207 protein-coding genes, 5 tRNA genes, 5 pseudogenes and 1 other annotated feature (2 of these 218 only partly in view) are annotated in these 225,271 nt (G+C 62.6%); of the genes and pseudogenes, 108 read left to right on the top strand and 109 right to left on the bottom strand.

The window, feature by feature from the left end; genetic code table 11:
- The 3 genes from C2U47_RS04925 to C2U47_RS04915 all read right to left on the bottom strand — a co-directional run.
- Positions 1–595, bottom strand: partial view of a hydrolase gene (locus tag C2U47_RS04925; RefSeq protein ID WP_045523726.1) — the 5' portion only. Its footprint begins 389 nt before the window's first position; 595 of the gene's 984 nt are visible here — the first part of the coding sequence; the start codon lies at positions 593–595; its stop codon lies off the left edge, out of view.
- Between the two features lie 60 nt (positions 596–655).
- On the bottom strand, positions 656–1,555 hold the full coding sequence (locus C2U47_RS04920; RefSeq protein WP_045523724.1) for a chemotaxis protein: 900 nt from the start codon (positions 1,553–1,555) through the stop codon (positions 656–658).
- A gap of 138 nt (positions 1,556–1,693) precedes the next feature.
- Entirely contained in the window at positions 1,694–2,380 is a 687-nt protein-coding gene (locus tag C2U47_RS04915) for a hypothetical protein (RefSeq protein WP_049636174.1), read from the bottom strand.
- Positions 2,381–2,419: 39 nt separating this feature from the next.
- Here C2U47_RS04915 and C2U47_RS04910 point away from each other — a divergent pair, with 39 nt between their 5' ends.
- Both C2U47_RS04910 and C2U47_RS04905 read left to right on the top strand, forming a co-directional pair.
- Positions 2,420–2,626 carry a YheV family putative zinc ribbon protein gene (locus tag C2U47_RS04910; RefSeq protein ID WP_010673247.1) on the top strand — a complete coding sequence of 69 codons (207 nt, stop codon included), beginning with the start codon at positions 2,420–2,422 and terminating at the stop codon, positions 2,624–2,626.
- 146 nt (positions 2,627–2,772) lie between these two features.
- Complete coding sequence (locus tag C2U47_RS04905; RefSeq protein WP_010673248.1) at positions 2,773–3,411, top strand: FKBP-type peptidyl-prolyl cis-trans isomerase; 639 nt, start codon at positions 2,773–2,775, stop codon at positions 3,409–3,411.
- A 64-nt stretch (positions 3,412–3,475) separates the two neighbouring features.
- Here C2U47_RS04905 and C2U47_RS04900 read toward each other — a convergent pair whose 3' ends face one another.
- Together C2U47_RS04900 and C2U47_RS04895 are read right to left on the bottom strand one after the other, a co-directional pair.
- Entirely contained in the window at positions 3,476–3,691 is a 216-nt protein-coding gene (locus tag C2U47_RS04900) for a SlyX family protein (protein ID WP_010673249.1), read from the bottom strand.
- A gap of 14 nt (positions 3,692–3,705) precedes the next feature.
- Positions 3,706–4,674 carry a WD40 repeat domain-containing protein gene (locus C2U47_RS04895; protein WP_010673250.1) on the bottom strand — a complete coding sequence of 323 codons (969 nt, stop codon included), beginning with the start codon at positions 4,672–4,674 and terminating at the stop codon, positions 3,706–3,708.
- A gap of 119 nt (positions 4,675–4,793) precedes the next feature.
- Here C2U47_RS04895 and fkpA point away from each other — a divergent pair, with 119 nt between their 5' ends.
- Positions 4,794–5,603, top strand: a complete 810-nt coding sequence (gene fkpA / locus C2U47_RS04890; protein ID WP_029313875.1) for an FKBP-type peptidyl-prolyl cis-trans isomerase — start codon at positions 4,794–4,796, stop codon at positions 5,601–5,603.
- Positions 5,604–5,751: 148 nt separating this feature from the next.
- Positions 5,752–7,155, top strand: coding sequence for a sigma-54-dependent transcriptional regulator (locus tag C2U47_RS04885; protein ID WP_029313876.1), 1,404 nt, complete (start codon positions 5,752–5,754; stop codon positions 7,153–7,155).
- Positions 7,156–7,224: 69 nt separating this feature from the next.
- Here C2U47_RS04885 and C2U47_RS04880 read toward each other — a convergent pair whose 3' ends face one another.
- The 3 genes from C2U47_RS04880 to C2U47_RS04870 form a co-directional block, all read right to left on the bottom strand.
- Positions 7,225–8,091 carry a tetratricopeptide repeat protein gene (locus C2U47_RS04880; protein ID WP_010673253.1) on the bottom strand — a complete coding sequence of 289 codons (867 nt, stop codon included), beginning with the start codon at positions 8,089–8,091 and terminating at the stop codon, positions 7,225–7,227.
- A gap of 97 nt (positions 8,092–8,188) precedes the next feature.
- On the bottom strand, positions 8,189–8,524 hold the full coding sequence (locus C2U47_RS04875; protein ID WP_010673254.1) for a hypothetical protein: 336 nt from the start codon (positions 8,522–8,524) through the stop codon (positions 8,189–8,191).
- 115 nt (positions 8,525–8,639) lie between these two features.
- On the bottom strand, positions 8,640–8,978 hold the full coding sequence (locus C2U47_RS04870) for a DUF2956 domain-containing protein (RefSeq protein WP_010673255.1): 339 nt from the start codon (positions 8,976–8,978) through the stop codon (positions 8,640–8,642).
- A 248-nt stretch (positions 8,979–9,226) separates the two neighbouring features.
- Here C2U47_RS04870 and ushA point away from each other — a divergent pair, with 248 nt between their 5' ends.
- On the top strand, positions 9,227–10,897 hold the full coding sequence (gene ushA / locus C2U47_RS04865; protein WP_010673256.1) for a bifunctional UDP-sugar hydrolase/5'-nucleotidase UshA: 1,671 nt from the start codon (positions 9,227–9,229) through the stop codon (positions 10,895–10,897).
- A 193-nt stretch (positions 10,898–11,090) separates the two neighbouring features.
- On the opposite strand, the gene C2U47_RS04860 is transcribed toward ushA, so the two are convergent.
- Positions 11,091–11,945, bottom strand: a complete 855-nt coding sequence (locus C2U47_RS04860; RefSeq protein WP_010673257.1) for a Tim44 domain-containing protein — start codon at positions 11,943–11,945, stop codon at positions 11,091–11,093.
- A gap of 420 nt (positions 11,946–12,365) precedes the next feature.
- Here C2U47_RS04860 and dnaB point away from each other — a divergent pair, with 420 nt between their 5' ends.
- A complete protein-coding gene (dnaB, locus tag C2U47_RS04855) occupies positions 12,366–13,760 on the top strand; it encodes a replicative DNA helicase (protein ID WP_010673258.1) in 1,395 nt (464 codons plus the stop codon).
- A gap of 134 nt (positions 13,761–13,894) precedes the next feature.
- Positions 13,895–14,968, top strand: a complete 1,074-nt coding sequence (gene alr, locus C2U47_RS04850) for an alanine racemase (protein WP_010673259.1) — start codon at positions 13,895–13,897, stop codon at positions 14,966–14,968.
- Positions 14,969–15,125: 157 nt separating this feature from the next.
- On the opposite strand, the gene putA is transcribed toward alr, so the two are convergent.
- A complete protein-coding gene (putA, locus tag C2U47_RS04845) occupies positions 15,126–19,073 on the bottom strand; it encodes a trifunctional transcriptional regulator/proline dehydrogenase/L-glutamate gamma-semialdehyde dehydrogenase (RefSeq protein WP_010673261.1) in 3,948 nt (1,315 codons plus the stop codon).
- 398 nt (positions 19,074–19,471) lie between these two features.
- On the opposite strand from putA, the gene C2U47_RS04840 reads away from it, so the two are divergent.
- A complete protein-coding gene (locus C2U47_RS04840; protein WP_010673262.1) occupies positions 19,472–19,909 on the top strand; it encodes a VOC family protein in 438 nt (145 codons plus the stop codon).
- Between the two features lie 131 nt (positions 19,910–20,040).
- On the opposite strand, the gene fumC is transcribed toward C2U47_RS04840, so the two are convergent.
- Positions 20,041–21,432: a class II fumarate hydratase gene (gene fumC / locus C2U47_RS04835; protein ID WP_010673263.1), complete on the bottom strand. Its 1,392-nt coding sequence runs from the start codon at positions 21,430–21,432 to the stop codon at positions 20,041–20,043.
- Positions 21,433–21,554: 122 nt separating this feature from the next.
- On the opposite strand from fumC, the gene C2U47_RS04830 reads away from it, so the two are divergent.
- Genes C2U47_RS04830 through C2U47_RS04820 form a run of 3 tightly spaced genes read left to right on the top strand, consistent with a single transcriptional unit; the run spans position 21,555 to position 24,628 of the window.
- Positions 21,555–21,983 (top strand): MarR family winged helix-turn-helix transcriptional regulator, encoded by a 429-nt coding sequence (locus C2U47_RS04830; RefSeq protein ID WP_010673264.1) that lies wholly within the window; start codon positions 21,555–21,557, stop codon positions 21,981–21,983.
- Between the two features lie 37 nt (positions 21,984–22,020).
- On the top strand, positions 22,021–23,088 hold the full coding sequence (locus tag C2U47_RS04825) for an HlyD family secretion protein (RefSeq protein WP_010673265.1): 1,068 nt from the start codon (positions 22,021–22,023) through the stop codon (positions 23,086–23,088).
- A gap of 1 nt (position 23,089) precedes the next feature.
- Positions 23,090–24,628 (top strand): DHA2 family efflux MFS transporter permease subunit, encoded by a 1,539-nt coding sequence (locus C2U47_RS04820; RefSeq protein ID WP_010673266.1) that lies wholly within the window; start codon positions 23,090–23,092, stop codon positions 24,626–24,628.
- A gap of 66 nt (positions 24,629–24,694) precedes the next feature.
- Here C2U47_RS04820 and pepE read toward each other — a convergent pair whose 3' ends face one another.
- The 3 genes from pepE to C2U47_RS04805 all read right to left on the bottom strand — a co-directional run bounded on the left by pepE (position 24,695) and on the right by C2U47_RS04805 (position 28,064).
- Positions 24,695–25,423, bottom strand: coding sequence for a dipeptidase PepE (gene pepE / locus C2U47_RS04815; protein WP_043152647.1), 729 nt, complete (start codon positions 25,421–25,423; stop codon positions 24,695–24,697).
- Positions 25,424–25,543: 120 nt separating this feature from the next.
- Positions 25,544–26,155, bottom strand: coding sequence for a response regulator transcription factor (locus C2U47_RS04810; protein WP_010673268.1), 612 nt, complete (start codon positions 26,153–26,155; stop codon positions 25,544–25,546).
- A 1-nt stretch (position 26,156) separates the two neighbouring features.
- Positions 26,157–28,064 carry a sensor histidine kinase gene (locus C2U47_RS04805; protein WP_103261477.1) on the bottom strand — a complete coding sequence of 636 codons (1,908 nt, stop codon included), beginning with the start codon at positions 28,062–28,064 and terminating at the stop codon, positions 26,157–26,159.
- A 319-nt stretch (positions 28,065–28,383) separates the two neighbouring features.
- Between C2U47_RS04805 and C2U47_RS04800 the strand changes: the two genes are divergently transcribed.
- From C2U47_RS04800 to C2U47_RS04790, 3 genes are all read left to right on the top strand, one after another.
- Positions 28,384–29,589, top strand: coding sequence for a tyrosine-type recombinase/integrase (locus C2U47_RS04800; protein ID WP_103261476.1), 1,206 nt, complete (start codon positions 28,384–28,386; stop codon positions 29,587–29,589).
- On the top strand, positions 29,586–30,650 hold the full coding sequence (locus C2U47_RS04795) for a PDDEXK nuclease domain-containing protein (protein WP_103261475.1): 1,065 nt from the start codon (positions 29,586–29,588) through the stop codon (positions 30,648–30,650). Before C2U47_RS04800 ends, C2U47_RS04795 begins: the two co-directional genes overlap by 4 nt.
- A gap of 334 nt (positions 30,651–30,984) precedes the next feature.
- A complete protein-coding gene (locus tag C2U47_RS04790; protein WP_103261474.1) occupies positions 30,985–31,494 on the top strand; it encodes a JAB domain-containing protein in 510 nt (169 codons plus the stop codon).
- Between the two features lie 68 nt (positions 31,495–31,562).
- Here C2U47_RS04790 and C2U47_RS04785 read toward each other — a convergent pair whose 3' ends face one another.
- Positions 31,563–34,133, bottom strand: a complete 2,571-nt coding sequence (locus tag C2U47_RS04785; RefSeq protein WP_233735863.1) for an ATP-binding protein — start codon at positions 34,131–34,133, stop codon at positions 31,563–31,565.
- 282 nt (positions 34,134–34,415) lie between these two features.
- Here C2U47_RS04785 and C2U47_RS04775 point away from each other — a divergent pair, with 282 nt between their 5' ends.
- The 3 genes from C2U47_RS04775 to C2U47_RS04755 all read left to right on the top strand — a co-directional run bounded on the left by C2U47_RS04775 (position 34,416) and on the right by C2U47_RS04755 (position 38,524).
- Positions 34,416–35,246: a DUF932 domain-containing protein gene (locus C2U47_RS04775; protein ID WP_103261473.1), complete on the top strand. Its 831-nt coding sequence runs from the start codon at positions 34,416–34,418 to the stop codon at positions 35,244–35,246.
- 80 nt (positions 35,247–35,326) lie between these two features.
- A complete protein-coding gene (locus tag C2U47_RS04770; protein ID WP_103261472.1) occupies positions 35,327–37,399 on the top strand; it encodes a ParB/RepB/Spo0J family partition protein in 2,073 nt (690 codons plus the stop codon).
- 810 nt (positions 37,400–38,209) lie between these two features.
- Positions 38,210–38,524: a DUF736 domain-containing protein gene (locus tag C2U47_RS04755; RefSeq protein WP_004883051.1), complete on the top strand. Its 315-nt coding sequence runs from the start codon at positions 38,210–38,212 to the stop codon at positions 38,522–38,524.
- 302 nt (positions 38,525–38,826) lie between these two features.
- Here the strand turns inward: C2U47_RS04755 and C2U47_RS04745 are convergent, their stop codons facing one another.
- Positions 38,827–39,159 (bottom strand): helix-turn-helix domain-containing protein, encoded by a 333-nt coding sequence (locus tag C2U47_RS04745; RefSeq protein WP_004883052.1) that lies wholly within the window; start codon positions 39,157–39,159, stop codon positions 38,827–38,829.
- 79 nt (positions 39,160–39,238) lie between these two features.
- Here C2U47_RS04745 and C2U47_RS23720 point away from each other — a divergent pair, with 79 nt between their 5' ends.
- The 9 genes from C2U47_RS23720 to C2U47_RS04690 all read left to right on the top strand — a co-directional run bounded on the left by C2U47_RS23720 (position 39,239) and on the right by C2U47_RS04690 (position 46,909).
- Positions 39,239–39,790: a DUF2958 domain-containing protein gene (locus C2U47_RS23720; RefSeq protein ID WP_004883053.1), complete on the top strand. Its 552-nt coding sequence runs from the start codon at positions 39,239–39,241 to the stop codon at positions 39,788–39,790.
- A 343-nt stretch (positions 39,791–40,133) separates the two neighbouring features.
- On the top strand, positions 40,134–40,901 hold the full coding sequence (locus tag C2U47_RS04735; RefSeq protein WP_004883055.1) for a DUF2285 domain-containing protein: 768 nt from the start codon (positions 40,134–40,136) through the stop codon (positions 40,899–40,901).
- Positions 40,902–41,013: 112 nt separating this feature from the next.
- A complete protein-coding gene (locus tag C2U47_RS04730; RefSeq protein WP_004883058.1) occupies positions 41,014–41,298 on the top strand; it encodes a helix-turn-helix transcriptional regulator in 285 nt (94 codons plus the stop codon).
- A 50-nt stretch (positions 41,299–41,348) separates the two neighbouring features.
- Positions 41,349–42,167, top strand: coding sequence for a replication initiator protein A (locus tag C2U47_RS04725; protein ID WP_425267602.1), 819 nt, complete (start codon positions 41,349–41,351; stop codon positions 42,165–42,167).
- Between the two features lie 265 nt (positions 42,168–42,432).
- Positions 42,433–43,071 carry a ParA family partition ATPase gene (gene parA, locus C2U47_RS04715; RefSeq protein ID WP_004883061.1) on the top strand — a complete coding sequence of 213 codons (639 nt, stop codon included), beginning with the start codon at positions 42,433–42,435 and terminating at the stop codon, positions 43,069–43,071.
- The gene (locus tag C2U47_RS04710) at positions 43,068–43,343 is read left to right on the top strand and encodes a hypothetical protein (protein ID WP_004883063.1); all 276 of its coding nucleotides are present in this window, start codon (positions 43,068–43,070) and stop codon (positions 43,341–43,343) included. The genes parA and C2U47_RS04710 overlap by 4 nt, the downstream gene beginning before the upstream one ends.
- Complete coding sequence (locus tag C2U47_RS04705) at positions 43,340–43,885, top strand: DUF2840 domain-containing protein (protein ID WP_004883064.1); 546 nt, start codon at positions 43,340–43,342, stop codon at positions 43,883–43,885. Before C2U47_RS04710 ends, C2U47_RS04705 begins: the two co-directional genes overlap by 4 nt.
- Complete coding sequence (locus C2U47_RS04700) at positions 43,882–44,481, top strand: S26 family signal peptidase (protein ID WP_004883067.1); 600 nt, start codon at positions 43,882–43,884, stop codon at positions 44,479–44,481. The genes C2U47_RS04705 and C2U47_RS04700 overlap by 4 nt, the downstream gene beginning before the upstream one ends.
- Positions 44,482–44,917: 436 nt before the next feature.
- Positions 44,918–46,909, top strand: coding sequence for a relaxase/mobilization nuclease domain-containing protein (locus C2U47_RS04690; RefSeq protein WP_103261471.1), 1,992 nt, complete (start codon positions 44,918–44,920; stop codon positions 46,907–46,909).
- Between the two features lie 66 nt (positions 46,910–46,975).
- Here C2U47_RS04690 and C2U47_RS04685 read toward each other — a convergent pair whose 3' ends face one another.
- The 9 genes from C2U47_RS04685 to C2U47_RS04645 all read right to left on the bottom strand — a co-directional run bounded on the left by C2U47_RS04685 (position 46,976) and on the right by C2U47_RS04645 (position 56,662).
- Positions 46,976–47,575 (bottom strand): ABC-type transport auxiliary lipoprotein family protein, encoded by a 600-nt coding sequence (locus C2U47_RS04685; RefSeq protein WP_003124411.1) that lies wholly within the window; start codon positions 47,573–47,575, stop codon positions 46,976–46,978.
- Between the two features lie 92 nt (positions 47,576–47,667).
- Positions 47,668–48,597, bottom strand: coding sequence for an MlaD family protein (locus tag C2U47_RS04680; protein ID WP_000433686.1), 930 nt, complete (start codon positions 48,595–48,597; stop codon positions 47,668–47,670).
- 91 nt (positions 48,598–48,688) lie between these two features.
- Positions 48,689–49,510: an ABC transporter ATP-binding protein gene (locus C2U47_RS04675; RefSeq protein WP_023093371.1), complete on the bottom strand. Its 822-nt coding sequence runs from the start codon at positions 49,508–49,510 to the stop codon at positions 48,689–48,691.
- Positions 49,507–50,664: an MlaE family ABC transporter permease gene (locus C2U47_RS04670; protein ID WP_000063629.1), complete on the bottom strand. Its 1,158-nt coding sequence runs from the start codon at positions 50,662–50,664 to the stop codon at positions 49,507–49,509. The genes C2U47_RS04675 and C2U47_RS04670 overlap by 4 nt, the downstream gene beginning before the upstream one ends.
- Positions 50,661–51,281: a DUF3313 family protein gene (locus C2U47_RS04665; RefSeq protein ID WP_000837791.1), complete on the bottom strand. Its 621-nt coding sequence runs from the start codon at positions 51,279–51,281 to the stop codon at positions 50,661–50,663. Before C2U47_RS04665 ends, C2U47_RS04670 begins: the two co-directional genes overlap by 4 nt.
- A 15-nt stretch (positions 51,282–51,296) precedes the next feature.
- Positions 51,297–51,644, bottom strand: coding sequence for a DMT family transporter (locus tag C2U47_RS04660; protein WP_038421338.1), 348 nt, complete (start codon positions 51,642–51,644; stop codon positions 51,297–51,299).
- 80 nt (positions 51,645–51,724) lie between these two features.
- Positions 51,725–54,838: an efflux RND transporter permease subunit gene (locus C2U47_RS04655; protein ID WP_103261470.1), complete on the bottom strand. Its 3,114-nt coding sequence runs from the start codon at positions 54,836–54,838 to the stop codon at positions 51,725–51,727.
- 22 nt (positions 54,839–54,860) lie between these two features.
- The gene (locus C2U47_RS04650; protein WP_023123862.1) at positions 54,861–56,027 is read right to left on the bottom strand and encodes an efflux RND transporter periplasmic adaptor subunit; all 1,167 of its coding nucleotides are present in this window, start codon (positions 56,025–56,027) and stop codon (positions 54,861–54,863) included.
- A complete protein-coding gene (locus C2U47_RS04645) occupies positions 56,027–56,662 on the bottom strand; it encodes a TetR/AcrR family transcriptional regulator (protein ID WP_103261469.1) in 636 nt (211 codons plus the stop codon). The genes C2U47_RS04650 and C2U47_RS04645 overlap by 1 nt, the downstream gene beginning before the upstream one ends.
- Before the next feature lie 109 nt (positions 56,663–56,771).
- Between C2U47_RS04645 and C2U47_RS04640 the strand changes: the two genes are divergently transcribed.
- Positions 56,772–58,196 carry an efflux transporter outer membrane subunit gene (locus C2U47_RS04640; protein WP_028699135.1) on the top strand — a complete coding sequence of 475 codons (1,425 nt, stop codon included), beginning with the start codon at positions 56,772–56,774 and terminating at the stop codon, positions 58,194–58,196.
- Between the two features lie 74 nt (positions 58,197–58,270).
- Positions 58,271–58,597 (top strand): LysR family transcriptional regulator, encoded by a 327-nt coding sequence (locus C2U47_RS23505; RefSeq protein ID WP_435827896.1) that lies wholly within the window; start codon positions 58,271–58,273, stop codon positions 58,595–58,597.
- Positions 58,598–58,818: 221 nt separating this feature from the next.
- Here C2U47_RS23505 and C2U47_RS04630 read toward each other — a convergent pair whose 3' ends face one another.
- The 13 genes from C2U47_RS04630 to C2U47_RS04570 are packed head-to-tail and all read right to left on the bottom strand — an operon-like array spanning position 58,819 to position 71,148.
- Complete coding sequence (locus tag C2U47_RS04630) at positions 58,819–59,064, bottom strand: DUF2274 domain-containing protein (protein WP_000108283.1); 246 nt, start codon at positions 59,062–59,064, stop codon at positions 58,819–58,821.
- On the bottom strand, positions 59,061–60,341 hold the full coding sequence (locus C2U47_RS04625; protein ID WP_003092274.1) for a TrbI/VirB10 family protein: 1,281 nt from the start codon (positions 60,339–60,341) through the stop codon (positions 59,061–59,063). The genes C2U47_RS04630 and C2U47_RS04625 overlap by 4 nt, the downstream gene beginning before the upstream one ends.
- A gap of 2 nt (positions 60,342–60,343) precedes the next feature.
- A complete protein-coding gene (gene trbG / locus C2U47_RS04620; RefSeq protein ID WP_000776560.1) occupies positions 60,344–61,336 on the bottom strand; it encodes a P-type conjugative transfer protein TrbG in 993 nt (330 codons plus the stop codon).
- A complete protein-coding gene (trbF, locus tag C2U47_RS04615) occupies positions 61,333–62,037 on the bottom strand; it encodes a conjugal transfer protein TrbF (protein ID WP_001211312.1) in 705 nt (234 codons plus the stop codon). The genes trbG (C2U47_RS04620) and trbF (C2U47_RS04615) overlap by 4 nt, the downstream gene beginning before the upstream one ends.
- Positions 62,038–62,055: 18 nt before the next feature.
- Positions 62,056–63,423 (bottom strand): P-type conjugative transfer protein TrbL, encoded by a 1,368-nt coding sequence (gene trbL / locus C2U47_RS04610; protein WP_001000746.1) that lies wholly within the window; start codon positions 63,421–63,423, stop codon positions 62,056–62,058.
- Positions 63,420–63,746 (bottom strand): hypothetical protein, encoded by a 327-nt coding sequence (locus C2U47_RS04605; RefSeq protein ID WP_014603538.1) that lies wholly within the window; start codon positions 63,744–63,746, stop codon positions 63,420–63,422. Before C2U47_RS04605 ends, trbL (C2U47_RS04610) begins: the two co-directional genes overlap by 4 nt.
- 12 nt (positions 63,747–63,758) lie before the next feature.
- The gene (gene trbJ, locus C2U47_RS04600) at positions 63,759–64,502 is read right to left on the bottom strand and encodes a P-type conjugative transfer protein TrbJ (RefSeq protein ID WP_003092277.1); all 744 of its coding nucleotides are present in this window, start codon (positions 64,500–64,502) and stop codon (positions 63,759–63,761) included.
- Positions 64,499–66,949, bottom strand: coding sequence for a conjugal transfer protein TrbE (gene trbE, locus C2U47_RS04595; protein ID WP_000933135.1), 2,451 nt, complete (start codon positions 66,947–66,949; stop codon positions 64,499–64,501). Before trbE (C2U47_RS04595) ends, trbJ (C2U47_RS04600) begins: the two co-directional genes overlap by 4 nt.
- A 12-nt stretch (positions 66,950–66,961) precedes the next feature.
- Positions 66,962–67,231 (bottom strand): VirB3 family type IV secretion system protein, encoded by a 270-nt coding sequence (locus C2U47_RS04590; protein WP_003092280.1) that lies wholly within the window; start codon positions 67,229–67,231, stop codon positions 66,962–66,964.
- The gene (locus C2U47_RS04585; RefSeq protein WP_000150010.1) at positions 67,228–67,614 is read right to left on the bottom strand and encodes a TrbC/VirB2 family protein; all 387 of its coding nucleotides are present in this window, start codon (positions 67,612–67,614) and stop codon (positions 67,228–67,230) included. Before C2U47_RS04585 ends, C2U47_RS04590 begins: the two co-directional genes overlap by 4 nt.
- Positions 67,611–68,681 carry a P-type conjugative transfer ATPase TrbB gene (trbB, locus tag C2U47_RS04580; protein WP_023093367.1) on the bottom strand — a complete coding sequence of 357 codons (1,071 nt, stop codon included), beginning with the start codon at positions 68,679–68,681 and terminating at the stop codon, positions 67,611–67,613. Before trbB (C2U47_RS04580) ends, C2U47_RS04585 begins: the two co-directional genes overlap by 4 nt.
- Positions 68,678–69,154 (bottom strand): ribbon-helix-helix protein, CopG family, encoded by a 477-nt coding sequence (locus tag C2U47_RS04575; protein WP_000085131.1) that lies wholly within the window; start codon positions 69,152–69,154, stop codon positions 68,678–68,680. Before C2U47_RS04575 ends, trbB (C2U47_RS04580) begins: the two co-directional genes overlap by 4 nt.
- Positions 69,151–71,148 (bottom strand): conjugal transfer protein TraG, encoded by a 1,998-nt coding sequence (locus tag C2U47_RS04570; RefSeq protein ID WP_001163195.1) that lies wholly within the window; start codon positions 71,146–71,148, stop codon positions 69,151–69,153. The genes C2U47_RS04575 and C2U47_RS04570 overlap by 4 nt, the downstream gene beginning before the upstream one ends.
- A 305-nt stretch (positions 71,149–71,453) precedes the next feature.
- Here C2U47_RS04570 and C2U47_RS04565 point away from each other — a divergent pair, with 305 nt between their 5' ends.
- From C2U47_RS04565 to C2U47_RS04555, 3 genes and pseudogenes are all read left to right on the top strand, one after another.
- Positions 71,454–72,359 (top strand): LysR family transcriptional regulator, encoded by a 906-nt coding sequence (locus C2U47_RS04565; protein WP_023093368.1) that lies wholly within the window; start codon positions 71,454–71,456, stop codon positions 72,357–72,359.
- A gap of 281 nt (positions 72,360–72,640) precedes the next feature.
- Entirely contained in the window at positions 72,641–73,171 is a 531-nt protein-coding gene (locus C2U47_RS04560; RefSeq protein WP_000043569.1) for a hypothetical protein, read from the top strand.
- A 101-nt stretch (positions 73,172–73,272) separates the two neighbouring features.
- Positions 73,273–73,452 (top strand): annotated as a pseudogene (locus tag C2U47_RS04555) (integrase core domain-containing protein); the annotation flags it as partial.
- 228 nt (positions 73,453–73,680) lie between these two features.
- Here the strand turns inward: C2U47_RS04555 and C2U47_RS04550 are convergent.
- The gene (locus C2U47_RS04550; protein WP_000539741.1) at positions 73,681–73,998 is read right to left on the bottom strand and encodes a DMT family transporter; all 318 of its coding nucleotides are present in this window, start codon (positions 73,996–73,998) and stop codon (positions 73,681–73,683) included.
- Positions 73,999–74,151: 153 nt separating this feature from the next.
- Between C2U47_RS04550 and C2U47_RS04545 the strand changes: the two are divergent.
- Positions 74,152–75,350: pseudogene (locus C2U47_RS04545) on the top strand (IS3 family transposase); the annotation flags it as partial.
- Positions 75,351–75,376: 26 nt separating this feature from the next.
- Here the strand turns inward: C2U47_RS04545 and C2U47_RS04540 are convergent.
- Positions 75,377–75,859, bottom strand: coding sequence for a DUF932 domain-containing protein (locus C2U47_RS04540; RefSeq protein ID WP_442778399.1), 483 nt, complete (start codon positions 75,857–75,859; stop codon positions 75,377–75,379).
- A 392-nt stretch (positions 75,860–76,251) separates the two neighbouring features.
- Here C2U47_RS04540 and C2U47_RS04535 point away from each other — a divergent pair, with 392 nt between their 5' ends.
- Positions 76,252–78,708: an ATP-binding protein gene (locus tag C2U47_RS04535; protein ID WP_001223964.1), complete on the top strand. Its 2,457-nt coding sequence runs from the start codon at positions 76,252–76,254 to the stop codon at positions 78,706–78,708.
- Positions 78,709–78,774: 66 nt separating this feature from the next.
- Here C2U47_RS04535 and radC read toward each other — a convergent pair whose 3' ends face one another.
- The 3 genes from radC to C2U47_RS04520 all read right to left on the bottom strand — a co-directional run bounded on the left by radC (position 78,775) and on the right by C2U47_RS04520 (position 81,896).
- Positions 78,775–79,284: a RadC family protein gene (gene radC / locus C2U47_RS04530; protein ID WP_003092330.1), complete on the bottom strand. Its 510-nt coding sequence runs from the start codon at positions 79,282–79,284 to the stop codon at positions 78,775–78,777.
- 351 nt (positions 79,285–79,635) lie between these two features.
- Complete coding sequence (locus tag C2U47_RS04525) at positions 79,636–80,700, bottom strand: PDDEXK nuclease domain-containing protein (RefSeq protein ID WP_003092331.1); 1,065 nt, start codon at positions 80,698–80,700, stop codon at positions 79,636–79,638.
- On the bottom strand, positions 80,697–81,896 hold the full coding sequence (locus C2U47_RS04520; protein ID WP_001062689.1) for a tyrosine-type recombinase/integrase: 1,200 nt from the start codon (positions 81,894–81,896) through the stop codon (positions 80,697–80,699). The genes C2U47_RS04525 and C2U47_RS04520 overlap by 4 nt, the downstream gene beginning before the upstream one ends.
- A gap of 88 nt (positions 81,897–81,984) precedes the next feature.
- On the opposite strand from C2U47_RS04520, the gene C2U47_RS04515 reads away from it, so the two are divergent.
- The 18 genes from C2U47_RS04515 (at position 81,985) to C2U47_RS04430 (ending at position 101,056) form a co-directional block, all read left to right on the top strand.
- Complete coding sequence (locus C2U47_RS04515) at positions 81,985–82,764, top strand: LysR family substrate-binding domain-containing protein (RefSeq protein WP_225989971.1); 780 nt, start codon at positions 81,985–81,987, stop codon at positions 82,762–82,764.
- Complete coding sequence (locus C2U47_RS04510) at positions 82,761–83,036, top strand: EexN family lipoprotein (protein WP_004883082.1); 276 nt, start codon at positions 82,761–82,763, stop codon at positions 83,034–83,036. The genes C2U47_RS04515 and C2U47_RS04510 overlap by 4 nt, the downstream gene beginning before the upstream one ends.
- A gap of 274 nt (positions 83,037–83,310) precedes the next feature.
- The gene (locus tag C2U47_RS04505) at positions 83,311–85,326 is read left to right on the top strand and encodes a conjugal transfer protein TraG (RefSeq protein WP_004883083.1); all 2,016 of its coding nucleotides are present in this window, start codon (positions 83,311–83,313) and stop codon (positions 85,324–85,326) included.
- Complete coding sequence (locus C2U47_RS04500; RefSeq protein WP_004883086.1) at positions 85,323–85,787, top strand: ribbon-helix-helix protein, CopG family; 465 nt, start codon at positions 85,323–85,325, stop codon at positions 85,785–85,787. Before C2U47_RS04505 ends, C2U47_RS04500 begins: the two co-directional genes overlap by 4 nt.
- Positions 85,784–86,851 carry a P-type conjugative transfer ATPase TrbB gene (gene trbB / locus C2U47_RS04495; protein WP_004883088.1) on the top strand — a complete coding sequence of 356 codons (1,068 nt, stop codon included), beginning with the start codon at positions 85,784–85,786 and terminating at the stop codon, positions 86,849–86,851. Before C2U47_RS04500 ends, trbB (C2U47_RS04495) begins: the two co-directional genes overlap by 4 nt.
- The gene (locus C2U47_RS04490; protein WP_004883090.1) at positions 86,848–87,231 is read left to right on the top strand and encodes a TrbC/VirB2 family protein; all 384 of its coding nucleotides are present in this window, start codon (positions 86,848–86,850) and stop codon (positions 87,229–87,231) included. The genes trbB (C2U47_RS04495) and C2U47_RS04490 overlap by 4 nt, the downstream gene beginning before the upstream one ends.
- Positions 87,228–87,500, top strand: a complete 273-nt coding sequence (locus tag C2U47_RS04485; protein ID WP_004883097.1) for a VirB3 family type IV secretion system protein — start codon at positions 87,228–87,230, stop codon at positions 87,498–87,500. The genes C2U47_RS04490 and C2U47_RS04485 overlap by 4 nt, the downstream gene beginning before the upstream one ends.
- Before the next feature lie 11 nt (positions 87,501–87,511).
- On the top strand, positions 87,512–89,962 hold the full coding sequence (trbE, locus tag C2U47_RS04480) for a conjugal transfer protein TrbE (protein ID WP_004883099.1): 2,451 nt from the start codon (positions 87,512–87,514) through the stop codon (positions 89,960–89,962).
- Complete coding sequence (trbJ, locus tag C2U47_RS04475) at positions 89,959–90,696, top strand: P-type conjugative transfer protein TrbJ (protein ID WP_004883101.1); 738 nt, start codon at positions 89,959–89,961, stop codon at positions 90,694–90,696. The genes trbE (C2U47_RS04480) and trbJ (C2U47_RS04475) overlap by 4 nt, the downstream gene beginning before the upstream one ends.
- 12 nt (positions 90,697–90,708) lie before the next feature.
- Complete coding sequence (locus C2U47_RS04470; RefSeq protein WP_004883103.1) at positions 90,709–91,035, top strand: hypothetical protein; 327 nt, start codon at positions 90,709–90,711, stop codon at positions 91,033–91,035.
- Complete coding sequence (trbL, locus tag C2U47_RS04465) at positions 91,032–92,396, top strand: P-type conjugative transfer protein TrbL (RefSeq protein ID WP_103261468.1); 1,365 nt, start codon at positions 91,032–91,034, stop codon at positions 92,394–92,396. Before C2U47_RS04470 ends, trbL (C2U47_RS04465) begins: the two co-directional genes overlap by 4 nt.
- Positions 92,397–92,425: 29 nt before the next feature.
- A complete protein-coding gene (gene trbF, locus C2U47_RS04460; protein ID WP_103261467.1) occupies positions 92,426–93,130 on the top strand; it encodes a conjugal transfer protein TrbF in 705 nt (234 codons plus the stop codon).
- On the top strand, positions 93,127–94,131 hold the full coding sequence (gene trbG / locus C2U47_RS04455) for a P-type conjugative transfer protein TrbG (protein ID WP_103261466.1): 1,005 nt from the start codon (positions 93,127–93,129) through the stop codon (positions 94,129–94,131). Before trbF (C2U47_RS04460) ends, trbG (C2U47_RS04455) begins: the two co-directional genes overlap by 4 nt.
- A gap of 2 nt (positions 94,132–94,133) precedes the next feature.
- On the top strand, positions 94,134–95,414 hold the full coding sequence (locus C2U47_RS04450) for a TrbI/VirB10 family protein (RefSeq protein ID WP_103261465.1): 1,281 nt from the start codon (positions 94,134–94,136) through the stop codon (positions 95,412–95,414).
- The gene (locus C2U47_RS04445; protein ID WP_103261464.1) at positions 95,411–95,653 is read left to right on the top strand and encodes a DUF2274 domain-containing protein; all 243 of its coding nucleotides are present in this window, start codon (positions 95,411–95,413) and stop codon (positions 95,651–95,653) included. The genes C2U47_RS04450 and C2U47_RS04445 overlap by 4 nt, the downstream gene beginning before the upstream one ends.
- Before the next feature lie 411 nt (positions 95,654–96,064).
- Positions 96,065–96,853: a sulfate reduction electron transfer complex DsrMKJOP subunit DsrO gene (gene dsrO / locus C2U47_RS04440; RefSeq protein ID WP_010673270.1), complete on the top strand. Its 789-nt coding sequence runs from the start codon at positions 96,065–96,067 to the stop codon at positions 96,851–96,853.
- Positions 96,843–97,949 carry an NrfD/PsrC family molybdoenzyme membrane anchor subunit gene (gene nrfD, locus C2U47_RS04435; RefSeq protein ID WP_010673271.1) on the top strand — a complete coding sequence of 369 codons (1,107 nt, stop codon included), beginning with the start codon at positions 96,843–96,845 and terminating at the stop codon, positions 97,947–97,949. Before dsrO ends, nrfD begins: the two co-directional genes overlap by 11 nt.
- Positions 97,949–101,056 carry a tetrathionate reductase subunit A gene (locus tag C2U47_RS04430; RefSeq protein ID WP_010673272.1) on the top strand — a complete coding sequence of 1,036 codons (3,108 nt, stop codon included), beginning with the start codon at positions 97,949–97,951 and terminating at the stop codon, positions 101,054–101,056. The genes nrfD and C2U47_RS04430 overlap by 1 nt, the downstream gene beginning before the upstream one ends.
- Before the next feature lie 56 nt (positions 101,057–101,112).
- Here C2U47_RS04430 and C2U47_RS04425 read toward each other — a convergent pair.
- The 7 genes and pseudogenes from C2U47_RS04425 to C2U47_RS04395 all read right to left on the bottom strand — a co-directional run bounded on the left by C2U47_RS04425 (position 101,113) and on the right by C2U47_RS04395 (position 105,378).
- Positions 101,113–102,415, bottom strand: a pseudogene (locus C2U47_RS04425) (endonuclease/exonuclease/phosphatase family protein).
- A gap of 82 nt (positions 102,416–102,497) precedes the next feature.
- Positions 102,498–103,229, bottom strand: a complete 732-nt coding sequence (locus C2U47_RS04420) for an EAL domain-containing protein (RefSeq protein WP_029313880.1) — start codon at positions 103,227–103,229, stop codon at positions 102,498–102,500.
- Positions 103,230–103,329: 100 nt separating this feature from the next.
- Entirely contained in the window at positions 103,330–103,602 is a 273-nt protein-coding gene (locus C2U47_RS04415) for a hypothetical protein (RefSeq protein WP_010673275.1), read from the bottom strand.
- A gap of 136 nt (positions 103,603–103,738) precedes the next feature.
- A tRNA-Tyr gene (locus tag C2U47_RS04410) sits at positions 103,739–103,823 on the bottom strand.
- A gap of 31 nt (positions 103,824–103,854) precedes the next feature.
- Positions 103,855–103,939 (bottom strand) — tRNA-Tyr (locus C2U47_RS04405).
- A 42-nt stretch (positions 103,940–103,981) separates the two neighbouring features.
- Positions 103,982–104,066 (bottom strand) — tRNA-Tyr (locus C2U47_RS04400).
- Between the two features lie 223 nt (positions 104,067–104,289).
- Positions 104,290–105,378 carry a ketoacyl-ACP synthase III gene (locus C2U47_RS04395; protein WP_010673276.1) on the bottom strand — a complete coding sequence of 363 codons (1,089 nt, stop codon included), beginning with the start codon at positions 105,376–105,378 and terminating at the stop codon, positions 104,290–104,292.
- A gap of 200 nt (positions 105,379–105,578) precedes the next feature.
- Here C2U47_RS04395 and C2U47_RS04390 point away from each other — a divergent pair, with 200 nt between their 5' ends.
- The 6 genes from C2U47_RS04390 to C2U47_RS04365 all read left to right on the top strand — a co-directional run bounded on the left by C2U47_RS04390 (position 105,579) and on the right by C2U47_RS04365 (position 110,837).
- Positions 105,579–106,532: a LysR family transcriptional regulator gene (locus C2U47_RS04390; protein WP_010673277.1), complete on the top strand. Its 954-nt coding sequence runs from the start codon at positions 105,579–105,581 to the stop codon at positions 106,530–106,532.
- Positions 106,533–106,660: 128 nt separating this feature from the next.
- Positions 106,661–107,272, top strand: a complete 612-nt coding sequence (locus C2U47_RS04385) for a LysE family translocator (protein WP_010673278.1) — start codon at positions 106,661–106,663, stop codon at positions 107,270–107,272.
- A gap of 177 nt (positions 107,273–107,449) precedes the next feature.
- Positions 107,450–109,312 carry a peptidase U32 family protein gene (locus C2U47_RS04380; RefSeq protein WP_029313887.1) on the top strand — a complete coding sequence of 621 codons (1,863 nt, stop codon included), beginning with the start codon at positions 107,450–107,452 and terminating at the stop codon, positions 109,310–109,312.
- A 117-nt stretch (positions 109,313–109,429) separates the two neighbouring features.
- Positions 109,430–109,759 carry a DHCW motif cupin fold protein gene (locus C2U47_RS04375; protein ID WP_010673280.1) on the top strand — a complete coding sequence of 110 codons (330 nt, stop codon included), beginning with the start codon at positions 109,430–109,432 and terminating at the stop codon, positions 109,757–109,759.
- Positions 109,760–109,802: 43 nt separating this feature from the next.
- Positions 109,803–110,060 (top strand): DUF1272 domain-containing protein, encoded by a 258-nt coding sequence (locus tag C2U47_RS04370; protein WP_010673281.1) that lies wholly within the window; start codon positions 109,803–109,805, stop codon positions 110,058–110,060.
- 111 nt (positions 110,061–110,171) lie between these two features.
- The gene (locus C2U47_RS04365; RefSeq protein ID WP_010673282.1) at positions 110,172–110,837 is read left to right on the top strand and encodes a class I SAM-dependent methyltransferase; all 666 of its coding nucleotides are present in this window, start codon (positions 110,172–110,174) and stop codon (positions 110,835–110,837) included.
- A gap of 22 nt (positions 110,838–110,859) precedes the next feature.
- On the opposite strand, the gene C2U47_RS04360 is transcribed toward C2U47_RS04365, so the two are convergent.
- The 6 genes from C2U47_RS04360 to C2U47_RS04335 form a co-directional block, all read right to left on the bottom strand.
- Positions 110,860–111,336 (bottom strand): methylated-DNA--[protein]-cysteine S-methyltransferase, encoded by a 477-nt coding sequence (locus tag C2U47_RS04360; RefSeq protein ID WP_010673283.1) that lies wholly within the window; start codon positions 111,334–111,336, stop codon positions 110,860–110,862.
- On the bottom strand, positions 111,333–112,841 hold the full coding sequence (locus tag C2U47_RS04355; protein WP_010673284.1) for a DNA-3-methyladenine glycosylase 2: 1,509 nt from the start codon (positions 112,839–112,841) through the stop codon (positions 111,333–111,335). The genes C2U47_RS04360 and C2U47_RS04355 overlap by 4 nt, the downstream gene beginning before the upstream one ends.
- 261 nt (positions 112,842–113,102) lie before the next feature.
- Entirely contained in the window at positions 113,103–114,581 is a 1,479-nt protein-coding gene (locus C2U47_RS04350) for a carboxypeptidase M32 (protein WP_010673285.1), read from the bottom strand.
- Positions 114,582–114,687: 106 nt separating this feature from the next.
- Entirely contained in the window at positions 114,688–115,269 is a 582-nt protein-coding gene (gene smrA / locus C2U47_RS04345; RefSeq protein WP_010673286.1) for a DNA endonuclease SmrA, read from the bottom strand.
- 115 nt (positions 115,270–115,384) lie between these two features.
- The gene (locus C2U47_RS04340) at positions 115,385–115,534 is read right to left on the bottom strand and encodes a DUF3149 domain-containing protein (RefSeq protein ID WP_010673287.1); all 150 of its coding nucleotides are present in this window, start codon (positions 115,532–115,534) and stop codon (positions 115,385–115,387) included.
- Between the two features lie 155 nt (positions 115,535–115,689).
- Positions 115,690–116,577, bottom strand: coding sequence for a TraB/GumN family protein (locus tag C2U47_RS04335; RefSeq protein ID WP_010673288.1), 888 nt, complete (start codon positions 116,575–116,577; stop codon positions 115,690–115,692).
- A gap of 70 nt (positions 116,578–116,647) precedes the next feature.
- On the opposite strand from C2U47_RS04335, the gene C2U47_RS04330 reads away from it, so the two are divergent.
- A complete protein-coding gene (locus tag C2U47_RS04330; RefSeq protein ID WP_010673289.1) occupies positions 116,648–116,980 on the top strand; it encodes a DUF1904 family protein in 333 nt (110 codons plus the stop codon).
- A gap of 81 nt (positions 116,981–117,061) precedes the next feature.
- On the opposite strand, the gene C2U47_RS04325 is transcribed toward C2U47_RS04330, so the two are convergent.
- The 10 genes from C2U47_RS04325 to ltnD form a co-directional block, all read right to left on the bottom strand.
- Positions 117,062–117,892, bottom strand: coding sequence for an SDR family oxidoreductase (locus C2U47_RS04325; protein WP_010673290.1), 831 nt, complete (start codon positions 117,890–117,892; stop codon positions 117,062–117,064).
- Positions 117,893–118,006: 114 nt separating this feature from the next.
- Positions 118,007–119,407: an OprD family outer membrane porin gene (locus C2U47_RS04320; RefSeq protein WP_010673291.1), complete on the bottom strand. Its 1,401-nt coding sequence runs from the start codon at positions 119,405–119,407 to the stop codon at positions 118,007–118,009.
- A gap of 681 nt (positions 119,408–120,088) precedes the next feature.
- The gene (locus C2U47_RS04315) at positions 120,089–122,026 is read right to left on the bottom strand and encodes a methyl-accepting chemotaxis protein (protein WP_010673292.1); all 1,938 of its coding nucleotides are present in this window, start codon (positions 122,024–122,026) and stop codon (positions 120,089–120,091) included.
- A 59-nt stretch (positions 122,027–122,085) separates the two neighbouring features.
- Positions 122,086–122,976, bottom strand: a complete 891-nt coding sequence (locus C2U47_RS04310; RefSeq protein WP_010673293.1) for a DMT family transporter — start codon at positions 122,974–122,976, stop codon at positions 122,086–122,088.
- Between the two features lie 90 nt (positions 122,977–123,066).
- Positions 123,067–124,572, bottom strand: a complete 1,506-nt coding sequence (locus C2U47_RS04305; protein ID WP_010673294.1) for a GntP family permease — start codon at positions 124,570–124,572, stop codon at positions 123,067–123,069.
- Entirely contained in the window at positions 124,569–125,543 is a 975-nt protein-coding gene (gene denD, locus C2U47_RS04300) for a D-erythronate dehydrogenase (protein ID WP_223929660.1), read from the bottom strand. Before denD ends, C2U47_RS04305 begins: the two co-directional genes overlap by 4 nt.
- An 11-nt stretch (positions 125,544–125,554) precedes the next feature.
- Positions 125,555–126,328 (bottom strand): 2-oxo-tetronate isomerase, encoded by a 774-nt coding sequence (otnI, locus tag C2U47_RS04295; protein WP_010673296.1) that lies wholly within the window; start codon positions 126,326–126,328, stop codon positions 125,555–125,557.
- Complete coding sequence (gene otnC, locus C2U47_RS04290) at positions 126,325–126,957, bottom strand: 3-oxo-tetronate 4-phosphate decarboxylase (RefSeq protein ID WP_010673297.1); 633 nt, start codon at positions 126,955–126,957, stop codon at positions 126,325–126,327. Before otnC ends, otnI begins: the two co-directional genes overlap by 4 nt.
- Positions 126,950–128,200: a 3-oxo-tetronate kinase gene (gene otnK / locus C2U47_RS04285; protein ID WP_010673298.1), complete on the bottom strand. Its 1,251-nt coding sequence runs from the start codon at positions 128,198–128,200 to the stop codon at positions 126,950–126,952. Before otnK ends, otnC begins: the two co-directional genes overlap by 8 nt.
- Positions 128,197–129,105 (bottom strand): L-threonate dehydrogenase, encoded by a 909-nt coding sequence (gene ltnD / locus C2U47_RS04280; protein WP_010673299.1) that lies wholly within the window; start codon positions 129,103–129,105, stop codon positions 128,197–128,199. The genes otnK and ltnD overlap by 4 nt, the downstream gene beginning before the upstream one ends.
- 256 nt (positions 129,106–129,361) lie before the next feature.
- On the opposite strand from ltnD, the gene C2U47_RS04275 reads away from it, so the two are divergent.
- Complete coding sequence (locus C2U47_RS04275; protein ID WP_010673300.1) at positions 129,362–130,156, top strand: DeoR/GlpR family DNA-binding transcription regulator; 795 nt, start codon at positions 129,362–129,364, stop codon at positions 130,154–130,156.
- Between the two features lie 45 nt (positions 130,157–130,201).
- On the opposite strand, the gene C2U47_RS23500 is transcribed toward C2U47_RS04275, so the two are convergent.
- From C2U47_RS23500 to C2U47_RS04250, 5 genes are all read right to left on the bottom strand, one after another.
- A complete protein-coding gene (locus C2U47_RS23500) occupies positions 130,202–130,357 on the bottom strand; it encodes an entericidin A/B family lipoprotein (RefSeq protein ID WP_010673301.1) in 156 nt (51 codons plus the stop codon).
- A gap of 16 nt (positions 130,358–130,373) precedes the next feature.
- Entirely contained in the window at positions 130,374–131,432 is a 1,059-nt protein-coding gene (locus C2U47_RS04265; protein WP_010673302.1) for a PQQ-dependent sugar dehydrogenase, read from the bottom strand.
- Between the two features lie 159 nt (positions 131,433–131,591).
- Positions 131,592–132,416 carry a polyphosphate kinase 2 gene (gene ppk2 / locus C2U47_RS04260; RefSeq protein ID WP_010673303.1) on the bottom strand — a complete coding sequence of 275 codons (825 nt, stop codon included), beginning with the start codon at positions 132,414–132,416 and terminating at the stop codon, positions 131,592–131,594.
- 261 nt (positions 132,417–132,677) lie between these two features.
- Positions 132,678–132,754 (bottom strand) — tRNA-Arg (locus tag C2U47_RS04255).
- Between the two features lie 50 nt (positions 132,755–132,804).
- Positions 132,805–133,956 (bottom strand): flagellar assembly protein FlgT, encoded by a 1,152-nt coding sequence (locus C2U47_RS04250; RefSeq protein ID WP_010673309.1) that lies wholly within the window; start codon positions 133,954–133,956, stop codon positions 132,805–132,807.
- A gap of 264 nt (positions 133,957–134,220) precedes the next feature.
- Between C2U47_RS04250 and C2U47_RS04245 the strand changes: the two genes are divergently transcribed.
- A complete protein-coding gene (locus C2U47_RS04245; RefSeq protein ID WP_010673310.1) occupies positions 134,221–134,841 on the top strand; it encodes a FlgO family outer membrane protein in 621 nt (206 codons plus the stop codon).
- An 88-nt stretch (positions 134,842–134,929) separates the two neighbouring features.
- Positions 134,930–135,355: an LPP20 family lipoprotein gene (locus C2U47_RS04240; RefSeq protein ID WP_010673311.1), complete on the top strand. Its 426-nt coding sequence runs from the start codon at positions 134,930–134,932 to the stop codon at positions 135,353–135,355.
- Between the two features lie 581 nt (positions 135,356–135,936).
- Here C2U47_RS04240 and pheA read toward each other — a convergent pair.
- Positions 135,937–137,109: a prephenate dehydratase gene (gene pheA, locus C2U47_RS04235; RefSeq protein ID WP_010673312.1), complete on the bottom strand. Its 1,173-nt coding sequence runs from the start codon at positions 137,107–137,109 to the stop codon at positions 135,937–135,939.
- Positions 137,110–137,147: 38 nt separating this feature from the next.
- Positions 137,148–137,281 (bottom strand) — a sequence feature (Phe leader region).
- A 191-nt stretch (positions 137,282–137,472) separates the two neighbouring features.
- Here pheA and C2U47_RS04230 point away from each other — a divergent pair.
- The 20 genes and pseudogenes from C2U47_RS04230 (at position 137,473) to galE (ending at position 155,086) form a co-directional block, all read left to right on the top strand.
- The gene (locus tag C2U47_RS04230) at positions 137,473–138,072 is read left to right on the top strand and encodes an HAD family hydrolase (protein WP_010673313.1); all 600 of its coding nucleotides are present in this window, start codon (positions 137,473–137,475) and stop codon (positions 138,070–138,072) included.
- Between the two features lie 147 nt (positions 138,073–138,219).
- Positions 138,220–139,050, top strand: coding sequence for a hypothetical protein (locus C2U47_RS04225; protein WP_010673314.1), 831 nt, complete (start codon positions 138,220–138,222; stop codon positions 139,048–139,050).
- 87 nt (positions 139,051–139,137) lie between these two features.
- Positions 139,138–139,692, top strand: coding sequence for a DUF3157 family protein (locus C2U47_RS04220; protein ID WP_010673315.1), 555 nt, complete (start codon positions 139,138–139,140; stop codon positions 139,690–139,692).
- Positions 139,693–139,870: 178 nt separating this feature from the next.
- Positions 139,871–140,500, top strand: a complete 630-nt coding sequence (locus C2U47_RS04215; RefSeq protein WP_010673316.1) for an outer membrane beta-barrel protein — start codon at positions 139,871–139,873, stop codon at positions 140,498–140,500.
- Between the two features lie 173 nt (positions 140,501–140,673).
- Positions 140,674–141,618 (top strand): YbgA family protein, encoded by a 945-nt coding sequence (locus C2U47_RS04210; protein WP_010673317.1) that lies wholly within the window; start codon positions 140,674–140,676, stop codon positions 141,616–141,618.
- 139 nt (positions 141,619–141,757) lie between these two features.
- The gene (locus C2U47_RS04205) at positions 141,758–142,645 is read left to right on the top strand and encodes a MerR family transcriptional regulator (RefSeq protein WP_010673318.1); all 888 of its coding nucleotides are present in this window, start codon (positions 141,758–141,760) and stop codon (positions 142,643–142,645) included.
- Positions 142,642–144,066, top strand: coding sequence for a deoxyribodipyrimidine photo-lyase (gene phrB, locus C2U47_RS04200; protein WP_010673319.1), 1,425 nt, complete (start codon positions 142,642–142,644; stop codon positions 144,064–144,066). The genes C2U47_RS04205 and phrB overlap by 4 nt, the downstream gene beginning before the upstream one ends.
- Position 144,067: 1 nt before the next feature.
- A complete protein-coding gene (locus tag C2U47_RS04195; protein WP_010673320.1) occupies positions 144,068–144,496 on the top strand; it encodes a nuclear transport factor 2 family protein in 429 nt (142 codons plus the stop codon).
- Positions 144,493–145,227 carry an SDR family NAD(P)-dependent oxidoreductase gene (locus tag C2U47_RS04190; RefSeq protein ID WP_010673321.1) on the top strand — a complete coding sequence of 245 codons (735 nt, stop codon included), beginning with the start codon at positions 144,493–144,495 and terminating at the stop codon, positions 145,225–145,227. The genes C2U47_RS04195 and C2U47_RS04190 overlap by 4 nt, the downstream gene beginning before the upstream one ends.
- A complete protein-coding gene (locus tag C2U47_RS04185) occupies positions 145,224–146,483 on the top strand; it encodes an NAD(P)/FAD-dependent oxidoreductase (protein WP_010673322.1) in 1,260 nt (419 codons plus the stop codon). The genes C2U47_RS04190 and C2U47_RS04185 overlap by 4 nt, the downstream gene beginning before the upstream one ends.
- Positions 146,480–147,259 carry a DUF1365 domain-containing protein gene (locus C2U47_RS04180; protein ID WP_029313896.1) on the top strand — a complete coding sequence of 260 codons (780 nt, stop codon included), beginning with the start codon at positions 146,480–146,482 and terminating at the stop codon, positions 147,257–147,259. The genes C2U47_RS04185 and C2U47_RS04180 overlap by 4 nt, the downstream gene beginning before the upstream one ends.
- A gap of 106 nt (positions 147,260–147,365) precedes the next feature.
- A pseudogene (locus tag C2U47_RS04175) lies at positions 147,366–148,621 on the top strand (class I SAM-dependent methyltransferase).
- A 2-nt stretch (positions 148,622–148,623) separates the two neighbouring features.
- Positions 148,624–149,103, top strand: a complete 480-nt coding sequence (locus tag C2U47_RS04170) for a DUF2878 domain-containing protein (protein ID WP_010673325.1) — start codon at positions 148,624–148,626, stop codon at positions 149,101–149,103.
- A complete protein-coding gene (locus C2U47_RS04165) occupies positions 149,100–149,318 on the top strand; it encodes a TIGR02450 family Trp-rich protein (RefSeq protein WP_010673326.1) in 219 nt (72 codons plus the stop codon). Before C2U47_RS04170 ends, C2U47_RS04165 begins: the two co-directional genes overlap by 4 nt.
- Positions 149,275–149,817 carry a chalcone isomerase family protein gene (locus tag C2U47_RS04160; RefSeq protein WP_029313899.1) on the top strand — a complete coding sequence of 181 codons (543 nt, stop codon included), beginning with the start codon at positions 149,275–149,277 and terminating at the stop codon, positions 149,815–149,817. Before C2U47_RS04165 ends, C2U47_RS04160 begins: the two co-directional genes overlap by 44 nt.
- An 11-nt stretch (positions 149,818–149,828) precedes the next feature.
- Positions 149,829–150,371, top strand: coding sequence for a DUF3833 domain-containing protein (locus C2U47_RS04155; protein WP_010673328.1), 543 nt, complete (start codon positions 149,829–149,831; stop codon positions 150,369–150,371).
- A 130-nt stretch (positions 150,372–150,501) separates the two neighbouring features.
- Positions 150,502–150,969 carry a Dps family protein gene (locus C2U47_RS04150; protein WP_010673329.1) on the top strand — a complete coding sequence of 156 codons (468 nt, stop codon included), beginning with the start codon at positions 150,502–150,504 and terminating at the stop codon, positions 150,967–150,969.
- A gap of 236 nt (positions 150,970–151,205) precedes the next feature.
- On the top strand, positions 151,206–152,855 hold the full coding sequence (hcp, locus tag C2U47_RS04145) for a hydroxylamine reductase (RefSeq protein WP_010673330.1): 1,650 nt from the start codon (positions 151,206–151,208) through the stop codon (positions 152,853–152,855).
- Between the two features lie 100 nt (positions 152,856–152,955).
- Positions 152,956–153,975, top strand: coding sequence for a hybrid-cluster NAD(P)-dependent oxidoreductase (locus tag C2U47_RS04140; protein WP_010673331.1), 1,020 nt, complete (start codon positions 152,956–152,958; stop codon positions 153,973–153,975).
- 85 nt (positions 153,976–154,060) lie between these two features.
- The gene (gene galE, locus C2U47_RS04135; protein ID WP_010673332.1) at positions 154,061–155,086 is read left to right on the top strand and encodes a UDP-glucose 4-epimerase GalE; all 1,026 of its coding nucleotides are present in this window, start codon (positions 154,061–154,063) and stop codon (positions 155,084–155,086) included.
- 118 nt (positions 155,087–155,204) lie between these two features.
- Here galE and C2U47_RS04130 read toward each other — a convergent pair whose 3' ends face one another.
- On the bottom strand, positions 155,205–155,954 hold the full coding sequence (locus C2U47_RS04130; RefSeq protein ID WP_010673333.1) for a DsbA family protein: 750 nt from the start codon (positions 155,952–155,954) through the stop codon (positions 155,205–155,207).
- A 198-nt stretch (positions 155,955–156,152) separates the two neighbouring features.
- Here C2U47_RS04130 and C2U47_RS04125 point away from each other — a divergent pair.
- A tRNA-Ser gene (locus tag C2U47_RS04125) sits at positions 156,153–156,240 on the top strand.
- Positions 156,241–156,334: 94 nt separating this feature from the next.
- On the opposite strand, the gene C2U47_RS04120 is transcribed toward C2U47_RS04125, so the two are convergent.
- The 6 genes from C2U47_RS04120 to C2U47_RS04095 form a co-directional block, all read right to left on the bottom strand.
- Entirely contained in the window at positions 156,335–157,030 is a 696-nt protein-coding gene (locus C2U47_RS04120; RefSeq protein WP_080560416.1) for a family 16 glycosylhydrolase, read from the bottom strand.
- Between the two features lie 240 nt (positions 157,031–157,270).
- Positions 157,271–157,582 carry a PTS lactose/cellobiose transporter subunit IIA gene (locus C2U47_RS04115; protein WP_010673336.1) on the bottom strand — a complete coding sequence of 104 codons (312 nt, stop codon included), beginning with the start codon at positions 157,580–157,582 and terminating at the stop codon, positions 157,271–157,273.
- A gap of 10 nt (positions 157,583–157,592) precedes the next feature.
- Positions 157,593–158,972: a glycoside hydrolase family 1 protein gene (locus C2U47_RS04110; RefSeq protein WP_010673337.1), complete on the bottom strand. Its 1,380-nt coding sequence runs from the start codon at positions 158,970–158,972 to the stop codon at positions 157,593–157,595.
- Positions 158,973–159,029: 57 nt separating this feature from the next.
- The gene (locus C2U47_RS04105; RefSeq protein ID WP_010673338.1) at positions 159,030–160,382 is read right to left on the bottom strand and encodes a PTS cellobiose transporter subunit IIC; all 1,353 of its coding nucleotides are present in this window, start codon (positions 160,380–160,382) and stop codon (positions 159,030–159,032) included.
- A gap of 27 nt (positions 160,383–160,409) precedes the next feature.
- On the bottom strand, positions 160,410–160,715 hold the full coding sequence (locus C2U47_RS04100; protein WP_010673339.1) for a PTS sugar transporter subunit IIB: 306 nt from the start codon (positions 160,713–160,715) through the stop codon (positions 160,410–160,412).
- Between the two features lie 828 nt (positions 160,716–161,543).
- Positions 161,544–163,772, bottom strand: coding sequence for a glycoside hydrolase family 9 protein (locus C2U47_RS04095; RefSeq protein ID WP_197970411.1), 2,229 nt, complete (start codon positions 163,770–163,772; stop codon positions 161,544–161,546).
- Positions 163,773–164,613: 841 nt separating this feature from the next.
- Between C2U47_RS04095 and C2U47_RS04090 the strand changes: the two genes are divergently transcribed.
- From C2U47_RS04090 to C2U47_RS04080, 3 genes are all read left to right on the top strand, one after another.
- Positions 164,614–167,292, top strand: a complete 2,679-nt coding sequence (locus tag C2U47_RS04090; RefSeq protein ID WP_010673341.1) for a glycoside hydrolase family 3 protein — start codon at positions 164,614–164,616, stop codon at positions 167,290–167,292.
- Positions 167,293–167,385: 93 nt separating this feature from the next.
- Positions 167,386–169,359 (top strand): methyl-accepting chemotaxis protein, encoded by a 1,974-nt coding sequence (locus C2U47_RS04085; protein ID WP_010673342.1) that lies wholly within the window; start codon positions 167,386–167,388, stop codon positions 169,357–169,359.
- A 10-nt stretch (positions 169,360–169,369) separates the two neighbouring features.
- Positions 169,370–170,701, top strand: a complete 1,332-nt coding sequence (locus tag C2U47_RS04080; RefSeq protein WP_010673343.1) for an ABC transporter substrate-binding protein — start codon at positions 169,370–169,372, stop codon at positions 170,699–170,701.
- 326 nt (positions 170,702–171,027) lie between these two features.
- On the opposite strand, the gene C2U47_RS04075 is transcribed toward C2U47_RS04080, so the two are convergent.
- The 8 genes and pseudogenes from C2U47_RS04075 to C2U47_RS04040 form a co-directional block, all read right to left on the bottom strand.
- Entirely contained in the window at positions 171,028–172,050 is a 1,023-nt protein-coding gene (locus C2U47_RS04075; protein ID WP_041201452.1) for a LacI family DNA-binding transcriptional regulator, read from the bottom strand.
- Positions 172,051–172,189: 139 nt separating this feature from the next.
- The gene (locus C2U47_RS04070) at positions 172,190–173,059 is read right to left on the bottom strand and encodes a MalM family protein (protein ID WP_010673345.1); all 870 of its coding nucleotides are present in this window, start codon (positions 173,057–173,059) and stop codon (positions 172,190–172,192) included.
- Positions 173,060–173,132: 73 nt separating this feature from the next.
- Complete coding sequence (locus C2U47_RS04065) at positions 173,133–174,047, bottom strand: carbohydrate porin (RefSeq protein ID WP_103261462.1); 915 nt, start codon at positions 174,045–174,047, stop codon at positions 173,133–173,135.
- 45 nt (positions 174,048–174,092) lie between these two features.
- Positions 174,093–175,291 (bottom strand): annotated as a pseudogene (locus C2U47_RS04060) (IS3 family transposase); the annotation flags it as partial.
- Between the two features lie 88 nt (positions 175,292–175,379).
- Complete coding sequence (locus C2U47_RS04055) at positions 175,380–175,760, bottom strand: carbohydrate porin (protein ID WP_233735862.1); 381 nt, start codon at positions 175,758–175,760, stop codon at positions 175,380–175,382.
- 61 nt (positions 175,761–175,821) lie between these two features.
- Positions 175,822–177,195: a putative glycoside hydrolase gene (locus tag C2U47_RS04050; protein WP_158657388.1), complete on the bottom strand. Its 1,374-nt coding sequence runs from the start codon at positions 177,193–177,195 to the stop codon at positions 175,822–175,824.
- Positions 177,196–178,005: 810 nt separating this feature from the next.
- Positions 178,006–181,131: a multidrug efflux RND transporter permease subunit gene (locus C2U47_RS04045; protein ID WP_010673350.1), complete on the bottom strand. Its 3,126-nt coding sequence runs from the start codon at positions 181,129–181,131 to the stop codon at positions 178,006–178,008.
- A gap of 14 nt (positions 181,132–181,145) precedes the next feature.
- On the bottom strand, positions 181,146–182,303 hold the full coding sequence (locus C2U47_RS04040) for an efflux RND transporter periplasmic adaptor subunit (RefSeq protein WP_010673351.1): 1,158 nt from the start codon (positions 182,301–182,303) through the stop codon (positions 181,146–181,148).
- Between the two features lie 155 nt (positions 182,304–182,458).
- On the opposite strand from C2U47_RS04040, the gene C2U47_RS04035 reads away from it, so the two are divergent.
- Both C2U47_RS04035 and C2U47_RS04030 read left to right on the top strand, forming a co-directional pair.
- Positions 182,459–183,187, top strand: a complete 729-nt coding sequence (locus tag C2U47_RS04035) for a response regulator (RefSeq protein ID WP_010673352.1) — start codon at positions 182,459–182,461, stop codon at positions 183,185–183,187.
- Positions 183,184–184,263: an ATP-binding protein gene (locus C2U47_RS04030; protein ID WP_010673353.1), complete on the top strand. Its 1,080-nt coding sequence runs from the start codon at positions 183,184–183,186 to the stop codon at positions 184,261–184,263. Before C2U47_RS04035 ends, C2U47_RS04030 begins: the two co-directional genes overlap by 4 nt.
- Before the next feature lie 148 nt (positions 184,264–184,411).
- Here C2U47_RS04030 and C2U47_RS04025 read toward each other — a convergent pair whose 3' ends face one another.
- The 3 genes from C2U47_RS04025 to C2U47_RS04015 all read right to left on the bottom strand — a co-directional run bounded on the left by C2U47_RS04025 (position 184,412) and on the right by C2U47_RS04015 (position 187,775).
- A complete protein-coding gene (locus tag C2U47_RS04025) occupies positions 184,412–185,902 on the bottom strand; it encodes a SulP family inorganic anion transporter (RefSeq protein ID WP_010673354.1) in 1,491 nt (496 codons plus the stop codon).
- A gap of 319 nt (positions 185,903–186,221) precedes the next feature.
- Complete coding sequence (locus tag C2U47_RS04020; RefSeq protein ID WP_049636258.1) at positions 186,222–186,797, bottom strand: DJ-1 family glyoxalase III; 576 nt, start codon at positions 186,795–186,797, stop codon at positions 186,222–186,224.
- A 30-nt stretch (positions 186,798–186,827) separates the two neighbouring features.
- Complete coding sequence (locus C2U47_RS04015; protein WP_103261459.1) at positions 186,828–187,775, bottom strand: ketopantoate reductase family protein; 948 nt, start codon at positions 187,773–187,775, stop codon at positions 186,828–186,830.
- A 358-nt stretch (positions 187,776–188,133) separates the two neighbouring features.
- Between C2U47_RS04015 and C2U47_RS04010 the strand changes: the two genes are divergently transcribed.
- On the top strand, positions 188,134–188,616 hold the full coding sequence (locus C2U47_RS04010) for a YajQ family cyclic di-GMP-binding protein (protein ID WP_010673357.1): 483 nt from the start codon (positions 188,134–188,136) through the stop codon (positions 188,614–188,616).
- A gap of 102 nt (positions 188,617–188,718) precedes the next feature.
- On the opposite strand, the gene C2U47_RS04005 is transcribed toward C2U47_RS04010, so the two are convergent.
- From C2U47_RS04005 to C2U47_RS03980, 6 genes are all read right to left on the bottom strand, one after another.
- Positions 188,719–189,525 (bottom strand): nucleoside-specific channel-forming Tsx family protein, encoded by an 807-nt coding sequence (locus tag C2U47_RS04005; RefSeq protein WP_103261458.1) that lies wholly within the window; start codon positions 189,523–189,525, stop codon positions 188,719–188,721.
- A 156-nt stretch (positions 189,526–189,681) separates the two neighbouring features.
- Positions 189,682–191,085: an AmpG family muropeptide MFS transporter gene (locus C2U47_RS04000; protein WP_103261457.1), complete on the bottom strand. Its 1,404-nt coding sequence runs from the start codon at positions 191,083–191,085 to the stop codon at positions 189,682–189,684.
- A gap of 85 nt (positions 191,086–191,170) precedes the next feature.
- Positions 191,171–191,500 (bottom strand): hypothetical protein, encoded by a 330-nt coding sequence (locus C2U47_RS03995; RefSeq protein ID WP_010673360.1) that lies wholly within the window; start codon positions 191,498–191,500, stop codon positions 191,171–191,173.
- A gap of 114 nt (positions 191,501–191,614) precedes the next feature.
- Positions 191,615–192,166, bottom strand: coding sequence for a peptidylprolyl isomerase (locus C2U47_RS03990; protein WP_010673361.1), 552 nt, complete (start codon positions 192,164–192,166; stop codon positions 191,615–191,617).
- Between the two features lie 14 nt (positions 192,167–192,180).
- The gene (locus C2U47_RS03985; RefSeq protein WP_010673362.1) at positions 192,181–192,753 is read right to left on the bottom strand and encodes a YajG family lipoprotein; all 573 of its coding nucleotides are present in this window, start codon (positions 192,751–192,753) and stop codon (positions 192,181–192,183) included.
- Positions 192,754–192,777: 24 nt separating this feature from the next.
- The gene (locus C2U47_RS03980; RefSeq protein WP_010673363.1) at positions 192,778–193,911 is read right to left on the bottom strand and encodes a methyltransferase; all 1,134 of its coding nucleotides are present in this window, start codon (positions 193,909–193,911) and stop codon (positions 192,778–192,780) included.
- A 207-nt stretch (positions 193,912–194,118) separates the two neighbouring features.
- Between C2U47_RS03980 and C2U47_RS03975 the strand changes: the two genes are divergently transcribed.
- The 9 genes from C2U47_RS03975 (at position 194,119) to nqrM (ending at position 201,944) form a co-directional block, all read left to right on the top strand.
- On the top strand, positions 194,119–194,427 hold the full coding sequence (locus C2U47_RS03975; RefSeq protein WP_010673364.1) for a BolA family protein: 309 nt from the start codon (positions 194,119–194,121) through the stop codon (positions 194,425–194,427).
- Between the two features lie 419 nt (positions 194,428–194,846).
- The gene (locus tag C2U47_RS03970; protein ID WP_029313920.1) at positions 194,847–196,190 is read left to right on the top strand and encodes a Na(+)-translocating NADH-quinone reductase subunit A; all 1,344 of its coding nucleotides are present in this window, start codon (positions 194,847–194,849) and stop codon (positions 196,188–196,190) included.
- A gap of 3 nt (positions 196,191–196,193) precedes the next feature.
- Positions 196,194–197,423 (top strand): NADH:ubiquinone reductase (Na(+)-transporting) subunit B, encoded by a 1,230-nt coding sequence (locus tag C2U47_RS03965; protein WP_010673367.1) that lies wholly within the window; start codon positions 196,194–196,196, stop codon positions 197,421–197,423.
- The gene (locus C2U47_RS03960; protein ID WP_029313922.1) at positions 197,413–198,201 is read left to right on the top strand and encodes a Na(+)-translocating NADH-quinone reductase subunit C; all 789 of its coding nucleotides are present in this window, start codon (positions 197,413–197,415) and stop codon (positions 198,199–198,201) included. The genes C2U47_RS03965 and C2U47_RS03960 overlap by 11 nt, the downstream gene beginning before the upstream one ends.
- Positions 198,194–198,826 carry an NADH:ubiquinone reductase (Na(+)-transporting) subunit D gene (locus tag C2U47_RS03955; protein WP_005303545.1) on the top strand — a complete coding sequence of 211 codons (633 nt, stop codon included), beginning with the start codon at positions 198,194–198,196 and terminating at the stop codon, positions 198,824–198,826. Before C2U47_RS03960 ends, C2U47_RS03955 begins: the two co-directional genes overlap by 8 nt.
- 3 nt (positions 198,827–198,829) lie before the next feature.
- Positions 198,830–199,426, top strand: coding sequence for an NADH:ubiquinone reductase (Na(+)-transporting) subunit E (nqrE, locus tag C2U47_RS03950; RefSeq protein WP_005303538.1), 597 nt, complete (start codon positions 198,830–198,832; stop codon positions 199,424–199,426).
- A 17-nt stretch (positions 199,427–199,443) separates the two neighbouring features.
- A complete protein-coding gene (gene nqrF / locus C2U47_RS03945; RefSeq protein WP_010673369.1) occupies positions 199,444–200,667 on the top strand; it encodes an NADH:ubiquinone reductase (Na(+)-transporting) subunit F in 1,224 nt (407 codons plus the stop codon).
- 3 nt (positions 200,668–200,670) lie between these two features.
- Entirely contained in the window at positions 200,671–201,708 is a 1,038-nt protein-coding gene (locus C2U47_RS03940; RefSeq protein ID WP_029313924.1) for an FAD:protein FMN transferase, read from the top strand.
- An 11-nt stretch (positions 201,709–201,719) separates the two neighbouring features.
- Positions 201,720–201,944, top strand: a complete 225-nt coding sequence (nqrM, locus tag C2U47_RS03935; protein ID WP_010673371.1) for a (Na+)-NQR maturation NqrM — start codon at positions 201,720–201,722, stop codon at positions 201,942–201,944.
- 81 nt (positions 201,945–202,025) lie between these two features.
- Here the strand turns inward: nqrM and C2U47_RS03930 are convergent, their stop codons facing one another.
- Positions 202,026–202,238, bottom strand: coding sequence for a hypothetical protein (locus C2U47_RS03930; RefSeq protein ID WP_039040708.1), 213 nt, complete (start codon positions 202,236–202,238; stop codon positions 202,026–202,028).
- 218 nt (positions 202,239–202,456) lie between these two features.
- On the opposite strand from C2U47_RS03930, the gene dinB reads away from it, so the two are divergent.
- The 6 genes from dinB to rlmM all read left to right on the top strand — a co-directional run bounded on the left by dinB (position 202,457) and on the right by rlmM (position 209,084).
- Entirely contained in the window at positions 202,457–203,509 is a 1,053-nt protein-coding gene (dinB, locus tag C2U47_RS03925; RefSeq protein WP_043152491.1) for a DNA polymerase IV, read from the top strand.
- Positions 203,510–203,576: 67 nt separating this feature from the next.
- Entirely contained in the window at positions 203,577–205,712 is a 2,136-nt protein-coding gene (locus C2U47_RS03920) for a methyl-accepting chemotaxis protein (RefSeq protein WP_043152488.1), read from the top strand.
- A gap of 286 nt (positions 205,713–205,998) precedes the next feature.
- Positions 205,999–206,919 carry a transcriptional regulator GcvA gene (locus C2U47_RS03915; protein WP_029313926.1) on the top strand — a complete coding sequence of 307 codons (921 nt, stop codon included), beginning with the start codon at positions 205,999–206,001 and terminating at the stop codon, positions 206,917–206,919.
- A 12-nt stretch (positions 206,920–206,931) separates the two neighbouring features.
- Entirely contained in the window at positions 206,932–207,567 is a 636-nt protein-coding gene (locus C2U47_RS03910; RefSeq protein WP_043152486.1) for an alpha/beta fold hydrolase, read from the top strand.
- Positions 207,568–207,610: 43 nt separating this feature from the next.
- Positions 207,611–207,997 (top strand): DUF423 domain-containing protein, encoded by a 387-nt coding sequence (locus C2U47_RS03905; RefSeq protein ID WP_010673377.1) that lies wholly within the window; start codon positions 207,611–207,613, stop codon positions 207,995–207,997.
- A complete protein-coding gene (rlmM, locus tag C2U47_RS03900; protein ID WP_010673378.1) occupies positions 207,990–209,084 on the top strand; it encodes a 23S rRNA (cytidine(2498)-2'-O)-methyltransferase RlmM in 1,095 nt (364 codons plus the stop codon). The genes C2U47_RS03905 and rlmM overlap by 8 nt, the downstream gene beginning before the upstream one ends.
- Before the next feature lie 66 nt (positions 209,085–209,150).
- Here the strand turns inward: rlmM and C2U47_RS03895 are convergent, their stop codons facing one another.
- The 7 genes from C2U47_RS03895 to queF form a co-directional block, all read right to left on the bottom strand.
- Positions 209,151–209,594, bottom strand: coding sequence for a hypothetical protein (locus C2U47_RS03895; RefSeq protein WP_010673379.1), 444 nt, complete (start codon positions 209,592–209,594; stop codon positions 209,151–209,153).
- Positions 209,595–209,714: 120 nt separating this feature from the next.
- The gene (locus C2U47_RS03890) at positions 209,715–210,722 is read right to left on the bottom strand and encodes an isocitrate dehydrogenase (protein ID WP_010673380.1); all 1,008 of its coding nucleotides are present in this window, start codon (positions 210,720–210,722) and stop codon (positions 209,715–209,717) included.
- A 142-nt stretch (positions 210,723–210,864) separates the two neighbouring features.
- On the bottom strand, positions 210,865–211,662 hold the full coding sequence (xni, locus tag C2U47_RS03885) for a flap endonuclease Xni (protein WP_042864270.1): 798 nt from the start codon (positions 211,660–211,662) through the stop codon (positions 210,865–210,867).
- Between the two features lie 127 nt (positions 211,663–211,789).
- The gene (gene ppnN / locus C2U47_RS03880) at positions 211,790–213,145 is read right to left on the bottom strand and encodes a nucleotide 5'-monophosphate nucleosidase PpnN (protein ID WP_010673382.1); all 1,356 of its coding nucleotides are present in this window, start codon (positions 213,143–213,145) and stop codon (positions 211,790–211,792) included.
- A gap of 158 nt (positions 213,146–213,303) precedes the next feature.
- Positions 213,304–214,905 carry a GGDEF domain-containing protein gene (locus C2U47_RS03875; protein ID WP_043152479.1) on the bottom strand — a complete coding sequence of 534 codons (1,602 nt, stop codon included), beginning with the start codon at positions 214,903–214,905 and terminating at the stop codon, positions 213,304–213,306.
- Positions 214,906–214,990: 85 nt separating this feature from the next.
- Positions 214,991–217,261: a hypothetical protein gene (locus C2U47_RS03870; RefSeq protein WP_043152477.1), complete on the bottom strand. Its 2,271-nt coding sequence runs from the start codon at positions 217,259–217,261 to the stop codon at positions 214,991–214,993.
- Positions 217,262–217,377: 116 nt separating this feature from the next.
- Positions 217,378–218,226: an NADPH-dependent 7-cyano-7-deazaguanine reductase QueF gene (gene queF / locus C2U47_RS03865; protein ID WP_043152474.1), complete on the bottom strand. Its 849-nt coding sequence runs from the start codon at positions 218,224–218,226 to the stop codon at positions 217,378–217,380.
- A gap of 105 nt (positions 218,227–218,331) precedes the next feature.
- Here queF and syd point away from each other — a divergent pair, with 105 nt between their 5' ends.
- Positions 218,332–218,880: a SecY-interacting protein gene (syd, locus tag C2U47_RS03860; RefSeq protein ID WP_010673386.1), complete on the top strand. Its 549-nt coding sequence runs from the start codon at positions 218,332–218,334 to the stop codon at positions 218,878–218,880.
- A gap of 73 nt (positions 218,881–218,953) precedes the next feature.
- On the opposite strand, the gene C2U47_RS03855 is transcribed toward syd, so the two are convergent.
- The 5 genes from C2U47_RS03855 to C2U47_RS03835 all read right to left on the bottom strand — a co-directional run bounded on the left by C2U47_RS03855 (position 218,954) and on the right by C2U47_RS03835 (position 221,901).
- On the bottom strand, positions 218,954–219,739 hold the full coding sequence (locus C2U47_RS03855) for a Zn-ribbon-containing protein (RefSeq protein ID WP_103261456.1): 786 nt from the start codon (positions 219,737–219,739) through the stop codon (positions 218,954–218,956).
- Positions 219,740–219,748: 9 nt separating this feature from the next.
- Positions 219,749–220,054 (bottom strand): DNA-binding protein, encoded by a 306-nt coding sequence (locus tag C2U47_RS03850; RefSeq protein WP_045523590.1) that lies wholly within the window; start codon positions 220,052–220,054, stop codon positions 219,749–219,751.
- Positions 220,055–220,211: 157 nt separating this feature from the next.
- Positions 220,212–220,448, bottom strand: a complete 237-nt coding sequence (locus C2U47_RS03845; RefSeq protein ID WP_039039420.1) for a DUF2789 domain-containing protein — start codon at positions 220,446–220,448, stop codon at positions 220,212–220,214.
- 59 nt (positions 220,449–220,507) lie between these two features.
- On the bottom strand, positions 220,508–220,804 hold the full coding sequence (locus C2U47_RS03840) for a DUF3301 domain-containing protein (RefSeq protein ID WP_039039421.1): 297 nt from the start codon (positions 220,802–220,804) through the stop codon (positions 220,508–220,510).
- 68 nt (positions 220,805–220,872) lie between these two features.
- On the bottom strand, positions 220,873–221,901 hold the full coding sequence (locus C2U47_RS03835; protein WP_103261455.1) for a DUF3549 family protein: 1,029 nt from the start codon (positions 221,899–221,901) through the stop codon (positions 220,873–220,875).
- 197 nt (positions 221,902–222,098) lie between these two features.
- On the opposite strand from C2U47_RS03835, the gene C2U47_RS03830 reads away from it, so the two are divergent.
- The 4 genes from C2U47_RS03830 to C2U47_RS03815 form a co-directional block, all read left to right on the top strand.
- Positions 222,099–222,434, top strand: a complete 336-nt coding sequence (locus C2U47_RS03830) for a YqcC family protein (protein ID WP_010673392.1) — start codon at positions 222,099–222,101, stop codon at positions 222,432–222,434.
- On the top strand, positions 222,434–223,204 hold the full coding sequence (gene truC, locus C2U47_RS03825) for a tRNA pseudouridine(65) synthase TruC (RefSeq protein ID WP_373870492.1): 771 nt from the start codon (positions 222,434–222,436) through the stop codon (positions 223,202–223,204). Before C2U47_RS03830 ends, truC begins: the two co-directional genes overlap by 1 nt.
- 76 nt (positions 223,205–223,280) lie before the next feature.
- Positions 223,281–223,721, top strand: coding sequence for a flavodoxin (locus tag C2U47_RS03820; protein WP_049636272.1), 441 nt, complete (start codon positions 223,281–223,283; stop codon positions 223,719–223,721).
- A gap of 528 nt (positions 223,722–224,249) precedes the next feature.
- Positions 224,250–225,271 carry the 5' portion of a maltoporin gene (locus tag C2U47_RS03815; protein ID WP_309295041.1) on the top strand. 298 nt of this gene lie beyond the right edge of the window, so only the first 1,022 of its 1,320 coding nucleotides appear in the window; the start codon lies at positions 224,250–224,252; its stop codon lies beyond the right edge, outside the window.

The following is a 225,271-nucleotide window of genomic DNA, read 5'->3' as shown; positions in this document are numbered from 1 at the left end:
TTTGCAGGTTGGTTCGCATGGTGCGCAGCAGGTAGTTCTGATAGACCCGTGAGAAGCCCTGATTGACCCGATCGGCACAGCTTGCCAGTTGCAGCGGGGCCGACACTACCACCGCCGCCTTCAATGGTGCCGGGCAGGCCCGCGCCAGCAGATTGACCAGCATGTTGCCCCCCAGGGAATAGCCGATGGCGACCAGGGGACGGCCAGGAAAACGCCGCCCCAGCTCGGCAATCACCGCTTGGGCGTCCTCGATGGCGCCTGAGTGATAGGCCTGCAGCAGCCGATTCGGCTCGCCACTGCACCCCCGAAAGTGCATCAGCACCGCCTCGTTCCCTTGCCGCTGCAGGTGGGCAAAGAGCCCTTTGGCATAGTGGGAGTGAATGCTCCCCTCCAGTCCGTGGAACACCACCACCAGGGGTTGTTCATCCTGGCCGGGTTCGCCGCTCCAGGCCAGATCGACGAAATCGCCGTCCGGGAGTTCGAAGCGCTCCTGGATGAAGCGGGCAGGCGAGCGGCGCAGCCACTTGGGCAAAATGGTTTGCAGATGGGGGTTGCGGGCCCACCAGGGGGCGTGGAAGTGGCTTTCTGTCAACATGCAGCGACTCGGAAGAGCTGGGAGGAAAAGGGTGCGGCGAGCCCTTGGCTCGCCGCGACATCAGGCCAGCAGACGATCGTGGTGCTCGGCGCCGCGCAGCATGGCCTGGATCAGTTCGTTGGCTTCAAACTTGGTGAGCGCCTCGTGGGCGCCGACCTGATGGGCCCGCTCCACGCTGATCTCGCTGGAGAGGGAGGTGTGCAGGATGATGTAGGCTCCCGCCAGCTTGGCATCGCTCTGCACCTCGAAGGCCAGCTCGTAACCATCCAGCCCCGGCATCTCGATATCGCTCACCAGGATGTCGATCCGCGTGCCCTGGGAGACCCGGGTCTGCATCAGGGTGAGGGCGTCGCGTCCGTTGGTGCAGACCTCGTAGGGGATGTTGATGTAATCGAGCGCCGCCATGAGCTGGCGACGGGCGACGGAGGAGTCGTCCACCAGCAGGATCCGCATCGGCTTGAGCCGCTCGCGCTGCACGTCGGTCAGCACGGGGTAGAGATGGCTGGGATCGTCCGGATAGACCCGCGACAGGATGAGCTCCACATCCAGCAACTGGATCAACTGATCTCCCACCCGGGTCACGCCGGTGACGAAGACGTTCTGTCCCAAGGAGGGAGGGGGCGGCTCGATGTCACGCCAGTTGCACTCGGTGATCTTGTCGATGCCCCGCACCAGAAAGCCCACCAGGGTGCGGCGGCAATCGGTGATGATGATGAAGCAGTGGGGCATCTCCTCCCGGCTGATGGGGCGGTAGCCCACGGCCATTGCCATGTCGATCACCGGGATGGTGGTGCCGCGCATGCTGGCGGCCCCGAGCACGGTGGGATGGGATTGTGGCAGGGCGGTGAGCTGGGTGTAGGGCACGATCTCCTTCACCTTGAGGGTACCGATGGCGAAGGATTGTCTGGCAGAGAGGTGGAACAGCAACATGCCCTGGGATTGGTTGGCCTTGCTCGTCATGGCGGATGTCCTGTTGATCTAGTCGGTGACGGTCAATCGGGTGTTCAGCATAAAGGATGGTGACATGAATGACTCCTTTGTTGTTAGCGGCGGTGAGCCGCAAAACTGGATTTCTTTTGCCATCCTTTTATGCCTCTCTTATCGGGTCGCGGTCGGCTGAGGGGAGAGGGGCGCCCCGAGCCATTGCAGATGAGCCTCGGCCAGCGCGCTTTCATCCCGATAACCCAGCCTGCTCACCACCTGTGACGGTGTGCTGCCGCTTCGCAGCAGGCGAATCCCCTGCAACAGTTGCCACTGATCCTGCAGTACCCGGGCGTCCGGGCCCTCGAGACCGCGAGTGCCCAGCAGGGTCTGCCAGGCAGCCACGCTATCCGGCTGCGCTCTGGCCAGGGCTTGCCAGGCATCTTGCAGTGCCTGATCCCCCAGTGACGAGATGGTGCAGCCGTGCAACTCATCTCCCACCACTTGCAGCCGCTGCCCATAGGGGCCTTGCCAGTCGCGTGGGCGTGACCAGGCCGCCAGGCTGTCCAGCAGTGCGTCCATCAACGGGCTTGCCTGCAACCAGCCAGCCTGGGCGGGCTGGGGCACCCGCACGGAGCAGGCCAGCAGATCATGCTGGCAGCCAGCCAGAGGGGTGAAGGCGGCGAGGGCATCGGCACAGAGCCAGAAGTGGCTGCCAGGTGTCAGCAGCAGCTCATGGGCACCCAATTTCAGCAGCGCCACCCCCTGGGTGACGCGCAGCAATTGGCCCATGGGGGAGCGCTTGCGGGGGCCGACCTGAAGGGTGGAAGTGGAAAAATGCTGATATTCGATGGCGTGATGCATGTAAAAACCCTGATATGATGCTGCCTGGAGGTAACAAAAATGGAAACCAGACGTAAAAAACGCTTCATTGCCGGGGCAGTTTGCCCGGCGTGCGGCAAGATGGACACCATGATGCTGTATATGGAGCATGGAGTCGAGAAGGTGACCTGTGTCGAGTGCGGGGATACCCAGGTGCAGACCCAGGAGCAGGTGGACAAGGCGACGCGCGAGGCGGAGCAGGTGATAGGGGTGTTTCGTCCCGAGTGAGTGGCATGCCTCAAGGTGATGGTACGCCGGTCAGGCTGGTCGCTGTTGATGACTTTTTCATCACACTGAAGCCGGGCCGACCATATGCTTGTCTGCCTTTTTGAGGTATTCTGAGCCCGTTTTTTTCTATCCGCAGGATCCCTGACATGAAAGTAGCTCCCCTGAGCGTGGTTACGCTGGAATACACGGTCACCGACGAACACGGTGAAGTCATCGACACCACTGTAGGTAAAGAGCCGCTGGTGTATCTGCACGGTACCCGTTACCTGGTCTCCGGCCTCGAAGCCGAGCTGGAAGGTCGCAGCGTGGGCGAGGCGTTCGACGTCACCCTGACGCCGAACCAGGCCTATGGCGAGTACGACGAGAATCTGGTGCAGGAAGTGCCCGGCGAGCTGTTCGACGGTATGGAAGTGTCTGAAGGGGATACTTTTGTGGCCGAGACCGACGACGGCCACCGCCCGGTGACCGTCATCGAGGTGTCCGAGGAGTTCATCAAGGTGGACGGCAATCATCCCCTGGCTGGCGTGACCCTGGGCTTCAAGGTCGAGATCAAGGACGTGCGTGCCGCGACCGCCGAAGAGCTGGCCCATGGCCATGTGCACGGCGCTGGTGGCTGCGGTCACGATCATGGTCATGACCATGATCACGGCCATGATCACGATCATGACCACGGTGGCTGCTGTGGCGGCCATGGTCACAACCATGCACACGATCACGGCGACGATCACGGTCACGGTGGTTGCTGCGGTGGTGGCGGTTGTGGTGGCAAGGGCCATCAGCACTGATCACGGCCTGGCCGATGATAAAAAAACCCGCGCATGGCGCGGGTTTTTTTATGGCTGGCACGCATCAGTAGTGCGGTGGCGGCGTCTCTTCGGCCATGCTGGCGATCTGGCTCGGCTGTACGCTCTGCAATTTATCCACCAGTAGATGGATCTGGTGTTTGAGCCGGTCCAGCTCGCGACCCTGGGTGGTGACCTCGTCGTTGAGCTGCTCCACCGTGTATTCGGCAAAAGCGAGGCGGCTTTCCAGGGTTTCGAGGCGTTCGTTTAGTTGCTGACTCATGGGCCTTTTGGTCCTTACTTGATAGTCCAGATTTCAGCCAGGCCACTGGAGCTGGCACTGACGAGGTGGTCATTGTCGCGCAAAGCCACGCCATAGACCACAGCGCTCGGCGGTTTCACCTTGGGATGGGGCGAGACGCGCCAGCTCTGCAACGGCTGGCCGTCACTCACCTGCCACAGAGTGAGCTGGCGGGAGGGGGCGCCGGTGATGAGCCAGTTGCCGCCGTTGGCGAAGCGGGCGCTGGTGTAGACCTCGAAGCGGTGATCATATTGCAACCTGCTGTGCTCCTTGCCGCTTTTGAGATCCCAGATGCTGGCCTGGCGACTGTCTGCGGTGAAGGCGAAACGTCCGGACGGATCCAGTCTCGCCATCACGACTCGCCCGGCGTGGTTGAAGCGCCACACAACCTGGCCCGTGCGGGTGTCCCACAGATAGGCGCTGTAATCGTTGCCGCCGGTGAGGGCATAGCGACCATTGGGGGAGAGATCCACCGTGTTGACCTGTTCGGTGTGGCCGAGGAATTGCAGCCGGCGTCCGGTCTGGGTGTCGACCACTTCCGCCTTGCCGTCTTCACGGCCGATGAGCACCTGGCGGCCATCCGCCGAGATCGCCGCATCGCGCAGGCGGGATTCTGGCAGAGAGTAGTAGCCCTGGGAGCGGCCATCCTGCAAGCGCCAGATGGCGAAGGTGTGTTGGGTGGCGGTGATGGCATGGCTGTCATCGGGGGAGAAGCGGGTCAGGGTGACGAACTCTTCCTGGTCGTCGCTCTGGCGCCAGCGCCAGCGCTCCTTGCCCTGTTCCAGATCCCACACCACAGTGCCCTGACTCAGGCTGGAGACGAGCGCGAGCTTGCCGGAACTGGCGAGATCCGCGCTCAGCAGACCCTGGTTGGCGAGGCGGATCTGCTGGCTGGGAAGTGAGCGTTGTTCGCACCCCGTCAGCATCAGGCAAATACCGATGAGATAAATGGCACTTTTGATCATTTTTCCTGTCTCATGCTTTCGTTACCTGCGATCACGGCGTTAGTATAAGGCGCTTATCACGATAAACCTCTCATTTCACGAAGGAACCGAGAGCGGTATTTAGAGTTTTGGAGAAACTGATGAACAATTTTCTGAAGGTGTCCCTGTTGGCTGCGGCGGTTGCCGTCGGTCTGACTGCTTGCCAAAAAGATGAGAAACCTGCTGCGACCAACACCGCAGAGGTCAAGGCAGAAGCCAGCAAGCCGGCAGAGGCCCCCAAGGCTGAGGCCAAGAGCTTTGAAGAGCAATCCGGCTATGCGATCGGCCTCTCCATGGGTCGTTATATCGCCAATACCCTGGAGCGCCAGCAGGAGCTCGGCATCAAGCTGGACAACACCGTGATCCTGAAGGGTGTCACCGACGGTCTGGGCAAAGAAGCCAAGATGACCGACGAGGAGATCCAGAAGGTTCTGCAGGAATACGACGCCAAGATCAACGAGCTGACCAAGGCGAAGGCCGACAAGGATGCCGTGGAAAACCTGAAGAAGGGTGAAGAGTTCTTGGCTGCCAACGCCAAGAAAGAGGGCGTGAAGAGCACTGAGTCCGGCCTGCAATATCAGGTCGAGAAGATGGGTGACGGCGCCAAGCCGAAGGCCACCGACATCGTCAAGGTACACTACACCGGTACCCTGACCGATGGCACCAAGTTTGACAGCTCCGTCGATCGCGGCGAGCCGGCTACCTTCCCGCTCAACCAGGTGATCCCGGGCTGGACCGAAGGGGTGCAACTGATGCCGGTCGGCTCCAAGTTCAAGTTCTTCCTGCCGTCCAAGCTGGCCTATGGCGAGCACGGTGCAGGTTCCATCCCGGCCAACGCCGTGCTGGTATTTGACGTAGAGCTGCTGGCCATCGAAAAACCGGCTGCCGATGGCGACAACGCCAAGAAATAAGCTCAAAGCACCATAAAAACGGCTCCCCAGGGAGCCGTTTTTGCTTGTGTATTGTCGCAATCCCCCGGATAAAGCGATGAGGCCGTCTTGAGTGTGTGGCGGCTAGCCCCCAGAATAGACAACAAAATCAAGCGCAAGGATGGATCTCGTGGCTGAAAGCAAACCCCGTGTCCTGTTGGTGGAAGATACCCGCAGTCTGGCGGTCGTCTATGAGCAGTATCTGGCCCAGGATGGCTACGAGGTGCAGCTGGCAGACTGTGGCCAGCAGGCTTTGGCACAATTGCTGGCAAGCCCGCCCCCCGTGGTGCTGCTCGACCTGGAGTTGCCCGACATGTCCGGCATGGACATCTTGCAGCAGATCACGGAGCGGCAACTGCCCTGCTCCGTGGTGGTGATCACCGCTCACGGCTCGGTGGATGTGGCGGTGGAGGCGATGCGGTTCGGGGCCTTCGATTTTCTCACCAAGCCGTTCGATGGCAAGCGCCTGTGCGCCACGGCGCGCAATGCCCTGAAGCACCAGCAGCTCAGCTCGCTGGTGGCCCAGTATCGGGAAAACTTCGAGCGCAGCTCCTTTGCCGGTTTCATCGGCGCCTCCATGGCGATGCAGGCGGTCTATCGCATCATCGAGAGCGCGGCGCCGAGCAAGGCCACCGTCTTCATCACCGGCGAGAGCGGCACCGGCAAGGAGGTGTGCGCCGAGGCCATTCACCAGTGCAGCCCGCGTCGGGATCAGCCTTTCATCGCCCTCAACTGCGCCGCCATTCCCCATGACCTGATGGAGAGCGAGATCTTCGGCCACGTGAAGGGGTCGTTTACCGGTGCCCAGGGGGATCGCAAGGGGGCGGCCAGTCTGGCGAACGGCGGCACCCTCTTCCTCGACGAGATCTGCGAGATGGATCTCGACCTGCAGAGCAAGCTGCTGCGTTTCATCCAGACCGGCACCCTGCAGCGGGTCGGCAGCGGCAAGCTGGAGACGGTGGATGTGCGCTTTGTCTGCGCCACCAACCGGGATCCCCTGGTGGAGGTCAAGGCCGGACGGTTTCGTGAAGACCTTTACTACCGCCTGCACGTGATCCCGCTGGCGCTGCCCCCCCTGAGGGAGCGGGGAGAGGACATCCTGCTGCTGGCCCGGGAGTTGCTGCTGCGTTATGCCGGTGAGGAGAACAAGCGATTCAGGGACTTTGATGCGGACGCAGTGCAGGTGCTGCTCGACTACCCCTGGCCCGGCAACGTGCGCGAGCTGCAAAACGTGGTGCGCAACATAGTGGTGCTCAACGATGGCGAGCTGGTGAGCCCGGATATCCTGCCACCTCCCCTCAACGGGGGGCGTACCCTGGCCCCGGAGCCTGCGGTCGGGATCGCGGATCCCCAGTCAGAACCCGTGGTCGTTCGCAGGCAGGTTCGTCCGCTCTGGCAGGTGGAAAAGGAGGCCATCGAACAGGCCATCGCCAGTTGTGATGGCAACATCCCCAAGGCGGCGGCCCTGCTGGAAATAAGCCCTTCCACGATTTATCGCAAGAAGCAGAGCTGGGAAGAGGCGAGTCCGGCCTGAGCCGTCACCTCTGCTCCCGGGCAGACATGCTGATGTGCGGGGCGGCCAATTGGTCGCCCCGCACGCTTATCAGAGTTTGGCGAGCTGCTTGAGCCTGGCCAGCCGTTCTGCCTCGTTGGCGGTGAACCAGCCATCCTGTGACAGCAGAAACCAGGCGCGGGCAAAGTACTCGGTCGCCGCGGGATCATTGAGCACGAGTGCATTCTCCCCCAGCTCCTCGAACACATAGCCATCCTCGGGGGTGCCGACGGCGGCCATGTCGTCGCGCAACTGTGCCAGTTCGGCCATGGCCTGTTCATGGCGCTCCTGGGCCCGGCTCAGGCGCGCCAGACTCCAGCGGGCGATAAAGGCTTTGCCCTGGTTGTTGTGCTGCTCGTGCCAAGCCAGGCACTTTTGCTGACAGGCGATGGCCTCGTCGAGGCGACCCAGCTCGAACAGGGTCCAGCCCTGATTGTTATAGAGGCTGGCGAGCCAGCCTCGCGTCCGCTTGTCGTGACTGCGCTCGGCCAGGGTCATCGCCAGCTGGTGCCAGTGGCTCTGCTCCTCCAAGGGGGCGGCGATGGCCACCATGTGGGCCGCATCGATGGCCAGATAGTGCTCTTCGTACTGCTCTCCCAGTTGCCAGGCCTGTTCAAACAGGGCTCTGGCGCTGGCCTTGTCACCGGCGGAGTTGAAGGTGCGGCCACGCTCCAGCAAGGCGCGCAGGCGGGCCCGTGGAGTCGCCTCGGTGAGGCGGGGTTCTATCTCGTCGAGCAGCTGGTGCGCCTGTGCAAACTGGCGTTGCAGCGAATGGGTGCGGGCTATCTGGGTGAGGAGCTCCAGCTCCCATTGCAGGTTGGCGGCACGCGCCTCGGGCAGCAGTGCTTGAAAACGCTGGGCGCTGGCAACGGGATCCTGATAATCCCACAGTGCCATGAAATCGGGCGGATTGTTCATCTGGCCTCCATGCCGGTTATCCGCCCACCAAGATGCCTGAAGGCCATTCTTTGTACAAGAAGGGGACTGGCGCCATCGTGACGCCAGCGCTTGCCGATCAGTAGACCATGGCAAGGCTCATCAGCATCAGACCCAGGGCAGCAAAGGCTCCCTCCTTGATAGCCAGGCGCGGTACCAGTGCCTTGGGCAGGGCAGGGAACAGGCTCAGGGCAAAGCCGAACCCCGGCATCAGCCAGTGGAAAGCAGGGCTTCTCAGGGCGGGATCCGCAGCGCCATTGATGACGATGAGCAGGATAAAGAGGGTGAAGGCGGGCAGGATAAACCAGCGGGCATGGCCGGCGGCAACCGCCCGCAGTGGCGAGATGCGATAGAGCACCAGGGTCACGAGGAAGAGGGCGAGGGGAGCCAGCAGATAGAGCGGGGCCGGGTTCATGATGAGTGTCTCCTGACAAGGGGGGCAGAGTGTAGGCAGTCCGGGTGGGGAATGACCAGTCCCCCGCGCCCGGGCTGTGAAGCGGATCGCAGGGCAAAGGTTTGCCTGGGCAGGATCAGCGGAACCAGAACCAGAGCACGGCAAATACCAGCCAGCTCAGCACCAGCAGGATCCAGGGCAGCGGGTGCTGGCGGGTGAGCTCGATGACCTCGGCTTCGCTCTCCTCTTCCGGCGTCTCTTGGGAAGAGTGCCTGGCTTTGGCTTGCAGTTTCTTCTGGCGGCTGGCCTCGCGGGCCTTCGCCTTCATCTGTTTCTTGTATTCGTCTATGCCCTTCTGGATCCCCTGGGCGATGAGCTGGGTTTGCTCCTTGGTCTGCCCCGGCTTCTGGTTGGCACGGGCGATCTTCATCGCCTCCTGCTGGGTTTCGGGGGAAATTTTGTCGTACTTGGCCATTCCAGGCACTCCTTGGCATTGATTGGCGGGCAGTATGCCATAACCGTTACCGGCGGGCTGCCATCATGGGGGAAATTGCTCTGCGAGTGGGGTGCCTCTGTTCCAAATAGGGGAAACAGGTTGCGTGGATGATCACATTTGGCGGAATTTGTGAGTCGCCGATGAAAAACCGTCACATGTTGTTTGTTATATTACCGCCCGATCCTGGATAGGGTCGTCCAATAACAAAATAACAAGGTGATATGGAAATGAATTATAAATTTGTCAAAGGAAGTATCGCACTGGCAGTGCTTGCCGCATTGAGCGGCTGCAATACCTCAAGCAACGACAGCGTCGCCCCCTGCACCGAAAATGTCTGCAAGCTGACCATTTTGCATACCAATGATACCCACGGTCGTTTCTGGCACAACGACAAGGGCGAATATGGCATGGCGGCCCAGAAGACCCTGGTCGAGCGGCTGCGTGCCGAGGCGAAAGCGGCGGGCAGCGAAGTGCTGGTGCTCTCCGGCGGTGACGTCAACACCGGGGTGCCGGAGTCGGATCTGCAGGATGCAGAGCCGGACTTCATGGCCATGAACAGCATCCGTTACGATGCCATGGCGGTGGGCAACCACGAGTTCGACAACCCCCTGACCATCCTCGAGAAACAGCGTCAGTGGGCCCAGTTCCCGATGATCTCCGCCAACATCTATGACAAGACGAGCGGCAAGCGCTACTTCGATCCCTACAAGGTGTTCAAGCTGGAGAGCGGCCTCAAGGTCGCCGTGCTGGGTCTGACCACAGAGGACACCGCCCAGCTGGTGGATCCCAACAACGTCCAGACCCTCGAGTTCCGCGATCCGACCACTGAAGCCGCCAATCTCGGCAAGCAAATCCGCGACAACAAAGAGGCGAACCTGGTTCTTGCCATCACCCACATGGGCCATTACGAGAATGGTCAGCACGGCAGCAACGCACCGGGTGACGTGGAGATGGCCCGTGCGCTGCCGGCAGGTACTCTGGACGCCATCATCGGTGGTCACTCCCAGAACCCGGTCTGCATGGAGCCGGGCACCCCGGACAAGTACGCCGACTTCAAGCCGGGCGACGACTGTCAGCCGGATCAGCAGAACGGCACCTGGATCATGCAGGCTCACGAGTGGGGCAAGTATGTGGGTCGTGCCCAGTTTGACTATCAGAATGGCAAGCTGACCCTGACCCAGTACGATCTGATCCCGGTCAACCTGAAGAATGCGGACGGTGATTTCATTCAGGAAGAGATCGTCAAGGATCCCGAGCTCTACAACACCCTGCTCACCTATCAGGAGAAGGGACAGCAGGAGCTGGGTGTGGTCATCGGTGCCACCGATGGCGTACTGGACGGTGAGCGCGCCAACGTCCGCAACAAGCAGACCAACCTGGGTCGTCTCATCACCACCGCGACCGCCGAGAAGCTGAGCACCGACTTTGGCATCGTCAACTCCGGTGGGGTGCGTGCCTCCATCGCGGCAGGGGACATCAGCTACCGTGACGTGTTGACCGTGCATCCGTTCGGCAACACCGTCAACAAGGCGACCATGAGCGGCAACGAGCTGCTGACCTACCTGGGTCAGGTCGCGACCAAGACCGCCAATACCGGTGGCTATGCCCAGTTCGGCGGCATCAAGATGACGGTGGATTGCCAGGCCAAGAGCGTGGACATCGCCACCATCGGCGGGAAGGCCTTCGATCCGGCAGCAACCTACAGCTTCTCCATCCCGAGCTTCAGCGCGGCCGGTGGTGACGGTTATCCGAAGATCGACACCATCAATGCCGGTCTGGTGGATGCCGGTGTGCTGAAGGATTATATCGCGGTGAAGAAGACCATTCAGGTCGCCGATTATCAGCCGGCCGGCGAGGTCAGCTATATCAACTCCACCTCGGTAGAGGGTTGCAAATAATCCCTGCACCCCGAGCCAATAAAAAAGAGAGGCAGTCATGGCTGCCTCTCTTTTTATTTTCAATGTCATCAGCAGTGTCTCTCGGGAAATATATCCGGCCACGGGAAGCTGCCCCGAAATAGGGCATGACACGATCTGATGGCAATAAAAAGGCGACCCTGAGGTCGCCTTGATGAAATGGGTCGGTTGAGCCTTAGAGCTGCTCGATGCCGACGATATGCCAGGGGGCATTGTCCTTGGCGAGATCACGCTCGAGGTGCCACACCTCCTTGATGTCCTCCTCGACCTGCTCCTGACGGTCCATGTAGCGGCCGCTGAAGCGCACGCTCACCTGGGCCCAGTCGCTGCCGTAGTCGGCACGGACCAGCTGGGTGTCCACGTACATCACCTCGGTGTGCTGCTCACCGGAGAGCTCGGCGCGTTCTGCCTTGAGGTGCTCGAACAGCTCGGGGCTCACGTACTCGCGGATCTTCTCCAGGTCGTTCTTGTTCCAGGCCTCTTGCAGGGTGCGGTAGTGATCGCGGGCGCCGGCCAGGAAGCCGTTCATGTCAAAGCCCGGGGGCAGACGGAAGGGCACGTCGCTGTCGGCAAAACCGGTGGCCTGCGGGGCGCTGTGGCTCTGCTCGAACTGCTGGGGGGCCGCGCTCTGGGGCGGTTGATAGCCCGCATAGGCCGTCTGTGGCTGGGCCGCTGCCGCCTTGTTCCTGCGCAGGGCTCGGAACAGGAAGACACCGCCCAGTGCCAGCAGGGCGATCAGCAGGAAGTCCATCCCTTGCAGACCTTCGAAGGCACCGCTGCCCAGCAGGTAGGCAAACAGACCGCCGGCCAGCAGACCACCCAGCAGGCCGCCCATCATGCCGCCTTTCTTGGGTGCCTGGGCGCCCACGGTCGGGTTCTTGGTGTCGACCGGCTTGGCCGCAGGTTGGGCCGGGGCCGTCTTGTAGCTCTTGCCAAAGGATTTGCCGCCACCAAGTTTCTTGGCCTCGGCGATGGGTGCCCCAAGGCCAATGGCCAGGATCAGGGCAAACAGGGTCAGCATCTTTTTCATTTTGACTCTTTCACTCTCATGTAGGTGGGGGCATGCTCTGCTTGTGCAAGCTCAGCGAGGCGCATGGCAGGCTGCCAGTCCCTTTTTGTGTTGCAGCTTGCGGGTATGATTATCACGGATGGCATGAATTATTCATGAACAGATTGAGTCGTCCGACAGGGGGGCACCCATGAGACACAGACGGCCGAGTCGCTCGGTGCGCAGGTTGCGCAACAAACAAAGAGCAAGAACGAACGCTCAGACCCTGGTCTGGCCCTTTCTCGTACTGTGAGGCAGGTCTGCGGCGCAGAAGTGGATGGCGCTGACGAGGCCAGGGTCCCGTCTTGTCGCCGGATGCGATGACGGGACGTATTAGCACTCGCGATGGCGGGGTTTCTTTTGTAAAATTCCCGTCCCCTTCCCGCTGCGGTTTTTATGTGTATGGCAGAGCAAGTGACGGCGAAAAAAGACGCCAAGACACAACAGCTGAAAGTACCTCCCCACTCTTTTGAGGCCGAACAGTCCGTACTGGGCGGCCTGATGCTGGACAACGAGGCCTGGGATCGGGTCGCCGAACGGGTGATCGACAAGGATTTCTACAGCCGCCCGCACCGCCTGATCTTCCAGGCCATGACCCGCCTCTCCAATGCGGGCAACCCCATCGACCTCATCACTCTGCAGGAGGAGCTCGAGCGCTCCGAGCAACTGGAAGAGGCCGGTGGCTTCGCCTATCTGGTGGAGATCGCCAAGAACACCCCGAGTGCCGCCAACATCAGTGCCTACGCCGAGATCGTGCGTGAGCGGGCGGTGGTGCGGGAGATGATCTCGGTCGCCAACGAGATAGTCGAAGCGGGCTACGAGCCCCAGGGGCGCACCTCCAACGATCTGCTGGACTTGGCCGAGAGCAAGGTGTTCCAGATCGCCGAGCAGCGCACCAGCGCCAACGAGGGCCCCCAGCCCCTGAAGCTCATCCTCGAGCAGACCGTCGACAAGATTGAAGAGCTGTTCAAGACCCCCCACAACGGGGTGACCGGCGTGTCGTCCGGCTACAACGATCTGGACAAGATGACAGCCGGCCTGCAGCGCTCGGATCTGGTCATCGTCGCCGCCCGTCCCTCCATGGGCAAGACCACCTTTGCCATGAACCTGTGCGAGCACGCGGCCCTCACCGCCGACAAGCCGGTGCTGATCTTCTCCCTCGAGATGCCCTCCGAGCAGATCATCATGCGTATGCTCGCCTCCGTGGGGCGCATCGACCAGACCAAGGTGCGGACCGGCCAGCTCGACGACGAGGATTGGGCGCGGCTCTCTTCCACCATGGGGCTGCTGCTGGAAAAGGGCAAGATGTACATCGACGACTCCTCCGGCCTGACCCCGACCGAAGTGCGCTCGCGCGCCCGTCGGGTGGCGCGGGACAACGGCGGCATCAGCATGATCATGGTGGACTACCTGCAGCTGATGCGGGTGCCCAGTCTCTCCGACAACCGTACCCTGGAGATCGGTGAAATCTCCCGCTCCCTCAAGGCGCTGGCGAAAGAGTTGCAGTGCCCCGTGGTGGCGCTCTCCCAGCTCAACCGAAGCCTGGAACAGCGTGCCGACAAGCGCCCGGTCAACTCGGATCTGCGGGAATCCGGCTCCATCGAGCAGGATGCGGACTTGATCATGTTCATCTACCGCGACGAGGTCTATCACGACGACAGTCCCGACAAGGGGATCGCCGAGATCATCATCGGCAAGCAGCGTAACGGCCCCATAGGACGAGTGCGGCTCACCTTCCAGGGTCAGTTCTCGCGCTTTGACAACTACGCGGGCCCGGCGTTTGATGATGACTACTAAGTCGGGAGCCTGCTCCCGGTATCCAGACACAGTTTTCCCGGTTCGACAATTCTGCCGGTCCGGCCTTAGACGATGAGATTTGAGGGCTGACACCACCCGGTGCCTGATTATCATGCCCTCGTAAGGGAAAACAGATGAAAGCGGCTATCGCCCAAATCAATACAGCGGCCCTGCGCCACAACCTCGCTGTGGTCAAACGCCACGCCCCCCAATGCAAGATCATTGCCGTGGTCAAGGCCAACGCCTATGGCCACGGCCTGCTGCCGGTCGCCCGCACCCTGGTGGATGCGGACGCCTACGCAGTGGCCCGCATCGAAGAGGCGCTGATGCTGCGCTCCTGCGCCGTGGTCAAGCCCATCGTGCTGCTGGAGGGCTTCTTCAGCGCCGCCGACCAGCCGGTGCTGGCGGCCAACAACCTGCAGACCGCGGTGCACACCTGGGAGCAGCTCGAAGCGCTGGAGCAGGCCGAGCTGCCTGCCCCCGTGGTGGCCTGGCTCAAGCTCGACACCGGCATGCACCGCCTCGGGGTACGGGCCGAGGAGATGCCCGCCTTTATCGAGCGCCTCGGCAAGTGCAAGAACGTGGTGCAGCCGTTCAACGTCATGACCCACTTCAGCCGCTCCGATGAGCTGGAGCAACCCACCACCCGCGAGCAGATCGACCTGTTCTGCCAGCTGACTGCGCCGCTGTCGGGCGAGCGCGCCATGGCCAACTCGGCAGGCATCCTGGCGTGGCCGGATTCCCACTGCGACTGGGTGCGCCCCGGCGTCATCCTCTACGGCGTCTCCCCTTTCCCCAATACGGTGGCGGCGGATTATGACCTGCAGCCAGTGATGACCCTCAAGACCCAGCTCATCGCGGTGCGCGATCACAAGGCGGGCGAGCCGGTAGGCTATGGCGCCAACTGGGTGTCGGATCGCGATACCCGGCTCGGGGTGATTGCCATCGGCTATGGCGACGGTTATCCGCGCATGGCCCCCAACGGCACGCCAGTGCTGGTCAATGGCCGCATCGTGCCTCTGGTGGGGCGCGTCTCCATGGACATGACCACGGTGGATCTCGGCCCCGGCGCCACCGACAAGGCAGGTGACGAGGCGGTGCTCTGGGGGGAAGGGCTGCCGGTGGAGCGGGTGGCCGACCAGATCGGCACCATTCCCTATGAGCTCATCACCAAGCTCACCTCCCGCGTCTTTATGGAGTATGTGTAGGCGAGTCGCCCCTCATCCCCCATCCTTCTCCCGCGAGGGGAGAAGGGAGAACAAAAAGGCCGCCCCGACAAGGGCGGCCTTTTTCATGGGCGTGTCCCAGAGACGAAAGAACAAGCCCCGCATCGGCGGGGCTTGAGTCTCCGTCACTATGTGGCGCTTAGCCTATGGTCATCAGGCTGGCATTGCCACCGGCGGCGGCGGTGTTGACCGAGAGGGCGTGCTCGATGAGCAGGCGCTCCAGCGGGATGTCGGTCTCGCCGCGATGCAGGCCGTGCACACCGATGATGGCGCCGTTACGGGCTGCCTGGCGCGCGGCGGCGAGCTTGCTCACCTCTCGCAACTGATCCGAGTCGCCGTGGTGCAGCAGGGCATCGAAGTCCGTCTCCCCCGTGGCCCAGTCCGCCACCAGCGCGATGGGATCCCGCACCTCGGTCGGCAGGGAAGAGAGCAGGGAGCGTGTCTGGGCATCGTCCGGCAGCAGCACCTGGCTGCCGACCGCCAGACAGGCGGCCAGCTGGGCCAGCAGGTCGGCCTTCTCCTGGGCAAGACAGAGCACCCGTTCCCGGGGCAGCAGGCTGTAGCTGTTGCGCTCGCCGGTGGGGCCGGTCAGCAGCTGGGTACGGCCGCTCTGGGAGATCGCGGCGTAGTGATCGCACAGGGCGGCGAGGGCCGGATCCTGCTTGCTCGCCCAGTCGCGCAGGGCCACGAGGGGGGCTTTCGCCTCGGCATGCAGGGCACCGGACTCCTGGTGCAGCTGGTTGGCCACCGCCTCCTGGGGACGGGCGCCGAGCAGGCGATACATGTAGAGCGGGCCACCGGCCTTGGGACCGGTGCCGGAAAGCCCTTCCCCACCGAAGGGTTGCACCCCGACCACGGCGCCCACGATGTTGCGGTTGACGTAGAGGTTGCCCACCTTGGCCACGTTCACCACCTGGGCGATGGTCTCGTCGATGCGGGTATGAACACCCAGGGTCAGGCCGTAGCCGCTGCCGTTGATCTGCTCGAGCAACTCCCCGAGCCGGGTGCGCGGGTAGCGGACCAGGTGCAGCACAGGGCCGAACACTTCGCGCCCCAGTTCGTCCAGGCTGTCGAGCTCGATCAGGGTCGGCAGCACGAAGGTGCCGCGGCTGCAGGCATCCCCCTGGGTGCGGGCGATCTGGTGCACTTTGCGCCCCTTGTCGCCCATGGCCTTGATGTGGCGCTCGATGTTGGCCTTGGCCTCGGCGTCGATGACGGGACCGATGTCGGTGGAAAGGTGCTCGGGGCTGCCGACCTTGTACTCGGCCATGGCGCCCTTGAGCATCCGGATCACCCGATCCGCCACGTCATCCTGCACGCACAGCACTCGCAGGGCGGAGCAGCGCTGACCGGCGCTGTCGAACGCCGAGGAGATGACATCCATCACCACCTGTTCGGTCAAGGCGGAAGAGTCGACGATCATGGCGTTCTGGCCGCCGGTCTCGGCGATGAGGGGAATGGTGCGGCCCTGGGCGTCGAGGCGACCGGCCAGGTTGCGGGAGATGATGCCCGCCACCTCGGTGGAGCCGGTGAACATGACGCCGCGCACCCGTTCGTCCGCGATGAGCGCCGCACCCACGGTCTCTCCACGGCCCGGCAGCAGTTGCACCGCACCGGCGGGAACCCCCGCTTCCAGCAGGATGCGCACCGCTTGTGCCGCGATGAGGGGGGTCTGCTCGGCAGGCTTGGCCAGCACCGTATTGCCGGCGGCCAGGGCCGCGCAAACCTGGCCACTGAAGATGGCCAGGGGGAAGTTCCAGGGGCTGATGCAGACCACGGGGCCGAGCGGTCTGTGGGTGTCGTTGGCGAAGTGGTTGCGCGCCTGGGCGGCGTAGTAGCGCAGGAAGTCCACCGCCTCGCGTACCTCGGCGATGGCGTTGGCGAAGGTCTTGCCGGATTCGCGAACCAGCAGGCCCATCAGGGGTTGCAGTTCGGATTCCATCAGATCGGCTGCCCTGTCCAGCACGGCGGCCCGCTCGGCTGGCGGGGTGGACTGCCAGATCTGGCCGCTCGTGAGGGAGCAGGCGAGCGCCTTGTCCACCAGCGCTACCGTGGCTTCGCTCACCTGACCGACGACATCGCGGTGATCCGCCGGGTTGAGCACGGGCTGGAACTGGGTCGGCGCCTCGGTGTCGCAACCCAGCATGGGTACGGCCTGATAGGCGGTGTTGGTGCTGGCGAGCAGGGCGGCGGAGAGTGACCCCAGGCGGTGCTCGTTCGCGAGATCCAGACCTGCGGAGTTCGGGCGCGCCTCGCCGTAGAGATCCCGGGGCAGGGGGATGCGCGGATGGGGCAGACCCAGGGTCCCTTCACGGGCGGCCATCTGCTCGATCTGCTGCACCGGATCCTGCACCAGATCCGAGAGGGAGATGTTGTTGTCCGCGATGCGGTTGACGAAGGAGGTGTTGGCCCCGTTCTCCAGCAGGCGGCGCACCAGGTAGGCGAGCAGGGTCTCGTGGCTGCCCACCGGGGCATAGATGCGGCAGGGGCGACCCAGCTTGCCGTCGGCCACCTTGCCGACCACCTGTTCGTAGAGCGGTTCACCCATGCCGTGCAGGCACTGGAACTCGTACTGGCCCGGGTAGTAGTTCTGACCCGCCAGCTGATAGATGGCAGACAGGGAGTGGGCGTTGTGGGTGGCGAACTGGGGATAGATGGCCTCGGGCACCGCCAGCAGCTTGCGGGCGCAGGCGAGGTAGGAGACGTCCGTGTAGGGCTTGCGGGTATAGACCGGGTAGCCTTCCAGCCCTTCCTGCTGGGCGCGCTTGATCTCGCTGTCCCAGTAGGCGCCCTTCACCAGACGGATCATCAGGCGGTGACGGCTGCGCTTGGCGAGATCGATGACGTAGTCGATCACATAGGGGCAGCGCTTCTGGTAGGCCTGGATGACGAAGCCGATGCCGTTCCAGTCGGCGAGGGACGGATCGAAGCAGAGCTTCTCCAGCAGATCGAGGGAGATCTCCAGCCGATCGGCCTCCTCGGCGTCGATGTTGATGCCGATGTCGTACTGCCTGGCGAGCTGGGTCAGGCCCAGCAAGGTGGGGTAGAGCTCCTCCATGACGCGATCGTACTGGGCGCGGCTGTAGCGCGGATGCAGGGCGGAGAGTTTGATGGAGATACCCGGCCCCTCGTAGATGCCGCGACCGTGGGAGGCCTTGCCGATAGCGTGGATGGCCTGCTCGTAGGAGGCCAGATAGCGTTTGGCGTCCTCCTCGGTCAGGGCCGCTTCCCCCAGCATGTCGTAGGAGTAGCGGAACCCTTTGCTCTCCATGCCGCCTGCGTTCGCCAGCGCCTCGGCGATGGTCTCGCCGGTGACGAACTGTTCACCCATCAGGCGCATCGCCATGTCGACGCCCTTGCGGATGAGCGGCTCACCCCCCTTGCCGATGAGTCCCTTGAGGGAGTTGTTCATGCCCGCCTCGTTGTGGGTGGCCACCAGCTTGCCGGTGATGAGCAGACCCCAGGAGGCTGCGTTGACGAACAATGAGGTGCTCTGGCCCAGATGCTGGCTCCAGTTGCCGCCGCTTATCTTGTCGCGGATGAGGGCATCCCGGGTCGCCTTGTCGGGGATGCGCAGCAGCGCCTCCGCCAGGCACATCAGGGCCACCCCTTCCTGGGAGGAGAGGGAGAACTCCTGAAGCAGCCCCTGCACCAGGCCCTGACGGCCGCTGGCGCTCTTCTGGTTGCGCAGCTTCTCGGCGATGCCCATGGCCAGCTTCTGGGTCGCGTCAGCCTTCTCCTTGGGCAGACGGGCCTGCTCCAGCAGCATGGGGACGGCTTCGGTCTCGGGGCGGCGATAAGCCCCCGTGATGGCGGCCCGCAGCACGGACTGGGGCAGAATGCTCTCGGCAAACTCGAGGAAGACCTGGATGCCCTGCTCGGTCAGGGTCTCGACGGCCTCTTCCCCGGCGGCGGCAGCCAGCCCGGAGTGCTCGGGCGGGGTCAGACCGCGATCCAGTTGCTCCAGATAGGTGAAGATGGCTTGCTTGATCAGCCAGTGGGGAGTGCGATCCAGGGTCTGCGCAGCCTGTTTGAGGCGGTCGCGGGTCGCTTCATCGAGTTTGACGCCGAGGGTGGTAGTGGCCATGGGACTTCCTGTGTCTAGAAGGTAACAATATTACCGGACGGTTAAATTTCGCCGATGATGGTGCAACCAGGTGCAACCTTCAAGCAAGAAATTTTAATGTATTGGTTACATTGTTGAATTCTTCCATGAATCCGGTCTCCATCAGGCTCCTTTCAAGCCCGCCGCTTGTCCGCTTTTCACAGCATTATTAATGGGTTGGCAATGCATCTTATGAATGCCTATATGAGGTGCAACCCACTGTGAATCGGGTTGCGCTTTTGCGTGTTCGACCGAGCCTGGGCTGTGAGCGCGGCTCCCCCGTGCGCAGAAGGGGGCGGAGCGCCACCTGACAGAGCCCCGTGCTCTTCTATGCTGTTAGCTGGCCACAGGGGCCAGCTATCGGTGACAAGGAGAAACCCATGGCGCGTGTCAGTACCTATCTCAATTTTGCCCGGGAGACGGAGGCTGCCTTCCTCTTCTATCGCGAAGTGTTCGGCGGTGACTTCAGCGGCCCCATCCACAGGTTCAAGGAGTCCCCGGGTTGCCCGGGCCAGCCCCCTTTGTCGGAGGAAGACGGGGAGCTGGTGATGCATGTGGCCCTGCCCATCCTTGGGGGTCACGTGCTGATGGGCACGGATGCTCCGGCCAGCATGGGGTTCACCCTGGTGCAGGGCAACAACAGCTACCTCAACCTGGAGCCGGACAGCCGGGGCGAGACCGATCGCCTGTTCGCAGCCCTGGCTGAGGGAGGCCAGGTGGAGATGCCGCTGGCGGAGATGTTCTGGGGTGACTATTTCGGATCCCTGGTGGACAAGTTCGGCACCCACTGGATGTTCAACTGCCAGAGCAAGACCTGACGGCAGATCTGCAATGAAAAGGGCGCCATGGCGCCCTTTTCATCTTTATTGCCCATCACTGTCCCTATTTGCTGCGCCTGCCACCTGCGCTGGTATGCCCCGAGCATGGGATTGCAGTGCAGTGCGCTGCCTTATGGCGTGCGACCCACCATGTCAGCGGGGATCACCCAGGCATCAAACTGCTCCGCGCTGAGGTGGCCCGAGGCAATGGCCGCCTCCCGCAGGCTGAGCCCCTGATGGTGCGCCCGCTTGGCGATCTCGGCCGCCTTGTCATAGCCGATATGGGGGTTGAGGGCCGTCACCAGCATCAGGGAGCGGGAGAGCAGATCGTCGATCCTGGCCTGGTTCGGGGTGATGCCGACGGCGCAGTGGTCGTGGAAGCTCTGCATGCCGTCCGCCAGCAGCCGCACGCTCTGCAGGACGTTGTAGGCGATCATCGGCCTGAACACGTTGAGCTCGAAGTTGCCGCTGGCGCCGCCGATGTTGATGGCTACATCGTTGCCCATCACCTGGGCGCACAGCATGGTGAGCGCCTCGCTCTGGGTCGGGTTGACCTTGCCGGGCATGATGGAGGATCCGGGCTCGTTCTCGGGGATGAGCAGCTCCCCCAGCCCGCTGCGGGGGCCGCTCGCCAGCCAGCGCACGTCGTTGGCGATCTTCATGAGGGAGGCTGCCAGCGTCTTGAGGGCACCGTGGGCGTGAACCTGGGCGTCACTCGCCGCCAGGGCCTCGAACTTGTTGGGGGCGCTGATGAGCGGCAGGCCGGTCTGCTCGGCCAGGGTTCTGGCCACCGCCTCGGCAAAGCCGGGAGGGCAGTTGAGGCCGGTGCCCACGGCGGTGCCGCCGAGCGCCAGCTCGCACAAATGGGGCAGGGCGGCGCGTAGATGGCGCTCCCCCTGTTCAAGCTGGGCGACCCAGCCGGAGATCTCCTGGCCCAGGGTGAGGGGAGTGGCATCCTGCAAATGGGTGCGGCCAATCTTGACGATGTGGTCGAAGGCGGCGGCCTTGCCTGCCAGGGTCTGCTTCAGGGCAGCGAGGGCCGGCAGCAACCGCTGCGTGATGGCGGTGACCGCCGCCAGGTTCATGGCGCTCGGGAAGACATCGTTGCTGGACTGGCTCTTGTTTACCTCGTCGTTGGGATGCACCAGCCGCGCTTCCCCCCGGGGGCCGCCGAGCAGTTCGCTGGCCCGGTTTGCCAGCACCTCGTTGAGGTTCATGTTGGTTTGGGTGCCGGAGCCGGTCTGCCACACCATCAGGGGAAACTCGGCGTCGTGCAGGCCGCGCAGGATTTCGTCGGCGGCGGCCATGATGGCCTGGGCCTTGCGGGCGGGGAGTAGCCCCAGGGCGTGGTTGACCCGGGCGCAGGCGGACTTGATGCAGGCCAGGGCATGGATGATCTCCATGGGCTGGCGTTCCCCCGAGATGTTGAAGTGATGCAGGGAGCGCTGGGTCTGGGCCCCCCAGAGCCTGTCCGCCGGGACGGCTATCTCCCCCAGGCTGTCCCGCTCCATCCTGATATCCATGACGTGTCTCCTGCCGTTGAGGTGGTGGCACCCAGCATGAACCCAAACGGCGGCCGGGGCCAGCTTGCACGTGGATACGCTTTGCATATAATAAGTAAAGCTTACTATATGGGTTGCATATCATGAACAAACAACCGGACACCCTTGGCTTTCTCATCGGCGACGTCCAGCGCCTGATGCGCCGCCAGTTCCAGCAGCAGCTGGAGGGAAGCTGCCTCACCCTGGCCCAGGCCAGGGCTCTGGTGCACATTGCACGCAGCGAAGGGATCCGCCAGGTGGATCTGGCGGAGCGGCTCGACATCCAGCCCATCACCCTGGCCCGTCAGCTCGATCAGCTGGCGGAGAGCGGCCTGGTGGAGCGGCGCAGCGACCCCCATGACAGGCGTGCCTATCAGCTCCATCTGACCGAAGGGGCCACCCCCTATCTGGCGATGATCAAACAGGCGTCCGATCTGGTGCATCAGAGGGCCATCGGCGAGCTGGGGGAGGAGGCGACCGAGGCGCTGTGCCGCTCCCTCAAGATCCTGCGTGCCAACCTCGGCCACCTCTGATGCTTTCCTGTGATGCCAACCAACGTGGAGCCATATCATGACCACTGATTCCCCCTCTTCCTCCCGTCCCGCCGCCAACCGGCGCCGCACCCGCCTGCTGTTGCTGGTGGTGGTGCCGGCACTGGCCCTGCTCGGGGCGGGCGTTATCTACCTGCAGGGCGGGCGCTATGTGGAGACGGACAACGCCTATGTGAAGGCGGACAAGGTCCCCATCAGCACCGAGGTGCTGGGCCGGGTGGCCAAGGTGTTCGTCGAGGAAAACCAGCAGGTCCGGGCTGGCCAGCCGCTGTTCGAGCTGGATCAGGAGTCCTTCCGGGTCGCCGTGGCCAAGGCCGAGGCGGAACTTGCCAAGGTGCGCACCGATCTGGTGGCGTTGCAGACCAGTTATCGCGGCCAGCAGGCGGAGATCGCCGTGGCCCGCACCCGCCATGCCTATGCCCTGAAGGAGGAGCATCGCCAGGCGGATCTGGTGACCAGGCACTTCACCTCCACCGCCAATTACGACGATGCCCGCCAGCTCACCATACAGACCGCCCAGCAGCAGGTGGCGCTGGAGGAGGGGCTCAAGAAGATTGAAGCCTCCCTCAGCGGGGACGTGAACCTGCCGGTGGATCAGCAGCCCGCCTATCAGGAGGCCGCGGCCGAGTTGGCCAAGGCCAGGCTGGATCTGGCTCGCACCACCATCTATGCCCCCGCCAACGGCATCGTCAGCCAGTTGCCCAAGCCCGGCCAGTACAATCTGGTGGGCATGACCGCCATGATGCTGGTGGAGACCGACACCCCCTGGGTGGAGGCGAACTTCACCGAGACGGAGCTGACCCATGTGCAACCTGGCCAGAAGGTGGGCATCAGTGTGGATACCTACCCCGATGCGCACTGGACCGGGGTGGTGGAGAGCCTGAGCCCGGCCACAGGCTCCGAGTTTTCGGTGATCCCGGCCCAGAACGCCACCGGCAACTGGGTCAAGATCGCCCAGCGGGTGGCAGTGCGGATCAAGCTGGATTCGGGAGCGGATCTGCCCACCCTGAGGGCGGGTCTGAGTGCCACCGCCGAGATAGACACCGGCCATCAGCGCACCCTGCCTGGCCTGTCAGGTCGAGGTTGATATGACGAGCGCAGCCACAGGGCAGGCAGACCAGGCTTCCCGTCGCACCTTCATCACCCTGTCGGTGATGGTGGCGACCATCATGCAGGCGCTGGACACCACCATCGCCAACGTGGCCCTCCCCCACATGCAGGGGGCGATGGGGGCGACCCAGGATCAGATCTCCTGGGTGCTCACCTCCTACATAGTGGCGGCCGCCATCTTCATGCCGCTGACCGGTTTCATCTCGGCAAGAATTGGCCGCAAAAGGCTGTTCATGTGGTCGGTGGCGGGCTTTACCGTCGCCTCCATGCTGTGTGGCGCGGCCCAGAGCCTGGAGCAGATCGTGCTGTTCCGCCTGCTTCAGGGGATCTTCGGTGCCAGCCTGGTGCCCCTCTCACAGGCGGTGCTGCTGGACACCTATCCGCCGGAGAAGCACGGCTCCGCCATGGCGCTCTGGGGGATTGGGGTCATGGTGGGCCCCATTCTGGGGCCGTCGCTGGGGGGCTGGCTCACCGAGTACTACAACTGGCGCTGGGTCTTCTACATCAATCTGCCGTTCGGCCTGCTGGCCTGGTTCGGGCTTGCCGCCTTCATCGAGGAGACGAAGATCGATGCCAGCCGCCGCTTCGATCTGCTGGGGTTCGCCCTGCTGAGTCTCGGCATCGGGGCGTTGCAGATGGCGCTGGACAGGGGAGAGTCCCAGAACTGGTTCGCCAGCCGGGAGATCGTCATCGAGACCGCCCTGATGGTGATGGCGTTCTACCTCTTCGTGGTGCATATCTTCACCCACCCGCATCCTTACATAGAACCGGCCCTGTTCCGGGATCGCAACTTCAGCGTCGGTCTGCTCTTCATCTTCATCGTCGGCATCATCTTGCTGGCGACCATGACGCTGCTGCCTCCCTTCATGCAGGGACTGATGGGTTACCCGGTGATCGACGTGGGTTACCTGCTCGCCCCGCGCGGGGTGGGCACCATGGTTGCCATGATGCTGGTGGGCAGGCTGTCGGGCCGGGTGGATGCCCGTTACCTCATCCTGTCAGGGCTGCTGCTCACCAGCTTCTCCATGTGGGAGATGACCCTGTTCAACACGGACATCGACAGCTGGGACATAGTGCGCACCGGCATCATCCAGGGGCTGGGACTCGGCTTCATCTTCGTGCCACTCTCCACCATCACCTTTGCGACCCTGGCGCCGCGCTATCGCAACGAGGGGACGGCGCTGTTCAGCCTGGTGCGCAACATCGGCAGCAGCATCGGCATCTCGGTAGTGATCACCTATCTGGCCCAGCGATCCCAGATGAACCACGAGGCGTTCGCCGCCTACATCACCCCGTTCAATGTCAACCTGCATCAGGGCGGGGGCATGGCGGAGCTGATGACGCCGAAGGGGCTGGCCATGATCAACGGCGAGGTGACCCGGCAGGCCAGCCTGCTCGCCTACCTGCAGGATTTTCGCCTGATGATGTGGGTCAGCCTGTGCGCCGTGCCGCTGGTGGTGTTGCTGAGGACTCCCGGGCGCAGCGGCTCTAGGGAGGAGATGGCCATTCTGGAGTGAATCACGAAGGGGCGAGCAACAAAGAAAGAGGGATGGCGCAGGCCATCCCTCTGTCGTTTGGCAGGATCAGCGTGCCGGCGTGAAGGGGGTGAGCGCTGCCAGAGGCGCAGCGTCCCCGTATTCCCGGACGGGTTCGCCGTGCTTGAAGATCTTGAAGGTCTCGCCCCGGGCGCTCCAGTACTCGATGTGATCGCCGCCGATCTGCAACAGGCTCGCCTCGCGCAGGGCCACCACGGATTCGCTCGGGTTGATGGCGCAGAACTCGGCCAGACGCTCGTCCCGGGTCTCCCCCATGTGGCCGCTGATGCTGGCGTCCAGATAGTGGGGGTTGATCTGCACGGGGAAGAGCCCCAGCGCAGGCAGCACGACGGCGCTGCACACCGGCATGTCGTTGGTGGTGCGGATGCTGGGGGTGGCCACGTTGCAGCCGGCGCTCCAGCCCACATAGGGCACGCTCCGCTCGCGCACCGCACGCTGGATGGGGACCACCAGACCATACTCGTGCAGCCGCTGGTTCAGGAGCCAGGTATTGCCGCCGCTGATGAAGATGGCGTCGGCCCGGTTGATGGCATCCACCGGATCGTCGAAGTGATGGATGCTGATGGCGTCCACCCCCAGACTCTCGGTGAGCTCCCGGGCACGGGCATCCCAGTCGCTGCGGATCACCGCGTAGGGGATGAGCAGGATGCGCTTGACCTGGTTGCGAGCGAGCAGGGCTTGCACCCGGTCGCGGGCCCAGCCGAGCAGGCCGGGGTGTTCTGTGGTTTTACCGTTGCTGAGCAGAAGCAGTTCCATGATGTGTCCTCGAAACAAGGCGCAGGACCCGGGCGATCCTGGTGAAGAGAAGAGGGCACTCTACCGCCATCGAAGCGCCAAATGTGTGATCCCTGCCCGTTTTGTACGGTTGCAGGCCACTCAGAGTTGTTCGTTCACCTGCGCGTAGCGCAGCAGCATCTCGGCGAGGGAGTTCACCGCCAGGCGTTTCATCAGGCTGGCGCGGCACACCTCGACGGTGCGCACCGAAATGCAGAGATCCTGCGCTATCTGCTGGTTCTTGTGGCCCCGGGCGATGAGCTGTAACAACTGGCGTTCGCGCGGGGTGAGGCGCTCAAAGGCGGCCAGCTGGGCGAGGCGGGTGGCCGCCGCCTGCGTCGCCTGCTCGGCCCGCTCGATGGCGGCGAGCAGGGGGGCCAGCTGCACCGGCTTTTGCAAGAAATCCACCGCCCCCTGCTTGAGGGACTCCACCGCCAGGGGCACCTCGCCGTGGCCGGTGAGAAACAGGATGGCGATGGGGCTCTGGGCCGCCTTCAGCCGCTGCTGCACCTCGGGGCCCGACAGCCCCGGCATGCGGCAGTCGAGAATGAGGCAGGCGGGCTGGTGCAGGTCGACCTCTGCCAGAAAGCGCTCGCCATCGGAAAAGCTGAACAGCTGTCGCTCGTCGCAGCTCTCCAGCATGAAGCGCAGGGAGTCGAGCACGGCCTCGTCGTCGTCGACCAGATAGAGCGGGGGGCGGGCAGGGGACGTCATCTCAGTTCCTCGGCATGTCGGTGGATGAAGGGAGGGTTTCGGGGGGCGGCACGGGCAGAATGACCCGGGCCAGGCAGCCGTGGGGGCTCAGGTTCTCCAGGCTGAACTGGCCGCGATGGCTCTCGACCACCTCCCGGCAGATGGCCAGCCCCAGCCCCATGCCATCGGGCTTGTCGCTGTAAAACGCCTGCTGAAGTTCGGTCGTGGGGACCCTCAGGCCGGCACCGTTGTCACGGATCTCCAGCAACAATCTCTGCGCCTCGAAGGCGATCAGCAGCTCAACCCGGGCAGGCTCCTGTGCCGCTGCTGGCGTAGGAAGGCGAGCCCTCTGCGCCGCACTCTCGGCGCCATTCTTGATGAGGTTGACCAGCAACTGCTCCATCCCGGTGCCGTCCAGAGGTAACGGGCGTGGCTGGCCTCGCCAGTGCAGGGTGAAGGCGACGTCGAGCGGCGCCAGCATCTGCTCCAGCAGGGGGCACAGCTCCGCCACCAGGGTGGGCAGGTCGCAAGGCGCGAAGCGGGGAGGGCGCTTTTGCAGCCTGGCTCTGAGCCGGTTGACGGTCTGGGTGATGCGCTGGACCTGGAGCCCTATCTGCTCCAGGGCCTGACGCAGGGAGGCCTGGGCGGCAGACTGGGCCGGATCCTGTGCCAATTTGTCCAGTCGCAACAAGGCTCCCTGGCTGTAGTTGGCGATGGCGCTCAGGGGCTGATTGATCTCGTGGGCCACGTTGGCGCCCAGCTCGCCCAGTTCGGCGAGCCGTCTGGCCTGTGCCAGCTGGCGTCCCTTCTGCTCGAGCTGGTGGCGGGCTTTGAGCAACCGGCGCTGGCTGCGGTTGAACAGGTATTGCAGCAGCAGGTGGTGGCCCCCCAGCAGCAGCACCAGCGCCAGGGCGCCCCAGCCCCACTGCTGATGCTGGCGCAGCCAGTGCCAGGCCGCTTGCCACCAGGGGCCCTGCAGCGGGTGGCGATCCAGCGCCTTGAGCAGGCGGTCGATGGCAAGCTCGCTGGTGGGCACGGTCCAGCCCGCCGAATCGGCGGCGATGGCCGCCTCGCTATCAGCGGGCAGGTCGAACAGCGCGCGGGTCACCGCCAGCGCCAGCGCGGGGGAGGCCCGCTCTGTCTTGGCGAAGGACCAGTTGGGGTAGAGCCGGGTCGAGCTCTGGCAACCAAAGTCGGCCGGCGCCTGATCGTCCAGCACCCGAAACGCCCCCCTGGCGACCTTGCCCTCCCGCTCCATGCGCTCCAGCTGGCACACCGGCACGATGGCGGCGGCCACCTCCCCTGTCGCCAGCCGCTCGATGAGCCGGTCCAGCGGAAAGCCGGTGAACTGCACGGTGGAGAAGAAGCGTTCCAGCCGAACTCCCTGTTCGCCCGCCTCGAAACGATAGGCGAGGTAGCCGCCGAAGGCGTTCTCCGAGACGGCAGCGACCGCTTGCCCCTCGAGGTCACGCCAGTGTCGGTAGGGGGCCTGGGCAGGCACCACCAGGGCGGCGCCGATGGCGAGATTGTCCCCCCCGGCCGGGCTCTTGAGGGTGGCGAGCCAGGCCAGTGGGTACTGGCGCGCCAGACTCACCGACTGGCCCGGGTTGGTGATGACGAAATCGAGGTGCTCGCGGGCGACGGCCTCGGCCAGTTCATCGAGCCCCAGCGGATGCAGCACGAAGCGATGGTCGGGCACGCGCTGCGCGAGCCAGCGCAGCAGCGGTTGCCACTGGGCTCTGGCCAGGGCCGGGCCGCGGGTTGCCAGCACGCCGATGCGTATCGGCTCGGCCATGGTCTGCATCGGCGTGGCCTGGGATGGGGCGGATTCCTGTCGCACTGGCGCTGGCGAAGAGGGGGGCGGGGCGGCCTGCACCCGCAGCGGCAGGGCTGACAGGGCGAGCCAGAGCAGCAGGCTGAGCAGGGGCAAGGGAACTGGGGCGTGCAGGGGGCTCTCCTCTCTATGCAAAGGGGCAGTCTATCATCGGGACGTGCGCTTGCACGCGAACGGGGGCCGGGAGGGGCGGCAAACGCCGCCCCGGTCACAGTTCAGCAGGGCTGGGACATTTTTTATTTCAGGATGACTCTTGCACCGCTTTTAGCTGGACTACGCCACAGCCCGATACAACAGGTTTATCAATGACTTAGGCGAGTTCAACATATGCCGGTGCTTTCTGAAACTTGACCCGACTTCCCTTCCGCTGGCTCCTACAAGGCTCCTGGGATTCGGGTCTTTCCGAGGAGTCATCATGGCTAAGATCAAGCTCACCAAGTCCGCAGTCGATGCGGCACAACCGCAAGCGCAAGCGATTGAGCTGCGCGACACCCTCGTTCCCGGCTTCCTCTGCAAGATCACGCCGGCTGGCCGCAAAGTGTTCATGCTCCAGTATCGGACGAACGCTGGCGAGCGGCGCAAGCCGGCCTTGGGCCTGTTTGGTGAACTGACCGTCGAACAGGCCCGCGCGCTGGCGCAAGAATGGCTTGCCCAGGTGCGCCGGGGCGGCGACCCGGGCGCGGACAAGGCCGAGGCGCGCCAAGCGCCCACCGTTGACGAGTTGTGCAAGAAGTTCATGGAGGACTACTCCAAGAAGCGTAACAAGCCCAGCACCAGGGTCGGCTACCAAGGGGTCATCGACCGCTGCATCATCCCACTGCTGGGTCGCAAGAAGGTTCACGACGTGAAGCGGCCGGACGTTGCCGGGTTGATGGAGAAACTTTCATACAAGCAGACCGAGGCGAACAAGGCGTTCAGCATCCTGCGCAAGATGTTCAACATGGCGGAGGTATGGGGCTATCGGCCAGATGGCACCAATCCTTGCCGCCATGTCCCGATGTTCCCAGCCGGCAAATCCACCCATCTCATCAGCGACGACGACATGGGGAAGCTTTTCCGGCAGCTCGACAAGATCGAGGCAGATGGGCTTGAGAAATACGTCATCCCACTGGCGATTCGCCTGCAATTCGAGTTCGCCGCGCGACGCTCCGAGATCGTCACGCTCGAATGGGAATGGGTCGATCTGGAGAACCGGCGCGTAGTCTGGCCCGACAGTAAGACCGGCGGCATGTCCAAGCCCATGAGTGAGGAAGCCTACAGGCTGCTCTCGACGACTCCGAGGCAGGAAGACAATCCCTATGTGCTGCCGTCGCCACGGCATCCGGGGCAGCATCTGACCACGGGTGAATATTACGGCGGCTGGTGCCGCGCTCTCAAGGCAGCGGGTGCGACGCACGTGGGGACGCATGGCATACGCCATCGCTCTGCGACCGACATTGCCAATTCAGGTATCCCAGTCAAGGTTGGCATGGCGCTGACGGCGCACAAGACCGTCGTGATGTTTATGCGCTATGTCCATACCGAGGACGATCCGGTTCGCGAGGCAGCCGAACTGGTGGCAAACCGGCGCAAGACGATCACCGGCACCAAACGCCCCCCTGCTGTGGAGGCGACGGCATGACCAGGCGCAAGGCATCCACCGCGTCGCCCGCAGCGCCTCCGGCGCTGCTGGGCGACATTCGAGCACTGATCGAAGCGGCGCGCAAGCGTGCCGCTTCGGCGGTGAATAGCGAACTGACGATGCTCTACTGGCGCATCGGCCAGCGCATCCATACGCAGGTCTTGGAAGGTCGGCGGGCCGACTACGGCGAGGAAGTCGTATCCACCCTGGCAGTGCAACTGGTGAAGGAGTATGGCGGCAGCTTTTCGGTCAAGAATCTGCGCCGGATGGTGCAGTTCGCCGTCGCCTACCCGGACGAGCGAATTGTCGTATCACTGATACGACAATTGAGCTGGACGCACTTCATCGCCCTGATTCCGCTGAAAGACCCGCTCCAGCGGGACTACTACGCTCAGATGGTGAGCGCCGAACGCTGGAGCGTGAGGACGCTGCGCGAGCGCATTGACTCGATGCTGTACGAGCGCACGGCGCTGTCCCAAAAGCCGGAGGAAACCATCGCGCAGGAGCTGGCGACCCTGCGCGATGCGCAGCGCATGACACCTGCGCTGGTGATGCGCGACCCGTACATCCTCGACTTCCTGGGGCTGCAGGATAGTTGGCAGGAAGGCGACTTGGAAGCCGCGATCATCCGCGAAATGGAAGCCTTCCTGCTGGAGCTGGGCGCGGGCTTTTCCTTCGTTGCCCGGCAGAAGCGCATCCCGATTGACGACGAGGATTTTCACCTTGACCTGCTTTTCTACAACCGCAAGCTGCGGCGGCTTGTGGCGGTGGAATTGAAGATCGGCGAGTTCAAGGCAGCCTACAAAGGGCAGATGGAACTTTACTTGCGCTGGCTGGACAAGCACGAACGGGAGCCGGAAGAAGCCTCGCCGCTGGGGATCATTCTTTGCACTGGCAAGAAGCGTGAGCAGATCGAGTTGCTGGAGCTGGATAAATCGGGCATCCACGTTGCCGAGTATCTGACCACCTTACCGCCCCGTGCGGTGCTGGGCGAGAGGTTGCAGCAGGCGACCGAGCGGGCGCGGTTGCAGATCGAGCAGCGCCAGCAAGACACCGACTAGCCCAAACAGCATTCGTGCGTCCCGGCGTGCCTCCGTCGGGTTCGCGGGCTGCGCCCCGCGCTTCGTGCCGAATCGCGGCCATCTGGCATTGACCCCTGACGCCTTCGGCCCCGGCGGGCCTGCGCGCTCCGCTTGCACAAAGGCGAGTGTGTGCATTGGGCGGGTGTGGGCGGCCTTGCTGTTCCCTTCACCGTATCACGGCGTTCTCGCCGTCAAGGGCTGCGCGTGCTTGCACGCTTGCGGCCTGTCGGCCGTCCTCGACCCCTGACTGCTTGCGCTGCGCCGTGCTCGCCACGGTTCCGGGCAATTCCGCCCGAGCAACCGGAGCACGATCATGTCGCAACTGTCCTTTTCCTCGTTCGATACCGCGCTGATGGTGCGCGACTCCCTGGGCCAGTACCTGCCGGCAACGGCTGACCAGATCCTAGAAGCCGCGCGCCATGCCATCGAGCGCAAGATGCAACGCGGTACTTCGTTCACGTCGCCGGCGGCGGTCAAGGAGTACCTGCGCGCCAAGCTGGCCGGCTTCGAGCATGAGGTATTCGCGGTGCTGTTCATGGATACGCAGCATCGGCTGATCGAATACGCCGAGATGTTCCGAGGCACCATCGACGGCGCATCGGTGTATCCGCGTGAGCTGGTCAAGGAGGCGCTGCGGCACAATGCGGCGGCGGTTATCGTGTCGCACAACCACCCGAGCGGCAATCCTGAGCCGAGCGGGGCCGACCGAGCACTGACCCAGCGGCTCAAGGAGGCGCTGGGGCTGGTGGACGTGCGCGTGCTCGATCACGTCATTGTCGCGGGCAGCGACACCACCTCGTTTGCCGAACGCGGCCTGATCTGACGAAGGGGCTTCGGCCCCTTTTTTTGCTACGCCTGGTAGCACCGCTCTCGCCCTTGCCGGCTTGATGCTCAGGTAGTCGCAACCTGAATCATCTCGTCGTAGTGCTTCTTGTCCACTTCCTCCAACCACTGAAAAATGTGCCCGATGACGCTATGACTTTCGCCTGCCAAGTTTTCTGCGGACTCCTCGGTTATCTCGATTACGTCGCTATGCGAATACTTGTTGATAAAACGATAGATCTTCTCCTTCAGCTCCGGTGTTGTGATGATGCAGTCTTTCAGACCAACATCCATCAACTGACTGATATCGCTTCTCCGCTTTGGATATTTGAAGGTAAAGAACGATTCAACGAGCTTGCGCGCAAGGTTCGCAGTCAAAAATGCTTCATCTCTGTTAAGAGTCGTATGGGCTCTGTACTCATAAAGTTTCTTGAATATGTAGTGATACTCAGAGCCGTAATTTTTCAGAGAGTCATCGGCATCAACAAGCAACGAATGGCGTGGTGAGCCGGGTGGAGCATCCAGTCGATAGAAAAAGCAGTTCTCTGTTTTTCCCTTGTTGATCCTGTTCCTATTCGCTCCAGTGAACCAGTCTCGCACTAGCTTGAAATAGGTGAAGTTGTGGGTCAGCACAAAAAGTTGTTTTGCTTCAGTACATTGAGTTCTCAGGAACGAATAGGCATGGAACAAGTGGTTTGAATCAAAGCTTGAGACTGGATCATCAACGACGACAATCGTGTCTTTGATGTTGTTTCCGTTCTCTTTGAGCTTCGTGATGAAGTACACAAATGCAATCGCAGTCTTCTCACCTTCGCTCAAGTTCCCATCATGCTCACCCACCCCGTTTCTGATGATCTCATAACCCTTCTTCTTCTGATTGAAGCTGAGACAAAGTTCAGAGCGGCCAATGAAGCGATGCAAGATGTCATTGAACTCCTTCGCTCCGACCGTTTCATTCGAGAGCAGCGCCTCTATAGCCCCGACCTCTTGACTAATTTTTTCAATTTCCTTGTGGTCGTTTTTTGCTTCTGATTCAAGGTCATTGCATTTCTTCTCACTTCCAGCATAGTCAAATTCTTGCACCTCAGCCGCAGCAAAGTGTAGCTCCAGTGCCACTTTGCTTTTTGAGGTCTCAGATTTGAAGTTAGAAGTCTTGTTGTTGTGCTTTCCGACGAGCGCGACGATCGACTTCAGAATCTCATTGAAGTTTTTGACGTCATCTTCAACCACGTCCGAGATTTGAATGTCCGTTTTTCCAGGGTCTGTGATCTTGGCCTTCAGGGCTTCGCGCCATCCGTCCATTTGCTTATCAATCTTCTCAGCAGCGGTTGCGTAGTCCTTTTGGAGCTTATCCGCCTCGGCCGATAGTTCTTTATAAAACTCGGTCGCTGCGGGCAACTGATTGGCTGGAGCGCCTTGAGACTCAATCCAAGTCGCCGCGTTCTGAAGTCGGCTCTGAAAATCCGTGAACTCTTTGCTGAAGTGGGCAGCAAGTGCCTCGGCACGAAGCTGGGTAAATGTAGAGCCGCAGAACTCGCACGATTGCGAGTCGTGGTTTTTATGGATTTCCAAGCCTGTTTGAACCCATTCACGGATGTCCGGGTTATCAGTCAACCGCTGGATAGCTTGATTTACCGCCGTAGTCCCAATCAAATCCCTGATTCGACCTGATGCCTTCTTGAAGTAATCCGGCTCAATGGATGTTGAGACGAAATTGATACTTGGAAGCTGATCTGGTTTCGCGGCATTCGTAAGGTCGATAACTTTTTCATCTGAAAGAACCGAATCGGCCTTGATGATGGCTTCACCGTTGCTCTGAATGAAATTGGACAACTTTCGGCGATCGTAATTTAGGTAATAGCTATCGCTTGTATCAATCGCCTGAAGCCCTAGCTTCATTTTTTTGGCAGCATTGGTCAGAAACTTGTCTAACGCTTCGCGCTGCTTCTTTATATCGCCTTGCTTTTCGTCGTGAGCCTTCCTTTTCGACTGAAGCTCGCCCTTTAACTTCTCCAGCTTCTGTAGGTCATCAATCTTCTCTTTTGCAATCAGAAGGATGCTTTTTACAGATTTGTCCCAATCAATGTTCTCATGCACAAAGCGTTGATTGAAGACATGAATATTCAGTTGGCATGAATGGAGTGTAGCTTCCGTGATCGTTGAGCCATCCTCCAAACCTACTGAAAACTGGCCCGCACTGAAGCGAGGAACCATCGAGCGCAGCTCAAAGCAAGAGAAAAGGTTCGACAGGGTTGACTTGCCTGTTCCGTTCCAGCCATAGACCAAGTTGTACCGGCCGAACTTCTGGATCTTCGTTCCATTAAAGTCGTTGAAGATGCCGAACTGCTTGAGGCGGTTAATGCAGACGATCATTTTTGGGACCTCCGTGTTCTTGCTTTGGTTGCATCTGCTTGCAAAACAAATAATAAGCGAAGAGTTCTCCTGCGTCTCCGCTTCGCGGACCGCGCTGTTCCAGGTTCGCTTTTCGCTCATCCCTGACGGGACTGGCATTCGCCAGCCTTCCACATCCCTGACGCCTACGGCCCGGCTTCCTAGATCCGGGCCTGCGCGCTTCGCTTGCGTGCGGTTCGGCACACAGGGACGGCCGTTGCCATGTCCAGCCGTCTCCCCTGACTCCATCACCTTCTCCGCGACCGTAGCCCGCTCCCGTGTGCCGTCAAGGCGCGCAGGGCCGTGTCCTCGGCTGCGCCTGCGGGCCGCACCAACCCTGCGCTTGTCTCCTTGACGGCCCCCGTCCGCGCGCTCCTTTGGCCGCGGGCGATGAACTCAGGAAAGACGGTGGCAACAGGGCCAACCGGGTTCCTCGTGCCAACCGCACAGAACAGCCGAAAGGCTGGGCTCCGAATCTTGGAATCCGGTGTGCGGTTTGAACAGCAAACCCTTTTCGTCAGGAGAAAGACCATGCAACTCGCATCCCGTTTCGCTTCCCGTTCCCCCTCGCTGCGCAGCGATTACCCGCTGACCGATGACCAGATTCACCGCGTAGCGCCGTCCATCTTCGCGGACGCGCCGCATGAGAGCCGTTCGCAGCGGTACGCCTATATCCCCACCGCCGCCGTGCTGACCGAGCTTCGCAAAGAAGGGTTCCAGCCCTTCATGGTGACGCAAACCCGCGTGCGCGATGAAGGCAAGCGCGAGCACACCAAACACATGCTGCGCCTGCGCCACGCCAGCCAGATCAACGGTGCGGAAGCCAACGAAATCGTGCTGCTGAACTCGCATGATGGCACCAGCAGCTATCAGATGCTGGCCGGTATGTTCCGGTTCGTGTGCAGCAATGGCCTTGTGTGCGGCGACACCGTGGCCGATGTGCGCGTGCCCCACAAGGGCGACGTTTCCGGGCAAGTCATCGAAGGCGCTTACGAAGTCTTGCGCGGCTTCGACCGGGTGAAGGATTCCCGCGATGCCATGCGTGCTATCACGCTGGACGAAGGCGAAGCCGAAGTGTTCGCCCGTTCCGCGCTCGCCTTGAAGTACGACCCCACCGAAAACAAGCCCGCGCCCATCACCGAATCGCAAATCCTGATGCCGCGCCGCTTCGACGACCGCCGCCCGGACTTGTGGAGCGTATTCAACCGCACCCAAGAAAACCTGACCAAAGGCGGATTGCATGGCCGCAGCGCCAACGGACGCCGCCAGCAAACCCGCCCGGTGCAGGGCATTGATTCCGATGTGCGCCTCAATCGCGCCCTCTGGATGCTGGCCGATGGCCTGCGTCAGTTGAAAGCCTGATTCCCCACGCGGCAGGGGCAGGCAGCAGCCCTTGCCGCTTTCTTCGCTGCTGCATCCCTGAACCGATAGGAGTTATCACCATGAACGCCATTACCCAAACCGAAGCCCGCGCCCTCAACACCGCCGCCGCTATCCCGCTGGAAGCCGCCGACCCGACCAAGAACCTGATTTTGGTTCCGCTGTCGCGGCTAGTGTCGCGTCCTGCTGGCCGCAACGTGCGCAAGACCCCGCGCATGTCTATTCCCGAACTGGCCGCATCTATCCAGCGTGTCGGCCTGCTGCAAAACCTCATCGTCATTGCCGCCGCCGATGGCCAGCATTACGAAGTCGTGGCCGGTGGCCGCAGGCTGGCCGGGTTGAAGCTGCTGGCGAAGAAGCGCCGCATCAGCAAGGAATGGGACGTGCCTTGCTTGCTGGTGGCCGATGGCACCGCCCGCACGGCCAGCCTCACCGAGAACGTGCAGCGCGAAGCCATGCACCCCGCCGACCAGTTCGAGGCATTCGCCGCGCTGGTGGCCGAAGGCCGACCCATCGAGGACATAGCCGCCGATTTCAGCGTCACGCCGCTGGTGGTGCAGCGCCGCTTGAAGCTGGCGAACGTCTCGCCGCGCCTGCTGGCCGACTACCGCGCCGAAGCCGTGACGCTCGATCAGTTGATGGCCCTTGCCATTACCGACGACCACGCCGCGCAGGAAAGCGCTTTCTATGACGCGCCGACGTGGCAGCGCAACCCGTCCCAATTGCGCGACCGTCTCACCGAGCGCGAGATTGACGCATACCGGCATCCGCTGGTGCGTTTCGTGGGGCTGGATACCTACGAAACCGCAGGCGGCGGCATCCGCCGCGACCTGTTCGCGGAAGGCGATGCGGGCGTGTATCTGACCGATGCCGCGCTGCTGGAACGGCTGGCGCAAGACAAGCTGGCAGGCATCGCCGCCGAGGTGAAGGCCGAAGGCTGGGCGTGGGTGGATGCGACCCCCGCCGTGACCCATGCCGACCTGCACGCTTTCCAGCGTGCGCCGAGGGAGCGGCGCGAGCCGACCAAGCGCGAAGCGCAGCGCATCGAGAAGCTGCAAACCAAGATGCACGAACTGGCCGCCGCCGTGGATGACGCGCTTGATACCGAGGACGAGGAAAAGGCCGATGCCTTGCAGGAAGAAGGCGAAGCCGTGGGCGAGCAGTTGCAGGCGCTGGAAGATGGCTTGCAGGACTACGGCACGACCGTGAAGGCCGCAGCCGGTGCCATCGTCACCATCGACCGCAACGGGCAGGCAGTGATTCATCGCGGGTTGATGCGCGAGGCCGAGGCCAAGGCGCTGCGCACACTGGAACGCCTGCGCCAAGGTTTCAGCGGCGAGGGCGCCGAGAACGACGACGAAGGCGAGGACGGAGACTGCGACGGGCAGCCCAAGACCGCCGCCATGTCCGACAAGCTGGCGCAGCGGTTGAGCGCCCACCGCACCGCCGCGCTGCAAATCGAAGTCGCCCGGCATCCGCAAGTGGCGCTGGCCGCGCTGGCGCATGGCATGGTGCAGAGCATCTTGCAGGGAAGCCACTACGGTCACGACTTGGCGCTGGGTGTGAGCCTCAAAGTGCAAGACCGGCTGGAAGGCATCGCCCCGGATATACCGGATTCGCCCGCTGCCATGGCGCTGCGCGAGTTGCAGCAGGTAGCAGGCGATGGCTTGCCGGAGGACAGCGCCGACCTGTTTGCCGTGCTGCTGGCGAAGTCGCAAGATGAACTGGTGCGCCTGCTGGCGGCATGCGTGGCCGTCACGGTGGACGTGGTGACGCCCCGCGCCACGCCGCAGCAACCGGGCGCGGAACTGGCGCAGGCTGTCGGCTTGGACATGGCCGCATGGTGGAAGCCCACCAATGAGGGTTATTTCCGGCATGTGCCGAAGGCCGCGATTCTGGAAGCCGTGGAGCAGTACGCCCCGGCGCACGTCACCCGGCTGGCGAAGTTGAAGAAGGCCGACATTGCCAGCGAAGCCGAGCGGCTGGCCGATGGCACCGGCTGGATGCCTGCCATCTTCAAGGCCGAAGGCACCGACGACACCACGGCGCAGGATGCGCCGCAGGCGGTGACGAACGACGAGCCGGAAGCCATCGACAACGACGACGAGCAGCAGGCCCACGCACTCGCCGCCTGACCTTCACCACCACCGAGCGCCCCGGTTTCGGCCGGGGCGCTTCGCTTTTCCATCAGCATCGGCCCCAGGCCGTTCCGCCCTGGTGCCGATGGTCAAAAATCCGGGCGCGGCGGTGGCCGCGCCCGGTTTCCAAGCCCAAAGCCAGAACGCCCCTTCGCCGCCTTCGGGCGGACGGCGAAGGGGCGGCGCACAAGTGACCTTGTGCGCGGGAAACCCTCGAAGCCCATAAGTGCGTCGGCGCACAGCGCCGACGACATTCCGAACGCGCCCCACCGCAATGGACGGGCGTGTGGGGCTACGCCCCGGCTTGCTGCCGCAGGTTGCACGAAAGCGTGCCGTCCTCGACGCTGGCGGTTCGTCGCCTGTACGTCACGAAGGACGGTTCACCGACACGCCGCCCGGCCTTGCAATGGAGCTTCCACGCCACGCCTCACGCAAAGGGCCGCAAGCAGCAGTAGGGACGCTTTCACCTTGTCGCTGGGCATTGTCCTTGCCCGTGTCAGGGCGCAGGCCGGTGAAGCCGTCGCGCGGGGATGCCGAGTCGGCCATGCCTCCATTCGGGAGCGGGCGGCCAGTACGTCCTTGTGTTGTTGTGAATCCTGGCGGTGGCTGGGCTTCATGGCCGCAACCTTCCAGCGAAAACAATTCCCCCTGCGCTGCGCGCATTCCTCGCGGGACAAATTCTTTTCGCTTCCAGGTTCTCCACGGTGTTGCGACCGCTGCGCGGTGCGGCCAGCCCATCCCCCGCCGGACGGATCACAACAAGGACGCACTGGCGCGACCTTGTTCAACCCGAAAGGAGAAATCATCATGGCTAACATCGGCACCTTCACCGCAGAGAAAGACGGCTTCACCGGCCAGCTCCGCACCCTGACCCTCAACTTCAAGGTCAAGCTGGTTCCCAACGACAAGGGCGAGAACGAAAGCGCCCCGGACTTCCGCCTGCAAGCGGCCGGCCACGACTTCGGCGCGGCGTGGAAGAAAACCAGCGAGGCCGGGCGGGATTACCTGTCGGTGGCCATCGACGATCCTTCATTCCCGGCGACGGTCTATGCCCGCCTGATCGAAGGCGAGAATGACACGCACGACCTCATCTGGTCGCGCAGCAAGCCCAAGGCGGCCTGACGGCCGCCCACCGCGCCCCGCCCATTGCGGCGGGGCGCGGTGCTGCTGATCGCAGCATCGCACGCACAGGGTTTCGGCAGTTGCCCCATGTCCCGCATGTCCAAGGCCAGCATTGCATTGGTGATGGTCGAATGGCTCGAAGCCCGTGGCAGTAGGAACAGCATGGCGTGTCGGCGCATTGCGCCGCCGGGCTTTCGGGCTGCGCCCCATGCCGCCAATGGCGTCATGTCCATTCGGCTTCAATCCCTCACGCCTTCGCGCCTGGCGGCGCTGCGCGCTCCGCTTGCGGGCATTCAGACGCGCTAGGGCGCGTCGCGCTCTTTCAGCACGGCCTCGAACTCCTGGCGCACCCGCGCCAGCAGTTCGTCGGCCTTGTGCGTGTCGTCGCCGGCGTAGGCCAGCGTCAACAGCGTCAGCGGATGCACTTCCATGACCTCGCACAGCTCGGTCAGCTTGTGCAGGGTCGGACTTTTCAAGTCGCGCTCCAGCGTACTCATATAGGTGCGGCTGGACACGTCGGAGAACGCTTCCTGGCTCAAGCCTCGCGCCTTCCTGACTGTCCGTATTGCCGTTGCCAATGAGTGTTTCGCTGTCACTAACTTGGTTTCCCCATAAAAACCAAGATGACAGCCCATTGCGCCCTATAGGGCTACAATCTATAGTGTTCATTCATGGCTGAAAGGCCCGCTTTCGTGCTTTTACGGAAATCCGCAGATGCGGATTCCGACAGAACCGGGGAATCGCATCCGTGTCTTTCCGGCTTCCGACAATTCCGCTTCGGCGCTTCTGTTCTTCTACGGATGCGATGGCTTGCACATCGGTGCTTCCACACGAATGCACGGATGCGTTTCGGCAGTTCTGCGCTTCGGCACCAAAGCGCATTCGCGCATCGTCGGTTTCGTGGAGAAGCTGCCCATGACCCTGCCGCTTGTCACCGCTGATGAACGCGCCCGGCTGCTGGCCCACGGCGCGGCGCTCGCCGCTGGTCAGCGGCTCGACCCGCTGCCCGTGGTGCGCTTGTTCACCCCGGACGCGCATGTGACCTGGCTGCTGGTGTCGCTCGACCCGGCGGATGGCGACACGGCCTACGGCCTGATCGACCTCGGTATCGGTATGCCTGAGCTCGGGATGGTCAAGCTGTCCGACCTGGCGGGCATCGTCGGGCCGCGCAAGCTGCCGGTGCGGCGGGATCGGTATTTCCAGGCGGTGCGCCCGTTATCGGAGTACGTCCGGCTGGCGCAGGAGAACGGCGCGATCACGGACTGATGAAAACCAGCGCGGCCTAGCCAGCCGGGGCGCATCGTGACTATTTCAATCTTGATCAAGACCGTGCAGGTCTGAATCCGCATTCTTGCACCGAAGTGGTGCGATCCTGTTGAAAACAGTCCTGATCTTGGGCGCGGGCTGCGGCACGGTGTTCGGTGCTGCGCGTCATTTTCCTGAAGGCGTAGCCGTCGCATTCAGACGATTTCCGCAACACGCAGAGCCAAATGGTCTTGACACCGACAGTTACAGCCTAACCAATTTTGATGACGACCTGATGGCATTTCGATAGTTCCCGCATCGCGGAAATCGTGGCGACGCATCCCAAACAGAGGGAGGTTTCGCCATGACTGATCGCAGCGCCGAACACTGGTATCCGACAGCGGCCTATCTCTACGTTCTGCACCTTGACGGCCCTGCGCTGGCGTGGGAATACCTGCGCCGAAATCCCGACTACCGCCGCGACTGGCTGCGCCGCCGCCGCCGGCCGGACACGGCGCAGGCGTGGGGCCTGCGCCTGCTGGAAGACCCAGCCCTGGATGCGCGCGACGCGCATCCGGCCTGGTTTCCCGATCACGATGCCGTCGTGCAGGTTTACCCGGACGATGACCCGCCACCCGAAGCCCATGCCTTCGAGTTCTGGCGCGTCCCTGGCCGCAAGCAACTGATCCACGACGGCAAGCGCCTGGTGCTGGTGTCGCATTGGCCCGGCTGCTGCCTGCGGCTCGCGCTCGCGCCGGGCCTGGAAGACGGCATGGCCTACCTCTACGCCACCCGCGCCTGCGCCACGCCCTGCGCGCGCTATCGCACGCTCGCGTCCGAGCTGGACGCATTGGCCGTGGCCACGGTTGCCACGCCTGCGGCGGCGGCCCGTTCCAGGCCCACGACGGCCGCGGTGCTGGAACTGCACACCTTGCAGACGCTCGACGCGACCCTGGCGGGCGCGTCATTGCGCGAAGTGGCCGAAGGGCTGTTCGGCGCCGATGCCGTCGCCGCCGACTGGCACAAGGACAGCGCCTTACGTGCCCGCGTGCGGCGGCTGGTACGTCGTGGCGATGCGCTGATGCGTGGCGGCTATCGCCGCCTGGCACAGCTTCCGCCGCCGTTGCAGTAGGGGGGGACGTTTCGCGTCCCCCGTAGATCGTCCCTTAGCAAGCAGCCTCGCTTTCTTGAAAGTGCCTCTAACCGGCCGCGTGGTGTGGCCGGGCTTGATGGAGGTACATCCCATGCGACCCGCTCCCTTGCGGCCTGCCGCCGCTGCTGTCGCTGCGCCTGCGCAGCCCCAACGCTACCTGACCAACGACGAAGCCGCCGAGTACCTGCGCCTGTCGCCACGCACGCTGGAGAAACAGCGCGTGATCGGCGGCGGCCCGAAGTTCCGCAAGTTCGGCCGCCGCGTCATGTACGCGGTGTCCGACCTCGATGCCTGGGCCGACCAGCGCAGCTACGAGGCGACTTCCGACCCGGAATATGCCGAACGCCACGCGGGCGATTACCGTGATGGCCGCTGATCGCTGGCGCGTGGGTGGCCGTCGCCATGTCCAGCCCGCCAGGGCAAGCCTTGCAGCGCGAACAGCTCGACCTGTTCCGCGCGCTGCCGGGCGACATGGCACCCCGCGACAGCCAGGACTTGATGGCCTTTCCGTTCTTCTCGCTGGCGAAGTCGCGGCGTACCGCGCCGATCGACTTCCGCGCCGGCGGCATCACCATCCGCGTGGAGGGTACGCAGGAGCACGGCATCGCAACGATATGGGATGCCGACCTGCTGATTTGGGCCGCCTCGCAGATCGTGGAGGCGCGCGACGCGGGCTTGCGCCCGTCGCGCTGGATACGCGCCACTCCCTACGAGATCCTGCGCTTCATCGGGCGCGGCACGTCTCTCAACGACTACCTGCGCCTGAAAGCCGCGCTCGACCGGCTGCAATCGACCACGGTGGCCACGTCCATCCGCGAAACCACGGGAAGGCGATTGCATCGCTTCTCGTGGATCAACGAGTGGAAGGAACTGGCCGATGCCAGCGGCGTGCCGCTGGGCATCGAACTGATCCTGCCGGACTGGTTCTATGCGGGCGTGCTCGATGCCGCCTTGGTGCTGACCATCGACCCAGCCTATTTCCGCTTGAAGGGCGGGATCGAGCGCTGGCTGTACCGCCTGGTGCGCAAGCACGGCGGCAAGCAGCCGGGCGGCTGGCAATTCGACTTCCGGCACCTGCACCGCAAGTCGGGCAGCGCTGCGCGCTTCTCCGACTTCGCTTACGACCTGCGCGTCCTGGTGGCGCGGCAGTCGCTGCCCGGCTACGTCCTGGGCATCGAGCGAATGCCGGACGACGGACAAGAACTGCTGACCTTCCGGCCCGTGCTGCACACGGCACGGGGATAACTCGTGGAAAAGGTGTGGACGGCCTCGTGCTATCAGGAGTACCGGGTATCGTGCTATCGGGAGTACGCCTATCGTGCTATCAGGAGTACGAAAACGCCGGAAAGCCAATAACGGCGCGGGTTTGCGGCCCCTCTAACTTCCCTAACAAGAAATACATAACTTTTAGTAGAAGCGCGCCGTTTCGGTGGACAACCGAGAAACGGCACGGCGAACAGCGTTTTGCACGGCAGGTAAAGCCCGGCTTTCCAGCAGGGAGGGCCGCGCCATGATCCTCGCTCTGCTCAACCAGAAAGGCGGTGTCGGCAAGACCACGCTCGCCACGCACATCGCGGGCGAACTGGCGATGCGCGGCCAGCATGTCGTCCTGCTCGATGCCGACCCGCAGGGTTCATCCCTGGACTGGACGCAGCGCAGAAGCCAGCAAGGCTTGCCACGGCTGTTCAGCGCCGTGGGCCTCGCACGCGAAACGCTGCATCAGGAAGCGCCAGAACTCGCCAGGCGGGCCGATCACGTCATCATCGACGGGCCGCCGCGCATCGCCGCCTTGGCGCGCTCCGCGCTGCTGGCGGCCGAGCGCGTGCTGATCCCGGTGCAGCCCAGCCCCTACGACCTCTGGGCCAGCTCGGAAATGGTTTCGCTGATCCGCGAGGCGCAGGTGTTCCGGCCGCTGCTCCGCGCGGCCTTCGTCATCAACCGGCGCGTCAGCACCACCATCATCGGGCGCGAGGCGCGGCAATCGCTCGCCGAACAGCCGCTGCCCGCGCTGCGCTCGGAGGTGCATCAGCGCATCGTCTTCGCCGACAGCGTGGCCGCTGGCCGGCTCGCACGCGAGACAGCGCCCGACAGTGCCGCCGCCCGCGAAATCACCGCCCTGGTGGACGAACTGCTGCGGTGGCCGACATGACAGCGCAGCAGCCACCCAACAGCAAACGCACGGGCAAGCGCGTCGGCATCGGCGCACGTCCGCCCGCGAATCCGCACGCCGAGGCGTGGATTCGTCAGGGCGATGCCGACGCGCTGGGCAAAGGCGACCTCTACACGGCCCGCCTCACGCTCGACATCACGCCCGCCATGCGGGCGCGCATCAAGGTGTCGGCCTTCACGCAAGGCGTGACCGTGGCCGACCTGCTGCGCGGCCTGCTGGAGCGGGAGTTTCCGCCGGAGAACACACCATGAACGCATTCGCTTGGCCTGCCGCGAACGCGGCACCGGCTGCGCCGCTGCCTGCGCTTTCGGCACTCGCCGGACAGGCCGGCAATGTGCCGCTGACGCGCGTTTCGCTGGCCTACCTCGAACATCGCTTCAAGCTCTACCTGCGCTTCGGCGAACCGGCGCGCACGCTTCAGCTCGACCGCTGGCGGCGCTGCGCGGTGTTCCTGCCGGGCGCGATGCTCTGCCGCATCCGCTGGCAGGCCAACGACTACGGCACGATCCGCTGGCAACTCATGGTGATGCAGGCTTGCACACCGCTGGACGCGGCGCAGCGCATCCCCGGTGTTCAGCCGGGCGCGCGCTTGCTCCTACACACCGAAGGCGATGCCAACGTGCGCGCCGTGCTGGAGCGCATCGACGGCATCGAGGCGCTGGGCATCGCTGCCATCGACGTGTCGCCGGCGTACTGGCGCACGCTGGGCAACCGTCTTGCGGCTCGCCTTGCGCTGCCTGAATACACCACCGAGCGGCATACCGCCTGGCTGGCCGGGAAGGTGCTGCCATGACCGCCCCGACCACCACACCCAACGCGCCCGACGTGGCGCCGCGTCCTCGCTCACGCCTGCGCGCTCGCATCGTGCTGGCGACACTGGCCGCCATCGGCTTCGCTGCGCTGGCCTGGGCGGCTTTCGTGTCGCCGCTGCCGCGTCTGACCTACAACCCGTCCGACAGCGTGGCGGTCGGCTGGTATCGCATTGACCCGTTCGACCCGCGCACCGCCTCGCTGCCACGTCCGTTGTCCGTGGACAGCATCGTGCTGGTGCCGCTTCCGGCCACGGCTGCCGCGCTCGCTGCGCAGCGCGGCTACCTGCCGACGCGCGTTCCGCTGCTCAAACGTGTGGGCGCGGTCGCGCCGCAACACGTCTGCATCGTCGCCGGTCAGGTACGCATCGACGGCGTGCCTTCGGCCGCCGTACTGCCCGCCGACCGGCTGGGCCGGGCGCTGCCGTCCTTGCAGCTTTGCCGCCGCCTTGAACCGGGCGAACTGCTCCTGTTGAGCGTGACGAATCCAGCATCGTTCGACAGCCGCTATTTCGGCCCGGTCAGCGCATCCGCCGTGATCGGCGTTGCGCATCCGGTGTGGCCGGAGATACGCCCATGATGGCCGCCGATTCGCTGCGCTCTGACGTGCCATCGGGCATGTCGTTCTGCTGGCTGCTTCAGTGTCGCTGCGCCTGTCGTGCCGGTGCATTCGCACCGCACGTCGCGCAGCATCCGGCGCAGCCGTCCAACGTTCAGGCGTCTTGCCTCGAACGCGCCCGGCCTGCGGCCATTGGCGCTTTCGCCGGCGCGCTGTCTGTTCACGCAGCAGCGCCGCCGGGCCGCCGTTGCCTGGAGCGACAGCGAAGGGCAAAGGCGGAAGGCAAGACAAAAGGACGCGGCACCTGGCCGCGTCGAAAGCCAGTCAGCACATGGGGGGAACGCGGCACGGAGCGGCTTCGCCACCGTGCCGCGTTTGGCGCGAGGGTCGCGCCAATGCTGGCATGTCCGCGTGCTTCGCACGACAGGACACGCCCAAGCTTGCGGGGAGCGCAGCCATGACCGACAGCCGCGACGACGACTTTCGCGTGCGCCCCAGCGCCCCGAAGAACCGGGGCAAGGGCCAGGGGCAGAGCTTCGTTTCCAAGGTGCTCAAGCAGGCCGGCAAAGCCAGCAGCGGCAAGTCGGCAGTACGCCGTCCTGGCGCGGCTGGCACCGGCCAGCGGCCCGGCTCTCGGCTCGGACGTGGCCACACGGCGGCGCGCTTCGCCGGGGCGAAGCTAATGCCCATGTCGCGGCGCGTGACCATCAAGACCTTGCTGGTCAATCACCAGCGGGCCAGCCCGCAATCGCTCGCCAAGCACCTGCGCTACATCGAGCGCGACGGCGCGGGTCGCGATGGCGAACCGGGCCGGGGCTACGGGCCACAGGCCGACGAAGCCGATCTGGACGCCTTCAAGGAACGCTGCGCCGACGACCGGCACCATTTCCGCTTCATCGTCTCGCCCGAGGACGGGGCCGAGCTGGACGACCTGCGCACCTACACCCGGCATCTGGTGAGCCGCATGGAAGCCGACCTGGGCACGCGGCTGGATTGGGTGGCGGTGGATCACTGGAACACCGACAACCCGCACACCCACCTGATCGTGCGCGGGCGCGACGACACCGGCAAAGACCTCATCATCGCGGGTGACTACATCGCCCACGGCTTCCGCCATCGCGCCGCCGAGCTGGCGACCGAGTGGCTGGGGCCGCGCACCGAACTGGAGATTCAGCAGACCTTGAGGCGCGAGGTGGAACAGGAGCGGTGGACGAGCCTGGATCGCACCTTGCAGCGCGAGACCGGCGAGGATGGCCGGGTGCATGTCGAACGGCTCAACGAGCCGAGGTTGCAACGCCAGCGCCTGCTGCTGATCGGCCGCCTGCAACGCTTGCAGCGCCTGGGCCTAGCCGACGAGGTGCAGCCCGGCACCTGGGCCATTCATGCCGATGCCGAGAAGACCTTGCGTGCCCTGGGTGAGCGTGGCGACATCATCCGAACGATGCAGCGGGCCATGAGCGGCCAGCCGCGTGAGCTGGCGGTGTTCGAGCCGGGCGACGATGGTCGCAGCCTCATCGGCCGCGTGGCCGCGAAGGGGCTTGCCGATGAGTTGCACGACCGAGGCTATCTGATCATCGACGGCACGGACGGTAAGGCCCACTACGTTGCACTGAACGCCCGCGACGAACTGGCGAACTATCCCACGGGCGCTGTGGTAGAGGTGAAGGGTTCGACTGAGGTGCGCACGGCCGACAAGAACATCGCCTCGCTGGCGAGCGATGGCCTGTACCGCACCGATCATCACCTGGTAATCGAGCAGGGCCGGGCTACGCCCGGACGCGACCCGCAGGAAGTCGTCGCCGCTCATGTCCGGCGGCTGGAAGCCCTGCGCCGGGCTTGCATCGTGGAGCGCGTGGCCGAAGGGCTATGGAAGGTGCCGGACGACATGGCCGAGCGTGGCCGTCAGTACGACGCGCAACGGCTGGGCGGTGTGTCCGTGGAGCTGAAAACGCATCTGCCCATCGAGCGGCAGGTGCGCGTGATCGGCGCGACTTGGCTCGACCAACAATTGATCGGCGGCGGTCGTGGGCTGGGCGAACTGGGCTTTGGCGGCGACGCCAAGCAGGCTATGCAGCAGCGCGCCAACTTCCTGGCCGAACAAGGGCTAGCCGAGCGGCGCGGGCAGCGCGTGATCCTTGCCCGGAATCTGCTGGGCACGCTGCGCAGTCGGGAACTGGCACAAGCCGCCAAGGACATTGCGGCGGAAACCGGCCTAGAGCATCGCCCGGTGGCCGACGGGCAGCGCGTAGCCGGTATCTACCGGCGTTCCATTATGCTCGCCAGCGGTCGCTATGCGCTGCTCGATGACGGCATGGGATTCAGTCTGGTGCCTTGGCGGCCGATAATCGAGCCACGACTGGGGCAGCAGATCGCCGCGACTGTACGCGGCGGCGGTGTGTCATGGGAGGTTGGACGGCAAAGAGGTCCTGGGATTGGATCGGGGCCGTAGGCTGTCGTACCGAGTTAAGGTGTCGAGCAGCGTTTTGGCCCTAGCTTCTGTGCTCCGTTAAGACGACTAGTCTGTGCTTATCGACGACGCTGTGGGTGCATGGTTGCTTGCCAATTCCGGTGCAACTCGCAAACGCGCTGCCCCGACCTGAACTGCCCATTCAACGATCTGCCCGGCCAATATATCCGTGGCGACACCGAACGCGCTCACCACATCGGCCTCTCGCTTGCTGCCTGTGGCTTGGATTGCTTCGAAGCGTCTACTGGCAATAGCAGTCCGTTTGGCCGGATCGACCAGTTGCACATCGAGCCGAACCGCGGCGATCGCTTCAGTGCCGCGGTATTCGAGCTGGAACGCCCGCAGCGTACTGCGCAACTCCATATCGGCGCTCATTGGGGTGCTATCGGTAATCACGGAAGTCGACCGCCCATCGCGCATGAAGGCTTCGACGATTCGGTCACGCAGCAGCACCGGTGCGGGGTCGGCCCAACGCACTCCTTGCCAAGCCGACAAGCGACCATCGGGCTGCGCAATGAACAGCCGCTCCGAATCCAGGACGCGACTACTCTCAGGGGCGTAGACGCGCAGCGCCCCGGGTCCCGGAACGGCGCGCGGCGTACTCTCCGCCTGGGCGATGTGATAGTCGGGCAATTTGTAGGTGACCATTGGAGCTGCTTTGGGAAGCACACTGCACGCGGACAAGCCGAGTACTAGCGTCATAGTCACGGCAGCGACGGGAATCATCCTGGCGGAAGTGTTCACGGCTTGGTTTCCTCAATGTTCTCTCCACCGAGCAGGTATTGCGCCGGATTGCGATCCAGTCGGCGCAGCACGGTGTTTAGATTGGCCAGCGCCTGCTGGAGTTCGTGCATGGCAGGACCTGTGGCGGCCAAGCCCTGGTTCAGCGATTCCTGATTGTTTTGCAGTAGCGTCTCAACCCTGAAAGCGGCGCGTTCGAGGGATGCCGTTGCATCACGCGTGTTCACCATGATTTGCTTACCATCGTTATTTAGTAGCAGGTTGGCATCGCGAAGAGTGCTATTTGCTTGGCGCACGGCAGCTGTCGATTCTCTGCTTGCTTCGGTCAGATTGCTGATTAACGTCGCGATCTCGGCCCTCTGGTCAGCGACCGCGCCCGTGGTCTGTTCAAGATTCACCAGACTGCGGTGCACAAGAGCCAAATTCTCCTTCGACAGTAACTCCTGCGTGCGCAGCAAGATGCCGTTGAGTGTCGTCATGCTGTTCCCCTCACCGGAGACCAGGGATGCCATCGCCGAACGTGGTGCGAGGATCAACGGTTCCTCGTCCTCTCTCCGATCCAGCAATGGCACGTTTGGCCCACCGTCGCTCAACTCGATCACCGCGTTGCCGGTAATTCCCGTGATGACCAATTCAGCGCGGGTATCCTGCCGGACCGGGATGGTGGCATTGATGCGTACGCGCGCTATCGCCCGCCTTGGGTCTCGCGGTGAAAGAGAAAGTGCAACGACTTCGCCAATCGTGATTCCGCTGTACTGAACCTGGCTGCCGGGCGTAAGCCCGGTCACTGGCTCATCGAACATAATCCGGTAATACTGGTAATCGTGGTCGGAACGTGTGTCGCTGAGCCAAAGCGCGAAGCCAATACCAATCGCACCGAGCAGCACGACGAACAGACCAATGAATACATGATGGGCACGTGGTTCCATGATCAGACCACCTCGTTCTCAGAGTTTAAATATTGCGTGCGCCCAGCCCAATGCGTGCGCGACGGAAGAATGATGCAGATGCGGAGGGGTTTCATGGCTGCGTCTCTTGGCTGGAAGCACCAGTGGCCTGTGCGGCCGCACGGCCACGGGGGCCGTGAAAGTATTCCTGTATCCACGGGTGCTTGAAGCGCTCGACTGCCTCGATGCCGTCGTTGATGAGTACCTTCTGGTTCGCCAGGACCGCGACACGGTCGCATATGGTGTACAGCGTATCGAGGTCGTGGGTTACCAGAAACACCGTGAGGCCCAGTGCATTGCGCAGGGTCAGAATCAATTGGTCGAAAGATGCAGCCCCGATTGGATCCAGTCCTGCGGTGGGTTCGTCAAGAAACAGGATGTTCGCATCAAGCGCCAAGGCTCTCGCCAGTGCTGCTCGTTTCACCATGCCTCCGGACAACGAGGCCGGATACTTGTCTCCCGCTCCGGCAGGCAACCCCACCAAGCCCAGCTTGCTTCTTGCCAAACGCTCGGCAAGAGGCCGCGCCAGACCGACATGCTCGATCAAAGGAAGAGCGACGTTCTCCAAGACGGTCAGCGATGAATACAACGCGCCCTTCTGGAACAGAATGCCGAACCTTCGCTCCATACGCGCGCGCGCAAGCCATTGGGCTCGCAGTAGGTCGCGCCCCCCGATACGGACCACGCCCGAATGCGGCTTCTGCAGCCCGACGACGCTACGCAAGAGCACGGATTTCCCGGTGCCTGACCCTCCCACCACGCCAAGGATTTCCCCGCGCCGCACGTCCAGGTCTAGGTCCTGATGGACCTGCTGGGTTCCAAACCTGTTGTCCAGGCCGCGCACTTCAATAGCGTGTCGCACACCGTTGTCGGTGTCTTGCTTCACCGCGCTCACCAGCCCATCTCCATGAAGAACAGTGCAGCGATGGCGTCTATCAGGATCACCATGAAGATTGATTGCACGACACTAGACGTCGTGTGGTCGCCTACCGACTCAGCGCTACCGGCGACCTTGAACCCTTCATGGCAGCCGATAGCGGCGATCATCACCGCGAAGAGCGGGGACTTGCTCATTCCGACAAGAAAATGGCGCACCTCGATTTTTTCCTGCACGATGGCAAGGAACTGTGCGGGAGGAATTTCCAAGCTCAGTGCGCATACGGTGGCGCCGCCCGCAATGCCAGCCAAGATGCCTACTAAGGTGAGCAGTGGCAAGGACACAAGAAGCGCCAGCACGCGTGGCAGCACCAGTAACTCGATGGGGTCGAGCGCGTTGGAGCGAAGCGCATCGATCTCTTCATTTGCCTTCATCGAACCGATTTGGGCGGTGTACGCGCTTGCGGTACGGCCTGCAATCAATATGGCCGGGAGCAGCACTCCGAACTCGCGCATGAACGAGAAGGCGACCAGATGCACCGAGAAGATGCTCGCACCGAAGTTGGCCAGCACCGTTGCTCCCAGGAACGCCACCACCATTCCTACCATGAAGCTCAGTAGCGCCACGATGGGAATGGCGTCCACCGCTGATCGCTGGATTTGAGCGATCACCGAGGTCGCGCGCCAGCGACGCGGGTGACGAACGGTACGGCTCCATGTTTCGATGATCTGGCCCACGAACCCGGCCAGACCAAGACACGCACGACAGCCCTGTTCCAAGGTCAGGCCTATGCGTCCCAGACCGCGGAGCAGAGGATTCCCGCTCACCGCTGCTTTCTCCGTCTTCTGCTGATCGGTAGCAGCGGCGGCCAGCGCTCTCATTAGGGCGAGGCGATCCGAGGACAGATTTGGAGCTGCCTCCGGCCGGTCGAGTATCGAGTCTGGCCCGAGAATTTCCACCAGCAGAGCCGCGCCGGCGGTGTCCAGTCTCTGGACTTGCGTCCAGTCGAGTAAGGGAGTGGCGTACCCCTCGGCATGACTGATGCGGGCGGCGGACACGGATTTTGCCAGACTGGCGTAGTGCTCTATCGTCCAGTCGCCACCCGCCAGCCATTTGTGATCACCGCCGACCATGGCATCCTGCCGGAGCCAAGCCTGTGAAGCGTTGCTCATGGCTGCGTGTCCCGCCAAGCGCTGTCGATGCGCTCGATGCAGTTCGTGATCGCCGCTTTGGCATGACCCAGCAATGTGTACGAACCGGCGAACTCTTTAATGACGTTGCCGCGCTCGAAGCAACTGGCGGCAGCAACCCGGCGTCCCGTCCTTAAATCGACTGCTTCGAACTCTAGGCTGGCACCACCCGTCGTCACGGGTCCAACCAGCAGGGTCGTCATTGCATTGACTGCCCGATTCGGTGTCTGCAGTTCGGTGACCGCTACACGCACCCGAACCTGTCCCGCGCCACCTGGGGGGGCGGGACTTTTGCCTTCCTGGCGTTTCAGTTCGCTCGTCACATGGTCTAGCACTTCGCGCTGCTGCGCGTCATCGAGCCCATCGATGCGACCCGAGGCGGTCTTGATCTGCGCTTCTTCCACCACGACAGCGGCATAACGCTTGGGCTCGAATCCCGCTGCGCGGTACATCAGTACGTTCTCGTATCGTGTCGGCGATAACTTCTCGTAGTCGCCGAGAAATCCGGAGCGCGTCATGCTGTTGGTCGCGCATCCAGAGAGCGCGCCTGCTACGCAAAAAAAGATGCCGCCGCGGATCAATGCAGTTTTGCTCTTCATAATGGGTCTCCTTGATCAAACGAAACTAAGACAGGCAATGCCTGCTGCGATGAGGGCGGTGCCAGACCAGCGCGTTACCGATGCGACATCGCCTAGTAGGAGGGCGCCGACGCCCAAGTTTCCAAGTAGCCCGATTCCTGCCCAGGCTGCAGAGGCCGCGCTGATCGGAATCCGCTTGAGCGCGAACCACAAAAGTGCGCCGCTGGCCGCCATGCACGTCACTGCCACACAGAGGCCGACCCAGCGCATCGGACCGCCCGCCGTGATGGCCCGCAGGCCCAGTGGATAGCCCGCTCCTAGAACCCCTGCGGCAATGACAATCGACCAGGATTTCCAGATCAGCGGATGGGTGCTGAATCGCATAAGCCTAGCGAGACATACGCATGAAGCGTGGGTGCATACGAATTCTGAGAATGCGCAGCACGCGGCGGCTCGCAAGAGACTCATGAGCGATCTCCATGCGCGGTGGCGACACTCAGGTTCCACGGCCCAATTCGCTTGATTCCGAACAGCACCTCGTAGAGCAACGGAATCAGGCCAAGCGTCACGAGCGTGCCAAGTGCGAGACCACCGATCATGCCGATGGCCATGCCCTTCCACAGCGGCCCCGCAAACAACATCAGGGGCACGAGACCCGCGATACAGGTCACCTTGGTCATCACGATTGGACGCAGCCGCTGCATCGCAGCTCCCACCAGGGCTTCATGTCGGGCGAGACCTTCCGAGAGGCCGTGTTCAATTTGTTCGAGCAGAAGAACGGCGTTGTTGACGATGATTCCGAACAGCGCAAGCACCCCGAATGTCGCCATGAAGCTGAAAGGAGTGCCTGTTGCCTTCAGTGCAATCACGACCCCAATCAACGTGAAGGGAATCGTTGCGAGAATCACGATCAGCTTGCGGAAGGAGTTGAACTGCCAGATGAATAGCAGCAACATCGCCAGAAGAGCGAACGGCATGTAGTGCGTGAGCGATGCATTCGATTCAGCCGATTCCTCAATTTCTCCACCAAGCTCTATGGCATAGCCTGCAGGTAGTTCAATTGCGGCGATCCGAGGTGCGAGGTGATCCACGATCTCTTGCGCGGTGTATGCGGTGTTCTGCCCCTGAACTGTGACTGTACGAATGAGATTGCGGCGCTGGATCACAGACGGCTCGCTAGCGAGCGTGACATCGGCCACTTGCGCCAGGGAAACCGGCTGGCCACCCGACGCTGGATAGATGGTCGTCGAACCAACGTCCGCAGTGCTGCGCCGATCATTGGACGTCCCGCGCATCACGATTGGCACGCTGGTATCGCCATCTCGGATCACAGAGATCGACTGGCCGATGTAGCGGGTGCCAAGCCAGGCAGCTATGTCGTCGGTGGTGACGCCAGCACGTCGCGCACGATCTTGATCGACCCGAACATCGAGACGGCCGACACGGGTATCCCAGTTGTTCTTGATGTTGGCCGTACCTGGCAGCTCCCGTAGCGCGGACTCAATTTTCGCCGCCGCATTCATCAGCACCTCATGATCCGGCCCACTGACCCGGTAGACGGCTGTGCCGGCTTCGGTAGTGCCTAGCGAGAACCGCTGAGGCTCTGCGCGTACATCTCCATGATGCTGCGCGAAGTAAGCCCGAGTTCGGGCAATCACGACGTCAATGTTGGTGCCTGCCTTGACCGTCACGACAAAGTACGCGATGTTCGATGCTGGCAATGGGGGATTGAGCCCAAGGATGAAGCGCGGCCCACCGTCAGCGACGTAGCCAATGTGATCCGTGATTTCGGGGTTGATTTCTTGATCACCGAGCCAGCCGCTCACTTCCTTCACTTTGGCAAGAGTGAGCCGTGAATCCGTTCCAGGGGCGAGCTGCACCGGTATTTGGAATTGAACTCGGTCGGACTTCGGCAAGAAGTCGTATGGCAGTGTCGTGAATCCGTACAGAGCTACGGCCAATGCACCCGTCATCACACCAACGTAGATCGCCTTGTGGTCAAGCACCCACTCAAGCAACTTGCGATAGCCGCGATAGAAGCGTGTGTTGTAGGTTTGCGCGTCATTCGCCGGTTGATGATGCACTTTGGTGAAGTGGTAGCACAGCAGTGGAGTGACGGTCAGACACAACAGCCAAGATCCGAGTAACGTGAGCGCGAGGACAATGACGAGAGAGCGCAGATACTCACTCGTCGCACTCTGGCCGAAGAAGAACGGGGAGAAGGCGATGACGATAACCAATGAGGACGTCAGCAGCGGCAGTGCGAGGGTACGACCCGCTTCGAGACAAGCCTGTTTGCGGTCTTCACCGGCTGCCAAGCGCCGTTCAATGTCTTCGGCAATCACGATGCCGTTGTCTACCAAGAGCCCCAAAGCGATGATGATGGCTGCCATCGAAACACTTTGCAGCTCGATGTTCAGCGCGCGCATCACGATCAGTGCCCCCAGAATGGTAAGCGGCACGATCATCCCGACGATGAATCCTGTGCGCCATCCCAGGAAAAGGACGACGACGCCGAGCACGATGACAATCGTTTCGATCATCACCTGGTTCATCTTGCCCATTTCACGTTTGACGACGTCTGCCTGGAATGTCACATAGGAGAGCTCGAAACCTGCGGGCAGAAGTTTCTCAAGCTCGGCCACACGGGATTTGAGGGCTACGCCGAATTGCTCCACGTTCTGGCCCGAGGTCATGGACACTGCCATCACTACGGCAGGCTGGCCCTTATAGACTGCAGCAGACTCGGGAGGATCTGCAGGTTGTACCTGCACGCGCGCAAGCTCTCCCAGTGAGATTGAAGGAGCAGGCGAAGCACCGCGCGCACCCTGAGCTTGCGCCATCATGATCGGCAACGCGCGCAGCGAGGCGGCGTCGCGAACCTCTCCACTAACAGCCAGCGAAGCGTTGATGCCACCGATGGCGATTTGCCCGCCTGAAAGCACGACGTTTTGTTTAACGAGTTGATCGATCACCCCTTGTGGGGTCAATCCAAGCTGGGCTAGTTTTGGTCGATCAAATTCGAGATAGACGCGCTCTTCCTGCAAGCCGTAGAAGCTGATGCGATCAACGCCGGGAAGCGCGTATAGGCGATCGCGCATCTCTTTCAACGACACACGCATTTCGCCCATGGAGTAGCCCGGCGCGGTCACCGCAATGGAGGCCACGGCAACACGGCCGAAGTCGTCGTTGACAAATGGCCCCAACGTACCCTGTGGAAGCAGAGGCTGAGCATCGGCAACCTTCGCGCGAACGCGCTGCCATATGGGGGCTAGGTCGGTGTACCGCTCCCAGATCGTGACCTGTATGACGGCCCCGCCCGCGCGAACGGTTGTGGTTACACGCTTGACCTCGGCCAGCTCCCGCAAACGCTCCTCGATCGGACGCGCGATCAACTGCTCAACACGTTCGGCTGGCATGCCAGGGTTCAGAACGGCAACAACCGCATCTCGAATCGTGACCGATGGCTCTTCCTGCGAAGGGAAATTGAGAAACGTGGCAATGCCGGCAACAAGAATGATGACCGCGGCAAGGTAGGTGAGTCTGCTGGCGCGCAGCGCCATTTCTGTGATCTTCATAGCGAAGTCTTCCTGTAGCGGGTCAGCGTCCGGCCAATTGGGTCGTGGCCTTGAGTGGGGTGACTTGTTGCTCGTTCGTCAGCCAACTCGCGCCAGCCGCGACTACCATCTCGCCGCGCTTCAGGCCGCCCACAACGCGAACGTTGTCGCCGCCTGGCTCGCTCTGGAATTGCACTTCCCGGCGGTGCACCTTCTTTCCGGTCACGTCATATACAAACACTGCGGCTTGTCCTGCTTTCTCACTGAGCACCAGTGCCGAATAGGGAAGCATCAGACGATCTGGTGAGGCATCCTTCGCTTCCGGTGCCTTCAGCAATACTTGAACGGCAGACCCGGGTCGAAGACTGCGCGCAAGAGTAGCATCTTGAGGAACGAGCACGACAGGTAAAAGTGAGCCATTTTCAGCACGCAAGCCGATGCGTTGTACCGAAGCACGAACGGGACTTGCTGACTCGCTCAGGCGCAGTTCGGCGACCTGCCCAATTTTGATATTTGCCGCCTGGGTCGTCGATGCAGTCGCAAGGACTTCTACGCCGCTGCGTAGTCCATCCACTTGAAGCACCGGCGCTCCGGCTGCAATATCTGTGAACGGCAGAGCGAGTTTCTCCGCGACGACGCCGTCGAATGGCGCATGAATGGCGGCCCCCCTTCGCGCACGCTCGGCAAGGCCGAATGCGGCCTTTGCATTGCGCACCTGGCCTTCAGCTGCAACCAACTGTGCTTTCACACTCTCGAATGCAGCCGGGGAGATTACGTTGCCCTCAAGCAGCCCCCTTTGCTGCGTTGTCTGCACGATTCTGTCTGCCAATGCGGCTTCCGCAGCAGCGAGTGTCGCCCGAGCCTGTTCTAGGCGGAGTTGCTCGGGCTGAACATCCAACTCAGCCAGAAGCTGTCCGCGAGAGAAGCGATCTCCCACGTCCACATGAAGCTTGCTGATACGCCCGCCAGTCTCGAACCCCAAGGTACTCCGCTCACTGGAGCGAGCTAGACCACTCAATTCAATGCGATTGGCCACAGAACCTACATCCCCCACCGTGAGCAGCTTGACCGCTCGCGGTGGATCGGAAGCAGGCTCCTTCTGACTACCACAGCCGGCAAGCGATGCGAGCAGAACAAACGCGAGGCCGACTTTCTGCATTTGCCAGGACTGGGATTTAAAGGGAGTGCAAGACACGGGAAGGCCTTTCATCAGCGTTTATCAATAGGGGTGAGTTCCAGTTCGCCGCGGGCGAGCGCCTGGAGGGTGTGCATGAGTCGAGAAAGGTCTTCGGCAGCAAACGTCGGAAAACCCATCATTTCGGCGAGGAAGACTCCGTCCAAGGCAAATAGAACGATTCCGGCGATATCGGTGCCGCGTGGAGATTTGCTCGCGTTCTCGTACTGCCTGCGGTACCAGCCGCGCACAGGCTCAAGCAGCGTGGGGTCTTCAGCCACGGCCGCCAGCAATGCAGCGCTCATCTTTTGCATCCCGCCGTCAGGCATAGCCGAGACCTGGCTGGATAGCCAAGGGTCTGGATCGCCGACGAATGGCAGCTCTCGCTCTTCCTGCCCGCCATCAAACGCCGAGACCTGGTCATCAATCACCGTGAGGAGCAGATCGCGCTTGGTCTTGAAGTGGTACAGGAACGCACCTTTGCTCATTCCTGCCCGTGCAACGACCGCGTCAAGCGTTAGGTGCCCGGCACCTCCCTCCATGACTACGTCACGCGCAGCTTGAAGGATGCGCTCCCGTGTTTGTTGCGCTTTCTTAGAGATGGAGGGGGCTTCAGCGCCGTTGTCCGCCGAATGCGACTCCTCTGGGCTTGATTTCATACGAGTTGCCATGGTGAAACTCCAAAGATGCTTGATTTTTGAACCGTCTGGACGATATAGTACACGCCATGAACTATGCCCGTCAAGACGGCCTCCTCAATTCACAACCTAGTGGCTCAACATGTCCGATCCCTACGCCCGCCGCGGCCTTACTGCTGTTGCATTCCTATCGATCACGCTTCTCGCCGCGTGCAGCCACTCGCCTCACAGGGTGGAGACATCACGCGTTGAGGTTCCGGCCAAATTCATGAACGAAGCGGGTCTGGCTGTGCAGCAGGTGCCAGCACAAGCACTCCCGGCCGAGTGGTGGACGGCGTACGGTGATCCGCTGATTGACGCGCTGGTGCGCAACGCGCTGGAGCACAACACCGATCTCGCTATTGCAAGAGCGCGGATTGATGAAGCTGTGGCGATCACCCGACGTACACGCGCTTCAATGTTCCCTAGCTTGGCGCTCACGCCCCAAGCAACGCGCGCGCGCGACTTTTCTTTGGCACCGACCATCAGCAGCGATGCCAGGCTTCCGCTGTCGGCTTCATGGGAAGTTGATCTAGCGGGCCGCCTCTCGCATGCCGCTGATGGCGCACGGATGGACGCAGTTGCTGTCGAACAGAACTGGTTCGCGACACGTTGGCAGATCGCCTTTGAGACAGTGTCCGCTGCACTGCAGCAGCGGCAGGCGGCAGAGCTGGAAGATCTGGCAAAAGAGCGACTTCAAGTCGCCGAGCGCCTTGAGCGTCTGACAGAGCAGAAGTTCAAGGCAGGTCAAGCTACGGGCTTTGACATTGAACGCACGCGTTCCGAGGTCATCGCCCTCCGGGTGGAGCAAGAGCAGTTGCGACGCGTACGCGGCGAAGCAACGCATGCCTTGGATGTGCTCGTTGGCCGGATTCCGGGGGCGCTTGGCAGCGGTCCTGCGCTTGCCTCTCTCACCATGCCCGATTGGACTCCCAGAAGCGTGCCAGGCGAATTGCTGCAGCAGCGCCCCGACGTCAGAGCCGCGCAGGCGCGTCTTGCAGCGGCGACGGCGCGATGGAACGCAGCAGAAGGCGAGCGGTTCCCCAAACTTGTGCTCGATTTGAGTGGTGGGCGCCAACGCTTCGAGAACAACGGAACACGTGTGGCAGGGAACATTTTCTCTCTGGGCTTGGGTGTGACGCTTCCGATCTTTGACGGTGGAGCAATACAAGCGGGAATCGACGAGGGCTCAGCACGCAGTCGCGGCGCACAGGCTGACCTGGAACGCACGGTTTTGCTTGCGCTTCAGGATGTGGAGAACGCTTATCTGGGCTGGCAGACCCAGCGGACTTCTCTGCAGCATCAGGTCGATGGTCTTGTCGTCGCTGATCGACTCCTTGACCGCAGTCGACGCCTCTTTGAGGCGGGACAGGTGGATGCGACCGTTGTTGCAGAAGCGGAGCGTGGCACCTTGTCCCAGCGAGCGGCTCTGGTCCGTGCTCGCGCCGACGCAGCCGTGCAATGGGGTGTTCTCGCTAAAGCGCTTTCTGGTTCGCCAGAGCATGTGAATCTGCAATCTTCACCCTGAGTCCTTGAGTTGGAAGAACGCAGCATGGCAGCGAGTTTTAAATACTGAATAGATCGACGATTAGTAGGGGACGCATGGAAATTCGACATCTACGTTGTTTTATGGCGCTCGCCGAGGAACTTCACTTCGCTCGCGCCGCTGCGAAACTGCATATTGAGCAGTCCCCACTGTCTCGCACGATCAAAGAACTCGAAGAGGAGTTAGGAGCACAGCTCTTTATTCGGAACACGAGAAGCACGCGTTTGACACGAGCTGGGTTGATGCTCATGGAGCACGCACCTCGGGTGTTCGCATCCTTGCAACAGGCGCGGGACTGCGTGAAGGCAGCAAAAAAGTGCCGGTGTCAATTCTTTCGCGCAAATCAAGAAGGACTTGAAACCGTATATGGGACAGTAGGTTAGCTCCTTTCGGGGCCGCTTAGAAGAAGAGCGGCGTTGTCGGCTAGGAGCGACATAGGAGCGTTGGGAGAGAAAGCCGCATCGCACTGTGTAGTGCTGGATTGCCGAGGAACGGCGGGCCTGTCGCATCATCATAGCCCAACAGGCTCGGCGGCATCCAGAATGAAGAACGCGCAGCCTGGGCTGCGCGTTCGATGGATGCCGTTGAATAGCATGCGGTGCAATCATGGCGGCTTCGGTGGTGTGCTGCGGGTCGCCGTGCCCTTCCTGAATCCTCGATCCCCCGCCATGAACGCTTCCAGCATATGCGGGATCAGCGTCGCCGCATCAACGGCCTCGCCATACGCCTGCGCGTGTAGCGCGGCGTAGCGGTCGAGGTCGACTTTCAAGCTGGTCGGGCAAACGAAAGTCAGCTTGGTGCTCTCGGTCTTCGGCAGCGGGCCGAGCCGCAGCTTCTTGGTCGTGCTCATCGTGAAGTCCCCCGGTTGAAGAACAGCGGCTGGTACGGCCGCAGCACCAGATCCCGGTTGACGATGATGCGAACCGGCAGGCCCGGCCGTTGCGTTAAGGTCGGCTGGATGTTGAGGTTGCGCCGGGTCATCTCCTGGCCGACCTGATTGATGCTGTCCTGCGCGCTGTCGCGCCCAGCGATGATGACGCGATCACCATCCTGCCGGTTCTCCGGCGCGGCCAGCTCGGCACCGACGCCCAGCAGCGTGGTGAGTGCCGCACCGGCAAAGATGCGGCCCCAGTGGTAGTCCACATCGTCCTCCAGCCCGGCATAGCCGGCTGGGTCGGTGCCGGCCAGGTTGTCGAGCGTGAGCGAAGACGTGTCCGGCAGGATGATCCGGTTCCAGACGACTTGAACGCGGCTCTGCCCGTAGCTGACCTGGCTGTTGTATTTGCCCAGGATGCGCGAACCCTGCGGAATCAGCAGGAAGCGCCCGGTGGCTGTGTCATAGACCGGCTCCGTCACCGTGGCGATCACGTCGCCGGGCAAGTCCGACTTGATGCCCGTCACCAAGGCACCTGCGACCACTGTTCCGGCCATAACCTGATACGGCGAAATTGGCAGAGTCAGATTGCCGGAATTACGGGTTTCAGTGGGGCCAGCTTTCATGAAAGCCTCTTTCTGGTCTTGCCGGTTTTGCACCGCTGTCGGGTCAGCAGGTTGGGCCGCCGTGGAGGCCGGCCCGGCCGCCAGCGGGTCAAACGCCGCATTGGCGGCGAAGCCCGGCGCAGCGGCCACCTGTGTCTGCGCTACCGGCGCCGCATTCTGCCCACCCGAGCGGAAGAACACGGACGAGGCCGCGGCCGCCTCGGCTTCTTTTCGCAGGGCATCGTTCGGGTCGTGACCGGGGGCCGCGTAGGCAGCCGTCGCCGGTTGCTGCGACTTCACGATAGCCGGGCCAAGATCGCCCGGCAGCGGTGGCCCTAGTTCGGGAACGGCAGGCAGCAACGCCGGCGGCAGCTTGGAATAGTCCGTCGGCAGCGCATCCAGTCCTTCCGACTTTGACACGCGATCGACGTTGTAAAGCTCGGTCTGCTCGCCTGTGCTGCGTCGATGAGGTTGCAGCGACCACATCAGCGCGCCGAGCACGGCGACCGCTAGGACGCCGGCAAGGATGGCCAGCGAGCGCCGGTTCAGGCGTGTGACTGGACGCGGCTGGGCGCGCAGCGCCACTGCCTCCGGCGCCACCTTGTCCGCCTGCGGCGCGGCAAGGTCGGGAGTGTCATCCTGGCTCATGGTCAGTTCCTCCGTGCAACACCATCGGTGCGCTCGATCCGCACCACGTCGCCGCCATCGCCGCCCAGCCGCAGTTCGGCCGCGCCGAACAGGCGATCCACGACGTAGTACGGCGAGCGAAAACGGTAGTTCACCAGTTGCCCGTCGCCCTGCGCGCCGATGACAAACAGCGGCGGCAGCTCGCCCTGGGCGATGCCCGGCGGGAACTGGATATAGACCTTCTCTCCATCATCGAAGGCGCGCAGAGGCTTCCACGGCGGGTTGCTGCCCGATACCGCGTAGCGGAAGCGGATCTTGTCCAGCGACAGGCCCGTATCGACAGGCGTTGTTGCCTGCGCTGCCTGCGCCTGGCGTTGCAACGCGAGCATTCGGTCTTTCGGATAGTCCCAGGACACCGACGCCATCCATGCCCTCTCGGTCGAGGTCAGCTCCAGCAGGTAGGTGCGCCGACTGGTGGTGATGACGAGATTGGTTTTCAGACCGGAGCGGATAGGCTTGACCAGCACATTGACGCGCAGATCGGCCCCGCCGCCGCTGGACGTGTCGCCCACGATCCAGCGCACGGTATCGCCGGCGGCGACCGTTACCAGTTCCTCGCCCGGTTGAAGCGAAACCACCGTCACGCGCCCCGGCGACGCATAGACCTGATAAAGCGCGCCATCGGTGAACGGCCACACCTGAATCGCGTTGACGTAGCCCTCACGGGTAGGCGCGATACGCGCTTCTGCATTGGCACGGGAAACGCGCACCTTTTCGTCGGCCGGCTCCGGCGCAACGGGGGCCTCATCGAGTTCCGGCAGGGGCTTCAACTGCGCCGGCAGCGCCAGCGGTTCAGGGACGGCGACGACTTCGACGGGCTTGGGCGGTTCGGGCAACGGCTGGGCCAGCACCGTCTCGTCGAGCGAGATGGATGGCGGCGGCTTCCCCTGCGAGGCGCAGCCCGCGAGGGCCAGCAGCGTCAAAGGAACAACGTAAAGGCGGAAACGAAGTTTCATGGTTTGGCTCCTTCGGAAGAATCCAGTTCGCGGCTCCATGACAGGCCGTTGACGTAGATACCCAATGGGTTCTTGAGCAGGCGCTGTTCAGTACGCGGGGTTTGCAGGACGGTCGAAAGCACGGCGTTCCAGCGTTCGGTGCCGGCGGGCGCACCGTTGACATAGCGCTGCTCTGTCCAGCGCACGTTGAAAGACGTGTCGCTCGCGCGAACCACGCTGGTGATTTGCACCGTTACCGATTCCTTGCCGATGCGGGCGAATGGGTCATTGGTGCGGGCGTAGTCGTTGAGCACCGCCGCGCCCTTGTCGGTGGTGTAGTCGTAGGCATCGAGCCAGTTCTGCCGCACCACGATGGGGTCGATGGACAGCGAGCGAACCAGCGTCACGAAGCGCGCCAGGTGGTGCGCGATCTGCGCGTCGCCGGGCCGGTACGGCGTGGCGGCCTCTCCCACGGCGCGCACCTGCCCGGCTTGATCGACCTCGATGACATAGGGCGTCACGATGGACTGCGCCGAGCGCCACACCAGGCCGCCGGCCATCAACAGCGCGAGCACTAGGCAGCCGAAGGCCATCAGGCGCCAATTCTTCGCCTGCACGCGGGCGGAGCCGATACGGTCGTCCCACACCTGGGCGGCGGCTTGATACGGGGTGGCAGGCTGCGGCGTATCGGCGTAGCGCACCTGCGGTCGTTTGAATCGCATGGGTGTTCTCCTTGAAGGTTAGGTATCGGAATCCCGCAGGCTCGGGCCTTGCCCGGAGCCGCCGCCGTCGCCGCCGCGCAGCGTGTGGGCGGCAGTGGTCGCGGCATGGGTAGCCTGCTGGCGGCGGTGCATCCGCTTGGCCCAGGCCGGTTGCTCTTGCTTCTGCGAGCCTGCGGTGCCGTCTGCGGTCTGGCCGGGGCCAGCACCGTCGCTGCCGGCTTCTGTGCCGTTCCAGCCAGCGCGGAAGGAGTCGGCCACCTTCTGCCCAACAGCGGAAGCACCAGAGGTGACGCTGCGGCCTGCGGCTTGTGCGCCAGTCTTGGCGACATTGCCGAGGCCAGCCGCCGCGCCCTTGGCACCGCCGCCGGCCGCAGCGGAACCGGCCTGGAACGCCGATCGGGCACTGCCGGCCGCCGAAGTCGCGGCACGCGCACCGGCACCGGCCAGCTTTGCGGCCGCCGGGGCCATTCGTGCCCCGGCCATGACGGCGCCGCCCACGCCCGTTACGGCGGCGCCGATGGCAACGCCGGTGCCGACAGCCCCGACCGCAGCACCAGCCATCGCGCCCGCACCAAGCTGTGGCGCACCGGACACCAGGCCGGTGGCGATACCGGGGCCGAAAATGCCCAGCGCCAGCAGCGCGAGCGAGGCCAGCATCACGACCAGCGCGTGGTCGATGGATGGTTCGTCGGGATGCACCTGGAACTCGGCGAACAGGCCTGAACCGATGCCGACGATGACGGCCAGCACCAAGACCTTGATGCCTGACGACACCACGTTGCCTAGCACCTTTTCCGCGAGGAACGAGGTCTTGTTCCAGAGTGCAAACGGGATCAAGACGAAGCCGGCGAGCGTAGTCAGTTTGAACTCGATCAGCGTGATGAAAAGCTGTACGGCCAGCACGAAGAAGCAGAGGATCACCACCAGCCAGGCGATGAACAGAACCACGATAGGGTCGATGTTCACGAACACCTCGGGGAACCCAGCCATGTCCCCGATCTGTTCCAGAATCGGCGCGGCTGCGTCGATGCCGGTCTTCGCCAGCCGGCCCGGCTGAAGGAAGTTCTCCATCGTGATGGCCGAGCCGGTAGCGGTAATTCCCAAGCCGGCGAACGAGCGGAACACGATGCTCGCCAGCCAGTTGAAGTTGCCGATGATGTAGGCGAACGCGCCGACACAGAGCACCTTGCGCAGCAGCTTGGCGATCACGTCGTCGCCCTGGCCGGTGGCGTGGCTCATGGCCCAATACAGGCCAGCGATCGTCATGTCGATGACGATGAGCGTGGCGGTGAGAAATGCCACTTCGCCCTGCAATAAGCCGAAGCCCGAGTCGATGTAGCGCGAGAACGTATCGAGAAAACGGTCGATGATGGTCACGTCGTTCATGGCGAATCCTCGGGCGGAGTGAGCGGAACGGCGCCCTCTGGCAATTCATCTGCGGGCGTATCGAAGCTCGGCGGAATCGGCGGGAGTTCAGCCAGCGAGTTGTATTCATCCGGCCCGGTATGGCCGGCGAAGAAGCGCCGCCGGAAGGCTTCAGCGGCGGCGCGGCAGGCATCCTCGCCCACGGCCTGCCGGTCGGCCGCGCATTGCCCGCGCAACGCCTTGAGCCGCACCGGATCTGCGGCCAGGGCGTCGGCCAGGTTCTCGGCCGGCTGCTGGCCGCACGCGGTCAGCAGCACGGCCATCAGGACGGAAGCGCATCGCATGGCCGCCTCCGGTCAGTTGTTATAGAAGTTGACGGACTGCGGCGTGTACGGCGTGCCGGTGCCCAGAAAGCGCCGCCGCACTTCGCGGGCGCGCTCCATAGCCGCCGCTTGCCGCGCCAGTTCCAGTGAAGCGGCCCGGTCTTGCGTGATCTGGAGCTGCTGCGCCTGGATCGACTGCTTGGCCTGCAAAGCCAGGAGCTGGTTCGTCGCCTGCATCGCTTGCAGCGCGCCGGTGGCCGACTGGCTCTGGCTCACGAGATCGGCCAGCGCGCTTTCGTCTTGGGCGAGGTTCTGCGACACCTGCGCCTGCATCCGCATCGCGGTGTGCAAGCCGTTCAAGGTGTTCTGCCAGCGTTCGCGGGCGTCCTGTGCCATGCGGTCGCCGCTGATGGTGGCGGCGTACTGTTCCGGGTACAGGCGGGCGAACGTGGCATCCATGCTCTGCACGTCGTAGGCCAAGCCGCGCGCCTCGGCGATCAGGCGCTCGGTGGTGGCGAGCGTCGAGCGCAGGCGGTTGACGATGTTGAAGTCGAGATTTGCCAGGTTCCTGGCCTGGTTCATCAACATCTGCGCCTCGTTCTGAAGCTGGTTGATCTGGTTGTTGATCTGTTCCAGCGTGCGCACGGCGGTCAGCGTGTTCTGCACGAAGTTGGACGGGTCGAACACCGTCAGCGCGGATGCGGGCTGCACGGCCAGCAGCGATACCGACAGCACGGCAGCGAGTGAGACAGAGAGCAAACGGGGCTTGGTCTTCATGGTGAAACCTCCAGCGGTTGAGAAGCGAGAAAGGAAGCTGCCGCCGGAGCGGACGGCAGCAGGTCGGCGGCCCAGCCGAGGCCGCGATGGCGCAGCCACGCGCCGGCGAAGCCGGGAGCGCCGGCCTGCGTCAGCACGCGGTCAATATCGCGTTGGTCTTGAGGGGTGGATGCGCCCGCGAATGCGAGCGCGACAGGCCCCAGGTCGAGGTCGAACAGGCGATTGCCGAGGCGCGACTGGTAGTAGTAATCGCGCTTGGGCTGTGCGGTCGCCACGATCTCAATCTGGCGGCTGTTCAAGCCGAAGCCTTCGTAGATCGTGCGAATCTGCGGCTCGGTGGCCTGCGGGTTAGGTAAGAAGATCCTGCTCGCGCAGCTTTCGATGATGGCTGGCGCGATGGTCGAGTCCTTGATGTCGGCCAGCGACTGCGTGGCAAAGATGACGCTGACGTTCTTTTTTCTGAGCGTCTTGAGCCATTGCCGGATGCGGGCCGCGAAGGACGGCTCATCGAGGAACAGCCACGCTTCATCGAGGATCAGCAGCGTGGGCGCGCCGTCAAAACGTTCGTCGAAGCGGGCGAACAGGTAGCGCAGCACTGCTTGCACGGCGGCGGGGCTGTGCATCAGTTCTTCCATCTCAAAGCCCTGCACGTCGGCCATGCCCAGCCGGTCGTGGTCAGCGTCCAGCAGCTTGCCGTGGGCGCCGCCCAACACATAGGGCGCGAGCGCTTGGCGCAGCGCGTTGGACTGCAATAACACCGACAAGCCGGTCATGGTGCGCTGCTCCACTGGCGCACCGGCAAGGCTTCGCAGCGCCGACCAAATGGCAGCCTTCTCGTCCGGGCCGACCGTCACGCCTTCGTGCAGCAGCCGGCCCTCCACCCATTCGGCGGCCCAGGTGCGGTAGCCCTCGTGGGCTATTCGCGCGAGTGGCTGGAAGGCGATGCCGCCATCGGCACCGAGGTCGTAGTGCTCACCGCCAAGGCCGAGGATGGTGGCGCGCATCGAGCGCCCCATGTCGAAGGCGAAGATCCGCGAGCCGAAGTAGCGCCGGAACTGCATGGCCAATATGGCGAGCAGCACCGACTTGCCCATGCCGGTCGGCCCGGCGACAAGGGTGTGCCCCACGTCGCCGATGTGCGTCACCAGCCGGAACGGCGTCGCGCCATCGGTGCGGGTGACGATCAGCGGCGGGCCATCGAGGTGTTCGTTCTTCTCCGGCCCAGCCCATACCGCTGACATCGGCATCATGTGCGCCAGGTTCAGCGTCGAAACGATGGGCTGACGCACGTTCGCGTATGCGTTGCCGGGGACGGACGACAGCCAGGCATCGACTGCGTTGAGGGTTTCGGGGATGGTCACGAAACCCCGGCCCTGGATGACGCGCTCCACCATGCGCAGCTTCTCGTCGGCCACGGCCGGGTCGGCGTCGAGCACCGTCACCGTGGCGGTGAGGTAGCCGAAGGCGACTTGATCGCTGCCCAGCTCCTGCAAGGCGGCATCGGCGTCGGCGGCCTTGTTGCTGGCATCGGTATCGACCAGCGGGCTTTCCTGCTGAAAGATCGTTTCGCGCAGCAGCGCGATGACGTTCTTGCGCTTGGCGAACCATTGGCGCCGCAAGCGCCCCAATTCCCGTTCCGCCTCGGCTTTGTCCAGGCACAGGAAGCGCGTACTCCAGCGATACGCAAAGCCCAGGCGGTTGAGGTCGTCCAAGATCCCCGGCCAGGTCGAGGTCGGGAAGCCTCGTACCGACACCACGCGCAGGTGCTGATCGCCCAGCATGGGCGCCAGGCCGCCGACCAGCGCGGCATCGGCCAGCAGTGCGTCGATATGGAACGGCACGTCGGGCACGCCGACGCGATAGCGCCGCGTGGAGACTGTGGCATGCAGGTAGGTCAGCGTCTGGCTATCGTCCAGCCAGGCAATCTCCGGCATCACACCATCGAGCAGGTCGAACACGCGATCGGTCTCTGCCACGAAGGAATCAAGCCGACCACGCCAGTCCACACCCTCAGTGGGCCGGTTCTCGTACAGCATCCCAGCCGCACGGGCGCGAGACTCTTGCGGCGGTAGGTGTTGCAACGTGAAGTGATAGACGCTCTCGAAATGGCCATCCGACTCCTCGAACGCCGCGCGTCGCTCCTCATCCACCAGCCAGGACAGTGGTTCGGGAAAGGAGGATTGCGGATAGCTCGATGCCCGCATCCGCTCGGCCTCGATATAGAAGGCCCAGCCAGACCCGGTACGGCGAAGCGCGTTGTTCTGCCGCGCCGACGTGGCAATCAGCTCGCCCTGTGTCGCACTGTCCAAGTCGGGGCCGCGAAACTGGAACGTGCGTTGAAACGAACCATCTTTGTTCAGCACAACGCCCGGCGCGACCAGCCCGGCCCAGGGCAGCCAGTCGGCAAGCAAGGCCGGGCGCTGACGATATTCGGCAAGGTTCAGCATGGCGTCCTCCCCTCACACGTCCAGAAGCGGGCGGTGTTTGATATGCCGCGCGAAGACCTGCATGAACTGCGGATCGACGCGCGCACCCCATACGGCCAGCGAGTGGCCGACGATCCAGAGCACCACGCCGGGAATCCACAGTTGCAGGCCCAGCCCGACGGCGGCGGCTAGCGTGCCGTTGGCAATCGCCACGGTGCGCGGCGCACCGCCCAGCAGGATCGGCTCGGTCAGCGAGCGATGCAGCGGCACTTCAAAGCCCGGAAGATCGGTGGCCTTACTCATACGACGGCCCCTCCGGAGAAGCTGAAGAACGACAGGAAGAACGAGGACGCGGCGAACGCGATGGACAGGCCGAACACGATCTGGATCAGCTTGCGAAAGCCGCCGCTGGTATCACCGAACGCCAGCGCAAGCCCCGTCGAGATGATGATGATCACCGCCACGATCCGGGCGACTGGCCCTTGGATGGATTCGAGGATGGAGGTCAGCGGCCCTTCCCACGGCATCGAGGAACCGGCGGCCTGCGCCGTGCCCGCCAGCAACAGCATCAGCGCGGCCAGCAGCAGCCCTTGCCCTGCGGGACGGGCCAGGTGGCGCAGCCGCGCCATGCTGGACAGGCGAGAAATAGGATTTACGGAAAGACGGAAAGCATCAACGTGCGTCATGGCAGTTCTCCAGGTTGGTCAGGGGTCGAGGAAGGCGCAGCGGCAGCGGCTGCAAGAGGAACCGGCGGCAGCTCGGGAAACGGCGTTTCCAGCGCATCTGTCAGGCGATAGCCCGCACCGTCGAAGCCGACGACACGGGAGATGGTTTCGACGTGACGTTTGCGGCCACGGCCTGCGATGTGAATCACCACGTTGACCGCCTCGGCGATCAGGGCGCGGGGCGGATTCACTGCCACTTCGAGGATCAGTTGCTCCAGACGCAGCAGTGCGCCCAAGGCGGAGCCGGCATGGATGGTGGCAATGCCGCCGGGGTGGCCGGTGCCCCAGACCTTCACCAAGTCCAGGGCTTCGCCGCCACGCACTTCGCCGACGATCACGCGGTCAGGCCGCAGGCGCATCGTGGCCCGCACCAGCTCGGTCATTGTGACGACGCCGGCGCGGGTGCGCAGCGGCACATGGTCGCGGGCCGCGCATTGCAGCTCGATGGTGTCTTCGAGCACCAGCACGCGGTCGCCTGTGGCGGCGATCTCGGCCAGCAGCGCGTTCGCCAGCGTGGTCTTGCCGGTGCTGGTGCCGCCGGCGATCAGGATGTTCTGCCGCTCGCGCACGGCGCGGCGCAGGAACTCGGCCTGCCCGGCGGTCAGGATGCCGTCGGCCACGTAGCGATCCAGGCCGATGATGCTCACGGCCCGCTTGCGTAGCGCGAAGGCTGGCCCCGGGGCGGCCGGAGGCAGGATGCCCTCGAAACGCTCGCCGGTTTCCGGCAACTCGGCGGTCAAGAGCGGCTGGCCGCGATGCACCTCCGCGCCGACATGCGCGGCGACCAGGCGGATGATGCGTTCACCATCGGCCTCGGGCATCTCCACGCCCAGCGGCGAGCGACCCGACGACAGCCGATCCACCCACAGGGTGCGATCGGGGTTGAGCATGATTTCCACAACATCCGGATCTTCGAGCGCAGCGGCGATCAGCGGCCCCATCGCCGTGCGCAGCATCTGGATGCGGCGATCCTGGGACGCCGCGGCGGATGAGCGAGATTCAGGCGGAATCTGCGGAACGGCACTCATGACGCACGCTCTGCAGCTCGCTCATCGGCGGACGCCATCGCTGCTGCGTCATCCATCCGCATCGGATCGGGGTGCAGTTCCTCCACCACGTCGCGCACCAGACTGCGGCCACGCAGCAGGTGGCGACCCAACTGCTCGACGAACTGCTCGAAGCGCGCTTTGCCCTGGGCGCGGGCCGCGTCCTTGTGGGCTTCTGGCACCGGCGTGCTGATGGTCAAGAAATAGCGGATGAACAGCGCCAGCGTTTCGATCTGGATGTTCTGGTCGCGCTCCATGCGTTCGGTCTGCCGCGACAGTCGATCCAGCCGCTTGGCAATGGCGGCCTCACGCTGGTCGCCCGCATCGGGTGACAGCCAGGACGCCAAGGCCGCTGCGACGATGGAGGACTTGGACACGCCTTTCTTGGCGGCAAGTTCATCCAGGCGCTTGGCGTGCTCGGGCTGGATGAAAAGATTGAGGCGGTATTGGCTCATAGGTCGATTCCGTCGTTGGGGTCGAGAGAAGCCAGCCGGGCCGTGCGCTGCATGGCCGGGTCGAGCTGGCCGGGAAGCGGGAGCGCCAGGTCGTCGTCATCGAGCAGCTCCAGGTCGTTCGCACACGCGTCCAACTCGGGCTCGTAGGCGACGGTTTCGGAGAGTTCGAGCTGGCGGCGCGGGCCGCCGTCATCGGTGCCGCCCGGACCATCGGCGGATACCGAGGTCGGCGCCGTAGGTACGGCCGGGATCGCCAAGCCGCTCCAGTCGTCGGGGCGGGCTGGCGGCGCGTCGGCGTACCTCCCGACTGCGAGCACGGGCGGTGGCAGGACGCGATCCTTGAAATTGGCGTCGACGTAGTAACGCAGCTTCTTCGCGCGGATCGGGGCAACGCTGGACACCATGACTACGGCGTCCTCAGGTGGAAGCTGCATCACCTCGCCGGGCGTCAGCAGCGGACGTGCAGTTTCCTGACGCGACACCATCAGGTGCCCCAGCCACGGAGCGAGGCGGTGGCCCGCGTAGTTGCGCTGCGCGCGAAGCTCGGTGGCGGTGCCGAGGGTTTCGGAAATCCTTTTCGCCGTCCTTTCGTCGTTGGTGGCGAAAGTCACCCGGACATGGCAGTTGTCGAGGATGGAATGGTTCTGCCCATACGCCTTGTCGATCTGGTTCAGGCTTTGAGCGATGAGAAAGCTGCGGATGCCGTAGCCGGCCATGAAGGCAAGCGCGGACTCGAAAAAATCGAGGCGACCCAGCGCCGGAAACTCGTCCAGCATCAGCAGCAGCTTGTGCCGGCGCGCGATGCCATCGCTGCCGTCGAGCGATTCGGTCAGCCGCCGCCCGATCTGGTTCAAGATGAGCCGGATCAGCGGCTTGGTGCGGCTTATGTCGGAGGGCGGCACCACCAGATAGAGCGATACCGGGTGCTCGGCGGAAATCAGGTCGGCGATGCGCCAATCGCAGCGCGATGTGACTTCGGCCACGGTCGGGTCGCGGTACAGGCCGAGAAACGACATGGCGGTGGAGAGCACGCCCGATCGCTCGTTGTCCGACTTGTTGAGCACTTCGCGGGCAGCGGATGCGACAACCGGGTGAGGCGCATCGCCCAGGTGCTTCGTCGTCATCATCCGGTGCAGCGTCAGCTCGAACGGACACGCCGGGTCGCTGAGGAAGTTGGCGACGCCGCGCAGCGTCTTGTCCTCGCCTGCGTACAGAACATGCAAGATTGCACCGACCAGTAGCGCGTGGCTGGTCTTCTCCCAATGATTGCGCTTCTCTAACGCACCTTCAGGGTCAACCAGAATGTCGGCGATGTTCTGCACGTCGCGCACTTCATGTGCGCCGCGCCGGACTTCAAGCAGCGGGTTGTAGGCGGCCGACTGCCTATCGGTGGGGTTGAAAAGCAGGCAGTGCGAAAAGCGCGAACGCCAGCCCGCCGTGATCTTCCAGTTCTCTCCCTTAATGTCGTGAATGACGGCGGACGCCGGCCACGAAAGCAACGTAGGCACCACCAAGCCCACGCCCTTGCCCGAGCGCGTGGGTGCGAAGCTCAGGACATGTTCCGGCCCCTCATGTCGGAGGTATTGGTCGTCGTGTTGGCCGAGGAAGACGCCCGCCGGGAGGGTCAGTCCAGCTTTGCGGATGTCGACGGCATCGGCCCAGCGTGCCGAACCATAAGTCGTAACCAGCCGCGACTGCCGAGAACGCCATACCGACATGGCGATGGCGACGAGTAAAGCGAACAAACCGCTACCACCCGCAATCGCACCGCCTGTGTCGAAGACGTGCGGCGCGTAGGCATCAAAGAAGAACCACCATTCGAACAAGCGCCACGGGTGATAAACCGGTACACCTAGAAGATCGAACCAGGGCGATCCGAGGCGTACTTGATAGCCAAGGGTCGCTGCTGTCCATTGTGTGGCGCCCCAGACGCCGGCGATCACGATGCCGATTACCACAGCGATCTGGCCGAACAGAACGTTCGTCCCTTGCATGACCTGTCCTCCGATTTCTCCTGCGCTGGTGTCTCATTGAAAGCGTTGCACAGGGGGTGTCGCAGGCGTCAGGATCGGTTCTGGGCTAGTGCCGGTCAAAGACCGTTCGCAGCACAATGGTCGAGGGAAAAGAAAGAATGAGCGCGGTGGCGAGTCAAAGAAAAGCGCCGCAAGCGAAAGCGCACTGCGGCGCATACAGAGTTCCAAGCAAGTTACCCAAAAAAAGCCGTCAATGGGCCTTGCTTCCACTCATAGGCAATATTTAGATATCATGAAAAACGATGATATTTAAGATTGGAATAAAAATGAAAAATATCAAGAGTATGGATCTCAACTTGCTCAAGGCGCTGGACGCATTGTTAGACGAACGCAATGTGACACGGGCGGCGGCCCGTCTGGGACTAACCCAGCCGGCCTTGAGTGGCATGCTGACGCGGTTGCGCGAGAGCTTCGGTGACCCGCTTTTCGCGCGCTCGCAGCGGGGTATCGTTCCAACGCAGCGGGCGCTGGATCTAGGGATGCCTGTCAAGCAGGTGCTCGCCGAAATCGACGCGCTGCTCCAGCCACCTTCCTTCAATCCGGCCACCGCACAACTGACCTTCTCCATCGCCGCGACGGACTATGCGCTGCGTGCCGTTGCTGTCCCATTTCTATCGGCACTTAAACGGCACGCACCGCGTGTACGAGTCTCATTAGTGCCAGTCGAGAGCGGGCAGCTACAGAACCAGCTTGAGCGCGGTCAGATCGATTTAGCCCTCCTGACGCCAGAGATCACTCCGCCAAATCTGCATGCCCGAGAGCTGTTCAAGGAACACTATGTGTGTGTCCTGCGGGAAGACCATCCTGCGGCTATGGGGCGCAAGCTGACCGTTAAACAGTTCTGTGCTCTCGACCATGCGCTTGTTTCCTACGATGGTGGAGGTTTCCGCGGCGTCACCGACGATGCGCTAGAACAGTTGGGCAAACGACGCAGCGTCACACTGTCGGTCAAGAGCTTTCTGATCTTGCCAGACATCCTGCGTGCCAGTGACATGGTTGCGATCTTGCCGAGCCGCTTGGTCGCCGGTATGGACAAGCTGGCTATCTCCCTGCCGCCGGTGAAGATACCGGGGTTCACCAAGACGGCTGCTTGGCACGAACGCACCCATCACGATCCAGCACATCGCTGGATACGAGCACTGCTGTTCACTTCCTGTGCTAACAACAAGTAGGCAAGATCGCTCCTATCGTCATGCTCAGCACAACTCTACCTCGCACTACAAATAAGCAATCAGTCGGCTCAATTGGAGACGCGCCCTTTCGTAGCGCCGCTGCGAGATAGCCTAGTCGGTGGATGGCAGAACCTAGGCCTTGATATCATATTTTATGATATCAAAAATAGAAACTTAGGATTTCACTTATTGCAGATGGAGGCTCATGATTTGCTCCATGACCACTTGAATGACGCAGCCACCCCTGTTGCGTCATCGACATTTTGTGAAGGAGCTTCGATATGAGCAAGCAACAGAACGCCATCCTCTGGCCCGAAGGCTACACGCCGGGCTTTACTGAGAATTTCGCCTCCAATGAGATCATCGCCGCCGGCTTGAGCGCGGCCGACGTATGGCCTCTACTCGTCACACCATCGCTGTGGCCAAGCTACTACGCCAACTCGGCTAACGTGTGCTTTCATGACGGCAAAGGCCCGGTACTGGCCGACGGCGATCGGTTTTACTTCGAGACCTTCGGCTTCCCGGTAGAGGGGCAGTGCAACGAATACGTGCCACCTGCGGATGGGCAACCCGGCCGCGTGGCCTGGCACGGCTGGTCCGGCGAGGAAGGCACAGATACGCGCCTGGATGTGCATCACGCCTGGCTGGTTGAGAACCTGGACGGCAGGCGCGTGCGCATCCTCACGCAGGAAACTCAGAAGGGCAAACCGGCCGAGGAGCTGCACAACGCCAAACCCAACCCGATGATCAACGGCCATCAGGACTGGCTCGACAGCTTGGTCGAGGCAGCGCGCAAAGCCAAGCAGGCGTAGTGGTCTCCGGCCGCTTGATCCCAAGCGTCTGAACGGAGAAAACCATGATGAGAACTCCCCTCAGGATTCTGCTGGTCCTGACTTCGCAGGCAACGATGGGCGACGAACTGCTCAACCGCGAATGGTTCCGCAGTCGGACCGAAGCGAAGGTGCTGATCGAACGTTGGCGACAGTTCTACAACGAGCAGCGGCCGCATAGCGCGCATGCTTACAAACCGCCGGCGACGATCCGGCGCAACTGGATCCAATCCGATAGCATCCCCTCCGAACTCACTGCCTGACTGGCTACAAAGTTCGTACTCAGGTCACCTTGGCGCAGGCACTGAAGGTGGAGCCACCCGGAATGGGTGCTCCCACCGCCTTACGCGCACTGGCTCGAACTCTCCCGAGGCGCCGGCAAGCTCGTCACATAGCGACTAGAGAGAGGAGGTGACCGTACGAGTTCCCAGCGCCCGATCCACTCTGGGAGCTGGGTCGCCTAGCGACTACGCTACCAATGGAGCTAGCGATCAACTCGATAACTTGAGCGTGATAACGCCCAGGATGATCAACGCCACGCCAAGGTATCGCATCAGGGAGGTTGGGTCGCCATAGAAATGAATTCCGACTAAGAAAGTTCCCGCCGCTCCGATACCCGTCCACACCGCATAAGCAGTCCCAATCGGTATCTGACGCTGAGCAAGCCATAGGAAGGCGCCGCTAATTGTCATGAAAGAGACGGCTACTGCGACCCCACTCCAACGCGATGTTGGCTCTTGCGCCATTTTCAGCCCGACCGGCCATCCGATTTCAAACAATCCAGCCAAAACAAGATAGATCCAACCCATTGCGATTCTCCTTCAAATTTTTCATATCCGGCATACATACTCCGGCATGACCACCAGCTTAGTAGATTGGCCCCTTGAAGATCCAGACACTTCGCCCCTCTTAACTTAAGAGGTAGTCTTGGAGCTATGTTCAGTACTAGTCACAACGAGAAGATGGTCGAAGTGTTAACAGGGGCCGAGCGCCGTCGACGCCGGACTCCACAAGAAAAGATCGCCATCGTGCAGCAGACCTTTGAGCCCGGGATGACCGTCTCTCATGTTGCTCGCTTGCACGACGTCAACGCAAACCAGCTTTTCAAATGGCGTAAGCAATTCCAAGAAGGGTCTCTCACGGCGATCACCGCCGGTGGGGATGTTGTTCCTGCTTCCGAGTTGGCTGCTGCCATCAAGCAGATCCGAGAGCTACAACGTCTGCTCGGGAAGAAGACCATGGAGAACGAGATCCTCAAAGAAGCCGTGGAGTATGGTCGAGCAAAAAAATGGATTGCGCATGCGCCCTTGTTGCCGGGGGACGACGATTAAGTGCTGTGAGCCAGGCTCTTAATGTATCGCGTGCGCAGCTATCCGTTCGTGTTCATCGAAAACCGGGTTGGCAAGATGGTCGTCATCATCGCCAGCGTGATGATGCAGCCTTACTTGGCCGTATCATGGAGGCGATGGCAGAGCTTCCCTCCTATGGCTATCGCCGGGTCTGGGCGCTGTTACGGCGTCAGTCTGAGGCAACAGAACAACCTGTGGTAAACGCTAAGCGGGTATATCGCGTCATGCGCGAGCATGGCTTGCTGCTGGAAAGAAAACCAGCTGCACCATTGGCCCAGCAGGCACATAAGGGGCGTGTTGCCGTCAAGGAGAGCAATCGACGGTGGTGCTCAGATGGCTTCGAGTTTCGCTGTGATAACGGTGAAAAACTACGTGTCACGTTCGCCATGGATTGCTGCGATAGGGAAGCGTTGGACTGGGCGGCCAGTACTGGGGGTTACGACAGTGACACTGTGCAAGATGTCATGCTGAGGTCTGTCGAACGTCGCTTTGGGGATTCGTTGCCGGCATCACCGGTGGAGTGGCTGACTGATAATGGCTCGGCGTATCGAGCCCATGAGACCCGCGCGTTTGCACGAGAAATCGGGTTGGAGCCCAGAACTACTGCGGTGAGAAGCCCACAGAGTAACGGTATAGCGGAGAGCTTCGTGAAGACGATGAAGCGAGACTATATCGAGATGATGCCAAAACCGGATAGCCGAACAGCGGTAGGCAATTTGGCTATCGCGTTTGAGCATTATAACGAACACCACCCGCACAGCGCCTTGGGATACCGTTCACCCCGGGAATTTCTGCGCAGTCGGGTATCACAATCCTAAGCGGGAAAAAGTGTCTGGACCTATGGGGTCAAATCCACTTCGTAAGCCCCCTCAATGACCAGACCGGCCACGTCGCCTTTATGGGGCACTCGCACATCGGCCACGGTGTTGCCGCAGACAAGGCCATTGCTGCACACGAACCGGAACATTCCGGCCAGCATCTGATAGCTGCTGGTGCCGTCGTGCGAGTTCAGCAGCACGATTTCGTTGGCCTCCGCGCCGTTGATCTGGCTGGCATGGCGCAAGCGAATCATGTGTTTGGTGTGCTCGCGCTTGCCTTCGTCGCGCACGCGGGTTTGCGTCACCATGAAAGGCTGGAAGCCTTCTTTGCGAAGCTCGGTCAGCACGGCGGCGGTGGGGATATAGGCGTACCGCTGCGAACGGCTCTCGTGCGGGGCATCCGCGAAGATGGACGGGGCCACGCGGTGAATCTGGTCGTCGGACAGCGGGTAATCGCTGCGCAGCGAGGGGGAGCGGAAAGCGAAACGGGATGCGAGTTGCATGGTCTTTCTCCTGACAAAAGAGGTTTGCTGTTCACACCGCACACCGGATTTCTAGATTCGGAGCCCAGCCTTTCGGCTGTTTGGTGCGGTCGGCACGAGGAACCCGGTTGGCCCTGTTGCCACCGTCTTTCCTGAGTTCATCGCCCGCGCCCAAAGGAGCGCGCGGACGGGGGCCGTCAAGGAGCCAAGCGCAGGGTTGGTGCGGCCCGCAGGCGCAGCCGAGGACACGGCCCTGCGCGCCTTGACGGCACACGGTCGCGGGCTACGGTCGCGGGTAAGGTGATGAAGTCAGGGGAGACGGCTGGACAAGGCAACGGCCATCCCTTTGTGCTGACCGCACGCAAGCGAAGCGCGCAGGCCCGAAGCTGGAAGCCGGGCCGTAGGCGTCAGCGATGCGGAAGGCTGGCGAAGCCAGTCCCGCCAGGGATGAGCGACTAGCGAACCTGGAGCAGCGCGATCCGCGAAGCGGAGACGCAAGAGGACTCTTCGTTTACCATTTGTTTCGCAAGCAAATGATGGGAAAGCAAGAACACGGAGATATAGAGATGATTGTCTGCATCAACCGCCTCAAACAGTTCGGAATCTTCAGCGACTTCAATGGAACGAAGATCCAAAAGTTCGGCCGGTACAACCTGGTCTATGGTTGGAATGGAACAGGCAAGTCAACGTTATCGAATCTATTCTCTTGCTTTGAGCTTCGCTCGATGGTTCCCCGCTTCAGCACGGGCCAATTTTCAGTAGTTCTGGAGGATGGCTCAACGATCACGGAATCCACACTCCACTCATCCCAATTGAATATTCATGTTTTCAATCAACGCTTCGTGCATGAGAACATTGATTGGGACAAATCCGTAAAGAGCATCCTTCTTATTGCGAAAGAGAAGATTGATGACTTGCAGAAGCTGGAGAAGCTGAAGAGCGAGCTTCAGTCGAAAAAGAAGGCTCACGACGACAAGCAAAGCGATATCAAGAAGCAGCGTGAGGCATTAGAGAAGTTCCTGACCAATGCTGCCAAGAAAATGAAGCTTGGACTTCAGGCGATTGATACGAGCGACAGTTATTACTTGAATTACGACCGCCGCAAGCTCTTCAACTTCATACAGAATAACGGCGAGACAATTATCAAGGCGGAGTCGGTTCTTCCAGATGAGAGGGTTATCGACCTTACGAATGCCGCCAAGCCAGATCAGCTTCCAAGCATTGCTTTCGCCTCAACGGCCATTGAGCCGGACTACTTTAAGAAAGCGGCGGGCCGCATCAGAGATTTGATTGGGACTACGGCGGTCAATCAAGCAATCCAGCGGCTGACCGATAACCCGGAAATCCGCGAATGGGTTCAAGCAGGCTTGGAAATCCATAAAAACCACGACTCGCAATCCTGCGAGTTCTGCGGCTCTCCGTTCGCCCAGCTTCGTGCCGAGGCGCTTGCTGCCCACTTCAGCAAGGAGTTCACGGAGTTTCAGAGCCGACTTCAGAACGCGGCGACATGGATTGAATCTCAAGGCGCTCCAGCTAATCAGTTTCCCGCATCGACCGAGTTTTATAAAGAACTATCGGCCGAGGCAGAGAAGCTTCAAAAGGACTACGCAACTGCTGCTGAAAAGATCGACCAGCAAATCGACGCCTGGCGGGAAGCCCTGAAGGCCAAGATCACAGACCCTGGGAAGACAGACATTCAGATCTCGGATGTGGTTGAAGACGATGTCACCAATTTCAATGACATCCTGAAATCGATTGTTGCTCTCGTTGGAAAGCACAACAATAAGACTTCAAATTTCAAATCTGAGACCTCAAAAAGCAAGGTGGCACTGGAGCTTCACTTTGCTGCGGCTGAGGTGCAAGAGTTTGACTATGCTGGAAGTGAGAAGAAGTGCAATGACCTTGAGTCAGAAGCAAAGAACGACCATAAGGAAATTGAAAAAATTAGTCTAGAGGTCGGAGCCATAGAAGCGGCGCTCTCGAATGAAACGGTCGGGGCAAAGGAGTTCAATGACATCCTGCATCGCTTCATTGGCCGCTCTGAGCTTTGCCTGAACTTCAATCAGAAGAAGAAAGGCTATGAGATCATCAGAAACGGGGTTGGTGAGCACGATGGGAATTTGAGCGAAGGTGAGAAAACTGCGATTGCATTTGTCTATTTCATCACGAAGCTCAAAGAAAATGGAAATAACATCAAGGATACGATCGTCGTCGTTGACGATCCGGTCTCAAGCTTTGATTCTAATCACTTGTTTCACGCCTACTCGTTTTTGAGAACGCAATGCACTGAAGCCAAGCAACTTTTTGTGCTGACTCACAACTTCACTTACTTTAAGCTAGTGAGAGACTGGTTCACTGGCACCAATAGGAATCGAGTCAAAAAAGGCAACGCCGAGAATTGCTTCTTTTATCGCCTGGATGCGCCACCTGGCTCCCCTCGTCACTCCCTACTTGTGGATGCCGACGACTCACTCAAGAACTACGGTTCCGAGTACCACTATATCTTCAAGAAGCTCTACGAATATAGGGCGCACACAACACTCAATCGAGATGAGGCGTTCTTGACCGCCAACCTCGCCCGAAAGCTTGTTGAATCGTTTTTCACCTTCAAATATCCAAGGCGTCGAAGCGACATTAGTCAATTGATGGAGGCTGGCCTAAAAGATTGCACCATCACGACACCAGAGCTTAAAGAAAAAATCTACCGCTTTATCAATAAGTATTCACATAGCGACGTTATTGAGATAACAGAGGAATCCGCAGAAAACTTGGCAGGCGAAAGCCACAGCGTCATCGGGAACATCTTCCAGTGGCTGGAAGAGGTGGACAAGAAACATTACGACGAGATGATTCAGGTTGCGACGGCCTGAGCATCAGGCCGCGAGGGCCATAGCTATGCCACCAGGCGCAGCAAAAAGGGGCCGAAGCCCCTTGGGCTAGATCAGCCCATGCTCGGCGAACGATGCCGTTTCGTTGCCCGCAACGATGATGTGATCGAGCACGCGCACGTCCACCAGACCCAACGCTTCCTTGAGCCGCTGGGTCAGCGCCCGGTCAGCCGCGCTCGGCTCGGGGTTTCCGCTCGGATGGTTGTGCGAAACGACGACCGCCGCCGCATTGAGCCGCAGCGCCTCCTTGACCACTTCGCGCGGATACACCGACGCACCGTCAATAGTGCCGTGGAACATCTCCCTGTATTCGATCAGACGATGGCGCGTATCCATGAACAGCACTACGAACACCTCATGCTCGAAGCTGGCCAACTTTGTACGCAAGTATTCCTTGACCGCCGCCGGCGAAGTGAACTCTGCTCCGCGCCGCATTTTCCGGTCAATGACCTGGCGCGCAGCTTCCAGAATGTCGTCGGCCGATGCCGGTAGATAGCGCCCGTGCGCGTCGCGCACCAGCAGACAGGAATCGAACGAGGGAAAGGACAGTTGCGACATGATCGTGCTCCGGTTGCTCGGGCGGAATTGCCCGGAACCGGCGGCAGCACGGCGCAGCGCAAGCAGTCAGGGGTCGCAGACGGCCGCCAGGACGCAAGCGCGCATGGCGCGCGCCGCCCTTGACGGCGAGAACGCCGTGATACGGTGAAGGGAACAGCAAGACCGCCCACACCCGCCCACTGCACAGAGTCGATTTTTGGCAAGCGGAGCGCGCAGGCCCGGATCAACGAGCCGGGACGGAGGCGTCAGTGATGGAAGCCCGACAGGGGCGAGACTCGCGCAGCGAAGCTCGATGCGCAGCACGACAGCGCGACGGCGGCACGCCGGGACGCCCGACTGCTTGGGACAGGACTACTCGTTGTCCGTCTTGCGCTGCTCGATTTGCAACTGCGCCCGTTGCGTTGCCTGTTGCAGCCGCTCCACCAGCACGCCCCTCGGCGGCAAGGCGGTCAGATACTCGGCAACGTGGATGCCGGACTTGTCCAGCTCCAGCAATTCGATCTGCTCGCGCTTCTTGCCGGTGCAAAGGATGATCCCGAGCGGCGAGGCTTCCTCCGGCTCCCGTTCGTGCTTGTCTAGCCACCGAAGGTAAAGCTCCATCTGCCCTTTGTAGGCCGCCTTGAAGTCACCTACCTTCAACTCCACCGCAACCAGCCGCCGCAGCTTGCGGTTGTAGAACAGAAGGTCAAGGTGGAAATCCTCGTCGTCGATCGGAATGCGCTTCTGCCGGGCGACGAATGAGAAGCCCGCGCCCAGCTCCAGCAGGAAGGACTCCATTTCACGGATGATCGCCGCTTCCAAGTCGCCTTCCTGCCAAGTGTCCCGCAGGCCCAGGAAGTCGAGGATGTACGGGTCGCGCATGACCAGGGCCGGCGACATGCGCTGCGCATCGCGCAGGGTCGCCAACTCCTGCGCTATGGTTTCTTCCGGCTTTTGGGAAAGCGCCGTGCGCTCGTACAGCATCGAGTCGATACGCTCGCGCAGCGTCCGCACGCTCCAGCGTTGGGTGCTGGCCATCTGTGCGTAGTAGTCCCGCTGGAGCGGGTCTTTCAGCGGCATCAGGGCGATGAAGTGCGTCCAGCTCAATTCTCGTATCAGTGATACGAGAATTCGCTCGTCGGGGAAGGTGGCGGCGAACTGCACCATGCGGCGCAAGTTCTGCTCTGCAAAGCTGCTGCCGTACTCCTCCACCAACTGCGCAGCCAAGGTGGGCAGAACTTCCTTGCCGTAGGCGCCCCGGCGCCTGTCCAAGACCTGCGTGTGGATGCGTTGGCCGATGCGCCAGTAGAGCATCGTAAGCTCGCTATTCACCGTCGAGGCGGCGCGCAAGCGCGCCGCCTCGATCAGTGCCCGAATGTCGCCCAGCAGCGCCGCGGGCGCTGCGAGCGATGCTGCTGATGGCCGGCGCCCGTTCATGCCACCGCCTCCGCAAGCTGCCGCGCGCCCGTGATGGCTTGGCGGCGGCTGGCCACCAGCTCGGCCGCCTCGCGCACCGGCTTGTCCTCGGTGTGGACGTAGTGCATGAACATCGCCACGGTCTTGTGGCCCGTCAGCTTCATTCCCACTTTGGTCGGCACACCGGAATTGGCAATGTCGGTGGTCGAGCGATGACGGATGCCGTGCGTGCCTACGTGCGGCACGCTGGCGGCCTTGAGCGTCCGGCACCAGCCGCCATAGTGCTCGCCAAAGGTCAGGTGCTTGGCCGGGTCGTTCGGCGACGGCAGGACGTAAGGGCAGCCTTCCAGACGCGGCGCCGTCGAAAGCAGCCGATAGGCTTCCTCGCTCATGGGCTTGGAAATGCCGCCAACCTTGCTGTCGGGCCACACCACGCGCCGGTTCTCGAAGTCCAGCCAGCTCCATTCGAGCGGGCAGATTTCGGAGCGCCGCGCCGCAAACTCGAATTGCAGCCGGATCGCCAACGGGATGACGTAGTTCTCCAGCCCCTCCGCCTCCAGTTTCTCCAACTGGCGGAAGATCCGCACCATTTCCTCGTCCACGATGAGCCGGGTTTCCTTGCCCGGCGGGTACATCGGGACGTGGCGGCACGGATTCGTGCCGTCCGGGCGGAAGCCCCAGACTTCGGCCAAGTTGAACATCTTGCGCAGCACGCCGAAGGTCTTGTTGGCCTCGGTCGGCTTGTAGGCCAGCTTTTCCATGAGCCCCGCAATGTCGGGCCGCTTCACGTCATGCACCTTCTTGCGGCCCAGCAGCGGGATGATGTTGCGGTCGATGACGCCCTGGTAGCCGTCCTGCGTGCTGACCTTGTTGCGCTTCTTGGAGTAGTCCTCCATGAACTTTTTGCACAACTCGGCCATCGTGGGCGCCTTGCGCGCCTCGGCCTTGGCACCGCCGGGATCACCACCCCGGCGAACCTCGGCCAGCCAGTCCTGCGCTTTGACCCGCGCCTGTTCGACGGTTAGCTCCCCGTAGAGTCCCAGCGAGGGCTTGCGGGGCTGGCCAGAGTTCGTGCGGTACTGGAGCATGAACACCCGGCGTCCCGTCGAGGTAATCTTGCAAAGGAAGCCGGGCACGACGGTATCCCGTAGTTCGATGTCCTTCGCCTGGGGTTGCGCCGACTCTACGGCGGTCTTGGTGAGCTTGATCTTTGCCATGATGACTCCTTGGAACGACCCGGATTCCAGGAGCCAGATAGGAGCGGCGCGAGGGAGAACCGGGTCAAGTTTCAGAAAGCACCGGCATATGATGGAAGCGCGTAAGCTATTGATAAACCTGCTGTATCGGGCTACGTCGCAGTCCAGCGAACTACCGGGCTGGAGTCATCGTGAAACAAAAAATGGCTTTCATGGACAACTCCGCGTCGCCTTGTCAGACGGCGCAACACTACTGTGCTTACCAGCCCTATTGGCGTTGTGTCGCGAGGAGGAGCCCGAGGTTGAGATTCGCTTTTTTGAGGTGCCACTATCCCAACAAATCAAAGGATTGCACGACGACCTGTATGACGTCGGCTTTGCACAGTCCGACGACGTAGGTGATGGAATCGTCGCACTTCCCGCGTGGACTGACACGCTTATGGTGGCGCTGCCAGCTCGGCATCCGTTGCTGGCTCTTAAGCGAATTCCATTGGATGAACTGCTGCGCTACCCGCTAGTGCTATCTGATCCTCAAGTGTGCGAGGGCCACGCCAAGCACATTGAGCGAGTACTTAGCCGGGCTGAAATGCAGCCTCTAGTTGCCGAGCGGGTTACCACTTTCGACCTGATGATGGCGTTGGTATCTGCCGGTTTTGCACTCGGACTTACAGGGGCTGCACACATTGCAGCCTCCCGAGAGCCAGGAGTCGTGGCGAGGCCGCTTTCGACACGCGTACCACCTTTGACGACCTATCTACTCAGACTTGAAGGCGATCCGTTTGACGAGCTTGCGCGCTTCATTCAGCGAGTACAGGCCATCGAATTGCCAGAGTTTCTCAGGTCAACAAAAAGCCGAAATCCCGATCTTCCGGAGGAATTGATGCCATGAGACTCGCCATCACGCTCGTCGCTGCAATGCTAGTCGCATGCGGTCAATCTGATAAACCGCACAAAGCCACTAGTGCAGAAAAGAAAACCCCGACAGTAGAAGAGCTGGTGGCAGACCCGGAACAGCTCAAGAAGTTGCGCCAGCAATGCAAGACGGATCGGCCTACTTTGGGCGAACTGCTTTGCAACCGGGTAGCGGAGGCAACACGTAAGCGGTTCTACGGTGACGGAAAAACGCCATACACACCGCCCAAAGAATCCCCCAAATTCTGAAATTCAGCAATTCAGCAATTCAGCAATTCAGCAATTCAGCAATTCAGCAATTCGCTAGTCTGCCTGAATCTTCTGTTCGGCACGCTGATATTCGCCGGCGCTTACGGAGTCACTCCCTGGCTAGACACAGCGCGAATTCATTCTTTCTTATCGACCTTTCTGCCCCAAACGGTCTTTGACCGGCACTAAGCCAGCACCGATCCTGACGCCTGCGGCACATTTCTAAGCCGCGTTTCCCAAGGGAATCAGCGTAGGAGAGATTGGAGGCGGGGCTATGCAAGGTACGAATGTGCTGTTCGGTCAGATAGCCGTGGTATTCGGCATCGTGATCGCGGGTGTGTGGGGCGCCACACAATGGACGGCAGCAGCCCTTGGCTATCAGGTACGCCTTGGCTCCCCCTGGTTTGATTTCCTCGGCACACCGATCTACCTCCCGTGGAAGCTGTTTGAGTGGTGGTTCTTCTTCGATGCCTACGCGCCACGCGTTTTCGACACGGGCGGTGCCATAGCGGGTGGCAGTGGCTTGCTGGCGGTGGTGGTCGCAGTCTGCATGTCGATCTGGCGCTCTCGTCAATCACGCCTAGTCACGACCTATGGCTCGGCACGCTGGGCAAGTACGGAGGACATTCGCAAAGCCGGCCTTACGCAGCCGATCGGCGTGTTCCTCGGTCAGCACGATGGCAAGTACCTTCGGCATGAAGGCCCGGAACACATCCTCACTTTCGCGCCCACGCGCTCAGGCAAAGGCGTCGGCCTTGTGGTGCCGACGCTGCTTTCTTGGCCTGCATCCGCCGTAGTCCACGACATCAAGGGCGAGAATTGGCAGATCACCGCAGGTTGGCGCTCACGCTACTCACACTGCCTGCTGTTCAATCCGACCGATGCGAAGTCGGCGGCCTACAACCCGCTGCTAGAAGTTCGGCGCGGCGCACATGAAGTGCGTGACGTACAGAACATAGCCGACATTCTGGTCGATCCAGAAGGCGCGCTTGAGAAGCGCAACCATTGGGAGAAGACTTCGCACGCGCTGCTGGTCGGGGCCATCCTGCATGTGCTCTACGCGGGCGAGGACAAGACGCTGCGCGGCGTCGCCAATTTCCTCTCCGATCCGGCCAGCCCCTTCGAGCTGACCTTGCACCGGATGATGACCACACAGCACCTCGTGAACGTGGAAGGTGGTGGCCCGCATCCAGTCGTCGCTTCGGCGGCGCGCGAAGTGCTCAACAAGTCGGACAACGAGCGTTCCGGCGTGTTGAGCACCGCCATGTCGTTCCTGGGCCTCTACCGCGACCCCACGGTGGCCGAAGTCACCTCGCGCTGCGACTGGCGTATCGCCGACCTGATCGCGTCCGAGCATCCGGTGTCGCTTTATCTGGTAGTGCCACCTTCGGATATTTCGCGGACGAAACCGCTCATTCGCCTGATCCTCAACCAGATCGGCCGACGGCTCACCGAATCGCTCGACGGCAGCGACGGCATCGAACGCCGCCACAAGCTGCTGCTGATGCTCGATGAGTTCCCGGCGCTGGGCCGCCTGGACTTCTTCGAGACGGCGCTTGCCTTCATGGCGGGCTACGGAATCCGCAGTTTTCTTATCGCCCAATCGCTCAACCAGATCGACAAAGCCTACGGCCAGAACCATTCGATTCTGGATAACTGCCATGTCCGCGTGACGTTCGCCACCAACGATGAACGCACTGCGAAACGGATCTCCGAAACGCTTGGCACCGCTACCGAACTGCGCGCGCAGCGCAACTATGCCGGGCACAGATTGGCACCGTGGCTGGGGCACCTCATGGTGTCGCGGCAGGAGACGGCCCGCCCGCTACTGACGCCCGGTGAAGTGATGCAGCTTCCGACTGAGGAAGCTGTGGTGATGGTGTCCAGCGTGGCACCGATCAAGGCCAAGAAGCTGCGCTACTACGCCGACGCGAATTTCAAGAACCGCGTTTTACCGCCGCCTGTGCTCGCGGCCGGGCAATACGCGGACGCGCCACCGGCCCGGCCCGACGACTGGAGCGGCCTATCGATCCCAGCCGTGTCAACGGTCCGGGCTGCGGGCCTGTCCGGCGATGGCACAGGCACCGCCGATGACGGCGGCCCACGCCGACAGCCGGAGCTATCCGAAGTCAGCGAATACAGCCCCGAACCGCTGCTCGCCGGCCATGACCTGACTCTGCTCGATGACGACGACGACCTGCCGCTGCCGCTTCCCGGCCAGCTCGACCCGGCCATGCAGCGCACGGCCCGGCTGGCTTCCCTCGACCCCAACGACGGAATCGACTTATGAGCCAATACCGCCTCAATCTGTTCATTCAGCCCGAGCACGCCAAGCGTCTCGAAGAACTGGCCGCCAAGAAAGGCGTGTCCAAGTCGTCCATTGTCGCGGCGGCGCTCGCGTCGTGGCTATCGCCCGATGCTGGCGACCAGCGCGAGGCGGCCATCGCCAAGCGGCTCGATCGCCTGTCGCGGCAGGCCGAGCGCATGGAGCGCGACCAGAACATCCAGATCGAAACACTGGCGCTGTTCATCCGCTACTTCCTGACCGTCAGCACCCCGATTCCCGAAGCCCATCAGGACGCAGCTCGCGCCCAAGGCAAAGCGCGTTTCGAGCAATTCGTGGAGCGGCTCGGCCGCCACCTGCTGCGTGGCCGCAGCCTGGTGCGCGACGTTGTGGAAGAACTGCACCCAGACCCGGCGCGAATGGATGACGCGGAGGCACTGGCTGAAGCGCAGGAGCGTGCCTCATGAGCGCCATTCCGCAAACCCCGCCCGAACTCTCATCCGCCGCAACCTCTCTGGATCGCCGTATCCAGATGCTGCGCACGGCAATGGGGCCAGTCATCGCCGCTGCGCTGGCCGACCCCGACGTGGTGGAAATCATGCTCAACCCCGACCGCACCCTATGGGTGGATCGGTTGTCATCGGGCCGCATGCCGCTGGGCGTGGAGCTGTCCCAAGACGATGGCGAACGCATCATCCGGCTGGTGGCTGCGCACGTCGGCGCAGAGGTGCATCGCGGGCGGCCGCTGCTGACCGCCGAGCTGCCCGAAACCGGCGAGCGGTTCGAGGGCATCTTGCCGCCCGCAGCGCCCGGCCCAGCCTTCGCGCTGCGCAAGCGCGCCGTGAGCATCATCGGGCTGGATCGCTATGTGGCCGACGGCATCTTGACCACAGGCCAGGCCGAGTTCCTGCGCCGCGCCGTGCGTGAGCGCCAGAACATCCTGATCGCCGGGGCGACGAGCAGCGGCAAAACCACACTCGCCAATGCCTTGCTTGCGGAGATCGCCGCCACGGGCGACCGCGTGCTTGTGCTCGAAGACACCATCGAGCTGCAATGCGCAGCCCGCGACCATGTGCCGCTGCGCACCCGCGCTGGCGTCGTGTCTATGACCGAGCTGGTGCGGGCCACGATGCGCCTGCGCCCCGACCGCGTGATCGTCGGCGAGGTACGCGGCGGCGAAGCCCTGGACTTGGTTAAGGTGTGGGGCACCGGCCACCCCGGCGGCATCGCCACCATCCACGCCGGTTCCGCGCTGGGCGCGCTGCTGCGCCTCGAACAGTTGATTCTTGAAGTGGCGGTGAACCCACCGCGTGCGCTGATCGCCGAGGCGGTCAACGTCGTGATCCACATCGCCGGGCGTGGCCGCAAGCGCCGCGTCGAAAGCATCGCCCGTGTCGTCGGTTTCGACGGCACCGGCTATCGCCTGGCGGACGCGCTGGAAACACCGTTTCCCGAGCTGATGCCGGTTCCTCTCGCAGCCGATGCCGCTGCGCCTTCCTCGTCCCTTGACCTACCTGGAGAACTGCCATGACGCAGATGCACGTTCACGCTTTCCGTAATTCCGTAAATCCGGTTTCAACCATCGCACGCCTGCGGCGGCTGGCCGGCCCCGCGCACCACGGCCTGCTGCTGGCCGCAGTCATGCTGATGACGGCGGGCACGGCGAAGGCATCCGGCTCCTCGATGCCGTGGGAAGGCCCGCTGCAATCCATTCTGGAGTCGATTCAGGGGCCGGTGGCACGCATCGTCGCGGTCATCATCATCATCGCCACGGGCCTCGCGCTCGCCTTCGGCGACACGTCGGGCGGCTTTCGCAAGCTGATCCAGATCGTGTTCGGTTTGAGCATCGCGTTCGCCGCGTCCTCGTTCTTCCTGTCGTTCTTCAGCTTCTCCGGCGGGGCTGTCGTATGAGTGGCCCGGATAGCTTCGCGGCCGGCTTCGAGGTGCCGCTACATCGCTCGCTGACCGAGCCGCTCTTGATGGGCGGCGCACCGCGCACGGTGGCGATTGCCAACGGCACGCTAGCCGCTGCCGTCGGGCTGGGCCTGCAACTCTGGATTCCTGGCGTAGTGCTCTGGATCGTCGGTCACTCGCTGGCCGTGTGGGGCGCGAGGGTCGATCCGCAGTTCATGCAGGTCTTCGCCCGGCACATCAAGCACAAGCCGCTGCTGGACGTGTAGGAGACGCCGCCATGCTTAACCTTGCCGAATACCGCCAGCGGCCCGCCTTGCTGGCCGACTGGCTTCCCTGGGCTGGGCTGATCGCGCCGGGCGTGGTGCTGAACAAGGATGGCTCGTTTCAGCGCACGGCGCGCTTTCGCGGGCCTGATCTGGACAGCGCCACGCAGGGCGAATTGATCGCCACGACGGCACGGCTAAACAACGCGTTGCGCCGGCTGGGTTCGGGCTGGGCGCTGTTCGTGGAAGCCGAGCGCCAGTCGGCCGCGGACTATCCGCATTCCGACTTTCCCGAACCGCTGTCCTGGCTGGTGGACGAAGAACGCCGCGCTGCCTTTGAGGAATCGGGGAACCACTACGAAAGCAGCTATCACCTGACGCTAGCCTATCTGCCGCCGGAGGAATCCCGCGCTCGTGCAGCCAAGCTGCTCTACGAGCACGCGCCGGGCGATGGTGTGGACTGGCGCGGTCGGCTTGACGCCTTCCTGGCAGAAACGGATCGGGTTTTCGACCTGCTCGATGGCGTGATGCCAGAAATCGTCTGGTTGGACGATGCCGCGACGCTGACTTATCTTCACGCCACGGTGTCCACGCGGCGCTACCGGCTGGCCGTGCCCGAGGTGCCTTTCCACCTCGACGCACTGCTGGCCGATTCCGCCCTAGTCGGCGGCCTTGCGCCCATGCTGGGTGACCAGCATCTGCGCGTGGTGTCGGTGCGGGGCTTTCCGACCTCGACCTGGCCGGGCCTGCTGGACGACCTCAATCGCCTGGGCTTTGCCTATCGCTGGAGTACCCGGTTTCTCTGCCTCGATAAAGCCGAGGCGGAAAAGGAGCTGGGCCGCCTGCGTCGCCAGTGGTTTGCGAAACGGAAGAATGTCATTGCGCTACTGCGCGAAACCATCTTCCAGCAGGAATCGCCGCTGGTGGACACGGATGCCAGCAACAAGGCGGCCGACGCGGATGCCGCCTTGCAAGAGCTTGGCAGCGATCAAGTCGCCTTCGGCTACCTCACCGCCACGGTGACGGTGTTCGATGACGACCCTGCCGTAGCCGACGAAAAGCTGCGCATGGTGGAACGTGTCATCCAAGGACGTGGCTTCGTCACCATCCCCGAAACCTTAAATGCAGTCGATGCGTGGCTGTCGTCCATACCAGGCAATGCCTATGCCAACGTGCGCCAGCCCATCGTCTCGACGCTGAATCTGGCGCACATGATGCCGGTGTCCGCCGTGTGGGCTGGGCCGGAGAAAAACGCCCATCTCGACGGCCCGCCGCTGATCGTCACGCGCACGGATGGCGCGACGCCGTTCCGGCTGGTGACGCACATCGGCGACGTGGGGCATACGCTGGTCGCGGGGCCGACGGGCATGGGAAAATCTGTCCTGCTGGCGATGCTCGCCTTGCAGTTCCGCCGCTATGGCGGCTCGCGCATCTTCGCCTTCGACATGGGGCGATCCATGCGGGCGACGGTGCTGGGCCTGGGCGGCGAACACTACGACCTCGGCGCGGACGGCGCCATTGCCTTTCAGCCCTTGGCCCGTATCGACAGCGAAGGCTATCGCACCTGGGCCGCCGAGTGGATCGAAGGCCGCCTGCTGCATGAAGGCGTGACCGTCGGCCCCGACGAGAAAGCCGCCATTTGGTCGGCGCTCGGCAGCCTCGCTGGTGCGCCGGTGGAGCAGCGCACGATGACCGGGCTTTCGGTGCTGCTGCAATCGAACGCGCTGCGGCAGGCATTGTCGCCGTATGTGCTGGGCGGCGCGCACGGCAAGCTACTGGATGCCGACCGCGACCGGCTCGGCAGCGGCGACGTGCAGGGCTTTGAGATGGAAGAGCTAATGCACAGCCCCGCCGCCGTGCAAGCGGTGCTGCGCTACTTGTTCGCCCGCTTCGATGCACGTTTCGACGGTGCTCCCACGCTGCTGATTCTCGATGAAGCCTGGCTATTCCTTGATGAACCGTCCTTCGCGGCACGCATCCGGCAATGGTTGAAAACTCTGCGCAAGAAAAACGTGTCGGTGATCTTCGCCACGCAGTCGCTTGCCGACATCAAGGATTCGACCATCGCGCCCGCGATCATCGAAAGCTGCGCGAGCCGGATTTTCTTGCCCAACCCGCAGGCGACCGAGCCGCAGATTCGCACGGTCTACGAGGGCTTTGGCCTCAACAGTCGGCAAATCGAAATCGTCGCCACCGCGCAGCCCAAGCGCGACTACTACTACCAATCGCGCCTGGGCAATCGTCTGTTCGACCTCGACCTGGGGCCAGCCGCGCTCGCCTTCTCGGGCGCATCCACACCGCAAGACCAACGCGACATTGACCGAGTGCTGACGCAGGCCGGCGCTCCCGGCTTCGCCGGTGCGTGGCTACGCCATCGCGGCCTCGATTGGGCCGCCGACCTGCTGCCGTCCTCGCCGTCGGCGGCTTCTTTCCTCGCTACTCAACCCCTGGAGATTTCGCCATGAAGACCCGTGTGCTTTCCGTTTCGCTCGCCGCCGCGCTGGCCGGCTCGCTGATGCTCGCTCAGCCAGCGGCGGCGCTCACTTTCGTTGATCCCGTCAACTTGGTGCAGAACACGCTGACTGCCATCCGCACGCTGGAGCAGATCAACAACCAGATCAACCAGCTCCAGAACGAAGCGCAGATGTTGATGAACCAGGCGCGCAACCTGGCGAATCTCGACTTCAACATCGTCAACCGGCTGCGCTCGACGCTCGCCACGACTGAACGCCTGATTGCCGAGGCGCAAGGGCTGGCCTACGACGTGCAGAGCATGGATGCCACGTTCTCGCGCCTGTACCCGGAGCAGTACGCCGCCACCATCAGCGGCGACCGCATGGCACAGGACGCACGCGAACGCTGGAAGAACACGCTCGACGGCCTGCACACCGCGATGCGGATGCAGGCGCAGGTGTCGCAGAACCTGACGCAAGACGAAAGCGCGCTGGCCGACCTCGTGAGCCAAAGCCAATCGGCCACGGGTGCGCTGCAAGCGATGCAGGCAACGAACCAGCTTCTCGCCTTGCAGGCCAAGCAGTCCATCCAGGCCCAGCAGCTCCAGATCACACAAGACAGGGCGGCCTCGCTGGAGCTGGCGCGGCAGGCAGCGGCCACCGAGCGCGCCCGCGAAGTGCGGCGGCGCTTCCTGGGCACCGGCACGCCGTACACACCGCAGTCCGTCAACTTCTACAACAACTGACGGGAGGCGGCCATGCGATGCGTTCCTGTCCTGCTGGCCGTGCTGCTGACCGCATGCGGCCAGCAGCCGGCTGAAGACCTGACCGCCACCTTGGCCGCCGATCCCGTGCGGCTCAAGGCGCTGCGCGCCCAATGCGCAGCCGACCGGCAAACCGCAGGCGAAGACACCTGTCGCGCCGCTGCCGAAGCCTTCCGGCGGCGCTTCTTCACCGGCCAGACTGGGCCGGACGAATACCGGACGCTGGCAGAACTGCCGCCGATTCCGGCGAGTTTCGACACGCCAACCGACGACGCGCCGGAAGGTGATGCGTCGCTCGCCGCTGCGGAGGACACGCCATGAACGACGTAACGATCATCGACAGATTCCTCGATACCTTCTCGCGCTACATCGACTCCGGTTTCGGTCTGCTGCAAGGCGAAGTCGCGTTCCTGACGGCCACTCTCATTGTCATCGACATGACCATTGCCGGTCTGTATTGGGCCATGAGCCATGCGACCGGCCAGGGCGAGGACGTGATCGCCAAGCTGCTGCGCAAGGTGCTTTACGTCGGTGCCTTCGCCTACATCATCGGTAACTTCAATTGGCTGTCGAGCATCGTGTTCCGCTCGTTCGCCGGGCTAGGCATCACCGCCACTGGCTCGGCCATAACGATGGAGAACTTCTTGCAGCCGGGTCGGCTTGCCAAGACCGGCATCGACGCCGCTGCGCCGATCCTCGACCAGATCGGTGACATGGCCGGCTTCCCCGAAGTGTTCGTGAACCTCGACCCCATCGTGGTGCTGTTCATCGCTTGGCTGGTGGTGATCCTCTGTTTCTTCGTGCTCGCGGTTCAGCTTTTCATCACGTTGATCGAGTTCAAGCTGACCACGCTTGCCGGCTTCGTCTTGATCCCGTTTGCGCTCTGGAACAAAACCTCGTTCCTCGCGGAAAAGGTGCTCGGCAATGTGGTTTCGTCAGGCATCAAGGTCTTGGTGCTGGCGGTAATCGTCGGCATCGGCTCGGGCCTGTTCGCGGAGTTCCAGGTTCATCCCGACGAGCCTTCCATCGACCATGCGCTTGTCGTGATGCTGGCTTCGCTTGCCTTGCTGGCGCTGGGCATCTTCGGCCCCGGCATCGCCACGGGCCTTGTGTCCGGTGCGCCGCAGCTCGGCGCGGGTGCGATGGCGGGCGCTGCCGTCGGCGCGGTAGGCACGGGTGTTGCCATCGGTGCCGCCGCGACCGGCGTGGGCGGTGCCATCATGGCGGGCGCACGCATGGCCCCGGCCGCCGCAAAGCTGGCCGGGAGCGGCGCACGCGCCGCCACGTCGGCGGCCAGCAGCGCCAAGTCCGCATTCCAGGCCGGTTCCGCCGCTGCGGGCGGCGGGGCTAAAGGCGCGGCTGCGGGCCTCGGCAATGTCGCCAAGACCGGCGCGCAAGCGGCAGGCCGCCGAGCTGCATCGGGCGCTTCCGCTGCCGGTCAGAAGGTGGCCGACTCCTTCCGGGCAGGATGGAACGGTGCGGATGTCGGCGCTGCCGGTTCCGGCCAGGCCGCCGCAGGCGAAGGCGCAGCCAGCGCGCCGAAGCAAGAGCAACCCGCCTGGGCAAAGCGGATGCACCGCCGCCAGCAGATCACCCATGCCGCAACCACCGCAGCCCACACGCTGCGCAGTGGCGACGGCGGCGGCTCAGGGCAAGGCCCAAGCCTGCGCCCCGATGCGTGACCCGATACCTGACCACCAAGGAGAACCCTATGCGATTCAAACGCCCGCAGGTGCGCTATGCCGACACGCCGCAGCCTGCCACCCCGTACCAATCCGCCGCGCAGGTGTGGGACGAGCGCATCGGCTCGGCCCGCGTCCAGGCCAAGAACTGGCGTTTTATGGCCTTCGGCTGCCTCACGCTTGCGCTGCTGATGGCCGGTGGCCTGGTGTGGCGCTCGGCGCAGTCCATCGTCACCCCTTACGTCATCGAGGTCGATCAGTCGGGGCAGGTGCGCGCCGTCGGCGAAGCCGCCACGCCGTACCGGCCCGCCGATGCGCAGATCGCGCACCACCTGGCGCGCTTCGTGACGCTGGTGCGCTCGCTGTCCATCGACCCCATCGTGGTGCGGCAGAACTGGCTGGATGCCTACGACTACACCACCGACAAGGGCGCGGCGGTGCTCAACGACTACGCCAGCAAGAACGATCCGTTCGCCCGCATCGGCAAGGAGTCGGTGACGGTGCAGATCACCAGCGTTGTCCGCGCCAGCGACACGTCTTTCAACGTGCGCTGGACGGAACAGCGGTTCGTCAACGGTGCCGCCGCCGGCACCGAACGCTGGAACGCCGTGCTTTCCACTGTCCTGCAAACCCCGCGCACCGAACAGCGCCTGCGCAAGAACCCGCTGGGTATCTACGTCAATGGCCTGTCGTGGAGCCGCGAACTGGATTCTTCCGAAGGAGCCAAGCCATGAATGCACTTTTCCGTAAATCCGTTTTGCCGTTGATCCTGCTGGCCTCGACTGTTCTGTTCTCGGGCTGCGCCTCGCAGGGCAAGCCGCCGCCGTCTATCTCGCTCGATGAGCTGGTGCAGGCGCAGCCGCTGCCGGAGCAGCCCGCGCCGGTGGAAGTGGTCGCCGTGCCTGAACCCCTGGCGCTGCCTGCGCAGTTGAAGCCGCTTCCCGAGGTGGACACCGCCCCGACCGTGCCGGAACCTGCCGACGAGAAGGTGCGTGTCTCGCGTGCGAATGCCGAGGCGCGCATTGCGCCGACCCGCGAGGGTTACGTCAATGCGATTCAGGTCTGGCCTTTCACCGATGGCGCGCTGTATCAGGTCTATGCGTCCGTGGGTCGCGTGACCGTGATCGCACTCCAGCCAGGAGAGGAACTGGTGACGGTCGCCGCCGGCGATACCGTGCGCTGGATCGTGGGTGATACGTCCAGCGGCAGCGGCGACGCGCTGCGCGTCAATGTGCTGGTCAAGCCCATCCGCTCGGGCCTCAAAACAAACTTGGTCATCACCACCAGCCGCCGGACGTACCTGCTGGAACTGACCTCGACCGAAAAGGCGTGGATGGCGTCGGTGTCCTGGGACTATCCGAAAGACCGGATGCTGGCCTTGCAGCGCCAGGCGCAGGCGGCCAGCGCCGCCGCGCCAGTCGATACCGACCTGTCGCTGGAGAAGATCCGTTTCCGCTACGCGGTGTCGGGCAGCAATCCGCCGTGGAAGCCGCTGCGCGCCTTCGATGACGGCGAGAAGGTCTATATCCAGTTCCCGCATGGCATCGCGCAAGGCGAGCTGCCGCCGCTGTTCGTGATCGGTGCGCGGGGCGACGGGCAACTGGTGAACTACCGTTTCCGCTCCCCGTACTACATCGTGGATAGGCTGTTCGGCGCGGCCGAACTGCGCCTGGGCGGTGATGGCGGCGACGTGGTGCGGATCGAACGCAGCGACGGCGTGGCGCGGAGGAACTGACCATGAGCCAGGACGACATTCCCGACCTTGCCGCGCCGCAGGCGGGCAAGGTAGCACCCGAAGCGGTGGCGCTGCGCGCGCAGCCGCGCCCGGTCACGCGCTTGAACCGGCGCACGCTGGCTATCCTCGCCGGCACCCTGTCGGTCGCCGTGCTCGGCGCGCTGATGTGGTCGCTTCAACCACAGCGGCGAGGTGCCACGGAGCAGACCGAGCTTTACAACGTCGATCGCGTTTCGAAGTCCGAAGGGCTGAATGCGCTGCCGGCGGACTACTCGAAGCTGCCGCCCCCTTTGCCGGCATCCGTGCCGGAGCTGGGGCCGCCGCTGCCAGGCGACCTTGGCCCGGCCATCGTGAAGTCGCAGCAGCCGGTGACTGCCGCCTATGCGGCCCCCGGCCATGATCCCTACGACGCGCTGCGCAAGGAAGCCGAAGCGGCAGCGGCCTCGACAGTGTTCTTCCGCTCGGGTTCGCAGAAGGCCGCGCCAGTGGCGCAGACGCAGGTGGCCGTCGCGCCGGGCTTCGCCGCTAATGCGGCGTTCGACCCACTCGCGGCTGGCCCGGCCTCGACGGCCGCCCAGCCTGCCGACCCGACCGCCGTGCAGAACCGGCAAGACCAGAAAGAGGCGTTCCAGAAAGCCGGAACCACGGAAACCCGTAATTCCGGCAACCTGACCCTGCCGGCTTCGCCGTATCAGGTCATGGCCGGAACGGTGGTCGCCGGGGCGCTGGTGACGGGCATCAAGTCGGACTTGCCGGGCGACGTGATCGCCACGGTGACGGAGCCGGTCTATGACACGGCCACCGGCAAGTTCCTGCTGATCCCGCAGGGTTCGCGCATCCTGGGCAAATACAACAGCCAAGTCAGCTACGGGCAGAGCCGGGTGCAGGTGGTGTGGAACCGGATCATCCTGCCCGACACGTCTTCGCTCACGCTCGACAACCTGGCCGGCACCGACTCGGCTGGTTATGCCGGGCTGGAAGACGACGTGGACTATCACTGGGGCCGCATCTTCGCCGGCGCGGCGCTGACCACGCTGCTGGGTGTCGGTGCCGAACTGGCCGCACCGGAGAACCGGCAGGACGGTGATCGCATCATCATCGCCGGCCGCGACAGCGCTCAGGACAGCATCAACCAGGTCGGCCAGGAGATGACCCGGCGCAACCTCAACATCCAGCCCACCTTGACGGAGCGCCCCGGCTTGCCGGTACGCATCATCGTCAACCGCGATCTTGTGTTGCGGCCGTACCAGCCGCTTTTCTTCAACAGGGGGACTTCACGATGACGACGCGCAAGCTGCGACTCGGGCCTCTGCCGAAAACGGAGTCCACGAAGCTGACCTTTGCCTGCCCGGCCAGCCTGAAATCCGACCTCGACCGCTACGCGGCGCTGCACGCGCAAACTTACGGCGAGGCGGTCGATGCCACGGTGCTGATTCCGCACATGCTGGAAGCCTTCATGGCCGGGGATCGGGGATTCAGGAAGGGAGGCGCGGGCAAGGCCGCACCGCCGAAGCCAAGCTGATGATGCCGGTTTCCGCTGGTGGTCATCCCTCGAACGCGCAGCCCAAGGCTGCGCGTTCTTCGTTCTGGAGGACGGCGACCGATTGGGCTATGATGACCAAACGCGGCCACCGTCTGCTGGCAATCATCCCCGATGCAGCACGCTCCAGCTTTCTACCGCGAAGCTCTTATGTGGCTCCCAGCCCACAACGCCGCAGTCCCGCAAGGCGGCCCGAAGTAGAGCTAAACCCGCACCCCATATAGACTTCCGGCCATCAAGCCATTTTCACAAATGACTTGACGCCGCCAATTTTTTATTGCGCTGGATCAACCCGGCTCCCGGTATGTGGAAAACCACAATAGAGGCGACTTCCTGCGTTGAGGACAATCGGCTCAACCCCTTTCAAGCCAGCTCAGCAGAAGGAAAGACGCCATGGAGCCCAGCAAGCGCCGATTGTTATCCGGGATCGCCGCCCTCACCGCAGGGGCTGCCCTGATCCCCGTCACCCAGGTTCAGGCGCAGTCCGTTCCCGCTCCCCGCAACGGGCGGGCGGCCATCAGCCGGGGGGACGGGCGCAAGCGTTACGGCATGCTGATCGACCTGCGCCGCTGCGTCGGCTGTCAGGCCTGCACCGTGGCCTGCACCATCGAAAATCAGCCCCCCCTCGGTCAGTTTCGCACCACGGTGAGCCAGTACGAGGTGAGCGACGTGGCCGCCCTCGCGGCTCCCGCCTCTCTCTTGATGTTGCCGAGGCTGTGCAACCACTGTGCCGAGCCCGCCTGCCTCGATGTCTGCCCCACTGGCGCCACCTTCCAGCGCGACGACGGCATCGTCGTGGTCAACAACGACTGGTGCGTCGGCTGCGGTTACTGCGTGCAGGCCTGCCCCTACGATGCCCGCTTCATCAACCATGAGACCAACACCGCCGACAAGTGCACCTTCTGCGCCCATCGGCTGGAGGCGGGGCTCTTGCCCGCCTGCGTGGAGAGCTGCGTCGGCGAGGCGCGCATCATAGGTGATTTGAATGATCCCAAGAGCCGGATAAGCCGCTTGCTGCGCGAATACGAGCCGGCGCTCAAGGTGCTCAAGCCGGAGGCCAATACCCAGCCGCGGGTCTTTTATCTCGGCATGGACGAGGCCTTCGTCAGCAAGGTCGACGGCAACCCGGCCCTGCGCACCCTGCTCACCGACGATGGCAAGGAGATAGCCCATGGTCATTAACGAACTGCTGGCCCCGGCTCAGCCCATCACCTGGCTGCCCTGGGCGGTGCAATATTTCTTTCTCATCGGCCTCGCCTACGGGGCCCTCTGGCTCGGCGCGTTTGAGCTGTGGCGCAAGGCGCCGGACCCGCGGCTGCAGACCCTGGCGGCGGTGCTGATGGTGGCGGCTGGTCTGGTGGCTCCCATCGCCCTGACCGCGGATCTGCACCAGCCGGCCCGGGCCTGGCACTTCTACGCCCAGACGCGTTTTGGCTCCGTCATGTGGTATGGCGCCTATCTGCTGCCGCTGTTCAGCCTGCTCTCCATGCTGCTCGGCTGGCTGCTGCTAAGACCCGCCCTGGCCCGGCGCGGTGCAGAAGGGGACAAGATAGCCCGCCTTGCCCGGCTGCTCTGCCTGGGAAGCTGGTCGGGGCACGTCTGGCAGCGGCCGCTCTCTCTGCTGGCGGCTGTGAGCGGGCTCAGCATCGCCCTCTACACCGGGCTCGAGACCATGGCGGTGGCGGCGCGCCCGCTCTGGCATACCCCCTGGTTGCCCTGGCTGCTGACCCTGAGCGCCGTGCTGGGGGCCCAGAGCGCCCTGCTGCTGCTCAACCTCTTGCTGGCGGGCTGGCATGCCCAGACCGAGTCGACCCTGCTGCGCCAGAGCGGCTGGACGTTAGGCCTGCTGGCGCTCTCCCTGCTGGGCTGGGCCCTGTTTGGCGGCGCCTCGGCAGCAGAGGCCGCAGCCCTCCATCGGCTCGACCCGAGCTGGCGGCTGGCGGCCCACTGGCTGTTGCTGACCCTGGGGCTGGCCGGCCTGCTGAGGCTGCTGTGGCCAAGGATCTCTGCCCGCCTGGCACTCTGGGGGCTGGCGCTGCTGGGGCTGCACCTGGTGTGGGGCCTGCGCTGGCTGGTGCTGATCCAGGGACAGCTCGCACCCAAGTACGGGGCCGGCGTCTACCTCTATGAAATCGCCTGGGGCCCGGCCGGTGTGCTCGGCATTCTCGGTACTTTCGGTCTGCTGCTGGCCCTGCTGGTGGCCCTCTCGGAGCTGGTGCGCCCCTCTGCTTCCCCCGCCATCAAGGCACCCACTCCTTTTGCACGCGAGGCACTCTGATGGATCACAGCAAACGCAAGTTTCTCAAGGGCGCCGCCATCGCCGGCGGTACCGGATTGTTCGTCGCCGGTTACAGCGACACCCTCAAGCAGGTGGCGACTGGCCTCGCCACCGGCAGCTCGGGCCAGCCGACCCGGGATCCCATCCATGGCAACTCGCTGGCCGTGGAGTACCGGGTTGACGAGCAGGGGGAGCTGCACCCCAACCCGGCCCAGCGGGTTGCCAACACCATGTGCCTCGGCTGCTGGACCCTGTGCGGAGTGCGGGCCCGCATCGACAACGAGCGCGACCAGATAGTGCGGATCCTGGGCAACCCCTATCACCCCCTCTCCGCTCGCCATCACATTGACTTCAAGACCCCGGTCAAGCAGGCGCTGCTCGCAACCAGTGGCTACCAGGAAGGGGGGCTGGACGGGCGCTCCACCGCCTGCGCCCGGGGCAACGCCATGCTCGAGCAGCTCGACAGCCCGCAGCGGGTCACCCGTTGTCTCAAGCGGGTGGGGCCCCGTGGCAGCGGCCGCTGGCAGAGCATCCCCTTCGAGCAGCTGGTGGCCGAGGTGGTGGAGGGGGGAGACCTGTTTGGCGAGGGCCAGGTTGAGGGGCTGCGGGCCATCCGCAACCTCGCCGAGCCGCTCGACCCGGCAAACCCGGAGTACGGCCCCAGAGCCAACCAGCTGCTGGTGAGCAACGCCTCGGACGAGGGGCGGGATCACTTCATCAAGCGTTTCACCTTCAACAGCTTCGGCACCCGCAACTTCGCCAACCACGGCGCTTATTGTGGCCTGTCATTCCGGGTCGGGGCCGGCGCCCTGCTGGACGATCTGGAGAAGAACGCCCACCTTAAGCCTGACTGGGACGAGAGCGACTTCCTGCTGTTCATGGGCACCTCGCCCCAGCAATCGGGCAACCCCTTCAAGCGCCAGTCCCGCCAGCTGGCGGCAAACCGGGCGCGACCGGGCAAGCCGTTCTCCTACGTGGTGGTGGCCCCCAGCCTGCCCAACACGGTGAACATGCCGTCCGCCCCTGCCAACCGCTGGCTGCCCATCCGCCCCGCCACCGACTCGGCGCTGGCCATGGCCATGCTGCGCTGGATCATCGACCACCAACGCTATGCCGAGCCCTTCCTGATGGCGCCCAATGCCGAGGCGGCCGAGCGGGCCGGTTATCGCGGTTTTTGCAACGCCAGCCACCTGGTGCTCAGCGACGAGTCCCACCCGCGCTTCGGTCAGATGCTGCGGGCCAGCGATCTTGGCTTGCCCTTTGATGGGGAAGCCTATGGAGAGGGGGACGCCATGCTGGTAGAGGAGGCGAGCAGTGGCGAGCCGAGACCCGCCGGCCAGTGTGAGCGGGCCAACCTCTGGGTGGATCGCCCCATTCAGGGCCCCAAGGGGGCGCTGATGGTGAAGAGTAGCTTCCAGCTGCTGGCCGAGGCGTGCCGGGAGCACTCCTTCGCGCAATACAGCGCCGAGTGCGCCGTGCCGGTGGCCGATATCGAGGCGCTGGCGCGGGAATTCACCAGCCACGGCACCCGCGCGGCAGTGGTCTCCCACGGCGGCACCATGAGCGCCAACGGCTTCTACTCGGCTTGGGCCATCATGATGCTCAACGTCATGATCGGCAACCTCAACGCCCGGGGCGGCGCCGTGGCGAGCGGCGGCAAGTTCGATCCCTTCGGGGCGGGGCCGCGCTACGATCTGGCGAGCTTCCCCGGCATGGTCAAGCCAGCCGGGGTCTTCCTGTCGCGATCCAAGTTCCCCTACGAGAAGACCTCCGAATATCGCCGCAAGCGCGAGGCGGGTCAGAACCCCTATCCGGCGCAAGAGCCCTGGTTCCCCATCTCCGGCCCCTTGCTCGGCGAGCACCTGACTGCGGCGGTAAACGGCTACCCCTACCGGCTCAAGGCCTGGATCAACCACATGGGCAACCCCCTCTACGGTCAGGCCGGGCTCAGCAAGGCCATCGGTGAAGAGCTCAAGGACCCCGCCGTGCTGCCCCTTGTGGTCAGCATCGACAGCTTCATCAACGAGTCATCGGCGCTGTCGGACTACCTAGTGCCGGATACCCTGACCTACGAGTCCTGGGGCTGGGCCACCGCCTGGCACGGGGTGCTGACCAAGGTTTCCACCGGCCGCTGGCCTATCGTGGAGCCTAGAGTCGCCAAGACTGCCGAGGGGGATCCGGTCTGCATGGAGTCCTTTTTTATCGCGGTGGCCAAACGGCTGGGGCTGCCGGGCTTTGGCGAGGGGGCGCTCAAAGGGGCGGACGGCAAGTTGCATGGCTTGAACAGGGCGGCGGACTTCTCCCTCTACGGGGCGGCCAACGTCGCCTATCTCGGCGAGCCGGTGCCTCCTATCGGGCCTGAGGATCTCGCCTGGTCCGGGGTGGAGCGGATCCTGCCGGTGCTGAATGCCACCCTGAGTGCGGAGGAGGCGGGCCGCGCCGCCTATCTCTTCGCCCGTGGCGGGCGCTTCGAGCCGGCGGCCAAGGGGCGCGATGACGCGGGTCAGCCAAGCAAGCGCTGGCCCAAGCCGCTGATGGTGTGGAACCCCGAGGTGGGCAGCCGCCGCCACAGCCAGAGCGGGCAATACTTGAGCGGTACCCCGCGCTTTTTCCGCCCCCAGCTGGCGGACGGCACGCCGCTCAATGAGGCGTTCAAGCCGGCCCAGTGGCCGCTGCTGCTCACCAGTTACAAGTCCCACACCATGAGCTCCATGAGCATCGGCTCGGATCGCCTGCGCCAGGTGAACCCCAGCAACCGGGTGCGGCTCAATGCGCAGACGGCGGCGCAGCTGGGCGTCGAGAGCGGGGACAGGGTGCGGGTCAGCACCCCGGATGGCAGCGTGATCGGGGTGGCCGAGTGCGTGGCCGGGGTGCAGGCCGATGCCATCGCCATCGAACACGGTTTCGGCCACAAGGAGCTGGGGGCGCGGGAACATTGGATAGACGGCCAGAAAGTGGTCGCCAATCCCCTGCGCGGAGCCGGGGTCAATCTGAATGACTTGGCGGTGCTGGATCCCAGCCGCCATGGCCGCTATCCCCTGGTGGACTGGGCCATCGGCTCGTCGGCCCGCCAGGGGCTGCCGGCCCGGGTGGAGAAGCTGGTATGACAAACCAATGAAAACGGGGCCTGCGGGCCCCGTTGCTTGTCTGCTCTGCGTCACTGTCACAGTGTGACGTCGACCCACACCAGGCGGTGATCCGAACTGACGCCCTTGGCGATGCCGAGCTTGGGGTCATACACCAGGTGGTAGCCCGGCTCGAAGCTGGCCGGCCAGAACACGCCGGAGGCGACCGCGTTCAGGTTGGCGGAGGGCAGCACGTGGTCGAGCTGCAGGCCGCTGCTGCTGGTGATGCGCTCCGGGGTGGGGCGGTTGTTGTTGCGCTTGCACTGATCCGGATGGCTGGCGAGGCACTCGGGGCCGCCCTGGCTGACCGGGATCAGGCCGCCGTTGGTGACGGCCTGGTTGACCAGCACATGGTTGTGCAGCGCCTGAATGGCGGTGAGATCCCCATCGCCAATCTGGGGATCGGCGTTGAGATCGCCGGCGATGACGAACCTGGCACCCGCGGGCAGGCCACCCGCCTTGCCGGCGTCATCCACCATGTAGCCAGCCCCTGCCACATAGTCCTGCCAGAAGGCTATCTCCGCACGGTTGCGTTTGACGTTGTGGCGCGCCGCGTTGCCGAAGATGGGCGGGGTCGGGTGGGAGATAAGGAAGTGGATCACCTCCTCCCTGTCTCCCTGCCTGATGTGCACCGGCACGTCGGCGTGGTTCTTTGAGGAGAGGGGGAGCGCCTGCCAGGCTGCGTCGTCATACCAGGCATCGCCACACTGGCGGCCGCTCGGGATCGGTGCCCTGGGGTTGTGGCAGTCGTCGATGACGGGGTTCGCTTCGCCCGGCATCTCCTTCCACTTGAATGTCTGGAAGGTGCGGATCTGCCTGGTATCGATGGGATAGCGGGACATCACGGCGAAGGCGTACTGGCCGTGATAGCTGCCAAAGCCCCAGGCGTCGTCCGGCCTGCTCACTCGGCCATCCAGGTTGAGGTCATGGCCGCTCATCAGGCCGGTGTTGGTGGCGAAGTTCTGCAGCACCGGATAGCTGATGGCGGTCACCTCGTCGTGCTGGGCATGGGCCAGGTAGTTGTCGTTGAAGGCGTGGAGGTCCGTGGTGTCGCGGCCCTTGCCGTCATTGTCGAATTCGCTTAGCAGCAACACGTCCGGCCGGGTGCGCTGGATGATTTCGGCGATGTTGCGGATCTGCTGCACGTCGAGGGCCTTGGTCTTCTCGGCGCCGCTCAAGGTGCCGTCGGCGAGGCGGGCCAGCAGGGCATCCTGCTCGGTGCGGGTCAGGGCGAGCTCTTCCCCCAGCATGCCGGGTGCAGTGCGATCGAAGGCGAGATTGAAGGTGGCAAAGCGAACCATGGCGGGCCTCGGCGTCAGTGTGGCCGGGACAGCCTGCCATCTTTGGCAGGAAAATGGCAGCACCCTGCCGAATTTCATGGGAAAGGTGCCCGGGTTTCCCCCGTGACACGCAAGCGTTCGGCTCAGGCCCAGCGGGAGAGAGGGGAGGGAATGGCGTAGGCGTAGCCCTGCTGGTAGTCGCAGCCCAGCCGGTTCGCCACCTCGATATGGGCCTGGGTCTCCACTCCCTCGCACACCACGGCCATGCCGAGTCGTTGCAGGTATTTCACCAGCCCCGTCAGCATGTTGAGGGCATGGGTGCTGCGTACAGCCTGGAGCAGCAGGGAACGATCCAGTTTCACGATCTCGTAGGGGAGCATCATCAGGCGCTGGAAGTTGCATGCCAGGGAGCCGAAGTCGTCACAGGCGATGTGGGCGCCATGGGCTCGCAACACCTCGATCATCTCCCTGTGCTGGTGCTTGATCCTGACGTGTTCCAGCACCTCGAACCAGATGGCGATCCCCAGCTTGCGGGCCTGGAGCAGCACCAGCAATAGCAGATTGCGGTAGGTGGGGCTGGAGAGCGCCGGATTGAGGTTGATGGAGAGCGCATAGGGGCCTTTTTGGGCGAGCACGGGCAGATCGCGCATGATGGCCCTGAGCATGACGATATCGAGGTGCAGAGCATCATCCTCGCCGAGGGCGGCAAAATCGATGCTCTGATAACCCTGGTTGCCGGCATCCCAGCGCCTGGCCAGCACCTCATACCCCTTGACCTGACGATCCTGGCCGATGATGGGCTGATAAAAGGGGATGACGATATCCGCCATGCTGACCATGGCACTCACGGGATACTCTTCTTTGAACGCAAACATGGCTCTCACCTGACGGAACATGGCTGCGCATCATACAGGGAGGGTCTAAAGGGAGGCTGTAGGAAGAGTCTGATAATGGGCGTGGGCAGGAAGGAGGGGGTCAGGGAAGGGCATGGCCCTGTGCAGGTGCGGCGCCAGCCAGGGGGGCTGCGTGCATGGCCTGGGCAAGCCAGGACCAGTCGAGCATGGGGGAGCCCGCCTTGAAGCGCTGATAGGCGCATCCCTGACGGATGGTCAGGAAGAGGGTGCTCGGCAGGCCGAGGCGGTTGAGGTAGCGCACCATCACGTCTCCCTGATAATCCCGCAGCCGCAGTTGCAGCTCGGGCAGTGTCAGCCCGTGCTCGCGACCCGTTTCATCCCAGATTTCAAACATCTGTGTGCACTCCTTGCGACATGAGGCTCCACTGTTTCTAAAAAGTGCGGGAAGGGCAATTGTCAGATCTGACAGCGCCATGTGGATTCTATCCAGAAAAGCGAAAACCCGGCGCGAGGCCGGGTTGTCTGAAGGATGGTGGAGGGAGAAGGATTCGAACCTTCGAAGGCAGAGCCGTCAGATTTACAGTCTGATCCCTTTGGCCGCTCGGGAACCCCTCCACAGGGGCATTGCATATTGTGTTCAGGAAGATGGTGGAGGGAGAAGGATTCGAACCTTCGAAGGCAGAGCCGTCAGATTTACAGTCTGATCCCTTTGGCCGCTCGGGAACCCCTCCACGGGGTATTTTCCTGATTTTTACTTACTTGACGCACTTGAATGGTGGAGGGAGAAGGATTCGAACCTTCGAAGGCAGAGCCGTCAGATTTACAGTCTGATCCCTTTGGCCGCTCGGGAACCCCTCCCCAAGTGCGAGGCCGCATACTACCAGATCCGGCAAGGTTGTGAACCCCTTGGCCGCATTCTGACGACAAAAAAGTGTCAAGTGGTCATTTTTTGATATGTTTCGCTCAAAATTCACACTTTTCAATGACTTTTATGTCGCTGCCGAAACGGCGAGGGGACGTAGGGGGGCTGGCTGCCAGGAGCCACGGGGCTCCTGGCGGATCATGGGGAGCTGGCGCTCGCTCAGGCGTCGGCGGGGCGGGCCTGCTGGCAACCCTGCACCGCATGGGCGATGAGTTCGAGGGCGCTCTGCTCGCAGGGGGGCAGCACCTCGTCGCAACTCGCGATCGGGGTGACGCGGTCTCCCCACTTGATGAGGGCGGCGCCCCAGGTCAGCCCGGCCCCGAAGGCGGCGGTCAGCAGGTAGCTGTTCGGCTTGACCCGACCCTGCTCCAGCGCCTCGCACAGGGCGATGGGCACGGTGGCGGCGGAGGTGTTGCCGTACTGCTCTATGTTGACCATCACCTTCTCCATGGGGGCGTTCATCCGCTTGGCCAGGGTCTCGATGATGCGCACGTTCGCCTGGTGCGGCACGATGAGGTCGATCTGCTCGGGGGCGATGCCGGCCTGGGCCAGTACGGTGCCGGTGGCTTCGCCCATGCCGCGCACGGCGCGCTTGAAGATCTCCTGCCCCTCGAAGTTGAAGGTGAAGAGGCCGTCAATGTCGGCGAAACGCACCCGATCCGTACCGAAGTTCGGCACGTGCAGTATCTCCCGCGCTTCGCTGTCACAACCGAGCTTGCTGGCAATCAGGCCGCTCTCCTGCTCGCTCGCCTCGATGATGACGGCGCCGGCGCCATCCCCGAACAGCACGGCGGTGTCGCGCTTGGCCCAGTCCAGCAACTGGGTCAGCCGCTCGGCACCGATCACCAGCACCCTTTGCATCATGCCGGTCTGCACCAGGGAGGTGGCGACCGAGAGGGCATAGACGAAGCCGGTGCAGGCGGCGTTGAGGTCGAACACCGCCGCCTTGTGGGCGCCGAGAGCCTGCTGCACGGCGGAGGCACCATTAGGGACCAGCGTGCCCGGGGTGGCGGTCGCCAGGATGATGCCATCGAGGGCGGCGGCGTCCAGACCTGCGCACGCCAGGGCGCGACGGCCGGCCAGGGTGGCGAGCGCCTGGGTGCTGACATGGGAGACCCGGCGGGCCTTGATGCCGGTGCGCGGGTAGATCCACTCGTCCGAGGTATCCATGATGGTGCCGAGGTCATCGTTGGTCAGCGAGGCGGGGGGCAGGCATTTTCCCCACCCGGTGATAGTGGCGTATGTCATCTTGTCGTCGCTTGTCGTGATGGCCGCTCTGGGGCGGAAAGTGGCGAAATTATGCCGCACGGGGCGTTCACTGTCATCCTGCGGTCCCCCCAGTGTAAGGGGAGTGGCGGGAGCAAGACCGTGATTTTGCTTAAATTTCCGCTTCTCCTTGCCGTAAGATGAAGGCCCGATCCCGGCGACCCCTTCCCGAGGTGACTCCTGTGCACAAAGCGAATCTCAATCTCTTGCCCACCCTCAAGGTGCTGCTGGAGACCCGCAACATCAGCCGGGCGGCGGAGCTGCTGAACCTGAGCCAGCCCTCCATCAGCAAGCAGCTCGGCCAGCTTCGCAGCGAGTTTGGCGACGAGCTGCTGGTGCGGGAAGGGCAGCGCTGGCTGCTGACCCCGCGGGCCGAGGCCCTGGCGGCCCAGCTTGCCGATTCCCTCGGTGCCCTGGAGCGGCTCTACGAGGCGCCGGAATTTGCCCCCGAGCGCTGCGAGCGGGTGTTTCGGCTCGCCTCCTCCGACTACGTGGCCCAGCACATCTTGCCGGACATCTGTGCGGCCCTGGCGAGGGCCGCCCCCCGGGCGGCGCTGGAGTACAGCCTGTGGGACAAGCGCCAGTTGCCCCAGCTCTGGCAATCGGAGCTGGACATGGTCTCCACCATCACGGAGCTGGTGCCGGACCAGATCCGCGGCCTGCATCAGGGGGAGGACAGGCTGGTGGTGCTGATGGGGCGCCATCACCCGCTCTCTGGCATGGCGCTCAGCCTGGAGGATTACCTCGCCTGGCCCCACCTGCAGGTGAGCGGGGGCGGGGACAAGGACAGCCCGGTGGAGCAGGTGCTGGCCCCCCGCGGGCTCTCCCGCCGCTGGTTTGCCCGGGTGCCCTTCTTCCAGGCAGCGGTGGAGGTGCTGCTGCGCACAGACTGTCTGATGACCACCCCGGCCCATATCGCCTGGCAGCTCTCCCGGGAACATGCCCTGAGTTTTTGCGATCTCCCCTTCGCCACCCGTGTCCAGCAGTATCATCTGCTGTGGCACCAGCGCCACCACCTGGATCCGGCTCACCGCTGGTTTCGCGAGCTGGCCTATCCCTTCCTGCGGGATCACCTGCAATTCACCCTGGGGGAGAGTCGCAAGCAGTTGGCCCGAGGGCCGCAGGCGAGCCGCTGATGGCAGCGGGTTGTGCCACTCTATAGCCACTGGCTATGGGCTCTATTCATAACTTTCACTTCTGGCATAGCGAGCCACCCCCTACCCTGATCCCGGGTGACAACAATCGACACGAAGGAAGAGAAGGTATGGAGCTGACGAGTTGGCTGGCGCTGGCCGCCATTTGCGTGATGGGGGCCATCAGCCCGGGGCCGAGCCTGGCACTGATCATCCGCAATACGGTGCAGGGAGGGCAGGGCCACGGGGTCGCCACGGCGCTGGGACACGGCCTGGGAGTCGGCATCTATGCGCTGATCACGGCCCTCGGCCTCGCCATCCTGATCACCCAGACCCCGCTGCTGTTCGATCTCATCCGCTACGGCGGCGCGGCGTTCCTCGCCTGGCTCGGGATCAAGGCGTTGCTGGCCAGGCCCGCAGGGGGTGAGGCAGGCAACGAGGAGGGGCACCCGCCACGGGGACGTCAAGGGGCGTTCGAGGGCTTTATGGTGGCCTTCTTGAACCCCCAGCTCGCCATCTTCTTTATCGCCCTGTTCAGCCAGTTCGTGCACGCCGACACCGGCTGGCGTGAGGGGGGCATCATGATGCTGACCGCAGGCGGCATCGATGCGCTCTGGTATGTGCTGGTGGCCCTGGTGCTCTCTCGCGGGCCCGTACTCGCCTGGCTCAAGGCCAAATCCACCGTGATCGACAAGGTGAGCGGCCTGGTGCTGCTGGGGCTGGCCCTCAAGGTCGTGATCTAGCTCCGCGTCGGGTGCCTGCGTAGTCGGCACTCTCTCAGGGCCGGGGGTTGAGGGCCCGCCAGATGTCCTTGTACCGGGTCAATCCTGCATTCTGCGGTGATCTTAAGCGGGATCAAGGCGGGGGGCGGGGAGTCTGGCTAGAGTGGCGGCCATTTGCAGCCCTTCGAACCGGACGTTATGCGCGATCAGAACCATCACAACCGCCTGGAGTTGCTGGCCCCGGCCAAGAACCTTGCCTATGGCATCGAGGCCATCAACCACGGCGCCGACGCCGTCTACATGGGCGGCCCCGCCTTCGGTGCCCGCAGCGCAGCAGGCAACAGCCTCGAGGACATCGAGGCGCTGGCGCGCCATGCCCACCGCTTCGGCGCCCAGGTCTTCGTCGCCTTCAATACCCTGCTGCACGACCACGAGCTGGAGCAGGCCCGGCGCCTGACCCACCAGATCTACGAGGCAGGGGCCGATGCGCTGATCGTGCAGGACATGGGGCTGCTGGCGCTCGATTTGCCCCCCATCGCGCTGCACGCCAGCACCCAGACCGACAACCGCACCCCGGAAAAGGTAAAGTTTCTGCAGGACGTGGGCTTCTCCCAGGTGGTGCTGGCCCGCGAGCTCTCCCTTGCGCAGATCCGCGAGATAAGCGCCGCCACGAGCGTGCAGCTGGAGTTCTTCATCCACGGTGCCCTGTGCGTCTCCTACAGCGGCCAGTGCAACATCAGCCACGCCCGCACCGGGCGCAGCGCGAACCGCGGCGAGTGCGCCCAGCTCTGTCGACTGCCCTGTTCCCTGCAAACGCTGGCGGGGGAGGTGCTGGTGGAAAACAGCCACCTGCTCTCCTTGAAAGACATGGATCAGACCGACAACCTGGAGGCGCTGATCGCCGCAGGGATCCGCTCCTTCAAGATTGAAGGGCGCCTCAAGGGGCTCGACTACGTCAAGAACGTCACCGCCTGGTATCGCCAGAAGCTGGACTCCATCCTGGCGAGCCGCCCCGATCTGGTGGCCGCTTCCGCCGGTCGTTGCAGCTACACCTTTACGCCGGATCCCAAGAAGAGTTTCAACCGGGGCAGCACCGACTACTTCCTCCATGGCCGACAGCCAGGCATCGACTCGCCGCGCAGCCCGAAATACGTCGGGGAGCCGCTCGGGCGCGTCACCAGCGTGACCCGCGATGGCATCGAGATCGACGGCCAGGCCGTTGCCCTCAACAACGGCGATGGCCTCGGCTTCTTCAAGCCGGGGGGCGAGCTGGTGGGCATGCGCCTCAATAAAGTGGAAGAGAAGGCACAGAGCAAGCGGTTACTCCTGTCGGAACCCATGCCCGGTCTCAAGGTGGGCACCGAGATCTTTCGCAACCACGATCAGGCCTTCAGCAAGCAGCTCGAAAAGGGGAGCGCGGATCGCCGCATCCGGGTCGATATGCGGCTATCGGAGTGCGACGAGGGACTGCGGCTCGAACTTGTGGACGAGCAGGGCATTGGCGCCGCCGTTACGCTCCCCTGCGACCAGCAGCTGGCCGACAACCCGGAACGGGCGCTGCAGCAGGCCAGGGATCAGCTCGGCAAACTCGGCAACACCCTGTTTGTGGCTCGCCAGATTGAGTTGGCAATAACGAGGCCGCTGTTTATTGCGGCTTCACAGCTTAACGGCTTGCGCCGGGACGGCATTGCCGCCCTGGAGGCGGCCCGTCTGGCTGCCTACCGGCGACCCGAGCGGCGCATTCCCCTGCGAGGCGCCGTTTATCCCCAACATCGGCTCTCTTATCTGGGCAACGTGCTGAACAGCGCGGCGGAGCAGTTCTTTCGCGAGCACGGGGTGGGGAGCATCGCCCCCGCGTATGAGGCGAACAAGGAGGAGCGGGAAGTGGTGCTGATGACAACGAAGCACTGCATCCGCTACAGCCAGCAGCTCTGCCCCAAGGAGGTACCCGGTCTCAAGGCCGAGCCCCTGGCGCTCAAGATGGGCAAGGAGAGTTTCCGCCTGCGCTTTGACTGCCACCGCTGCGAGATGCAGGTGATGGGCAGCCTGAAGAGGGGATGATTGCCCGTGTGGGCATGGGGCTGGAGCGGATTTGATGGCAGTATGGGGCGCGGCCTTGTCACGGATATCCCGTGGCGAGCCGCCTTCCCCCAGCCTTCTTCTGACAAAGGATCCGTCATGAACATCCATGCACTGCCGTTTTGCACCACGAACTGGGCCGAGGTCCCGACGACCGAACACAAGGGAGAGCGCGGCGTCGCCCGCTGGCACACCCGGCAGTTCGGGGATCTGCGGGTGCGAATGGTGGAGTACTCCCCCGGGTATCTGGCGGATCACTGGTGCAGCAAGGGCCATGTGCTGCTCTGCCTCGAAGGGGAGCTGCACACCGAGTTGCAGGATGGCCGCGTCTTCACCCTGACGCCGGGCATGAGCTACCAGGTGGCGGACAACGCCGAACCCCATCGCTCCTATAGCGAACTGGGCGCTCGCCTCTTTATCGTCGACTGAGCCGCTCTCTTTCCCGCTTCCCCTTGTACATCAGGAACTTGCCATGCTTGAACTCAGACCCAACTGCGAGTGCTGTGACCGGGATCTGCCCGCCGACACGGCGACGGCCTACATCTGCTCCTTCGAGTGCACCTTCTGCGCCGAGTGCAACGATCAGTATCTGCACCTGACCTGCCCCAACTGTGGCGGCGAGCTGGTCAGGCGCCCGCGCCGCCCGGCGGCCAAGCTGGTGAACAACCCCGCCTCCCTCCAGCGCGTCTTCAATCCGGCCCTGAAAGCGGCGCTGGGCAAGGGGGGCTAGGGCCCTCCCTTCATGGGAAGGGCTGGGCTGGCAACTGGCTCGTCCCTGTGGCTCTTGACCTTCTCCCGGCGGCAACCCCTATCAAGGGGGCTCACACCAAAGGAGCAAAAGATGACGGAGCGATTCGAAGGAGAAGGGGCGAAGGCCTATGACAGCCGCATCCCCCTGCTGGTGCCAGGCTACGAGCTGCTGCACCAGCTTTGTGCCTCCCGGCTGATGGCCGCGCTGGGCCAGCAGGCCCGTGTGCTGCTGGTGGGGGTGGGCACGGGCAGCGAGTTGCTGCTGCTTGGCCGTCTCTGCCCCCGCTGGACCTTTGTGGCCCAGGATATCTCGGCGGACATGCTGGCCCATGCCAGGATGCGGGCCGAGCAGGCGGGCATGGGGGAGAGGGTGTGTTGGCACCTGGGCGCATTGCCTGTGCTGGATAAGCCTTGCGATGGTGCACTCTGTCTGCTGGTGCTGCATTTTCTGGCGCAAGATGCCAAAGCCGCGCTATTGGGTGATATTTATCGCCAGCTCAATCCTGGCGCTCCCCTGCTGCTGGCGGATCTGATGGCGCCCACGGACCCGCTTGAGCGCAAGGCGATGGGGTTGCAAGCCGCCCTCGCCGGTTTGCCGCTTCCTGCCTGCGAGCAGATGGTGCGCCGCCTCGGGGAGGATTTCACCTCCCTGGACGAGGGACAGACCCGGCGCCTCTTGCAAGGGGCCGGTTTCGCGGCGGCGCACCGCTTCTTTCAGGCGCTGGGGTTTCACGGCTGGCTGGCGCAGCGGCAGTGAGCCCTGGCCGGGCTGCGCCGGATCAACGAGAGGCCCTCTCCAGCGTCAGCAGTGCCTGCTTGATGGGCAGGCCTCCCGCATAGCCGGTGAGGCTGCCATTCTGGCCGATCACCCGGTGGCAGGGGATGATGATGGAGAGCGGATTGCGACCGTTCGCGGCACCCACCGCCCGCACCGCGTTTGGCTTGCCGATGGCGCGGGCGATGTCGCCGTAGCTGCGGGTCTCCCCGTAGGGGATGTCGCACAGCGCCTGCCACACCGCTTGCTGAAACGCCGTGCCCCTGGGGGCGAGCGGCAGGGTGAAGCGCTGCAACCGGCCCGCGAAGTAGTCCCGAAACTCGGCGAGGAAGGGGGCGAGCGCCTCGCCGTCCTGCCGCCAGTCGCTCATGTCGGGCAGTGGCCGCAGCCCGGCCAGGAAGTCCACGTGCACCAGACCGCGCTCGTCGATGGCGACCAGCAGTTCGCCCTGGTCGGTGGGCATCATGTCATAGCGGATCATGGGCTCTTCTCCTCGTCTTGTGTCTGTGTTGGCCGGGTGAGCAGCGCCGGTTGTTCACTCATGGCGTGCCACAGCCAGCTCGCGGCGTAGGCGCGCCACGGCTGCCAGGGGGCGCTGCGCGCTGTCACCTCTTTCATCGGCAGCTTGTCACCGCCCCCCAGCGCCTTTTGCAGCACGAGATCCGAGGCGGGGAAGGCGTCCGTGTCGAGCCCGCAGCGCAGCCGCCAGTAAGCGACAGTCCAGGGGCCTATGCCCGGCAGCGCGAGCAGTTGCTCGTCGCTCGCGCTGCCCAGGGTGAGTGCGCCGCTTGCGAGCGCCGAGGCAAGCCCTTGCAGCGTGCGGATGCGGCTGCCCGGCATGCCGATGCCGTCGAGATCCAGCTCGCACAGCTGGGTCGGGGTGGGCAGCTGCGCGGTGCCGAACTGAGCCTGGGTGCGCGCCACCAGGCGCCCCATGATGGTGATGGCACCCTTGACCGACACCTGCTGGCCGACGATGGCGCGCAGCATCACCTCGTATTCATCCCACCCCCCCGGCAGCCGCACCCCGGGCCATCGTCCCTGGATGCCGGCGAGCAGCGGATCCTGCCCCAGGTGTTCGCCGATGCGGCTCATGTCGGCGTCGAGATCCCACATGCGGCGCACGCGGTACAGTATGTCCGGCAGCGCACTCGGCGGCAGATCCCGCACCGTGAGTCTGAGCCTCTCCCCCTCGACGGGCTCGATGCGGATGAGCCCCTCCTGCTCGCCGACCCGGTGACGGCGCTCGTAACCGTGCTCATCCACCCGCTCCAGCCCCGGAATGGCGCGCAACCGGTAGAACGCGAGCATGGCCTGGACGTCGAACGGCGGGCGATACAGCAGGTGCAGTTGCAGGCTCGATTGCGGCGCCGCCTCGCCAGTCCCCCCTTCCTGCTTGCGCAGGGCGCCCGGTGTCATGCCATACGCCTGCAGCCAGGCGTCGTTGAAGCGACGAATGCTCGCAAAGCCTGCGGCAAACGCCACGTCCGTGATGGGCAGGCGCGTCTCCGTCAGCAGCCGTTTCGCAAGCAGCAGGCGGCGCGTCTGCTCCACCTGTTTCGGCGAGGCGCCGAGGTGTTGCTCGAACTGGCGCCTCAGGGTGCGCTCCGTGATCCCGGCCTGCGTTGCAAGGGAGCCCAGGCTGTGCTCCGCCAGCTCGCCGCGCTCGATGCGCGCCAGCACCTGGGCGACGAGCGGTGGCAGATCGCCGCTCTGGGCCGGTGCGAGCTCGGGGCGACAGCGCAGGCAGGGGCGCAGCCCGTGCTGCTCCGCCGCCGCCGCGAAGCGAAAATAGCGCACATTGTGCTCGTGCGGTGCCCGCGCCGGACACACGGGGCGGCAATAGATGCCGGTGGAGAGCACCCCGGTGAAGAAGCGACCATCGAAACGCGCGTCTCGCGCGAGGCGTGCGGCGTGGCACTGCTCCCGGGTGAGACCCGGGATGATCTCGTCTCGTTGGGATGAATGCGGGGGCTCTGTGGTCATGGCATGGCTCGGGTTGCTGTGGGCATGTCCCAGAGACTAAGCGGGGGCGAGAGGGGTGACTAGCCAAAAACGGACAGGGATAGCAAAAATAGTGCGATCCGAGGAATCCCAGTCCTCCCTTTGTAAGGTTAGGGGGGCAGGACCCCACCCTAACCCTCCCCTTCGTAAGGGGAGGGGACAAACAGCTCCCCTCTGTGAACGGGGGCGGGGTTAGCTCCTCCCCCTTGTGAAGGGGGAGGCTGGGAGGGGGGTCAACCTCGCTTATTTCAGATAGCGTTGTTCGAGGTGTTTGCGCAGCCACTGGGGATTGAGTGCCTCACCGGTCGCGCGGCGAATGAGCTCGTCCGTGCCGTGCAGGCTGCCCTGGGACCAGATATGGCGACCGAGCCAGCCAAAGATCTCCGGCAGGCGGCCGGACTCTACGAGCGTGCCCATGTCGCCGAGCTCACGCTCGAGTGCGAAGCGCAGCTGCGCCGCGTACATGGCGCCGAGCGTGTAGCTCGGGAAGTAGCCAAACGAGCCGTCCGTCCAGTGGATGTCCTGCATGCAGCCGTTCTGGTAGTTGCCCTTCGTGGACAAGCCGAGCCACTGCTGCATCTTCGCGTCCCACAGCTCGGGGATGTCCGCGACCTCGATGCGCCCTTCCATCAAGTCCCGCTCCAGCTCGTAGCGCAGGATGACGTGGGCCGGGTAGGTGACTTCGTCCGCATCGACGCGGATAAAGCCGGGCTCGACCCTGTTGTACAGCTTCTCGAGGTTCGCGGGTGCGAGCGCATCCTCTGCCCCGAAGTGCGCGCGAATGCGCGGCGCAATCAGCGTGAGGAACGCGGGGTGATGGCCGAGTTGCATCTCGCAGAACAGGCTCTGGCTCTCGTGAATGCCCATGGAGCGCGCCTCGGCCACCGGCTGGCCGAGCAGTGCGCGCGGCAGGCCCTGCTCGTAGCGTGCGTGGCCCGTCTCGTGGACGATGCCCATCAGGCTGGAGACGAACTCCTGCTCGTTGTAGCGCGTGGTGATGCGCACGTCCGTCGGCACGCCGCCGCAGAACGGGTGGCTGCTCACGTCGAGCCTGCCGTGCGCAAAATCAAAGCCGAGCAGCCCCATCACCTCCTGGCCGAGCGCCTGCTGCGTCGCAACCGGGAACGGGCCTTGCGGGGTGAGGAGGGTGTCGCTCTTCTGCCGCTCGCTCACGGTCTGGATGAGGCCGGGCAACCAGCTCGTCAGATCGCCGAAGATCTGATCCAGCCTCGCGCTCGTCATGCCGGGCTCGTACAGCGCCAGCATGGCGTCATAGGGGCGCACCCCGAGCGCGTCGGCGCGCAAGGTCGCCACCTCCCGCGACAGGCGCACCACCTCCTCGAGGTTCGGGGCAAAACCTGCCCAGTCGTTCTCCTTGCGCTGGCGACGCCAGGCGTGCTCGCATTTGCTGCCGGCGAGCGACAGCGCCTCCACCAGCGCCCCCGGCAGCAGGCTTGCATCCTGCCACTGGCGCTTGATCTCCCGCAGGTTCGCACGCTGGTGCTCGTCCAGCGGTTCGCTCTCTGCCTTGGCTATCCACTCCCCAAGCTCGGGGGCGGTGCGCTTGCCGTGGATCAGCACGCCGAGCTCCGCCATCGCCTCGGCGCGGGCCTCGTTGCCTCCCTCCGGCATCATGGCGGCCTGATCCCAGCCGCAGATGGCGGAGAGGTGGGAGAGGCGGTGCAGTTGTTGCTGATGTTGTTCGAGTTTCTGGTATGACATGGGATTGTCCTTGTTATCGTCCCTGATGGTATGCACCCCGTACCTGGCATGATCGGGGCCGCCCGATGCTAGCACTGCCATCCACCCTGGTGCCACCCTCAGGCAGTCAGCCGAGGCGCTTCTGGTGCCGTTCGCGGTTTTCCGCCTTCTTGCGCTCGCTCTTGCGCAGCAATACGTAGAGCGCACCGCTGCCGCCGTGGCGGCGCTCGGCGCTGTGCATGGCCATCACCGAAGGCAACTGTGGCAGCCAGGCGCTGACATGGCTCTTGAGCAGGGCACGCGGGGTGCTGCGCTCCCCCTTGCCGTGCAGGATCAGCAGGCAGCGGATATCCCGCACTTCGCATTCGGCAATGAACTGCACCAGGGCGATACGGGCCTCGTTGAGCGTTTTGTGGTGCAGGTCGAGGGAGCCTTGCAGCTCGTATTTGCCAAGGCGCAGCTTCTTGTAGACTCCCTCCTGCACGCCGTCACGCTTGAAGCCGACGATGGCGTGGGGGTCCAGCATCTCGACTGCTTCCGTGCCGAGGTGATCCAGGGTGAGTTGTTCGGCGGTGGCGGCTTCCCGGCGCGCGAGTTGCGCCTCGGTGGGCTGGCTGTTGCCCGCAACGGGGGCGATATGGTCGCTGCGAAGGGGCCGCACGTCGGCCACTTCCTGCAGGAACAGTGAGAGTTCGTCGTTATGAGACACGGCAGGCTCCCCGCATGAAAATGAGGGAGCCAGTATAGCGGGCCTTGGTGGGCCTTAGAATGGCAACGCTCGCGGGCCCCGGCCCTGCCGGGGAGGGCGGTCTGAGCGAGCCTGGTTATTGCCCCTCTTTGGGCGGCTCTGCGTGCATCACCTTGTAGATGAAATAGACCGCATAGGCGCTGATGAGCAGGAAGGTGCCGAAAATCACCAGCATGGACATCAGCCCCACGCTGTTGCCGAACATCAGGTTCATCCAGAATTCCATCTCGTTCACTCCTGTCACTGGGCGGTGACAGGCATGATAGATACCTCTTCAGGAGGGAGGGGATGATCTCGATCAACTCCCTCTCTGGTTATTTAATCGGCAGCAAATTCTGTGAGCCGACACGCATCCGGCGCGTCAGGTCGCCGGACTGGACGCTACTTTGCTTTCTCCAGGGTCGGTTCGGTGAGGGGCGTGATGCGCCAGCCCTGCTGCTCCAGCAGGGCGAGCAGCCCATGCTCGCCGTAAAGATGCAGGGCCCCTACCACGATAAAGCTCTCGTTCGGCAGGCTGGGCCACTTCTTGACCCAGTTGCGGTTGCGCTCTGCCAGCAGGGTCTGTTCCAGCCAGGCTTGCAGCTTGGGCGGCGCCATCTCCTCCCTGAGCAGATTGATGAGGGTGGCCTCGTCCCCGTTCTGCCAGGCGGTCATCACGGCGTCGAACCCCTGCTGGATGTCGGGCAGCTCGTCCAGGGTGCTCTCCAGCATCAGGGTCTGGTTGTCGCCGACGCTCGCGAGATAGCCGAGCTGCTCCAGCAGGGTCTCCAGCCCGACGATGGGTTTGCCGCCGTCGTTCGCCCGCTTGGCGAAGTGCTGGTCGACACCGTATTCACTGCGATAGCCGGTGCGCTCCAGGGCCGCCTGGGTCAGGGTAATGGCCGCAAACCAGGGACGCAGCGGGGCCAGCATGCTCTCGTTCAGACCGTTCTGGCCCGCGGCGATGAGGGTGCGACGGTAGAGGTCGATGGGCAGGTGATCCTTGAGGGTCTTGCCGTCGACGAGCCGGGTGATGGCGCCCATCTCCTGCCACTGCTCCTGGCTGATGTGGGTCATATCCACCTCCATCACCAGGGCGCGGCTCTGCTGCCAGGCGCGCTCCACCGGGTCCGGCAGGGGATAGAGAGAGGGTTTGCCCGCATGGATGGACCCCAGCAGCCAGTGCTGTTCGTTGCCCTTGTTGATGCGGTAGAAGGCCGGATCGGCCATGGCATGGAGCGGCAGCAGCAGGCAGAGCAGGAAGGAGAGCAGCGTGGGATGGAATCTCATGAGGCACCTTATGTGAGCTGGATGAGTGCTCTATGATAAGTCCTCATTTGTCACAGCCAAGAGGTTTCCCATGCCCCACCTTCGTTTTCGGGCAGTTTCTGTCGACACCCTGCAGCGGATAAGCGCCCCCCTGATGACGGATCTCTGCGCCCTGACCGGTGGCAAGCCGGAGTTCGTCACCCTGGAGTGCGTGCCGAGCCAGTGGGTACGAGATGGCCAGCCCGAAGCCGGTTTCCCCTTCGTGGAGCTGGTCTGGTTCGAGCGACCGCAGGAGATGCAGGATGCCGCCGCCGCCCTCATCACCCGCCACCTGAAAGGGGTGCTGGGGGAGCAGACCTATGTGGTGGTGCAGGTGCTGCCCATCGTCAAGAGTCACTACTACAGCAACGGCCAGCACTATTGAGATTGAGCGGGTATCGTTGCTAAGACAGGTGCATGTCAAGAGGAGGCCCGCCGAGGGCCCCTGCCGTCCGGGCTCCCTTTATCAGGCGGATTTGATCAGCAGCTTGTCAAGCCAGCGGCTTGGCAGCAGGCGGCGCAGCACGGTAAACAATTTGGTCGGGAAGGTGACCGGGTAGCGGTGCCTGGGACGCTTGCTCGTGAGCGCATGCAGTAACGGCGGGATGCAGGCCTCGCTTGGCAGGGTAAAGCCCCGGGCACCCCCTTCACGCTCCAGCCTGGCCAGCGTCTGGGCATAGGCGTCCTGATGGCGGCTCGCGCTCGGGTCTATGTGGCGCAGGAAGGCCTCCCGGGCATTGGCGCGAAACCGGGTGTCGATGGGGCCGGGTTCGATCAGGCTGACGTGCACGCCGCTGCCCGCGAGTTCCAGGCGCAGGGTATCGGTATAGCCTTCCAGCGCGAACTTGCTGGCGTTGTAGGCGCCACGATACTTCATGGCCACCAGGCCAAGCACCGAGCTGTTCTGTACGATGCGCCCCTCGCCTGCCGCCAGCATGGGGGGCAATATCTGGCGAATGAGGTGATGCCAGCCAAAGAGGTTGGTCTCGAACTGCTCGCGCAGCGCCTCGGTGGGCAGATCTTCCAGCGCACCGGGCTGGCCGTAGGCGCCGTTGTTGAAGAGGCCGTAGAGGCGCCCTTCTGCCAGGGCCAGCGCCTCTGCCGCCCCTCGCTCTATGCTGGCGCTGTCCGCCAGATCCAGTTGCACCGCCAACAGACCCTGCTGCTGCAGCAGGGCCACATCCTCGCCCTTGCGGGCGGAAGCGATGACGGTGAAGCCCCGGGCGCCGAGCTTTCTTGCGGCGGCGAGGCCGATGCCGCTGGAGCAGCCGGTGACGAGCACGAAGGGATGGGGCATGAGCATGGTCCTGATTGACGGCCGGCAGGTGGCCCGAAGCTGGCATGGTAGCGTGGTGCCACCAAAAACAAAACCGGGCCAGAGGCCCGGTTTTCGGTCACGTCAGATGCCTGATTACATGATGGTGAACGGCATGATGATGTGGAACTTGACGTCATGCTCGGAGCTGAACATGTTCGGGTAGTACCAGCTGCCCTTGTCGTCCTGTTCGTTGTTGTAGTCGGTGTAGTGCAGCTTGAACAGGGTGCCCTTCAGCTTGCCGTCCTGCACTGTGTACATGACGTCGAAGTTGGCTGCCCACTCTTTGCCGCCTTCCAGGGACTTGTCGCCGTTGTTGGCATCCCAGCCGTAGGCACCGGAGACACCCACGCCCCAGCCCGGTGCACCCACCAGATCATCCAGGGAACGAGTCACGCCGAAGAACAGGGCTTTCTCGTCGTTGTGGTTCCAGTCGGAGCGGGAATCCCACCAGATTTCGTTCGCGCCCTGGGAGTTGCCGTAGCCGCGGGTCAGACGGGGCAGGTAGTTGCCCAGATCCCCTTCAGCCTTGGTCCACAGGCCTTCCAGACGGAAGCCATAGGGGCCGGCTGCCCAGCTGGCGGTCAGGGCTTGTTGCCAGGCCAGGCCGTCATAGTCGCTGTTCTCGGTGTCGGAACCGTAGAACTGGTAGCTGGTGTTCAGGCCACCCAGTACGTCGAACTTGTGGGCCAGCTTGAAGTGGTAGCTGTCCATGTAGCCTTCGGACTGACCGAAGCCGGCGGTGACGGCAGTGCCGTTCTCGAAGGTGTAGCGAGCGGCCAGACCGTGGATGTAGTCGATCTTGTTCGCATCGGTGAAGGGATCGCTGGCATAGGGGCTGCTCTTGGAGAAGCCGGTGGTGTTCTTGAACCAGGGAGCTTTGTACTCGTCGGCGATGGCGTAGGTCAGGTAGAGGCCGCCGAAGGTGCCTTCGATCTGGCCACCACGGTAGGTACCGGGTTGATAGGACCAGTTGACGCCGAGGATGCCGGGTACATAGAGCTGGGTGTAACCACCCTTGGCGGTGACGGCGTCACCGAACTTGAATTTCAGGGCGGCGTTGGAGAGGCTGAAGCCGTTCTCGGGAACGCCGTCACCACCTGAACCCCACTTGTCGCCCCAGAAGGAGAACTCGTTCTCTTCGTTGACGCCATTGCTCTCGTCAACGGCCAGATCGTAGGCACCGAAGCCGCCCACGTCGACGCCGACCACACCCCATGCATAGCCGGAGTTGAAGTTCAGGGCTGCCTGGGTGGTGGCATGGCTCAGGTTGGAGTGGTATTTGCCATCCTGACCCGGACCGGCCTGGACGCGATCACGCTCACGCTGGAAGTAGAACAGGCCACCGGTGAGCTTGCCTTCGTCGATGAAGGCGCTGTAGGACTTGCCGTATTCCGGGCTCATCATGTCTTGAGCGGCGAACGCCATGCCGGGGGCGACCAGTGCCGCGACCACGGCAGCACTCAACGCGGCGCGCTTGAAGATCACTTTTTCCATTTGTTATTGCTCCTGATTTTATGGACTTAGCTTTTTTATCCGGCAGCCGGGTAGGCACCCGCCGCTCGGTATTGGCATTGCAATCAACACCCCGAAGGGCAAAAAAATGGTTCTCTGTCGTGCCCTTGTGCCTGATGCCTTGGCGCATCGGTCGGGGCTATCTGCATCGTTACAGTCGTTATTTTTTGGCTGTCGATCCTTGGCGATCTGACATCACCAAGAGTACGTTCGCGGTGCGAAATATCAATGTAAAGTTCCCGGCAAGTTTCAAAAATATGACCGAGTGCAAATAATCATGATTCTTGGTGTGGGCACTCCCAGGCCACTCATGTCGGCAATGACAACGCTTTCATGGTGATTTCACCGTTCTCCTGCGCAGATCTTGCCGTCAAGGCAGAACTTTCTTTGTTAACCCGGTGGCAACATATAATTTTGTATCACAAAAAAAGATGGGCCCGGCCGGATGCCCACTGTCGTGAGCGTGAGCCGTCGCCCCGACAGACAGGGGGACCAGAGATGTGAAAGGGGTGAGGGAGCCTGTGACTGAATGGATGAGGCAACCCGTCATCGCCCGTGAAGACGTGACGGGAGTATCAGGGGAAGGGTTGCGGCAAGGCCGTACTGCGGGCAGGTAGACAGGGAACGCGCCCCGGGTCTGGTGCGTTCCAGGCCCGGGGGTTATCAGCTCTGGCTCAGGATCCGGGGGATCTGCTGGGCCTGGTGGTGGATGTGCTCCGAGACCTGTACCGAGAGGCGGCTGCCCTGGCGGGCGTGCTGGCTGATGCGACCGATGAGGGCGGCGAAGCTCGCCAGCCTGTGCTCCTGACTCTTGGCATTGTCGGCCCCTTGCAGGGCGATGACGGCGGTGCTGCGCGCCATCTCCCGCACCGTCAGGGTGGTCTGGCGCAGCTGCTCCGCCTGCTGGCGCTGCTCGGCGGCCTCTGCGGTGATGCGGGCCAGCACGGTGGCGAGCTGATCCCCCGCCTGGGTGAGGCTGGCCAGGATCTCGGTGATCTGGCCGAGGGAGCGCTGGGTGTCGGCGGAGAGGTGGCGCACCTCGTCGGCTACCACCGCGAAGCCGCGTCCCTGCTCCCCGGCCCTGGCCGCCTCGATGGCGGCGTTGAGGGCCAGCAGGTTGGTCTGCTGGGAGATATGGCCGATGACGTCGACGATGGCAGTCACGTCCTCCACCGAGCGGGTCAGCTGGGCCAGGGCGCCGCTGCTCTCGTCGATGGCGAGCCCGGTCTGGGCGGTAGCCGTCAGCATGCCCCCTACCAGCCGCTCGCTCTGGCTCATGGAGTGTTCATTGTGCTGGGCGTGCTGGGCGATTTCGGCGGCGACCTGGTGCACCTCGCTGGCGAGCTGGTTGAGCTCCTGCATCATGGTGTCGCTCTCATCCACCGCCTGCTCCGTGGTGCGGGTGCTGTGATGGATCTCCTGCACCTGCTCCACCATCTCCTGCAGGCTGGAAGAGACGCTGGAGAGCTGCCCCGCCTTCTGCTGCTGATCCTGTTGCAGGCGCTGTATCAGGCGGTTGTAGCTCGCGACGATGTCCGCCAGTTCGTTGCGCTCGCGCCCCGGGGTCAGGAGCTGGGCCTGACCCGTGGCGTCGAGCTGCAGGAAGGCTGCCCGCAGTTGCAGCAGGGGCCTGACCAGCCAGCGACGCTGCACCAGGGCGAACAGCAGGGCCACCACGACCAGGCAGAGCGCCAGCATGCCGAGCACGGTGGCCAGCTCCCGGTTCATGGTCTGACGGGCGGCGGCGAGTTGCTCACCCAATTGCTCCCCCGCTTGCAGCAGCTGGGTGATGTCCTGCTGCACCATCTGACGAGCAGCCTGCTGCTGTTGCAGCGCCTTGCGGCTGTTTTCCAGCTCCTGGGGATAGCGCTTGAGCAGGGAGGTCAGCTCGGCTTTGGGCTGATCCCCGAGCTCCTTGCGTATCGGCTCTCCCAGGGTGAATTCGTCGGCCGGTGCCTCCTCGAAAAGTGCCAGGCTCGGCAGGGCGGCCAGGGAGTCGGCCTGCTTTTGCAGGGCAGCCAGCTCGAATTGCAGCCCTTCGAGACGCTTGGCACTCGCCTGCTCCATGTAGTTCTGGCGCTGGTGGGCGAGGGAGGGGAGGGCGGTCAGGATGTCGGCCGCCCCCTGGCGATACTGCTCGGCAAGGGCCGGATCCCGCCCGGCGGCTGCTCCCTGCTGGCCGTAACGGAGCAAGGCTTTGGCCTGGGTGGTCAACTCGTTCTCGGCATTTTGCAGCAACCACTGGCTGTTGCCGGAGAGCTTGCCCGCCGCCAGATAGTCGCCGTCAATGCGGGTTTTCATCTGCTCAAGCCGGGCGTTTAGCGGCTGGGTCTGGGGATCCTCCAGGCGGGACAACAGCGCCAGCGCCTGCTGGCGCACTCCCTGGGCCTGGGCCAGCAGCAGGGGATCCCCGCTGCCGAGATAGTCGCGAAGCGCCCCCTGCAGCGGACCGCTCAGTTGCTGTTGCAGGCGCTCCTGCAGACGCTGGGCCTGGGCCGAGTGGTTGAATTGTTGCCAGCCATGATAGAGCGCGGTGGCCTGGACACCGGCCACCAGCAGCAAGACGAGGGAAGAGAGGGAGGCAAAATGGGCAATTTTCACATCAGATTCCTGCTTGAATCACGCAATGGGCGCGAGCTTAATCAGGTCTGATGGCGTTTTTATGACAGTGGCCGTGCCAGCTCCCGTTGATTTGGGCTTTTCACCAGCAGGCCGAGCAGGGCGCCGCCCATGATGAGCCCCCCCGCCAGCAGATGGCGCGGGGTGAGCGCCTCGCCGTTGAGCCAGACCAGCAGCAGGGTGCTCAGCAAGGGAGTGAGGTAGGCGAGCGCGCCGATGCGGCGCGGATCCCCGTCCCGCAGCGCCAGATACCAGGTGACGAAGGCCGCCCCCATGGGGCCGAGGGCGAGCCCGGCGATGAGCAGCCAGTCCCCCTGGGGGATCCGGGCGAATGGCAAGGGGCCTTCCAGCATCCATGCCAGCAGCAGGGCCAGGAGCCCTGCGGGCAGGCAGGCGGCGGCCGTGACCACGGCGGGAGCGGGAGGCAGGCGGCGGGAGAGCACGGAATAGGCGCCCCAGACGATGGCGGCGCCGAGGGCCAGCAGGTAGCCGGGCAGATGGGCCTGTTGCAACTGCAGGTGACCATCGACCATCACCAGCACCGATCCCGCGAGACCCAGGGCCCCGGCCAGCAGATGGTGCAGGCTCAGGGGATGACCCGGCAGCAGCAAGGGGGTGAACAGGATGATGCACAGCGGCCACAGGTAGTTGATGAGGTTTGCCTCCAGCACGGGGGCGTGGCGAAAGCTTGTGAACAGCAGCAGGTGATAGAGCAGCAGGGCGGTGATGGTCACCAGCCAGGTGAGGGGGCTGGCGCGCCACTGGCGCCAGAATGGCAGGGTGCCCGCCCCGCAGAACAGCAGCACCAGCCCCACCAGCACGAGCGGCGAGACGCTGGTGATCCGGGAGGTGAGCGCGGCGAGGGAGGCCCACAACAAGATGGTGAGCAGGGCAAAACCGGTGGACTTGTCCCACCAGGAAGACGCAGGCATCCAACACTCCTTTGCAAGATGAATGAACGAAAAAGAGGGCCAGTCTAGCAGACTGGCCCTCGTCACACAGCGTTGCCGTGACGGTGCGGGTTATGACTCCCGGCTCGGGACGGCCCCTGCCGCCGGAGCCAGGGACTGCCCCTTGACGTACCAGACGATGAGGGCCAGCACCAGCAGCGGCAGCACGGGGTCGAACCAGGTGCCGCCGGAGCCGAACAGCAGGTTCAGCAGGGCGACGCCGGTGCCGCCGATGGCCCAGGCGATGGTGGTCGGGATGGACCAGACGATCATCTGCTGCTTGACGTCGGAGATCCCCATCATGCGGTTGACCACCCAGAACAGGCTGTCGTTGAAGTAACCGAAGAAGAGCGACCCCATGGTGGCGGCCTGGGCGGCCAGCAGCATGTTGACCCCGGGGATCTGCGCCAGGATGGGGGCGGAGATGGAGGCCGCCGTCACCATGGCCACGGTGCCGGACCCCTGGATGAGGCGCACCAGAGTCGCCACGATGAAGGGGATCAGGATGGGGGAGATGGGCAATTGGGCGATCTGCTCGGCCAGTTGCTGGCCTGCGCCACTGTCGCGCAGCACAGCCCCCAGCGCCCCACCGGCACCGGTCACCAGCAAGATGATGCCGGCGGATTGCAACCCCTCTTCCAGGCGGGCGGCGGTGGCGTGCCTGTCCATGTGCGGGACCAGGGTATAGACCGCCAGCAGCACGCTGATGGCCAGCGCGATGATGGGGGTGCCGATGAAGTTGATGCCCTGCACCAGGGGGTTCGCCATCAGCCCGTCCATGCCCTCCAGGGTGGCCAGAGTGGTGAAGATGGCCTTGACGAAGATTAGCACGATGGGCACCAGGATCGGCAGCAGCGACAGGGTCAGGCTCGGCAGGGTCTTGCCCTCCTTCTCCTTGAGGTACTGCTCATAGGTGGCTTGCAGCTCGTCCGGGGTCTGGGCGGCCTGGGCACCGAACTCGGGGTACTTCTTGTCGAGCCACTGGGCGTAGAAGACGATGCCGAGCACGCAGGGGATGGCCAGGGCCATGCCGGTCAGCAGCATGGCGCCGATGTCCACGCCAAACAGGCCGGCAACCCCCAGCGGGCCCGGGGTCGGCGGCACGGTATGGTGGGTTACCACCAGGCCGCCCGCGAGCGCCACCCCCAAGGTGAGCAGGGAGCGCTTGCCACTTTTTGCCAGCGCCTTGGCCACCGGATAGAGGATGACGAAGGCGGAATCCACGAAGATGGGGATGCTGACGATGTAGCCCGTGATGGCCAGTGCCCACTCCTCGCGGCGCTTGCCGAGCCACTTGATGAAGCTGTAGGCGATCTGTTCGGCGGCGCCGGAGACCTCAAGCAGGCGACCCATCATGACCCCGAGGCCGATGACGATGCCGATGCTGCCGAGGGTGGAGCCAAAGCCCTGGGTGATCACGGTGAGGGTCTTGTCGATGCTCATGCCGCCGGTGATCCCGGCGATGCAGGCCGCCGCCAGCATGGCGATCAGGGCGTGCACCCGGGTGCGGATGACCAGGAACACCAGCACGAAGACCGCGATGATGAGACCGATGATGGGGGTTGGGATGTCGCTCATGATGCCTCCTGCATGTCATGGGTGATGAAACTGTCGATGATGTCGGCAAACGTCCTGTCTGCCGCGAAGCCGAGGGCGCTGGCTCGCTGGTTGTCGATGCGTCCCGGCCAGCTCGCCACGATGCGCTCGATGGCCGGATCGGCGGCAAACTGCACCCGATCCCGGGCCGCCTGGCCACCGACCCGTGCGAGGGCCTCCAGCATTTCGCCGACGGTCACGCTGATGCCGGGCAGGTTGATGCTGCGGGCGTCACCGGTGGCGGGAAGTCTGGCCGCCAGCAGGAAGTTCGCGACCACGGTGGCGGGGCTGGAGAGCCAGAGGCGCAGATCCGGGCTCACCGGGCAGATGGCGCTCTCCCCTTGCAGCGGCTCGCGGATGATGCTGCTGACAAAGGAGGAGGCGGCGCGGTTCGGCTTGCCCGGCCGCACGCAGATGGTGGGCAGGCGCAATACCAGACCGTCGACGAAGCCCTTGCGGCTGTAGTCGTTGACCAGCAGTTCCCCCATGGCCTTCTGGGCGCCGTAGGAGGAGGTTGGGGTCAGGGCGGTACCGTCATTCACCAGCTCCGGCAGCGGGCCGCCATAGACGGCGAGCGAGCTGGTGAAGACGAAGCGGATGCCCGGCCGGGCATGGCGGCACGCCTCCAGCAGGGTGCGGGTGGTGTCCAGGTTGACCTGCCAGCCGAGATCGAAGTCCTGCTCCGCGTGGCTGCTGACGATGGCCGCCAGGTGGTAGACCACGGCGGTCCGCTCGCTGATGAGGGACTCGGCGACACCGGGTTCGGTGAGGTCGGCCCGCAGACAGCGAACCCTGGGGTCCGGCAGGGGGGATTGCGGCTGCTGGATGTCCACCAGCAGCAGCTCGGTGAAGGGGTGGGGGCCTTGCAGCAGGGCCCGGGCCAGTTTCTGGCCCAGGAAGCCACCGCCGCCGGTGATGATGATCTGCATCTTGTTATCCTCAGACTCGTTCATGTTCAGGGTCGTTATTGTTGTGTCAGCCAGCCCAGCCCTTCCCGGGTGCCGGCTCTGGGGTTGTACTCGCAGCCTATCCAGTCGTGGTAGCCCGCCTGCGCCAGCGCCTTGAACAGGTGGGGGTAGGCGATCTCCCCCTCGTCCGGCTCGTGGCGATCCGGCACCGAGGCGATCTGGACGTGGCCGATGGCCGGACCCAGCTTGCCGATGAGGCGGGTGAGATCCCCGTCCATGATCTGGGCGTGGTAGAGGTCAAGCTGCACCCCCACGTTGGGCCTGTCTATCTCCTGCACCAGGGCCAGGGCGTCGAGCTGGTGGGCCAGGAAGTAGCCGGGCACATCTCTATCGTTGAGCGGCTCCAGCAGCACCTTGATGCCGTCTTCGGCCAGGAAGTCGGCGGCGAAGCGGATGTTGTCGATCAGGGTCTGGCGGTGGGCCGAGAGGCTATGAGCAGGGTCCACGATGCCGCTCATGGCGTGTACCTTGGTGCAGCCGAGCGCCAGGGCATAGTCACGCACGCTTGGCAGGTGGCCGCGAAACTCCGCTTCCCGCCCCGGGATGGCAGCCATGCCGCGCTCACCTGCGCCCCAGTTGCCCGGCGGCATGTTGAACAGGGCCTGGGAGAGCCCCTGCTCGCGCAAGCGGCGGCCCAGCTCTGCGGCCGGCCACTCGTAGGGGAAGAGGAACTCCACCGCCTCGAAGCCTGCGTCGCGGGCGGCGGCGAAGCGCTCCAGAAACGGCACCTCGGTAAACAGCATGGTGAGATTGGCGGCAAACTTGCTCATGGTTTCATCCTCCTCAATTCATCAATTTCGGGTTCGCTCAGGTAGCGGATGGAGTGGCCATGAAGCATCAGTGCCAGGCGTGCCGTCTCCTCCAGTTCTTCCATGTTGTTGACCGCATCCACCAGATCCTTGCCCGTCACCACGGGGCCGTGGTTGGCCAGCAGGAAGGCGTTGCCTTCGGGGGCGCGGCGCCCCAGCTCCTCGGCGATGCGGGCATCCCCCGGTTTGTAGTAGGGGATGAGCGGCAACTGGCCGACCCGCATCACGTAGTAGGGGGTGAAGGGGCGGATGACGTTGGCCGGAGCCAGCCCCTCCAGACAGGAGAGGGCGGTCAGGTGGGTGCAGTGCAGGTGCACCACGGCCCGGCAGTCCGGATTGTTGTGGTAGATGGCAAGGTGGAAGGCCACCTCCTTGGAGGGGCGATCACCTCCCAGGTGTTCCCCCTGCAGGTTGACGTGAGAGAGCCTGTCGGCGCTGAGCCGTCCCAGGCAGGAGCCGGTCGGGGTGGCGATCAGGGTGCCGTCCGGCAGCAGGGCGGAGAGGTTGCCGGCGCCCCCGGTGGCATATCCGCGCTGGAAGAGGGAGGCCCCCAGCATCACCATGGTGTCGCGCAGTGCCTGTTCAGTCATGGAAGTACTCCTGAGCCTTGTCGAAGAAGTCGTCGCTCCCGAAATTGCCGGACTTGAGGGCCAGCGACAGGGGGGAGTCGATGGCCCGCACCCAGGGCACACCGGGGGCGATCTGCGGGCCTATGTGGAACGCCTTGACGCCGAGGGCCTGGGTGACCCGGCTCGAGGTCTCGCCACCGGCGATGATGAAGCGGTCCACGCCGGCGCCTTGCAGCAGTTGGGCGAGGCGGGCAAAGCAGTGTTCCACCGCGTCGCTGGCCGCCTGCTGGCCGTGGGTTTCCTGAATGCGGGCCAGCTCCGCCGGGCTGGTGGTGGCGTAGACCAGCGGCGCCGGGGTCCGGGGCTGGTCCAGTACCCAGCGCGCCAGCTCGGCCGGGTAGTCGGCCTCTTCGAGGCAGCGCACCACATCCAGCGCCAGGGCAGGAGCGTGCTGGCGATAGCGGGCCACCTGACGGTTGGTCATCTCGGAGCAGGAGCCCGACAGCACCGCGGTGCGGGTGCCTCTGGGCCAGCCCGCTTCGCGGGCACCCTGCAGATCGCCGCTCCCAAGCTGACGGGCCAGGCCGATGGCGAGGCCGGATCCGCCGGTCACCAGGGGCATGTCGAGGGCGGCGGTGGCGATGTCCAGCAGGTGCTGCTCGGTCAGGGTGTCGACCACGGCGTAGCGCACACCCGCTTGCGTTAGCTGCTCAAAGGCGTCGGCAATGGCGCCGGGACCCTGTGCGATGGTATTGAACGGCACCAGACCGGCGCGGCCCTGGGCTTGCCCCTCCATCAGCCGCAGCAGGTTGCTGTCGGTCATGGGGGTGATGGGGTGATGGCGCATGCCGGACTCGGCGAGCGGCTGGGCGCCGACGAAGAGGTTGCCCTGATAGACGGTGCGACCGTTTACCGGCAGGGCCGGACAGATCAGGGTGAAGTGCTGGCCAAGCGCCGCCAGCAGGGCGTCGGTGACGGGGCCGATGTTGCCCGCTGCCGTGCTGTCGAAGGTGGAGCAGTACTTCTGGTAGATGCGCGGGCAGCCGCGGGCCTTGAGCCAGTCGAGGGCCGCCAGGGAGTCGCGCACTGCCTCATCGGCCGGGCAGGAGCGGCTCTTGAGGCTGATCACCACGGCGTCGACCCCGGTCAGATCCGCCTCTGCCGGGATGCCGGCAAACTGGATGGTGGAGAGGCCGTTCTCCACCAGGAAACCGGCGATGTCGGTGGCGCCGGTGAAGTCGTCTGCGATGACTCCGAGTTTCATGCTTGCTCCTCCTGACCCGGCAGGGTGATGCCTGAGAAGATCTTGATGACGGCGCTGTCATCTTCCTGGCCGTGGCCCGCGTTGCTGGCACCGAGGAACATGTTCAGCGCCGTGCTCGCGAGCGGCAGCGGGAAGCGCAGCGCCTTGGCGGTGTCCGCCACCAGGGTGAGATCCTTGACGAAGATGTCCACTGCGGAGCGGGCCTGGTAGTCACCGGCCAGCACCCGGGGCATGCGGTTTTCAAACATCCAGGAGTTGCCGGCGGCATGGGTCACCACGTCATACATGAGATCCAGGGACACCCCTGCCCGGCTGGCCAGCGCCATGGCCTCGGCGGCCACCGCGATGTGCACCCCGGCCAGCAGCTGGTGGATGATCTTGACTGTGCTGCCCTGGCCCGGCTCGCTGCCGACCCGGTAGACCTTGCCGGCCACCGCATCCAGCACCGGGGCCAGCTTGTCGAAGGCGGCGTCGGCGCCTGCGGCCATCACCGTCATCTCGCCGGCATCGGCCTTGATGGCACCACCGGAAACCGGCGCATCCAGCATCGGCAACCCCATCTGCGCCAGCTCGGCGGCCAGGGCGCTCGCCTCTTCGGCAGCGATGGTGGAAGAGACCATGATGGCGGTGCCCGGTTTGAGGTGGCGAGCCAGCCCCGCTTCGCCGAGCAGGATGCGGCGCACCTGGGTGGCGTTGACCACCAGCAACAGCACGGCATCGAGCGTCTCGGCCAGGGGCCTGGCATCGGCCATGACGGCGGCGGCACCGGCCTGCTGCAACTGGCCGCGAGCCTGTTCGCTGAGGTCGATGCCATAGGTGGTGAGCCCGGCCCGCAGGCAGGAACGGGCGGCGCCCATGCCCATGGCGCCCAGGCCGATGACCGCAACATGATAGGGAGTGCTCATCTCGTGATTCCTCGATTACGACTGATGAGCAGATAGTAGAGGCTTGCGGCGATGAAATATCAGGCAGTCGTCACAAAAAATAACTTAATTGGTGTTAATTTTTGTTATTTATGAGGGTTGAGATTCTTTCGAGTCAAATTTTGGCGTTTTTTGTGTGAATAAATGTGATTTGTGAGCCCGTTTCAGGTTATTTATCATTTTTTCCCAGGTCGCTGGGGTAGAATGGCACCTTCCTTTTCCCGAGGCGCGAGGCAAGATGATTCCCGTAGAGCGACAGCAACGTATCCTGCAACTGCTGGCAGAGCGCGGCGTGGTCAGCATAGTGGAGCTGACCGACTGGCTGCAGGTCTCCCACATGACCATCAGGCGCGACATCCAGAAGCTGGAGGAGCAGGGGCGGGTACTCTCCGTTTCCGGCGGGGTCAGCCTCTCCCAGCGGATCAAGAGCGAGCCCTCCCACGCCGCCAAGCGCAGCCTGATGCAGGGGGCCAAGCTGGCCATTGCGCGGCTCGCCGCCGCCCAGGTGAGCGAGGGGAGCACCGTCTATCTGGATGCCGGTACCACCTCCCTGGAGCTGGCCCGGGAGCTGGCGCTTCGGGAAGATTTGATGATAGTGACCAACGACTTCATGGTCTGCGCCTACCTCATCGAGCACGGCCGCTGCCGCCTCTATCACACCGGAGGGCAGGTCATTCGCGAGAACCAGTCCTGTGCCGGGGAGGCCACCGCCCACTTCCTGCGCAACCTCCATCTGGACATCGCCTTCCTGTCAGCCTCCTCCTGGGACAGTCAGGGGATCTCCACCCCGAGCGAACAGAAGGTGCCGGTGAAGCGAGCCGTGGTGGAGTCGGCGGCGACCCGCATCCTTATCTGCGATTCGTCCAAATATGGCAAGGTGGGGACTTTCAACGTGGTGAGCTGGGATGCGATCGATCAGGTGATCACCGACGAGCAACTGCCCCAGAGCGCCCGCGAGGCATTGGCACAGCACGGGGTCAGGGTGACCATGGCGCCGCTGGCCAGTCTGGTGGCCAGCGCCGAACAGGGGTAAGGAGAGGGGCGACAGGCGGCGAACCACAGCGCCACCCGGCCGGGATCAGCGACCCTCTGCGGCCGGTGCGTCCGTCAGCTTGGCGGAGCCCTGGATCACCTCCCCCGCCTTCTCGATGTCCCGCCCCATCCCGTGGATGGTGTTGCAGCCCAGCAACCAGAGGCTGGTGCAGAGCACCAGCAGCATGCGATTCGTCTTCATCCTTGCTCCTTTCATGCTATGGGGTCAGTTTGAGCAGGCGCCCCTGGCCTGAATCCGTCAACAGGTAGAGGGCGCCGTCGGGGCCCTCCTTGACGGTACGGATCCGCTCCCCCAGATCAGTCAGCAGCCGCTCCGCCGACACTATCTTGTCTCCGTCGAGGTGCAGGCGCAACAAGGCCTGACCACGCAGGGCGCCGACGAACAGATCCCCCTGCCACTCCCTGAACAAGTCCCCCTGATAAAAGGTCATGCCCGAGGGGGCGATGGAGGGCACCCAGATCCAGCGCGGTGCCGTCATGCCCGGCGCGCTCTGGCCCACGCCAATCTTGCCGCCCCCGTACTCCTCGCCGAATGTCACTTTGGGCCAGCCGTAGTTGTGGCCGGGCAGGATGAGGTTGACCTCGTCCCCGCCCTGGGGACCGTGCTCGTGAGCCCAGAACTGCTGGCTGCCCGGGCGCAGGGCCGCCCCCTGCATGTTGCGATGGCCCAGGCTCCAGATCTCCGGCAGGGCCCCCGGCGTCTTGACGAAGGGGTTGTCGGCGGGGACCCGGCCATCCTTGTGCAGGCGCACCGTCTTGCCGAGGTGGTTGTCCAGCGTCTGGGCCCGCTCCCGCTCGCTGTAGCGATCCCCCAGGGTGATGAAGAGGTGGTCATCCGTCAGCACCAGGCGGGAGCCGAAGTGGGCGCCGCCGGCCACCTTGGGCTCTTGGCGAAACAGCAGTTGCCAGTCGACGAGGGCCTCTTTTTGCAGTCGGGCCCGGGCCACGGCGGTGCCGGCGCCTCCGTCCCCCGGCTCGCTGTAGCTGAGATAGAGCCAGCCATCGCCGTCCAGGGCGAGATCGAGCAGACCCCCCTGACCCGTGGCGGCGAGGGGCGGCAGGCCGGAGACCACATGGCGGTTGCCGCCCGCATCGATGCGCAGCAGGCGCCCAGGGCGCTCGCTGACGAGGTAGCCGCCATCCGGCAGGAAGGCGAGCCCCCAGGGGTAGCGTAGCTCCCCCGCCACCGGGGTCAGGGTCAGTGCCCGCACCGGGAGCACCAGGCAGACAAGCAGCAGGGCAAACAGTCGCAACATGGGACCTCCTCGAGCGGCCAGACCTGAATGTCGCTGAAGTATAGGGGAGGCAAACGGGAAAACGTGAGCAACAACAAGCCATTGGGTGATACCGGCGGTGCCGGTTGTTCCTTGGGGCAGGAAGGGAAAGGGGGTGAGCCAGGGCTCACCCCCCTCTGGCTAGAAGAGGGCTGGCACGATGCGAAGCGGGTGATCCGATGGTTTGACTTTGCCTATCTTGCGCTTGGGCAGCTTCACCGGCTCCGCCGGCAGCGCCTCGTAGGGGATGTGCGCCAGCAGGTGGGAGATGATGTTGAGGCGCACCCGTTTCTTGTCCTCGGAGTGGGCCACGAACCAGGGGGCCCAGGCGGTGTCGGTGGCGATGAACATGGCATCCCGCGCCCGGGTGTAGTCATCCCAGCGATCGAAGGACTTGATGTCCATGGGGGAGAGCTTCCAGATCTTGCGGCCATCGTCGATGCGATCACGCAGCCGCCGCTCCTGCTCTTGTGGGGTCACCTCCAGCCAGTACTTCAGCAGAATGATGCCAGAGTCCACCAGGGCTTTTTCCACCATGGGGGTGCCAGCTAGGAATTTGTCGCTCGCCTCCTCGCTGCAAAAACCCATGATGCGCTCCACCCCGGCCCGGTTGTACCAGCTGCGATCGAAGATGACGATCTCCCCCGCCGCTGGCAGATGGGGGATGTAGCGCTGGAAGTAGAGCTGGCTTTTCTCCCGCTCCGTGGGGGCGGGCAGTGCGACGACCCGAAAGACCCGGGGGCTGACCCGCTCGGTGATCGCCTTGATGGTGCCCCCCTTTCCAGCCCCGTCGCGCCCCTCGAAGACGATGCAGACCTTGAGCCCCTTGTGCACCACCCACTGCTGCAGCCTGACCAGCTCCACGTGCAAGAGGCGCAGCGCCTTTTCGTATGCCTTGTTGCCAAGGGGCTTTTGCGCCTCGGCCACGACCGGTTCTTCCGTTCTGGATTTTCGTTTGCTGCCCATGATGTCCTTCTCTGTGTCTCGGCGAATGGAAGGCCGTCCTGCCGGACGGCGCCCTTCAAGGGTAGATGACGGTGTGCCGCCACCGGGAGTGGCAACTACCGGGGGATGGCCGGGATCATCTTTGGTGGGGCTCGCGGGGTTGTTGGTGGCAGTGAGACATTGAAGAGGGGGGGCGGGACCTGGCCGCCATGGATGCAGGGGAAATGGCGCAGAAACGCACAAGGGGCTGGCATCATGACGATGCCAGCCCCTTGCTGTGTATGGTGTTCCCGACTGGAGTCGAACCAGTGGCCTGTCCCTTAGGAGGGGACCGCTCTATCCTGCTGAGCTACGGGAACCTTGTGGCGGGCATTATACAAGAAGCATTGTGCTTTTAAACCCTTGATTCCTATTCCAATACGGCCAGGTCACCGATTTGGAGATTGAACGGCGAATATTTGTTCTGACTGCTGATGATGGCGCCATCCTCGAACACCTGCACCACCTCGAACAGACCGTCTGCGGGGTTGCGCATCACCCTGGACTTGCCATAGGGGTCGGCGAAGTCGGCGCTGTGCTGGACCCGGAACTGGTCCCCGAGTTTGACCCCGTTGCGACGGCCCAGGTTGATGTGGGGGCCGCGCTCGTGCTGGGCCACGATCCGGGCGGTGACGGGGGCACAGGCGAGTTCGGCGGCGATGTCCTGGGCCGCCTCCTTCAACTGGTAGCCCACCTCCTGGCCAAAGCTCGACTGCCAGAACTGGCCGCCGCTGCTGCCCACCTGTTCCCGCTTGGAGAAGGTCCAGTTGGCGCGGCCCTTGTACTCCTTGCGGCCGAGCAGGCTGCCGTTAATGCCGTCGAACAGGTAGAGCTGCATGGAGAAATTGCGCACGGGATCCTCATACCAGCTGGTGAGGGCGTTGCCCTGGGGCTCGAGGGAGAGGTCGTCGATGCTGCCGAGCACCAGATACTGGCTGTCGGTGCGCAGGCTCAGGGCCTTGATCTCCTCGAGGGCGCTGCGATCCCCCTGTTGCAGATGGAGAGGGTCGATGCGCAGATTCTCGTCCAGCCACTGGCGAGCGACCACCTGGGGCGTCGTCGCCAGGGTTTCAAACAGCCGGCGGGAGAGATCGGCGGGCATGTCGTCCAGGGCACCGGTGCTCGCCTGGTCCGGGTAGCGCATGCGCAGGCGCACCAGCGTCAAATCCTTGGCGTAGTGCTGGGTCTGACAGATCTGCCGCTCCGCCTGGATGTCGGCCACGAGGGTGATGTACATGCGGCCGTTGCGCACCTCTTCGCGCTTGAGGCGGTACTGGCGGATGTCGCCGCCGGAGCGGATCTGGATCTGCTCGGAGCGCAGGCTGCCGTTTTCCAGGCGCTGGATGCTGGAGACGGAGGCGCCGCTGGCCAGCAGCGCCTGGCGCAGGGCATCCCGGGTCGCCTGCTCGCGGGCGTAGACCTCGTCGCCCCCCAGAATGGCGGCACTGCCCTGGGCCTCGATAAGTTCGGCCCTGGCCGACAGGCTGGCCAGCAGCAGGGTGAACAGCAGCGAAACTTTCATAACAAACACCTTGAGTGGGCGACCCCGCTGCCGCCGTGGGGCGGGTCAGGGATCCTGGACACAGATCCGGTCTGCACCGGAGCGGGTGACCAAATAAAAGCAAGAACCATGCCTTCTTCCCTGGCCGGAGCCCGTACGGTGGGCTCCGGTGGCACAGTGCACGCCTTTGCCCGGGGATCATCGAGGATCCTGCGCGCATTCCCGCCTCAAGTGTTGGCGGTTGCGACCGATAACAGGTCAGGTGCAGATACAGGAAAGGTATCCATGAAGAGAGTTATCACGGTGCTGGCGGTGGCGCTGGCATTGGTCGGTTGCGGGTCGGCCGACCCCATCAATCGGGAGCTGGGAGACCCTCGCCAGGCGGCGAAGGGGATGGAGCTCAACTGGCTGGTGGCCCGCATGACGGATCAGCTGATGGAGCGCAAGTCCCTCACCACCCTGACCGAGCCCATTGCTGTCGCCTCCTTTGTCGATCTCGACACCCTGAAGGACACCAACTGGATGGGGCAGCAGATCGAGGAGAGCTTCATCTACGAGCTGAACCGGCGCGGGGAAGTGGTGGTGGACTTCAAGACCACGGGCAACATCCAGGTGACCCCGCAGGGGGACTTCGTGATGAGCCGCAACTACAAGGATCTCTCGTCCCGGCTACCCATCTCCCGCATCCTGACCGGCACCTTCAGCCGCAATCAGCAGGGGATCCTGGTCAACGCCCGCATCATCGATCTGCGCACCAAGATGGTGGAGACCACGGCCCAGAGCCTGATCCCGAAACAATATTTGTCCGGTGCCAGCAACTCCTTTGGCCGGGCCTCCATCAATCGCGGTTACCTGATGCGGGGGGGCCAGAGCCCGTCCGGTCATCTGGTCAACCTGACCCCTTGAGGTGGCGCGTCATGAAGCGTGAAGCGGGCTGGCTGACATTGAGCCGTGAAACATCGGGTGTGGTGAACAGGAAAACGGGGAAACAGCGATGAAAATCTTGTTGGGTTGCCTGATGGCCATGTTGCTGACGGCGTGCAGTGGCAACCGGGTGGTGAACTATGACGTGGGCGAGAAGCCCGATGACTTCCCGGTGCTCAAGGCGGTGGGGTATGCGGTGATCGACATCCAGCCCGGCCCCTCCCAGTCCGAGAAGATGTTGCAGGCGATCCGCGCCTCCAAGATGGACGCCTACCGGGAGCTGGCGGAGCAGCTCAACGGCCAGCAGGTGCGCGGCCAGAGCAGCTACAAGGACCTGACCCAGACCTCCAACTCCCTGGATGTGTCGGTGGCGGGCATGGTGCGCGGTGCCCGGGTGGTGGCGACCTATCCCCGTGGCAACACCTATGCCACCGAGCTGGAGCTCGACACCCGCAACCTCTATCACCTGAACCAGCTGATGGCGGGCCAGTTCTAGGGCGGGTCCGGGGGGCGCCGGCATGAGCCCGGCGATCATCACGGCACAGACAAAGGCGAGCGCAGGCTCGCCTTTTTGTTTGGTCGGGAAGGGGCTCGGATCTGCGGGGAATAACCGGGGTTGGCGCCTTGGACGGGATAGGGCCTGGTGAGGATAACCGGGATTGGCGTCTTGGGGGGAGAGCTGGTCTTCTGCAGGAGAAACGGACTTGATGGGCTGGGCGGGATCCGGCCTGTGGCGAGGAAAAAGGGGGCTGAGATCGAACAAGAGGTGCCCGGGCGCCGGAATAGCAGCCTTTATTGTTTAGGTAAATCTAACGATGCTGCCATATCGTTAAATAAATTCAAACGATAGAAAGGCCCGGCAGGCGGCAAAAGGAGGCCGCAACGGGAGGAAGATGGCCTGATGGTGAGTGGAAAGACAGCAGCGCCAGGATCCCGGGTCCGCGAGGGAGGGGGGGGAGGGCGGTTTAACGCCGGAAGGGAGGGGCGGGACCGGGCGCGTCTCACGGGGAGGGCGCAGAGAGCACAAAGGCGAGCCGGGGCTCGCCTTTGTGTGGCAGGGGAGGGATCCGCTCCCCATCAGCTTCCCATCAAGACAGGCGGCACGGCGGTCGGCTTGACGTCTTCGCTCGGGTAGCAGCCCAGCACCTTGATGTAGCGGGTGATCTTGGTCAGCTCCAGCAGGGCGGCCTGCATGGCCGGGGTCTGCAGGTTGGCGGAGACATCCAGGTAGAACATCTCCTCCCAGGGGTTGCCCTGCACCGGACGGGATTCGAGCTTGGTCATGTTGATCTCGTGGCTGCGCAGCACCAGCAGCGCCTCCACCAGGGAGCCCGGCTTCTGGGAGGTGGACATAATGAGGGTGGTCTTGGCCGGGATCTGGGGTGCCACGTCGATGGGCTTGCGCGCCACCACGATGAAGCGGCTGTAGTTCTCCTTCTGGTTGGCGAGCTGCTCGGCCAGCACGTCCAGGCCATAGAGCTCGCCGCCGGCGGCGCTGCCGATGGCCGCCGCTTCCGGGCTTGCCAGCTCCTTGACCTTCATCATGGCGCTGGAGGAGGAGTCGCAGATTTCGTGGCGCGCCCCTTCCAGCTTGCTGAGGTAATGGGAGCACTGCTGGAACACCTGGGGATGGGCGTAGAAGGTCTTGATGCGTTCGATCTCGGTGGGCACGGCGGTGAGGATGCAGTGCTCGATGGGATAGGTGAGCTCACCCACGATGGAGAGGGTGGTGTGCTGCATCACGTCGTATACCTCGTTGATGGAGCCCGAGCTGGTGTTCTCGATGGGCAGCACCCCGAAGGCGGCGCGGCCCGACTCCACGGTGTCCAGCACCTCGCGGAAGTTCTGGCAGTTCACCTCGATCACCTGATCCTTGTAGCGGGCCAGGTACTTGCGGGCGGCCAGGCTCGAGTAGGAGCCGCGCGGTCCCAGGTAGGCGACGCTGGTCATGGGCTCCTGCTGCTGGGGGTTGAGCAGGCTCTGCAGGTAGGCCTGCTGGGAGAGCACGGAGTCTTCGATGATGGTGTGGTAGATGCGGGTGATGTACTGGGCATCCAGTCCGAGGGCGCGCCCTTTCTGGATCAGGGCGACCAGCAAGTCCTGTTCGCGCTGGTGGTCACGGATGGGACGGGGATTGGCCTGCTTGGCGCGGGCGACCTCGATGCTGAGGGTCTTGCGTTTGGCCAGCAGGGCGAGCAGCTCCTGATCCAACTGGGTGATGTCGTGTCTGATCTCGTCGAGCGTTGCCATGGTGGTTCCCTATCCAGTGATTCTGTGGTGTGTGGTGCAAAAAAAAGCCTCCGCTGGGGAGGCTCGATTCGTCTTTGGTTTCTGTTTACGCGAATGGTTCACGTGACGACGGGCCTTCCCTCATGTGGGCCGGGTAAACGAGAAAACAAAGAAGAATGGTGTGTTCATGGGCGTGTCCTGAATGTAACGCCATAACCATTAAGGGATTTGGCGGTGCGATGCAAGTAAAACTTGCCCGGGGGCGTTGAACGGGGCAGGGTGGTGGCTCGGGTTGCCGGGGGAGAGTGAGCGTCGTTCTGGTCCCTGTTTATGGCAACCACCGTGACCACATCCGTGGCAACAACACACAGAGGGGACGAGACGATGGCGGTGATCTTCGATCTGGGCAGGGTGGTGGTGCGCTGGGATCCGGTGGCCATAGTGAGTGCGGTGCGCGGACCTGAGGGGGCGACTGGGATCGCGGAGCAGCTGTTCAACCACCCGGACTGGCTGGAGGTGGACAGGGGGACCCTCTCCCTGCACACCATGGCCCGTCAGGCGCAGGGGCGCACCGGCCTGTCGATGGCGGAGAATCTGGCCATCTTGCAGGCGGTGCCGTCCTCCCTTGTGCCGGATCCCGCCATGGTGGCGCTCATCGAAGAATTGCACGGTGCAGGCCACACCCTCTATGCCCTCTCCAACATGGGGCACGCCAGCATCGACTGGCTGGAGCAGCATCAGTCCTTCTGGCGCTTCTTTCGCGGCAAGGTGGTGTCGGCCCGGGTGCGGATGCTCAAACCCGAGCCCGACATCTACCGCTATCTGCTGGTGTCGTTCGACCTGAGCGCGCAGGAGTGCCTCTTCATCGACGACAGCCCGGCCAACGTGGCGGCGGCCGAGGCGCTCGGTCTGCGGGGGCTGATCTTCACCGATCCGGCCCGGTGCCGGGCGCATCTGATCGCTCAGGGGTTGTTGCCTGCCTGAGGGGAGCCAGTTTCGCTTCGCAGCGAAAAAAGTGGGCAAAACCTTGATTGAGGGCAAATAACGTACAGCTTTATCCATGCTCTTTAAGTGTATATTCAGCTTGGGACGGGCAAAATGGTATCCAGTTCATCATCCGGAGTTGTTGTTATGGATGCCAATGTCGTTGCGCTGCATCGGGGATACGATCAGACCTTTCAAGCCAGGGAACAGAGGCTCATCAACACCCTGGCCGGTTACAGCGAACTGCTTGTCTCCTTCTCCGGCCGACTGGAATCCTGCTACAGCATGGATCTGTGCCGGGCCAGCGGGGTGCGATTTCGCGCCATCACCCTGGACAACCCCACCCTCAGCCGCCAGTCGGTGGCCAGGGCACAGCGCTACTGCCGGCACTACGGCATCCCCCATCAGGTGCTCAAGACCGACGAGATGATCTTCAGCGCGCACCTGGGCCACCTCGCCGAGGTGACCGACCCGGTGCGCTACCTCTGCCAGCAGCTCGAACATGAAGAGGGCCCGCCGCTGCTGATGTCGGCCTCGGTGGAGGAGAAGCGGGAGTACCTGCGCCGATTCCACAGCCTGCCCGCCAACACCCTCTGGATCTTTGCCGAGCAGGGGATGACCAACCGGGATTTTCGCTACGGCTTTCACAAGCGGCAACTGGCGCTCTGGGGAGACGTGGGGGAGGCCTGCCTGAGCCGGCGGTTTGTCGATATGGCCTCCCTGGACAGGCGGCACCTGCGGATGGTCGACATGGCCGAGCAGATGCTGGTGGACATGGGGTTGGGGGGAGCCCAGGTCTTCTTCCATACCCTGGGTGACAGGGTCACCACCCTTGCGAGGATCCGGGTGCCCGAACGGCTGCGGGCCCTGGTGTTCGACATGCAGCCCACCATCCAGAAGGCCCTCAGGAGTGCCCAGTTCGATCTGGTGACCCTGGATCTGGCCACGCTGGAGGATCCCCACCCCCTGGTCATCTGAGCCGGGGCGTAACGTGAGGGGGTCATAGGCAAGGAGGGCGCGACTCTTTATACTGCCCCCTTCGCATCCTTTATCGAGTGCCTGCCCATGAAACCCCTCTCCCGACTGCTGGTCGCCCTCTGTCTGTGCCCTCTGCTGGCCGAGGCGGCTCCCCTGCACCAGATCACCTTGCCGGATGGTCGCCAGGTGCAACTCAATGACGATTTCACCTGGGAATACCTGCTGGTCAAGCCGGCAGCCACGGTAGCCGGTCAGGCAGTGACGGCGAGTGTCGCGGCCCCGGTGCTGACCGAGCAGGCCATGGCCCATCCCGACTTGCTCTCCCAGGCGACCCGGGACGGCATCACGGTGAAGCTGGACCAGGTGGCGGGGGACGATCCCCTCAGCCTGCAGTTCGTGGTGAGCAACACCGGCAGTCGCAACGTGGTGCGCGTCAACGGCAGCCTGACCCTGTTCAGCGCCGACGGGGTGCAGCTCTCGAGCGAGCCCGTGCGCTTCTGGGTCGGGGAGAACCGCCTGCCTGACTCCTACCTGCGCAAGGGGGAGGCACGCACCTCCCGGGCCATCGAGCTGGCACGACCCGCCGGCCTCACCGGCAAGCCGCTGGTGCGGGTGCAGATCGACGAGGTGGAGTTCCGCTAGGATGACGGCGGGGGAGCCCTCGCTCCCCCGCAGAGTGTTGCACCGGTAACCGCCAGCAATATCCGCTTACATCTGACATGGTTTGGCAACAGCTTGCTCCTCGGCGTTGCCCCCTTTGCCCGTCACAATGGCTCCATTCCAGTTAGGTCCGCCTAACTCAACCCATGGAGTCAACAAAATGCAAAAGATCGCACTGTCTGTTCTGGTTCTGGCCGGTCTCTCTTCCACCTCCGTCCTGGCGCAAGATGCCTTCAGCTATGCCAAGGGCTCTGCCACCTGGGCCCACACCAAGTCTGACTACATCGGTGGCAAGGATGGGGAGAACCGCGACTTCGGCGGCCTGAGCCTGGATCTCTCCAAGAGCTTCACCAGCAATGTCTATGGCCGGATCGGCAGCGAATACACCTCCCGCAGCAGCGGCAACGACAGCATGGCCATCTCCAGTCTGGGGATGGGTGTCTACACCCCCCTCAGCACCGGCCTGAACCTCTACGGTGAAACCGGCCTGATGGGCTACAGCCTGGAACGGGAGCTGGCCTCCGACGTGAACCACTCCGGTTGGGATACCCTGGCCCGCAAGAAGAGCGGCAGCCTCTACGGAGAAGTGGGCCTGCGCTACGACACCGGCGCCGTCGAGCTCTCCACCGGCTATCGCTACGCCAACATGACCGACGACATGCACGACTTCAAGGCGGGGGCGGCGTACAAGCTGACCCAGAACCTGGCCCTCACCGCCGACTACACCTATCGCAACTGGGATCTGCAAAAAGGCTCCATCTCCAGCCTGGGTGTGAAATACAGCTTCTGATCATCCTTCCTGCAGGGTCTTCACCTTTACCCATGACTTCGGTCATGGGTTTTTTTTATGGGGGCTGATCCGCCCGCCGCCCCCTGGCCGTATCAGTTCGCAATAGTTATACAGCTTCCAATTTTTTGTATAACTGCTATAACTTACTCAAGGCTTATACAAGGGGCTTCATTATGTACAAGATCAAGGTCGGTATCAGTGCCTGTCTGCTCGGCCAGGAAGTGCGCTTCGACGGGGGCCACAAACGCTCCAGTTTCTGCGAACGGGATCTGGGCGCCCATTTCGACTATCACCCCGTCTGCCCCGAGATGGCCATTGGCCTGGGTGCACCCCGCGCCGCCATCCGGCTGGTGAAGCGCCAGGGCGAGGTGCGGGCCGAGGCAAGCAACGGGAGCTTCGACGTCACCGACAAGCTGATTGCCTTCAGCGAGCAGAAGGCACGCCAGCTCGACTTCCTCTCCGGCTACATCCTCTGCGCCAAGTCCCCCAGCTGCGGCATGGAGCGGGTGCGTATCTATGGCGCCAACAACGAGGGGAGCGCCAAGGAGGGGGTCGGCCTCTTCGCCAAGGCGCTGATGGAGGCCAACCCCCTGCTGCCGGTGGAGGAAGATGGCCGCCTGTGCGACCCCATCCTGCGGGAGAACTTCGTGCTGCGGGTCTTCGCCTACCACGACTGGCAGCAGCTCTGCGCCCGGGGGATCACCGCCTCAGCCCTGATCCGCTTCCATTCACGCTACAAGTACCTGGTGCTCTCCCACGCCACCACCCACTACCGGGCGCTGGGGCGCCTGCTCGCCAACCTTGGCAAGGCCAACCTGCAGGAGGTGGCCGACAGCTACATCCAGGGGTTGATGGCTGCGCTGACTCTTCGCGCCAACCGCCGCAGCCACACCAATGTGCTGATGCACCTGCAGGGCTACTTCAAGCGGGTGCTGACCCCGGCCCAGAAGCAGGAGCTGTGCGACACCATCGACAAGTACCGCACCGGGGTCTTCCCGTTGCTGGTGCCCCTTACCCTGATCCGCCACTACCTGCGCGAGTACCCGAACCCCTATCTCGCCGAGCAGGTGTACCTCAATCCCCATCCCGACACGCTGAAATTGCGTTACGGGCTGTGAAGGTGTGGCTGGATTTGGCCGATCAGGCCTACCTCGACCTTCATCCCGACACGCTCAAGCTGCGCTACGGGCTCTGAACCCCCTGTGCAGGCCCCGGTGGATGACCGGGGCCTCTTTCCAACGTCTGATGGACTCTCTCATGTCTGATGAATCACAAGCCGCCGCGCCTCTCCCCGACGAGGGCGTCTACCCCATTCGCGAGGTCTCCCGCCTCACCGGCGTCAACGCCGTCACCCTGCGCGCCTGGCAGCGCCGCTACGGGCTGGTGCAACCGGCCCGAACCGAGAAGGGCCATCGTCTCTACAGCGAGCAGGATATCCGCCAGATAGGCGAGATCCTGAGCTGGCTGGAGCGGGGGGTGAGCATAGGTCAGGTGAAGGGGCTCCTGAGCGAGCCCCAGAGTGCGCCGGTGAGCGATCACTGGCAGCAGACCCTGGAGCAGTTCAGCCAGGCGCTGCTCGCCTTCAACCAGCGCAAGGCGGAGGCCGAGCTTGGCGATCTGCTGGCGAGCTACCCCTTCGAGCTGGTGCGCAGCCGGGTGCTGCAGCCCCTGGTGGAGCGGCTGCTGGGGCTGTGGCGCGAGCGCCCCGATGGCGAGTTGCTGCAACAGGTGTGGCTCGGCTGGCTGCATACCCGCTTCGCCCGCCACCTCATCGAGCAGGAGAAGGGCGTGCCCGTCACCCTGGCAAGCTGGGGGCAGGTGGGGCCGCTGGATCTGGTCTGGGCTGCGTATGAGCTCATCGGTCAGGGTTATGAGGTGCAACTGCTGGGGGCGGTGGAGCCCCGCTATGCCACCCTGCTGGAGGGGCGCGCCACTCCCCCCTGGCTGATCCTGCTGGGGGCCGGGCTCGGCAAGCAGGACCAGGCCGCCGAATGGCCTGAGGGTACCCGCTTCTTTGGCGAGCTGGGACGCCTCTACGATGAGCCGTGGCGGCGTGCCCGCAACTGGCACGCCACCCTGGCAGAGGTCAGTGCGACGACCCGCACTGCCAAGGCGAAGGGCAAGGGCGGGAGAACACCGTCATGAGGCTGGTCTGGTTTCGCAACGATCTGCGTCTGGCCGACAACCCGGCCCTGCGCCACGCCTGCGCCGGAGATGAACCGGTCGCCGCACTCTTCATCGTCTCGCCGACCCAGTGGCAGCAGCACAAGCTGGCCCCGGTCCGCCAGCGCTTCATGCTGGCACAGGTGGATGCCATGGGCCGCGAGCTGGCGGCCCTCGGCATTCCGCTTCATCTGCTGCGGGTCGAGACCTTTGCCGAGGTGCCGACGGCGCTGACGGCGCTTTGCCGGGAGCTCGGGGTGAGCCAGCTCTACGCCAACCAGGCCATCGAGATTGACGAGCTGCGCCGCGACCACGCCGTCAGCGCCGCGCTGGGGGAGCAGGGCATGACCAGCCACTGGTTCAACGGCTGCTGCGTGCTGCCGCCCGGTCGGGTGCTGACCGGGTCGGGGGAGATGTTCAAGGTCTTCACCCCCTTCAGCCGCGCCTGGCTCAAGGCTCTCGAGGAGGATGGCTTCGTCATTCACCGTGCCCCCGCACCACGCGGCGAGCCGTTGCCGTGGCTGCCCCTGGCCGAGCGGGAGTGGGTGGACGACGGGCTGGGGGAGCTGACGGCGGACACCCGCTGGCCGGTGGGGGAGGCCGAGGCGAGCCGCCGGTTGCACGCTTTTCTGGATCAGGCGGTGCTCGATTACGGCGAGACCCGGGACTTTCCGGCGCTGGCGGGCACCTCCGTGCTCTCCCCCTATCTGGCGGCGGGCATCATCAGTGCCCGCCAGTGCGTGGGGGCGCTGCAGCAGCGTCTCGGCTACCGGCCCCAGTCGAAGGCCCAACCCGGTTTCGTCTGGCTCAACGAGCTCATCTGGCGCGAGTTCTACCGCCACTTGCTGGTGCTGATCCCGAGCCTCTCCATGAACCGCCCCTTCAAGCCGGAGACGGCGGCCCTGCCGTGGAGCTGGGATCCAGATGCCTTCGCCGCCTGGTGCGAGGGGCGCACCGGCTACCCCGTGGTCGATGCGGCCATGCGCTGTCTCAACGCCACCGGCTGGATGCACAACCGGCTGCGGATGATAGTGGCGAGCTTCCTCACCAAGGATCTCCACATCCACTGGCGGCTTGGGGAGGACTACTTCATGAGTCGGCTCATCGACGGGGATCTGGCGGCCAACAATGGCGGCTGGCAGTGGGCGGCGGGGACCGGGGCCGATGCGGCGCCCTATTTCCGGGTCTTCAACCCCACCACCCAGGGGCAACGATTTGATCCACAAGGGGAGTTCATTCGTACCTGGGTCACTGAGCTGGCGGATGTGCCTGCTGCCTATCTCCACGAGCCCCACGACTGGTTGCGGCTCAAGGGGCGGCAGGATTATCCGGCCCCCATGGTGGATCATGCCGTTGCACGGGTGAGGGCCATCGAGATGTTCCGCGAACTGGAGAAAAACTAGCATGAATGACGCGCTGGCCCGCTTTGTCATCCTCTACCTGCAATTGGACAAGCATCAGTTGCACCGCTTGCCGGAGGTCTATGCCGATGAGGTGCTCTTCATCGATCCTGCGCACCGGATAGAGGGGCTGGCCGCGCTCACCCGCTACTTTTCCTCCCTTTATGAGCGCCTTGCCCAGTGCAGCTTCGAGATAACGAGTCAGCAGCAGTCGGGCAACGAAGCCTGGCTCGCCTGGGTCATGACCTTCTCCCACCCCAGGATTGCCGGTGGCCGGGCTGTCAGGGTCGAGGGGGCCACCCGGCTGACGTTCGACTCCTGGGGCAAGGTGTGCCTGCACCGGGACTACTTCGATCTCGGGGCCATGCTCTACGAGCAGTTGCCGCTGCTGGGGCCCGTGGTACGTGCCATCAAGGGGAGGCTGGGGACATGAGCGGCCGGGTGCTGATCACCGGGGCCACCTCGGGCATCGGCCGCCAGCTGGCGCTGGATTATCGGCGCGCCGGCTGGCAGGTGTGGGGTTGTGGCCGGGACGAGGTGCGCTTGCAGGCACTGGCCGACCTGGGGATCACCCCTTTGCGATTCGATGCGCGCGACAGCGCCGCCATGGCCGGGGTGGCCGCGAGTCTGCCCGCCCTCGACCTGCTCATTCTCAATGCGGGCAATTGTGAATACATGGATCCGGCAGAAGGCTTTGATGGCGCCTTGTTTGCCCGGGTCATCGAGACCAACCTCATTGCCACCGGCAACGCCCTGGCCGCCTTGCTGCCGCGGCTGGGGGCGGGTGGACGGCTTGCCATCGTCAGCTCCTCGGTGAGCTGGCTGCCCCTGCCACGGGCGGAGGCCTATGGCGCCTCCAAGGCGGCCCTCGATTATCTGGCGGATACGTTGCGCCTGGATCTGGCCAGCAAGGGCATCGGGGTGACTCTGATCCGCCCGGGCTTCGTGCAGACGCCGCTCACCGACAAGAATGATTTTCCCATGCCCTGCCTGGTGACGGTGGAAGAGGCTTCCCGCGCCATCATGACGGGGCTTGCCGCCGGTCGCCACCAGATCCACTTTCCCCGTCGCTTCATCTGGCTGCTGCGCCTGCTCGGCGCCCTGCCGACAGGGCTCTGGCTGCGCCTTGGCCGCACACTCGTTTCGAAAGGACGCCCTTCATGAAGAAAAAGATCGCCATCGTCGGCTCCGGTATCTCCGGTCTCACCGCCGGTTTTCTGCTCCACAAGCTGCATGACATCACCCTGTTCGAGGCGGCGCCGACCCTGGGAGGCCACACCGCCACCGTGGAGGTGGAACAGGCTGGGCGCCACTATGCCATCGACACCGGCTTCATCGTCTTCAATGACCGCACCTATCCCAACTTCCTCAAATTGCTGGAGCGCATCGGGGTGGGGCGCCAACCCGCCGAGATGAGCTTCTCGGTCAAGAGTCCCGAGGGGATGGAGTACAACGGTCACAACCTCGATACCCTGTTCGCCCGGCGCCGCAATCTGCTGAGCCCGCGCTTCTATCGCTTCGTCGCCGAGATCCTGCGCTTCAACCGGGAGGCGCGGGCCTGGCTGGCCGCGCATCGCCAGCGGGAGCTGACCCCCGAGCTGACCCTGGGGGACTTCCTGCAGGCGGGGAAATTCAGCGACTATTTCGCCCGCCACTACATCCTGCCCATGGGGGCGGCCATCTGGTCCTCCACCCTGGCGGACATGCGTGCCTTCCCCTTGAGCTTCTTCCTGCGGTTTTTCGCCAACCACGGGCTGCTGGAGGTGGCGAACCGGCCCCAGTGGTATGTGATCCCGGGGGGCTCGCGAGAGTACATAGGGCCGCTCACGGCGGGCTGGCAGTCGCACATCCGCCTCGCTACCCCGGTGGAGGCGGTGCGCCGGGTGGCGGATGGCGTCGTGGTCACCAGCCAGGGGCAGGAGGCCCATTTTGACGAGGTGATCTTCGCCTGCCACAGCGATCAGGCCCTGGCCCTGCTGGCGGATGCGAGCGAGGGAGAGAGGGCCATCCTCGGGAACATGCCCTATCAGGCCAACGACGTCTGGCTGCACACCGACGCCTCCTGCCTGCCGATGCGCCGCAAGGCGTGGGCGAGCTGGAACTACCAGCTCGGTGAGGATGACGGGGCGCGCCCCCTGGTGAGCTACAACATGAACATCCTGCAGGGGGTGAGCTCCCCAGCGCCCTTCTGCGTCAGCCTCAATCCCCGTGGACGGGTGGACGAGAGCAAGGTGTTGCGCCGTTTCGTCTATCATCATCCGGTATTCAATCAGGGCTCCATCGCCGCCCAGCAGCGACGGGGCGAGATCTGTGGCCATCAGCATACCCACTTCTGCGGGGCTTATTGGTACAACGGTTTTCACGAGGACGGGGTGCGCAGCGCCCTGGACGTGGCCAGACGCTTCGGGGCCGAGCTATGAGCGGCGCCGCGGCCTTGACGCAGGGGGACGAGGGAATGGGGGAGGGGATCAGCGCCATCTGGCAAGGCTCGGTGCGCCATCGCCGCTTCGCCCCCAGGGCCCACGCTTTTTCATACAGCCTCTTCATGCTGGGGCTGGATCTGGACGAACTGCCCGGGCTTGAGCAGGGGCGCTGGTTTACCGTGGAGCGGGCCGGACTGCTCTCGTTTCGCCGCGAGGACTATATGCGGGGCAGCGAAGGGCCCCTCAAGCAGGCGGTCTGGGACAAGGTGGCGGCCCTTGGGGGGGATGCGGAGCCCGGCGGGCGGGTGCTGCTCCTTGGCAACGTGCGCTGCCTCGGGTTTTATTTCAGCCCGGTTAATTTCTATTTCTGCGATCGGGCGGGGGAGACCCGCTACCTGCTGGCGGAGGTCTCCAATACCCCCTGGAACGAGCGCCACTACTACCTGCTGGATCTGGCGGCGCTCTCCCCCCATGACAAGGATTTTCATGTCTCCCCCTTCATGGGGCTGGGGATGCGCTACCACTGGCGCATCCGGGCGCCGAAAGAGGAGGCGCTGATCCATATCGAGAGCCACCCCGTATCCGGTGAGAGCAAGCTGTTTGACGCCACCCTGGCCCTGCGCCGCGCGCCGCTGTCGCGCAAGGGGCTGGCGGCGCTGCTGGCTCGCTGGCCCTGGATGACCCTGAAGGTGCTGCTCGGGATCTACTGGCAGGCCCTGCGCCTTTTGATCAAACGCACCCCCGTCTTCACCCATCCGGAGAGCCGCCCGTGACGCTGACACACCCGTTTAACTCCGCTTCCTGGTGTTGTCAGCAGCCCATGGTGCGGGTTCATCCCAACCGAACGACCCCACTCTTGACCCATTCGGAGAGCCGCTAATGGAACTTGCTCAATCAACCCTCTCTGCCTCTTTCATCGACAAGGGGGCCAAGCAACTGCTGCTCAAATTGCTGGCGCGCCTTGAGCAGGGCCAGCTGGTGCTCCACGACGGCAGCGAGTGCCACCGTTTCGGCAAGGCGGGCAGCGACCTGCATGCCGAGCTGGTGGTGCAGGATCCGGCGTTTTATCGCCGCCTGCTGCTGGGGGGTGCATCGCCGCAGGAGAGACCTGGGTGGAGGGTCTCTGGACCAGCCCGGAGCCGGTGGCACTGGTGCGCTTGCTGGCCCGCAATCTGCCGCTGCTCGACGCCCTGGAACGGCGCCTCGGCTGGCTCAGCTTCCCGTTCAACAAGGTGCGCCACTGGTTCAATCGCAATACCCTGACCGGTTCGCGCGCCAACATCGCCGCCCACTATGACCTTGGCAACACCCTCTATCAGGGCTTTCTCGACGATCACATGCAGTATTCGAGCGCCATCTATCCCCACCCGGATGCCACCCTGGAGGAGGGGCAGCAGGCCAAGCTGCGCACCATCTGCGAGCGGCTTGAGCTTGGGCCGGACGACCATCTGCTGGAGATAGGCACCGGCTGGGGCGGTCTCGCCGTCTATGCGGCCCGTCACTACGGCTGCCGGGTCACCACCACTACCATCTCCCGGGCCCAGCACGACTATGCCAAGGCGTGGATCGAGCGGGAGGGGCTGGGAGATCGCATCACCTTGCTGCTGGAGGATTACCGCAAGCTGGAGGGACGCTATGACAAGCTGGTCTCCATCGAGATGATCGAGGCGGTGGGGCACGCCTTCCTGCCCGACTATTTCCGCCAGTTGTCGCGCCTGCTCAAGCCCGGCGGACGCCTGCTGATCCAGGCCATCACCATCGCCGATCAGCGCCACGCCCAGTATCTGCGCGGGGTGGACTTCATCCAGCGCTACATCTTCCCGGGAGGCTGCCTGCCTTGCGTCTCCCAGATGGCGGGTCTGCTGGCGCGGGAGACCGACATGCAGCTGGTACGGCTGCACGATCACGGCCACCACTATGCCCGTACCCTGGCCCACTGGTGCGAACGCTTCCTGGCGCTGGCCCCGGAGCTGCCCAAGCTCGGTTACAGCCAGGATTTCATCCGGCTCTGGCACTTCTACTTCGCCTACTGTGAAGGGGGATTCTGGGAACGGGCCATCAGCCTGGTGCAACTGGAGGCCGCCAAGCCGGGGCCCCATGGCTGGTCCGGGGACTTGCCGGCAAGCGGTCGCTGATCATGTGGCAGTGGGCCCACCTGCTGGGATTCAACCTCTACTGGTTGCTGGCGGTGACATGGCAGCAACCGGGCCCGCTGCTCGGGATGCTGCTGCTCCATTTCATCTTCTCCCCCCGCCGTGGGCAGGACTGGCGCCTCATCCCGGTCGCCCTGGCAGGCTGCCTGCTCGACATCCTGCTCTGGCGCCTCGGCCTGTTTCACTTTCCGTCCGGTTTTCCGCTCTGGCTGTTGCTGCTCTGGTGCGGTTTCGCCCTGACCCTCTCCCACGGCCTTCCCTGGCTTCGCCCCTTGCCGCGCTGGCAACAGGGGCTGTTCGGCATGGTGGGGGGCGCCTCCTCCTATATGGCGGGGGCCGCCATGGGGGCAGTAAACTTACCCTGGGGCATCTGGACAAGCGCAGTGCTGCTGGCGGTGATCTGGATGTGGTGGTTACCCGTACTCCTGTGGGTAACGGTCAAGCTGGAGGGTGAGACGAGATGAACACCTTTTCGACCGACACCTTGTTGTTTTCCAAGTGGACCAGGGATGGCCAGTGCGAGCTGGCCGAGCGTTTCTACCTGGTGGTGGCCTGCCAGCGCGATGCCCAGGGGCATCTGGCGAGCGTGGTGATGCAGGATATCAACACCCTGCAGGAACAGGAGATGGACTGGCATGAACTGGAGGATCCCGCCCGTTGGCACATGGGGTGGAACTAGCCTGCTGCTGGCGGCCTTGAGCCTGCCACTGTTTGCGACCGCCCAGAGCGTTGCCGCCCCCTGGCAGGGGCTGCGTACCGTGGGACAGGGGGAGATGCGCTGGCTCTGGTTCAAGCTCTATGACGCCACCCTCTACAGCGAGAGCGGTCGCTATCAGCCGGGGCGCTACCCGCAGGCCCTCAGCATTACCTACGCGAGGGCCATCGAGCGCCAGGATCTGCTGGAGGCGACCGCCGCCGAGTGGCAGCGGCTCGGCCTTGGTAGCGAGAGTGAGCGCCAACGCTGGCTGGCTCGACTGGCCACGCTCTGGCCGGATGTCGCCCCCGGCGACAAGCTGGTTTTTTATGTGGACGAGCAAGGCACGGGCCACTTCTGGTTGCGAGATCGCCTCCTTGGCTCTCTCGATGATCCCGCCTTCGCCCCCGCGTTTCTTGCTATCTGGCTGACTGACGACAGCCGGGATCCCGCTCTGACCCGCCGCCTGCGCGGCCAATCCTGATGGAGTATTCCATGAAGTTCTCTTCCTGGTGGCGTCTTGCCTGGTTGCTGCCCCTGCTGTGGCTCTCTGGTTGCGGCGCGGGTCTTGACGATTATCGCGGCTCCCGGCCGGGCTGGGATCTCGCCCGTTTCTTCAATGGCAAGCTGGTGGCCCACGGCCTGGTGACGGACCGCAGCGGCGAAGTGACCAGTCGCTTTCGGGTCGAGATGCAGGGGCACTGGCGAGAGGGCAAGGGGGAGCTGTTCGAGCAGTTCTACTTCGATGATGGCCGTCGGCAGACCCGCACCTGGTTTTTGAGCAAGGGGGCGGATGGCCACTGGCGCGGCACGGCTTCAGACGTGGTGGGGGAGGCGGTAGGCAAGACAGAGGGTTTCGCCCTCAACTGGCGTTATCAACTCGATCTGGCTCTGCCGGATGAGAGCGTGGTGAGGGTGAGCTTCGATGACTGGATGTATCTGCTGGACGACGATCGCCTGATCAACCGTGCGAAGATCAGCAAGTTCGGCATTTACCTCGGCGAGGTGATCCTCTATATCGAACGGCTTGAGCAATGAACGCCGGTGCATTTTTTGCCGACGATAGCCATTGGCTATTGATCGGCAAGGCACGAACGATTGTCCTTTGAGTCTGCTTCTGGATAAGCTGACTCCGTTCCCGATAATGCTTACCACCTGGAGGTGAATCATGAAGAGCCCCATTGGTCTTGATACCGTTCAATCACAAGCCCTGGCCGCCGAGCTCAACAAGCTGCTGGCCAGCTATCAGATCCTCTACATGAACGTCCGTGGCTTCCACTGGAACATCCGCGGCAACCAGTTCTTCGAGCTGCACCTGAAATTCGAAGAGATCTACAACGACCTGCTGCTGAAAGTCGATGCCCTGGCCGAACGCATTCTGACCCTGGATGGGGTGCCCCTGCACAGCTTCAGCGACTACATCCAGGTGTCCGCCATCCCCGAGCAGAAGGGGTTGCATGACGGTCGTGCCTGCGTGGAATCCCTGCTGGCGAGCTTCCGCGAACTGCTGGTTGCCCAGCGCCGCATCCTGGGTCAGGCCGCCGATGCCGGTGATGAAGGGACTGCGTCCATCCTCTCCGACTATGTGCAGCAGCAGGAAAAACTGGTCTGGATGCTGCGCGCCTATCTGGCCTGATGAACCTGGGGCCGGCTGCCCATGCTCCGGCCCGTATCATTGCCCCTGTTGTTGCAAACCCGAGTTGTCTCTCCTTGATTTCCCACCCGCTTGCCGCCCGATTTGGGCGGCTTTTTTCTATTTGATCTGCATCAATGAAACGTTAATTGGTAAATTGAATGCCTATTAAGTTTTCCAGGAGGGGAATAGAATCGCCACAAAACAGATAACTGAAATGTCCAATTAGGAGAGACATGATGTTTTGTGTGCAATGTGAACAGACTATTCGTACCCCGGCAGGCAACGGCTGCGCCTATGCACAAGGCATGTGCGGCAAGACGGCGGAAACCTCCGACCTGCAGGATGTGCTGATCTATACCCTGCAAGGGCTCAGCGCCTGGGCCCTGGCGGCCCGCGAGCACGGCATCGTCGACAGCGAAATAGACGCTTTCGTGCCCAAGGCGTTCTTTGCCACCCTCACCAACGTCAACTTCGACTCCGCTCGCATCGTCGCCTACGTCAACCAGGCACTGGCCTATCGCCAGCAACTGGCCGCCAAGCTGACACCGCTGGCGGTGCAGGCCGACACACTGCCCGCCGCGGCCAGCTTCGAGCCGGGTGCCGATCTGCTGGCCCAGCTTGCCCAGGCGCCGCAGACCGCGGTCAACCGGGGCAAGAACGAGGTCAACGAAGACATCATGGGGCTGCGCCTGCTCTGCCTCTATGGCCTCAAGGGGGCCGCCGCCTACATGGAACACGCCCGGGTGCTGGATCAGCAGGATGCCGGGGTCGCCGCCGAATTCCATCGCATCATGAGCTGGCTCGGCACGGATCCCTGCGATCTGGATCCCCTGTTCAAGTGCGCTATGGATATTGGCCTGCTGAACTTCAAAATCATGGAGATGCTGGATCTCGGTGAAACCACCGCCTTCGGCCATCCCGAGCCGACCCAGGTACGCGTCACTCCGGTACCGGGCAAGTGCATCCTGGTCTCCGGCCACGACATGGTGGATCTCAAGCTCATCCTGGAGCAGACCAGGGGCACTGGCATCAACGTCTACACCCATGGCGAGATGCTGCCGGCCCTGGCCTACCCCTTCTTCAAGCAGTACCCGCACCTGGTGGGTAACTATGGCTCCGCCTGGCAGAACCAGCAGAAGGAGTTTGCCAACTTCCCGGGCGCCGTGGTGATGACCTCCAACTGCATCATCGACCCGAACGTGGGCAACTACAGCGATCGCATCTTCACCCGCTCCATCGTCGGCTGGCCCGGTGTGACCCACCTGGAAGGGGAAGATTTCTCCGCCGTTATCGCCAAGGCGCAAGCGCTGGAAGGCTTCAAGCACGTTGAGCTCGAGCACTTCATCACCATCGGTTTTGCCCGCAACGCCCTGATGCAGGCCGCTCCTGCGGTGATCGACAAGGTCAAGGCTGGCGAAATCAGCCACTTCTTCCTGGTGGGGGGATGTGACGGTGACCGTGCCGAGCGCGCCTACTACACCGAGTTTGCCAAGGCGATCCCGCAGGACAGCCTGCTGCTGACCCTGGGCTGCGGCAAGTACAAGTTCAACAAGCTCGATTTCGGCGACATCGGCGGCATTCCCCGTCTGCTGGACGTGGGTCAGTGCAATGATGCCTACTCCGCCATCCAGCTGGCCCTGGCGCTCGCCGACGCGTTCGAGTGCGGCGTCAACGATCTGCCCCTGACCCTGGTGCTCTCCTGGTTCGAGCAAAAAGCCATCGTCATTTTGCTCACCCTGCTGGCGCTCGGCGTGAAGGACATCCGCACCGGCCCGACCGCCCCGGCCTTCCTCACCCCGGCCCTGCTCAAGGTGCTGGAGGAGCAGTTCGGCCTGAAAGGAACCACCACGGCAGACGCGGATCTCGCCGAGATCCTGGCGGCCTGAGCAAAGATACAGCCTTACACGCTCAGCATGTTGTAAGCCTTTGGCGAGCCTGATGGCTCGCCTTTTTTCAACGCTATTTCCGAGCAAGAGGAGCCTTGCGATGACCTCCACCTCTTTGAGCCTGCGCTGTATAGCCCGCCGGGCAGAGACCCACGACGTGGCGAGCTGGCAATTTGAACCCCTGGCTGGCGACCTGCCCTCCGTGCTGGCCGGCCAGTGCGTCACCCTGCACACGATGATTGACGGCAAGCCTCACTGCCGCGCCTACACCCTCTCCTCCAGCCCGCAGGATCCTTTCTGGCAGGTCACCATCAAGGATGTGGGGCTGGTCTCTCACCATCTGCACAAGAGCCTGCAAGTGGGGGACGAGATCCGGGTAGACGGCCCCTTCGGCGATTTCCACCTGACCGCGTTCCCCTGCGAGCGGCCGCTGCTGCTCAGCGCCGGCTCCGGCATCACCCCCATGTGGGCCATGCTGCGGGACGAGCTCGCCAAGCGACCGGACGCCGATATCCGCTTTATTCACAGCGCCAGAACCCCCGGGGATGTGATCTTCGCAAGGGAACTGGCTTCACTGGCCGAGGCTCATGCCGGTGTGCGCCATGCTTTAGTGCTGGAGAAAGTTGGGGAAGAGGCGCCAACGGCTCATCCCTGGGTTGGCCGGCTCACACCGGACATGTTGAGGGAACTGGCGCCAGACCTGCTGGCGCGCCACGTCTATCTGTGCGGGCCTGCCCCCTACATGACCGCAGTCTGCACCATGCTGGCGGAGCTGGGACTGCCGGCAGCGCAGTTGCACCAGGAGTCGTTCGGCCTGCCTGCTGGAACATCGAGTGCGGCGCCAGTTGCGGCCGGCAGCGACCACTTCTGGCTGACCCTCAAAAAGAGCGGCAAGAAAGTGAAGATCCTGCCGGGTCAGACCCTGCTGGCAGCGCTGGAGGGGGCGGGGGAGACCATGATGGCCGCTTGCCGCGCCGGGGTGTGCGGCGCCTGTCGCTGCACCACGGAAGGCGAAATCGAGCGCCAGAGCGTGATGACCTTGAGCGCGCAAGATCTCGAGAACGGGGTGGCGCTGGCCTGTTCCTGCACCGCCAGAGGGGATGTGAGCCTGGAGTACTGACGGGCGTCATTGGTATCCCGAGCTTTTCCCGGACGGGTCGTGCGGGTAGACTCAACCCCAGTTTCAGCAAAGTACGGGATAAAAAATGACAATTCTGGTGACGGGGGGAGCCGGTTACATCGGTTCCCACACCCTGGTCGAGCTGCTTGGTACCGGGCAGCAGGTCGTAGTACTGGACAACCTCTCCAACGCTTCCCCCGAATCTCTCAAACGGGTCGAGCGGATCACCGGCAAGCCGGTCACCTTCGTGGAAGGGGACATTCTGGACAGAGCCTGCCTGCAGCGGCTGTTTGCCGAGCACAGGATAGCATCCGTGATCCACTTCGCCGGCCTCAAGGCGGTGGGGGAATCCGGCCAGATCCCGCTCACCTACTATCAGAACAACATCACCGGCACCCTGGTGCTGTGCGAAGAGATGGCCAGGGCCGGCGTGTTCCGGCTGGTGTTCAGCTCCTCGGCCACCGTTTATGGGGATCCGGCCTCGGTACCCCTGCGGGAAGATTTCCCCACCAGCGCCACCAACCCCTATGGCCGCTCCAAGCTGATGGTCGAAGAGATCCTGCGTGACCTCTCCAAATCCGATCCTCGCTGGGCCATTGTGCTGCTGCGCTACTTCAACCCGGTGGGGGCTCACGAGAGCGGCCTCATCGGTGAAGATCCCAACGGCATCCCCAACAACCTGCTGCCTTACATTAGTCAAGTCGGCGTGGGCAAGCTCAAGGAGCTGGGGGTCTTTGGCAACGACTATCCAACCCCGGACGGCACCGGGGTGCGCGACTATATCCACGTGGTGGATCTCGCCATCGGTCACCTCAAAGCGTTGGCCCGCATCAAGAGTGATACCGGCGTCTTCACCTATAACCTCGGCACCGGTCAGGGCTATTCCGTGCTGGAGATGGTCAAGGCGTTCGAGGCAGCCAGTGGCCGTGCCATTCCCTACCAGATCAAGCCCCGTCGCCCCGGCGACATCGCCGAGTGCTGGGCTGAACCGGCTCTGGCCCGTGATGAGCTGGGCTGGCAGGCCGAGCGGGGGCTGGAGCAGATGATGATCGATACCTGGCGCTGGCAAAGCCAGAACCCGAACGGTTATGGCCCTGCTGCGAAGCCGTGATCAAGGGTCATGCGCTGCTCTTCGCCTTGCTGACAGCGTCTCGCGACCTGATGGTTTGCAGCCTGAATAGCAAAACGCCCCGGCATGCCGGGGCGTTTTTTCATGAACAACGCGCGGGTTACTGAATGCTCTTGCCGGCGCGGACATCCTTGATGATGGCCTTGAGGCTGGCCAGATCCCGCGGTGCGCCGCGCAGGATCTGATCGCCGATGATAAAGGCCGGGGTACCGGAAATGGCCATGGCTTCGGCCAGCGCCCGGTTGGTACCCAGATTCTGATCGATGCTGCTGTCCTTGATCTTCGCCTCTACCTTGCTCCAGTCCACGCCGGCGGCCCTGGCGACGTCTTTCACCTGGGCTTCATCGGAGAGGGGCCCCTGATGGGCGTACAGCTTGTCGTGGAAGGCCTGGTATTTGTCGGGCTGGCCGAGCTTCACCGCCAGCGCCGCGCGGGCGGCGTAGTAGGAGGTTTCGCTCAGGATGGGGAACTGCTTGTAGATGTAGCGGATCTCCTTGTCCTCAGAGAGCAGTTGCTGAATGAGGGGATGAGCGCGCTTGCAGTAGCCGCAGTTGTAGTCGAAGAACTCCACCACCGTCAGGCTGCCCTTGGGATTGCCGCTCTCGGGATCCTGGTTGGCGAAGAGCTGCTTGGCATGGGCTTCTATCAGCGTCTTGTCGTTCTCGGCCTGCTGGCTCTCCTGCTTGGCACGCAGGGCGTTGGACATCTCGACCAGGATCTCCGGATTCTTGACCAGATAGTCGCGCACGATCTGCTCGACATCGCTCTTGGTCAGCTCGCTCGCCTGCACGGGCGCCGCAAGCAGGGTCGCGCCGGTCAGGGCGGCGAACAGGGCATGTTTGATTCTCATAAGTCCATCTTGCTGGGGATGTGGTAGTGGCCCCTATAGTGGGTGAGTCTGTTTTCAAGTCAAGCCATCCGCTTGAAAAAGCACGGTTTGCAGAGGTTTTGCCGGTTTTGTGCGCCAGATAGCCCAATAAATGGGCAAACAAACGGAGTGGGGATTTACAAGGGCTGGGGGCATGGGTAATATGCGTCGCACTGCTGCGGAGGGGTGGCAGAGCGGCTGAATGCACCGGTCTTGAAAACCGGCGATGGGCGACCATCCGTGGGTTCAAATCCCACCTCCTCCGCCATCTACATAGCCCAACTGATTTATTCAGTTGGGCTTTTTTGTGTCTTCGGTTTTGGGTATGCCGCCGTGTGCCCGGATTTAGTTGACCATCGCGATCACTCCCAGGGCGTCACATTGGCGTACTTGTATTTGGCGTAGACGGGCTGGCCGTTGTAGGAACTGGGCGGGAAGCTCGGGTTGGCGCTGATCCAGTTATTCACAAACGTCTGCATCCAGCTGGTGACGGGGCGGCTCTCGCGGCGCACGCTCACCCATTTGTTCTGGGTGCGGCTGAAGACCTGCCAGGTGACTCCCGCCTCGTCGATGTTGAAGGCGTAGCGCTCCATGTTCCAGATGGAGATACCGTACTTGCCCAGGTCGATGTCCTGGGGATACTGACGCCCCTGGATCCAGACGTTGGTATGGAGCAGGTTGGTGCCCCCCATCAGCTCGATGTCGACTTCATAGTGAGAGCTGGTGCCTGCATCTCCGGTATAGGTAAAGAAGGAGCTGATGGTGCCGGGCACCGATCCTGCCTGCATCTGCACCTCATAACGACCCTTGCGGGTGTAGTTGTAGGTTCGCAGCTCAGCACAGCTCTTGTTCCCTTTGTCGGATTTCGCATGGAGGATGGCCGTGCCGGACTCCATCCAGACGTTGGCGGCGCGCCAGGTGCAGTCGAATTCTGACCCGCCATTGCGCCAACCATCAGAGACCTGCCAGTCCTGATTGCTCCACCACCATGCCGATGCCTGAGTGGAATATAATCCTCCCGCCATCAGCAATACTGACATCAGTCCAAGTTTACGCATATTATCCACATTCCTGTGTGTTTATTAATGAGTGTTTTATTGATGACTACAAGCAGCATCAGAATAGCCATAAACAGATATTGAAACTTATACTGGTATCGCGTCATGACAGTTTCATACTTTTGAAATTGCCTGAAAAAGGTATGAAAGACATGACGGCTGGCTGGTATAACCAGAATAAAAAAAGCCACCGTATATAACGGTGGCAAAAGCACGGACTCCCGATCCGATGAGTTAAAATCAGCTGGCTTGGCGGCGATAGATCTCGACCAGTTCGGTGGCCAGTTCGCGGCACAGAATGGAGGTCATCAGGTGATCCTGGGCATGTACCATGACCAGTGTCATCTTGGTCTTGCCTTCGCCCTCATCGGCTTCAATCAGTTTGGTTTGTACGGCATGGGCAGCCTTCCCCGCGTCGGTGGCCTGGAGCAGCAAGGCATCCGCTTCGCTGAACTGGCCAGCACGAGCCTGACGCAGGGCTTCGAAACAGAGACTGCGAGATTGGCCGGCATTGACGATGATGCCCATGACTGCTTCTTCAAGATCCATCATTTATGACTCCTTAAAATCCATTATTACGAGAGACGTTGGCGAACCATTCACCACTTTTCTTGACGGTGCGCTGCTGGCTTTCCAAATCAAGGCTGATGAATCCATAACGGTTCTTGTAGGCATTCATCCAGGACCAGTTGTCAATAAAGGTCCACAGGTGATAACCACGGCAATTACTTCCTTCGGCAATGGCGGTATGAATCCACTGGAGGTGGCCGCGAATGAAGTCGATACGATAATCGTCTTTTACCTGACCATCTTCACCAATGAATCTGTGCTCCCCTTCGACACCCATACCATTTTCGGAGATATAGCTTGGGATATTTCCATAGTTATCTCGCAGGTTGATCAATATGTCATAAATACCGCGCTCATATATTTCCCAGCCGCGATAAGGGTTCATTTTGCGGCCTGGCATCTCGTAATTCTCGAAGAACCAGTCAGGCAGGAAAGGGGAGTCCGGGTTGATGGCCGTCATGCGTGCCTTCACTCGCCGCGGCTGGTAGTAGTTGATGCCGAGCAGATCGATCTTGCCGGCGGCCAGCAGTTCGCAGTCGCCGCTTTGCACAACTGGCATCTGATCGTGCTCGCGCAGGATATCGATCAGCTCCTGGGGATAAACCCCCTTCACCGCAGGATCGAGGAAGGCACGGTTGAAGAACAGGTCGGCAATGAACGAGGCCTTCAAGTCTGCCGGGTTTGAAGAGCGCGGATAGGAGGGGGTCAGGTTCAGGACGATGCCGATCTGGCCGGGCAGGGAGAGTGTGCGATAACGCTTCACCGCCAGACTGTGGGCCAGCATCATGTGATAGGCCACCTGGGCTGCCCGTTTGAAGTCCATCTGGTTCGGGTAATGGAAGTCATACAGATACCCTCCTTCCACTACCACAACGGGTTCATTGAAGGTCATCCAGCAGGCGACGCGATCACCGAACAGTTTGAAGCAGAGCGCTGCGTACTCGGCATAGGCCGCCACGGTTTCGCGGCTCTCCCAGCCACCCTGCTCCTGCCAGTACATCGGCATGTCGAAGTGGAACAGGCCGATGAAGGGTTTGATCCCCTTGGCTAGCAGCTCATCGATAACCTTGTTGTAGAAGTCGACGGCCTCCTGGTTGACGGTGTGGCCATCCGGCAGCAACCGGGCCCAGGAGATGGATGTGCGGAAGCTGTTGTGGCCAATCTGTTCCATCAATGCGATGTCTTCACGATAACGATCGTAGAAGGTGGAGGTGTTGGCCGGGCCAACCTGACCGTGGAAACGGTGTGGCTCCGTCTCGAACCAGTGATCCCAGATGGTCGGTGCCTTGCCGCCCACATTGGCAGCTCCTTCCGATTGTGCGGCCGACGAGGCGCTACCCCACCAGAAGCCTTCGGGGAATGTATATTGCATTGCAGTTTCCTCTTGATGACCGGCGTGCAGGCGGCGTGGCGCCCGCACGCCTGGCGCTTACGCCTGACTCTGAATCGGTGTGATTGTGTCTGCTTTTTCTGATCTGGCGGCTTCTTCCGCTTCAGCCGTCTCGGCTTCCTGCTTGAGCAGGGTGCGTTCGTAAGCCCGCACGAAGGGGTAATACATCAGGGCGGAGATCCCCATGCAGATGAAGCACATGATGACCGGACTGAAGGCCCAGTTGGTCGCCCAGGAGGCGCCGATGGGGGCCGGCGTGGTCCATGCGGTCAGCATCACGACCTTCTCAACCAGACCCAGATCCACCGCGAACCAGGCCAGGATGGCGTTGATCACCGGCACCAGGATGAAGGGCAGGAAGAAGACCGGGTTCATGATGATGGGAGCACCAAACAGGATCGGCTCGTTGATGTTGAAGAACCCGGGGACCACGCCCATTCGTCCTATGGTGCGCAGGTGTACGGCGCGGCTGCGCATCAGCAGGAATGCCAGTGGCAAGGTGGAGCCCACGCCGCCGATAAACAGGAAGTGATCCCAGAAACCGGGCAGGAAGGTGTGGGGAATAGCTTGGCCGGCGGCCAATGCGGCCTGGTTGCTGGCCAGGTTTGCCATCCAGAAGGGGTTCATGATGCCGGTGACGATCATGGTGCCGTGGATGCCGGCAAACCAGAGGATCTGGCACAACAGCACCGCCAGCAAGACGGCAGGCAGGCTGTCGGAAGCCGCCACCAGCGGTTTGAGCATGGACATGATCGCCTCGGGCAGGATCATGCCAGTGGTTTCCTGCAGCAGCATGTTGAAGGGGTGCAGGGTCAGGATAATCGCCAGGACCGGGATCAGCACCTCGAAGGAGCGCGCCACCCCCATCGGCACCTGCTCGGGCAGACGGATGGTGATGTTGTTGCGCTTGAGCCAGGCATAGACCTCAGTCGAATAGATGGCGCAAATAAGAGCGGTAAAGATGCCCTGACCGGAGAAATACTGGGTGGAGATGGTGCCGTCTTTGTATTGCGCTGCCACCAGCATGAACGACATCAGCGACAGCAGGCCCGTGGTGATGGGGTCCAGGGAGTACTGCTTGGCCAGGCTGGATGCGACGCCCACCGAGATGAAGACTGTCATCAGCCCCATGCTCATGTTGAAGGGCAACATGAGTTCGGCACGATAGGTGTTGGAAAAATCGAGCCAGGCTCTGGCAAAGCCCCAGGTGGTTTCGCTGGAGATGGGTGGGAAGATGAAGACCAGCATGAAGCTGCCGACGATCATGAACGGCAGCGCGGCAATAAAACCGTCACGGATGGCCAGAACATAGCGTTGCTGGCCCAGTTTTCCTGCCAATGGGCCGATCCGTTGTTCGATCAACTTGACCAGCATCCCATAGAGTGAACTCATAGTGTGTGTCCTTCCTTGTGAGCACGCTTAACCAATCAGGGACAGGGCGTAGTCCAGCACCTTGTCGCCGCGCTGCATGCCGTAATCCATCATGTCGATAGGTTGTACCTTGATGCCGTGAGCCGCCGCCTTGGCTTGCAACTCCGGTTGCATGTACTTGATCTGCGGTCCCAGCAAGACCACCTGGTAATGGGGCATCTGGTCATCGAACTCCGATGCGCCAAAAGCCTTGATCTCGGCAGCCAGGCCCCGTTTTTCGGCTTCTACCAGCATTTTTTTCACCAGCAGGCTGGTGGACATCCCGGCAGAGCAGCACAACATGATTTTTTTCATGATCATTCCTCAGTTATTAAGCTGGGCTCACTATAGATCGATGCAACAAGGTGGGAAATCGATTTCACGAATGGGGTTTTGTAATTGTGATCGCGATCACTTGATGGATATTTGATATAAGGTCTATAAAATAAAATATCGTTATTTGTCAGTTAGTTATAATTGTTTTTATGATGTGATTTACGCCATGTTTATTCGACTTGGCATTTTGAAATATCGATTTCAAATCTGTCGTGGTTTTCATGCTGCTCCTGGACCCCTGCATGATGCAGGGGGCGCTTTCGGCATGGTGCCGATCCGGCGCCCATGCCAGCAATCCTGGATAACCGAGCCCATCGCCGTGCTCCTTCACCCTCTGGTGGCAGGGGGTCATGGTGGCGGCTAAGGGGCTCTGTACAGTGTCTTGCTCAGATGGCGGGCTCAGCCTGGGGTTGCCTTGTGGTTCTCGCTGAGGGTCACGAAACCCGATTCAGGAGCCGGGTATCTTGCTGTCCCGCCTTCTTCGCGCGCGGGGCACTGTAGAAGAGGCGGGGGGCGGGTGATGCCCAGATGGCGTCAGCAGATCTGATGGCAAATGAGGGATCAAGTGGATGCGCAAAATAAGGTGGCCAAGAGACGGACATGTAAATGACAGGGTTGCGAAGGTGCGGTCAGATGAAATGATCGATAAGAGAGGGTTCTGCTGCCGTCAGCCTCTGAATGATGATGGAAAAGGGAAAAGGAAAACGTAAAGCTGAGGGTGGCGACCGGTGCGGGAGCTGTCCTGGGCAAGAATGGCAGGGGAGTAAAACAATGCTCCGTCACGGGGACGGAGCATTGGAAGGGTGATCAGCGGGTCAATCCACCTTCATCCAGTACGCTGACCGTCCAGAAGAAGGGGGCATTCCAGTTGACGGTGACCTCGTTCAGCGTCCAGGCACCAATCTCATCTTTCCAGCAGGTCTGGCCGGTACACTTGCCCTTGAGGGTGGAGGCAACGGGATCGCTGAAGTTGATGGAGTTCGGTCCGCCCGAGAGTACACCTGGCGGAACCAGGGGAGACGCGGGGTCGATGGGGTGAGCCCAGAACCTGTGGTGCGGATTCTTCAGCGGACGGCTGCCGTAGCCCGACACATAGGACTGGTCGAGGGGGTTGCGGCCGAGCACATAGTCCATGGCATCGGACATGGCCTGCAGGTATTTGCGCTCTCCCGTGAAGTCATGGGCCAACCCGAGGAAGATGCTGCGGTTCATCAGGTTGGAGTTGGAGCCCCAGGGGTATTCGGTCGCCTGATAGGGGATAAGGTAACCCTCCGTCGCCACGCTCTTCTGGTAGCCGTCAGCTGCGGCGATGATAGCGGCGCGTGCCTTCTCCACTTCCTGTTTGCCCAGTTTGTTAGGCACCATGGCCAGCGTGATGGTCCCTGCGCTGCTGAGATCCTGCCAGTAGAGATCACCACTTGCGCTGCGATCCCCCTTGGGGGCAGCCAGATAGAGAGGGGACTGCTGGACGGCCTGCTTGTACTCGGCTTTGCCGGTGGTGGCAAACAGCTCGGCGGCAGCCCAGTAGAATTCGTCCTTCAGGTTGGTGTCATCATAGGGACCGGATCCCACAAAGTTGTCATAGGCATAGACGTCCGGATGGCGGTTGGCCGCCTTCCAGGCTCGTTCCGCTGCCTGCAGGCTGCGCTGTGCGAAGGCCGGATCCAGATTCTTCCATACGCGAGCGGACTGGGCGGCGGTGGCCGCCAGGTTCAGAGTCGCAGCCGTGCTGGGGTGGCTCAGGAAACGGGGTTGTGGATCCTTGTGGGGCGGGAGCGGCATCCCGGTCCAGGCTTCGTCGGCGACCTTGTGGAATACCATGCCGGAGGCATCGATCTCGGTCAGTTTCAGGCTGTCGAGCTGCTTGGACTGATCGCCTACCGGCACCCAGGCCTTCTTGCCTTCGGGCACCTGCATGGCGAGGAAGAACTCCATCATCCAGCGGGACTCGTCCAGCAGATCGTTGTAGCCGTTGTGCTGTTCCGGGATCTTGACCTTGCCGTCGGCAAAGGCGCTCTTGTCACCCTCTTTCGCCAGCTGCTCCCGTTCATAAAGGTTCATCAAGGTCCATACCGAGATCCCCCCGTTGACCACGTACTTGCCCTGATCGCCGGCGTCGTACCAGCCGCCGGTCACATCCAGCGTGAAGTCACAGCCAGGCCACTGGTTGCCTTTGGCGTCCTGCTTGTTGAAGCAGGTTACGTTCTCGGGCTTGTGTCCTGCCGGGCGAGCAAGGTCGGGGCGCTGGACATATTTGGCTTCGATGTCGATGCCGCTACGCTGCTGATAGAAGAAGGAGAGGGCATCGAATTTCATGGTGTGATAGATGTCATCGCCGATGCTGAACGGATGACTCTTCTGGCCGGCGACCTCCAGTACCAGGCCGGTGCCCGGGGTGGTGACCTGACTGAAGTCGGCAATCTGTACGTTCTCGCCGGATGCGGCATTCAGGCCAAAGGGCGTGGTCTTGCCTTCCGCGATGGTCTCACCCTGGGCATTGCGCAGGGTCCAGGGGAGCGAGTCCTTGCTGTCGGTGGCGATGGTCGCCCGTTTCAGAGCCTTGCTCAGATAGCCGACCTGGTTGACGCGCACGCTGCCCAGCTCCGATTTCTTGATCAAGGAGGGGCCCGATAGCGTGGCTTCACCGATACAGACAGTGGTCGGTGTCTGGGTGCCCATCTGAAGTTGGAACTGGGTCTTCTCGTCAGTGGCAGAAGGTGTGAACTGGATATCGAACGGTTTGGGCGTGCTGCCGAGGGCGAGGTCCTGCACCATGTAGTTGGTGTAGGGGGCGCCATCATGCTGGATCAGGGCCTTGACGTTGATGTCACTCTTGGCCATGGCAGTGAAATGGAGTTTGTAGGTTTGCCCCTGCACCAGGCCGAGATTGGACTGACCCAGGATGACATCCCAGGGATTGGAGCCCGACTCGGTGAAGGTGATACAGCCCATCTGGTTCTCGGCGTTCAGGGTCCCCCCGGCCGTCCACCATCCATCGGTTCCCTGGAAGCCCCCATTGGTCAGCAATTCACCCACAGGCCCGGCAGATGCCGAGGAGGTACCTGAACCAGATGCCCCTGCGCTGGGCAGTGAGCAGCCATGCAAGCCAATGACGCAAGACATGGCAAGCGTCAGGGCACTAAGCCGAGATGTTTTCATTGTTACCCCTTTGATCACAGACGGAAATAATGGCGTCGATTTTCGCACTCACGCAGAAAATGACCGAGTCATCCTGCGGCCCGCATTTCACTGTCAAGATTCACACACAGTCCCTGAGTGGAAATCGATTTCACGATTCAGGTAACAGTAAATTTTTTTGCAGATCAAGTTTGCTTTTATGAAATGTGATGGAGACGGCAAATTTTCGTTTATTGATATATTAATGCACTTGAATTGAATTCCATTGAATCCTTTCAACATTCCTCTGACTCCCGAGCCGTTTGGCCATATCGGTGTCGTTCCAGACAGCTCATGCGGCAAATCAATGTGATAGATTGCATTTAAATTATTGTTTTAATTTTATTTTTTTGATCTTCCTGACATGAGTCTACCCGTTCTCTCTGTTCCTTCCTGGGTATTCTGCTGATGATGCTCGCCCCCGAGTTTGTGAGTTGCATCACTATTTTCTCTTTCAGCGGGATCTTTGTCATGGCATGACAAAGATACTGCTGGAATGACGAAGAGATTTCTGTTTACCATTTAACATTCTTGCAATCGATTTCAAATTTGACTGTTTTTCAAGACGACTCGCCATGAACGATGAGTCCAGGCGATGAACGAGAACATCCGGAGAGTCATAAGGAAAATGCGTAAAACTACAGGTCTCACCAGGTCTATGACCTGCCTATTCGTGGGGTGCGGCATCTGGAGTGCCGGGATGGCGGATGAGTTGTCGACCATGCCCTATTTTTCCACCTGGCCGCAGATCCACAGCGCCATTACCAGGGACGAGGGGATGGAGCATCAGATCCAGGCTCTGCTCTCCCGGATGACCCTGGAGGAGAAGGTTGGCCAGATGATCCAGCCCGACTTTCGTGAAGTGACACCTGAGGAGGTGACGCGCTACAAGATTGGCTCCGTCCTCAACGGAGGGGGGGGCTGGCCCGGCAACAACAAACACGCGTCGGCCCAGGACTGGGCACACCAGGCCGACACCTATTGGCAAGCGGCGGAAGCGGGCTTTGAGGGCAGGGGGTATCGCATCCCCTTCATGTGGGCGACCGATGCGGTGCACGGCCACAACAACGTCTTCGCGGCGACCCTGTTCCCGCACAATATCGGCCTGGGGGCGGCGCGGGATCCGGATCTCATCTACCGTATCGGCCAGGTGACGGCGCGGGAAGTGGCCGCCACCGGGCTGGATTGGACCTTCGCCCCGACGGTGGCGGTGCCCAGGGATGATCGCTGGGGCCGGACCTATGAGGGCTATTCCGAAGATCCCGCCATCGTCTATCACTATGCCGGCGAGATGGTGCGTGGCCTGCAAGGTTCCGCGACGGATCTGCGCGGCCAGCACCATGTCATCTCGAACGTGAAACACTTCGTGGGGGACGGCGGTACCCTGAACGGGGTCGACCGGGGTCAGAACTTCTATTCGGAAGAGGACCTGCGCAACCTGCACGCGGTGGGCTACTTCTCGGGGCTGGATGCCGGTGCCCAGGTGGTCATGGCTTCGTTCAACAGCTGGCACAACGAGCTCAACCGCGACGTGCTGCCAGAAGACGGGGTGGAGTACAACGGCAAGCTGCACGGCAGCCGCTATCTGCTGACCGACGTGCTCAAGGGCAAGATGGGCTTTGATGGCCTTGTCGTCTCTGATTGGAACGGTCACAGCGAGATCGCCGGTTGCACCATGGGGAGCTGCCTGCCTGCGGTGCTGGCCGGGGTCGACATCTTCATGGTCACGGCGCGCAAGGACTGGATGGAGTTTCGCCAGAGCCTGCTCGATGGCGTGGCGAGCCGGCAGATCCCGATAAGCCGGATCGACGATGCCGTGACGCGTATCCTGCGGGTCAAGATGCGGGCCGGGCTGTGGGAGAAACCCATGCCGTCGGCCCGTGAGCTGGCGGGCAAGCAGGGTGAACTTGGTGCCGTGACGCACAAGGCGCTGGCCCGGGAGGCGGTACGCAAGTCGCTGGTGCTGCTCAAGAACGAGGGCAGGATCCTGCCCCTGAGCCGGCAGAGCCGGGTGCTGGTGGCTGGGAGCGCCGCCAACGATCTGGGCAAGCAGGTGGGGGGCTGGAGCCTGACCTGGCAAGGCAGCGAAAACGGGCGCGGTGATTTCCCCGGTGCCCAGAGCGTGCTGGATGCGGTGACCGCCACCGTCGGTGCGGATCATGTGCAGGTGAGCACGGGATCCGGTGAGTTTGCGGGAGCCAAGCCCGATGTCGCCATCCTGGTCATGGGGGAGGATCCCTATGCCGAGTGGTTCGGCGACATTCCTGACAACAAGACCCTTGCCTATGGGGATCTCAAGAGCAGCTATCACGAGGACCTGTTGACCCTCAAGCGGCTGAAGGCGGCCGGCATCCCCGTGGTGACCGTGCTTTTCTCCGGACGTCCGCTCTACGTCAATGAGGAGCTCAATCTCTCTTCCGCCTTTGTCGCCGCCTGGCTGCCGGGCACCGAGGGGGAGGGGATCACCGATCTGCTGTTCAGGGATGCCAAGGGCAAGGTGGCCCATGACTTCCAGGGACGCCTCTCCTTCTCGTGGCCCTTTGGCAAGTGCGCCACCACCATCAATCGCACGCCCACCCATATCCCGGGCTGGCAGCGTCCAGCCTTCGAGCAGGAGCCAGCGGGTGAGTACGCACCGCTCTTCCCCTATGGCTACGGGCTCAGCTACGGCAAGCCTTCCCCTGTGGCGGCCCGGGTCAGCAACCTCAATACCCTGACCCTGGATAATCGTACCTTCGGCTGCAACGAGAGCGACCCCGCCAAACTGAGCGCCGCTGACAAGGTGCTCGAGCTGTTCGGGCCAAAGGCGGGTGAAGAACACCGTCTGCGCATGGGGGATGCCAGCAACTGGACGGGGACTGAAGTCTCCGGCAACAGCGTGACCGAGATGACCTTCATCAAGGTTCAGCCCATCGACTACCTGCGCCAGCAGGATGCGCGAGCGGTCACCTTCCTCGGGGCGAACAAGCCGGGTGTCGACTCCGGGGCCACGATCCAGTTGCAGACCACCCAGGTCAAGGGGGCGGATCGTCGCACCTACCTGAAGGGAGAGAGCGAGCTGCAGGTGACGCTGCGGGTGCAGCAGGCGCCAGCGGGGGACATGACGCTGGGGCTGCAGTGTGGCTGGCCCTGCGGCAAGTCCATCGAGATTGCTCCGGCCTTGCGCCAGTTGCCCCCGCAGAAGTGGGTGACCCTGAGTCTGCCCCTGCGTTGCCTCGAAGAGGGCATGGACTTCGCGAAGGTCAATACCCCCTTCATCCTGGGCACGAGTGGACAGGCACGCATCGACATGGCGACCGTACGCTGGGTACCGGCTTCTCTGCTGGGGGCCTCAGGGGAAGTGGTCAGGCTCGATTGCCAGGGCAGGTTGAGTCGATAAGCCGTCAGCCAGATGCACCAGGATGCCTGTCGGGCTCCTGGTGCCTTGATAACCGGCTCCGCCCCGATGCGGAGGGAGAGGTGGGAGAGAAGGATGTCGATCGTACAGCGGATCAGATTGGGCTTTACGCTGCTGCTGGTCCTGTTGCTATTGCTCGGGGCCATCAGTTACCTGAAGACGACCTCCATTCACGGTCGTTTCCAGCAGGTGACCGAGGAGGCGACGCCTCAGGCCCTGACCGCCAGCCGGCTGCGCGCCGCGCTGCTGATGGCTGACAGGGACAGCCTGGCGCATCTCGCCATCCGGGAGACGTCGGCGTTCCCCGAGTCCCGTCAGCGTGTTGCCCATGACAAGGTCCGCTATGAGCAGCACATCAAGGCATTCGCGGCCCTGACACTCGATACCGAGAGTGAGCGGCAACTCGCCCGGGTCACCGACCAGGCCCCCCGGCTGTTTACCCTCTCTGAGCAGTTGATGAGCCTGCACGAAGAGTCGGTCGAGCTGGAGCGGGTGCTCTCACGGATGCGGAGCGAGCTGCTGCACCTGGACGACAACTACCGTTCGGCGGCAGACCTGCTGGTGCGTTACACGGCGGGTCGGCGCTCTTTGCAGAACAAGGCGGAGCTCATCACCAGCGGTATTGCACGGGATCTCAAGCTGATCCTGCGTGCCGACGGCAACACGGATCTGGTGGCGCTACAGGGGGTGCTGGCCAAAGACATCGACATTGCGAACCAGCGCCTGGAGCGGATTGTTGTCCCCGATGACGTCAAGGCCAGGTTCACCCGCCATGTGGCGCGCATTCCCCAACTTGTATTTGGCGACAAGGGGCTGATTGCCACCCTGGTGCGCCGTCAGCAAATCAGCCAGCAACTCCATGGCTTGCGTGAACAGCAGGAGGCGCAGAGCCAGCAACTGGGGGAGGTCCTGGACAGGCTTATCGCCATCAGCAACCAGAGCATGCAGGAGGACAGGCTGAGTGCCGACGTCGCGGTTGACAGCGCCCGCACCTGGATCGTGATGGTGGCCCTGTGTTCCGTGCTCACCGCCCTCATTGTTGCCTGGAGTACGGCCCGCAGCATCCAGGTGCCGCTGGTGCGGATCAATCGGGTTCTCGGTCTGATGGCACAAGGGGACATGACGCTGCGGGTTCGCTACCCCGCCAGGAACGAGCTTGGTGAGGTTGCGAACTCCATCGACCAGCTGGCCCACCACACCAAGACGCTTCTGATGGAGGTCCAGACCGGCTCTGAGTACCTGGTGAGCGAGACGCGCAAGACCGCAGAGATCGGCGAGCAGGTGATGTCGCAGGTGCAGGCGCAGAAGGCCCAGACCGATCAGGTAGCGGCCGCCATCTTCGAGCTGGAGACCAGTGCGACCGAAGTGGCGCGCTCGAGCGATCATGTTCGTCGGGAGGTGGGGGAGGCCAATGACGAGAGCCGGCGCGGACGTCATCTGATGCAGGCCAATCGGGATGGCATCGAGCAACTGGCGACCGACATCGCCGGGGCCATGGCGATCACCCGCAAGCTCGAAGGCTACAGCAGCAACATTGGCAACATTCTCGAGGTGATCCGTGGCATGGCTGAACAGACCAACCTGCTGGCCCTCAATGCGGCCATCGAAGCGGCCCGTGCCGGGGAGGCCGGGCGGGGCTTTGCGGTGGTGGCCGAGGAGGTGCGGGCGCTGGCTACCCGTTCACAAGGGGCGACCCAGGAGATCCAGGTGATGATCGACAACCTGCAGGGATGCGCCCGCGATGTGGCGAGCGTGATGGCCCAGAGCCATGAGCAGACCCAGCAGAGTGTGCAGCAGACCCGGGATGTCGAGAGTGCCCTGGCGGGGATCGCCTCGCGCATGGAGGCCATCAAGGAGATTGCGGATCACATGGCTTATGCCGCAGCGGAGCAGATTTCGGTGAGTCAGGGAGTGGCCCAGCACGTGGCGGCCATCGCAGACGTGGCTCACGAGACCGAGCAGGCGTCCCGGGTATCGGCGAGCAGTGGTGAGGTGTTGTCGGGGCTGGCCAGCCAGCAGCAGAGTCTGGTGGCCCGTTTCAAGGTGTAGGAGAGAGGCGATGTGGAAATCTGTGAGTGCCCTGCTGGTCTGGGGGCTGAGTACGGCGGCGGTATCCCAGGAGCTGGTGCTGGAAACCTGGCGCGTGGATGACGAGGCGCTCTGGAAGGAGCAGTTTCTGCCCCGTTTTCAGGCGATCCATCCCGAGATCACCCTTAAGCTGCATTCGCAGCGCTCGGCGGATTACGATCGGGAGCTTGCCGAGCGGCTGGCGGCGGGGAAGGCGGGGGATCTCATCACTTGCCGTCCTTATGATCAGTCCCTGCGGCTGTTCCAGCAGGGGCATCTGCTGGATCTGACGGACCTGCCCGGGATGGAGAACTTCCCGAGCTTTGCCAAGGCCGCCTGGCAGACCGACTCCGGGGCCCAGACCTTCTGCCTGCCCATTGCCTCCGTGATCCAGGGTTTCTACTTCAATGTCGATATCTTCAACGCCCTTGGGCTGACACCGCCGCGAACCCGTGCCGACTTCTTCGCCGTGCTGGAGAAGGTGAAGCAGGATGGCCGCTATCTGCCGCTGGCACTGGCGGCTCACGACAGCTGGGTGGTCTCCGAGCTTGGTTATCAGAACATCGGTCCCAATTACTGGCATGGGGAAGATGGTCGCCTGGCGCTGATCAACGGTCAGGCGCGAGTGACCGATGCCCCTTATGTGGCGGCGTTTCGTGAGCTGACGAGCTGGCGGCCCTACATAGGGGACCATCCTGCCGATGCCACCGAAGCACAGGCGGTGGATGCCTTTGCTGCGGGCAAGGCCGCCATGATAGTGGCGGGCTCCTGGTCTCTGGCCCAGTTCACCGGCAAGGTCAATTTTGGTGCCTTCCCGCCCCCCGTCGCGCGGGAGGGGGACACCTGCTATTTCACCGATCACACCGACATGGGGATCGGCATCAATGCCGCCAGCCCGAACAAGGAGGCCGCCCTGAAACTGGTGGAGTGGATGGCAAGCGCCGACTTTGCCGAGCGTTTCTCCAATTCGGTGCCCGGTTTTTTCTCCCTCTCCAACCACTTCTTCGAGCTCAAGGATCCGGTTGCGAGCACCATGATGGGCTGGCGGGATACCTGCGATTCCACCTTGCGTCTGGGGGCGCAGTTCCTCACCCGGGGTGAGCCATCGCTTACCACAGAGCTTGCGGAGGTATCGCAATCCGTGGTGCTCGGCACCATGACGCCGGAAGCGGCCGCCGCGCGCATCCAGCAGGGGTTGGCAAGCTGGTATCCCCCCCAGAAGGCGGCCACGAGAAGATCCAGTCTGTGTGAAGCGGACGAGCCTCTCCCCACGCTGGCAACCAGCGCGGCCACCGGGACGGAATCCCCCTTCGCAGCGCCTTGACGGTGGCCACGCTCCCGCAGGGATCTGCACACACACCAAGGCGCCTTCAGGCGCCTTGTTTCATTCAGGTCGACCGGGGTCATCGGGTTGTGATTGCCAGGCTTTGGCTGGTGTCATCGGGCCAGGTCGAATTGAGGGCCGGCAGAAGAGGGACGCCTGGTTATGTGTAGTCTCTGTGCTATGTCAGAGAGTCAAGGTGGAATACGCGGCAGGGACTCGTCGCTCGCTGGACAGGCGGCTGACAAAAGAAAAACGGCCCGAAGGCCGCTTTGCGCTGATGCTGTCCTGGGATCTGATGCTGCCCAGGGAACCGCCCCGGTCTGTGTTCACCCCTTGTACGGCAGTGTGGTATCACGCACCACAATGCTCAACTCGGGCAGTTCGTCCGAGTTCAGCTCCGTGTTCTCGATCAAACCCAACAGAGTCTTGACCATCTTGACACCCATCTCGTAGATGGGCTGACGTACCGTGGTCAATGGCGGGTTGGAATAAGTAGAGAAGGGCAGGTCGTCAAAACCGATGAGCGAGACATCCTCAGGCACCCGCAAGCCGCACTGCTTGAGCCCCAGAATGGCACCGTAACAGGTCTGATCGTTGGCGCAGAAGATGGCGGAGAATTTCCGGCCGCTCTCCACCAGCTTCTTGACGGCATTGAGCCCGCCGACTTCGGCGAAATCCCCCTGGATGACCAGGGAGGGGTCATATTCGATACCTGCGCTCACCAGGGCCTGGCGATAGCCATGATGACGCTCGATGGCATCGTTATGATCCGGTAAACCGACGATATGGGCGATGTCACGATGACCCAGATCCAATAAATAGCGAGTCGCCATGTAGCCACCCAGCCGGTTATTGATACTGAAGGAGTGTACCCGCTCGGTCATGATATTGTGACCTGTGGCCACAATCGGTATTTGCTGGGAAAACTCGAGCAGTGTTTGCTGATTGACGTGGCCGGTCAAAATAATAAGGCCATCAACCCGCCGGGCCACCAGCAGGCGCAACCGCTCAACTTCTTCTTCCGCATTCCAGTGACCGCTGACAATCAGCGGCACATACTCCATGCCCTGAAGAGTGTGTTCAACACCCCGCAACATTTCGTTGGAAAATGGACTCTCCACATGTTGGGTCAAAACACCCAGGGTCATGGACTGACCCGTTTTCAAATATTGCGCCATCAGGTTGGGACGAAAATTCAATTCCTGAATGGCATCTTCCACCGCCTGACGTTTATCTGCGGCCACTTTGGCCGAGCCGTTCAATATCCGGGATACAGTGCTTGCCGAGACACCGGCTCGGCGGGCGATATCATAGACAGTGGCTTTTTTCTCCTGAGCTGACTTCGACATCCCCCCTCCGTACTCGACTGTGAAAACCCCTGGTCATGGCCAGTGTTATATGAATATCTTCTTAATAAATCAGCAAGTTAGGATACCCGTTTCCCCTGGTGGTGACAAGCGATGATGCGCCTTGCCAGGGGAGGGAATGCTACTGCTGGGCGGCAAAAAAGACCTCTTTTGCCTTGGTAAAACCGGCTTGCTCGGCGGCTTTGACCCAGGCGAGCGCCTGCTCATAGTTTTTGCTCTGAACGGCAGTGCGAATATGCTGATAATAATCCAGTTCACCCAACGATTTATCTGGTGAGACCATCACGGGTGATATGGTTTTTGCGATCTGCGTCGCATTTGCAGCAGGCTCTGCGTCCAGCGTCAAATATAGGCGTCCGGTAGCAGAGTGAGGCACTTCCACATTGATGAGGCGGGCGACATCCGTGGTGCGATCATATTGCATGGCGCGCTGGAGATCGTCCGGGTTGAGCCGGGTACTGCCCTGCATGTCCTTCGCAGTGGAATAGATCACCATATAGGCGGCCCGAGCGCTGCCGATGGGGGCCGGAATGGTGAATTCCCCCTGAATGTTCTGCCCTGAAATTAACGAATGACCGTCATAACTGAATGTGGAACCGGGAATGGTTTGAACGGCGTTGTATTGCTCGTCCAGCAACAGGATGCTGGGCAGGAAGACGGTATAGTCGACCGGAATGGTTATTTTGACGCGGGTTGCCTGGCTGACTTCGGGCAGCGAGAAGGCCATTACATAGCTTTTGCCTGAATCAAATGCATAGACCTGGCTGTCGGTGCTTACATCGACCCAGCGGCTCTCCTGCCCGAGGGACTGGAAGCGAAGTTCCTTGAATGACTCGACCGCCACCTTGTTCGACAATTGTTCCCGACCTTGTTCAACCTGTTGCTGCAGGGCGGAGACTGCCGATCCTGGCGAATGCTCCGGGCCCATGCCGGCGCATCCGGCCATCAGCAGACTGACCAGGAAAGGCAGACACTGCTTCGTTCCCTTCATCGTGTTTCCTCGTATGCAATGCGGGTCCCCAAGGGACCCGAGATTATAGTGCAGATAAGTATCGCGACCTAACCTACCACCACATGTCCGCCTGTACACCGACCAGGAAATCTTCCCGGTCTTCCTGCCAGGGGGTCTCGTTGTTGTGATCGACATAGGTCGTCAGAATGCGGATCTCCGGTGAGGGCCCCATGCCGGTATTGACGGTGAAGGTCGGCACTATGCTGACCTTGTGAGAGGTGCCACCCCGTTCGACGTTGTCGATGATCAGGTTGTTTTTCACATATCCGACTTCCGTCTGGATGGAGAAGAACTCATTGATCGGGAATACCGGGCGCAGAGATGCGGCATACCAGGAATCATGGCCACCCAGCTCGTAATCGTTGTATTGATAGGAGAGGGTCGGCAGCAGATGAATATTGGCGCCATACCAGCCACCCCAGAGGAAGAGGCGGTAGGATTGATCGCCTTCCATCACCTTGGACTGGTAGGGTTTATAGCCATCCGCCGTGTCCTGCAGTGTCTTCTGATACAGGGAGCCCTTGCGATACATGGCGGTATTGGTCAGGTTGGCACCCAGCAAGTCCCCTGAACCCAGCCCACGTCCTGCCTGGGCGATGAACTTGGAGAAGCCGCCCGGCATGAAGAAGAAGTCGTCGCGGGAATAGATGACGGTTCCTTCTGCCCCCTTGGTCGCATATTGCTTGTTGTCGCCGGTGAACTCGTTGCTGGGCATCTGCTTGAGTGCGATCTCCATGTCCCAGGCACCATAGAGGGCGCTGGTGTGGAGGGTGTGCATGGTGGCTTCAGTGCCATTGGCGCGGTCGGAGTGGCTGGTGTCGTTGCTGTTGATATAGGCAAAGTCCCACTTGCCACCCGCCATCTCCATGGCTTTGATGCCGACGCCGGTTCCCGAGTAGTCCGTGTAGAAATAGTCGGTGGTCCAGATGTAGTTCTCGCGGTCGTAATAGCGCAGGCCACCCCACATGGTGGATTTGACCCCATAGGTCCAGACACTTTTTCCCGCTTAGGATTGTGATACCCGACTGCGCAGAAATTCCCGGGGTGAACGGTATCCCAAGGCGCTGTGCGGGTGGTGTTCGTTATAATGCTCAAACGCGATAGCCAAATTGCCTACCGCTGTTCGGCTATCCGGTTTTGGCATCATCTCGATATAGTCTCGCTTCATCGTCTTCACGAAGCTCTCCGCTATACCGTTACTCTGTGGGCTTCTCACCGCAGTAGTTCTGGGCTCCAACCCGATTTCTCGTGCAAACGCGCGGGTCTCATGGGCTCGATACGCCGAGCCATTATCAGTCAGCCACTCCACCGGTGATGCCGGCAACGAATCCCCAAAGCGACGTTCGACAGACCTCAGCATGACATCTTGCACAGTGTCACTGTCGTAACCCCCAGTACTGGCCGCCCAGTCCAACGCTTCCCTATCGCAGCAATCCATGGCGAACGTGACACGTAGTTTTTCACCGTTATCACAGCGAAACTCGAAGCCATCTGAGCACCACCGTCGATTGCTCTCCTTGACGGCAACACGCCCCTTATGTGCCTGCTGGGCCAATGGTGCAGCTGGTTTTCTTTCCAGCAGCAAGCCATGCTCGCGCATGACGCGATATACCCGCTTAGCGTTTACCACAGGTTGTTCTGTTGCCTCAGACTGACGCCGTAACAGCGCCCAGACCCGGCGATAGCCATAGGAGGGAAGCTCTGCCATCGCCTCCATGATACGGCCAAGTAAGGCTGCATCATCACGCTGGCGATGATGACGACCATCTTGCCAACCCGGTTTTCGATGAACACGAACGGATAGCTGCGCACGCGATACATTAAGAGCCTGGCTCACAGCACTTAATCGTCGTCCCCCGGCAACAAGGGCGCATGCGCAATCCATTTTTTTGCTCGACCATACTCCACGGCTTCTTTGAGGATCTCGTTCTCCATGGTCTTCTTCCCGAGCAGACGTTGTAGCTCTCGGATCTGCTTGATGGCAGCAGCCAACTCGGAAGCAGGAACAACATCCCCACCGGCGGTGATCGCCGTGAGAGACCCTTCTTGGAATTGCTTACGCCATTTGAAAAGCTGGTTTGCGTTGACGTCGTGCAAGCGAGCAACATGAGAGACGGTCATCCCGGGCTCAAAGGTCTGCTGCACGATGGCGATCTTTTCTTGTGGAGTCCGGCGTCGACGGCGCTCGGCCCCTGTTAACACTTCGACCATCTTCTCGTTGTGACTAGTACTGAACATAGCTCCAAGACTACCTCTTAAGTTAAGAGGGGCGAAGTGTCTGGATCTTCAAGGGGCCAATCTACATGGTCCCGGTCGGGGTGATGCCACCCAGCTCCACATAGGTTTCTGACACACCGCTTTCGCGAGGCGCGGCACGGGTTTGCAGGCCATCGGCATCGGACTCCACCTTGAAGTGGATGTTGACCGACTTGTTGCTGCCCAGATCCCACAACTTGTTCAGGCCCGCTTCCCAGCTGTTGTCCAGCTCGGAGCCCAGGCGCCCCATGGTCTTGTCCATCTCATATTCGTACCCCGCCTTGGCGAAGTTGTCCTTGGCGTCAAACATCGAGCCGGCACGAATATAACCGTGGAAGCCAAAACTCTCGGCGGCATTCGATACTGCGGGCATTGCCAGCCCGCAACATGCCCCGACAAACAAGGCGAGTGACTTCAATTTCATCTTATTGCTCCAATCCGTAGAAAATTATTTTCAATCGATTTCTCGAAGATTCAATGCCTTGTCACTTGATCTGCTGGCAGGGCTGATTGCTGTCAAAGTCTGCCGGGATGGCTGTTTTCAGGGCCACGTTGGTGAAGGCGAAGCGCAGACCGGCCATGGAGTCCCAGGCCCCGCTCAGGTAGAGCGCCTTTTGCACCGAGCCTGTGTTGGCCGCCGGAATGAGAGAGGCGACCGGCAGGATGCAGCGGTACCAGGTGTCGTCATCGGGCACGATGTTGCTGTCCATGGTGAAGAAGGTGCCAAAGTCCGGGCCTGCGGTACCGTCCATGCGGATCTGGATGTTGGGGGAGTCACCGTAGCTGGAGACTTTCAGGTCGAGCAGCATGGCGCCGTCCTGATAGGCGGAGAGATCCCCATTGGCGCTGTCGGTCCCGAGGAAGGCGGCGCCATTGCCTGGCAGGTCCATGGTGATGACCTGGTTTTCATCGGTCAGGGTGCCGCCGAAGCTGGCTGCCGGGTAATCGGCGCTGCGGTCCAAGGCCTGGCTCTTGTCACCGGAGTAGTAGAGTGCGGCATCGGTGGCCACCAGCGCGGGGGCATTGTTGACGCCGGAGCCTGTGTCCGGATTGGTACCTGGATCGGTGCCAGGATCGGTGCCAGGATCGGTACCGGGATCGGTTCCCGGGTCTGTGCCTGGGTCTGTGCCCGGTTCGGTAGCGCCGCCAGGCGCTTCACAGGTGACCGGGTCGACAACGGGCTTGGCCGAGGTGGTGAGCAGGTACTTGATGTTGGTGATTTCGTAGTTGAAGGCTTCTTTGGTGGCTAGGTGGAACGGTGTGCCCACAGTGGCGAGGTTGATGGCCGTGGCACCGGGGAAGGGCTTCATGCAGTTGATGGGCAGCGTGAGCGTTTCCCAGTCGCCGGAACCGGTCAGGGCGCTGGCAATGGGCAGGCTGCTGCGGTTGGGATACTCGTTGTCGATGGAGGCATTGAGCACTTCCGGCACCTTGCTCTTGGTCCGCAGCTGGAACTCGATGAAACCGGAGGCGTATTTGCTCAGGTTCAGAGGGGTGGCGGATTTGAGCATGAAGGTGCCATCTCCGTCACCGGCTACCTGTACATCGGCGGTGTCATCGGTACCGGCATTGTTGATGAGCACGGCGCTGATGCTGGTCATGGCGACGGGAGAAGCGGTGACCGGTTGCAAGCTCCAGTTGTCCTTCTCTGACTGGATGCTGGGGGTTGTACCCCCATTGGCACCGACCCCGAACAGGATCAGGATACTGTCGCCAGGGGGCGTGGTGCCACCGTTGTCGCCACCGTTATTACCACCGGTGTTGCCACTATTCGAGTCGATATTATCGGCCCCACCACACCCGCCAAGCAGGGCAGCGGCGATCAACGACGCCAAAAGTCCTTTTTTTGATGCATTCATACTGACCACTCCAATCAATGGGAAAAATATCCACCGCGATGAACCGTCAAGACTCAAACAGACGCTATGCAATCGATGCCAAGACAAATCATGCTGGCTTCATTTTCTTGAAATCGATTTCCAATGCAATGCTTATCCCCTGTGATGATCAAAGTTTGTGTTTCAAATCACAGAAAACGTGTCCTGACGACCAGCTGATGGGATGTTAAAGAAAGAGTTATCTTTAAATGAAAAGAGTTCATGATATTGTTTTTAATGGTTTATTTTATTTTTCTCTTGAGACTGACGATCAGAGGGAAAGTATCGGAGTAGATCTGCAATGTATCGGAGGTGATTGCGATGTGTCGATTTCTGAGTAACACTTAAATTGACTTCGATTTCATGGTGTATTGCATGAAAACCAGGCTGTCATCAACCTTGCGGGGGCCTCTCCAGCGGTTCAAGCACCAGGAGTGTCCAGCCTTGACTGGTGATGGCAGACAGCATGCAGTCGATGAGGCCAATGGCGTCGGTCGTCAGAGCGATGCTGAGGCCGGGTTCCTGCTGGGTCGGTACCGACCCGGGATGGTGCAAGCCCCCTGTGCCAGATAGCAGATCGCCATCTTGGAGAAGACCAAGGATGCACCGGCGACGGAGGGCTGGTCACAAATCCTGGAGAGGCAACCCGCGATAGGGTCGCCCCGCAGCACCGGCCATGAACCACAGGCCCGGCACCATGGCGCGCTCATCCTCTTCGAAGGAACGCAAAATGGTGCCAGGCATGCATTGCATGATCATCGCCTCCCCAGGGCCAGCAAACCCGAGCAGCGGTCAGCATGATCGGTGCTGTGCTCGCTGTGTCCGCCAGGCCTGAATGCGCGCCTGGGTACCGATGACGAAGACAAAAAAGACCGGCACGAAGAAGATGGCCAGCAGGGTGCCGCTGATCATGCCGCCGAACACGCCGGTGCCGATGGCATGCTGGGTCTCCGCGCTGGCACCGCTGGCAAGCATCAGCGGCACCACACCGAGGGTGAAGGCGAGTGATGTCATCAGGATGGGGCGCAGACGCAGGCGTGCGGCGGTCACCGCAGCGTCAAGCAGCGAGCGCCCTTCGCCGTGCAACTGGCGGGCAAACTCCACGATGAGGATGGCGTTCTTGGCCGACAGGCCGATGATGGTGATCATGCCCACCTTGAAGAAGACGTCGTTGGGCATGCCGCGCAGCATCACCGCCGCCACGGCGCCGAGCAGGCCCAGGGGGACCACCAGCATCACGGAGAGCGGAATGGACCAGCTCTCGTAGAGCGCGGCCAGCACCAGGAAGACCACCAGCGCCGACAGCAGCATCAGCAGGGGGGCCTCGGCCGCCGACTGGCGCTCCTGCAGCGACTGTCCCGTCCAGGCCAGGGCGAAGCCTGGCGGCAATTGCGCCACCAGGCGATCCATTTCCGCCATCGCGGCGCCACTGGACACCCCGGGGGCGGCACTCCCGGAGAGACGCACGGCGGGGAAGCCCTCGAAGCGCATCATCTGTTGCGGCGACTGGCGCCAGGTCGGCGTCACCACCTCTCGCAGGGGCACCATGCCGCCGCTGGCATTGCGCACCCGCAGGCCGAGTACGTCATCGAGCTGCATGCGCGCCTTGGCGTCGGCCTGCAGGATGATCTGCTGCATGTGCCCGCCGTTGGGAAAGTCGTTGATGTAGAGCGACCCCATCGCCGCCGACAGGGTGCTGCTCACGCTGGTGAACGAGAGTCCCATGGCCTCGGCCTTCTGCCGGTTGATCTCGAGGTGAATGCTCTCGCCGGGGGGCAGGCTGTCGGGATAGACATCGCTCACCACCTCGCTTTGGGCCGCCAGTGCCAGCAGTTGCGCCTGGGCGGCCTGCAGCGCGGCCTCCCCCTGGTTGGCCCTGTCTTGCAGGAAGAGCGTGAAACCCGAAGAGGTGCCCAGTTCGTCGATGGCGGGCGGCAGCAGGCTCATCACTGTGCCTTCCTTGCTGTTGGCCATGGCGGCCTGTGCCAGCTCAGCCTCTTTGGCGGCCGTGGCACCATGACGCTGGTCCCACTCTTTGAGCATGGTGAAGGCCATGGCCGCATTGGGGCCGGCGCCGGAGAAGCTGAAGCCCTGCACCACCAGGTTGGTGTCGAGCGCCTCGCGAGAGGCTACATGGGCCTCGAACTCCTTGATGACGGCCAGGGTGCGCTCGCTGGTGGCACCGGTCGGCAACTGGATGGAGGTCATGAAGTAGCCCTGATCCTCGTCCGGCAGGAAAGAGGAGGGCAGCTGGGTGGCGGCGATGGCCAGCACGGCGCAGAGGGCGGCGAAGGTGACCATCACGCGTCCGCTGCGCCCGACCAGCCGGGTGACCCGAACGCTGTAGCCCACCGTGAGCCGCTTGACGCCCCGGTTGAAGGCGCCGAAGAAGCCGCGCTTCTCATGGTGATCCGGGCTGACCGGACGCAGCAGGGTGGCGCAGAGCGCTGGCGTCAGGGTCAGGGCGAGGAAGGCGGAAATCAGGATCGACACCGCCATCGACAGGGTGAACTGCTGGTAGATGACCCCCACGGAGCCGCTGCCGAACGCCATGGGGATGAACACCGCCGTGAGCACCAGGGTGATGCCGATCACCGCCCCGGTGATCTCCTTCATGGCCCGCGATGTCGCCTCCCTGGGCGATAGCCCCTGGGTGGCCATCAGGCGCTCGACGTTCTCCACCACCACGATGGCGTCGTCGACGATGATGCCGATGGCCAGCACCATGCCGAACATGGTGAGGGAGTTGATCGAAAAACCGGCCAGCAGCATCACCGCGAAGGTGCCAAGCAGGGCGATGGGGGCGACGATGGCCGGGATCAGGGTGTAGCGCAGGTTCTGCAGGAAGAGAAACATCACCAGGAACACCAGCACCATGGCTTCCAGCAGGGTGTGGATCACCTTGTCGATGGAGACCTTGACGAAGGGGGCCGAGTCGAACGGGATCGAATAGGCCATGCCCGCCGGCAGAGTGGGGGCGAGCTGAGCGAGACGGGTGCGCACCGCATCGGCGGTGCGCACGGCGTTGGCGCCGGGGGAGAGCTGAATGGCAGCGCTGGTGGCGGCCACGCCGTTCTCCCGGTTGGAAAAGGCGTAGGATTGCGCCCCCAGCTCGACCCGGGCGACGTCACCCAGCACCAGCTTGGCGCCATCACTACCGGCCCGCAGCACGATGGCGGCGAACGCCTCGGGAGTGGTCAGCTGCCCCTGTACCGTGAGGGGAACCGTCAGTCGCTGGCCAGGCAGGGCGGGTTCGTCGCCGAGGCGCCCCGGTGCAATCTGCACGTTCTGCTGCTCGATGGCCTGCGCCACCTCGCTGATGGTCAACCCGTAGGCGGCGAGCTTGCCCGGATCTACCCAGATGCGCATGGCCTGCTCGGCGCCGAACAGCTGCACTCGCCCCACCCCGTCGATGCGGCGTAGCTCCTGCACGATATTGCGCGCCATGTAGTCGTTCAGCGCGACCTCATCGAAGCGGCCATCCGGTGAAGTCATGCCGACCATCATCAGAAAGCCGGACGAGGCGGACTCCACCTGCAGGCCGGTTTGTCGCACCGCCTGTGGCAAGCGAGGCTCGACCGCCTTGATGCGGTTTTGCACGTCCATCTGGGCCAGCTCCGGATCGGTGCCCGGCTTGAAGGTGGCGGTGATCTGCGCGCTGCCGGAGGCATCTACCGATGACTCGAAGTAGAGCAGGTTCTTCACCCCCGACAGCTCGCGCTCGATAAGGCTCACCACCGCATCGTTCAGGGTCTGCGGCGTGGCGCCCGGATAGGTGGCATAGAGGGTCACCGACACCGGCGCCACCGAGGGATAGCGGGAGATGGGCAGCTTGGGGATGGCGATGACCCCCGCCAGCACGATGAAGAGGGCGAGCACCCAGGCAAACACCGGGCGATGAATGAAAAACTGCGGCATGAAATGTCTCCGATTCAACGGTTACCGGCGTCAGCCTGCTGGCTGACTGCGGGGGATTGCCAGGGATGGGCAATGACTTGCGTCCCCGGGGTCAGGCGGTCGATCCCCTCGATCACCACCCGCTGTCCGGCGTTGAGCCCGGACGTGATGCGGTACTGGCTATTCACCAGTTCAGCGGTGTTGACCGGAACCAGTTGTGCCTGCCCCTGGCCATCCACCACCCACACGCTGGTCTGGCCCGATGTGCGCACCACCGCCTGCTGAGGCACGCTCAGGGCGTTGGCATAGCGGGCACGGGGAATGCGCGCCTGTACGTAGAGGCCGGGCAAGAGCCGCCGCTCCGGGTTGTCCACCAGTACCCGCAGCAGTACGTCACCGGTACCGGCATCCACCTCGATGCCGGAGAAGAGGATGTGCCCCTGCATGCCGAGCGGCTTGCCGTCGCTGCCGAGGATGTCCACCGCCAGTTCCGGTGCCGTCGAGCCAGCCTGCTGGCGCAGGGTGTCGAGCACAGAGGCCGGTTGACGGACATCGACGTAGACCTGATCGATCTGCTGGATCCTGGCCATGGGGGTGGCGTCGGTGGGGGACACCAGAGCCCCTTCACTCACCAGCGCCTGATCGATGCGCCCGGCGATGGGGGCTTCCACGCTGGCAAATTGCAGGTTCAGCTGGTGCCGGGCCAGGGTCGCCCTGGCCTGAGCCACGTCGGCGGCCGCCTGATCACGCTGGGAGACCGCATCGTCATAGGTCTGGCGGCTGATGGCCTCGGTGCGCAGCAGCGGCACCAGACGGTCAATCTGGATACGGGCGCGGGCCAGCACGGCCTCCGCGCGCTGCAATGCTGCGGCGGCGCTGTCGACATCCGCCTTGAAGGGGGCCGGATTTATCTGGAACAGCACGGTGCCTGCGCCGATTTCGGCGCCCTGCTCGAACAGGCGGCGCTGCACGATGCCGCTAATCTGGGCCCGAATTTCGGCGCTTCGCACCGCGGCCACCCGGGCGGGCAGATCCTCGCTGATGACCAGGTCCTGACCTGCCAGCGTCATCACCGACACCTGAGGACGGGTCGGCGCATCTTGCGCTTGCGACGCCCCATCGCAACCTGCCAATCCGAATACGGCAATGACGGCGAGCAGGGTGCCCGCATACCGCTGTTTGACAAACATCATACTCACCTCGTTAAACCGTCTCCCGGGCATGGTACTGCCGCGAGAGCACATCGAACGGGCATTATGGAGAGGGGCTATTGCGAATGATTCGAGGCTTTGTGGAGAATCCATGTAGGCGGTGATAAAGTTCAAGCCCACCATTTTCGAGTCCGACCATGTCGTATCTTCCTGCTTCCGCCAACCCGGCGGCCCAGTCACTGGTACTGATTGCAGAGGATGAAGCCGAGATAGCCGACATCCTCGCCGCTTACCTGCAACGCCACGGATTGCGCACCCTGCATGCCGCCGATGGCCGCGAAGCCCTGGCCATGCACCAGACATGCAAACCCGATCTCCTGTTGCTGGATGTGCAGATGCCGCAGCTCGATGGCTGGCAGGTGCTCAGCGAGATCCGTGCCCGTGGCGACACGCCGGTGATCATGCTGACCGCCCTGGATCAGGACCTCGACAAGCTGATGGGGCTGCGCATGGGGGCGGATGACTATGTGGTCAAACCCTTCAACCCGGCCGAAGTGGTGGCCCGGGTACAGGCGGTGCTCAGACGCATCCAGGCTGCGAAGCAGACCATGGCCCGGGTGCTGCGGGTCGGCCCCTTCCAGATCGATCTGGAGAGCCACGAGGCCAGCATTTGCCGCGATGAGGGGCAGCAGGTGCTGGATCTGACCCTGACCGAGTTCAAGTTGCTCGCCTCCCTGATGCGGGCACCCAAGCGGGTGTTCAGCCGCGTCGAACTGCTGACCCACTGCCTGCCGGAGGGGGATACCCAGGAGCGCACGGTGGACAGCCACATCAGCAAGCTGCGCAAGAAGCTGGAGGCACAGGGCATCCAGGGGGTGCCCGCCAGTGTCTGGGGCGTCGGCTATCGCTTCGGGGGTGATGCGTGACATCGGCACCCGGCCTGCGCAGGCAGATCATCCGCTCCCTGGGGCTGATGGCGCTCGGCATCATCTGCCTCGCGGTGATCGGCACCTATGTGTTCTACGCCATTGCCGTGACCTATGTGCCTGGCAGCATCTCCGAGAGCTGGATGCCCTCCAGGGTCGAGATGATCTGGATTGGCTCGACCATTCTCATTGCATTGGGGATGGCGCTGTACGTGGCAGTGCGCCTCTCTCGGCGCATCCTGACTCCCCTCAACTCGGTGGCAACCAGCCTGCGCGAGGTGGCCGAGGGTAAGCTCGATGCGCGCGTGCCGCTGGATGAACAGGCGATCGGGGAGACGGCGCAACTGGTGCGGGACTTCAACACCATGGCCGAACGGCTGCAGAGCATGACCCGTGAGCGGGAGTTCTGGAATGCCGCCATCGCCCACGAATTGCGCACCCCGGTGACCATCTTGCGTGGCCGCTTGCAGGGGCTGGCCGAAGGGGTATTTCCGCCAGAGCGTGCGCTCTTTGAAGGCTTGCTGCGTCAGGTGGAGGGATTGACCCACCTGATCGAAGACTTGCGGGTACTCAGTCTCAACGACAGCGGCCACCTGGAGTTGCAACGAGAGGAGATCAGGCTGTCCGACGAGCTTGCCGTGGTGCTTGAGGCGTTTGCCACCCCTCTGGCCGCGAGCGGTTTCACCCTCAAGCGGGAGCTCGATACCGAGCTCTGGGTCTGTTGCGATGCACTTCGCATCCGTCAGGCCCTGATGGCGCTGCTGGAAAATGCCCAGAAGCACGCGGTGCCGGGCATGCTGACCGTGCGCCTGCATCGTTCTGGCACCCAGTGCATCCTGAGCGTGGAAGACGAAGGGCCCGGCATCAGCGAGGAGGTCGCCGCCCATATCTTCGAGGCGTTTCGCCGGGGGGATCCGTCACGCTCGCGCAAGAGTGGCGGCAGCGGGCTCGGGCTGGCCGTGGTCAAGGCGATTGCCGAGGCCCACGGCGGCAGTGCGGTCTGCCAATCCGGCGGGCGGGGCGGCACCCTGTTCCTGCTTTCCTGGCCCCTCTTGCACCCTGACGGCAGGTCATGACCCCGCATTGCCGCATCGGCTCGGGATGGGCGAGCCGAGGCGCGTGTGTTGACTGTGATCCAACAGCCCATAAAAAAAGCCCATCTCATGGGGAGAGACGGGCTTTTTTTATGGCTTGCAGGCAGCGCCCTCTTGGGGCGCGCCGGGATCAATGCTCGGCCAGCAGGGGCTCTCCCTCCTGGCGTTTGTCGTGGATGGCAAAGCGATCGACCAGGGTGGCACTGGCGTCGTTCAGGCCGATGACCGCCACCTCTTTCCCCTCACGGCGGAACTTGATGACCACCTTGTCGAGGGCCGTGATGGCGGTGATGTCCCAGAAGTGGGCGTGCGTCAGGTCGATGACCACCTTCTCCACTTCCTCCCTGAAATCGAAACCGGCCAGGAACTGCTCGGCGCTGGCAAAGAAGACCTGGCCCCGCACCAGATAGGTACGCACGGCGCCGCTGCGCTCGCTGTCGCTCTTGACCACCATGACGCGGGCAACCTTGTGGGCGAAGAAGAGGGAGGCGAGCAGCACCCCCACGAAGACCCCGAGTGCCAGGTTGTGGGTCGCGACCACCACGGCGACGGTGGTCACCATCACCAGGTTGGTGGAGAGGGGGTGGCTCTTCAGGTTGCGTACCGACTCCCAGGAAAACGTGCCGATGGAGACCATGATCATCACGGCCACCAGGGCTGCCATGGGGATCTGACGGATCCACTCATCCATGAAGACCACCATCAGGATGAGCAGGGTCCCCGCCACGAAGGTGGAGAGGCGGCCGCGGCCACCGGATTTGATGTTGATGACGGACTGGCCAATCATGGCGCACCCCGCCATGCCTCCCAGCAGACCGGCGCCGATGTTGGCGATCCCCTGACCCTTGCACTCGCGGTTGCGATCGCTTGGGGTGTCGGTCATCTCGTCGACGATGGCTGCCGTCATCATGGACTCGAGCAGTCCCACCACCGCCAGCCCCGCTGAATAGGGGAAGATGATGGCCAGGGTCTCCAGATTGAGGGGAACGTCGGGCCAGAGGAAGACCGGCAGGGTATCGGGCAGCTCGCCCATGTCGCCCACGGTACGGATGTCGATGCCCAGGGTGATGGCCACCGCCGTCAGGATGACGATGCACAGCAGGGGGGAGGGGAGCAGTTTGCCCACCACGGGAACGAGCGGGAACAGATAGATGATGCCAAGCCCGGCTGCGGTCATGGCGTAGACCTGCCAGGTGACGTTGGTGAGCTCGGGCAGCTGGGCCATGAAGATAAGGATGGCCAGGGCGTTGACGAAGCCGGTCACCACGGAGCGGGAGACGAATCGCATCAGGCTGCCGAGCCTGAGGTAGCCCGCCGCTATCTGGAAGAGGCCGGTGAGCAGGGTGGCCGCCAGCAGATACTGCAGGCCATGTTCCTTGACCAGGGTCACCATCAGGAGCGCCATGGCGCCGGTGGCGGCGGAAATCATGCCGGGACGACCGCCGACGAAGGCGATGACCACGGCGATGCAGAAGGAGGCATAGAGGCCGACCTTGGGGTCGACGCCCGCAATGATGGAGAAGGCGATGGCCTCCGGGATCAGCGCCAGGGCGACGACGATGCCCGACAGCAGATCGCCCCGTATGTTGGAGAACCACTCTTGTCTTGCACGTTCCAGCATGGGGATTTTCTCGCTCGTTGAGGATCCATGGCCACAGGCCCGCAAATCAGGGGGAATGGCGGGGATCACAGGGTTGGACTGGCTGTTGATGGTCGGGTAAACCGGCCGGTCGGCATAACCGGAGTCAGGCGGCAGAGGCCGCACAGGGCAGGGTCAGGGCGGCGTGACGGCCACCCCAGAGCACATAACAGGCATAAGGGGCGCATGTTAACAGTCGGTGCCAGGCCGGGGAAGCCCGGATTGTTTTATCTAGCACAAGAGCAGCCAACATAGACCAAACAAGGGGGCTCTGTCGCTTTCATCGGAGTGCCCGATGTGGTTATGGCGATAGCGAGGGGGGCAACACCATGGGACCGGCCACCGTACGGGCGGCCTCGTCACCTCGCAGTACCCGTATTATCTCGAGAGCGAACTCGATGGCGGTACCCGGGCCCTGGCTGGTGATCAGGCGATGGGCTTCATCGGTCACGACCCGCGCCGTGCTCAATTGTGTCGCGGGCAGACGGGCCTGAAAGCCCGGGTGGCAGGTGGTGCTCGCATCCCCCAGCAAGCCGTGATGGTGCAGTACCACGGCGGGTGCGGCACAGATGGCGGCGCGCCAGCGGCCGAGGCCTGCCTGCTCCCGTAGCAGGTCGATGGCGAGGGGGGTGTCGCGGATCACTTCGCTGCCGGGCAGACCGCCCGGTACGACCATGGCATCGAAGTCACGGGTAGTCAGCTCGTCGAGATGGCAATCCGCCACCAGTTGCACCCCGCGAGAGGCTCGGATCTGGCGCGCTCCAGTGGGGCAGCAGGAGGCCAGCACCACATCGATGCCACCCCGAACCAAGGTATCGACGATGGCAACCGTCTCTATTTCTTCCGACCCAGGGGCCACCAGTACCAGTACGCTCATCCTGCACTCCTTGCTTGCCAGCTGCTCTGCTCAGCGCTTCTCTTTGACGGCCTGATAGAGGCCCTGATTGACCGGCACCGCGATACCGTGAAGGACGGCCTTGTTCAGCAGGAAGCCGGTGATGGCCTCGATCTCGGTCTCGCGGCCCTGTTCCATGTCCTGATACATGGAAGAGTAATTGTCGGCGGTGAGCTCCACCACCATCATGACGCGGCGTAGCAGCTCTTCGCTGCCGGTAGGCTGACCTTCGGCCCGCATGACGTCAGCCACTTCCACGCAGATTTGCTGCAGGGCATCGGCAAAACGCGGACCGGCCAATTCGCCGTTCTTGAGCTTGTAGAGCGCGGTGAGGGGATTGATGGCGCAGTTGACGGCGAGTTTCTGCCACTGGCGTGTCAGGATCTGCTCATCCCAGCCGGCCTGACCCAGGGCGCTGGCCAGCTCGTCGGCGAGGTGGGCATGGGCACGGGCCGCTTCGTTGACAGGGCCCAGCCAGGTCTCCCCCTTGCCGGTGTGGCGGAACACGAAGTGGCCGCTCTGCATGGCGCCATGGCTGGTGACGCCGGCGATCACGGGGTTGTCTGGGAAGAGTGCGACCACCTGATCGGCGATCCCCATGCCGTTGTGCAGCAGCACGATGGGCACCCCTGCCGCCAGTTGCCCGACCAGGGGAGTGAGGGCCGATATCACCTGCCCCGCCTTGGTCATGACCAGCAGGCGTTTGATGCTGCCCGGCTTGTCGATGAAGGCGCGTTCGATGGCCAGGAGCTGGGTATGCCCCTCAAGGGAGGTAAAGTCGACGCCGGGGTGCAAGGTGGCACGATGGCGCTCGCGCAGCAGGAGGCGGGTTGCTTGGCCGCTTTGGGTCAACAGGGAGGCGAAGACGCCGCCCAGGGCGCCGCAGCCCAGCAAGGTCCACTCGGGAGAGGCAGGGTGACGGCGTGTTTTCAGGTTGTTGTCGCGTAATCCGCTTGGCATGAAGAGGCTCGATCATGGGAAGGGCTGCCATCCTGTCAACCGCCAACCCGGGATAAGGGAAGATGTCGCTTGGTGAATACCTGGAACCGGTGCATGAGCTGGCTGTCGGGTCGTGCTCAAGGCTCATGCGCAGCCAGGGAGCCTCATGTATGCATGACCATACGGGTTCCTGGGCTGCACTTCACCGAGTGTCGGACCTCTCGCGACCGCTCCTGGACGGGTTCTAACGGGTCTCACCATTCCTGTGCGCAGGGGATTCTAGCAGAGCAATCCCATCGAAATCAGCAAATTTGCCCGTTTTCTGGTAGATTTGCCCACCTGTCAGCACAACCTGAAGTACAGCATGAGGAGCCCGGCTATGCCGTCATTCGATATTGTCTCTGAAGTCAAAATGAACGAGGTGTTGAACGCCGTTGATAACGCCAACCGTGAACTGGCGACCCGTTTCGATTTTCGTGGTGTGGAAGCCAGCTTCGAATTGAACAAGGAAGAAGTAAAGCTGGAAGCCGACGCCGATTTCCAGCTCAAGCAGATGGTCGAGATCCTGCGCGGCGCCCTGCTCAAGCGCCAGATCGAGAACAGTTCCATGGACGTGGGTGACAGCGTTCACTCCGGCAAGCGTTTCCACCTGACCGTGAAGTTCAAGCAGGGGATCGACAAGGAAGTCGCCAAGAAGCTGGTGAAGCTGATCAAGGATTCCAAGATCAAGGTGCAGGCCGCCATCCAGGGCGACGAGGTGCGGGTTACCGGCAAGAAGCGCGACGATCTGCAGGAGACCATGGCTCTGGTGCGTGGCGCCGAACTGGGCCAGCCGATGCAGTTCCAGAACTTCCGCGACTGATCCGGGCGGGGAGGGCGAGTCTCTCCCCTTGTTCCTGCATCAGGCCATAAAAAAACCGGAGCCATGGCTCCGGTTTTTTGTGTCCGTCGACGACAGGTTCGATTAGAACTTGTAGGTCACGGAGAAGTAGTGGCCGAAACCAGTAGACTTGAAGGCATCGGAGTTATCGATACCGTAAATCTCGTTGAAGTATTTCAGACCGTAACCGACGGCATAGCGGTCAGAGTGCCAGTAGATACCGTGGAAAGTCGCCAGACCATCGGAGTGGCTGGTATCTTTCATGCCCCAGGTGTAATCCAGATAGCCTTGGTAAGAGATGAAGCTGCCGTTGGAGAAGGTGTAGAACGGCTTGAACCAGTTCATGGAGAACTGTTGGCCACTCCAGCCTTCGCCTTCACCAGAGAAGGTTTCGTTAGCATGGCGCTTGTAAAGGTTCATGCCCACTTTACCAAACCACGGAACCATCACGTCAGCACCGATACCAACAAAGGCATCATTCAGCCCCTGTACACCACCGATGTTAAACAAGCTGGCAACATAAACTTCCTGTACCGGACCAAAGGAGAGATCCTGACCGGTCAGGGCATCCAAGGACATGCGCGGAGCAAACTTCATGAAGAGGTTTTCTTGCTTGTGCTTGTCGCTGTGACGTGAGTCGAATATATCGAAGTAATCAACGTAACCGTACAGGTCAAAAATACCGGATCGACCTCCAAACTCCATTTCGAAGTAGGTATCGTTGTAACCATCCGGACCATGAGGTTTCTGGTCGATGGTGTGCATCACGTTGAACTGCATCCACTTATAATCGTTCTTGTGGATGTCGCCGCTGTAGTCGGCAGCAAAGGCCGGAGTGGCGGAGGCAGCCAGCAGACCGGCAGCGATCAGAGTCTTGGTAAATTTGGCCATTTTATTGGTCTCTTGTGCGTTAGTTGAGGTTTTCCGTAGCCTGCCCACAAGGAGCGGGAGGGATTCTAGCCAAATAAATTCAACGGATAAACAAGCACCAGGGAACTTTGTCAGGATTTGTGAATCTAATCACCCCCGAAAATTAGCAAACGCTTGCTATTTGCTCGTTTGTGGTGACAAACCACTGTTTCGTTTGGCGACAATGATGATCAAAATCATCACCGGTACGCCGAGCAGGCTGGTGCCGATGAAGAAGCGGCTGTAGCCGACAAGCTCGACCACCTGACCGGAAAACCCCGCCAGCAACTTGGGCAGCAACAGCATGATGGAGCTGAACAACGCGTACTGGGTGGCGGAGAAGGCGACGTTGGTGAGACTCGATAGATAGGTCACAAACGCAGCCGTGGCGATGCCGGCGCTGAGGTTGTCCAGCGAGATGATCAGAGTCAGCAGCTCCAGGTTGTGGCCCACTTCGTTGAGGAGAGCGAACAGCAGGTTGGTGCTGGCGGTCAGCACGGCGCCGAGGAACAGGATGCGCAGGGTGCCAAAGCGCATCACCAGCACGCCCCCGAGCGCGGCCCCCACCAGCGTCATGATGACGCCATAGACCTTGGTGATGGTGGCCACTTCCGTCTTGCTGAACTGCAGATCCACATAGAAGCTGTTGGACATCACCCCCATCACCACGTCCGAGATGCGATAGCAGGCGATAAGCCCCAGGATCAGCAGGGCCGAGGAGCCGTAGCGGCGGAAGAAGTCGGCGAAGGGACACCAGATGGCCTCGTAGGTCCAGGCCCCCAGCCCGGCCAGCGTGGGTGACCAACCCCGTGCCAGCAGGGTGGCCTTGCGCGCCATCTGCTGCTCGTCCTGACTCTTGAGATCGATCTGCGGTTCGTGACTCATCAGGGTGGTGAGGATGCCAAGAGACATCAGCCCTCCCATCAGCAGATAGGTGAGCTGCCAGCCGCGATAGTCATAGCCGTTGTTGCTGCCGAGCCAGGCCGCCAGCGCCAGCGCCCCCGCTCCCGCCATGATCATGGCGAGTCGATACCCCGTCATATAGGAAGCGGCCATGGCCGCCTGCAGCCGCTCGGGAGCGGATTCGATGCGATAGGCGTCGATGACGATGTCCTGGGTGGCAGAGGAGAGGGCCACCAGCAGAGCGAAGAGGGCCAGCTGGGCGAGCTGGGTCTTGGGATCGCAATAGGCCATCCCCACCAGGGAGAGGGCGATCAGCACCTGGGAGAACAGCATCCAGCTGCGTCGTCGCCCAAGCAGCCGTGACAGCAGGGGCAGGGGCAGCCGATCCACCAGGGGCGACCACAGCCACTTGAAACCGTAGGCCAGCGCTACCCAGCTCATGTAGCCGATGTCGGTCAGGCTGACATCCGCCTCGCGCAGCCAGAACGAGAGGGTGCCAAAGACCAGCAGCAAGGGCAGGCCGGAGGAGAATCCCATGGCGAACAGGATGAGTACCCGCGCTTCCAGATAGACGGCGAGGGCATCTCGCCAGCGGGTGGCGCGGCCCGGTGTGTGACTGGGCGGGCGGAGATTGTTCAACAGCCTGACTCCTCTGGGAAAAGGGGGTCATTTTGTCAGGTTCGGTAGGCGTAGCCAAGGCAAGCCGAGTGGCGGGCGGCAGGTTTCAGGGGCGCGAGCCGATGCAGTGGTGCGGGCAGGGGCCCTCGTCGGCGAGAAAATTGGCGCAGGCCATGAGTTGCAGGCGCAGCGCGTCATCACAGAGGAGGCGCTGCTCATCCCACAGGTGCAGGCTGTGAAGCAGATGCCAGAACACTCCTTCCTGTGCGTTGGCGGGGGTTTTGTCCATGGGGATCACGCAGAGCGCCTGCCAGTGGGAGAGGAGCTGCCAGCTCAAGTCTTCCAGCTGCTGATAGGGAATCTTGCGTGCCAGAAAATGGCGAACCGCCTGTGCCAGCGGGTCGGCGTGTTGGGTTATGTAATCATGACAGGTCACCGGCTCCTCCTTCTGGTTCTGCTCCCCGATGCGTGGCACACATCGGGGAGCAGAGTATAGAAAAAGAGACCGGTGACCCGTTCAGGGACGCGGTGGAATGTGATCCGGGCCGCGTTATTTGTCCGCGAGCAGCACCACTTTCTTCAGGATGATGGGGCTGGTGGGGACGTCGTTGGCACGCAGGATGGAGCTGTAGCCGGTCTGGACCTGGGCCAGTTTGTCCAGCACCTCCATCCCCTTCACGACCTGGCCGAACACGGTGTAACCGGCGCCGGCATTGGCGTTGAGGTTGTCGTTGTCCACCAGATTGAAATAGAACTGGCGAGTGGCGCTGTCGACCGCCTGGGTGCGGGCCATGGCGATGGTGCCGCGCTTGTTGGGCAGGCCGCCTCTGGACTCGTTGACCACGGGATCGAAGGTCGGCAGGGGCTGGAACTGCTGGTTGTAGCCCCCACCCTGCACCACGAAGTTCTGGATCACCCGGTGGAACAGGCTGCCGTCATAGCTGCCGTCTGCCACGTAGCGCAGGAAGTTCTTCACGGTCTGGGGCGCCTGTTTGGGGGCCAGCTCCACGACGATGGTGCCATGGTTGGTCTCCATCTGGACTTTTTGACCGGCAAAAGCCAGGGGGGCGATCAGGGTGACCAGTAACCAGAGTTTCTTCATTTATATGTCCTCGCTCAGCTCGGCTGACCCTTGAGATAACCGCGCAGCGCCTCGTCGGCCATGATCTGCTGCAGCACGCTGCCCAGTTGCTGGTTCAGGGTGGATTCCAGATCGGCCATGCTCGGCTCGCCCGGGCTCTCTTTGCTGGAGGACATGTTGAACTGCTTGGTCAGCTTGCTGCCCTGGAAGTCGGCAATCACCTGCAGGCTGACGCGGGACTTGGTGACATAGGTGAAGGTCTTCTCTTCCACGGTGACGGCGGCAGTGGAGATGGCCAGCGTCAGGTTGGTGGTGCCGCTGTTGCCCACTTCCAGGCCCTGGCTGCGCAGCCCTTCCGCCAGTTTTTCAGCCAGCAGGCTGTTGAGAGGCTGACTGCTGTTCACCAGCACAGGAGCCTTCTCTTTCTTCTTGATGGAGAAGACATAGGCGGCTTCACGCTTGTCCACCCCTTCCATGGTGATGCGGTTGCCGGAGTAGTACTGCTGGTTGGAGGGGATGACTTGCGGGTTGAGCAGGGCGCTCTCGGGCCAGTGAGTAGCACAACCGCCCAATACCAGAGCGGCCAGCAGCAAGAGTGACTTTTTCATCATGGGTTTCCTTTAGCTTTATCTTTAGCGTTTGATGGCTTTCAAAATAACGAATTTGCTGTTCGACGCAACGACTTGTGCGTTGCCAAACAGGCGCTTGAGTTTGTTGTGATAGTCCAGATGACGGTTGCCTACTATCCAGAGTTCGCCCCCCTGAGGCAACACCCGGTGGGCATCGCTGAACATCTGCCAGGCGATGTGATCGGTGATTGCCTGCAACTGATGGAAGGGGGGATTGCAGAGGATCCTGTCCGCTGCCCCGACGGGAACGTCATCGAGACAGTTGTTGACCATGAAGTGGGCACGGGGCAGGGCATCGGGCAGGTTGTGCTCGACGTTGAGCCGTGCGGACGCTACCGCCATCCGGGATTCGTCGATGAAGGTCACCTCCACCTCGCTGTCGCGCGCGAGCAGGGAGAGCCCGAGCACGCCGTTGCCACATCCCAGATCGATCACTCTGCGGGCACTGTGGATGGGCAGGTTGTCCAGCATGAAGCGGGCGCCGATATCCAGGCTGGTGCGCGAGAACACGTTGGCATGGTTGTGGATGAGCATGTCGGTGCCTTCCAGCGGCCAGACGGTCGGGAAGGGACTGGTCAGGGACGGGCGCTCGGCGGCCGGGGTGCAATGAATGAGGCGTGCCTTCTTCCAGGCGAGTGAGGTGCGGGTCTCCCCCAGATACTTCTCGAACAGCTTGAGGGTGGAGGTGTGGATGTCCTTGGCCTTGCCGGCAGCAATGATGCGGGTCGCGGGGGTGACGACCCCGCGCAGGGCAAGCAGTTGCTGCTCCAGCAGCGCCTGATACTTGGAGACCTTGATCACCACCAGGGCGGGGGCATCGGGCAGGGGGGCCAGGGCATCCTGCAGGGTGATGGCGTGGGGATCCAGCCCGTTTTCCGCCAGATTGGCCAGGGTGGCCCGCTCGCTGATGTGGGAGTCGGTCACGCAGACGGGGGCGTGGGCATGCAGGTAGCCTGCCAGGGCGCCGAAGCCGTCGTTCATGATGATGACGGGGCCGTCAGGTGCCTGCTGCGATTCGGCAAGGTGGCTTATCAGGTACTCGTCCGCCGCATCCCAGGCCTGCAGGGGATCCTGGCTCTGCCGTGGGTAACGATACAGGGTCAGGCGGCAGTGGGCCGTGTCGAGCAGGGTTTGCATAGGCAAGAGTCCAACGTGTGATTGATGAATGGCGACCGTCTGCCCCGTGTTGCCCGGCAGCGGTGAAAGTGGCGCTATTCTAGCGGCGGCGGAGAAATTCACCAGTCCGGTGCGGCGAGAGCGAGCGGATCCTTCGTACCTGATGCATCGGGCGCACAACCCTGGCTACAATGGCCGGATATTCAACGAGGAGTCCTTACCGTGAGCATGCAACAACAGATAGAGGCCAAGCTGGCCGCCGCGCTCTCCCCGAGCCACCTGGAAGTGATCAATGAAAGCTACATGCACAGGGTGGCACCGGGCTCCGAAAGCCACTTCAAGGTAGTCGTGGTGAGCCAGGCGTTTGAGGGACAGCGTTTGCTGGGTCGCCATCGTCAGGTGAACGGGGTGCTGGCCGACGAGCTGGCGGGAGCCATTCATGCATTGGCGCTGCATACCTATACCGAATCCGAGTGGCAGGCCCGGGAGCAGGCGCCAAAGACGCCGGGTTGCGTCAGCAAATCCCCCTTTGCGTGAGCCGTTGAACCTCCTGATGGCGCCTTCCTCGGGCCATTAACAGCGCTATCACGAATGGTGTGCAGCCAGGGATGAGGGGGGTAGCATTATTTTTTCTAATCCTTTTCCTTGCGCCTGAAAAATACCTCTATATGGTTAGTTTTGCGAAAAGTCCTTTAAAACCACGGTTTGCAAGGACGTGCGCGAAATATTCAGTGAAGGTTAATTTTGTGATAGGGCGGGGATTTTCCCCATTTGGCGTGGCGGCTAACTCGCCTAAGGTGGTAAACTCAGGCGCTTTTGAATGATCCTGTATGTTGCTGATTTGTTTATTTCTTCGACAGCTTTCCGCGATGTTGACGGGCTCATTCAACAACTCGTCGTGATGTATTTCTCGGCGCTAACCAACCTGTCTTCCCTTAACGGTAGTGCAAGTGAGTATGATTACAATTAAAAGAGGACTGGACATCCCCGTGCTGGGTGCTCCGGAGCAAGTAATCTACGATGGCCCGGCCATCACCCGTGTTGCTACACTCGGCGAAGAGTTCGTGGGGATGCGTCCTACTATGTTTGTCAAAGTAGGTGATCGCGTCATTAAAGGTCAGGAGCTCTTCGAAGATAAGAAGAATCCCGGCGTTAAATTCACGGCCCCTGCCACCGGTGTGGTTTCTGAGATCAACCGTGGTGCCAAGCGTGTTCTCCAGTCCGTCGTCATCGACATCGATGGGTCCGACGAGCAGGTGACCTTTGAGCATTTTGCCTCCGCCGAGCTGGCACAGCTCGAGCGTAGCAAGGTGCAGGAGATCCTGGTCGCATCAGGCCAATGGACCGCGCTGCGTACCCGCCCGTTCAGCAAGGTGCCGGCCGTGGGTTCCACCCCGCGCGCCATCTTCGTCACCGCCATGGACACCAATCCGCTGGCTGCCAGTGCGGAGCTGATCATCAAGGAACAGGCCCAGGCCTTCCTCGACGGTCTGGCCGTGCTGACCCGCCTGACCGATGGTACCGTCCACGTCTGCAAGGGCGAAGCCAGCCTGCCGCACTCCTCCTTGGCCCAGGTCAAGGAAGCCGTGTTCGTCGGTCCGCATCCCGCCGGTCTGCCGGGCACCCACATCCACTTCCTGGATCCGGTCGGTGCCAACAAGGTGCAGTGGCACATCAATTATCAGGACGTGATCGCTTACGGCAAGCTGTTCACCACCGGCCAGATCTTCACCGACAAGGTGATCTCCCTGGCTGGCCCGAACGTCATCAAGCCGCGTCTGCTGCGTACCCGTCTGGGTGCCAGCCTCAGCCAGCTGACCAACAACGAGCTGCGTGCGGACGAAAACCGCATCATCTCCGGTTCCCTGCTGAGCGGTGCCAAGGCCGAAGGGGTCCATGACTACCTGGGTCGCTTCCACAACCAGGTGAGCGTGCTGGGCGAAGGCCGTGAGAAAGAGTTCATGGGCTGGGTCAAACCCAGTGCCAACAAGTTCTCCATCACCCGTACCACCCTCTCTCACCTGATGAAGGGCAAACTCATCAACTTCACTACCACCACCAACGGTAGTGATCGCTCCATGGTGCCTATCGGCAACTATGAGCGTGTGATGCCGCTCGACATCCTGCCGACCCTGCTGCTGCGGGATCTGATCTCCGGTGACACCGACAGCGCGCAGGCGCTCGGCTGCCTGGAGCTGGATGAGGAAGATTTGGCGCTCTGTACCTTCGTCTGCCCCGGCAAGACAGAGTACGGCCCCGTCTTGCGTGAGTGCCTGACCAAGATCGAACTGGAAGGTTAAGCGATGAGTTTCAAGCAACTTCTTGAAAATATGGAACATCACTTCGAGCCGGGTGGCAAGTACGCCAAGTACTATGCCCTGTTCGAAGCGGCGTACACCCTGTTTTATACCCCGGGTTCCGTGACCCGCAATGCCGCCCACGTCCGTGATGCGATCGATCTGAAGCGCATGATGATCATGGTGTGGCTGGCCGTGTTCCCGGCCATGTTCTGGGGCATGTACAACGTCGGCAACCAGTCCATCGCCGCCATCGCCCACATGGGCAGCGCGGCCGGTGCCGATTCCTGGCAATACGCCCTGGCCACCCTGTTCGGTGCCTCGCTGGATCCGGCCGTCGCCGGCATCGGCAGCAAGATGCTGATCGGTGCGGCGCACTTCTTCCCGATCTACATCACCGTCTTCATCGTCGGTGGTTTCTGGGAAGTGTTGTTCGCCATGGTGCGCAAGCACGAGATCAACGAAGGCTTCTTCGTGACCTCCATCCTGTTCGCCCTGATCGTGCCGCCCGAGCTGCCCCTGTGGCAAGCTGCCCTGGGTATCACCTTCGGTGTGGTGCTGGCCAAGGAAGTGTTCGGTGGTACCGGCAAAAACTTCCTGAACCCGGCGCTGGCGGGTCGTGCCTTCCTGTTCTTCGCCTACCCGGGTCAAATCTCCGGTGATGCGGTCTGGGTTGCCGTTGACGGCTTCTCCGGCGCAACCGCACTGAGCCAGTGGGCCCAGGGCGGCCAGATGGCGCTGATCAACGGTGCCACCGGTGAAGCCATCAGCTGGATGGATGCCTTCCTTGGCAACCTGCCCGGTTCCATCGGTGAAGTTTCCACCCTGATGATCCTCATCGGCGCAGCCATGATCGTCTACATGCGCATCGCCTCCTGGCGCATCATCGCCGGCGTCATGGTCGGCATGGTCGCGACCTCCCTGCTGTTCAACGTCATCGGCTCCGATACCAACCCCATGTTCAGCATGCCGTGGCACTGGCACCTGGTGCTGGGTGGTTTCGCGTTCGGCATGGCCTTCATGGCGACCGACCCCGTTTCCGCTGCCTTCACCAACAAGGGAAAGTGGTGGTATGGCGCCCTGATCGGCGTGATGGTGGTGCTGATCCGGGTAGTGAACCCTGCATTCCCGGAAGGCATGATGCTGGCCATTCTGTTCGCCAACCTGTTTGCCCCCTTGTTTGACCATTTCGTGGCACAGGCGAACATCAAGCGGAGGATCGCACGTGGCGTTTAATAAAGACTCTACTACCGGCACTCTCGCCGTAGTGACCGGTCTGTGTCTGGTCTGCTCCATCGTGGTCTCCGTGGCCGCCGTGGGTCTGCGTCCGGCCCAGCTGGAAAACAAGGCGCTGGACAAGCAAAGCAACATCCTGTCCGTCGCCGGCGTCGACATCAGCGCCGTGGCCAAGCGTGACCTGGCCCAGCTCTATGGCGACAAGATTGAAGCGCGTCTGGTGGATCTGACCAGCGGTGAGTTCGTTGACGGCGACGCCGACAACTTCGACACCAAGGTTGCCGCCAAGGATCCGGCCAAGAGCATCCGTCTGGCCCCGGCCGACGACAAGGCCGGCCTGCGTCAAATCTCCAAGCTGGTTCCCGTGTTCTTCGCGAAAGATGCCGAAGGCAAGGTCGACAACATCATCCTGCCGATCTACGGCCAGGGTCTGTGGTCCACCATGTACGCCTTCGTAGCAGTCGCGGCCGATGGCCAGACCATCAAGGGCATCACCTACTATGACCACGGTGAAACCCCGGGTCTGGGTGGCGAGATCGAGAATCCGGCCTGGCGCGAGCTGTTCGTCGGCAAGAAGCTGTTCGACCAGAACGGCCAGCCTGCGCTGCGGGTGATCAAGGGCCATGCTCCGGCTGGTTCCGAGCATGAAATCGACGGCCTGTCTGGTGCAACCCTGACCGGTAATGGTGTACAGCACACCTTCGACTTCTGGATGGGCCCCAAGGGCTTCGGTCCCTTCCTGGCCAAGGTACGTGCAGGAGAAATCAACAATGGCTGACAAGAGCGAAATGAAAAAGTTGCTGTTGACGCCTGTGCTCGGCAACAACCCCATCGCACTGCAGGTGCTGGGTGTCTGTTCCGCGCTGGCCGTTACCAGCCAGATGAAGACGGCGTTCGTGATGACGCTGGCCGTTACCGCGGTCACCGCCTTCTCCAACCTGTTCATCTCCCTGATCCGCAACCAGATCCCGAACAGCGTGCGGATCATCGCCCAGATGGCGGTGATTGCCTCGCTGGTTATCGTGGTTGACCAGGTGCTCAAGGCCTATGCCTATGACATCTCCAAGCAACTGTCGGTGTTCGTCGGCCTCATCATCACCAACTGTATCGTGATGGGTCGTGCCGAAGCCTACGCCATGAAGAGTGCCCCGCTGCCCTCCTTCCTGGACGGTATCGGCAACGGTCTGGGTTATGGCGCCGTGCTGCTGACCGTGGCCACCGTGCGCGAGATCCTGGGTTCCGGCACCTGGTTCGGCATCGAGCTGCTGCCGCTGGTGAACAATGGTGGCTGGTATGTGCCCAACGGCCTGCTGCTGCTGCCGCCGAGTGCGTTCTTCATCATTGGTCTGATCATCTGGGGCGTGCGCACCAAGGATCCCAAGCAGGTGGAGGCGAAGGATTAAGGTATGGAACACTATATCAGTCTGTTGATTCGCTCGATCTTCATCGAGAACCTGGCGCTCTCCTTCTTCCTGGGGATGTGTACCTTCCTGGCGGTGTCCAAGAAGGTCAAGACCGCCATGGGCCTGGGGATTGCCGTTATCGTGGTTCAGACCGTTGCCGTCCCGGCCAACAACCTGATCTACAACTACGTGCTCAAAGACGGTGCCCTGGTATCCGGTCTGGATCTGAGTTTCCTGAGCTTCATCACCTTCATCGGGGTGATCGCGGCCCTGGTGCAGATCCTGGAGATGGCGCTGGACAAGTACTTCCCGGCCCTCTACAACGCCCTCGGTATCTTCCTGCCGCTCATCACCGTGAACTGCGCCATCTTCGGCGGCGTCTCCTTCATGGTGCAGCGTGACTACAACTTCGTTGAGTCCGTGGTCTATGGCGTGGGTTCGGGTGCAGGCTGGATGCTGGCTATCGTCGCGATGGCAGGGATCCGCGAGAAGATGAAATATTCCGATGTTCCCGAAGGCCTGCGTGGCCTTGGCATCACCTTCATCACCGCGGGTCTGATGGCGCTGGGCTTCATGTCCTTCTCTGGTATTTCCCTGTAATCGGAAAGGAAATATAGATGGAAATTATTCTGGGTGTGGTCATGTTCACCGTGATCCTGCTGGCCTTGGTGGCAGTCATTCTGTTCGCCAAGTCCAAGCTGGTGACCGCCGGTGACGTGACAATCAGCATCAACGGCGACCCGGCCAAGGCTGTGACCAGCCCGGCGGGTGGCAAGCTGCTTGGCGTGCTCGCCGGCAGCGGTATCTTCGTCTCCTCCGCCTGTGGCGGCGGCGGCTCCTGTGGTCAGTGCAAGGTGCGTGTGAAATCCGGCGGCGGCGACATCCTGCCGACCGAGCTGGATCACATCAGCAAGGGCGAAGCCCGTCATGGGGAGCGTCTGGCCTGCCAGGTCACCGTGCGTTCCGACATGGACATCGAGCTGCCGGAAGAGATCTTCGGCGTGAAGAAGTGGGACTGTACCGTCATCTCCAATGACAACAAGGCCACCTTCATCAAGGAGCTCAAGCTGCAGATCCCGGATGGCGAGAGCGTGCCGTTCCGCGCCGGTGGTTATATCCAGATCGAAGCGCCTGCCCACCACGTGCAGTACAAGAACTTCGATATTCCCGAGGAGTATCGTGGCGACTGGGATCGCTTCAAGATCTTCGAGCTGGAGTCCAAGGTCAACGAGCCGATCATCCGTGCCTACTCCATGGCGAACTATCCGGAAGAGTTCGGCATCATCATGCTGAACGTGCGGATCGCGACTCCGCCGCCCAGCAACTGGACTGCCCCTCCCGGCCAGATGTCTTCCTACATCTTCAGCCTGAAGGCCGGTGACAAGGTGACCATCTCCGGTCCGTTCGGCGAGTTCTTCGCCAAGGACACCGACGCCGAAATGGTGTTCGTTGGTGGTGGTGCGGGTATGGCGCCGATGCGCTCCCACATCTTCGACCAGCTGCGCCGTCTGAAGACCAAGCGCAAGATGAGCTTCTGGTACGGTGCCCGTTCCAAGCGCGAGATGTTCTATGTCGAAGACTTCGACATGCTGCAGGCCGAGAACGACAACTTCCAGTGGCACGTCGCCCTGTCCGATCCGCAACCGGAAGACAACTGGGATGGCTACACCGGCTTCATCCACAACGTGTTGTTCGAGAACTACCTCAAGAACCACGAGGCGCCTGAGGATTGCGAGTTCTACATGTGCGGGCCTCCCGTGATGAACGCCGCCGTCATCAACATGCTGAAAAACCTCGGTGTTGAAGACGAGAACATCCTGCTGGATGACTTCGGTGGTTAATCCATGCACAGCGTTGTAAAGACCTGGCTAGCCTTCGGGCTAGCCTTTTTCTTGACTGGGTGCGGTCAGGAAACGGTCCAATCGAAGCCGGAGATCCACATCACCGGCAGCACCATGGGTACCTACTACTCCATCAAGGTGGCAGATAGCGCTGTTCAGGATGCCGCCAGGCTGCAAGCCGAGGTCGACGTCTTGCTGGAGCGGGTCAACGATCAGATGTCGACCTATCGCCCGGATTCCGAGCTGTCACGCTTCAACCAGCACAAGAGCAATACCCCTGTGGTGGTTTCCCGCGATACCGCGCGGGTGGTGACCGAGGCCATTCACATTGGCCGCGAGAGCCGCGGGGCGCTGGACGTCACCGTCGGTCCTCTGGTCAATCTGTGGGGCTTTGGGCCGGATGCCAGACCGACCAAGGTGCCGTCCGACGAGCTGATCGCCCAGACCCGGCAGAAGACGGGCCTTGGCAATCTGCATGTGATAACCTCTGCCGATGCCGATACCCTGCAAAAGGACATCCCGGACCTCTACGTGGATCTCTCCGCCATTGCCAAGGGGTTTGGCGTAGACAAGGTGGCCGAGTACCTGGAGTCCCAGGGGGCGCGCAACTATCTGGTGGAGATAGGCGGCGAGCTGCGCATCAACGGTGTCAACGGCAAGGGGCATCCCTGGCGTGTCGCCATCGAGAAGCCGACCGTCAATGCCGGTTCAGTACAGGAGGTGATCCTGCCCGGTGACAACGGGGTGGCCACCTCGGGCGAGTACCGCAACTATTACGAGCTGGACGGCAAGCGCTTCTCCCACACCATGGATCCGCTGACGGGCAAGCCCATCCAGCACCGCCTGGTGTCGGTGACCGTCATCCACCCCTCCTGCATGACTGCAGACGGGTTGGCGACCGTGTTTATGGTCATGGGGCCGGAGAAGAGCCTGGCCTATGCCAAGGAACGGGGGCTGGCCATCTTCACCATCACCAAGACGGATGACGGGTTCGAAGAGGCTTATTCGGATGCCTTCAAACCATATCTGGTCAAGAAGTAAGGGGTAACTACATGCAGATCTTTCTGATCACCTTCGGGGTGTTTCTGATGGTCGTGGTGGCCATGGCCATCGGCTACATTTTCCAGCGCAAGTCCATCTCCGGCTCCTGTGGCGGCCTGGGTTCCATCGGGATCGAGAAGGAGTGCGACTGCCCCGAGCCTTGCGACAACCGCAAGAAGAAGATGGCCAAGGAAGAGGCTCGTCGCAAGATGCTGGTGGACAACCGCATCATCTAACGACGGATATCGCTCTGAAGGCAGCCTTGCAACGAAACGAGCCGACCCCTGGGTCGGCTCGTTATTTTATGTGGCATGGGGTCAGTAGTCATATTGGCTGCATGCCTTTGCCTTGAACTCTTTCTTTCGCTTTGCCAGCTCTTCCCTGGTGCCCAGTTCATCTCCCTGCCTGATGGCGGTTTCCAGTATCTCGATGCGCTTGTACAGCCAGCTGCATTCGGCTGTCGGGTGATCCTTGGCCATGGTCGCTAGCGGCAACAGCAGCAGGCAGAGCCCCGCCCGGATGATGCTCATGCTTCTCCTCCTTGAGTCTCGTGTGGATGTGGCCTTGAGAGTCTATGCCGCCGCGCCCGCGCGCAGACTGGCAGAAATGACAGGCTTGGGGTAGCATGGAACGTTCAACTGGTTATCCATACAGTATTTTTGTCGTTCGACACGCCTCCTCGCCGGATGCCCAGGGTCTATCCCTATGATCTGTTCGGGAGGCTGTCGACACAGCAACAGACACGGCCATGCGCAAGATCATTCACATCGACATGGACTGCTTCTTCGCCGCAGTGGAGATGCGGGACAACCCGGCCCTCAGGGAGGTGCCGCTCGCCATCGGTGGCGCCGCCGACCGACGCGGGGTCATCTCCACCTGCAACTACGTGGCGCGCCGCTTCGGGGTGCGCTCCGCCATGCCGAGCGCCCTGGCCAGAAAGCTCTGTCCGCCATTGGTGCTGATCCCCGGGCGGATGGCCGTCTACAAAGAAACTTCGCGCCAGTTGCGCGCCATCTTCCTGCGCTACACCGAGCAGGTGGAGCCGCTCTCCCTCGATGAAGCCTATCTCGACGTGACCCTGAGTCCCCGCTGCGGTGGCAGCGCCACCCTGATGGCGGCGGAGATCCGTGCCGCCATCAGCGCCGAGCTTGGGTTGACTGCCTCGGCCGGTGTGGCGCCGAACAAGTTTCTGGCCAAGCTCGCCTCCGAGCAGCGCAAGCCTGACGGCCTGTTCGTCATCCGCCCCCAGGAGGTGGACGAGTTCGTGCGCCAGCTCCCCCTTGGCAAGTTGCCCGGCATCGGCCGCAAGACGGCAGAGCGGCTGGAGTCCCTCGGGCTGTATTCGTGCGAAGATGCCCGCCAGCTCGGCAACGAGGAGCTGATCGCCCGTTTCGGCAAGCTCGGGGAGATGCTGGCCGGCCGCATCTGGGGGCATGACGATCAGCCGGTGCAGGCCAGGCGGGTGCGCAAGAGCATCGGAGTAGAGACGACGCTCGCCAGCGACGTGCTGGACGAGGACACCTGCTGGCAGGTGCTCAGCCGGCTCATTCCCGAGCTGGAGCAGCGTTTTGCCAAGGCCTGCCCTGCGGAGATGCTGATGGGGCAGGGGATCAAGCTGAAGTTTGCCGATTTTCACCAGACCACCGTCTACCGCAAGGGGAGTTATCAGGCGGCCCGTTTCCACGATCTGCTGCACGAGGGACTGCAACGGGCTCAAGGAAAGCCCATTCGCCTGCTCGGTCTGGTCGTTGGTTTGCCCGGAGCGGGTGAAATCAATCAATTAAGCCTGGATCTCTGCTGATTTAGTTAAGTTTTTGTATCCAAAACCGATACAGTGTTCACATCTGTAGACGTTAGGAAATAGTGGCATGAGTTCTCTTTCTGTTCAGGGACGGATCACCCTGATCGCCGGTTGCTGTCTGCTGGCCAGTGCCGTCGCGCTGGTGGCTTCTTCTCTTTTCAACGCGGCCCGCATGCAGGAGCAGGTGCTCACCTCCACCACCCTGGAGGGGCAGCACGCGGCAGAAAACTGGATGCAGGCCATGGGGGCGACCCAGGCAGCCCGGGTGACCAGCTACCTCGATGAGGCTTACTTCAGGGCGACCCTGCTTGCCGAGGGCATCTTGTTCCAGCGCAAGAACGCGGCCGACAACTTCGTTCACTCCGAGGCGCTGCGCAATGCCGTCAACCAGCAGTTGCAGGATGCTGCGGAGTCGTCAGCGAACCTGCTCGGTGTCTATGCGGTATTCGAACCCAACCAGCTCGACGGGGAGGATGACAACTATCAGGGGTCGACGGCGCTTGGAGCCAACGACAAGGGGCGTTTTTCCAGCTATTGGGCCAGGGTCGACGGCAAGGTCAGCCTGGAGGTGATGGACGAGGCGATGCTGGCCAACGACAAGCCCTCCGGACACGGCGGCCTTGAGAACGACTGGTACAGTTGCAGCATCCGCAGCAAGGCGCTCTGTCTGCTCGAACCCTATGTGGACGAGGTGGGAACCCAGCAGGTGTTGATGACCTCGGTGACCGTGCCGCTGCTGGACCAGGGCTCCCTGCTTGGCATGGTGGGGGTCGACATCTCCCTGGGGACCCTGCAGAGCCTGGTGGAAGAGATGGGCCGGACCCTCTACAAGGGGCAGGGCAAGGTGCTTCTGCTCAGCAGTGAAGGGCGGGTGGCCGGCGTGGAAGGGTTCCCGGTCGCCCTTGGCAACCGCCTGGCGCAATCGCCGTTGGCGCAGGATCTCGACGGCTGGCTCGCCAAGGGGGACGTGGCCACCCGTTGGAGCCCGGACGGCGCCCTGTTGCAGACCTTCGTGCCGGTCAGCATGCGCCGTACGGATCGCAAGTGGGGCATCTATATCGAGCTGCCCCGTGCCGTGGTGCTCGCCTCGGCCCTGCAACTGCAAGGGGAGCTTGAGGATCAGGCCCAGCGCAGCGTGGCCACCCAGCTCACCATAGGTGGCGGGATTTCGGCGCTCGCCCTGCTCTGCATCTGGCTGATGGCCCAGCGCATCGTGGCGCCCATCCGCGCCGTGGTGGCACGCCTCAAGGACATCGCCAGCGGGGAGGGGGATCTCACCCAGCGCATCGATCTGCGCAGGGATGACGAGATAGGCGAGCTGGCCAAGTGGTTCAACAAGTTTCTGGACAAGCTGCAATCCACCATCAGCCAGGTGATCGACACCGTTGCGGGCACTCGGGCCAGTGCGGCCCTGGCGGCGCAAGGGGCAGCCCGTACCAGCGCCGGCATGCAGTCCCAGTATCAGGAGGTGGATCTGGTGGCGACCGCGTTTGAAGAGTTGAGCGCTACCGCCCTGCAGGTCGCTGGCAATGCCAATGCGGCGGTGGCGGCGGCCGATGAGGCCGACACGGCGGCCCAGGAGGGCAAGTCCGTGGTGGCGCAGACCCAGGAGGCCATGTCCAGACTGATGACGGTGATAAGCGATGCCAAACCAGTGGTGGAGCACCTCTCCGCCAACAGCGACAACATCAACGACATCCTGGTGGTGATCCAGGGGATCGCCGAGCAGACCAACCTGCTGGCCCTGAACGCGGCCATCGAGGCGGCCCGAGCCGGTGAGCAGGGGCGCGGTTTTGCGGTGGTCGCCGACGAGGTGCGCAACCTGGCGGGCCGAACCCAGAACGCCATCGTCGAGATCCAGAACCTCATCGGCCAGTTGCAGTCGGGGACGGAGGCGGTGGTGAAAGCGATCCTGACCGGCCATCACCAGGCGGATCTGACCCTCACCAAGGTGGAGCAGTCGGTCAGCGTGCTGGAGCAGATCATCCAGGCGGTCGGCACCATCCACCAGATGAATGAGCAGATCGCGAGGGCCGCGCAGGAGCAGAGCGGCGTGGCGGACGAGATCAATCGCAACGTCAGCAACATTCGCGATGTGAGCCATACCATTCGGGCGGAAGCGGCGACCTCCGCTGACAACGGGCGCGAGCTGTCGCAACTGGCGGACAAGCAGCAGCAACTGGTGGGCCAGTTCCGGGTGTAGGGGAGGATAAGAAAAAAGGCGCCATCCAACCGGAGGCGCCAAACACATTCAGATGACAGACTGGGTTAAATCGACCTGATTTAGCCCTTCTTCCCGCAGAGGAAGAAACACAACACCACAATCACTGTCGACTCACTCACAAAAACCACATGTAAACCAACATGGAAGAGAAGGTGTGAGCCATATGACAACGAATTGCGTGGCGAATTATGTTTATTCACTGGTCGACCCGCAACCGACAATTTATAATGCGCCCCATTAGAAAAATTCATCGTCGGCCGATTCCATGTCTCGTCGTTTACCTCCGCTCAATGCACTGAAAGCGTTTGAAGCCGCGGCTCGTCACTTGAGCTTTACCCGCGCAGCAGAAGAGCTGTTCGTGACCCAGGCAGCCATCAGCCACCAGATCAAGGCGCTGGAGGAGTATCTCGGCATCAAGCTGTTTCGCCGCAAGAATCGCTCCCTGCTACTGACCGAGGAGGGGCAGAGCTACTTCCTCGATATCAAGGACATCTTTGCCTCCATCTCCGAGGCGACTGACAAGCTGCTGGCCCGCAGCGCCAAGGGGGCGCTCACCGTCTCCCTGCAGCCGAGCTTCGCCATCCAGTGGCTGGTGCCCCGCCTGGTCAAGTTCAGCGAACGCCACCCGGACATCGATGTGCGGATCAAGGCGGTGGACATGGACGAGGGCTCCCTCACCGACGACGTGGACGTGGCCATCTACTACGGCCGCGGCAACTGGCCGGGGCTGCGCTCGGACAAGCTGCACACCGAGTACCTGATCCCGGTCTGCTCCCCCCTGCTGCTGACCGGCCCCAAGCCCCTGCGCACCCCGGACGATCTGACCCGTCACACCCTGCTGCACGACACCTCCCGGCGCGACTGGAAGGCCTGGTTCCGCCAGCTCGATATCGACGCGCCCAATGTCAATCAGGGGCCCATCTTCAGCCACTCCACCATGGTGATCCAGGCGGCGATCCACGGTCAGGGGGTGGCGCTCGGCCACAGCGTGCTGGCCCAGCCGGAGATCGAGGCGGGGCGTCTCATCTGCCCGTTCGAGCAGGTGCTGGTGAGCAAGAACGCTTTCTATCTGGTGTGTCAGGAGCAGCAGTCCGATCAGGGCAAGATAGTGGCTTTTCGCGACTGGATGCTGGAACTGGTGGAGCAGGAAGAGGCCCGCAGGCGTGCCCGCCTTGCCGATGCCTGAGGAGTTGACCTGGTGACTGACCTGACAAGAGAGGGGGCGAGTGACGCCCCCGTTCGCATTCTGCTGGCCCACGGCGCGGGGGCGGGCATGGAGCACAGCTTCCTGGCCGAGTTGTCGCGACTGCTGGCGGGGCCGGAGATCGAGGTGGTGCGCTTCAACTTCCCCTACATGACCAAACGGGCTCAGGACGGCAAACGCAGGCCGCCGGACAGACAACCCGTGCTGCTCGCCCACTGGCGCGAGATGGTGCGTCAGTTTGCCCATCCCCGGCTGTTTCTGGCGGGCAAGTCCATGGGGGGAAGGATGGCGGCCGAGCTGTTTTGCGAGGGGGGCGACGAGATGGATGCTGCAGGATTGATCGTTCTCGGGTATCCTTTCCACCCCCCGGCCAAGCCCGACGCATGGCGGGGCGAGGTGCTCAAGCTGATCACGACGCCCACGCTGCTGCTGCAGGGGGAGCGCGATACCTTCGGTTCCCGCGCCGAGCTGGCCGATTTCCCCTTCTCACCCGCCGTATCGGTCCACTGGCTGACCGACGGGGATCATGGTTTCAAACCGAGAAAGGCGAGCGGCATGAGCGAGCAGGAGAACCTGCGACTGGCTGCGGAGCGGATCAAGGATTTTATCGCGGCGGTGGGCCGCTCCTGACCATCTCGAGCGGGTCGAGAGAAGAAGCGTGCAAGGAGAGAAGATGCAGATCCAACGACATTGGCTGGTGCTGGCGGGCTTCTTCGGCCTGACGGCCACCATGCTCGGGGCCTACGGCGCTCACGGGCTGGCGGCGACCGGCATTGCTCCTTCGTTGCTGGCGGCGTTCAACACCGCCGTGCAATACCAGTTTTTCCACGCCCTGGCCCTGCTGGTGCTGGGGCTGTGCGGCGTGCGCGGCAAGGTGATCACCTTCGCGGGCGCCGTCTTTGTGCTGGGGATCCTGGGATTCTCCGGCAGTATTTACGCCATGGTGCTGCTTGGCAGCAAGGGGCTGGGGCTCATCACCCCGGCCGGTGGCCTCTGTTTTATGTTGGGATGGGCGGCTCTGATGTGGGCCGGCTGTCGTCTTGGAGGAAAGAATGAATAATCTGCTGCTTTATTGCCGCCCGGGTTTTGAGAAAGAGGCGGCGGCAGAGATCACCGAGCGTGCCGGCAACATGCAGTGCTACGGCTTTGCCCGGGTCAAGGACGACAGCGGCTATGTGATCTTCGAGTTGTATGACGAGGAGCAGGCCGATCTGCTGGCGCGCAAGCTGCCGTTCCGCGAGCTTATCTTCATTCGCCAGATGCTGGTGGTGACCCACGAGCTGAAAGATCTGGAAATAAGCGATCGGGTCTCTCCCATCTTGGAGGCGGCGAGCGGTTACGCCATTTGCGGGGATCTTCGGGTGGAGACGGCCGATACCAACGAGGCGAAGGAGCTCTCCGCCTTTTGCCGCAAGTTCACCGTGCCGCTTCGCCAGGCGCTGCGCAGCAACGAGATCCTGACCAAGAAGGAGACCCCGAACCGTCCCGTGTTCCACGCCTTCTTCCTGGCCAATGACCACCTGATGCTGGGGTACTCCTACTCCTTCAACAACTCTGCCTTCCACATGGGGATCCCGCGCCTGCGCTTCCCGGCCGATGCCCCGAGCCGCTCCAGCCTCAAGCTGGAAGAGGCGTTCTACGTCTTCGTGCCGAAGGAAGAGTGGGACTTGCGCCTGTGCTCCGGCCTGAAGGCCGTGGATCTTGGCGCCTGCCCGGGTGGCTGGACCTATCAGCTGGTGCGTCGTGGCATGATGGTGACGGCGGTGGACAACGGCATGATGGCCCAATCCCTGATGGACACAGGCCAGGTGAAGCACATCCGTGACGATGGTTTCGTGTGGCGGCCGAGCAAGAAGAATACCTACTGGCTGGTGTGCGACATGGTGGACAAGCCGGCGCGAGTGACCCACATGGTGGCCGACTGGTTCAGGGAGAACGACTGTCAGGAAGCCATGTTCAACCTCAAGCTGCCGATGAAGAAGCGCTACGCCGAGGCGGTGCACAACATCGAGGTGCTGCGCGGACTGCTGGCAGAGATCGATGGCGGTTTCATCATTCAGGCCAAACAGCTCTATCACGATCGCGAAGAGATCACGGTGCACGTCTACAACAAGTTCTGGGTCTCCAAGCTGTCCCCCAAGTCCTGAAGCAGCATCGGGAACAGGGCATGAAAAAACCGGACGGTGACGTCCGGTTTTTTTGTGTCTGGGTCATCAGAAGCGGTAGTCCAGACGCATCATGGACTCGTCGTCGGTGATCTTCAGCTCAATTTGCAGGGGAATGGTCTTGTCACTGGGGTTGAACTGCATCTTGACGCCATCCCCGCGAAGCTTGACCGAGGTGTTGATGCCGCCAGCGTTGAACTTGATCCTGGGCTTTTGCTTTTCGAAGGAGAGGCTGACGCTCTTCTCTGCCGTGAGGTTCAGCTTCTGATAGGGGGTGATCTGCCGATTACCGTTGCTGTCGGTGGTGATATCCACCCCCAGAGAGAGCGGCTTGGGCTGTTTGAGCAGATCGTTGGTATCCAGGGTGGATTGCCAGGTCTGCTTGGCTGGCGCCTCGTGCTGGGGAGGCGGCGTCAACCAGGCATTGTCGACTGGCCTGTCTAATGCCGTGGCACTGCTGCTGACAATCAGCAAGATGAAAGTAGCACGCATGGTGGATCTCCTTATCCCTCATATCAACATAGTATTCATCTGGCGAGGGAGGTAGGGAGGCGTTGGCATAAAACAAAGGGAGCCGAAGCTCCCTTTTAAAATCATATGGTTGGATTCTATTTATAGACGGTCGATGATGGCCTGGGTGAATTCGCTGGTGGACGCTGTGCCCCCCAGGTCACGGGTCACCCGATCACCGGACTCGATGGTCGCCCGCACGGCCTCGCGAATGCGCTCCGCTTTGTCCTGCATGCCGAGATACTCCAGCATCTGGATGGAGGCGAGGATCACCGAGGTGGGGTTGGCGATGTTCTTGCCGGCGATGTCCGGCGCAGAGCCGTGTACCGCTTCGAAGATGGCGGCCCCTTCACCGATGTTGGCGCCCGGCGCCATGCCCAGCCCCCCCACCAGACCGGCACAGAGATCCGAGAGAATGTCGCCGAACAGGTTGGTGGTGACCATCACATCGAAGCGTTCCGGGTACATCACCAGGTTCATGCAGGCGGCGTCGACGATCATCTCCTCGTTCTGGATGTCCGGGTAGCGGGCCGCGACCTGACGGGCCACTTCCAGGAACAGGCCGGAGGTGGACTTGAGGATGTTGGCCTTGTGGATGATGGTGACCTTCTTGCGTCCTTCCTGGCGCGCCAGCTCGAAGGCGAAGGTGACGATGCGCTCGGCCCCTTCCCGAGTGATGATGCTCATCGCCTCGGCGCTCTGGTTGTCATCGCTGCGCTTCTGGCCGGCACCGGAGTACATGCCTTCGGTGTTCTCGCGCACCGTGATGATGTCGATGTTGTCGTAACGGCTCTTGGTGCCCTTGAAGGAGAGGACGGGGCGCACGTTGGCGTAGAGATTGAACTTCTTGCGCAGGGAGACGTTGATGGAGGTGAAGCCGCCGCCGACCGGAGTGGTGAGCGGGCCTTTCAGGCTGACCTTGTTCTTCTCGATCAGGTCGAGGGTGGCCTGGGGCAGCAGCTCGCCATGTTTTTCCAGGGCTACCAGACCGGCGTCTGCGTATTCGTAGTCGAAGTCACAACCCGCGTGGGTCAGGATCTGGATGGCGGATTCGATGATGCTGGGGCCGATGCCGTCGCCCGGGATGACGGTAATCTTTCTTTTTGACATGAGGCGTATCCACTTCTAGGGAACAGAGGGGGAGGATTCGTCGGCTTTATACCATTTTTGCACCACATCCTCCATGTTTCTTTACATTTTACCCATTTATGTCAACAGGTACGGCCTGTCTTGGGAAATGGTGTGCTGGGGATCACGCCCCGGCATCAGGGATGGGAGGGTAGCGGATCTCCCGCAGGTTGAACCCGAGCGGGATATCGTGCTGCAGCCGGACCAGGCGTTGGGCCAGCAGGGCCTCTTCCCGGTGCTGGCGCAGCTTGAGCAGGGGTCTGGTGGCCTCCTCCCGCTCACAGGCCTCCAGCATGGCAGCCAGGTCCCCGTATTGCTGCAGCAACTGGGTGGCGGTCTTGGGGCCAATGCCGGGCACCCCCTTGATGTTGGAGCCGCTGATACCGGTCAGGGCCCAGAAGTCCACAAGCTGGGTCGGTGTAACGCCGTACTGCTGCTGGACGAAGGCGGCATCCAGCCAGCGTTTGTTGAAGTAATCCCGCACCCGGATCTGCGGGCAGATGAGCTGGCAGAACCCCTTGTCGGTGGAGATGATGGTGGCGCTGGCGCCGTGCTGGGCAATGCCGCTTGCCAGGGTGGCGATGAGATCGTCCGCCTCGTCGGTCTGGGAGAGCAGGGCATCCACACCGCACTCCCAGAAGGCGTCCTGCAGGTCGGCAAGCCCTTCTCTCAGCTCATCCGGCATGGGGGTGCGGCCCTCCTTGTAGGGGGGATAGAGCGTCTTGCGCCAGCTGTGGACCTCACCGTCAAAGACCGCGATGGCGTGGGTCGGCTCGCTGGCCGCCAGGAGCTTCTTGCAGGTGTTGATGAGGTTGGCACGGGTGGCGAGCAGGGCCTGAGCCGGGGTCAGTCCCTGCTGGCTCTGCACCGCGTGCAGTCGGCGGATGAGGTTGAGGGCATCGATGATGAGCAGGTGTGGCATGGGGCACTCCGGGCGTCGGGGATTGCCATTGTAACAATGGTGGCGTCTCCTGCTAACCCCGTAGAAGACCAGTCAATGAAAGAGGGGCCCATGGGCCCCTCCGGTGCGGTGCATTGTGATGTCCCGACTATTTGACTATCTCGTAGCAGGGAACGTACTGGCTGCCCGGCAGCTTCATGCGCTGCTGCTTGACGAAGCTTTCCAGCAATCTGTCCATCAGGTGCATCAGCTCCTTGTCGCCGTGCAGCTTGAAGGGACCCTTCTTCTCGATGGCCCTGATGCCCCCTTCCTTGACGTTGCCTGCGACGATGCCTGAGAAGGCGCGGCGCAGGTTGGCTGCCAGCAGCTGGGGTGGCTGGTTGCGATGCAGATCCAGGCTGGCCATGCTGGCGTGATCCGGCTCGAACGGCAGCTGGAACTCGGGCTCGATCCGCAGGGACCAGTTGAAGGAGTAGGCATCTCCCACCGACTTGCGGTATTCGCGGATCTTCGGCATCGCCTCCTTCATCACGCGGGCCACCTCGGGCGCATCGCCGATGATGATCCGGTAGAGACTGGTGGCGGCTTCCCCCAGGGTCGCCTTGACGAAGTCGTCGATGGCGCGGAAGTAGTCGGCGCTCTCTTTCGGGCCGGTCAGCACGATGGGGATGGGTTGGCGATCGTTGGCCGGGTGCATCATGATGCCGAGCAGGTAGAGCAGCTCCTCGGCAGTGCCGACCCCGCCCGGGAAGATGATGATGCCGTGACCCAGACGCACGAAGGCTTCCAGCCGCTTCTCGATGTCCGGCAGGATCACCAGCTCGTTGACGATGGGGTTCGGCGGTTCGGCGGCGATGATGGAAGGCTCGGTGAGACCGATGTAACGGCCGTTGCGCACCCGCTGCTTGGCGTGGCCGACGGCGGCCCCCTTCATGGGGCCCTCCATGGCACCCGGACCGCAGCCGGTACAGATGTTGAGCTCGCGCAGACCCAGCTCGCTACCCACCGCCCGGGTGTACTGGTATTCCACCTCGTTGATGGAGTGGCCGCCCCAGCAGACCACCAGGTTGGGATCGGCGCCGGGCAGGATCGCCTTGGCGTTGCGCAGGATGGCGAACACCACATTGGAGATATGGGTGGAGCTGGTCAGGTTGACCAGACGATTGGACTCGAGCTGGGTCGACACATAGAGAATGTCCCGCAGCACGGAGAACAGGTGCTCCTGGATGCCGCGGATGATCTCGCCGTCGACGAAGGCGTGCTCGGGGGCGTTGAACAGCTCGAGCTTGACCCCGCGCTCGCGCCGGATCACGTGAATATCGAAGGATTTGAAACGTTCCAGTATCTCTTTGGAACTGTCGGTATGGCTGCCGGAGTTGAGGACCGCCAGCGAGCAGTTGCGAAACAGTTGATAGATATCGCTGGAGGCCGTCTGCTTGAGGCGATCCACCTCGAGCTGGGACAGCAGGTCCATGCTGCCCACGGGATTGATGTGTGTAATCATAATTTCCCCTTTCACTCGCTTGTTATCGTTGTGCTTTCCCTGGGGAGAAAACGGGATGCTTTGGCATCCCTCGGGTTCGATAGTAGAGGCAAGGGGGTGGGCAGGGGAATAGGGGGACTGTGCGTTTGCCGCTTTTTTAGCCGCCCCTCAAAGCGGATTCAGGCGAGATTGACCTGATCCCGGCCGGAGTGCTTGGAACTGTAAAGCGCCTTGTCGGCGCGCTCGAACGCATCCGTGGTATGGTCGCCGGTCCGAAACAGGGTGGCACCGATGGAGATGGTGATCTCGACCCTGGCATCGCGAAAGCGGAACGGGATGCTCTTGATGGTCTGACGCAGGTTCTCCAGCGGCTTCTGGTACTTGTCCGGATTGATGTTCGGCAGCAGGACCACGAACTCCTCACCGCCAAAGCGGGCGATGAAGTCGGTGTCGCGCAAGGCGTTCTGCAGGGCCTTGGCAACCACCTTCAATGCCTTGTCGCCGGCCATGTGGCCGTAATTGTCATTGATGTGCTTGAAGTGGTCGATGTCGATGATGGCCAGGCACAGGGGGGTGCCATAGCGTAGCCAGCGTTTGTATTCGAGCTCGAGCCGCTCGTCCAGGGCCGCCCGGTTGTGTACCTGGGTCAGGCTGTCGAGGAAGAGCTTGTGTTTCTGGATGCTGAGCCGCTTCTTGTACTCGGCGGTCTCGTCCTTCATCAACCTGAGCTTGGCTTCCATGTTGGAGAGGTGGGTGAGCAGGTGGCGCTCGCGGTTGGCCATCTCCTCCCGCTCCTGCTGCAGCCGGCGGATGGTGTCCAGATGCCCAGAAATGGCGCCCCTGAGTATCTGTGGCGAGTCATGGGCTGCCATGGCGCGATCGATGGCGGCGAGTTCCCGCTCCAGCGCCTGTCCGCTGAGATGGGCGGCATTTTGCAGCGCCCGCCCTTCATCCAGGGATTCGGTAAAGCTGTAATGGACCGAGGAGAGACTCTCGTTCAGGGTGCTGAGAAACGCCTGGGAGGCTTTGCGCTCTTCCCGGGTACCCTCGATGATGAGTTCGATGATCTGCAGGCAGACTTCGGCCAGCAGGGCAGGGGTGATGCCCCCGAGCAACTGGCGGCGGATGTCTGCGAGGCTCTCGCCCACGGCGCCGGCAAAGTCGAGCTCGGTGATGAGACGCTGCAACTCGTCTGAAATCTGGGCATGTGCCTTGATGTCAAAGGAGTCGGTAGGGGCCGGGCTGGAGAGCTCGGTGGGGATCTCCGCCGAAGGGGGGATCAGCGGCTTGCGCGGCAGCAGCTGGATCTTGATCGCCTGCTGGTAGAACTCCAGCAGCCGGATCACCTTCTTCTGGTGATCGCCGATGCCGTAACTCTCCGGGCTGGCGAGAAACTCCTTGAGGGCGCGGCGGGTATCTTCCGGAAACCCCTTGATGGTTTTGAGCTGTTTGCTGCCGAGATCGATGGCTGCCCGGGTCAGGCTGATGGACTCTTCCATGGTGTGGCTGTGCTGCTGCAACAGCTTCTCGATGGCGATCAGATCGGCATCGATGGAGGTGAGCGGAGGGTTGCCTTCAAGTTTCTGCTTGAGCTTGGCGAGCCGGTTGTCGAGCTCGCGATCGTGGCCGCGACAGGCTTGCATCAACTTGCCGATGAACTGGATACTGCGGGTGCGTTCGGCATCGGAGAAGCTCGCCATGCCGTCAAGCTCCTGCTGTTTCTGCTGGAGGGATTCCCTGAGTCTTGCCAGTTGTCCTGTTACGGCAGCCATATCATTCATTCTTCAGGTCGCCCTGTTGTCATTATCGTTTTTGTTTCGTCCAGCAACAGAAAGCCAATCAAAGACCCCGTTGAGTACCTTTTTGTCAAGGATTGTCCGCAACCTTCATCCGTGAAAGCGCAAGCCAGTTAACCCATTGCTTTTCATGAGAAGAATTTACTTTTACCAGTCCCTTGTCAATTGCCATCAAGCAGCATTGCCACACATCTCCGTTAAAAAATGCGGCCTGCTGGCAATCGATGGCGGCCAGCTCAAGCCAGACGCTCTGCTGGCATTTTTCGCTGAGCTGAATGGCACCCGAGAGGGCCAGGTAGCAGAGATCGAACAGGCCGTGGTGATCGAGGGCCATGGCCGCCTTGGGCAGGAAGGGATGACTGACGATGCCGAGGCTGATGCACCTGTCCAGCGGGTGCTCGCAGGGGAAGGCTGCCAGGGTGTCGAGCAGGGTCTGGGCCAGCTGATGCAACTGGGCCACGTGGCGCTGGGGCACCACATAGAGCAGGTGGCCTTCGCGCAGGTCGTAGATGCGGCCATCCTGCGGGGTCAGTTCGTTGACGTAACGGCCGAAGGCCTGCTCTATCTCGCGGCTGACCTGATAGCCGTGCTGCTCCAGGCTGTTGATCAGGAAGGGAACCCGGAACAGCAGGTAGTGCAGCTTGTCGTCAAATTCGCTGGTGGGGCGTTCGCTCAGGTACCAGCGCTCGGATTTTTGCTGGCGCTTGGCCATCTCCCGCGGCCAGCGGCTCATCAGTCGCTGCCAGTTGGCCAGGCCGCTGCGCGGCTCTACCAGCAGGGCTTCTCCCAGCTGTTTGGCATGAAGGCGCGCGACCCGCAGTTTCAGCCAGAGGGTGAAAAACAAATAGATGAAGAGTGCCAGCAGCAGCCCGGTGCTGACGCTGGTCCAGAGGTATCGCTCCTGCTGGTGCTGGCTGACGTCGAGTTGCTGTTCCAGCTCCTTGACCTGTTGCACACGCTCCACCTGGGCGTAGTTGTCGCGCACCGCCTCCTGCTCCAGCGCCAGCTGTTGCTGGCGAACCAGTTCGCTGCGCTGGTGGTAATTCTTGTAGCTCTCCAGGGCCTGCTGGAGGTAACCCTTCTGCTCATAGGCGACGGAGAGCAGGCGGAAGATCTCGAATTGGCGCCGGATGTCCCCAATCCGGTTGGCCAGGGTGAGAGCGTTCTCCAACTGCAGGATGGCGATGCCCGCCTCCTGCTGCTTGAGGTGCAGCTCTCCCAGCAACAGCAGGGTGTCGATGAGCGACTCCTTGTCATCCCCCAGCTCATGGGACTGGCGTGCGGCGTTCAGGTAGTTTCGCGCCAGGTTGAGGTTGCCGGTCTGCAGGTAGGTCTTGCCTATCTCGAACTTGAGATGGGCGATGCGGGTGCGGTTGCTGCTCTCGTCCAGCAGGTCGAGAGCATTGAAGAAATAGACCAGCGCCATGTTCATCTCGCCCTGATCCCGGTTGAGACGGGCGAGCACGATCAGGGCGTCGCTCAGCATGGAGGAATTGCCGAGGGCATGAAAATAGTTGGCCGCCTCGCTGGCGTATTGCAGCGCTTTTTGTGGCTCCTGCTCTTCCTGATAGAGGCTGACCATCTGGTTCGAGAGCAGGCCGAGGAAGAGGGGATCCTGCAGGGGTTTGGCTTGCTGTTGTGCTTCGATGTATTCCCCCAGTGCAAGCTGGGGCTGACCCAGCGCCTGATAGAGATCCCCGCCCACGGCGCTGGTCCAGGCCCTGGCCAGAGGCTGTTTGGCGTGTTCCGCCCATTTGCGGGTCTCGGCCAGCTGCTGTTTGGCGAGATCGAATTGCCGCTCCTCTACGCTGGCGTTGACGCGTAGCAGACGGCTGTAGACCTGCAACTGGCTCTCCTTGAGGTCGGGATTGGCCAGCAGTTTGTCGAGTTTGTCGAGCAGGGGGGACGCGGCGCCATGGGTATGCTGTTGCAGATTGCGGCTTCGAACCAGCAGATAGAGCCCATGGGCCTGCAGCTCGAACTGCTGCTCTTTCTCGGCCATGGCGATGCCCTGCTCAAAGGACTCCTGTGCCTGGGTGAACTGCCCTAGCTGCTGCAGACACTCCCCCTTGAGCAGATAGGCGCCCGTGGTCTGGGTGGCGGTACCGTAGTTCAGCATCGGCTCGCGATAGCCGTACTCCTGACGGTTGCTGATGATCTGCTTGGGATTGTTGGCCGTGCGTTCGAGGAAGGAGGTGGCAATCTGGGCACATCTGGCGGGATCGGTCAGCACCAGGGTCTGGGCCTGCTGCAGGTCGATGGACAACTGCTCCTTGGCCAGATCCAGATCAGGAGCCGACAAGGAGGACATCATCATTGCCAGAAAAAACAGTTGATTCATTGGATTAAGAACGGCACGGAGGTGCAGGCATGTTATCCAAGCCCACCCCCGCCCGTCCAGAGTTTACTGAGGTGATGCGCAGCGGGCCGCAGCCCGCAGGATGGCGGCGCCGGTGATTACTGGCGAATGAGGCGCAGGTTCGCCGGAACCGGCTCCCAGTCGCTGCGGAAAGGGTTGATGTCCAGGCCGCCGCGGCGGGTGTAACGGGCATGGACGGTCAGTTGTTCCGGGGCGCAGAAGTGTTTGAGATCGGTAAAGATGCGCTCGATGCACTGCTCGTGGAACTCGTTGTGCTGGCGGAACGAGATGAGGTAGCGCAACAGCTTCTCCCGGTCGAGGCGCGGGCCGCGATAGTGGATCACCACGGATCCCCAGTCCGGCTGGCTGGTCACTAGGCAGTTGGACTTGAGCAGGTGGCTGTGCAGGGTCTCCTCCACGATCTCGCGACCGGCGGCCCCTTGCAGCAGGGTCTCGTCAAACTCGTAGCCATCCACCTCGATATCCAGGTTGTCGATGCACTCACCGGGCAGCTGGGCTATCTGGTGGGTGGCCTGGTCGAGGGTGAAGAGGGTGACGCTCACCGGGGCACCAGCGCAGCCACTCAGGTCCTGAACCAGCAGCGCTTGCACCGCCTCCAGGGAGTCGCAACGGGTCTGGTTGAAGGAGTTCAGGTAAAGCTTGAACGACTTGGACTCGATGAGATTCGGGCTGGTGGCCGGCACAAAGACCTCCCCGATGGCAACCACGGGCTTGCCTTTGGCATTGAGCCAGGAGAGTTCATACAGGGTCCAGACGTCGCTCCCCTGGAAGGGCAGTTCACCTCTCAGGCCAAGATCGTCGCGGTTCAGGCTGCGTGGCACGGGCTGCAGCAGACTCGGGGTGTACTGGCTGATGTAGGCTGACTGCTGCCCCAGGCTCAGGCCTTGCAGCGCACTGGCGCCGGCGTATCTCTCTTGTTTGCTCATGCTGGTTTGCTCACGCTTGTCTGATAAAGGGTTTGATGGTGCAATGGCCCGATTTTTCGATCAGGTACTTGCGGCCATCAGAGGCCGCTATTGTGGGGAATATCGATGTCGGATCAAGTCCTGTCTGCCCTGGAGCAGTTCTTTTTACGCTGGCAGCGCGATGGCGAAGGAAGGCGGGGGCTGCCCCTGTGTGACTGGGAGGCCGACTGGCGCTCTCCTTGCGAGCTGGATGAACCCAGGGAGGGTCGGGTAGCCTGGCGTCCGTTCCAGCGGGAGCAGGCAGCCGACTTCACGGCCATGGCGAACGCCCTGGAGCTGACGCTGCATCCCAGCGCCATCGCCCTGTTTGGCCACTGGTTCAGCCGCCCTCTGCCCTGCTCTTTCAAGGGGCTGCGCATCGAACTCATCCTGCCGTGGAACGATGCCGATCTGGATCTGCTCAAGGAGAACCTCATCGGCCACCTGCTGATGCTGCGCAAGTTGAAGCGATCCCCTTCACTCTTCATTGCCACGACCCGCAACGAGATGACGCTGGTGTCCCTCGATAACGAGAGCGGCCAGGTGTGGCTGGAGTGGCTGGACTCCGGACGGCGCCTGACGCTGGCCCCCTCGTTGCCGGCCTTTCTGGCGCGACTGGAAACCTTGCCCCAGTGATGCTCCAAAAGAGAGGGCCTTGCCACCTGGCAAGGCCCTCTCTTTTTAATGCGCCATTGTGCGCGGTGGGCACCTACTCCTTGAAGTCCCAGGAGAGGTTGGAGACCAGCCTGCAAGGCTCGCACTTGAAGTCGAAGATCTCGTGCAGGGGGGCGGCCAGCGCCCATGGGCCACCACAGCCAGGGCAGGGGCGAGCCCGCTCTTCGGCGGCGCTCAGGCCGCCTACCCGGTAGAGATAGTAATAGGTGGGAATGCTGCTCAGGAGCTCCAGCCGTCTGGCGAGATCGCTGCCCCGGCGATGAAGGCGGCTGCCCACCTCGCCGATTTCGTGCAGGGCGGCGTGTTCGGCGATGGAGCCGTTCATCTGCAACTGATCGCAGGCCTCCCAATCTTCCTGCCACTTGATGATCTGCTTGTGGTCACCGTTGGCGACGGCGGGCAGCCGATAGAGCGGGATGGGGGCGAAGTGATCGCCACAGCGCAGGGGAGAGCAACTGTGCAGGAAGCTGGTGTAGAGCAGCATCCAGCTGGGACGCTCTCCCTGCTCTGCGCACGGGTCCGTACTGTCCGAGAGCAGATCCGCCCCTTGCAGGTGGAGTTTGGGGGCGAGCAGGCCCGCCTGGTGCAGACCTTGCTCGGCAAGGGCGACCAGCTCGCTCTGGTTGTCAGGGTGCAGGCTGTCCTGCTCCGGGCAGACCACCCGGCTGACGAAATAGCCTTCGTGCATGCTGGTGGGAAACTCCCGCCCCAGGATCTGACCCTGATAGCGCAGCATGTCGAGGTAGTGGACGATGGCCCGTTCGGCCTCCCCGAGGGAGGTATCGCGGTAGCACTCAAAGGTGAGTTCGAGGATATACATGGCGATGGGTCAATCCGGCTTCTGGTTGAGCAGCAGATCGGTGAGGCGATCGACCTTCTGCTCCAGCCGGGCGAGCTGTTCGCTCAGTTGCTGAAGAGTGACGCTTTCCGTGGCCAAGGGGGGCGCCTCGGGGGTACTGGCGGGGGCGGGCGCTGTCGACGCGGGCTGGGGTTGTTGCTTCCACTGGCTCAACACCTTGAGCAGCTCGGCCATGGGCACGGGATGGCTGAGGCGGGCCTTGACCATGGCGGTAGAAGGGGTGATCCCCCTGGCACTGAGTTCGTTGGCTATCTGGATGATCTCTTGGGCTGACATCTTGGCTCCTGCACGGCCGTCTTGCTGCGGGTGGATAGTGGCACAGAGCTTAATCAAAGCCTGTCCATCAGGAAAGCGGAGCGAAGGGCGTGGGTGGCGAGAGGGAGGGGATTGGCGGCTCCGCGTCTACCCAACGCTGGCCGCCGGGAGTGGGGGATCAGGTCCCCTGGCGCAGCATCACATCCAGCTGGTCGATGGCTTCCGCCCAGTCGGCGTCGTGGCTGAGGGCATCGCGCAGAAAGCCTGCCTGGGAAGGCGTCCAGAACGGCGCGTCGGGCAACTGGGTATGGCGATCGATGGGATGGTCGCGGATAAAACGCTGCTGGCTGATGTCGTCACTGGCCAGCCCCAGCTGGGCAAACAGGGCGGCCATGTCATGGGTGAGCAATTCCATGTTGGTACTCCTTGGAAGGGGGCTGTGGAAGAGTATAGCCAGCCCCCGTGCTCTCAAATCTAGGAGGGGAGACGATGGGGTGGCAGTTCGACACCGGCGACATGCAGCCCCTGCATGCAGAGCTGCCCCTGATAATGGCTCTCTCCGTCGCTGGAGAACTCGAACTGGTAGTAGGTGAGCAGGCGCAGGGGCTTGTGCCCCAGGGCACGGTGTGTCCGCGCCAGCGACAGCAGTTGCAGGTCGTGGTGCTGGCAGTAGCGGCGCATGTATTGCCAAGCCAACTCCGCCTGGCGGCGCTGTTGCCAGAAGGCCCAGCCAACGAGGCCGAGCAGCAAGATCCCAAGCATTTCTCCCATCAGCGGGTTCCTTCTGTGATGTGTGTGGGGCCCTGTTCACCTCAGGCAACAGGGCCGTTGTGTCGGGCCTAGGTGGCAGCGAACAGGCGACCGATGGCCAGACCCAGGGCCTCGCTGCGTTCGGGGTCACGCAGTTTTGCCAGCATATCATTGCGCAATGCCGGTAGCGTGACGAGCTCGGCAAATACCTGGTTGAAGAACTGGGTGGGTTGCAGGGCGAGCTGCTCCAGAAACAGGCCGAGCAGTTCGGGGTGTTTCAGATCGGGCCAGAGGCGGCCAGCGATGGCGAGGAGCAGGGAGGGGCTTGGCCGGGTTTGCAGCAGGGTCAGCAGCTTGTTGGTGCGCAGTCCGTTGCCCGGGCAGGAGGCCAGTGCCCGGCACAGATAGGCCAGGGTTTCGGGGTCAGGCTCGGCGCACTCCTGCTCCTTGCCGATGCGCTCCAGCAATGCGCCTTGCAGGGCAGGAGGCAGGGGGGCGTTCTCCAGGCTCTGGCACAGGGCGTAGAGGGGGGCCTGCGGCAGCATGGGCAAGGCCTTGCAGACCAGTGCCAGGTTGCGTTCAACCTGCAGCTGCTCCGCGAGATCTGCAAACCCTTGCAGTCCCAGGGCCTGCCACCCCTCTTCCCCCGGCGCCGCCAGATAGTGGCAGAGGGCCTCGTAGTAAGCGGAAGGGGCTTGTTCCAGCTGGCGGGCCAGCTTGGCGTGCACACTGGCCATCTTGGCCTCGGCCGGACGGAAGGTGTAGGGGTTGTCCGCCAGACGCTGGGCCTTCTCTTCGTCCAGTTCACCGGTGAGCTTGTAGCCCAGAGTCTCTACCACCTGATCCATGAAATGCTTGGGGCCGCTGGAGATGAGCAGGCCGCGTTCATCAAGGGCGAACTTGAGGAACCAGAGGTAGTGCCTGGATTCGGTCGGCTGGAAGAAGTGCACGCCGAGCCAGGCGTGCTGCTGCAACGGCCAGGGGTAGGGCTCCTGCTGCTGCTCGATGCGCACGAAGAGGTCGCTGGGGAGCGGGCGCACCTGGCGGCCCAGATCGAACAGCTGGAACTGGGTATCGGCCTGGGTCAGAAACTCGGTCAGGGTGTTGATGGAAGACATGAAGAGATCCCGCTTGAAGATAATGCGGGCGATTATAAGGGGGCTGCACCAGATAGCCAGAGGCGGTGATGCAGGGGATGAAGGTGACGGTAACATGGCAGCCATTGCGGGGTCGGTGTATAGTAGCGCCCCTTTTTGATGGCCGTATTGAGTGGGGCCCCGTCGCAGACCGGGCCCGCGATGAGGAAGTGAGCGAGATGAATCAATATCTGCTGGTTGCCGGTCTGCTGGGAGAGCTGACTGCCGAGTTGCAACGTCTGGAACGCTGGCAAGCCGACCATCCGGGGAGCGAGGCGCTGGCAAGCGAGCTGCCGTTTTGTGTCGATACCCTGAGTTTCGATCAGTGGCTGCAGTTCGTGCTGATCCCGCGCATGGAGCAGCTGGTGCTGCTGCAGGCTCCGCTGCCGACCAGCGTCTCCCTCTATCCCATGGCGAGTGAGGTCTATAAAGAGGAGCTGGCGGAGGTCGAGGCCCTGCTTCGTCTGATCGCCCGTTTCGATCTGCTGCTCTCCGGCAAAGTGGTCGAACAATGATGGACGAGCAGACCCGGACAGCGGATGCCTTGCAGCCGACTCTGCTCTATCAGGATGACTGGCTGGTGGCGGTGAACAAACCGTCCGGTCTCCTGGTGCACCGCAGTTGGCTCGACAAGGCCGAGACCCGTTTCGCCATGCAGATGACCCGGGATCTGATCGGGGGTCGTCATGTCTACCCCGTGCACCGACTGGACAGGCCCACTTCGGGTGTGCTGCTGTTTGCTCTCGATCCTGCCGTGGCCCGTACCCTGACCGAGGCCTTTGCTGCCCGTCAGGTCCACAAGGAGTACCTGGCACTGGTGCGGGGATGGGCCCCCGAAGAGGGGCTCATCGACTATCCGCTCAAGGAGCAGCTGGACAAGATTGCCGATGCCTTCAGCGACCCGGATCGCCCCGCCCAGGAGGCGGTGACCGCGTTTCGTTGTCTGCATCAGGTCGAGCTGCCCTTCGCCGTCTCCAAGAAGCATCCCACCAGTCGCTACAGCCTGGTCCGCCTCTTTCCCAAGACGGGGCGCAAGCACCAGCTGCGCCGCCATCTGGATCACCTGTTCCACCCCATCGTCGGTGATACCACCCACGGGGATGGCCGACACAACCGCTTCTTTCGCGAGCACTACGGGTGCGACCGCCTGCTGCTGATCGCGCACCGTCTGAGCTTCGAGCATCCGGTGCTCAAGGTGCCGATGCGGATCCAGGCACCGCTGGGACAGGAAGTACTGCAGCTGTTTGCCGAGTTGGGCTGGCCTGCCAGCGAGAGCGACTACTGAGCCTGACGATCGCGGGGTGTTGCCCAAGCTGTTGCTGTGGCATGCTGGGCATCCATGTTGGTCAAAGGGGTCCGTGATGGCGCAGATAGACATAGTGGTGGGTACCGTATACGGCGCGGCCATGCTGGTGGCCGAGACGCTGGCCGCGCAGCTGGAGCAGGCGGGGCACGGCTGCCAGGTGTTCGAAGACGCCGAGCTGGCAGTTCTGGATGCGAGTCGATTCTTGCTGGTCATCACGGCTACCACGGGGCAAGGCGATATTCCGCCCAATCTGCAGCCACTGGCCACCGCCCTGGCTGACCGGGCCCCCTACATGAAAGGGTGGCGTTATGCGCTGGTCGCCATGGGGGACAGCAGCTACGAGCACTTCTGCGGGGCCGGTCGTCACCTTGATGCGCTGTTGCAGGAGCTCGGTGCCAGCCCTCTGCTGCCCCGACTGGAGATAGATGCCACCGTCGACGATGAGCCGGAAAAGGTGGCGCTGGCCTGGCTCAATGGCTGGCTAAACAAACTGTAGCGATCGTCCGTTTTTATCCTTTATTCATCCCCGCTCAGCCCGTCTGGCGGGGATGTTTATTTTACGGTAATCAGCAGTCTCAACTGACCATATTTGCCCGATATTTATCCGGTTATTTTCCACACCATCCCCGCTTTGTTCAGCGATTTATTTCGGGGGCAGACGACATGCCTCAAATTTAAAAGTTCCCCATTGAAAGCGATTTCAGTCATGTTTTTGTCATCAATTTGAATAATTATAACTTATTCATCGAAGCGAATTAATGGTTGGTAGCGGTTTCATGGTGGATCTTTTCGCTTTTACTCCCGTGTGGGTGGTGAGTTATTGCATAGTTCTGTTGATTATCATCGTACAAAACCCTCCGCGGCCAATGCTGGGCGATTTGTCGCCATTTTGTGAATCAGCTCATGTTTGTCTCGAAATTGGCTACCTATAATCCATCCCGGTTATCACCGAAACGTTTTTCTAGGTGATAAGAACTTGAATATCAGGATCACACTCCTCTCAGCGGGAATAAGGAAAATGAAAATGAAAGCAAAGTGGCTCCCAATCGCTGCAGCAGTAACCGCAGCCCTGGCTTCCCAAGCCGCCTTCGCCGTTGATTTCCACGGCTACTTCCGTTCAGGTGTCGGTGTCTCCAAAGATGGTGACATGCAGACTGTTATTAAAAAGGAAAAGGTTGGTCGTCTGGGTCACGAAGATGACACTTACGGCGAAGTTCAGCTGGGTCAGGAAGTATTCAACAAGGATGGCAAGACTTTCTACGTTGATTCCATGGTTGCTATGACCTCTAATGGCTCTAACGATTGGGAATCTACAGAGTCTCGTTTTCAGTGTACTGCTGCTGATGGTGTTCTGACAAAATGTGACAACAAAGAAGATGCCACATTTGCTTTGCGTCAGTTCAACGTGCAAGCCAAAGGCTTGCTGAGCTTCGCGCCGGAAGCCACTCTCTGGGCCGGTAAGCGTTACTATCAACGTCACGACATCCATATCTCTGACTTCTACTACTGGAACATCTCCGGTGCCGGTGCCGGTATCGAAGGCATCCAAGCCGGTCCTGGCAAGGTTTCCTTCGCTTGGGTTCGTAATGATCGTAGCGGAACAGATGATGGTTGGAACTACAATGATGATCTGAATGTTAATACCCTTGATCTGCGCTATGCAGGCATTCCATTGTGGCAAGATGCTTCACTGGAAGTCGGTGTCGACTACGCGATTGCCAATCCGACTGATGCTCAGAAGGATTCAGCTAATGCACAGTATAAGAATGCCAAAGATGGCGTCATGTTAACTGCTGAATTGACAGCTAGTGTATTGGGCGGCTTTAACAAATCAGTTGTTCAATACGGCACGGAAGGTTACTCGAAAGCTTTTGCTTTCTGGGGTGATGGCTCTTGGTACGGTGCCGAAGCCAAAGACGGTGCTGACGGATTCCGTCTCATCAACTGGGGTGTTATCCCAATGGGTAACAAGGTCGAGATGGGTCATCAGCTGGTCTACGGTGTAGGCAACGAGATGTGGGATGGCAACGACAAGTGGGAAACCAT

The sequence above is a fragment of the Aeromonas sp. ASNIH7 genome (genome assembly GCF_002903485.1).
In the GTDB taxonomy this organism is placed as follows: Bacteria; Pseudomonadota; Gammaproteobacteria; order Enterobacterales; family Aeromonadaceae; genus Aeromonas; species Aeromonas caviae.
This window is presented reverse-complemented; position numbering and strand designations above follow the sequence as displayed.

Excerpts from the sequence above, each read along its gene's own strand:
- C2U47_RS04920 (WP_045523724.1), bottom strand. The coding sequence starts at position 1,555 with ATGACGAGCAAGGCCAACCAATCCCAGGGCATGTTGCTGTTCCACCTC.
- C2U47_RS04915 (WP_049636174.1), bottom strand. The coding sequence starts at position 2,380 with ATGCATCACGCCATCGAATATCAGCATTTTTCCACTTCCACCCTTCAG.
- C2U47_RS04910 (WP_010673247.1), top strand. The coding sequence starts at position 2,420 with ATGGAAACCAGACGTAAAAAACGCTTCATTGCCGGGGCAGTTTGCCCG.
- C2U47_RS04905 (WP_010673248.1), top strand. The coding sequence starts at position 2,773 with ATGAAAGTAGCTCCCCTGAGCGTGGTTACGCTGGAATACACGGTCACC.
- C2U47_RS04900 (WP_010673249.1), bottom strand. The coding sequence starts at position 3,691 with ATGAGTCAGCAACTAAACGAACGCCTCGAAACCCTGGAAAGCCGCCTC.
- C2U47_RS04895 (WP_010673250.1), bottom strand. The coding sequence starts at position 4,674 with ATGATCAAAAGTGCCATTTATCTCATCGGTATTTGCCTGATGCTGACG.
- fkpA (WP_029313875.1), top strand. The coding sequence starts at position 4,794 with ATGAACAATTTTCTGAAGGTGTCCCTGTTGGCTGCGGCGGTTGCCGTC.
- C2U47_RS04880 (WP_010673253.1), bottom strand. The coding sequence starts at position 8,091 with ATGAACAATCCGCCCGATTTCATGGCACTGTGGGATTATCAGGATCCC.
- C2U47_RS04875 (WP_010673254.1), bottom strand. The coding sequence starts at position 8,524 with ATGAACCCGGCCCCGCTCTATCTGCTGGCTCCCCTCGCCCTCTTCCTC.
- C2U47_RS04870 (WP_010673255.1), bottom strand. The coding sequence starts at position 8,978 with ATGGCCAAGTACGACAAAATTTCCCCCGAAACCCAGCAGGAGGCGATG.
- ushA (WP_010673256.1), top strand. The coding sequence starts at position 9,227 with ATGAATTATAAATTTGTCAAAGGAAGTATCGCACTGGCAGTGCTTGCC.
- C2U47_RS04860 (WP_010673257.1), bottom strand. The coding sequence starts at position 11,945 with ATGAAAAAGATGCTGACCCTGTTTGCCCTGATCCTGGCCATTGGCCTT.
- dnaB (WP_010673258.1), top strand. The coding sequence starts at position 12,366 with ATGGCAGAGCAAGTGACGGCGAAAAAAGACGCCAAGACACAACAGCTG.
- alr (WP_010673259.1), top strand. The coding sequence starts at position 13,895 with ATGAAAGCGGCTATCGCCCAAATCAATACAGCGGCCCTGCGCCACAAC.
- putA (WP_010673261.1), bottom strand. The coding sequence starts at position 19,073 with ATGGCCACTACCACCCTCGGCGTCAAACTCGATGAAGCGACCCGCGAC.
- C2U47_RS04840 (WP_010673262.1), top strand. The coding sequence starts at position 19,472 with ATGGCGCGTGTCAGTACCTATCTCAATTTTGCCCGGGAGACGGAGGCT.
- fumC (WP_010673263.1), bottom strand. The coding sequence starts at position 21,432 with ATGGATATCAGGATGGAGCGGGACAGCCTGGGGGAGATAGCCGTCCCG.
- C2U47_RS04830 (WP_010673264.1), top strand. The coding sequence starts at position 21,555 with ATGAACAAACAACCGGACACCCTTGGCTTTCTCATCGGCGACGTCCAG.
- C2U47_RS04825 (WP_010673265.1), top strand. The coding sequence starts at position 22,021 with ATGACCACTGATTCCCCCTCTTCCTCCCGTCCCGCCGCCAACCGGCGC.
- C2U47_RS04820 (WP_010673266.1), top strand. The coding sequence starts at position 23,090 with ATGACGAGCGCAGCCACAGGGCAGGCAGACCAGGCTTCCCGTCGCACC.
- pepE (WP_043152647.1), bottom strand. The coding sequence starts at position 25,423 with ATGGAACTGCTTCTGCTCAGCAACGGTAAAACCACAGAACACCCCGGC.
- C2U47_RS04810 (WP_010673268.1), bottom strand. The coding sequence starts at position 26,155 with ATGACGTCCCCTGCCCGCCCCCCGCTCTATCTGGTCGACGACGACGAG.
- C2U47_RS04800 (WP_103261476.1), top strand. The coding sequence starts at position 28,384 with ATGGCTAAGATCAAGCTCACCAAGTCCGCAGTCGATGCGGCACAACCG.
- C2U47_RS04795 (WP_103261475.1), top strand. The coding sequence starts at position 29,586 with ATGACCAGGCGCAAGGCATCCACCGCGTCGCCCGCAGCGCCTCCGGCG.
- C2U47_RS04790 (WP_103261474.1), top strand. The coding sequence starts at position 30,985 with ATGTCGCAACTGTCCTTTTCCTCGTTCGATACCGCGCTGATGGTGCGC.
- C2U47_RS04785 (WP_233735863.1), bottom strand. The coding sequence starts at position 34,133 with ATGGAGTCAGGGGAGACGGCTGGACATGGCAACGGCCGTCCCTGTGTG.
- C2U47_RS04775 (WP_103261473.1), top strand. The coding sequence starts at position 34,416 with ATGCAACTCGCATCCCGTTTCGCTTCCCGTTCCCCCTCGCTGCGCAGC.
- C2U47_RS04770 (WP_103261472.1), top strand. The coding sequence starts at position 35,327 with ATGAACGCCATTACCCAAACCGAAGCCCGCGCCCTCAACACCGCCGCC.
- C2U47_RS04755 (WP_004883051.1), top strand. The coding sequence starts at position 38,210 with ATGGCTAACATCGGCACCTTCACCGCAGAGAAAGACGGCTTCACCGGC.
- C2U47_RS04745 (WP_004883052.1), bottom strand. The coding sequence starts at position 39,159 with ATGGGCTGTCATCTTGGTTTTTATGGGGAAACCAAGTTAGTGACAGCG.
- C2U47_RS23720 (WP_004883053.1), top strand. The coding sequence starts at position 39,239 with ATGCGGATTCCGACAGAACCGGGGAATCGCATCCGTGTCTTTCCGGCT.
- C2U47_RS04735 (WP_004883055.1), top strand. The coding sequence starts at position 40,134 with ATGACTGATCGCAGCGCCGAACACTGGTATCCGACAGCGGCCTATCTC.
- C2U47_RS04730 (WP_004883058.1), top strand. The coding sequence starts at position 41,014 with ATGCGACCCGCTCCCTTGCGGCCTGCCGCCGCTGCTGTCGCTGCGCCT.
- parA (WP_004883061.1), top strand. The coding sequence starts at position 42,433 with ATGATCCTCGCTCTGCTCAACCAGAAAGGCGGTGTCGGCAAGACCACG.
- C2U47_RS04710 (WP_004883063.1), top strand. The coding sequence starts at position 43,068 with ATGACAGCGCAGCAGCCACCCAACAGCAAACGCACGGGCAAGCGCGTC.
- C2U47_RS04705 (WP_004883064.1), top strand. The coding sequence starts at position 43,340 with ATGAACGCATTCGCTTGGCCTGCCGCGAACGCGGCACCGGCTGCGCCG.
- C2U47_RS04700 (WP_004883067.1), top strand. The coding sequence starts at position 43,882 with ATGACCGCCCCGACCACCACACCCAACGCGCCCGACGTGGCGCCGCGT.
- C2U47_RS04690 (WP_103261471.1), top strand. The coding sequence starts at position 44,918 with ATGACCGACAGCCGCGACGACGACTTTCGCGTGCGCCCCAGCGCCCCG.
- C2U47_RS04685 (WP_003124411.1), bottom strand. The coding sequence starts at position 47,575 with ATGGTCACCTACAAATTGCCCGACTATCACATCGCCCAGGCGGAGAGT.
- C2U47_RS04680 (WP_000433686.1), bottom strand. The coding sequence starts at position 48,597 with ATGGAACCACGTGCCCATCATGTATTCATTGGTCTGTTCGTCGTGCTG.
- C2U47_RS04670 (WP_000063629.1), bottom strand. The coding sequence starts at position 50,664 with ATGAGCAACGCTTCACAGGCTTGGCTCCGGCAGGATGCCATGGTCGGC.
- C2U47_RS04665 (WP_000837791.1), bottom strand. The coding sequence starts at position 51,281 with ATGAAGAGCAAAACTGCATTGATCCGCGGCGGCATCTTTTTTTGCGTA.
- C2U47_RS04660 (WP_038421338.1), bottom strand. The coding sequence starts at position 51,644 with ATGCGATTCAGCACCCATCCGCTGATCTGGAAATCCTGGTCGATTGTC.
- C2U47_RS04655 (WP_103261470.1), bottom strand. The coding sequence starts at position 54,838 with ATGAAGATCACAGAAATGGCGCTGCGCGCCAGCAGACTCACCTACCTT.
- C2U47_RS04650 (WP_023123862.1), bottom strand. The coding sequence starts at position 56,027 with ATGAAAGGCCTTCCCGTGTCTTGCACTCCCTTTAAATCCCAGTCCTGG.
- C2U47_RS04645 (WP_103261469.1), bottom strand. The coding sequence starts at position 56,662 with ATGGCAACTCGTATGAAATCAAGCCCAGAGGAGTCGCATTCGGCGGAC.
- C2U47_RS04640 (WP_028699135.1), top strand. The coding sequence starts at position 56,772 with ATGTCCGATCCCTACGCCCGCCGCGGCCTTACTGCTGTTGCATTCCTA.
- C2U47_RS23505 (WP_435827896.1), top strand. The coding sequence starts at position 58,271 with ATGGAAATTCGACATCTACGTTGTTTTATGGCGCTCGCCGAGGAACTT.
- C2U47_RS04630 (WP_000108283.1), bottom strand. The coding sequence starts at position 59,064 with ATGAGCACGACCAAGAAGCTGCGGCTCGGCCCGCTGCCGAAGACCGAG.
- C2U47_RS04625 (WP_003092274.1), bottom strand. The coding sequence starts at position 60,341 with ATGAGCCAGGATGACACTCCCGACCTTGCCGCGCCGCAGGCGGACAAG.
- trbG (WP_000776560.1), bottom strand. The coding sequence starts at position 61,336 with ATGAAACTTCGTTTCCGCCTTTACGTTGTTCCTTTGACGCTGCTGGCC.
- trbF (WP_001211312.1), bottom strand. The coding sequence starts at position 62,037 with ATGCGATTCAAACGACCGCAGGTGCGCTACGCCGATACGCCGCAGCCT.
- trbL (WP_001000746.1), bottom strand. The coding sequence starts at position 63,423 with ATGAACGACGTGACCATCATCGACCGTTTTCTCGATACGTTCTCGCGC.
- C2U47_RS04605 (WP_014603538.1), bottom strand. The coding sequence starts at position 63,746 with ATGCGATGCGCTTCCGTCCTGATGGCCGTGCTGCTGACCGCGTGCGGC.
- trbJ (WP_003092277.1), bottom strand. The coding sequence starts at position 64,502 with ATGAAGACCAAGCCCCGTTTGCTCTCTGTCTCACTCGCTGCCGTGCTG.
- trbE (WP_000933135.1), bottom strand. The coding sequence starts at position 66,949 with ATGCTGAACCTTGCCGAATATCGTCAGCGCCCGGCCTTGCTTGCCGAC.
- C2U47_RS04590 (WP_003092280.1), bottom strand. The coding sequence starts at position 67,231 with ATGAGTAAGGCCACCGATCTTCCGGGCTTTGAAGTGCCGCTGCATCGC.
- C2U47_RS04585 (WP_000150010.1), bottom strand. The coding sequence starts at position 67,614 with ATGACGCACGTTGATGCTTTCCGTCTTTCCGTAAATCCTATTTCTCGC.
- trbB (WP_023093367.1), bottom strand. The coding sequence starts at position 68,681 with ATGAGTGCCGTTCCGCAGATTCCGCCTGAATCTCGCTCATCCGCCGCG.
- C2U47_RS04575 (WP_000085131.1), bottom strand. The coding sequence starts at position 69,154 with ATGAGCCAATACCGCCTCAATCTTTTCATCCAGCCCGAGCACGCCAAG.
- C2U47_RS04570 (WP_001163195.1), bottom strand. The coding sequence starts at position 71,148 with ATGCAAGGGACGAACGTTCTGTTCGGCCAGATCGCTGTGGTAATCGGC.
- C2U47_RS04565 (WP_023093368.1), top strand. The coding sequence starts at position 71,454 with ATGAAAAATATCAAGAGTATGGATCTCAACTTGCTCAAGGCGCTGGAC.
- C2U47_RS04560 (WP_000043569.1), top strand. The coding sequence starts at position 72,641 with ATGAGCAAGCAACAGAACGCCATCCTCTGGCCCGAAGGCTACACGCCG.
- C2U47_RS04550 (WP_000539741.1), bottom strand. The coding sequence starts at position 73,998 with ATGGGTTGGATCTATCTTGTTTTGGCTGGATTGTTTGAAATCGGATGG.
- C2U47_RS04540 (WP_442778399.1), bottom strand. The coding sequence starts at position 75,859 with ATGCAACTCGCATCCCGTTTCGCTTTCCGCTCCCCCTCGCTGCGCAGC.
- C2U47_RS04535 (WP_001223964.1), top strand. The coding sequence starts at position 76,252 with ATGCGGAAGGCTGGCGAAGCCAGTCCCGCCAGGGATGAGCGACTAGCG.
- radC (WP_003092330.1), bottom strand. The coding sequence starts at position 79,284 with ATGTCGCAACTGTCCTTTCCCTCGTTCGATTCCTGTCTGCTGGTGCGC.
- C2U47_RS04525 (WP_003092331.1), bottom strand. The coding sequence starts at position 80,700 with ATGAACGGGCGCCGGCCATCAGCAGCATCGCTCGCAGCGCCCGCGGCG.
- C2U47_RS04520 (WP_001062689.1), bottom strand. The coding sequence starts at position 81,896 with ATGGCAAAGATCAAGCTCACCAAGACCGCCGTAGAGTCGGCGCAACCC.
- C2U47_RS04515 (WP_225989971.1), top strand. The coding sequence starts at position 81,985 with ATGATGGAAGCGCGTAAGCTATTGATAAACCTGCTGTATCGGGCTACG.
- C2U47_RS04510 (WP_004883082.1), top strand. The coding sequence starts at position 82,761 with ATGAGACTCGCCATCACGCTCGTCGCTGCAATGCTAGTCGCATGCGGT.
- C2U47_RS04505 (WP_004883083.1), top strand. The coding sequence starts at position 83,311 with ATGCAAGGTACGAATGTGCTGTTCGGTCAGATAGCCGTGGTATTCGGC.
- C2U47_RS04500 (WP_004883086.1), top strand. The coding sequence starts at position 85,323 with ATGAGCCAATACCGCCTCAATCTGTTCATTCAGCCCGAGCACGCCAAG.
- trbB (WP_004883088.1), top strand. The coding sequence starts at position 85,784 with ATGAGCGCCATTCCGCAAACCCCGCCCGAACTCTCATCCGCCGCAACC.
- C2U47_RS04490 (WP_004883090.1), top strand. The coding sequence starts at position 86,848 with ATGACGCAGATGCACGTTCACGCTTTCCGTAATTCCGTAAATCCGGTT.
- C2U47_RS04485 (WP_004883097.1), top strand. The coding sequence starts at position 87,228 with ATGAGTGGCCCGGATAGCTTCGCGGCCGGCTTCGAGGTGCCGCTACAT.
- trbE (WP_004883099.1), top strand. The coding sequence starts at position 87,512 with ATGCTTAACCTTGCCGAATACCGCCAGCGGCCCGCCTTGCTGGCCGAC.
- trbJ (WP_004883101.1), top strand. The coding sequence starts at position 89,959 with ATGAAGACCCGTGTGCTTTCCGTTTCGCTCGCCGCCGCGCTGGCCGGC.
- C2U47_RS04470 (WP_004883103.1), top strand. The coding sequence starts at position 90,709 with ATGCGATGCGTTCCTGTCCTGCTGGCCGTGCTGCTGACCGCATGCGGC.
- trbL (WP_103261468.1), top strand. The coding sequence starts at position 91,032 with ATGAACGACGTAACGATCATCGACAGATTCCTCGATACCTTCTCGCGC.
- trbF (WP_103261467.1), top strand. The coding sequence starts at position 92,426 with ATGCGATTCAAACGCCCGCAGGTGCGCTATGCCGACACGCCGCAGCCT.
- trbG (WP_103261466.1), top strand. The coding sequence starts at position 93,127 with ATGAATGCACTTTTCCGTAAATCCGTTTTGCCGTTGATCCTGCTGGCC.
- C2U47_RS04450 (WP_103261465.1), top strand. The coding sequence starts at position 94,134 with ATGAGCCAGGACGACATTCCCGACCTTGCCGCGCCGCAGGCGGGCAAG.
- C2U47_RS04445 (WP_103261464.1), top strand. The coding sequence starts at position 95,411 with ATGACGACGCGCAAGCTGCGACTCGGGCCTCTGCCGAAAACGGAGTCC.
- dsrO (WP_010673270.1), top strand. The coding sequence starts at position 96,065 with ATGGAGCCCAGCAAGCGCCGATTGTTATCCGGGATCGCCGCCCTCACC.
- nrfD (WP_010673271.1), top strand. The coding sequence starts at position 96,843 with ATGGTCATTAACGAACTGCTGGCCCCGGCTCAGCCCATCACCTGGCTG.
- C2U47_RS04430 (WP_010673272.1), top strand. The coding sequence starts at position 97,949 with ATGGATCACAGCAAACGCAAGTTTCTCAAGGGCGCCGCCATCGCCGGC.
- C2U47_RS04420 (WP_029313880.1), bottom strand. The coding sequence starts at position 103,229 with ATGTTTGCGTTCAAAGAAGAGTATCCCGTGAGTGCCATGGTCAGCATG.
- C2U47_RS04415 (WP_010673275.1), bottom strand. The coding sequence starts at position 103,602 with ATGTTTGAAATCTGGGATGAAACGGGTCGCGAGCACGGGCTGACACTG.
- C2U47_RS04395 (WP_010673276.1), bottom strand. The coding sequence starts at position 105,378 with ATGACATACGCCACTATCACCGGGTGGGGAAAATGCCTGCCCCCCGCC.
- C2U47_RS04385 (WP_010673278.1), top strand. The coding sequence starts at position 106,661 with ATGGAGCTGACGAGTTGGCTGGCGCTGGCCGCCATTTGCGTGATGGGG.
- C2U47_RS04380 (WP_029313887.1), top strand. The coding sequence starts at position 107,450 with ATGCGCGATCAGAACCATCACAACCGCCTGGAGTTGCTGGCCCCGGCC.
- C2U47_RS04375 (WP_010673280.1), top strand. The coding sequence starts at position 109,430 with ATGAACATCCATGCACTGCCGTTTTGCACCACGAACTGGGCCGAGGTC.
- C2U47_RS04370 (WP_010673281.1), top strand. The coding sequence starts at position 109,803 with ATGCTTGAACTCAGACCCAACTGCGAGTGCTGTGACCGGGATCTGCCC.
- C2U47_RS04365 (WP_010673282.1), top strand. The coding sequence starts at position 110,172 with ATGACGGAGCGATTCGAAGGAGAAGGGGCGAAGGCCTATGACAGCCGC.
- C2U47_RS04360 (WP_010673283.1), bottom strand. The coding sequence starts at position 111,336 with ATGATCCGCTATGACATGATGCCCACCGACCAGGGCGAACTGCTGGTC.
- C2U47_RS04355 (WP_010673284.1), bottom strand. The coding sequence starts at position 112,841 with ATGACCACAGAGCCCCCGCATTCATCCCAACGAGACGAGATCATCCCG.
- C2U47_RS04350 (WP_010673285.1), bottom strand. The coding sequence starts at position 114,581 with ATGTCATACCAGAAACTCGAACAACATCAGCAACAACTGCACCGCCTC.
- C2U47_RS04340 (WP_010673287.1), bottom strand. The coding sequence starts at position 115,534 with ATGGAATTCTGGATGAACCTGATGTTCGGCAACAGCGTGGGGCTGATG.
- C2U47_RS04335 (WP_010673288.1), bottom strand. The coding sequence starts at position 116,577 with ATGAGATTCCATCCCACGCTGCTCTCCTTCCTGCTCTGCCTGCTGCTG.
- C2U47_RS04330 (WP_010673289.1), top strand. The coding sequence starts at position 116,648 with ATGCCCCACCTTCGTTTTCGGGCAGTTTCTGTCGACACCCTGCAGCGG.
- C2U47_RS04325 (WP_010673290.1), bottom strand. The coding sequence starts at position 117,892 with ATGCCCCATCCCTTCGTGCTCGTCACCGGCTGCTCCAGCGGCATCGGC.
- C2U47_RS04320 (WP_010673291.1), bottom strand. The coding sequence starts at position 119,407 with ATGGAAAAAGTGATCTTCAAGCGCGCCGCGTTGAGTGCTGCCGTGGTC.
- C2U47_RS04310 (WP_010673293.1), bottom strand. The coding sequence starts at position 122,976 with ATGCCTGCGTCTTCCTGGTGGGACAAGTCCACCGGTTTTGCCCTGCTC.
- C2U47_RS04305 (WP_010673294.1), bottom strand. The coding sequence starts at position 124,572 with ATGAGCGACATCCCAACCCCCATCATCGGTCTCATCATCGCGGTCTTC.
- denD (WP_223929660.1), bottom strand. The coding sequence starts at position 125,543 with ATGAACGAGTCTGAGGATAACAAGATGCAGATCATCATCACCGGCGGC.
- otnI (WP_010673296.1), bottom strand. The coding sequence starts at position 126,328 with ATGAGCAAGTTTGCCGCCAATCTCACCATGCTGTTTACCGAGGTGCCG.
- otnC (WP_010673297.1), bottom strand. The coding sequence starts at position 126,957 with ATGACTGAACAGGCACTGCGCGACACCATGGTGATGCTGGGGGCCTCC.
- otnK (WP_010673298.1), bottom strand. The coding sequence starts at position 128,200 with ATGAAACTCGGAGTCATCGCAGACGACTTCACCGGCGCCACCGACATC.
- ltnD (WP_010673299.1), bottom strand. The coding sequence starts at position 129,105 with ATGAGCACTCCCTATCATGTTGCGGTCATCGGCCTGGGCGCCATGGGC.
- C2U47_RS04275 (WP_010673300.1), top strand. The coding sequence starts at position 129,362 with ATGATTCCCGTAGAGCGACAGCAACGTATCCTGCAACTGCTGGCAGAG.
- C2U47_RS23500 (WP_010673301.1), bottom strand. The coding sequence starts at position 130,357 with ATGAAGACGAATCGCATGCTGCTGGTGCTCTGCACCAGCCTCTGGTTG.
- C2U47_RS04265 (WP_010673302.1), bottom strand. The coding sequence starts at position 131,432 with ATGTTGCGACTGTTTGCCCTGCTGCTTGTCTGCCTGGTGCTCCCGGTG.
- ppk2 (WP_010673303.1), bottom strand. The coding sequence starts at position 132,416 with ATGGGCAGCAAACGAAAATCCAGAACGGAAGAACCGGTCGTGGCCGAG.
- C2U47_RS04250 (WP_010673309.1), bottom strand. The coding sequence starts at position 133,956 with ATGAAAGTTTCGCTGCTGTTCACCCTGCTGCTGGCCAGCCTGTCGGCC.
- C2U47_RS04245 (WP_010673310.1), top strand. The coding sequence starts at position 134,221 with ATGAAGAGAGTTATCACGGTGCTGGCGGTGGCGCTGGCATTGGTCGGT.
- C2U47_RS04240 (WP_010673311.1), top strand. The coding sequence starts at position 134,930 with ATGAAAATCTTGTTGGGTTGCCTGATGGCCATGTTGCTGACGGCGTGC.
- pheA (WP_010673312.1), bottom strand. The coding sequence starts at position 137,109 with ATGGCAACGCTCGACGAGATCAGACACGACATCACCCAGTTGGATCAG.
- C2U47_RS04230 (WP_010673313.1), top strand. The coding sequence starts at position 137,473 with ATGGCGGTGATCTTCGATCTGGGCAGGGTGGTGGTGCGCTGGGATCCG.
- C2U47_RS04225 (WP_010673314.1), top strand. The coding sequence starts at position 138,220 with ATGGATGCCAATGTCGTTGCGCTGCATCGGGGATACGATCAGACCTTT.
- C2U47_RS04220 (WP_010673315.1), top strand. The coding sequence starts at position 139,138 with ATGAAACCCCTCTCCCGACTGCTGGTCGCCCTCTGTCTGTGCCCTCTG.
- C2U47_RS04215 (WP_010673316.1), top strand. The coding sequence starts at position 139,871 with ATGCAAAAGATCGCACTGTCTGTTCTGGTTCTGGCCGGTCTCTCTTCC.
- C2U47_RS04210 (WP_010673317.1), top strand. The coding sequence starts at position 140,674 with ATGTACAAGATCAAGGTCGGTATCAGTGCCTGTCTGCTCGGCCAGGAA.
- C2U47_RS04205 (WP_010673318.1), top strand. The coding sequence starts at position 141,758 with ATGTCTGATGAATCACAAGCCGCCGCGCCTCTCCCCGACGAGGGCGTC.
- phrB (WP_010673319.1), top strand. The coding sequence starts at position 142,642 with ATGAGGCTGGTCTGGTTTCGCAACGATCTGCGTCTGGCCGACAACCCG.
- C2U47_RS04195 (WP_010673320.1), top strand. The coding sequence starts at position 144,068 with ATGAATGACGCGCTGGCCCGCTTTGTCATCCTCTACCTGCAATTGGAC.
- C2U47_RS04190 (WP_010673321.1), top strand. The coding sequence starts at position 144,493 with ATGAGCGGCCGGGTGCTGATCACCGGGGCCACCTCGGGCATCGGCCGC.
- C2U47_RS04185 (WP_010673322.1), top strand. The coding sequence starts at position 145,224 with ATGAAGAAAAAGATCGCCATCGTCGGCTCCGGTATCTCCGGTCTCACC.
- C2U47_RS04180 (WP_029313896.1), top strand. The coding sequence starts at position 146,480 with ATGAGCGGCGCCGCGGCCTTGACGCAGGGGGACGAGGGAATGGGGGAG.
- C2U47_RS04170 (WP_010673325.1), top strand. The coding sequence starts at position 148,624 with ATGTGGCAGTGGGCCCACCTGCTGGGATTCAACCTCTACTGGTTGCTG.
- C2U47_RS04165 (WP_010673326.1), top strand. The coding sequence starts at position 149,100 with ATGAACACCTTTTCGACCGACACCTTGTTGTTTTCCAAGTGGACCAGG.
- C2U47_RS04160 (WP_029313899.1), top strand. The coding sequence starts at position 149,275 with ATGAACTGGAGGATCCCGCCCGTTGGCACATGGGGTGGAACTAGCCTG.
- C2U47_RS04155 (WP_010673328.1), top strand. The coding sequence starts at position 149,829 with ATGAAGTTCTCTTCCTGGTGGCGTCTTGCCTGGTTGCTGCCCCTGCTG.
- C2U47_RS04150 (WP_010673329.1), top strand. The coding sequence starts at position 150,502 with ATGAAGAGCCCCATTGGTCTTGATACCGTTCAATCACAAGCCCTGGCC.
- hcp (WP_010673330.1), top strand. The coding sequence starts at position 151,206 with ATGTTTTGTGTGCAATGTGAACAGACTATTCGTACCCCGGCAGGCAAC.
- C2U47_RS04140 (WP_010673331.1), top strand. The coding sequence starts at position 152,956 with ATGACCTCCACCTCTTTGAGCCTGCGCTGTATAGCCCGCCGGGCAGAG.
- galE (WP_010673332.1), top strand. The coding sequence starts at position 154,061 with ATGACAATTCTGGTGACGGGGGGAGCCGGTTACATCGGTTCCCACACC.
- C2U47_RS04130 (WP_010673333.1), bottom strand. The coding sequence starts at position 155,954 with ATGAGAATCAAACATGCCCTGTTCGCCGCCCTGACCGGCGCGACCCTG.
- C2U47_RS04120 (WP_080560416.1), bottom strand. The coding sequence starts at position 157,030 with ATGCGTAAACTTGGACTGATGTCAGTATTGCTGATGGCGGGAGGATTA.
- C2U47_RS04115 (WP_010673336.1), bottom strand. The coding sequence starts at position 157,582 with ATGATGGATCTTGAAGAAGCAGTCATGGGCATCATCGTCAATGCCGGC.
- C2U47_RS04110 (WP_010673337.1), bottom strand. The coding sequence starts at position 158,972 with ATGCAATATACATTCCCCGAAGGCTTCTGGTGGGGTAGCGCCTCGTCG.
- C2U47_RS04105 (WP_010673338.1), bottom strand. The coding sequence starts at position 160,382 with ATGAGTTCACTCTATGGGATGCTGGTCAAGTTGATCGAACAACGGATC.
- C2U47_RS04100 (WP_010673339.1), bottom strand. The coding sequence starts at position 160,715 with ATGAAAAAAATCATGTTGTGCTGCTCTGCCGGGATGTCCACCAGCCTG.
- C2U47_RS04090 (WP_010673341.1), top strand. The coding sequence starts at position 164,614 with ATGGCGGATGAGTTGTCGACCATGCCCTATTTTTCCACCTGGCCGCAG.
- C2U47_RS04085 (WP_010673342.1), top strand. The coding sequence starts at position 167,386 with ATGTCGATCGTACAGCGGATCAGATTGGGCTTTACGCTGCTGCTGGTC.
- C2U47_RS04080 (WP_010673343.1), top strand. The coding sequence starts at position 169,370 with ATGTGGAAATCTGTGAGTGCCCTGCTGGTCTGGGGGCTGAGTACGGCG.
- C2U47_RS04075 (WP_041201452.1), bottom strand. The coding sequence starts at position 172,050 with ATGTCGAAGTCAGCTCAGGAGAAAAAAGCCACTGTCTATGATATCGCC.
- C2U47_RS04070 (WP_010673345.1), bottom strand. The coding sequence starts at position 173,059 with ATGAAGGGAACGAAGCAGTGTCTGCCTTTCCTGGTCAGTCTGCTGATG.
- C2U47_RS04065 (WP_103261462.1), bottom strand. The coding sequence starts at position 174,047 with ATGTGGGGTGGCCTGCGCTATTACGACCGCGAGAACTACATCTGGACC.
- C2U47_RS04055 (WP_233735862.1), bottom strand. The coding sequence starts at position 175,760 with ATGAAATTGAAGTCACTCGCCTTGTTTGTCGGGGCATGTTGCGGGCTG.
- C2U47_RS04050 (WP_158657388.1), bottom strand. The coding sequence starts at position 177,195 with ATGAATGCATCAAAAAAAGGACTTTTGGCGTCGTTGATCGCCGCTGCC.
- C2U47_RS04045 (WP_010673350.1), bottom strand. The coding sequence starts at position 181,131 with ATGCCGCAGTTTTTCATTCATCGCCCGGTGTTTGCCTGGGTGCTCGCC.
- C2U47_RS04040 (WP_010673351.1), bottom strand. The coding sequence starts at position 182,303 with ATGATGTTTGTCAAACAGCGGTATGCGGGCACCCTGCTCGCCGTCATT.
- C2U47_RS04035 (WP_010673352.1), top strand. The coding sequence starts at position 182,459 with ATGTCGTATCTTCCTGCTTCCGCCAACCCGGCGGCCCAGTCACTGGTA.
- C2U47_RS04025 (WP_010673354.1), bottom strand. The coding sequence starts at position 185,902 with ATGCTGGAACGTGCAAGACAAGAGTGGTTCTCCAACATACGGGGCGAT.
- C2U47_RS04020 (WP_049636258.1), bottom strand. The coding sequence starts at position 186,797 with ATGAGCGTACTGGTACTGGTGGCCCCTGGGTCGGAAGAAATAGAGACG.
- C2U47_RS04015 (WP_103261459.1), bottom strand. The coding sequence starts at position 187,775 with ATGCCAAGCGGATTACGCGACAACAACCTGAAAACACGCCGTCACCCT.
- C2U47_RS04010 (WP_010673357.1), top strand. The coding sequence starts at position 188,134 with ATGCCGTCATTCGATATTGTCTCTGAAGTCAAAATGAACGAGGTGTTG.
- C2U47_RS04005 (WP_103261458.1), bottom strand. The coding sequence starts at position 189,525 with ATGGCCAAATTTACCAAGACTCTGATCGCTGCCGGTCTGCTGGCTGCC.
- C2U47_RS03990 (WP_010673361.1), bottom strand. The coding sequence starts at position 192,166 with ATGAAGAAACTCTGGTTACTGGTCACCCTGATCGCCCCCCTGGCTTTT.
- C2U47_RS03985 (WP_010673362.1), bottom strand. The coding sequence starts at position 192,753 with ATGAAAAAGTCACTCTTGCTGCTGGCCGCTCTGGTATTGGGCGGTTGT.
- C2U47_RS03980 (WP_010673363.1), bottom strand. The coding sequence starts at position 193,911 with ATGCAAACCCTGCTCGACACGGCCCACTGCCGCCTGACCCTGTATCGT.
- C2U47_RS03975 (WP_010673364.1), top strand. The coding sequence starts at position 194,119 with ATGCAACAACAGATAGAGGCCAAGCTGGCCGCCGCGCTCTCCCCGAGC.
- C2U47_RS03970 (WP_029313920.1), top strand. The coding sequence starts at position 194,847 with ATGATTACAATTAAAAGAGGACTGGACATCCCCGTGCTGGGTGCTCCG.
- C2U47_RS03965 (WP_010673367.1), top strand. The coding sequence starts at position 196,194 with ATGAGTTTCAAGCAACTTCTTGAAAATATGGAACATCACTTCGAGCCG.
- C2U47_RS03955 (WP_005303545.1), top strand. The coding sequence starts at position 198,194 with ATGGCTGACAAGAGCGAAATGAAAAAGTTGCTGTTGACGCCTGTGCTC.
- nqrE (WP_005303538.1), top strand. The coding sequence starts at position 198,830 with ATGGAACACTATATCAGTCTGTTGATTCGCTCGATCTTCATCGAGAAC.
- nqrF (WP_010673369.1), top strand. The coding sequence starts at position 199,444 with ATGGAAATTATTCTGGGTGTGGTCATGTTCACCGTGATCCTGCTGGCC.
- C2U47_RS03940 (WP_029313924.1), top strand. The coding sequence starts at position 200,671 with ATGCACAGCGTTGTAAAGACCTGGCTAGCCTTCGGGCTAGCCTTTTTC.
- nqrM (WP_010673371.1), top strand. The coding sequence starts at position 201,720 with ATGCAGATCTTTCTGATCACCTTCGGGGTGTTTCTGATGGTCGTGGTG.
- C2U47_RS03930 (WP_039040708.1), bottom strand. The coding sequence starts at position 202,238 with ATGAGCATCATCCGGGCGGGGCTCTGCCTGCTGCTGTTGCCGCTAGCG.
- dinB (WP_043152491.1), top strand. The coding sequence starts at position 202,457 with ATGCGCAAGATCATTCACATCGACATGGACTGCTTCTTCGCCGCAGTG.
- C2U47_RS03920 (WP_043152488.1), top strand. The coding sequence starts at position 203,577 with ATGAGTTCTCTTTCTGTTCAGGGACGGATCACCCTGATCGCCGGTTGC.
- C2U47_RS03915 (WP_029313926.1), top strand. The coding sequence starts at position 205,999 with ATGTCTCGTCGTTTACCTCCGCTCAATGCACTGAAAGCGTTTGAAGCC.
- C2U47_RS03905 (WP_010673377.1), top strand. The coding sequence starts at position 207,611 with ATGCAGATCCAACGACATTGGCTGGTGCTGGCGGGCTTCTTCGGCCTG.
- rlmM (WP_010673378.1), top strand. The coding sequence starts at position 207,990 with ATGAATAATCTGCTGCTTTATTGCCGCCCGGGTTTTGAGAAAGAGGCG.
- C2U47_RS03895 (WP_010673379.1), bottom strand. The coding sequence starts at position 209,594 with ATGCGTGCTACTTTCATCTTGCTGATTGTCAGCAGCAGTGCCACGGCA.
- C2U47_RS03890 (WP_010673380.1), bottom strand. The coding sequence starts at position 210,722 with ATGTCAAAAAGAAAGATTACCGTCATCCCGGGCGACGGCATCGGCCCC.
- xni (WP_042864270.1), bottom strand. The coding sequence starts at position 211,662 with ATGCCACACCTGCTCATCATCGATGCCCTCAACCTCATCCGCCGACTG.
- ppnN (WP_010673382.1), bottom strand. The coding sequence starts at position 213,145 with ATGATTACACACATCAATCCCGTGGGCAGCATGGACCTGCTGTCCCAG.
- C2U47_RS03875 (WP_043152479.1), bottom strand. The coding sequence starts at position 214,905 with ATGAATGATATGGCTGCCGTAACAGGACAACTGGCAAGACTCAGGGAA.
- C2U47_RS03870 (WP_043152477.1), bottom strand. The coding sequence starts at position 217,261 with ATGAATCAACTGTTTTTTCTGGCAATGATGATGTCCTCCTTGTCGGCT.
- queF (WP_043152474.1), bottom strand. The coding sequence starts at position 218,226 with ATGAGCAAACAAGAGAGATACGCCGGCGCCAGTGCGCTGCAAGGCCTG.
- syd (WP_010673386.1), top strand. The coding sequence starts at position 218,332 with ATGTCGGATCAAGTCCTGTCTGCCCTGGAGCAGTTCTTTTTACGCTGG.
- C2U47_RS03855 (WP_103261456.1), bottom strand. The coding sequence starts at position 219,739 with ATGTATATCCTCGAACTCACCTTTGAGTGCTACCGCGATACCTCCCTC.
- C2U47_RS03850 (WP_045523590.1), bottom strand. The coding sequence starts at position 220,054 with ATGTCAGCCCAAGAGATCATCCAGATAGCCAACGAACTCAGTGCCAGG.
- C2U47_RS03845 (WP_039039420.1), bottom strand. The coding sequence starts at position 220,448 with ATGGAATTGCTCACCCATGACATGGCCGCCCTGTTTGCCCAGCTGGGG.
- C2U47_RS03840 (WP_039039421.1), bottom strand. The coding sequence starts at position 220,804 with ATGGGAGAAATGCTTGGGATCTTGCTGCTCGGCCTCGTTGGCTGGGCC.
- C2U47_RS03835 (WP_103261455.1), bottom strand. The coding sequence starts at position 221,901 with ATGTCTTCCATCAACACCCTGACCGAGTTTCTGACCCAGGCCGATACC.
- C2U47_RS03830 (WP_010673392.1), top strand. The coding sequence starts at position 222,099 with ATGAATCAATATCTGCTGGTTGCCGGTCTGCTGGGAGAGCTGACTGCC.
- truC (WP_373870492.1), top strand. The coding sequence starts at position 222,434 with ATGGACGAGCAGACCCGGACAGCGGATGCCTTGCAGCCGACTCTGCTC.
- C2U47_RS03820 (WP_049636272.1), top strand. The coding sequence starts at position 223,281 with ATGGCGCAGATAGACATAGTGGTGGGTACCGTATACGGCGCGGCCATG.